Here is a 230686-nt window from a genome sequence, read left to right as displayed (position 1 = left end):
TCGCGCCACAGGTAGGCCTGGCCGATCGGATAGCGGAGCATGTGCAGCCGCTGCGGTATGACGTCCACGAGGTCCATGGGGCGAACGTAGGCCTCGATGCCCCTGGTCGGCGGCCGGCTTCACCCGCAGCGGAGTCCGCTCAGAGCGGACCCCGCCGCCTACGGCGTCAGCCGCGCTTGGACTCCGCGTAGTTGACCAGGAACAGCGCCTCGGCGACCGAGAGCCGCTCCAACTCCTCGGGCGACACGCTCTCGTTGACCGCGTGGATCTGCGCTTCCGGCTCGCTCAGCCCGATCAGCAGCATCTCGGCCTCGGGGTACAGCGAGGTCAGCGTGTTGCACAGCGGAATCGATCCGCCCATGCCGCTGGTCTGCATCTCCTCGCCGGGATACGCCACCTCCATGGCCGCACGCATCGACGCGTACGCAGGGCTGTCGGTGTTCGCCTGGAACGGCTGGCCCTGGCCGACGACTTCGAGTTCGAGGCGCGCCTTCCACGGGGTGTGCGCCACCATGTGCGCCTCCAGCAGCTTGATCGCCTCGGTGACGTCCACGCCCGGCGGCACGCGCAGGCTGACGAGGGCGCCCGCACCGGCGTGCACCGACGGGGTCGCGCCGACCACCGGCGGGCAGTCGATGCCCAGGACGGTCACGGCCGGACGGGCCCACAGCCGGTCCGCGACCGTGCCGTTGCCGATGAGCTCGACGCCGTCGAGCACCCGGGCGTCGCCGCGGAAGTCCGCCTCCGGGTACTGCAGGCCCTCCCACACGGCGTCCGAGGCGAGCCCGTCCACGGTGGTCGAACCGTCGGCCGCGCGCAGCGAGTCCAGCACCCGGATCAGCGCGGCGAGCGCGTCCGGGGCGGCCCCGCCGAACATCCCGGAGTGCAGGTTCCCGCCCAGGGTGTCCACCTTGACCTTGAGCAGGGTCATCCCGCGCAGGGTCGCGGTCACCGTCGGCAGCCCGAGGCGGAAGTTGCCCGCGTCACCGATGACGATGGTGTCGGCGGTCAGCAGCTCCGGGTTGGCCTCGGCGTACTGCTGGAGGCCGCCGGTGCCCTGCTCCTCGGACCCCTCGACGATCACCTTCACGTTGACCGGCACACCGCCGTTGGCCTTGAGCGCGCGCAGGGCGAGCAGGTGCATGATGAATCCGCCCTTGCAGTCGGCCGCGCCGCGCCCGTACCAACGGCCGTCGCGCTCGGTCAGCTCGAAGGCGGGGGAGATCCACGCGGCGTCGTCGAGCGGCGGCTGGACGTCGTAGTGCGCGTAGAGCAGCACGGTCGGGGCGTCCGCCGGGCCCGGCAGGAAGCCGTACACCGACTGGGTGCCGTCCGGGGTGTCGAGCAGTGCCACGTCCTGGAAGCCCTCGACCCGCAGCGCGTCGGCGACCCAGTTCGCGGCGCCCTCGCTCTCGCTCTTGGGGAACTGGGCCCAGTCCGCAACCGACTGGAAGGCCACCAGCTCGGCCAGCTCCTGCTTGGCGCGGGGCATCAGCGAGGCGACGGTCTCGACGATCGGATCGGTCGACATGGGCACGCTCCTTTTGGGTGCGACGTTGGTCTGCGTAAGAGTGTGGACAGGGGCGGGGTGCGTACACCGGGTTACGGCGTATGACGGTCCGATCCTCCCACAGCGGGGTGAGCCGGACTCGCGCCGTAGGATTTCCCCGGCATCGGGACCCCGGGACCGTCGGGGCCGTCGGGACCATCGGGACCAACGCGTGATCAGGAGCAGCAGCACATCGTGAGCAGCGACGACGTACACGGCGCGGGCAATGCGGGCGACGCAGGCCAGGCGGGCGGCGCGGGGCAGGACGCGCAGGGGGCGGGCGAAGTGGCGGAGGTGACCGGTACGGCGGCCGGGCGGCCGGAAGGGGCCCGGGAGCAGCAGGAGTCGGGCGGGCGGCAGGAGCCGAACGTTCCACAGGCGTCGGACGAGCAGGAGGCGTCGGGCGAGCAGGAGGGGGCGGGCGAGCAGGAGGGGGCGGAGGAGCCCCTGAGCGCGGAGGAGCTCCGGAGCACGGAGGGGGACTCCGGTGAGGTCTGGGACGTGATCGTGGTCGGCGCCGGGCCGGCCGGAGCATCGGCCGCGCACGCCGCGGCCGCCGCGGGCCGGCGGGTGCTGCTGCTGGAGAAGGCCGAACTGCCGCGCTACAAGACCTGCGGCGGCGGCATCATCGGGCCTTCGCGGGACGCACTGCCACCGGGCTTCGTGCTGCCGTTCAAGGACCGCATCCACGCGGTGACCTTCTCGCTCAACGGCAAGCTGACCCGTACCCGGCGCTCCAAGAGCATGCTGTTCGGGCTGATCGACCGGGCCGAGTTCGATGCCGCTCTGGTCGCCGAGGCCGAGAAGGCGGGCGCGACCGTGCGCACCGGTACGGCCGTGACCCGCGTCGAGCAGCACGGTCCGGCGGTGCCCGACCGGCGCACCGTCGCGGTGGTGCTGGGCAGCGGGGAGACCGTGCTGGGGCGCGCCGTGATCGGCGCGGACGGCAGCGCGAGCCGGATCGGTGCCCATGTCGGGGTGGAGATGGACCAGGTCGACCTGGGTCTCGAAGCGGAGATCCCGGTCCCGCCGACCGTGGCCGAGGACTGGAAGGGTCGGGTCCTCATCGACTGGGGCCCTCTGCCCGGCAGTTACGGCTGGGTCTTCCCCAAGGGCGACGTCCTCACCGTCGGCGTGATCTCGGCGAAGGGCGACGGCGCCGCGACCAAGCGCTACCTGGAGGACTTCATCGCCCGACTCGGGCTGGCCGGTTTCGAGCCCTCCGTCTCCTCGGGGCACCTGACCCGCTGTCGCACGCCGCAGTCGCCGCTCTCGCGCGGCCGGGTGCTCGTGGCGGGCGACGCGGCCGGGCTGCTGGAGCCGTGGACCCGGGAGGGGATCTCCTTCGCGCTGCGCTCCGGGCGGCTCGCGGGGGAGTGGGCCGTGAAGATCTCCGAGGCGCCGGACGCGGTGGACGCCCGCCGCCAGGCCCTCAACTACGCCTTCGCGGTCAAGGCCGGGCTCGGCGTCGAGATGGGCGTGGGCAAGCGCATGATGGGCGTCTTCGTGTCCCGGCCGGGCGTGCTGCACGCCGCGCTCATCGGCTTCGGGCCGGCCTGGCGGGCCTTCGCCCGGATCACCCGGGGCTCGACGAACCTGGCCGACCTGGTCCGTACGTACCCGCTGGCCCGCAAGGCGCTGCACGCGCTCGACCGCCGGCAGGAGCAGGAGCAGGGGCAGGGGCGGGCTCAGGCGTAGGGGTGAGGGTGCGAGCACCCGCGCGGGTGCTCGCACCCGCACCGGGCGCTCGTACGCCCTCGTCCGTGCCGGGCGCACCGACAAGCCGACAAGGTCACAAGGTGACAAGTCGCTTGTCTGTTCCTCGTATCAAGCGAACCGGTTCTCCAGCCCCCGGCCCCTGGCCCCCTCTAGTCTTCCTCGCGGCGGCGCCCCGTCGCCCGGACGGCTGCCGGAGGAAGGATCACCATGGCCACGACCCGCGCATCGAGGGCCCTCTACGCGGTCCTGACGGTTGCCGTCCTCGCGGCGCCGGCGCCCGCGATCTGTTCGGCCGCGGAGGGTTCAGGGGGCGCCTCCAAGCGGGCCCCGGCCGCGTCCGGACCGGCGCCCGCGCCCAAGCCGAGCGAGCCGGTCCGGGCCCGGATACCCGGGGTGCGGGGCATGGACGTCGCGGTTCCGGCGTACGTGTGGGCCGACGACCCGATGCTGGACGAGCTGACCGCCACCGGCCCGGCCGCCTCCGTGGTCGTCCTCAATCCCGGCAACGGCGACGCCCCCTTCGACGCACCGTGGCGGGCCCGCGCCGACGTCCTGCGCGGCGGCACCACCGCCAACGGCGAGCGCACCAAGGTGCTCGGCTACGTCCACACCGACCACGGCAAGCGGCCGCCGGCCGAGGTCAAGGCGTCAGTGGACAACTACCTCAGGACCGCGGACGGTCGACTGCACGTCGACGGCATCTTCTTCGACGTCGTCAGCCGTGACTGCGGCCCGGCCAATGCCACGCGCGACCTCTACGCGGACTACCGCCGCTACGTCCAGGAAGCGATGCGGGCGGTCGACCCGGCCGCCCCCGACCTGGTCGTCGACAATCCCGGCACCGCCATCGCCGACTGCTACCTCGAACCCGACCACCGCACCGCCGACGTCTTCGTGACCTTCGAGGACACCTACGCCGCCTACACCGGCAGCGGTTGGCTCGGCGGGAACGTCTTCAACGAGCGGACCGGCTACCGGGCGGGCGCCGAATTCGATCCGAGAGGGACCGCCTTCTGGCACCTGGTGCACGACGTCCCGGACGCCGCCGCGATGCGCACGACCCTGCGCACGGCCTTCGACCGCGGCGCGGGCTACGCGTACGCGACGAGCACGGCCATGCCCAACCCCTGGAACGCCGGCCCGGATTGGGAGTTCCGCCCGCAGACCATCTACGCGGCCACCCTCGGCTGACCCGGGCCGGGCGGCGGTCAGTCCTCCAGCCCGAAGCGGCGCGCGGCCTGCTGTTCCTGGGCCAGGCGGCGCAGGCTCAGCAGCACGGGTTCGAAGAGCACGGCCGAAGCCACCGCGGATTCCACCTGCTCCACCGGGCCGTGCAGCCGCTCCATCCGGTCCAGGTCGTGGATCGCGGTCTGTTCCATCTGGAGTGCGTACGGGGCGAGATCGGCCGCGTCGAGCGGGTAGCCGAGCCGGTGCAGCGAGGCCACCGAGGCGACCAACTCCCGGTAGACCGGCGAGAGCCAGCCGATCCGGGCCGCGTCGCTCCAGCCGAGTTCCGCGAGCATCCGGTCGACCTCCTCGCGGGCCGCGGCCACGTGCGGGTCGTCGGGCTCGGGCTCGGCGGCCCGGGGCAGGGCCCAGAGCGCGGCCCCGAGGCGGGTGGTCCGGCCGAGCGACGCGTCGTCGACCTGGGCCAGTACCTCGCGCACGGTGGCCACGGGCATCCGTCCCACCTGGATCATGGCCCGCACCAGCCGCAGCCGCCGCAGGTGCGACGCGTCGTACTCGGCCTGCGTGGCGTTGATCCGCCGTCCAGGGGCCAACAGGCCCTCGCGCAGGTAGTACTTGATGGTCGCGAGCGAGACCTGGCTCTGCTCGCTCAGGTCCGCGAGGCGCATCGGTGATCCTTCCCCGGGTTCTCCGCCGTGGGCTTGTGGGCGTCATTGAATAGTGTAACTATCCCATTCGAAAGGATAGTTGGACTATCCAAAGCAGGGCGGTGGCCCCGGCCCCGTCCGTCCCGTCGCCAGGGGGTGGCATGTCCGCGAAACCGATTCCCGGCCGCACGACGGCCGCTGCCGAAGGGGAGATCGTCGTCTTCCTGATCGGCATGCGGATCAATCACTTCCGGGCGCCGCACCAGTGGGTTCCCGTGTTCGTCGGAATGCTCCGGATGCTGCGTGAGCTGAAGCGGATCCCGGGCAGCGGACTGCTGGGCCACCAACTCCTCAGCGGTTCCCCGCGCACCTACTACGTGGTCCAGTACTGGGAGTCCAAGGAGAAGCTGCTGGACTACGCGGCCGCCCCGGACCGGCTGCACCGCAAGGCCTGGGCGATGATCAACCGCTTCGAGCGCGGGTCCCGCCGGCATGTGGGGATCTGGCACGAGACCTACGTGGTCCCCGCCGGGTCGTACGAGTCGATCTACGGGGACATGCCGCCCTATGGCCTGGCCGCCGCCACCGGCTCCCTCCCCGTCGAACGGCGCGGGGTCACCGCCCGCGAGCGCTTCGCCCGCGGGGCGCAGGGCTGATCGGCGCGGGGCGGCGGCCCGCGCCGCGCCGCCGATCACCCCTGTGCGCGACGGTCGGCCCGCGCGGGCCGACCGGCGGGGCGTGCCGGCGACGTCAGACGGCCGCCGTCTCCTGCCAGAGCGTGACCAGCGAGGCGTCACCGCTCACCGCGGCGCCGTCCAGCGGGGCTCGGTTCCAGAGGGCCGCGTACAGCCACGCCGCCCCGCCCGTCACCTCGCAGTCCGCCGGACCCGCGTCACCGCGGACCGTGACGGCGGGCTCGGGCGACAGGCGTACGGTCCAGGCGTCGCCGGTGTCGGAGGCGCGCAGCCGCAGTACGCGCGGCTCCGGGGTGCGCACCCGGCTGCGCGGCCGCCCGTGGAATCCGGTGAGCACCTCGTCCACCCCGTCCGCGGCGAACCGCGCCTCCACCGGCGAGGGCGCGCCGCCCAGCGCGCCCTGCGCGTCCATCCGGTGCACCGCGGTCTCGTGCGCCTGGCGCCGCGCCCAGAAGGCCAGCGAGGAGGGCGGGTCCGTCGGCAGGAAGGTCCAGCACCGCACGTCGGCGGGCGCCTCCGTCAGGGTCCGCACCAGCGCGGCGTGCCCCTCGCGGAACCAGGCCACCAGCGGAGCGCCGGTCAGCTCCGGAGCCTCGGGGAAGGGAACGGGCTCGGTCAGGGCGCCCGCGACCATCCCGGCCGCCCACCGGTGCACCGCCCCCGTGTGCCGCAGCAGGTCGGCCACGCGCCAATCGGGACAGAACGGCACCAGGGCCTCCGGGCCCGCCTGTTCGGCCGCGTCGGCCATCAACCGGCCCTCGCGGTCAAGCGTCTTCACGTGCTCGATGATCTCCATGCGGCGAGTGTGCCAGGGGGCACCGACAATGGGTCCATGGAGCGGCCCCACTCTCGAGACCTCCCCCCGGACCCGGACCCGGACCCGGCACCGCCGCCGGGGCAGCCGGCGGAGCTCTTCCCGCGCGAGCGGACCGAGATCGCGCCCGGCGCGGTCCACGTGCCCGACTGGCTCGACCCGGAGCGCCAGCTCGCCCTGCTGACCGCCTGCCGCGGGTGGGCGCGCCCACCCGCCGGACTGCGCACGGTCCACCTCCCCGGCGGCGCCGCGATGACCGCCCGCCAGGTCTGCCTGGGGCTGCACTGGTACCCGTACGGCTACGCCCGCACCGTCGTGGACGGGGACGGGGAACCGGTCAAGTCGATGCCCGGCTGGCTCGCCGAGCTGGGCCGGGAGGCCGTGGCCGCGGCCGGAGCCGGAGCCGGAGCCGGAGCCGGAGCCGGGGCGGCGCCCCCCGAACCGGGCGACCCGGCGGCGTACGACATCGCGCTGATCAACTTCTACGACGCCGACGCCCGGATGGGCATGCACCGCGACGCCGAGGAGCGCTCCCCGGCGCCGGTGGTCTCGCTCAGCCTCGGCGACAGCTGCGTGTTCCGCTTCGGCAACACCGTCTCGCGCGGTCGCCCGTACCGGGACGTGGAGCTGCGCAGCGGCGACCTGTTCGTTTTCGGCGGTCCGGCCCGAAGGGCCTTTCATTCGGTGCCCAAAGTCCTGCCGGAGACGGCTCCGCCCGCCCTGGGCCTGACCGGGCGCCTCAACATCACGCTGCGCGTCAGCGGGCTGGGCTGAAGGTCGGCGCCCGCGCCCGGCCGATCATGCGAGGATCGCTGTCATGAACGGCAACACGACCCCGCGGCGGGCGGGGGATGTGACCACGGACGTGACGGACGTGACGGGCGCGTCCACGCGGACCAAACTGGAGCGGGGCCGCGGCGCGCTCGGCCCGGCGCTGGAACTGGTGCACACCGGCCGGGCCCCGACCCGCGCCGTCCTCACGGCCGAGCTGGGCGTGACCCGGGCCACCGCCGGAGCCGTCGCCGCCGAGCTGGAGGCGCTCGGTCTGATCCGCGTCGACTCCCGCCCCGGAGGTGTCGGCGGCGCCCAGGGCCGCCCGTCGCACCGGCTGTCGGTGGACGAGAACGGACCGGTCGTCCTGGCCGCGCAGGTCCACCCGGACGGGTTCCGGGCCGCGCTGGTCGGGCTCGGCGGGCACATCGTGGCCACCACCCCCGGCAAGGTGGAGGTGTCCGCCGACCCGGCCCAGGTGCTGGGCGCGGTCGTCGAAGCGGGCGCCGCGCTGCTGGCCAGCAGCGGGCGCCGGTGCGTGGGCGCCGGCCTCGCCGTGCCGTCCGCGGTCGCGGAACCCGACGGCACGGCGCTCAATCCGCTGCACCTGGCCTGGCCCGCCGGTTCGCCGGTACGGTCCATCTTCGCGCGGTGCGTCCGCGCGGCCGGGATCGAGGGCCCGGCCCTGACCGGCAACGACGTCAACCTCGCCGCGCTGGCCGAACACCGCCACGGCGCCGGGCGCAGTGCCCAGCACCTGCTCTGCGTGGCCACCGGACACCGCGGCGTCGGCGGCGCGCTCGTCCTCGACGGGCGCCTGCACAGCGGGAGTTCGGGCCTGGCGCTGGAGGTCGGCCACCTCACGGTGAACCCGGAGGGCCGGGCCTGCCACTGCGGCAGCCGCGGTTGCCTGGACGTGGAGGCCGACCCGCTGGCCTTCCTGACGGCGGCGGGCCGCGTCCCCGGCCCCGAGGTCTCGCTGCTCCAGCAGGCCCGCGACCTGCTGCGCGCGGAGTACGCCGACCCCTCGGTGCGGGGTGCCGCGGAGGAGCTCATCGACCGGCTCGGGCTCGGGCTCGCCGGCCTGGTGAACATCCTGAACCCGGACCGGATCATCCTGGGCGGCCTGCACCGCGAGCTGCTCCAGGCGGACCCGGACCGGCTGCGCGCGGTGGTCGCGGACCGCAGCCTGTGGGGCCGCAGCGGCGGGGTGCCGATCCTGCCGTGCACCCTGGACCACAACAGCCTGGTCGGCGCGGCCGAGCTGGCCTGGCAGCCCGTTCTGGACGACCCGCTCGGCGCCCTGGGGGCAGCGGCCTGATCCCGCCGCGCCCGTCGCGCCCGTCGCGCCCGTCGCGCCCGTCGCGCCCGTCGCGCCCGCCGGGCCGACGGGCGCGACGGACGCCCGCGGGCCGCGGTCATCCCGGTGCGGGGCCCAGGGCGCCCAGGGGTGGGGTTCCGGTCACCGGGCCCGCCGCCGTGACGCCCACGGCGTGGCCCGTCGCCGTGCCGGCCGCCGCGTGGCCCGCCGCCACGGCGACCTGCACCGCTACGGGCACCGCCACCGGATGCGGCAGCGGTTCCACGGACGGCTCGACGACCGGATCCGCGGGTGGCCCGGCCGGTGGCCGCGACGGCGGCCGGGCCGGGTGCCGTGCGGGCTGCTGGGCGGGCTCGTGGGCCGGCTGCTGGGCGGGCGGTGCGGTGACGCCGGTCGCGAGGGTGACCGGCGGCGCCGTCGGCCGTCGTAGCGGCACGGGACGGATCCGCACCGGAGGCGCGGGCGCGGTGGCCGCCGGTGCCGCGCGGAGCGAGAACCAGACCACCTTGCCCCGGCTGTCCGGCTGCGGCCGGGAGCCCCAGGACTCGCTGACCGCAGCTATGAGCGCGAGGCCGCGGCCACAGGTCTCCAGCGGGTCCGCGTCCCGGGCCACGGGCAGTCTGGGATCGCTGTCGTGGACCGAGACCGTGAGTCTGCCGAGCCGCAGCTCGATTTCGACCCGGCACGCCTTGTCCGGCTGCGCGTGGCGGTGGACGTTGCTGAGCAGCTCCGTCACGCCGAGCGCAGCCCGGTCTATGAGCGGATCGAGCTGCCAGTGGCGCAGTTGTGCAGAAACGATTCGGCGGACCTGGCCGATCCGCTGTGGCATGGCCTGCAATGCGACGACGCAGTGCCTGCGTGGAGGACTGATCACGGCTGCGACTCCCCGACATGAGTGTTACGGGTGCTGCACCCTCTGTGACGCCCCACCAGAGTCACCCACCGTGCGCCGGCATGCAACCGAAGGCAACCAAAAGGCATCCGCATGGAACCCCAAAGTGACTGTTTGTGCAGGTGAGGGGGGTACATTGCGAAAGCGGGGGAGGCAGAGACACGGCACGCACAGAGGAGCAAGGCGCATGAGCACCACCGGTACGACGGGCACCACCGTCGACGTCGACCGAAGCGACGCCGACTACCGGGCCTGGCTGAAAGAAGCCGTCCGCAAGGTCCAGGCGGACGCCAACCGCTCCGCCGACACGCACCTGCTGCGCTTCCCCCTCCCGGAGGAGTGGGGCATCGACCTCTACCTCAAGGACGAGTCCACCCACCCGACGGGCTCGCTCAAGCACCGCCTCGCCCGGTCGCTGTTCCTCTACGCCCTGTGCAACGGCTGGATCAGGCCCGGCCGTCCGGTGATCGAGGCGTCCTCGGGCTCCACCGCGGTCTCCGAGGCGTACTTCGCCAAGCTGATCGGCGTCCCGTTCATCGCCGTGATGCCGCGCACGACCAGCCCGGAGAAGTGTCGGCTGATCGAATTCCACGGCGGTGCATGCCACTTCGTCGACGACTCGATGAAGATGTACGAGGAGTCGGCGCTCCTCGCCGCGCAGACCGGCGGCCACTACATGGACCAGTTCACCTACGCCGAGCGCGCCACCGACTGGCGGGGCAACAACAACATTGCAGAATCGATCTACCAGCAGCTGCGCCTGGAGCGGTACCCCGAGCCCACCTGGATCGTGGCCACCGCCGGCACCGGCGGCACCTCGGCGACGATCGCCCGCTACGTGCACTACATGCAGCACGACACCCGCATCTGCGTACCGGACCCGGAGAACTCCTGCTTCTTCGACGGCTGGACGCACCACGACCCGGACGCGAGCAGCGACTGCGGCTCGCGCATCGAGGGCATCGGCCGCCCGCGCATGGAGCCGAGCTTCGTGCCCGGCGCGATCGACCGGATGATGAAGGTGCCGGACGCGGCGAGCGTGGCGGCCTGCCGCGCGCTGGAGCAGGCCATCGGCCGCAAGGCCGGCGGTTCCACGGGCACCGGCCTGTGGAGCGCGCTGAAGATCATCGCGGAGATGGTGGCCGAGGGACGCACGGGCAGCGTCGTCACCCTGCTCTGCGACCCGGGCGACCGTTACCTCGACAAGTACTACTCGGACGAGTGGGTGGTCGCCCAGGGCCTGGACCTGGCCCCCTACGCCAGGACCATCGAGGCCCTGCTGGCCTCGGGCGGTTGGTACGAGCCCGTGGCCTGACCGTACCGAGACCCTGACGAACGGGCCCTGGGCGGGGCCGCGTCGGCTGATTACGCTGGGCCGACGCGTGATCACGAACGAGCCCCGGGGGAGTCATGGCGGGTAGGGACGGTGCGGGCAGTGCGGGCAGTGCGCATGGTGCGGCCGATACGGGCAGTGCGGATGATGCGGCCGTTTCGGGCGCCGGACCGCTGTGTTGCCCGCGGTGCGGGCGTGACGACGAGGTGACGGGTGTCGCCGCCGCCTACCTGGCGGCGAAGGCCACCACCCGCGACGAGTGGACCGACGGCGACGGCGCCCGCAAGACGTCCGTCCGCGAAGGGAATTCGGCGCTGGCCAAGGGCCTCGCCCCGGTGCCGCCGGACCCGGCCACCGACTCCGTCGGGTGCCTGGGCGGCACTCTCGTCCTGGTATCGCTCGGTACGTTCCTGTGGGGTGCGATCGCGGGCGGCTGGTTCGGTCGTGAGTCCGGCGGCTGGTGGGTCGAACAGGACCGCGGCGAAAGGCGGTTCGTGACCGAACTCCCCATGGCGCACCTCGCCTGGATCTCGGGGATCGCGCTCCTCGCGGCCGCGGCCCTGTTCTTCGCCGTCGGCCGGGTGGAGGCGGCCCGCCGCCGGCGCACCGCCCGGGGTCGGTCCGCCGCCGAAGCCCTCTGGTCCGAGGGGTGGTTCTGCGCCCGGTGCGCGGGCGTGTACTTCGCCCGCGCCGGTGAGGACCGCGGACCATCCCTGAACCTGCGGGAGTTCCGGACCCGCGTGTGGGGAGCGGGTGGGTACGCGGACCTGGTCGACCGGTACCCGACGACCTGAGGGCGCGCGGGCCCGTACGCCGCCCCGCGGAAGCCCGCCGCCCCGCGGAGACCTACTGTCCCGCGGAGACCTACTGTCCCGCGGAGCGCTGCGCCGCGGCCAGTCGGGCGTCCAGGGTCCGGACGGCCGTGCGGAACGAGTGCCCCAGGCCCGGCCGGGCGGCGGCCAGGCCCAGCCGGAACAGGGCGGAGCCGTCCGCGGCGAAGGTCCACCGGATCTGCGTGCCGGAGCCGGACGCGGTCAGCAGCCACTCCTCCAACAGGGCGTGCATGCCGGGGACGTTGGTCTGGTCGACCCGGTAGGCGTACCGGCGCTCGGCGTCCGCCGCCATGATCGTCTCCTGGAAGCGCACTCCTCCCAGCAGCTTGATCTCCCGCCCCGCGCCGCCGTGCGTCGGTCGGGCGAGGGTCACCGCCCGGAACCAGGACGGCCACCCCGTCACCTCCTCCGCCAGCGCCCGGTACACCGATTCCGGCGGGGCGGTCGCTCGGGCGGTGTACACCAGGCGTACGGGCGCGGTCTCGGCGAAGTCCAGCCCCACGGGGCGCAGTCGGCGGGCCATGACGGAACTCCCTGGCGGTGAGAGGGAACACGCGTGCGCGTCACCATATCTGTCCCACCGTCAGATGTCTGCGTCAGCCCTCCGGGTACTGGGCAGTGCGCTCCGCGCGCGGGATGCTGGTTCCGTGGCGCCGCGCCCCGAGAGTGGAGGCCATCGTGCCGGACATCCCCACGCCCCGTCCCCGCCCCGCCCCTTCGCCCGCCCCGGACCCCCTTCCTCCCGACCAGGTCGCCGGCCCCGATCCCGCCCCCGCCCCCGTCCTCGCCCCCGTCCCCGTCGCCGGGCCGCTCGCGCTCGAACTGCTCGTCCACGGGGTCGCGGGCGCCGCGCCCGAGGAACTGCTCGGCGATCCGCGCACCGTCCGCGTCACCGGGGACTCCACCGCCGCCGTCTTCCGGCGCAGCGACGACGCCGACGCCGAGGCTCACCCCGAGCGCTACACCGGCCGCCCGGTGCCCGAGGTCTACTGCTGGTCCCGGCTCACCTCGGGGAACGGGGCCCGGGCGCTGTGGCTGCTGCTCCTGCCGTTCATGGTGGCCAACCTCGCGCACTGGGCCCGGCCGCCCGCGCCCGCCGGGTCCGCCCGCGCGGTGCGCGCGTACGGCGTCCTTGTGCGGGTCGTCGCGCTGAGCCTCACCGTGCTGCTGATCGCCGCGGCCTGCGAGGTCTCCCTCGACCTCTTCGCCTGGCAGTGCGCGGGCTCGCCGCACTGCGCCGCGTCCCGCTCCTGGCTCGCGGTCCTCTCGCCCGAGCGCGGCGGCTGGTGGTCGCAGCCGGGGCGGCGCCTCGCCCTGGGCGCCCTGGTCCCGGCCGGGCTGACCTGGCTGCTCTGGTACCTCTCGAACCGCACGTGGAGCGCCTACGAAGCCCAGCCGCCGCCCCCGACCGCCCCCGACCCCGACGAGGCGGAGGAGGACGCGGAGGGCGGCGCCCCCGCGCTCGGCCGACCCGGATTCTGGTACGGGCGACGGATCGTGGCCCGGCTGCGGGCCGCCCACACCGCCGCGGGGTTGCTGACGGTCGCGGCGGCCGTCGCCGTGCCGACCCTGCGCTACGACGCCCACGCGGCCGGAGTCGGTCTTCCGGCCGGACCGGGCCGGATCGCGCAGGCCCTGCTCGTGGCGGGCGGCGCCGTGGTGCTCTGGGTCGTCTGCCGGCGCGGTCGCTCCGAATCGCGGGCCGACCAGCGCGTGGACCGCGCGGTGGTCACCTGGCTGCCGGGGTGCGCGCTGGCCGTGCTGGCCGCCGTGCTCTGCTACGCCTGCTGGTCCCGGCCGGGGTGGACCTCCACGGGACGGCTCCCGGGGGACCTCGTCTTCGGATGGCTCGCGCTCGCCCAGGGCGGCTGCGTCCTGGCCCTCTCGGCCGTCGCCCTGCACCTGCACCGCCGGGGCGCGGGAGGCGTGCTGCACGGGCTGGGCGGCCCGGCCGTGGCGATGCTCGCGTGCGCGCTGGGCGGGGTGATGTCCGCCGGGGTCGCGCAGCGGGTGGGCGACTGGCTCGGGGAGACCGGAACCCCGGCGCCCGGTGCGGAGGCGGGCACGGGGGCGGTGGGGGGCGTTTTCGCGGGGGCCGGCGCGTTGGCGGGACCGCCCGTGCTGCTGTCCTGGCAGGCCGCCGTCCTGCCGCCGCTGCTCCTGGTGTTGCTCCTGGCCGCGAGCTGGTTCGCGGTGCGCGGCGCCCGGGCCCGGCGCGCCACGGCCGCGACGGTCGCCGCCGAGTACCCGGGGGCCCGGCCGGACCGGGCGCGCAGCCGCCGGATCGCGGGGGCCCGGGCCGCCGCGGCGCTCACCGACTCGGCGCCGTGGTTCATCGGCGCGGTCTCCACCGTCACGCTGGTCCTCGGCGCGGGCGCCGTCGCCGGTGCCTGGCTCAGCGGGCGGGTCCCGGGTGAAGCCGCCCGGCACGCCACGCCCGTTCTGGAGGACGCCGCCCGGGGCGCGCAGGACGCCGGCTCCTGGCTGGTCGGCTTCGGCTTCGTCCTGTTCGTCACCCTGGGCCGCCGCGCCTACAAGGACGCCTCGGCCCGCCGGACCATCGGCATCCTCTGGGACGTGGGCACCTTTTGGCCCCGGGCGGCGCACCCCTTCGCCCCGCCCTGTTACGCCGAGCGCGCCGTGCCCGACCTGACCTGGAGGATGACCACCTGGACCGAGCGGACCGGCGGCCGACTGGTCCTCTCTGGTCACTCCCAAGGCAGCGTGCTCGCGGCCGCCGCCGTCTGGCAGCTGCCGCCGCAGGTGCGCCGCCGGGTCGCGCTGCTGACGTACGGCTCACCGCTGGCCCGGCTCTACGGGCGCTGGTTCCCCGCGTACTTCGGGCCCGGCCCGCTCGCCGCCCTGCACCGCGAGGTGGAGTGCTGGCGCAACCTCTGGCGTGCCACCGACCCGATCGGCGGGCCGGTCCTGGAGGCGGGGGAGCGGGACGTGGACCGGGGGCCGCTGCCCGATCCGGTCGCCTACGGACGTACCGCCCTGCACCCCTTGCCCGCACCCGTCCTCGGGCACTCCGACTACCAGGCGGACCCGGCCTTCGCCGCCGAACGGGCCGCGCTGCTGGCCCGCCTCGTCCTAGCGGACCGCCCGGTGGACGCCGAGGAGCGCGTCGAGGAGGGGCTCAGCAGGGGGAGGGGAGCAGCGGAAGGTCCGCCACGAACAGCAGGGTGAGGTCGTCGGTGGTCGGCTCCGACAGCTGGGCCACCCGCCCCGCGTGCCGCTCGACCATCGACTCGAAGGTCTGGCGGGCGGTGCGGCCGTTGCCGAAGGCCGCACCCTTCGGCAGCTCGGTGAAGTAGGTCAGCAGGGCCTCGACGGTGCCCTCGCCGAGGCGGTACTCGTGCTCCTCCGCCTGCTGTTCCACGATCCGCAGCAGCTCGTGCGGGCCGTAGTCGCCGAAGGTGATGGTCCGGGAGAACCGCGAGGCCACCCCGGGGTTGACCGTCAGGAAGCGGTCCATCTCCGCCGTGTAGCCGGCGACGATGACCACCACCGCTTCCCGGTGGTCCTCCATCAGCTTCACCAGCGTGTCGATCGCCTCGCGCCCGAAGTCCCGGCCCGAGTCCTCGGGGGCCAGCGCGTACGCCTCGTCGATGAAGAGGACGCCGCCCCTCGCCCGGTCGAAGGCCTCCTGGGTACGGATGGCCGTGGACCCGATGTGCTCGCCGACCAGGTCCACCCGGGACACCTCGACCAGGTGCCCCCGCTCCAGCACCCCGAGCGAGGCCAGGATCTCCCCGTAGAGGCGGGCGACGGTGGTCTTGCCGGTACCGGGGGAGCCGGTGAAGACCAGGTGGCGGCGGACGGAGGCGGCCTTGAGGCCGGCCCGCTGCCGGCGTCGGCCGACCTCGATCATGTCCGTCAGGGCGCGGACCTCGCGCTTGACGCTGTCCAGGCCCACCAGGGCGTCGAGCTGCCCGAGCACCTCGCCGGAGCCGCGGGCCGCCGCACCGGACTGCCCTTCGCCGTCGGTGGCCCGCTGTCCCGGAACCGGGGTCTCCGAGTGTGTGCCGTGGGCGCCGCTGCCTCCCGCACCGGCCGGAGTCGTCGTCACCGTCAGCGGTACGCCGCCCCGCGCGCCCGCGCCCGCGCCGGTACCGGCCCCCGCGCCCGCGGCGGACGCCGTGCCCAGGACCCCGGCGCGCACGGCGGCCTCGTCGCTCGTGCAGTCCTCGGAGAGCGGGCCCTCCTCGGCGAACTCGTAGCCCCCGCGGGAGCAGCGCTCGGTGTGGCAGCGGGTCAGCGAGGTCCGGCAGCCGTCGATCACATGGAAGCCGAAACCCGAGCTGCCGCTCACCCGGCAGGCGTGGAAGGTGCCCCGGCCGCCCGCCGAGACGTAGAAGCCGGCCTCGGCGGCCGAGCTGACGGTGCAGCGCTCCAGCGCGGGATCGGCGCCCTTGGTGACGATCACGCCCGTCTGCACCGAGTCGATGGTGCAGTTGGCCAGGGTGCCGCCGCTCCCGTGGTCGCGGAACCAGGCCCCGGTCGCGGCCTCGCGGATCCGGCAGTCGTCGAGTTGTGCGGTGGCGCCGTCGCTGACGGAGACGGCGGTGTTGCGCACCTGGGACAGGTCGCTGTCGACCACGTCGACGCGCGAACCCCGGTCCAGGACGAAGAGCGCGTCCGGTACGTCGTGCACCCGGCACGAGTCGAGGGACGCCGTCGCCCCGTCGCTGATCCACACCGCCGGGTAGTCGCCCGTACTGTCGTGGATCTCGCAGGACTCGGCGTCCACCCGGGTGCCCGGGTCCCACACCGACAGGCCGTTGCGACCGAAACGACGCACGGTGGTGCGGCTGAGGGTCAGCACCGAACGGGAACGCAGGTCGACCGCGTTCTCGGGGATGTCGTGGATGTCGCAGCCCGCCAGCGTCAGCACCGCGTCGGTGTCGAGCGTGACCCCGTCCGCGGAGGTGCGGTGCACGGAGCAGTCGGTGAGCCGGGCCGTGGCCCGGGCGGCGATCTGCACCCCGGTGCCCTTGATCTCGTAGACCTCGCAGCCCAGCGCGTCCAGGCCCGAGCCCTCGCCCGTGACGCCGATGCCCGCGCCGGTGCTGTGGTGGATCCGGCAGCGCTCCAGGCGCGGGTGGCCGCCGCCGCGCACCGAGACGCCCGTCTGCCCGGCTGCCACCACCTCGCACTCCTCGAACACCCCGCCACCGCCGTCGAGCACGGAGATGCCGACGCCCGTCGGGTTCTCGACGGTGCACCGGCGCACCACCGGGCGGGCTCCGCCGCGCACCTCGATGCCGGCCGCGGACCGGGTGCTCACCCGCAGGTCGGTCAGCTCGGGGGAGCCGTCCTCGACGAGCAGGGCGGGCGCGGCCCGGTCCTGTCCCTCCAGGTGCAGGTCCTGCACGATCGCCGAGGCCCGGACGGTGAGCGCCACCCCGTCGGGCGGGGCGATGCGCACCGATCCCAGCCCGCCCTCGGGCCCGCGCAGCGTGACGGCATGGTGCAGCACCAGGTTCTCGCGGTAGGTCCCGGGGGCGATGGACAGGACGTCCCCGTCACCCGCGGCCGCCAGCGCGGCGGTCAGTGTCGGATACTCACCGGAGCGGCGCCGCCATCGCGAAGGTCCGCCGTGCGTCACCTGGACCGTGCCCTGTGCCATCGTGCTGCCGTGCCCCCACCCTCGTGCTCGTGCCGAAGCGACTTCACCGGCGGTCGTCGGCCCGCGTTCGCGACCGTGTCCGCACCGGCCGGTCCACCGTAGCGCGCGCGGGCCCGGTGAGTTGCCAGGTCAGCTGCCCGCACCCGCTCTGCCCCAGTCGGGCCCGGCCGCTGCCCAGGCCCTGTCCAGCCGCAAGTACCGCCGATGCATGAGGCGGCGTACGACCATGCGCCGGAGCGTCTCCACGAGCGCGGCCGCGCTGATCGCGGCGGCCAGGCCCGCCAGAGCGGCGTGCACGGCGGCGGTGGAGGGATCCAGTGGGTGGCCCACGAGCCGGCCGTGGTGGTCGGTCCATATCCGGAAGTGATCGCCCTGGCGCGGTGGTTCCTGCGCTGCCGGGACCGTTCCCTGATGGTTGGTGCCGTCGGGCGCGGTCCACGCGGCGACGACCTGCGTCCGCTGCGGCGACTGCCGTTGCGCGGTGGGATCGGCGGCCGATCCGCCGAGCGAATCACCGGCGGGCCGCACCACGACCGCCGGGATCAGGTACCGCTCCTGCTGTTGCTCGCGCGCGGCGCGCTGCAACGTCACGTCCACGCGCAGACCGGCCGTCCAGCCGACGGCCGGCACCACCACCAACACGCACACCAGAGCGGCGAAGGCCACCCACGCCTCGATCAGATCCGTCTGCCGGCGCAGCGGGTTGCGCCGCCAACGCCAGACTCCCATTGCCGTCCACACGGTCGGGCACCCCCTTGCCTCCGTCTGCCTGCACGTCCAAGCCTCGCCCATGTCCCGAGGACGCGCATTCCGGGACTCGCGAGAGGTGTGTCACCCGATCCGGTGGTCAGTCGGACGACGGGTCGGCACACGTCTCATTCGGCACAACGGCACCGCGGGGCCGCCCGGTTCCCGTTCCTGTGGGGAGCCGCCCGAAGGTGTCAGTCCGGATGCGGTCGGATGGGCTCGGACCGGATCCGGGCGGGTCGGCACAGCCTCGTGGCGCCCGCTAGGGCCGCCCTCGGGCGCCGCTCGCGCCGGGTGTTCAGTCGAGGATCCGGACCTCGTCGCCGACCCGGACGGTTCCGAGCCGCACCGGGACCAGCATCCGTCCGAAGGCCAGCGACTTGCCGATCCGTCGGTGCGCGGCCAGGGTCTTGAGCGGTTCCTTGCCGCGCTCGGCGGTCCGCTGGTCGGTGGTGGTGATCACGCACCGGCCGCACTCGCGGACCCCGCGGAAGACGGCGTCCCCGATCGCGACGCGCTTCCAGCCGTCCTCGGCCCACGCCTCGGCGCCGGACACCACCAGGTTGGGGCGGAAACGATTCATCGGCAGTGGACCCTCATCGGCGTGGTCCCCCTGCGCGATCAGCCCGTTGAGCGCGTCCAGCGAGGCGAGGGTGGCCACCAGCAGCGGGTAGGCGTCGGCCAGGCTCACCGTCTCGCCCGGCAGTGCGTAGTCCGGGTCCACGGGCCGTCGTACGGCCGGGTCGTCGAGGTGTACCAGCCGGGCCGGGAAACCGAGGTACTCGGTGAACCAGGCGTGGCCGGCCGTGTCCGCGACGACGGTGTCGATCTTCTTGCCGAACAGCGCGACGGGCTCCAGCGGCCCCGGCGCGGGCGGTTCCACCACCACGGGCGCCAGCCCGGGAGCCGACAGCGCGACCCCGCCGCTCCCCAGCGGGCGGGCCGAGGCCAATGCGAGGCGCGGCTGCTGGCGTTGGGTGATGACGTTGCCCTCGGTGTCGATCACCGCCCAGCGCCGGTCCCCGGCGAGGCCCCAGGGCTCCACGGCCACCTCATCGGGAGAGGTCCCCGCTACCGATTTGACGGGATGGACGTGGAGTTCCTGGACGCGCATGTTCGTCATGGGGGCATCATTCCAGCCGCCCCCGGAGGCTTACCAGCGGGTATGTGCCGCGGGCGCCGTCAGTAGCCGCGTCCCTGGTACGGGCGGCCGTACTGGTCCTCGTAACCGGACGGCATGCCGGAGGGAACCGGAGCCGCGGCCTGCATCGGCCGCGGCGCGGCCGGGCGCATGGCCTCGTAACCGGAAGCCGCGGCCACCGGCCGTGGCTGCTGCGGCTGGGGTGCGTATCCGGAACGGGCGCCGGCCGGCTGCTGCTGCGGGATGTACGGCGCGGGCGCGTGCTGCAACGGCATGGGCTGCGGAGCACCCTGCTGTTGGTACGGGTAGCCGTAGGCGGGCTGCTGCTGCGGGGAGGGAGCCGCGGGCAGCGCGGGCAGGGCGGACTGCAGGGCGGGCAGGTAACCGCCCGCATAGCCGTTGTTGCCCTGGGGGGCGTTCTGCCCCTGGTAGCCGCCGCCCATGGAGTCGTAGGCGGCCGGCACGCGGATGGGCGCGATCTGAGGGGTGCCGCGTTCGGCGACGAGGGAGTCGTAGATGGGGGTGTCCGAGAAGGAGGGCGCGGAGTAGTAACCGCCGCCATAAGTGGAGCGGGGGGAGGTCATGGCACATAAGTTAAGCCCACGACTTCACGGGGTCCATAGCGAGGTCCCGTCAACACCGCGCTGACCTGCATATTCGCAGGTCAGCGCCACGGCTTTCACTTGACGTTCACGTGCACGATTCGTCGCTTTAAGCCGCTCTTGTTCCTACTCGTGCCTCCCTGGAGGGGAGTTGGGCGAACGCACCGCGCACCGCTGTGACCTCGCATGACGCGTGTTCAGGCCAGACGGCGACGTGTTTCAGGCATCGCTGGGGCGGGCATAGGTGCGGCCCTTCCACGCCGCGCCGCGCCCGCGGTAGTGCTGGACCGCCGAGTCGACCGTCATCAGCAAGTAGAGCAGCGCGGTCAGCGGCAACAGCGGGGCGAGCACCGCCGACTGCCGGTAATAGCGCAGCATCGGCAGGTATGTACCGGCCATCAGCAGCCAGGCCGCGGCGCCCGCCCACGCGGCCACCGGCCGCCCGGTCAGCAGGCCCGCGCAGCAGGTCACCGGCGGAGCCAGGTAGACGAGCGCCAGCCCCGCCACCGTCCCGACCAGGAGTAACGGCTGGTGCCGCAGCTGCGCGTAGGCGCTGCGCGAGACCATCCGCCACAGGTCACCGAGCCCCGAGTACGGGCGTACGCTGTCCACCCGCTCCGCCAGCCCCAGCCAGATCCGGCCACCACTGCGCCGCACCGCGCGGGCGAGGGAGACGTCGTCGATCACCGCCTGACGGATCGACTCCGGTACGCCCGCCCGTACGGCCGCCTCCGTGCGCAGGAGCACGCACCCGCCCGCCGCGGCGGCGGTCCGTCCCGCCGGACGGTTGATCCAACGGAAGGGGTAGAGCTGGGCGAAGAAGTACACGAAGGCCGGTACGACCAGGCGCTCCCAGACGGTGACCACCCGAAGCCGGGCCATCAGCGACACGAGGTCGAGGTCGGCCGAGACCGCGGCCGCGACCAGCTCGCGCAGGCTGTCCGGCTCGTGCGCGATGTCGGCGTCGGTGAGCAGCAGGTACTCCGGCTCCCCGGCGGCCGCGGCCCGTGCGAGGCCGATGCCGTGCCGCACCGCCCACAGCTTTCCCGTCCACCCGGCCTCCGGCTCGCCCGGGGAGCAGACGGTGAGCGGCAGCCCGGGGTGCTCCCTGGCGAGCGCCAGCGCGAGCGCGCCCGTGCCGTCGGTGCTCCCGTCGTCGACGAGGAACACCTCCGCCTCGCCGGGATAGTCCTGGGCGAGCAGCGAGGGAAGGCTCAGGGGCAGCACCCCGGCCTCGTCCCGGGCGGGCACGACGACGGCGACGGAGGGCCACCGTGCGGGCGGGGTGCGCGGCGGCAGCCGGACGTCGGTGCGCCAGAACATGCCCTGGCCGAAGGTGAGCCAGAGCCAGACGGCGAGCGACACGCAGGCGGCGATGCTGAGGGGGCCCATCCCCGCAGTGTGCCGAAACCGGCCGCGCGTGTCGCGTACCGACGCAGGCCCGCTTCGACCCGGCTCCGACGCGCGGGCGGTCCGGCTCCGGTGCGCGGGCGGTCCGGCGTCCGGAAAGGGGTGTGGCGGGCCGGTCGGGGGCGGGGGTCGATTAAGGTGACCAAGTGAAGATCGCGCTCATGGACTCCGGCATCGGCCTCCTCGCGGCGGCCGCCGCGATGCGACGGCTGCGGCCGGACGCCGACCTGGTCATCTCCTCCGACCCCGACGGCATGCCCTGGGGACCGCGTACCCCCGACGACCTCACGGGGCGGGCGCTGGAAGTCGCGCGCGCCGCTGCCGGGCTGCGACCGCAGGCCCTGATCGTCGCCTGCAACACCGCCTCCGTGCACTCCCTGCCCACCCTGCGGGCCGAGCTGGAGCCGGGGATCCCCGTCGTCGGCACGGTCCCCGCGATCAAGCCCGCCGCGGCCCGCGGCGGCCGGGTCGCCATCTGGGCCACCCCGGCCACCACCGGCAGCCCCTACCAGCGCGGTCTGATCCGCGACTTCGCCGCGGGCGTCCCGGTCACCGAGGTCCCCTGCCCCGGACTGGCCGACGCCGTGGAGTACGGGGACGCGGAAGCCGTCGTGCGAGCCGTCGCCGCTGCCGCCGCGCTGACCCCGCCGGACGTCACCGACGTGGTCCTCGGCTGCACGCACTACGAACTCGTCGAGGCCCCCATCCGGGCCGCGCTGGCCGAACGCACCGGCGGCGCCGCGCTCGTCTACCACGGCTCGGCGGAAGCCGTCGCCACCCAGGCGCTGCGCCGCATCGGCGCCCGCCCCGAGCCGGGCCTGCCGCCCACCGGCACCCTGACCGTGCTGCACAGCGGCCGCCCGGGCCAACTGCCGGCCGCCGCCCTCGGCTACGCCGAAGGCCGCCTCCTCACCGCCACCCAGGACGCCCCGGCCGGGCGCTAGGTCGTCTGTTTCGAAACACGCCCTAAAGGGTGTTGCAGAAGGCTCAGTTCTGGGCATTTTGTGGGTATGGGTGGGGTGTTGCGGGTTGAGCCGTTGTGGGTGGAGACGTTCACGGGCTTGCGGATGGATCGTTTCGTGAAGCTGGTGAAGGTGGTGCGGGAGCGGGGCGGTGATGGTCCCGGTGGCGGCCGTCCGTGGTGTCTACCGCTGCCGGACCGGGTGCTGCTGGTGGCCGTGTACTACCGGACGAACCTCACGATGCGCCAGCTCGCCCCGCTCTTCGGGATCTCCCCGGCCACCGTCTGCCGGGTGATCAACAGGCTCGGTCCGCTCCTCGCGCTGGAGCCGGCGCCGAGGCCCGTCGCCGACGTGGGCCGGTTGTGGATCGTGGACGGCACCCTGATCCCAGTCCACGACCGTACGGTGGCCGCCTCGTCCCGCAACTACCGGTTCTCGGCGAACGTGCAGGTCATCATCGACGCGGACAGCCGCCTGGTCGTCGCGAGCGCCCGCCCGGCACCCGGGAACAAGGCAGACGCTCACGTCTGGCGGGAGTCGGACCTGCCCGCCGTGGCGGCTGGGACGACCGTCATTGCGGACGGCGCCTACCTCGGCACCGGGCTGATCGTCCCGCACCGCAGACGAGCCGGACGCCCTCTCCTGCGCGGCCAGGAGGAGGACAACGCCGAACACCGACGGGTCCGAGCCCGCGTCGAGCACACCTTCGCCCGCATGAAGAACTGGAAGATCCTCCGCGACTGCCGCCAAAAAGGAGACGGCCTCCACCACGCCGTCCAATCCGTCGCAACCATGCACAACCTCGCCACGACCCGGTGAAACAGCAGGCCAACCAGCAGACCGGCCTGCCACCACCCACCCTTCTGCAACAACCTTTAGTCCGCCGGCCGCCGGGGCGCATGGACGAGGGCTTCGGCCAGCTCCCGCAGGGCGTCGGTGTCCAGGACCTGGTCGCCGAAGCCGGGCAGGGGGACGTGCAGGGGCTCGGCCCAGCGCTCGGGGACCGCCCCGGACCCGTACGTCGCGCCCGCCAGGACGCCCGTCACCGCGGCCACCGTGTCCGTGTCGCCGCCGACGTCCACGGCCGCCCGCAGCGCCTCCTCGAAGCCGGTCGTCGTCCGCAGCGCCCACACCGCCGTGCCCAGGCACGGCCACACCGCGCCGTTGAACTCGGTCGCCAGTCCGGGATGCCAGTCCGGCGCGAGCACCCGGGCGTAGCGCTCCCGCTGGTCGGGACGCACCTCTGCGAGCACCCCGGGCAGGGCGGCGAGCGGGTCCTCGCCCTCCAAGGCGCTCCGCACCAGCTCGTGCAGCACCGCCGTGCCCTCCCAGGCCGCCGCGTCGCCGTGCGTGAGCGCCGCGATCCGCCGGGCGGCCTCCATCGTCGCGGCCCGCCCGTCCGCGGCGAAGTACACGGCGGACGTCGACGCCCGCATCAGGGAACCATTGCCCGCGGCCCGGGCGTTGATCTGGAAGTGCAGCGCCGCGGCGAGTTCCCAGGACGCGCCGTTCGTCAGTACGTCCTCGGTCTGTAGCCCGATGTCCTTCGGTTCGCCCGCCGCCCACCGTTGGAACCGGCCGAAGATGTCCGGCAGTCGGAGTCCGCCGTGCTCCAGCAGCGATGCGCCGACGAGGACGGCCATCTGGGTGTCGTCGGTCGCCTCACCCGGCTCCCAGCCGCCGCCCCCGCACATCTCGCCGCCCCCGCCCGGCGTCGGGAAGCGCGCGGAGAAGGCGCCCGGGGGGCCGAACTCGAAGGGGGCGCCCAGCGCGTCCCCGACCGCCGAGCCGAGGACGGCTCCCACGGCGCGGTCGGCGCGGTCCGGGCTCACGGGGCGTGCTCCGTCGGCGCGCCCGGGCACACGGCGTCCAGCACGCCCCGGGCGAAAGCGTCCAGGTCGTCCAGCCCGGCCGCGGCCAGCGTCCCCGGCGCCCCGGCCAGCAGGTGCGGGAGGGCCCCGTGCAGGACGAGGGTCAGCGCGCGGGCCCGTTCCGCGGTGGCGCCCGCCCCCAGCGCGCGCAACAGGTGGGCGTGGGCCGCGAAGTCGGCGGCGGCGATCGGGTCCAGCAGCGCGGCCAGCCAGGGCCGCCGGGCGCTCTCGGCCAGCAGCTCCAGGTAGGCCAGTACGCGCGGGCGCCCCGGCCCCGCGACCTCGCGCAGCAGTCCGGCGAGCAGCGCGGCCACCCCGGCCCGGTCGGTCGGCCCGGCTCCCGCCAGCGCGTCCGCCCGCTCCCGGTAGCGCTCCAGGCACCGTTCGGCCACGGCGCGCAGCAGGGCGTCCCGGGTGGGGAAATAATTCTTGGCCGTGCCGAGCGGCACCCCGGCGACCGCGTCGACGGCCCGGTGGGTCAGCCCGCGGCCACCCGCCTCCGCCAGTACGTCGAGCGCCGCGTCCCGCAGCAGTTCCCTGCGCTCCAGATTCACCGGGGCAGCCTAACGACACCGCCCCGGCGGCGCCCGGCCGCTTCCGGCAGGCTCCCGTCCCGCGTTTGCCCCTGCGGCGCGGCGGGCAGGCGCGGACAGCGGAGGCCGAGGTCGGAGGCGGAGAGCGGACGCGGACCGCCGTGCGGCCCGTCCGCAAAAGGGCGAGAGGCGGTGGCGCGCGTGCGGAACGTGAGTACGCTGCTACACATGACGGACCACCCTCCGGGCCCGCTCTGGACCGGCCGGGCCTCCAACCGCGTGCAGTGGCTGATCGCCGCCGCCGGCGCGGCCTGCCTGGCGCTCGGCATCGAACTCGCCGTCGACTCCGCATGGACGGCCGGGATCATCCCGCTGGTGATGTCGGTCGTCGGCTGCCTCGCGGTCGGGCTGCTGATCCTCTACGGCACCCTCGCCTTCGTCCACGTCGCCGTCACCGTCGACGCCGAGAACATGGAAGTGCGCTGCGGGCACATAGGGCTGCCGCGCCGCCGGATCCGGCTCTCCGAGGTCACCGCGGCCGAGTTCGTCCCCCGCATCACCCCGCAGCAGTGGGGCGGCTGGGGCTACCGCTGGCGGCCCGACAAGGGCACGGCCGTCGTCGTCCGGCGTGGCGAGGGCGTCGAGCTGAGGCTCGGCGACGGCAAGCTCTTCACCGTCACGGTCGACGACGCGGAGAACGCGGTGCGCGTCATCCGTACGCACCTGCGCGCCCTGACGCCTTGACGCCGGCTCGCCCACCCGGGCCCCGGTGCGCGCCCTCACGGGCCGGGGCCCAGGTCGGCGACGTACACTCCGCCAGATGAGCAGCAGCGCCACCCGTGCGGTCGAGAACGAGCCCCCCGTCGTGCCCTCCGGCGAACCGGTGTCCCCACGGGCGCGCCGGATCGCCTGGCTGCTGCGCGCGGGCGGCTCGGTGGCGGCCGGGGTGCTGCTGTACCTGAGCTTCCCGCCCCGGCCCCTGTGGTGGCTGGCCCCCGTCGCCTTCGCGCTGCTCGGCTGGTGTCTCCAGGTGCGCCGGGCGCGCGCCGGATTCGGCTTCGGGCTGCTGGCCGGGCTCGGCTTCATGCTGCCGCTGCTCTTCTGGACCGGTGAGGAGGTCGGCCCGGTGCCGTGGCTGGCGCTCGCGGTGCTGGAGGCGCTCTTCGTCGGGCTGACCGGGCTCGGGATCACGCTGGTCCGGCGGTTGCCGGGCTGGCCCCTGTGGGCCGCGGCCGTCTGGGTGGCGGGCGAGGCGGTCCGGGCCCGGATCCCCTTCGGTGGCTTCCCCTGGGGCAAGATCGCCTTCGGTCAGGCCGACGGATTCTTCCTGCCACTGGCCGCGCTCGGTGGCACCCCGCTGGTCGGCTTCGCCGTGGCCCTGTTCGGATTCGGGCTGTACGAAGCCCTGAGCGTGGCCCTCGCCCGCCGCACCCTCGGCAGGGCGAACCCCGACGACTCCGGGACCGAGAACCCCGCGGGCACCACGGCCACGGCCGGCGCCGGCGCCGACGTCACAGGAGCACCTGGCGCCACGCGGACCCCTGGCGCCAAGCTGACCCCCGGCGCCACGCGGGCCATCGCCCTCGCGGCCGCCGTCGCCGCGCTCAGCGTCGTCGTACCGCTCGTCGCCGCCCTCGCCGCCCGCCCGCTGGTCTCCGACGCGGCCGAGGACGGCACGGCCGTGGCCGCCGTCATCCAGGGCAACGTCCCGACCATAGGGCTCGACTTCAACTCCCAGCGCCGCGCGGTCCTCGACAACCACGCCAAGCGCACGCTCCAGCTCGCCGCCGACGTCAGGGCGGGCCGTGCGCCGCAGCCCGACTTCGTGGTCTGGCCGGAGAACTCCTCCGACCTCGACCCCTTCGCCGAGCCCGACGCCTACGCGGTGATCGACCGGGCCGTGAAGGCCATCGGGGTGCCCGTGGCCATCGGCTCGGTGATCGCCCCGGAGACCGGCCCGCTGCGCAACACCATGATCCTCTGGGATCCGGTCAAGGGGCCCACGTCCACCTACGACAAGCGCAAGATCCAGCCGTTCGGTGAACGCATGCCGATGCGCTCCTTCGTACGGATCTTCAGCTCGGACGTGGATCGGGTCCGGCGCGACTTCGGTCCCGGCAAGGAGCCGGGGGTCTTCGACATGGCGGGCAGCCACGTCGGCATGGTCACCTGCTACGAGGCCGCCTTCGACGACGCCGTGCTCTCCACCGTCCGGGCCGGCGCGCAGGTGATCGCCGTCCCCAGCAACAACGCCACCTTCGGCCGCAGCGAGATGACCTACCAGCAGCTCGCCATGGACCGGGTGCGCGCCGTCGAGCACAGCCGGACCGTCCTCGTCCCCGTCACCAGCGGGGTGAGCGCCGTCATCCACCCCGACGGCAAGGTCGTCCAGCAGACGAAGATGTTCACCCCGGACGCGCTCGTCGCCACCATCCCGCTGCGTTCCTCGCAGACCCCGGCCACCCGGTTCGGCCCGCTCCCCGAGTACGCCCTGCTCGCGCTCGCGGCGGGCGGTTTCGGCTGGGTCCTGCTGCGCCGGGCCGGAGCCCGCGGCAAGGCGTCGTAGGGTCGGGGGATGAGCACCCCCGAGTTCATCCGCAGGATCCGTGAGCACGCCGGGCACCAGCTGCTCCTGCTGCCCGGCGTGACCGCCATCGTCGTCGACGACCTGGGGCGGGTGCTGCTCGGGAGGCGCACCGACACCGGCGAGTGGTCCGTGATCGGCGGCATCTGCGAGCCGGGGGAGCAGCCCGCGCTGACCGCGGTGCGCGAGGTGTACGAGGAGACGGCGGTGCGGTGCGTGCCGGAGCGGGTCGTCCTGGTCCAGCAGCTGTCGCGGATGGTCTACCCCAACGGGGACGAGTGCCAGTTCACCGACATCACCTTCCGCTGCCGCGCGATCGGCGGCGAGGCCCGGGTGAACGACGCGGAATCGCTGGAGGTGGCCTGGTTCGCCGTCGACGCCCTGCCGCCCCTGGAGCCCTTCGCCCTCGACCGCATCCACCGGGCGCTGTCGGACGAGGAACGGGCCTGGTTCGAGGCCCCCGACGAGGCGCAGGCCTTCCCCTCGCCCTAGGGCGAGTCCGAGGCACCGGCTCCGGCTCGGTTCCGCTCCGGCCATGGCGCCGGGAGCCTCAGGACCACCAGGTGTCCCGCGTCCAGTGGTGCACGCTCGGGTCGGCGGCGCGGCCCGCGGCCTCCCGGTACAGCTCCTGCGCGCCGTCGCCCATGACCGCGCTGTAGGAGACCTCCGGGACCTCGCCGCCGCCCTGGTACCCGCCCAGTACGCCCACCAGCGCACCGTCCGCCAGCCACGGGCTGCCGCTGGTGCCGCCCGTCAGGTCGGGGCAGCCGATCCGGCGTTGGGTGTCGCTCTGCATCGTGGTGTCGTTGGAGCAGACCAGCGCGGTCTCCTCGCTCGCCGGATAACCGACGATCGTCACCGTCACGTCGTCGGGCTGCTCGGCGATCACCGGGAAGCCGCCGACCACGTCCTCGATCCGGCGGCCCTCCAGCGGGGCGACGGTCGCGAAGGAGATGTCCGCGTCCGGGTCCTGCCCGCTCTGCCAGCTGGGATCGACGTACTGGCCGGTGAGCTGCCACACGCCGTACGGCGCGGCGCCGTCTCGGTAGCCCGGCACGAACACGGCGTCGCGCACGTCGCCCAGACAGTGCGCGGCGGTCGCGATCACGTCGTGCCCGTCGCTGCGGACCACGGAGGCGGTGCAGTAGTGCCCGCCGTCCAGTCCGCCCGCGAAGAGGGCGCCCACCCGCTGCGCCGAGCCGTCCGCCGGAGCCAGGACGGTCACCCCCAGGGGCGGCGCCGCCGAAGCGTCCGGGATGTTCACCGTGAGCAGTGCGGACATCGCGCCGATGGCCAGCACGGCACGGGCCGCGCGGCGGGCACGGTGGGCCTTTCGGGGAAGCATGCGCTGGATCATGCTCAGAGCTTGTAACGCGAACCTTTGCCCGGAGCCTCGGATTCCATAAGAATCCGCTGTGAATTCGTGACCCGGCGGGTGGAACCCCGACGGTCTAACGCGCGTCCGACCTCTGCTCGTAGACCGTCACCCGGCGCCCCCGCACCTGCCGGTCGGCCACCGGCACGAAGTGCTCCCCGAGCACCGCGGCCTTCACCCGGTCCCGCTCCGCCCCCGACGGCTTCGCCACCGTCGCCGCGTCCGTGACCAGCAGGATCCGGCGGTGCGCGAGCATCGCGGCCCGCAGCCGGGCCGGGTCCTCGCCCTCGACGCCCTTCAGGGTCCCCGACGCGGCCGGGGACCGGACGAGCGCGATGTCGGCCAGCCCCGCGAAGCGCCGGGGCGAGACGAGCGCGGTGTCCCGGCGCGCGGCCGGCACGTACAGCACCGCGTCCCCGGAGCCCTTCAGCCGGGCCACCTCGTCCGCCACGGCGAGCACGTCGTCCACCCGGCTGGCGGGGGCCCGCTTGCCCAGCTCCAGGGGCAGCATCGCGAGCAGCGCCCCCGTGATCGCCACCGGTACGACCAGGGCTGCGGCCCGGGGGGAGCGGCGCGCGGCGGCCCGTACGCCCGCGCCCAGGGCGGCGCCGATCAGCAGGGCCGCCCCCAGCATGGAGAAGAGCACGTACCGGTCGAGGAACAAGGGCTGCACCAGCGACAGCCCGGCCAGCGCCACGAAGGGCACCACCAGCAGCGGCAGCCCGACGGCGGCGACCGACGGCCTCCGGTCGCGCCGCCGATCGTGCGGCCCGGCATGCGGCCGGTCGTGCGGCCGGTCCAGCAGGGCCCCGACGGCGCCGATGGCCAGCAAGATCGCCGGGCCGATCAGCATCGACCAGGTCAGCGGCGGTATCCAGGACACCTGACCGGACTGGGTCCGGCTGAACAGGACCAGCGGCAGCGCCCCCAGCACCGCCCCCGCCGCGGCCGTCGCCCACCGCAGCACGACCGGCCGCCCGGCCCGCACCCACCACAGGGTGGCCGCGTGGGCGGGCAGGACCAGCAGCGAGAGCCAGTTCAGCAGGGCGCACACCAGCACGGTGACGCCGTACGCCCACCAGCGCGCCCGGCCGCGCCGCCCGTCCGGTCCGGCCTCCAGCCGCCCCACCAGCAGCAGGGTCGAGAGCCCGGCCCCGGCCGCGACGAGGGCGTACGGCCGCCCCTCCTGGAGCTGGAACTGCACGGCCGGGAGCAGCCCGAGGGCCGTGCCGGCGCCGATCCCCGCCCAGGCGCCGGCCCACCCCGGGGTCAGTCGCCGCGCGATGGCCGCCACGCAGCCCGCCGCGACCGCGACCGCCAGTACCGAGGGCAGCCGCAGGGTGGTCGTGCCGGCGCCGAACACCTCGAAGAGGCCGTGCATCAGCAGGTAGTACAGGCCGTGCACGGCGTCGACGTTGCCGAGCATGTGCCAGATCTCACCGGTGGAGCGCAGGGCCACCTGCCAGGTCGCGGCCTCGTCGCGCCAGACGCTGTCCTGCCGGGAGAGGCCCCACGAGCCGAGCCCCAGGGTCCACAGGAAGGGGACCAGCACGACCAGCCGCGCGGCGTACCGGTGCCCCTCCTGCGGGACCTCGGCCGGAGTGCTCCCGGCCCGGGAGGCGCGGGCGGGGCTGGACATGCCGGAAGTCATGGGAGTGCTCGGGTTCTCGGTCGATTGTTCGGGAGGTGTGCGCCCAGTCTATGGACGCGGCGGAGGGTTCCCGACCGCTTGTTGTGCACCGCGGTACGTGATCGCCCGTGGTCCCCGCCCCTAGCCTCGCCGCAAGGAGCACGCAGGAGCAGTACGTACGAGGGGCGGCAACCCGGTGAACTGGCTCATCCACGACTACCGCGAGAACGATCTCGCTGCGGTCGTCCACCTGATCGACACCACCGCCGAGCTGGGCCAGGAGTCCGTCTTCTCCCTCGCCGAGTGCATCAGCGCCCTCACCGGGCGCCAGCCCGCCGTGGTCGCCGTCCACCAGGGCGTCCCGATCGGCGCGGCCCTGGCCTGCGTCGCGGGGGAGCGGGCCTGGGTGATGCGGATCGCGATCTCGGCGGGCTGGCGGGGCCGCGGCCTGGCCAGTGCGCTGCTCGTGGAGCTGGAGCGGCGGCTGATCGCGGCCCGGGTCGGGCGGATCGCCTACGTCCTGCCCGAGGAGGACCTGCTCGGCGAGGGGCTCCTGAACGCCGGGTACACGCGCCAGCCCGCCGTCGCCTACTTCGAGAAGACCGAGCCGCTGCACGGCCCGGCGGCCGGGCTCCTCGACGAGCTGGGCGGCCGCTTCCTGCCGTCGGACCTCTGGGACGCCGTCGCCGGCATGGAGACGGAGAAGGACCTGATCGAGCGGCGCGTGGTGCTGCCGCTCGCCGAACCGGAACGGGCCGCCCAGCACGGGGTGCGACCGCCGCGCGCCATCACGCTCTTCGGACCGCCCGGCACCGGCAAGACCACCTTCGCCCGCGCGATCGCCTCCCGCCTCGGCTGGCCCTTCGTGGAACTCCTGCCCTCCCGGCTCGCCGACGAGGGAAATCTGGCCACCGCCCTGCGCGGGGCCTTCGCGCGCATCGCCGAACTGGAACGGGTCCTGGTCTTCATCGACGAGGTCGAGGAGATCGCGCCCGTACGCACCGAGCCCGCGCAGCCCGGCGGGATCCACGGGGTCACCAACGAGCTGCTCAAGCTGATACCCGGCTTCCGCGAGGGCGGGGAGCGGCTGCTGGTCTGCGCGACCAATTCGATCCGCTCGCTGGACCCGGCCTTCCTCAGGCCCGGCCGCTTCGACTACCTCATCCCCATCGGAACGCCGGACGCCGGCGCGCGCGCCGCGATCTGGGCCCGCTACACGGCGGGCCGCGCGGACGTCGACGTGGCGGCGCTGGTCGGGGCGAGCGAGCTGTTCACCCCCGCGGACATCGAGCACGCGGCGCGGCTCGCGGCCCAGGTGTCCTTCGAGCGGGACCTGGAGGGGACGGGGATCCGCGGGACGTCGGCCGGGCCGCCCGGCGCGAGCACCGAGGACTACCTGGCCGCCGTCGCCCAGTGCCGGCCGACCGTGACCCCGGCGCTGACGGGACAGTTCGAGGCGGACATCACGGCGCACGCCCGGTTCTGAAGGAATCCGCGGCCCCGGAGCCCGGAGCTCCGGAGCCCGGTGCCCGATGCCCGGTGCCGGAAGACGAAGCGGCCCGCAGCTGCTCCCCAAAGTAGCTACGGGCCTCCCCGCGCGGACTTGGCATCCGTGCGGGACGGCCACGTTCCGGTTGGGGTGTACGCCGGCTGGAACGTGGCACGCAGGGGTGCCGGGAGGCGTCCTGCACACCTCCGTCAACGTCTACGAGTCAACCAGCGGGCACACGGCCCGGGCTTCGGCCGGACGGCCACGGCGGGATGGGCCGAACGGGGGAAAGGACGGGGGAGGGGTGGGGGACGGGCGAGGGGACGTCGAGGGGACGTCGAGGGGGGTCGGGCGGGCCACCGGTCGGGTTACTGTCACACCGTCCGACCGGGACGCGATCCGATCCGATCCGCTGCGACGCCGGAGGTTGCCATGGGCTTCGTGATCTTCATGACCCTGCCCGGGCTCGCCCTGCTGCTCACGGCCATGGCGTTCCTCGACCTCGCGCTCGAACGGGCGGGCCGCGCCGGGGTACTGCCCTGGCGCTGGAACGGCCGTCAGGGCCAGATCTCCTCCACGGGCTTCGAGCAGCTCCACGCGAGCTTCTCCCCGGGCAAGCAGAACGAACTGAAGGAGCGGCAGAGCGCCCTCGTCATGCGGGACGACGAGGAGGACGGCGCCCCGCCGCGCACCCGCGTCGACCTCGACGGCGGCCGCGCGGTGATCCGGCTCCCCGCGGTCCCGCCCGCCTCCGGCGCCGCCCCGATCAGCGGGGACAGCGGTAGCTGAACTCCACGGCCGCCGTGTGCCGGCTCGGCTCCTCGATCCGCACCTCGGCCCGTGCCGGGTAACCGCCCGTGCCGTGGAAGGTCCACAGCAGGTGCAGCCGCGCCTCGTGCTGGCCGCGCGGCACCCGCTCGGTCAGCCGGTCCGAGCTGCTGCCGTCGCTGCGCACCCACCGGTAGGTGATCGTCCCCGGCCGCCCGTCGGTCCGTACGACGGCCACCACGTCGGCGGCCGAGTCGCAGGCCGGCCCCTGCGCGTCGGTGCTCACGGTGACGTCCCGCACCGCCAGCGCCGGCCCGTACCGCTGCCAGGCCAGGTACGCGACCACGGCCGCCAGCACCACCAGCGCCAGCGCGTAGCGGCGCAGCCCCGCGCCCCGGCGCCGTCGTCGCGGTGCGGCGGGCCCCGCCGCGGTCACCGGGAAGGGCGCGGCCAGCGCGGCCGTCACCCCGGGCCCGAAGCGCAGCACGGAGCCCTCGACCCGGTCGGGCACCGCCTCGGGACCGTCGAACCGACGGGTCGCCGCGAGGGCGTCCGGCCGCTCCGGCGGGCCGCTGATCCAGTGGCTGCCGAGCACGGTCGCGCTGTAGTCGTCGTCCTGGGGCGCGCGGGGATCGCTCATCGCGGGACCTCCACGACCGAGCAGCGCGGGATGGCGGCCGTGGCGGTCGCCGACTTGTTCCCGGCGGTCGGCACCGTGGTGACGCGCACGCTCAGGTAGCAGCCGCGGCCCTGGGTGAAGGTGTGCGTCTGCGGGGGCAGCGCGCCGCCCTGGGTCCTGGCACTGGTCGAACCGTCCGCCCAGCGCAGGTCGCCCTCGTAGGTGCCGAGGAACCACTCCAGGACCACGGTCGCCTCGCCGCCCTTGACACCGACGGAGACGGTCGCCTGCCCGGACCGCGTACTGGGAGGGCGCAGCGTGACCGACACGGAGCCGACGACCACGGTCGGCTTGGGGGACGGGGTCGGGGTCGGCGTGGGGGTCGGCGTGGGGGTCACCGACGTGCTCGGGCTCGGGCTCGTACCCGCGCTCGTGCTCGGACTCGGGCTCGGCGAGACGGACGCCGAGGGGGACGCGGAGGCCGACGGAGAGGCGGAGCCGGAGGCCGAGGGGGATGCGGAGGCCGAAGGCGCGGCGGACCCGGGCGGGCCCGCGCTGGTCGTCGCGAAGGCGCTCACCGCGGAAGTGGAATCCGGGGAGGCCCCGACCGCTTCCGTCGCGAACAGCAGCACGGTACCCAGCACCAGGGCCGTCCCGGCCGCCACCCAGCCCCGCCTGCCCGGCAGCCAGGAGGCGGGCGGCGCCGGGAGCACGGTGGTGGCCAGCGCGGTCACCCCGGCGCCCGGCGCACCCGCCGACGGGAACAGCAGCGGCAGCAGCGCGGCCAGCGCCGCCAGCTTGCGCTGCCCGCGCTCCTCCCAGTCGGGCCCGTACGCCGCGCGGGCCACGTCCTCCAGCTCCACGACGAAGGCGTCCGCGTTCTCCGGGCGCTGCTCCGGCTGCTTCGCCATGCCACGGCGGATCAGCGGCCGCACCGGCTCGGGGGCCTCGGACTCGGGTACCGGCGCCTCGATGTGCTGCACCGCCAGCTCGGCGAAGTTCTCCCCGGCGAAGGGCTTGCGCCCGGTCAGGCACTCGAAGAAGGTCGCCGTCGCCGCGTACACGTCGGCCGCCGGGGAGGCGGGCTCGCCCTGCCACTGCTCGGGGGCCATGTAGGCGGGGGTGCCGGCCACCCCCGGCTTGGTGCCGCGCCCCGTCGCGATCCCGAAGTCCACGAGCTTGGACGAACCGTCCTGGGCGACCAGGACGTTCTCCGGCTTGTAGTCGCGGTGCACGACCCCGGCGCGGTGCGCCTCCGCCAGCCCGAGCAGTGATCCCTTCAGCACCACCAGCGCGGCCTCCGCGTCGGTGGCGCCCGAGCGCTTGAGGACCGCGCGCAGGGATATCCCGTCCACCAGCTCCATCACGATGGCGGCGCCGCCGGGCGCCTCCACGTACTCGTACAGCCCCACCACGTAGGGCGAGTGCAGCCCGCCCAGCAGCCGTGCCTCCGCCCGGAACTCCCTGACGAAGGCCGGGTCGTGGCGCAGCCGGTCGGCGAGGTACTTGATCGCGACCGCCGTACCCGTCGTGTCGTGCACGGCGAGCACCACGCGCCCGCTGCCGCCCGAACCGAGCTCCCTGCTCTGCGTGTAACCGGGGACGGTCCACGTGTTCATCCTTCGCCCCCTGCCATGGCGTCGCCGCGTCCTGCGCTGTCCTCCGACGGCCCGGCGGTGCCGGGCCATCTCCTGGGACACGGATTGTGCCGTGGCCGGTTCCCGGCCGTACACCCGTCTCACCCACTGGTTTCCGGCCGGTCCGTCCCGACCGGGTCGGCGGGGCGGTGGGTGGGGCGGGTGTACGAGGTGCGGTCAGCCACCCCTAAGCCACCCCTAAGCCACCCCTAAGCCGCGGCCTGCCGGACCGCGATCATGTCGTGCAGCCGCTCGGCCGCCGCCCGCCCGAAGGCCGGGTCGTTGATGTGGGTGTCGTATTCGTAGAGCCGGGTGGCACTGCCCCGCAGCCCCTCGCGCAGGGCCGTGAACAGCGCCCGGTCCGCGACCGCGTCGTGGTACGGACCCCCCGGCTCGCCCAGGGTGGAGAGCCCGCGCAGCGGCAGGCACACGGCGGTCGGCCCGGTCGCCACCCGCAGTTTGGCCGCGACCCTGCGGCCCAGCTCGGTGCACTCGGCCTGGGTCGTGCGGATCACCGTGATCGACGGGTTGTGCACCCGGACCCGCCGGTAGCGGGCGTGCTCGGGCAGGCTCTCCAGCGGCCCGAACTTGACCATGTCCAGCGCGCCCAGGCTCACCACCTGGGGGATCCCGGCCCGCCCGGCCGCGCTGAGCCGGTCCGGGCCGGCGGTCAGGATCCCGCCGCACAGGTCGTCGGCGAGTTCGCTGAGGGTGAGGTCGAGCACGCCCGCGAAGAGCCCCTGGCCGGCGAGGGTCTCCAAGGTGCGGCCGCCCGCGCCGCTGGTGTGGAAGACGAGGACCTCGTAGCCGAGTTCGGTCAGCCGCTCGCGGGCCGCGTCCACGCCGGGCGTGGTCACCCCCGCCATGCTGGCGGCTATCAGCGGCCGCCCGCCCGCGCCGAGCCGGGTCGCACGCGCCTCGTGGGAGGTCCGTGCGTAGGCCTTCGCCATCGCCGCGACTGCCTCGGCGGCGTTCGCCAGGACGGGCGCGGAGACGCTGTTGATCCCCGCGATGTCCACCACGCTGTACATCATCGTGATGTCCGACGATCCGACGTACGGGGCGACGTCGCCGGACGCCATGGAGGACACCATCAGTTTCGGCACCCCGAGGGGAAGGGCCCGCATCGCCCGGGTGGCGATGGAGGTGCCGCCGCTGCCGCCTATCGCCAGCACGCCGTCGAGCCGCCCCTCGGCGTGCAGCCGTAAGAGGGTCGCCTCGGCGCCCCTGGCCATCGTGGTCACGGCCGCACCCCGGTCGGCGGCCGCGCGCAGTTCCGTCAGTTCCGTTCCCGCTGCCCGGGCCACCGCTTCCCGCGGGACATCGGCGGGCACCCGGGGATCGCCCATGATTCCTGTGTCGACCAGGACCACCTCGACGCCGGCGCGCGCGATCCGCTCGCGCAGCCAGCCGTACTCGACACCCTTGGTGTCCAGGGTTCCCACCAGCACGACGCTCGTCATGAGTTGTAATGTCCACGCAGTCGAGCCCGCTGGCAAGTCAAGGTCGAGTCAATCGTTCAATAGCATCAATAGCCTTTCGAGGAAAGGGACTTGGGACACGACCATGCTCTTGCGCGCCAGCGGGGGAGCGAACCAGGCCACGCGGTCCAGCTCGGGGAAGTCCTGCACCCTCCCGGACCCCGGCGGCCACTCCATCGAGAAGGTCCCGGGCCGCATGAGCGTCGGGTCGAGGTCCGCTTCGACCGCCCAGACGGTGACCAGCTTCCCGTTCGACTGGCGGACCTCGCCCAGGGGGAGGTAGGCGCCCTCCGGCGGCGGCAGCCCGATCTCCTCGGTGAACTCCCGGCGGGCCGCGTCCCGCGGGGCCTCGTCCGCCAGGTACTCGCCCTTGGGGATCGACCAGGCACCGGCATCGCGCCGTTCCCAGAACGGACCGCCCATGTGCCCGAGCAACACCTCGACCCCGGCCGCCGCGGCTGCGTCCCCGGCGGCGCGGCGGAAGAGGAAGAGGCCCGCACTGCGCTTCTGCGTCATGGGCCATGCATGCCCCGTGCGGGCACCGATCAGTGCTGGTACCGCTCAGTGCTGATGTGGTCCCTCACGGTGCACCGGCCCGTGGGCGTCCGCGCAGTGCCCGTCCGTGCCCTGCGGCTGCTCGCCCGCCCGGCCGACCGACAGCAGGGCGTCCTGCACGTGGTCCACCTGCAAGGTCGTGTGGGTGATCCCGTAGTCCGCGCGCAGCATCTTCTCCAGGTCGCGGCGCACGGCGTGGCAGTCGCCCGCCGGTTCCACCAGGACGTGCGCCGAGAGCGCCGCCTGGCCGGATGTGATCGTCCAGATGTGCAGGTCGTGCACCTCGGTCACCGGACCGTGCGCCACCAGCCGGTCGCCGACCGCGTCCGGGTCCACGTGGGCGGGAGCGGCCTCCAGCAGGATCCGTCCGGACTCGCGGATCAGTCCGTACCCCGCCTTGACCATCAGCACCACCACGATCAGCGTGGCGATCGCGTCCGCCTGGACGAAGCCGGTGGTGAGCACGATGAGACCGGCCACCGCCGTCCCGATGAAGGCGAACAGGTCGTTGAGGATGTGCTGGTAGGCGCCCTCGACGGCCAGCGAGGACCGGTTGGCCTTGGAGATGCACCACGCGCAGACCACGTTGACCACGATGCCCGCCAGCGCGGTGACCAGGACCAGCCCGCCGTGGACCTCGGGCGGGTCGATCAGCCGGCGGACCGCCTCGTACGCCAGCCAGAGCGCCAGCAGCAGCAGGGTGAGGCCGTTGGCCTGCGCGGAGAGGATCTCCGCGCGCTTGAGCCCGTAGGTGAACCCGCCGCGCGCAGGCCGGGCGGCCAGCCGCATGGCTATGAGCGCGAGGACGATCGAGACGGCGTCGGTCAGCATGTGGGCGGCGTCGGAGATCAGGGCCAACGATCGGGCCACGACACCGATGACGACCTCGACCGCCATGAACGCGCCGATCAGGCCGAGCGCGATCCCCAGCCAGCGGCGGTCGGCGTTCTCCACGACCCCGTGCGAGTGCCCGCCGTGCCCGCCGTGCGCACCGTGGCCGTCGTGCCCGCCGGCTCCCTCGGTCCCGCCCGGCGCGTGGTCGTGTGCGTGGTCGTGCGCACTCATCCCTGGTCCCCGTCCCTTCGATTCCGTCGGCCCGCCCGGATCCGCCCGTCGGCCCCACCGGATCCGCCCGTCGGTCCGCTCGGGTCCGACGGTCTGTTCGGATCCGACGCGTGAAGTGAAGCGCACCCGCGGAGGATCGGCAAAGGCTGCAACGGGGACCGTTGTCATTACCCATAAGACCGCTCTGACCTGCGGCGATGTCAGGCAGTGGCCGAACGGGCCCGATCGGCCGTCCCGTGGGAAAATCGCCTCATGGTCCAGCGCCACGGTGTGCCGACCGCCCCCGAACTGGTCATGGAGACCGACCGGGGGTCCACCGTGATGAGCCCCGGCCGGACCTACCACGTCGGCCGCGACCCCCGCTGCGAGATCTGCTTCGACGACGCCCGGGTCTCCTGGCACCACGCCGTACTGCGCCCCGACGGCGACCACTGGACCGTCGAGGACGAGGGCAGTACGAACGGCACCTGGGCCGAGGGCCACCGGGTCCGGGCGTGGAGCGTCGGCCCCGGCAGCGAGCTGCGCTTCGGCCACTCCCTCAACGGCCCGCGGGCCGTTTTCGCCGCCCCCGGCCGCCCTCCGCCCGCCCCGCCGGGCCGCCCCGCCGCGTCCCCGCGCCCCTCCTCCGTCACCAATCCTGCCTTCACCGGCACCTTCCGACGGCCCACCTCGGTCCGCGCGCTCCCGGCCCGCGGCGCGGGCGCACCGCGCACCGCACTGGCCATCGGCCGCGACCCCGACAACGACCTCGTCCTCGACGACCTCGTGGTCTCGCGGCGCCACGCCGAACTGCGCGCCCTCCCCGACGGCGGCTACGAGATCGCCGACCTCGGCAGCCACAACGGCACGTACCTCAACGGCTACCCCGTGGACCGGGCCGCCCGCCTCGGCGAGGGCGACATCGTCGGCATCGGCCACCGCGCCTTCTGCCTCGTCTCCGGACAGCTCCAGGAGTACGTCGACACGGGCGAGGTCTCCCTGGAGGTCCAGGACCTCACCGTCGCCGTCGACCACGGCCGCAAGGTGCTCCTCGACCACGTCTCCTTCCCGGTCGGCGCCAAATGCCTGCTCGCCGTCGTCGGCCCCAGCGGCGCGGGCAAGTCCACCCTCCTCGGCGCCCTCACCGGGCTGCGCCCCGCCGACCACGGCACCGTCCTCTACGACGGCCGCGACCTCTACCGCGACTACGCCGAACTCCGCAGCCGCATCGGCCTCGTTCCCCAGGACGACATCCTGCACGCGCAGCTCACCGTCCGCCGCGCCCTCGGCTACGCCGCCGAACTCCGTTTCCCGCAGGACACCGCGAAGGCGGAACGCGAGGCCCGGGTCACCGAGGTGATCCGGGAACTCGGCCTCGACCAGCGGGCGGACCAGCCGATCCACAGCCTCTCCGGCGGCCAGCGCAAACGCGTCTCGGTGGCCCTGGAACTGCTCACCAAACCCTCCCTGCTCTTCCTCGACGAGCCGACCTCCGGCCTCGACCCCGGGATGGACCGCTCCGTGATGCACATGCTGCGCGGGCTCGCCGATGACGGACGCACCGTGATCGTCGTCACCCACAGCGTGCTCAGCCTCGACGTCTGCGACCGGCTGCTCGTCCTCGCCCCCGGTGGCCGGATCGCGTACTACGGCCCCCCGGACAAGACCCTCGGCTTCTTCGGCTACGACCAGTGGCCCGAGGCCTTCGAAGCCTTCGAGAACGACCAGGGCCGCGACTGGGCCGGCGAGTACCGGGCCTCGCCCTTCCAGCGCCGCTACGCCACCAGCGCCGCCTCGCCCGTGCGCGCCCGCACCGACGGCGCCCCCTCCGCCTCCGCCGCGGGCCTGCGGGTGCCACCGCCCAAGCCGCAGAGCTGGGGAGCGCAGCTGGGGACCCTGATCCGGCGCTACGCCGCCGCCCTCGGCGCCGACCGCACGTTCCTGGCCATCATGGTCGCGCTGCCCTTCGTCATGGGAGCGATGGCCCGCGCCCTGGCCGGCAGCGAGCTGACCCCCGAGACCGCCATCAACGCCCTGCTCATCCTGAACGTGGGCGGGGTGCTGACCGGCGCCGCCAACGCCGTGCGCGAACTCGTCAAGGAGCGCGTCATCTACCAGCGGGAACGCGCCGTCGGGCTGTCCCGGTCCGCCTACCTGATGTCCAAGGTGGTGGTCCTGGGCGCCATCACCGTCGCCCAGGCCGTGGTCCTCACCCTCGTCGGCCTCTTCGGCGTGAAACACAATGCACCGGACGGCAAGGGCGTCCTCCTGCCGCCGCTGATCGAGATCACCCTCGCCGTGGCGCTGCTGTCCTTCACCGCGATGATGCTCGGCCTGCTGGTCTCCGCCCTGGTCAAGAAGGAGGAGGTCACCATGCCGCTGCTGGTCCTCCTCGCCATCGTCCAGGTCGTCTTCTGCGGCGCCCTGCTCCAGCTGAACGGCGTGCCGGTGATCGAGCAGCTGGCCTGGTTCGTGCCCTCCCGGTGGGCGCTCGGAGCCATGGCCGGCACGATCGACCTCAGTGCGCTCGTCCCCGGGAAGATCACCGACGATCCGCTCTTCGCCCACTCCGCCCGGATCTGGCTGCTCGACCTCGGCATGCTGGTCGCCCTGTCCCTGCTGTTCGGGCTGCTGGTCAGCCGCCTGCTGCGACGCCACGAGCCCGCGATCATGCGGAAGTAGGGGGAGCGGACCCGATGACGCTGCCGACGGGAGGCCCGGACGGGATCGCGGACTTCCGGCCCACGCATGTCGTCCCGCAGGAGGGACTGCCCGCCTGGGAGGCCCCGGACCTCTCGCTGGCCACCACCCCGCTGGACCCGTTCCTCCCCGTACAACTGCTGTCCCGGCGCGGGGAGTGGGGCGAGATCCTCTGCGCCAACGGGTGGTCCGCCTGGGTGGACGGGCGGCTGCTGGTCGCGGTCCCGCAGCCGCCGCCCACCGCAGGCCGGCCGCTGAGCCGTACGGAGGACCCGCGCCCGCTGCTGGCACGCTCGGGCGACGCGCTGGAGCGCTACCGGCGGGCCGTGGAGGACCTCGCCGCCGGGCGGGCGGACACCGAGGCGTTCCGGCGGGGGACCCGTGGCCTGCGCGCCGGGGTGGTCGTGGACGGCGAGTCCGTCTGGATCTACGACGAGAGCGACGGACGCTGGATGTACGGCGACGGCACCCGGCTGACGACGTACGCGGTCCCGGCCGCGCCGGGCGCCCGCCCGGGCGCCGGCGGGGCGCAGGACGACGCGGCGGCCGGCGCGCGGCAGGCGCCGCCGGAGCCCGTACGGGAGGCCGATGCACCCGGCGGCGGATCGGCCTCCCACGCGGCGACCAGGCTCGTGGGCCTCCCGGACGAGGACCAGGAACCGGGCGCGGGCCCGGGCCCGCAGGCGCGATGACCGCCGGGGAGGCGTCCGGACCGGGCGCGCGGGAGGCGGCCGCGGCCGGTGGCGGGGAGGCGTCCGGACGGGGTGGCGGGGAGGCGTCCGGGTCCGGTGGTGCGCCCGGACCCGGATCCGACGCGGAGCCGGTCCGCGGGCGACCCTCCGACCTCCGGGGCAAACGCATCGCGGGCTACCAGGTCGAGGACGAACTCGGCCGCGGCGGCATGGCCGTGGTCTACCGCGCCCTCGACCTGCGCCTGGACCGTACGGTGGCGTTGAAGCTGCTGGCCCCCGAACTCGCGCGCAACGACACCTTCCGGCGCCGCTTCGCCCACGAGTCGAAGGTCGCGGCCGCCATCGACCACCCGCACATCGTGCCCGTCTTCGAGGCGGGCGAGACCGACGGGCTGCTGTACATCGCCATGCGCTACGTCGCCGGGCAGGACCTGCGGGCGATGCTGGACCGCACCGGTCCGCTCCCGGTGGAGGCCGTCGCCCGGATCGCGGCCCAGGTCGCCTCGGCCCTGGACGCCGCCCACGACCACGACCTGGTCCACCGCGACGTGAAGCCCGGCAACATCCTGGTCGCGGGGGGCACGGACAGCGAGCACCCCGAGCACGTCTACCTGACCGACTTCGGCCTGACGAAGAAGTCCCTGTCGCTGACCGGCTTCACCAGCGTCGGCCAGTTCGTCGGCACCCTCGACTACGTCGCCCCCGAGCAGATCTCCGGCAAACCGGTGGACGGCCGCTGCGACGTCTACAGCCTGGGGTGCGTGGTCCACGAGATGCTGACGGGCGGCCCGCCCTTCCAGCGCGACGACGACATGGCCCTGCTCTGGGCCCACCAGTACGATCCCCCGCCCCCGCCGTCCTCCCTGCGTCCGGAACTCCCGCCCGCCGTGGACGACGTGCTCGCCCGCGCCCTGGCGAAGTCCCCGGAGGAGCGCTGGCCCAGCTGCCTGGCCTTCACCTCGGCGCTGCGGAGCGCGGGCGCCGGCAAGGCCGCCCCGCGCGTCCCGACCCTGCCCCCGTCCCCCACGGCCCCGGCCCCGCCCCCGCCGGGCTGGGCCCTTCCGGTCTTCCGGCGGCGGGCGGGCTGAGGCTGCGGTCCCGGGGGCGGGCGTCACGGGGCGGGAGGGAGTCAGGGGGGCGGGCCCGCTTCGACCCGGCCGCGGCGGCGGACCGGGGTGGCCAGGAGGGCGCCGAGGAACCCGGCGACCGCACCGCACACCAGGGCGAGGGCGACCGTACGCCACAGGACGGGGAGCAGCTGCACCTTCCCGCCGAGGCCGTCCACGTCACCGATGCCGAGCAGCGACAGGCCGAACCGGGCCTCGACCCCGGCCAGAAGGCAGACCACGAGGGTGCCCACGGCCAGGGCGACGCCCAGGTGCAGGGCGTGCTGCCAGGGGCGGACCCGCGCGGAGGAGCGCGCCGCCATCACGAAGCCCGCACCGAGCAGCAACACCGCGGCGACGGCCACCAGCCACCAGGCCCTGGAGTCCTGCCGGGCCAGCGAAGCGACGTCCACGGTGGAGAGGTCGGGCGTCCGCAACACCTCGTCCAGGACCTTGGGCATCGGCAGCCCGAAGGGACCCTCGACGCGCCCCTGCCAGGCCCCGCCGAACCCGAGGGTGAGCGCGAGCCAGGCGAGGTTCGGCAGCCCGAGGAGGACCACGGCCAGGGTCTCCCGACCGTGCCCGCCGGTGGCGGCGACCACGACGCCGACGACCACGCCGAGCGCGACGTACGCAAGGAGCAGCGCGACGACGGCGGACGCGGCCGGGCGCACGGCCCCGTGGAAGCGGACCAACCGGGCCGGCAGCGGCGCGCGCCGCGAGACCAGCAACGAGATCAGCAACAGGCCGAGGATCCACAGCAGTCCGAAGAGCAGGGTGCCGGGCAGAGCGCTCCGGAAGCCCACTGTCGGTGCGGAGTCGAGCAGTTCACTGATCTCACCGATCGGTGAACTTCCGGTGGAGAGGCCGAAGGTGTGCCGGGCGTAGAGGGCGAAGGCCGTCAGGGCGAGCAGCCAGAGCAGCACCAACGGGGCGGCCCGGGCCAGGAGTTCGCGAGGTCGGGCGACCGCATGGTGGCGCATCGGGCGCAGGAAGCAGAAGGCCGCGGTCAGCGCCCCGGCCAGGCTGACGGACAGCGGCATGACCGAGAGCCCGCCCTGGGCCCCCGCGAGGAACCCGGCCCCGCCCGTCACGTCCACCGTGCCGCCCGCGGCCATCACGACCACGGCGGCCACCACGTGCGGGAAGGCCCCACCGGGCAGCTCGTCCGCGCCCGCGCAGAGCAGGCCCGCCGCCGCGACGACGGTCATCGCGGCGAAACCGGCCAGGACGGCGATCAGCGCGTCCGGCCACACCCGCTCGGAGCCCCGAGATGTACGGCTCACACGCAACGGTAGGCACCCTCCGCTTGCGGGCACCACCTGAACGGCGCACACAATGGTCGGCAGGAGTGCACGAAATCCACGGAATCCGGTGGTTTCCGCAGGAACGAGCCTTTGGCGACATGCGGAACATCCACCTGGGTACCGGAACTCCTCCGCCTGGGAAGAAGAGCCCGTGACAACGCAACCTTCCGGCCAGTTGCCGCCCGAGCGCCCCTCGGGACCTCCTTCGGGATCTCCCTCCGGGGCGCCGTCAGGTCCGCCCTCCGGCCCGCTCTCGGGCGGACGGCACGGCGGCCCGCCGCCGCCCCCGCCCGGGGCGCCCCCCGGGGAGGGCCCGCCCGGATCGGCCGGGCCACCGCCCCAGGGGCCCTGGTGGAAGTCCGTACCGCGGCTCGTCACCGCCCTCGTCGCGGTGGCCGCCGCGATCGCGCTGACGGTCGTCCTCACCCGCCCCTCCGGCCCCTCGCACAACGAGGGGGAGGTCTTCCTCCAGACCACCTCCGCATCGGGCCCCGACCCCTTCACGGAGTCGACGGTCGCGCAGACCGCGGCGGAGGAGATCCAGCCGACGACCAAGGCCACCACGCCGGAGCCGGGCAAAACGCCGACGGTCGCCCCGACGGGTCCCACGCAGGGAGCCACGGTCACCCGCAGCGTCAGCGGCTCGGCTCCCGGGCTGTACGGCGGCACGAAGGACATCGCCAGCTGTGACGTGGAGAAGCAGATCAAGGTGCTCTCCGCCGACCCGGTCAAGAACAGCGCCTTCGCCTCGGGCCTCGGCATCCAGCCGGTCGCGGTACCGGGCTTCCTGCGCTCGCTCACCCCCGTGCAACTGCGCGTGGACACCCGGGTCACCAACCACGGCTACCGGGACGGCAGGGTCACCAGCTACCAGGCGGTCCTCCAGTCGGGGACGGCCGTCCTCGTGGACGACCGCGGCGTGCCGCGGGTGCGCTGTGCCTGCGGCAATCCGCTGGGTCCGCCGGTGGCGCTGCAGGCGAACCCGAAGCGGTACGGGCAGCCGTGGTCCTCGTACCACCCGGCGAACGTCGTGGTCATCGCGCCGTCGGTGACGGTCGTCAACAAGTTCGTGATCTACGACCACCAGGACCGGCGCTGGTACGAGCGGGACCGCGGTGACAAGCCGAGGCACGACAAGCCGGTGCCGCCGCCGGTGATCCCGACACCGACGTTCACGCTGCTGCCGACCCCCACGGTGACGCCGACACCGACACCGACCTTCACGGTGACGCCGACGCCGACTTTCACGGTGACGCCGACGCCCACACCCACGCCCACGGACTCGCGGTCGACCTCGCCGTCGTTCTCCCCGCTGGTGTCGCCGTCGACCTCGCCCTCCGAGACCACCTCGCCGACCGTGTCGCCGTCCGACTCCGGCTCGTCGTCCCCGTCCGCGTCCCGGTCGTCATCGGAGTCACCCCCGGCGAAGGAGTCGGAATCGGCGACGACGTCCCCGTCCCCCTCCCCGTCCGACTCGGTGTCGGTCTCGCCGTCGCGCGAGGAGTCCGCGTCCCCGAGCGAGAGCCGTTCGCCCTCGCCCTCGCCCTCGCCCTCGCACTCGCCTTCACCCTCGCACTCCCGCTCGCATTCGCCTTCGCCGTCCCATTCGGCGAAGCGTTCCACGGAGCCCCCGGCGCCGGTGTCCCCGGCGGAACCAACCCCTCCGGCGCGGCCGACCCCCTCCGCGCCGGAGCCCGCACCGGTGGTGACCCCCTCGGCAGTTGAGCCGCCCCCCGTGGTGTCCGTACCGCCGGTACCCACCCGGCCGTCGTTGCCGACGACGCCGACCGTCCGACCTGCCCCCTCCGTACCCGCTCCCCCCCTCCCGACGCCGAGCACCGGCGACGGCAACGGGAACGGCAACGGGAATGGCAACGGGAATGGCAACAACAACGGAACCGGCAACGGGAACGGGAACGGAGGGGCCGGGTAGTGCGGGAGCCCGCCGCTGGAGCATGTGACCGGACCGGCCTTCTCCACCAGGGGAGGCCGGTCCGGCCCGTGGATCGAGGCCCCGGGCGGGTTCAGGAACAGCGCCCGCCCTCGAACCCGGGCACGGCCAACGGCCTTGTGGCACCATGTGCGGCATGACGACCAACCGAAAGGTCCATGCCGCGTAGACGGCCAGGACACATCCGGGCCGGAACCCCGGACCGGCAGCGCTCGCAGCGCTCAAGGCCGGCCATCGACCGACTCTCCTCGCGGGCGCTGTCCGAGATCGTTCGCCTCGAACGTACGCGGAACTACCTCCGACCGGGGGACACCAGTGCGGCATTTCGCCTGTGGAAGGACTACGTCCACAGGCCCGCGCGCGAGCTCTGGCACGACGACGAGTTCGGCAACGATTACTGGGACTGCTGCGGTAACCCTCTCGAAGGCCGGGCCCTGCTCGACGGCGTGATCCGAGCAATGTCACCGCGCGGAGCCCGCGAGCTCCGCAAGATCATCGAAGAGCTCGACGGCTTCATGGGCCCGCCCCACCCGGCCGCAGACCGCCGAAGATGAAGAACAGGCCGAGCTTGTCGTTCTCATGTCGAGCCGCCCTGCTCTGGATCGATCGATCCAGAGCGGTCCACGTCTTTGTCGCCGGCGTCGGTGCGCGACCACCACCGCCACACCGGGTGGTTCACCCCGCCGCTGGGCAGCCGCTCGACGGCCGGCCTGATCATCGCGCCCTCGATCAGCGGCCGCGGCCCGTCGTGCGCCGCGTTGGGGGGCTCCTACTTGAGAGGGAGGGGGCTACGGGTGGATGCGTCTGCCCGGGCCCGACAGGGCAAGGGATCTGTGGATCACGGGGTCCGATCTCGGCCGCCTGGCTGGATGGCGAGTGCTACGGGAGAGGGGTGAAAGGTCGGGTCCTGCGAGGGATTCGGTCGAGTTGTTCGGTCCAACAAGCTTGATGCGCAAGGGAAATCACCGGACGAGAGATCGGCCCCACGCGCATGAAACGCTTAGCACCGCTGCTCGCCACCGCTGGACTCCTGGCCACCGCTCTGCCCGGACTGGTGGCGTCCCCGGCCTCCGCTGCCCAGACGCCCGAGTACCTGCGCCAGAAGCCGGCGTGGCACCGCTGTAGCGCCGATCGCCCGGCGGCGTACGAGTGCGCGGCCCTCAAGGTCCCGCTCGACTACCAGCGTCCCGAAGGGCGCACCCTCGACCTCGCGATATCGCGGATGAAGAGCGAGAACCCGGCCAAGCGGCGCGGTGTGCTGCTGCTCAATCCCGGGGGGCCCGGGGCTTCCGGGCTCGTGCGCCCGCTCAGCATGAACGACAAGATGGCCAAGGACGTCCGCGACCGCTACGACCTCGTCGGCTTCGACCCGCGCGGCGTCGGCGAGAGCAGCCCGATCGGCTGTGGTGGACTGAATGAAGTCGAGCGCGGCGTCGGCGGGGCGTACCGGCCCGAGACCTTCGCCTCGGACGTGGCCTGGGCCAGGGGGATCGCCGACAAGTGCCGTGAGAAGTCGGGCGATGTGATCCCGTACATCACCACCCGCAACACGGCGCGCGACCTGGACGTCATCCGCGCCGCACTGGGAGAGCGGACGATCTCGTACCTGGGCTACTCCTACGGGACGTACCTCGGCACGGTGTACTCGCAGATGTTCCCGGAGCGCACCGACCGGTTCGTCCTGGACAGCGGCATAGATCCGCAACGCGTCTGGCGCGGCATGATCCAGGTGTGGGGCACCGCGGCCGAGCCCGCCTTCGAGCGGTGGACGCGGTGGGCGGCGGAGCGCTCGGACACCTACGGGCTCGGCACGACGCCCGAGGCGGTCTCCGCCACCTTCTGGGCACTGGTGGCCCGGGCCGACCGGGAACCGATCGACCACTACGGGCAGAAGGTCACGGGCGACGACATCAGGTCGGACCCGTCGCTCTTCTTCTCCCTCAAGGAGGCCTCGTTCGTCGTCAAGGTCCTGAAGGCCTCGGCTGAGCGCCCGACTCCGCCGCAGCCCCCGACCGAACCGACCCCGACCCAACCGACCCCGTCCGAACCGGGCGCGAAGGAGACGGTGGAGAAGGAGACGGTGGAGAAGGGAGCGATCCCGCAGGCGCCCCTCGCGGGCATCCGGTCCAGCGCGCCGGGTGTCGATGCGGAGCCGTCCGGGCCCGGTCAGGGCGGTGCCCCCGGTGACAACGCCTCAGCCGTGTACTGGTCCGTGGTGTGCGGGGACACGGACGCCTGGCCGCGCGATCCGCAGCAGTACGCGAGGGAAGCGGCGCGGGACAAGGTGGAACACCCGCTGTACGGGGACTTCGCATCGAACATCAAACCGTGCGCCTTCTGGCAGCGGCCGCTCGAAGCCGTGACGCCGATCAAGACCCGGGCCGCCGTACTGACCGTGCAGAACGAGTGGGATCCGCTGACCCCGCTCTCCAGCGGTCAGGGACTGCACCAGGCGCTGAAGGGCTCGCGGATGGTGTTGGGACTCGGTGCCGAGGGGCACGGTGCGTACCTCGCCAGCCCCACGGCCTGCGCCAACATATCCGTCGACGCGTACCTCTCGACGGGCCGGCTGCCCGCCAAGGACGTGACCTGTCACAACCCGCCGCCCGCCCCGGACCCGGAGGGTGCCGGAGCCCGCTGACCCCCGCCGCCCGTGCCTGCGCGGCCGGGTGACCGGACATCAGGGGCAGGCGGGGCGTGTCGTTTCTTCGGTGAACGTGGGCCCCCGTGAGGGTGAGTCCGCGGGGTGGGGCTCGCTGCGGATCAGAGGGTTCCGCTAGAACCCTTGGCATGATCAATAGCCTGACGCGCGCCTGCGCCGCGCTCGCCCTCGTCGCCCTGCCCCTGATCTCCCCGACCTCCGCGGTCGCCGCGGTCGCGGCGGTGGCCCCCTGTCCCGGCGGGTCGGTCTGCTTCTTCACCGATGCGGACTTCGGCGGGCAGAGCTGGCAGTGGTCGCCGCGCAGCGGGTACCGGGACATGCCGCCGCAGCTGCACGACCACGTGGGCTCCTTCGTGGCCAACGTGGACGCGTGCTTCATCGACTGGAAGCCGAAGGAGACCCGCCAGGTCCGCGACGGCGACTGGCGGCGGAGCTACCGGGGCGACTTCGGTGGCCGCATCGACGCCGTGCAGTCGACCTGCTGACCGCTGACTACTGAGCCCGACCGTCGACCGCGAGTTCGCCAGTTCGCGAGCCCGCGCGCACGAGGGGTGAGGGGTGGTCGCGCACAGTGACGGCACGTAGGGGTGTCGCGGCTTCCCGCCGCGCGGCGGGCCGATGGGTGAGACCCTGGCTGCATGGCCGAAAGGGGCGAATCCCCCACGGTCGACTGGCCTGCCCGCCCGGACCTGAGCCTCGCGCTCAACCGGATGGGCACCTTCGACTGGGACCTCGACAGCGGGCAGATGCACCTGGATCCGACCGCGCTCGAGGTCTTCGAACTGCGCCCGGAGGAGTTCACGGGCACCCCCGGCGGGCTCCGGGTGCGGATCCCGCCGGGTGAGGAGGCCCGGCTGGACGCGCGGGTCGCCCAGGCGCTCAAGGACGGGCGCAGCCACTACGGCGCCTACTTCCGGATCCGCCGTCGCGACGGCGCCTTGAGCTGGACCCACATCCAGGGTCACATCCTGCGCGGCCCGAGCGGGCGCCCGTACCGGATCATCGGGATCGTCCGGGACGCGGACCTCGACCCCGGAGAGCCGGGCGCGCGCAGCGAGCGGGACGAGGGGCGGCGCCGGATGACGGGCGTCGTCGAGCGGACCACGGCCATCCTGGCCCACGCCCGGACCGTCAACGACGTCACCGACATCCTCAAGGACCCCGCCGCGCTCGGTCACCTCGGTGCGGTCAGCATCATGCTCGGCGTGGTCGACGGCGGCCGCGTCCACCTGGTGGCGGAGGGCCAGCTGGGCACGTACGTCCCCGAGATCGAGTACACGCGCGTCGACGCGGACCTTCCGATGAGCGAGGCCGTACGCACGCTGCAGCCCGTCTACGTCACCTCCCGCGACGAGTTCGAGCGCCGCTACCCGCTCCTCTGGCGCTACATCGAGCCCCTCTCCGTGCGCAGCGGGGTCTACCTCCCCCTCATCGCCCAGGGCCGACCGATCGGCGCGATCGGGCTGCTCTACGCGCGGGAGGGCGACTTCACCGCCGAGGAGAGCAACCTGCTGGTCGCGCTGGGCAGCGGCATCGCGCAGAGCCTCCAGCGGGCCATCCTCTTCGAGCAGGAGCACGACCTCGCCGAAGGGCTCCAGCGGGCCATGTTGCCCCGCAGCATCCCCGCGGTCCCGGGCGCGCGGATCGCCGTCCGGTACCGGTCGGCCCGGATGGGGCGGGACATCGGCGGGGACTGGTACGACGTGATCCCCCTGGGCGAGGGCCGGGTCGGCGTGATGATCGGCGACGTCGAAGGCCACGACACGGACGCGGCGGCCGTCATGGGGCAGCTGCGGATCGTCCTGCGCGCGTACATCGTGGAAGGGCACACCCCGGGGACAGCGATGGCCCGGGCCTCCACCTTCCTGCGCGAGCTGGAGACGGAGCGCTTCGCCACCTGTACGTACGCGGAGATCGATCTGACCAGCGGGATGGTGCAGATCGTCCGGGCCGGGCACCTGGACCCCGTCGTGCGGCGCGGCGACGGCAGCTGCCACCGGGTGTCCGCGGCCGGCGGCCTGCCGCTGGGCCTGCCGCCGCGCGACCGGTCCGGGACGGGCTCCGGCTACCCGGTCACCACCATGGAGCTGCATCCGGGAGACGCCCTGCTGCTCTGCACGGACGGACTGATCGAGCGGCCCGGGGCCGACGCGGACACCGGGATGCGGGAGTTCATGGAGGCGGTCCGCGACGGGCCGACCGATGTGGAGGAGTTGGCCGACGCGCTGTGCGACCTGGTCGGCGACTCCGGTACGGGCGACGACATGGCCCTCCTCGTGCTGCGCCGCCGCGGTACCCCCGCCCCGCGCGGCGGCGGCCCGCTGCGCCAACGGCTCGACCCCGGGGACACCGACGGCCCGACGCTGGCCCGGCACCTGATCCGGGCGGCGGTCGCGGCCTGGGGCGCCCGGGACCTGGCGGACGAGATCGAGCTGGCCGCCGACGAGCTGATGACCAACGCCCTGGTGCACACCGAAGGGGGCGGCCAGGTGAACCTGCGCCTCACGGTCGAGGGCCGGATCAGGATCGAGGTCGAGGACTCCTCCAGCGCCCTCCCGCGCAAGCGCGAGGCGGGTGACTGGGCGGTGTCGGGGCGCGGGCTGATGCTCGTGGACCGGCTGGCCGACGAGTGGGGGGTCGAGCCGAAGGGGGCGGGGAAGTGCGTCTGGTGCGAGTTCTCGCTTCCCGTCGCCTCGGTCGTCGCCACCGCCGACCCGCCACCGGTCGTACCCGTCCCGCCCGGGTGAACGGGTGAACGGGTGTCAGACGAGGGCGTTCGGGCCCTGGGTGGCCTTCGCGTGCTGCATCGCCGTCAGCTTGCGCACGAAGCGGACGGCCAGCACGCCCGAGGCGAGGAACAGCAGGTCCTCGGCGATCGAGACCGTCACCGAGGTGCGCAGGACCGTCGCGGAGTCGGACGTGCCCAGCCGGTTCGCGACGAACACCAGCACGGCGGAGCCGGCCCAGGTGGCCCACCAGGCCACCACGGGGCCGTAGGAGACGCGCCGCCACGAGCCGTCGGGCGCCGCCTGCGCGCTCGCCCCCCAGATCTCCGTGGCCGTCTTGAACGGTAGCCACAGGTTGGCGATCGGGATGAACCAGCAGCCCACCGCCCACCGCTTTCCCCGACCGAAGCCCTCGGGGGCGAAGACCCCGGCATTGACCCGCACCCGGTGGAACCAGACGAGGAAGAGGACGCCGGTCGGCAGCTTCGCGAGCAGCACCAGGCTGTAGGCCATGCCGGCGAACCGGTCGGCGGCGGCGTACTCGCTCATCGTCTCCGGAGTCGGACCGTCGTCGATGAAGGCGGTCAGCGCCGCGTACAGCCGGTAGTCGGTGAGGAGTTGGGGCAGGGCGATGACCGTGGCCAGGACGAGGAGCACGCTCAACGCGGTCGCCAGGCCGGCGGGCGAGCGCAGCGCGGTCGGCGCAGTGGGCTCGGCCGGCCTTGACGCCTCGGTCGGGTCGGGTGAGCGGGGTGCACCGGATGGTGCGGACGGAATGACGGACATGCTGAAGGACCCCCCACGGGTACGGATGATGCGGACGAGCGCGGCCTCAGAACGCGGCGTTCGGGCCCTGGACCGCCTTGGTGTGCTGCATCGCCGTCAGCTTGCGGACGAAGAGGACGGCGAACACGGCCGATACGGCGGACAGCAGGCAGCCGACCGATTCGCTGGCGCGGCTGATGAGGTTCGACGCGATGAAGGTCACCCACCAGACGGTGACGGGCGTGACGGAGACCGCGCGGGCGGAGCCGTCGGGGGCGGTCTGCACGCTGGCCCGCCAGACCTCCTTGGCGATGCGGAACGGGAAGAAGAGGTTCACGATCGGGATGAACCAGGATCCGATGGCCCAGCCGGGCCCCTGGTCGAAGAGGTCGGGCCGGAACACTCCGCCGTTCACCCGGGCCCGGTGGAACCAGACGATGAAGACCGCTCCGGTGCCCAGCAGCAGGACGATCTGGGCGATCCCGACGGAGGCGTACACGAGCGCGGCCCGCGTCAGCGGGCCGCCGCCCTCGATGTCGGCGGCGCCGTCCGTGCCGAATCCGACCGCGGCCGCCATGAGGTCGACCGCGCCCGCGACGGCGAGCAGGATCGTGAGGGCGGTGGCCAGCCCCTGCGGCGAACGGAGCGCCGAGGAGGCGGGTACAGGCGGACTGATGGCGTCATAGGACATGACGAAGGACCCCCCACGGGTACATGTGATGCGCATAAAGAAACCCGCCGAGGGCGGGGCCTGCGCGAACATACGTCAGATGATCGTCAACTGTCCAAGGATTTCGATGGGCGCGGGGCGAATGGCTGAATCGACGAGATGATGGTCGTTTCGGCGGATCATCCCGTGATCGACCGCCTCATCCTGCCAACGTGCCCACACTCCGCCCGCTGCTGACGTTCCTGCTGGCCACGGCCGTTCTGGCGGGCCCCGCCCCGGGTGGCCCGACCGCCACCGCCGCGACCAGGGGCGGCGACACCGGCGGCCCGGATGCCGGTGTCGAGACCGCCCGCTCCAGCCGTCCCCTCGCACCCGGCGTCCGCCTCGACTCCTACGACCGGCTGGAGTGCGACCGCCGGCTGCGCGTCGACGAACTCGCCGTCGACCTGGGCGCTCCGGGCGTACGGGCCGAGTACCTGGGTGGCAACGGCCCGGCCACCGTCGCCGAGCTGGCGGCCCACCACCCCGCCGGACCGGGCCGCCGGGTGGTCGCGGCCGTCAACGGAGACTTCTTCGACATCGGGGACACGGGGGCGCCGCTGGGCCCCGGCATCCGCGACGGTCGCCTCCTGCACGCCCCCGCGCCGGGGGCGGGGGCCGCCATCGGATTCGGCGCCGACGGTACGGGGCGGATCCTGGACCTCGCTCTGACCGGCAGCGTGACCCTCCCGGCCGACCCCGACCGGGCGCGGCCCGGGGATCCGGCGGGCGACTCCCGGCCACTCGTCGGGTACAACACGGCCCGGCCGCCCGCCGACGGATTCCTCGCCTACACCGCGGACTGGGCCTGGGGCCCGCTCCCGGCCGCCGGCCCGGGCCCGGGCGCGGTGGCGATCGCCGAGGCCGAGGTGCGCGGCGGTCGGGTCACGGCGGTACGTTCGCCCGCGCACGGCACGCCGCCCGCGCCCGGCGTCACCGTGCTGGTCGGCCGCGGCCGGGCGGCTGCCCGGGTCGCGGGCCTGCGCCCGGGGGACCCGGTGGCCGTCTCCGCGGCGGTCCGGCGCGGCGACGGCGGCGCGGACCCACTGGCGGCCGCCCTCGGCGGGCGCGCGGCCCTGGTCGTGGACGGCGTGCCGCAGGACCACGACGGCGGGCCGAACGACACCGCCGCCCCGCGCACCGCCGTGGGCCTGACCCGGGACGGCCGCACGCTCCGCGTCGTCACCGTCGACGGCCGCCAGCGCGACAGCGGGGGCCTCACCCTCACCGGCCTCGGGCGGCTGATGCACGGCCTCGGGGCGCACGACGCCCTCAACCTCGACGGCGGCGGATCCACCACACTGGTCGCCGGCCGCAGCGGGACCCTCGACCTCGACCTGGAGAACTCCCCCTCGGACGGCGCGCCCCGCAAGGTCGCCAACGGGTTGGTGCTCACCGTCCCCACCGGCGCGGGCCGGGCCACCGGCTTCCGCGTCGAAGCCCTGGGCGGCGCCACCCGGCTCTTCCCCGGCCTGACCCGGACCCTCACCGCCACCGGCTACGACGCCACGCTCGGCCCGGTGGCTCCCGGCCCCGCCGCGGACCGCCCCCGCTGGTCGGTGGACCCGGGTGGATCCGGCCGGGTCGCCGCCGGCGGGGTCTTCCACGCCCTGCGTCCCGGGGGCGCGACGGTACGGGCGCGCCGTGCGCAGGTCGGGGGAGCGCTCCACCTGGACGTGCTCGGCCGGCTCACCGGCATCCGGCCGAGCACGCGCCGCCTCGGTCTCGCGGATCCCACCGAGACGGGGTCCTTCGGACTCACCGGCCTCGACGCGCAGGGTCGAACCGCCCCGGTCGAGGGGCGTGACGTGCGGTGGGAGTACGACCGTACGCGCTGGAGGGTCGGCGAGGACGGGCGCGGTGGCTTCACGCTGACCGCCCTCGTGCCGCGGGCCATCGGACGGCTCCGGGCGACCGTCGCGCCGCCGGGCACCCCGGCGCTGACCACCGAACTCGCCGTCGGGGTGGGCCTGGTGGAGGAGGGCCTGGCCGATCTGGACGACGCGGAGCAGTGGCGGGGACCCGGCGCGGGCGCGGCACCGGGGCACACCGGGGGCGGGTTGCGCCTGGACCTCACCGCAGGGGCGCAGGGCGAGGCCGTTGCCGCGCCGGTCGCCGCGGCGGACGCGCCGCACCCCTTGCCGCTGCCGGAGTCGGCACGGTCCCTCGGCCTCTGGGTCGAGGGCGACGGCTCCGGGGGCCGGATCGCGGCCCGGCTGCGGCAGGGGGACGGAGCGGAGGTCGTGCTGCGCGGGCCCGCCGTCGACTGGACCGGCTGGCAACGGATCACACTGCCCGTGCCCGCGTCGGCCGAGCGCCCGCTGGCTCTGGACCGGCTCTCGGCGAGCCCCGGACCGCGTCCCGGCGCGCTGGTCCTGGACACGCTGACCGCCCAAGGGCCACAGGTCGCGGCGGCGCCGTCGGGCCCGGTGGTCCGGGACCCGGCCCTCGCGGCGACGCCCGCCGAAGTCCGGGCCCGGCCCTGGCGGTTCGCGGTGCTCCCCGGTGGCCAAGCGGCGGCGGAGCTGCGGCGGGCCCGGGCCGAGATCCGCGCCGAAGGCCCCGAGCTGGTCGTGGCCTCCGGTGACGCGCCCTCTTCCGCCGTGCACCGGGGCGTGCGGTTCCTGCGCCTCGACGGAGGTCACCGGACCCTCGACGGGGGCGGGCTGGAGCGGCTGCGGGCGCTGCGCGAGGGGATCGCCGCCGCGGGCCGGGAGGCCGGCACCGGAGCGCTGATCGTCGTACAGGACGACGGGGCGGGACCGTCACCGGTGGACCGGAAGGAGGCGGAGCTGCGGGACCGGCTGCTCGCGGAATTCCGGTGGGCGACGGGCAAGGGCGCCGCGGTGGTCACCCTCGGGGGTCCCGCGGTCGCGGTGAGCCGGGCCGAGGGCGTGCTGTCGGTGACGGCGGGGCACTCCGGGTGGGTGCTGGTGGGAGCCGCCGAGGGCGGGGGAGTGGGCGTCGGTGTGGGCGTCGGGCGGGGGCGCGAGTGGCTCTCCGTGGAGCCGCATCCGGCGGGGGCGGGGCTCAGAGGGCGACGAGGGTGACCTCGGTCGCCTTGACGCTGGTCCACACCGCGGCGCCGTCCGCCAGCCCCAGTTCGGCGGCCGCGTCCGGGGTGATCTCGGCCACCAGGTCCGGGGCCTCGGTCGAAGCGACCAGGATCCGGAGCCTGCCGCCGACCGCGGTGATCTCGCGGATGGTGCCCGGCCACACGTTGCGGGGGCTGCCGCCCGGCCGGTCCCGGTGGATCGACACGGCTTCGGGGGCGATGATCGCGAGTGCCGGGGCGCCGGCCGGCAGGGCCTCCGCGGCCACCAGCCGGCCGCCGCCGGGCAGTTCGAGACCCTCCGCGGTGGCGCTGCCCGGCCAGGCGTTGCGGCCGAGCATGCGGGCCACCCACGGTGAGCGGGGGTGGCGGGTGACTTCGGTGGGCGGGGCGTCCTGGAGGGTGCGGCCGTCGGCGAGCACGAGGACCCGGTCGGCCAGCGACACGGCTTCGACCGGGTCGTGGGTGACGATGAGGCAGACTCCGCCGAAGCCGGCGAGGTGGCGGCGCAGGGTGTGCCGGACGTGGGCGCGGGTGGTCTGGTCGAGGGCGGCGAGGGGTTCGTCCAGGAGGAGCAGGCGGGGGCGGGCCGCGAGGGCGCGGGCGAGGGCGACGCGCTGGGCCTGACCGCCGGAGAGCTCGGCGGGCTTGCGGTGGGCGAGGTGGCCGACACCGAGGCGGTCGAGCCAGGCCCGGGCCTCGGCGCGCGCCTCGGCGCGAGGGACGCCGTGGGCGCGCAGGCCGTACGCGGTGTTGGCGAGGGCGTTCAGGTGGGGGAAGAGCGCGCCGTCCTGGGGGACCCAGGCGACCTGCCGCTTGTGCGGGGGCAGGTCGGTCACGTCGAGGCCGCCGAGCGTGAGTTCGGCGTGGGCGCGCGGGGTCAGGCCGAGCAGGGCCCGTAGGAGGGTGGTCTTGCCGGCGCCGTTCTCGCCGACCACGGCGATGGTGGTGCCGGCTTCGGCGTCCAGGGTCAGTTCGTTGAAGCCGCTCACCTCGGCGTGCAGCGGCCAGCGCTCGGTGGCCGGAGCCCCGGTGGTACTGACGGCGGCACCAGAAGTGGAAGAGGAAACGGAAAGGGAAGCGGGAAGGGAAGCGAAATCAGGAGTAGCGGGCGCCGGTGAGTGGGCGCCGGCGAGCGGGGTTCCGGTCCACCGTCCGCGCAGCCCGATCAGGACGGCCATGGCGATCGCGAGCAGCAGCAGCGACAGCGAGGTGGCCGCTTCGGGTTGGTCCTGGAGGAGCAGGTACACCTGGAGCGGCAGGGTCTGGGTGGTGCCGGGAAGGTTGCCGGCGAAGGTGATGGTGGCGCCGAATTCGCCGAGGGCCCGGGCCCAGGTCAGGGCGGCTCCGGCGATCAGACCCGGGGCCACCATGGGCAGGGTGACCGTGAAGAACACCCGGACCGGTGAGGCGCCGAGGGAGGACGCGGTCTCCTCGTAGCTCTGCTTGAGACCGCCGAGCGCCCCTTCCAGGCTGATGACCAGGAACGGCATCGCCACGAAGGCAGCGGCGACGACCGCACCCGAGGTGTGGAAGGGGAGGGTGATGCCGAAGGTGTCCTCCAGCCAGGGACCGAGCAGTCCGCGGCGCCCGAAGCCGAGCAGGAGGGCGACGCCGCCCACGGTCGGCGGGAGCACCATCGGCAGCAGCACCAGCGAGCGGACGAGCGGCTTCCCGGGGAACGGCACCCGGGCCAGCAGCCAGGCCAGCGGCACGCCGAGGAGGAGCGAGAGCCCGAGCGCCCAGAACGAGACGAGGAGGGAGAGCTTGAGGGCCTCCACGACGCCGGGCGTGGTGAGGTGCGTGCCCAGTTGGCTCCACCGGGTGCGCGCGAGGATGCCGAGGAGGGGGAGGAGCAGGAAGGCGACGGCGAGCAGCGCGGGCACCGCGAGGGCGAGCGGCGGGCGGGTGCGGCTACGGGTGCGGGCGCGGGTGCGACCGGTGGGGGCGTCGTGGCGGCTGCGGAATCTGGCCATCTGCTGTGCCTGCTCTGCCTGGTGTGCCCGTCGGCGACGGGAAGTGGACGGGGATGCGCATGGCGATGTGGAAGGCGAAGGGGGAGGGACTGCCTGTCCCCCCGGACCAGGTAGTACCTCCCCCGCGCGCCCGGTCGGCGCCCCGTCGGAGCGGGGCGCCGGCGACTACGCCTGCTGGAAACCGGCATCCTGCAGGATCTTCTGCGCCTCGGGAGTGCTCAGCCACGCCACGAAGGCGGCCGCGGCCTCGGCGTTCTTGGAACCCTTGAGGCCGGCGGCCGGGTAGGACGCGACGGCGTTCTGCTCGTCCGGGATGTCGACGGTCGTGATCTTGTCACCGGACTTGATGGAGTCCGTCTTGTAGACGAGACCGGCGTCGGCCTCGCCCAGCTCGACCTTGCTCAGCACGGCGCGGACGTTCGGCTCCTGCGAGACCGGCTTCACCTCGATCTTCTGCGCGTCGAGGATCTGCTTGCTGTAGCGGCCGACCGGGACCTCGGGGGCCGCGAGGACCACCTTGATCTTGGTGTCCGCGAGGTCCTTGAGGGCCGCGATCTTGAAGGGGTTGCCCTTGCCCGCGGCGATGACCAGGCGGTTCTTCGCGATCACCTTCGGGGCGTCGACCTCGGCCTTGAGGCCGTCCATGGTCTTGGTGTCGGCGGTGACCAGCGCGTCGGCCGGAGCGCCCTGCTTGACCTGGGCGGCCAGTTCCTGCGAACCGGCGAAGGAGAAGGTGATCTTCGTTCCGGGGCGGGCCTTCTCGTACGCGGCGCCGGCCGTCTTGAAGACGTCGGTCAGCGAGGAAGCGGCCAGGACCGTCAGGTTGGCGGCCTTCGGCGCGGCGGCCGAGGGGGAGCCGGAGGCGCTCGCGCTCGCGCCGTCGGCGGCGGGCTTCTTCGCCTCGTCCTTGCCGCAGGCGGTCAGCGGGACGAGCAGGGCGGCGCCCAGTACGGCGGCGGCGGCGCGGCGACGGTTGATGCTGGGGGAGAACATGGATACAGCTCCTCGGGTCTGGCAAGGACCCGCGCCGGTGACGGCGGAGCGGGTGGAGGCGCGGACGATAGAACGTGCGGTGGTGCGGTGGTGCGGTGGTGCGGTGGTGCGGTCGTGCGGTGGCGCCGTGCGTACGAGCGGTACGCGGTGCGGTGCCGTGCGCCGGCCGTCAGGTGCGGTCGATGTGGACGCTGGTGGACTTCACGCGGGCGGTGGCCTGCATGCCGACCTCCAGCCCCAGCTCCTCGACGGCCTCCCGGGTGAGCAGGGAGACCAGGCGGTGGGGACCGGCCTGGATCTCGACTTGGGCCGCGACGTCGCCGAGCTTGACGGCGGTCACGATCCCCGGGAAGGCGTTGCGGGCGGAGGTGTACGGCTCGGTGTCCTCCAGGTGGGCGCCTTGACCCACCTCTACGGAGAAGGCCGCGAGGTCGCGGCCGTCGATGAGTCGCCGGCCGCCCTCGTCGCGATGGGTCGCGACCCTGCCGGCATCGGCCCAGCGGCGAGCGGTGTCGGGGCTGACGCCGAGCAAGCGCGCGGCCTGCCCGATGGTGTAGGACTGCATGTGCGACAAGGTAGGGGCGCATCCGCCGCGTTTGCAACTTCATTGGGATGACCTACATGGCAGATGCCATGCGGATTGTTGCATCCGACGAACTCCGCGCGGGGCGGCCGGGTCGATAGAGTCGACGCATGGCTGATGAGGGAACGGCAACGGGAACGGCACGGGTGGACAGCTGGATCTGGTCGGTACGGCTGACCAAGACCCGCTCGCTCGCGGCGGCCGCCTGCCGGGCGGGGCACGTGAAGGTCAACGGCGAACGCGCCAAGCCGGCCCAGGCGGTCGGTGCGGGCGACGAGGTGCGGCTCTTCCACGCCGGGCGCGAGCGGATCGTCGTGGTCCGCCGCGCCGTCACGAAGCGGGTCGGCGCGCCCGTCGCCGCCGAGTGCCTGACGGACAACAGCCCGCCGCCGCCCACCCCCGTCGAGGCGGCCGTCGTGGGCATCCGGGACCGGGGCGCGGGCCGTCCCACCAAGCGCGAGCGCCGCGAGATCGAAGGCCTGCGGGGCCGCTGAGGCTCGGGTTGGACGGTGTATGAAGGGCGGGGCGGGGCCGGGGGTCACGCCTTCCGGTAGTCGTACGCCTCGCCCGCCGCCGCGGCCACGGCCTCCAGCGGGGCCCCGGTCGACGCGGTTACCACCGCCGCCACCGCGCCCTCCAGGAACGGCGCGTCCAGCAGCCGCGAGCCCGGTGGCAGCTCTTCGTCCAGCAGCAGCGCCTTGACGGTCAGCACCGAGCTGCCGAGGTCCGCGATCAGCGCCACCCCGGCACCCCGGTCCACCGACCGGGCCGCCGCCACGATCAGCTCGGCGCTCGTGCCCAGCGCGCCGTCGGACGTGCCGTCGGGCACGCCGCCCGCGGCGGCCACCGGGGCGGCGGAGCCGCCCGCGGCCAGGCCGCGGGCCAGCTCCGCCACCGACCGGGCGACCGCCGCGCTGTGCGACACCAGCACGATCCCGACGAGCGCCGCGCCCCCGTCCCCGCTCACTGCCCCTCCTCCGCCGGACCGTCCGCCGTCTCCGCGAGCGCGCGGAGCAGCAGGGCGGCCGAGGTGGCGCCCGGATCCTGGTGCCCGATGCTCCGCTCGCCCAGGTAGCTCGCCCGGCCCTTGCGGGCCTGGAGCGGTACGGTCGCCAGCGCGCCGCCCTCCGCGGCCGCCGCCGCCGCGCGGTACGACGTACTCAGCTCCGCGACCCCCGGTACCAGCGCGTCCAGCATCGTCTTGTCGCCCGGGGCGGCCCCGCCCAGCTGGGCGACCGCACCCACCCCCGCGTACAGCGCCTTGCGCAGCTCCTCGTCCGAGACCTCGGCGGCGTCGCCGAGTTCCTTGCCGGTGCGCCGCAGCAGGGTGCCGTAGAGCGGGCCGGAGGCGCCGCCCACCACGCCGATCAGGGTCCGCCCGGCCAGCTGGAGCACGGCTCCGGGCGAGGGCGGCCGCTGGGCGTCGATCTCGGCGCGTACCGCCAGGAAACCGCGCAGCAGATTGCTGCCGTGGTCGGCGTCGCCGATGGGGGAGTCCAGCTCCGTCAACCGGTCCGCCTCGCGCTCCACCGAGACGGCCGTCGCGGCCATCCAGCGCCCGAAGAACTCCGCGTCCCGCACCACGTCACGCACCGGATCTCCTCGCAGTCGATCGCCCGTCAGCCTGCCTTCCCCGCAGCCTACTTCGCGGGGTCAACGACCCCAGCGCAGTGCGGTGGTCTGCACGGGCGCGTCCCACAGCCGCAGCAACTCCTCGTCGGCGCGGCACAGGGTGACCGAACACCCCGCCATGTCCAGGGCCGTGACGTAGTTGCCGACCAGGGCGCGGGCCACGGGCACGCCGCGCTCCGCCAGTACCCGCGCCACCTCGGCGTGGAAGCCGTACAGCTCCAACAGCGGTGTCGCGCCCAACCCGTTGACCAGCGCGAGCACCGGCCCGCCGATCGGGCCCACCTCGTCCAGCTCCCGCAGCACGGCCTCCACCGCCACCTCCGCGATCTCCCGCGCGCTCATCATCGGGCGCCGCTCCCGCCCGGGCTCGCCATGGATGCCGATGCCCAGTTCGAGCTCGCCCTCCGGCAGGGTGAAGGTCGGGCCGCCCTTGGCGGGGGTGCTGCAGGGGGTCAGTGCGACGCCGAAGCTGCGCGAGGACGCGTTCACGCGCCGGGCGAGCGCCGCGACCCGGTCCAGCGGCGCACCCTCCTCGGCCGCCGCCCCGGCGATCTTCTCGACGAAGAGGGTGGCGCCGGTGCCGCGCCGACCGGCCGTGTGCAGGCTGTCGGTGACCGCGACGTCGTCGTTGACCAGGACCTGCTCGATCCGGAGCCCGTCCTCCTCGGCGAGCTCGGCGGCCATCTCGAAATTGAGGACGTCCCCCGTGTAGTTCTTGACGACGAACAGCACCCCCTGCCCGCTGTCCACGGCGGTCGCGGCCCGCAGCATCTGGTCGGGCACGGGCGAGGTGAACACCTCCCCGGGGCAGGCCGCCGACAGCATGCCGTACCCCACGAACCCGGCGTGCAGCGGCTCGTGCCCGGACCCGCCGCCCGAGACCACCCCGACCCGTCCGCCCCCGCGCACGTCCCGGCGCACGACGATCCGCCGCTCCACGTCCACCTCCAGCTCGGGATGGGCGGCGGCCATCCCCCGCAGCGCGTCGGCGACGACGGTCTCCGGACTGTTGATCAGCATCTTCATGCGCATCTCCCGGTGGGGTCGACAGGGATTCCCGGCTGTCGATCTCGGTGGTCCTTGGTGCCCTCGACGGTAGGGGACCCCGCCCCGCGGCGACAGGCGGGCGGGGTCCCGGGCGTGGCTCTCCCTACGGGCGGAGGCGTGGGTGCGAGGGGGGAGCGGGTCAGACCCAGAGCTGCCACTGGTTGCCGGTATTGCACTCGTGCATGTATACGGAGGTTCCGTTGCTGTCGAGGCATTCCTGTGTCTGACGGTTCCGCAGCTTCCAGCCCGCGCCGGTGTCGATCTCGTCCCAGCGCTGGTAATTGTTGCCGCTGCACGGCTCCATGTAGACGTCGTGGTCGGTGTAGGCCGTCATGCAGTAGTCCTGCTTGGACCGGTCCTTCTCCAGCCAGCTCCCGTCGCCCAGGTGCACGTCGTAAAAGGGTTCGTAGGAGCATTCCTGAACGTAGACGTCGTCCGGGTTGCCCTTCCAGTCCCTGTGGACTTGCAGGCACTTGTTCGTCGGTTTGTGGTCCCAGTGGACGAACCCGTCGGCGTGGGCCACGGGGCTCATCGCGAGGACGAGGAGCGGGGCGAGCGCCGCCGTTCCGGCCACCTGTGCCATGCGCTTGATATTCACGTCTGATTCCCCGTCTATTCGGTCAGAAATCGGAGGGAGACCCGGTCGGCCTCGGTTCAGGGAGGCCTCAGTACCAGAGCTGGTACTTGTTGTCGTTGTTCCAGCCGCCGGGGCCGAGGTAGACGCTGGAGTCGTTGCTGTCGAGGTAGCGGCCGGTCTGCTTGTGCTGGAGCTTCCAATGCGTTCCGGTCCAGCGCTGGTACCAGCGCTGCCAGTCGTTGTTCGGGGTGCAGGGCTCCACGTAGACGTCATCGTTGGAATACGCCGCCAGGCAGCTGCCCAACTTGTTTCCCGGGTGCATCAGATAGGTGTCGTCGTTGGCGTTGTACTGCTCGTTCCAGAGGTCGTTGAAGCCACACCCGTGGATGCCCACGTCGACGGGCGCCTGGTTGCCGTCGTACGCGAAGAACAGGCATTCATCGCTCGTCTTGTGCCGCCACATGTGCTTGCCGTCGGCCTGCGCGGCGGTCGCACTCGCGAGGACCAGGGCCGCGGAGACGAGCATGGTCACAACTGTCATGCGTGCATGCCTGCTTGACATCATTTCCCCTGTTGTCGGTGCTCGAGATCGGGCCATGTCATCCACTGGGACGTCACGAAATCTAGACCGAGATCGATCGGCACCCTGAACGCGTGGTGCGGGACTCGTTGACTCTCGGCGCACGCGACCGAAGGCCGACGGCCGCCGTGGCCGGCGGGAGGTGTTCCCGCCGGCCACGTGCGGGACGGTCAGCGGCGCAGGGTCAGGCGGTGGACCCCGCCGTCGACCGTGCCGACGTAGAGGGTGCGGCCGTCGGGGGCGGCGGCCAGCTTGGTGGTGTCGGTGTTCTGCAGGCCGTTCGAGACGTTCTCCCAGGTGAGGCCGTTGTCGGTGCTGCGCAGTACGCCACGGCCGCCCTGGACGAGGCCGGATGCCTTCGAGCCGGTGGTGGCCGCGTAGAGCGCTCCGCCGACCCGCAGCAGGTCCGCGACGTGGACCGCGAGCGGGCCTGTGTCGGCGGTGCGGAAGGTCCTGCCGTCATCGGTGCTGATCCGGACGGACGAACCGCCGACGAGCAGGCGTCGGCCGTCCATCACGATCGCGGAGACGGGGCCCTCGGCGACCTTGGTCTTCGTGACGCCGCCGTCGTCCGAGCGGTAGAGGCCCGAGACGTTGCCGAGCCAGAGGCGCCGCGGGTCGCGCGGGTCACCGGCCATTGCGTCGAAGGGCCTCTCGTGGAAGAGGTTCTTCCAGGTCCTGCCGCCGTCGGACGTCGTGAACAGCCCGTCGCCGAGGATGCTCTTGAAGCTGATGGCCACCCGGTCGGGGTCGGCCGGGTGGATCAGGATCGAGGTCGGTATCTCCGCCGAGGTGCCCTTCACCTGCCAGGTGCGGCCGGCGTCACCACTGCGGGAGACCTCGAAGAGGCCGGTCGCGGTGCGCCGGACCTGCCACACCACCTTGGAGTCCTTGGGCGAGACGGCGATGTGCGAGGTGAGGCGACCGGTCCTGCCCTCCGACCCGGACTGGCCCCACTCGGGGCCGGCGACGGGGATCGTGGTGCGGTAGGTGCCGCTCACCGTTCCGGCGAGCAGTTGGTCGCCGCTGGCCGCGAGGGCGAAGGTGGTGAGACCCTGAACGCCGATCCTCTTGTAGCCGGTGGCGTCGGCCGAGCCGCGGTACAGGCCGTCCTGTTCGCTGGACACCGTCACCGAGCCGTCGGCCCAGCGGTCGTAGTCCATCGGGATGGCGGCCTTGGAGGGGGCGGGCGCGGGCTTCCAGGTCCTGCCGTGGTCGCGGCTCACCTGCCCGGCGCCGAACAGCGCGCGCAGGTACAGGTCACCGCCGGAGGCGGACAGTCCGTTGCCGCCCTCCGGCAGCGGGAGCAGGGTGGACCAGGTGCGGCCCTTGTCGTAGGAGCCGCGGACGCCCGTACCGGGGACGTAGGCGGCCACCACGGTGGAGTCGGCCGCCAGGCCGCGGATGGTGTTCACCGGCTCGTCGAGGACGAGGTGGGCCGCACCGGGGTCGCCCTTGCCGACGCCGTCGATCCGCCAGACGCCCTCGAAGGTCGCCAGATACAGGGTGTCGCCGACGAGGGTGGCGTCGCGGACGGCGCCGGTCACGCCGGTGGGGTACGTCGCCCAGTGGTCGCCCGCGTCCGTGCTGACCAGCAGCGCGCCGCCGACCATCGCGGCGAGGGTGCGGGTCTGCTCGTCCGCGACGAACTCGTCGATGTGCGCGTCGGGCACGGCGAGTTTGCGCCAGGTCCGGCCGTTGTCGTCGGTGCGCAGGATCGTGCCCCGGCGGGTGGGGTCGGCGGCCGTGTTCACGGCGTACCACCATCGATCGGGGCGGTGGGCATCGACCACGACCGCTCCGGTGCCGTTGCCGTCGGCGATCGGCAGCCTGCCCACCTGGCGCCAGTTGGCGCCGCCGTCGGTGGTCAGCCAGGGGGCGGCCTTGCGGAACTGGGTCACGACGGCCTGCTTCGGCCGGGCCGGCGAGAGCGCGAGGTGGCCGGCCTCGCTGTTCGGGCCGATGGGCTCCCAGCGGTTGCCGCGGCTGTCGGTGGGGGTGACCTCGAAGGCGCCGGTTCCGGTGATCCGCCGGCCGTCGGTGCTCCTGGCCTGCACGGCCAGTTGGTAGGCGCCGGGCGCCTTCCCGGTCATGTCGGCCTGGTAGTAGCCCGCGCCGTTCATGGTGGTGGGCAGCGTGAAGGGCTTGCCGCGCGGCGGGGTCACCCTGATCTCCGGCGGTGCGTTCAGGGCGGTCGGGGCGGCGACGTGCACGGTGGAGCGGCCGTCGCTCGGGTCGGGCGACGCCTGGACGACCAGGTGCCGGACGACGAGCAGGTACGGCACCCGCAGGGCCGGGCCGCGGTCGGGGGTGGCCGTGATCCGGCCGCTGATCTCGGTGTCGGTGGCCGGGCGGTCGGCGCGCAGGGTGACGGTGACGCTCGCGGACCCCCCGGCGGGGACGGAGACCCGTGCCGGGGACACGGTGGTGGGCCCGGTGCTGCTGAGGGTGACCGTCAGCGGTTCCTTGCCGGGGTTGGCCAGGCGTACCTTCGCGGAGCCGCCGACGGTCTTCTCCGCCAGGTCGGCGAGGCCGAACGACACGGCCGTCGGGGAGGCGCTCAGGGTGGCCGAGGCCGCGGCGGCCACGTCGAGCCGTCCGCCCCCCTGGACGGTGGGGCCGGTGCCGGTGAGTTGCTTCGCGGTGCCGACCAGTGCGGACCTGATCGCGTCCGGGGCCTGGTCCGGGCGCAGTTGGCGCAGCAGGGCAGCGGCTCCGGCGACGTGCGGGCTCGCCATCGAGGTGCCCGACATGCGGTAGACGCCGGGTTCGTACATCGAGGTGGGGATCGTGGAGCGGATCTCCACGCCGGGTGCGACCAGATCGGGCTTGAGGCCGAAGCCGGTGCCGGGTCCGCGCGAGGAGAATGAGGCGATCTCGTCGGTGGAGTCGCTGCCGCGCAGGGTGACGGACACCTTGCCGGCGGCCAGTCGACGGCTCAGCTGGGCGTACTGGGTCGTGTCGATGCCCATGACGACCAGGCGGTCCATGCGCAACGAGTCACCGGAGGCGGCGGTCCCGGTGAGATCGGGGCGGGCGGGGGTCGCCGTGGCGTCGACCGTTCCCGGGGTGGCGGCGAGCACGGGTCCGCTGTTCTGCGGGAGACCGCCGAGCACGGCGAGCGCGCCGCGCTTCTCGGCCTCGCGCGCCCAGTCGATGTCGTTCCCGCTCAGGACCTCCGTACTGGGCGGGACGAGGATGTCGGCCCGCAGGATCTTGCCCCGTACGTCACCGACCCGCTTCCAGTCCTCGGCGGTGCCCGCGCCGACGTCGACGAGCGGCGCGGTGACCGGCTCCCGGGGCGGGTTCGCAGACAGGATGCCCCGGTATGTCTGGATCAGTTCGGGCTCCTTGCCCGCCAGGTAGGCGCTGGGCATCCGCACCCCGCTGGTGGAGGCGCCGACCGCGATGACGCCATCGGCCGACGCCGGGGTGTTGACGGTCCCGCTGCCGGGCCCGTCGTTGCCCGCCGCGGCGACGACGACCACTCCGGCCCGCACGGCGGCCGTCGCCGCGCGGCCCAGCGGGTCGGTGCCGTCGCCGGGGCCGCCGAGGCTCATGTTGATGACGTCGGCCGGGTGGGGGCCCGCCGGGTCGGCCGCCGCCTCGATGCCGGCGATGATGTCGGAGGTGTAGCCGCTGCCGTCGGCGCCGGTGACCTTGTAGGCCAGCAGACTGGCGTCCGGCGCCATGCCGGTGACGCCTCCCTTCGAGGCCGCCTTGCCCGCGATGATGCCCGCGACGTGGGTGCCGTGACCGTTGTCGTCCATCGGGTCGTCGTCGCCATTGGCGAAGTCGAAGCCGCCGACGACCTTGTGCCCCTTGCCGAAGCCGCCGCCCAGGTCGGGGTGGCCGTAGTCCACGCCGCTGTCCAGGACCGCGACGACGGTGCCCTTGCCGGTGGCCTTCACCCCGGCCGGGTCCGCGCGCTTCCAGACCTCGGGCGCGCCGGTCAGCGGCACGCTGACGTCCGTGCGCAGCTGTATCCGGGTGTCGGGCCGGACGGCGGTGACGCCCGGAAGCGCGGCCAGCCGCGCCGTCTCGGAGGCGGGCACCGTCATCGCCACGGCGTTGACGAGCAGGCCGAGTTTGCGGTGCGAGGCGGGGTGCAGCCCTGCCCCCCGCACCGTCCAGAGGAATGCGTCCTGCCGTGCCTCCAGGGCCCGTCGGGCGGCACCGACGGTGGAGGCGGCGCCGGCGGTCAGGGAGGTGAGCGAGCCGCCGGGGGCGGCCATGACGGCGGCGTCCCCGGACAGTTCGACGATGACCCGCTGGTTCGGGTCGGATGACGTCGCGGTCGCGTTCGCGGTGGCGGGCATCGCGGTGAGCGTCCCGGCGAGCGCGACGGTGGTGACCGTGACGGCCACCAGGCGTCGGCTTCTTCGTGGGTTCTTGGCCATGGGGAGAAGTCCTAGCCCCGAAGTCACTCTCCGTACAACGGATCCTGGCGGCCCATTGCTGCCGGTGGCACAAGTGGGCCAGTATCCGCATATGACGAACGATCTCACCGCCGCCGGCATCGATCCGTTCGACGAGAGCGTCTACCGCGCCGTGTTGACCCGTCGTACAGCGGCGCCGATCGAACTCGCCGCCGACCTCGGCTGCTCACCGCTGCGCGCCGCCAGGGCGCTGGACCGGCTGCACGATCAGGGTCTGGTCGGGCGGCTCGCGGGCGTCCGCCGCCGGTACGCGGCGATCGAGCCGGGGGCCGCGGTCGAGTCCCTGGTGCGCACCAGGGCCGCGGAGCTGGACAGGGTCCGTGCGGTGGCGGGCGAGCTGTCCCGCCTCTTCGCGGCGGCCCAGGCCGGCACCGCCGGGGAGGACGAGGTGGAGATCGCCACCGGCCGCGAGGCGCTCGGGCGTTGGTTCGTCCGCCTCCAGCAGGAGGCGCGCGAGGACGTCATGACACTGGACCGGCCGCCGTACGCACTGACCACCTCCAACCCGGTGGAGAGCACCGCGCTGGGGCGCGGCGTGCGCTACCGCGCGGTCTACGCACCGGAGGCGTTGGAGTGGCCGGGGGTGCTCGAAGACATCCGCGGACTGGTGCGCCGCGGCGAACAGGCCCGGGTGATGCCGGGCCTGCGGATCAAACTGGCCATCGCGGACCGCCGGCTGGCGCTGATGCCGCTCTCCTTGGACCTCGACGGCGTGCGCGCCGCGGTCATCCGCCCCTCCAGCCTGCTGGACGCCCTCACCGACTACTGGGAACTGTGCTGGAAGCAGGCCCTGCCGCTCGACGCCCCCGCCGAGGACCCGTTGGGCGAGGAGGACCGGCTGGTGCTCACCCTGCTGGTCAGCGGCCTCAAGGACGAGGCCATAGCCCGTCAGCTCGGCTGGTCCGTGCGCACCATGCGCCGGCGCATGAGCCACCTCCACGAACTCCTGGGCGCGGTGAACCGCTTCCAGGCCGGGGTCGTCGCGGCCCGCCGCGGCTGGATCTGATCGCCCTATTCGAGTTCCGGGGTGCTGCCGCCTCCGCCCAGGCGGGGGCGGTGCACCGGGGGTCCCGCGGAGGTGTCCGGCGGGGGGTCCGCGAGCGTGTGGTCCAGATAGGCGGCGTAGGCGTCCTCCACGGCCCCGGGCACCGCGGCGCCGAAGTCCTCCAGGGTGACCAGGCCGCGGAAGCTCTCGGAAAGGTGGCCGTGGGGCCCGTACCACGGGGAGGGCAGCAGGTCGTACAGCGCGCTGAGGAGGCTCGTGCGCGCGTTGTGGTTCTGCTCGTCCTGGCGGCTCCAGGGGACCAGGACGACGGTTCCCGGCTCCCGGGCCTCCCGCAGGGCGATCAGTGCGGAGCGCAGCCGCGGCACGCTGAGCGCCCAGGGGTCCACGAGCAGGACCAGCGGTCCGGTGGAGGGGCCGGAGCGCTCCACCCGGGCGACCTCGGCGTCCAGGGTGGAGGCGTCCACCTGGTCGTTGAGGTGGAAGGCGAGGTCGGTGGCCACGTCCACGAGGGGCCGGCGGGAGTCGGGGTGGTAGGGGTTCCAGCGATCGGGCACGGCGCCGTAGTAGCGGGGGTCGCGCCCCTGGGGCAGGTCGTGCAGGGTCGGGGCCACCACGGCGATCCGCAGGCTCTCCTCGGCCTGTGTGAACGACCTGAACGCGGACGGTGCCCGGAGGTAGTCGACCGTCTTGCCGGGGGCGAGGGGTGCGGACTCGGCCACCGTGACGATCCGCGCGGCCAACTGGTGCACCACCTGCCGGTACTCCTGCGCGTTCGAGCGGAGCCGGATCAGCCCGTACAGCCCGTCGGTCGCGTAGCGCTCCCCGAAGGACCGCGAATCGAAGTGGAGTTGCTGCGCCGGGCGGGGCATCTGCCCTGGCGGTACCGGTACCCAGACCGCGGGCACGACGGCCTGAACCGCCTCGGTGTCGCGCGCGCGTTGGAAGACGGACCGCTGGGCGAAGGCGTACCACTCCTTGCCACAGGTCTCGCTGGTGAAGTACCGGGGGGAGTAGAGCGGCACGAACGCCCGGCAGGTGGACAGCACTTCGCTCAACCGGTCGGCCCACCGCTCCCCGGCCTCCATCTGTCGGTCCATGAATCCGGCGGGCCCGCCCGCGGGCAGGTCCGCGAGGGCCATCACCTCGTCGCAGAGATCGCGGAAGAAGCGCTCCACCCACCGGTTCGAGTCGGTGGCCCGTGAACCGAGACGTGGTGTGTGCGCGTAACTCAGGAAGAAGTACGGTCGGTCAGGAGACGGTTCGACCTGCCCCGTCGCGCTCAGCAGCACATGGGCGGCGGCGGAGGCCCCGGCCCCGAGGTCGCGCAAGGTACGGTCGGACGCGCGGGCGAACGGTTCTGCCCCGGGGGCGATCCCGGCGGCCCCCGCCGCGTCGGGCACGAGCGCCGGGAAGCGGCCTGCGGCCGCGGCGTGCGCGGCGACGAAACGGGTGAGCACCTCCCGGGTGCGCAGCGCGTCCCGGGCGCCGAGCCGCGGCGCCAGGTGTGCGCGCACGCCCTCCCGGAAGCGGAGCACCGGCCCGCCCAGCCCGGCTCCCGCTCCCGCCCCGGCCTCCTGCGCCTCGACGAGGAACAGCCCGCCGACGACGACCTCGGCCAGATCGGCCGCCGAGGCCTCCGGGACGAGTTCCTGCCGGATCACGTGGAGCAGGCCGGTGTACAACTGCGGGTACGCCGAGCAGAGCACCGCGAGCCGGACGGCCGGCGTCGAGGCCCGGCGCAGGAACGCCTCGGCCGACCGCGCGGCGTCGGCGGGCCCTTCCTCCGGCGCGGCGGGCGCCGGGGCGGCCAGCCCCGGCCCGGGGAGCAGCACCGCCTCGCAGCCGTCCGGGTCGCCCCGCATCAGCGTGCGGGCCCAGCGGGAGACGGCGCGCGGGGTCAGGCCGACGACGGGCAGCGGCAGCCAGGCGTCACGGTGCCCGCCGCAGGGCGCGCCCTCCTCCGACGGCCCGTACGCCTGCTCCGCCAGCGGGGGGACCGCGAACCGCAGCGCGGGGTTGCGCGCGCCCGGGGCGCCGGGCGGGGTGACCCGCACCGCCGGGAGGTCGAGGCCGCTGTGCCGCCAGATCCGCGCCGGCAGCGGGTTCACCAGCACGGTGGGGGTGGCCGCGGCCCAACCGCGCAGCCGGTCCCAGAAGGCGCGCTCGCCCCCGGCGCCGGACACGCAGTCGGAGAAGACGAGGACCAGCCGCCGGGGCCGCGACGAGGGGGCGCCGGCGCTGCCGAGGCCGCCCGCGCCCGCGCCCGCACCCGGGCCGGTGGCGGCGACCGGCGGCCAGGAGGCGGCCTCCCGGACCCGGAGCGTGCGGAACGCCCCCGTCGAGGCCAGCACCTTCAGCAACTCGGCGCCCGTGTCCTGCCAGACGGCCATGGTCGCGGACCGGTCGAGCACCACGGTCAGGTCGAACCAGCGCTCCGGGGCGGGTCGGAAGGCGGGCAGCAGCTCCCCGCTACGGGCGTATCCCGCGACCGTCTCCCCGACGTCCAGCCGCGATCCGCGGCCCGCGGGCCAGACCCGGCGCAGCGGCCGCAGCGCGCGGGCGAGCTCCCGGGCGCGGGGCAGCGCCGTGCCGCGGGGCACCGACATCTCCCCGGCGGGCAGCGAAGCGCCGCCCGGCGCCGACGGTCCGTACACGCCGAGGCCCGGCCGGCGCCCGATCCGTTCGCGCGCGTCGACGGCTGTCGGCCCCGGGTCCGCGGCGGCGTCGGGAGCCGGGGCGCCGGGGGCGGTCGGGGCGCTCGCCGCCGGGTCGTGTCGCCCGGCCGTCGCCGCCAGCCACAGCAGTTCGGCGATCGAGAGCCCGTCCAGCCCCCGGCCGAGCCCGTGCAGGGCCCCCGTGACGGCCGCCAGGGGGTCGCCATCACGGTCCGGGACCGGGACCCGCGGCGGCGCGGGGACGTCAGGCACCCGAGAGGTCCCGCATCAGGAGCGCGATCAGCTTCTCCCGCTCGGCGTCCGCCATCCGGACCGGGCCGTCCAAGAGGTGCAGGGTGCCCAGGAGTTGGTCGACGGCCACGCTCTCGCCCGCCGCGACCCGCCGCACGAAGCCGTCCACCAGCTCGGCCGCCGGACCCGCGTCGCCGACCTCCAGACCCAGGTGGCCCCGCACGACGCCGCGGATCAGCTCGGCGGTCGGCTTGGGCATGGTGTAGCGCACGCAGCGGCGCAAGAAGGGGGCCGGCAGCTCCTGTTCGCCGTTGCTCGTCATCACGATGAAGGGGAACTCGGTGCACTGCACGTGCCCGTCCTCCACGAGGTGGCGCGCCCCGCTCTCCCAGACCCGCACCAGCGCCCGGTCCTGCTCCTCGCGCATCAGCTCGTTGACGCGGAACTCACCGCGCTCCAGCACGTCGAGGAGGTCCCCGGGCAGGTCCAGGTCGGCCTTGTCGATCTCGTCGATGAGCAGCGCGCGCGGCCGGGGCGAGGGCAGCAGCGCGGTGCCCAGCGGACCGAGGGTCAAGAAGGCGGCGATGTCGTCCGCGCCCGCCTCGCCCCCGGCCCGGGCCTTCTCCTGCTGGAGCCGGTGCGCGTGGATGCGGCCGAGCGCGTCGTAGCGGTACAGGGCGTCCGCGAGCGTACTGCGCGAGGTGACGTGCCAGCGCAGTACGGGCCCCAGGTCCAGCTCGGCGGCCACCTGCTCGATCACCGTGGACTTCCCGGTGCCCGGGCCGCCGGTGATCAACAGCGGCCGGCGCAGCGCCAGGGCCGCGTTCACGGCGTCGGTCAGCCCCGCCGGCGGCCGGAACACCCCGGCCGACGACGGGATCGGGAAGGTCCGCCACGGCGGCGGTGCGGGGAGGGCGGCGGCGGGCCTCGGCACGCCGTCACCCCGGTAGTACGCGTCCCAGGTCATGGGGTCCCCTCGGCTCGGTCGCGGACGGGCAGGGGCGCCGTCCGCAGGAGGCGGCAGAAGCGCAGCCACTGCTCGTCGTCCCAGACGGCGCGCAGATCGGCCAGGTCCGCGCCGTCGACACCGCGCCACCGTTGGCGATAGGCGTGCGCCAGGGCGCCCGGCATGGCCCACCAGTCACGGTCGAGGACGGCGCGCCGCTCCTCGGGGAAGCCCGCGGCGCTGTCCGGCCACAGCAGCACCGGGGTGTAGGCGAGCAGCGTCTCCATCAGCCGCGCGTCGGCGCCGGGATGGCGGCTGAGGCCGATCCCGCGGGCGTAGCGCCCGACCCGCAGGTGCCCGCGCAGCCGCGCAGCGTCGAGCAGGTCCTCGTGTGCGAGCCAGTCCACGGGCGTGCTCCCCCGGCACTCGGCGATCGACTCCCACCGCGCGGCGACCACCGGCTCGATGCTGCGCAGCGCCGCGTCGGGGGTGAGCCGACTGCTCCAGTGCAGGTGCACGTCGTACCGGATGCCCAGGAGCATGGCAGCGCCCGCCTCTTCGGGCCGCCAGGTCAGCAACGGCCCGCTCGGCACGGCCAGGTCCAGCCGTCTGAGGGGGAGTTCGAGGGTGCGGGCGTGCTCCTCGGCCCACAGGACGGCCTCCTCGACGGCGTTCTCGGCGCCCGTGCGGTCCGCGGTGTCGCTGGGGAACTGCTCGTGGTGGATGACCGAACCGTCCAGGAGCAGCCAGCCGTCGAGGACTTCGGGCCAGTCCCCGATCAGGGAGGAGTGCAGGCTGACGACGAGGCCGAGCCGCTGGCCGGCCGCGCGCCGGGCGGTGTGCTCGATGGCGTCGTTGACCTCGACGGGAGCCTCGATCCGCGCGGCCCAGGCGCGCAGTTCGGGGTCGCCCGGGTCCCGGCCGCAGACCTGGGCGAGGAGCGTGACGAAGCGGGCGAGGTCCCGCCTGCCGTCCCGTTCGGTGTCCGGGTGGTTGAAGACCAGTTCGTCGATGATGCCGACGTCGGTGAGGTGCGGGGCGCCGGCCGCGGGGAGCCGTCCCTCGGCCGCCAGCATGCTGTACAGGGTGTGCCGCAGCCGGGCGGTGGTCAGGTCGGCGCCGAGCCAGCTCCGGATGAAATCGACCGTGCGGACCGCCACGAGGAGTCCGTCGAGGCCGCGCAGCGCCCGCTCGCGCCGGGGGCCGGGCGGGTGGCGCAGCAGCTCGACGCGACAGTGCAGGGCCGCCCGCACGTCCGGGGCGCCGTCCGGCACGGGCATCGCGGGATCCAGGGCGGCGAGCGCCTCGGTGAGTTCCTCCCCGGCGAGCACCCCGCCGAAGCCGCCCAACAACCCCTGCCGGACCCGGGCGTTGCGGGCGATCCACAGTGGTTCGTCGGCCGCGCCGTCCGCGTCGTAGTCGAACCCGGAGACGTTCTGCCCGACCAGGAGGCCGCGCAGCGCCTCACGGGTGGCGGCCACGCCGAGGGTGGCCCCGATGCCGGGGAGGCCCTCCCGCAGGACGGCGGTCAGGCTCCGGGAGAAGGCGAGGTCGACGGCGGGCTGTCCGAGGGAGGAGGCCATCAGCAGCCCCAGCCGGGCCCGGCCGCCCCTGGCGCCCCCGGCCAGGTCCGCCACCGCGGGCGGCGCTCCGGCGGCGTGGCAGGTGTCGACGATGCCGAGCACGCCGTCGACACCGGGGTGGTCAGCGGCCCGCACCAGCAGCTCGCCGATGTTCACCGAGCCGTGCCGCAGGTCGTCGGTGGAGTCGGCGCACATGAGGTGCAGGGTGCTGGTGCGCCCGGCGGCGAAGCCGTGCCCGAGGAAGGCGAGGACGAGGGTCGCGCGGTGCTCGGCCGCGTGGTCGATGGCGGCGCCCACGCTCTCCACGAGGGCCGCGCTGGTCAGGTCGTCACCGCTGATCAGGGAGCGGCGCCCGGCCGGCAGCCCGGGTTCGCAGGCGCCGAGCGAGGCGTCGGCCAGTGCCCCGTACAGCCCGGCGGCCGCGTCCTCCAACGAGGTCAGCCGGACCATCGAGGGGCACTGCGGTGCGATCACCAGGACGTGGCGCCGCCCGGCCCGGCGGCGTCTCACCAGGGCTGCCCGCCGTCCGTGCCCGCGTCCACGCCCACGTCCACGCCCACGTCCACGTCCGAAACCGGGCGTGCGAGCCGGGCCAGCGCCTGGGCGACGGGTCCGGCGACGGCCGGTTGCGCGAGGTACTTCTCGGCGGAGTGCACCCAGACGCCGTCCGAGTCGACCCGGCGGGACTGCGGTACGACGCCTGCGGAGTTGCCCCGTACGTCCCGCTCCAGCCGCGGCCGGACGGCGAGGACGTCGTCGCGGTCCCAGAAGTTCAGCCACTCGCCGACCCCCTCGGGCACGACCGCGGGCTGCGGGACGAGCCGGGGCCACACGGCCGTCCGCATGGTGAGGGGGGAGCCGATCGTGACGAACAACGGTACGGATGAGGGGTGTTCGTGGAGCGCCTCCAGTGCGACGACCGACCCGAGGGAGTGCGCCACGACGACCGCCGGGCCGTCCCCCACGGCCTCGGCGACCCGGGTGCGGATGCGCCGGTCGAGGCCGGCGCCATCCGCGCCGGATTCGCCGCGAGCCAAGTAGCGCGCGACCTGGGCAAGATGACTGACCATCACCTTGGGGGTGATCCAGCGCCCGGCGCCGCTCCACGGCCGCAGCGCCAGCACCGTGGTGGCCACGTTGAGCGCCCGGCGTACGACCTGCCCGCCGCCCTGCTCCTGCGCCCTGGGAGCGGCCTCCGCCCGGGCGTGGTCGAGGATCCGGAGCTCGTCCGCGTCCGCCGCCTCCGTCAGGTGCTCCACCCAGGCGACCAGCAGCTCCGCCAGGACCGCGTCCGTGGCCGCGTCCGCACCGGCCCCCGGATCCCCGGCACCCAGGTCCCCGGCGCCCTGGGCCTGCGCCTGGTCGAAGAGGTCGCCGTAGTACGCGAACGCACACTCGACCGCCTCGCCGGAGACCAGTGCGGCCGCCGCTGCGGCGTGCCCGGCCGCCCGCATGCCCTCGGCCAACGCCCGGGCCCACGCGACGCGTTCACCTTCCGGATCGCGCGGTCCGCCGATTCCGTGGACGAACACCAGCCGTGGCCGCATCGGACCCTCCCCTGGTACAGCGCGGTGTGTTGGCAGGTTAGCAACGCACCTGCCGCCGCGCGCCCGGATCTTCCGATGTCCGGTCTCAGGTCTCCGGTCTCCAGCCCCGGGGCGACCTCACTCGTTCAGAGGAGCGCCCTGACCGCGTCGGCGAGCACCCGGGCCGAGGTGTCGGCCGGGCCCGCGACCAGGCGGGTGCGGGTGAGGGCGAAGGACAGCCCCCGGGCCCGGTCCGCGAAGGCGATGCTGCCGCCGCTGCCGTGATGGCCGAAGGAGGTGGTCTCGCCGCCCATCGCGGGCAGGCCCAGGAAGTAGCCGAGCCCCTTCGCGTGCCGCGCGAGCAGCATCCGGTCCTTCCCCTCGACGGCCACCCGGGCCGCGAGCTCCACCCGTTCGGGCGACAGCAGCCTCACACCGTCCACCTCGCCCAGCAGCGCCGCGTACATCCGGGCCGCCGCCCGGGCGGTGGTGGTCCCGCAGGCCGGCAGGTCCGCGAGCAAGTAGGACTGCTGATTCGCCAGTTCGGCGGTGGTCCACACGCCGGGGTCGGGCGCGACGAAGTGGACGAAGGGGGCGGTGGGCGGCAGCGAGGCCAGCCACTGCGCCCAATTCCCCTCCACCAGCGGCACGGTACGCCCGAGCGCGTCCCGGGGGACTCCGAAGTACAGCTCGTCGGCCACCCCGAGCGGTTCGGCGACGTACGTGCGCAGGGCCTCTCCCGGGGTCAGGCCGGTGATCCGGCGCACGGTCTCGCCGAGGATCCAACCGAAGGTCCAGCCGTGGTACCCACTGGCCGATCCCGGTTCCCACAGCGGCTCCAGGGAGGAGACGAGCGCGCACATCGTGTCCCAGTCGCACAACTCCGCCGCGGTGATGCCGGCCGGGAGCTGCGGTACGCCGATCGTGTGCGTGAGGGCCTGGCGCACGGTGGCCCGTTCCTTGCCCCGCGCCCCGAACTCGGGCCAGTAGTGGGAGATCGGGGTGTCGTAGTCGATCAGCCCCCGCTCGGCGAGCACGTGGACCAGGGTGGCCGTGAAGCCCTTGCCGACCGAGAAGCTGTGGATCAGCGCGTCCGTGCCGGGGACGCCCGCGCAGGCGTCGACGATCAGCTCCCCGCCCGCGTACGCCGCGACCTGGAGCCCGGCCCCGGCCTCGGCGCCCGACTCCACCAGCCGGTCCAGGAGCGCGCTGACGTGTTCCTGCGGGGACCCGACGTGCTCCTGCGGGGACCCGACGTGCTCCGGCGGGGACCCGACGTGCTCCGGCGGGGGCGTCGGGCCGTGGGCGGGGGACCGGTTCATGGGCGCCATCGTTCCAGCTGCGGGGGCGCGGGCGGGGGACGACCGTCCGTCGGGCCCTTCGGCCCCGTCGGTCCCTTCGCCCCGGGCGGCTCGGCCCGCGTGGACGTGCGGGCGGCGGGCGCGGTCGGGTTCGGGTTCGGCTTCCCGGATGACCTCGCGCACGTGCTGGAGCAGCGCGGCGAGCACGTTCGGTACGGTCGAACTCTCCAGGGTCGGCATGCGGGTGCGGACGGCCATCGTGGTGCTCCGGTCGTACAGCCCGGATCCGCCATGGAGAGAGCCGCGACGACCGAGCGTACGGACCTCGCTCGGATGTGCGCGTTCGAGCGACGATCCCGACGCGCACTCAACGCGGGAGGCCGCTGACCTCGGGTGATCCGCCCCGCGGGATGCCCGATACGCGGTGCACGCGCAGCGCGAGCTGGATCTCCAGGGCCCGCGAGGGGGTGTTCCAACTCTCGCCCAGGAGCTGCCGGATCCGGTCCAGCCGCTGCACCACGGTGTTGACGTGGACGTGCAGCGCGTCCTTGGCCTTGGCCAGGCTGGCCCCGTGCGCGTAGTACGCCTCCAGGGTCCCGATCAACTCGGTGCCGCGCCTGCGGTCGTAGTCCAGTACGGGGCCCAGTACCCGCTCCGCGTAGCCGGCCACGTCGCTGCGCTCGCCCAGCAGGATCCCGAGGAAGCCCAGGTCCGGCAGGGCCGCGCCCTGCCCGGTGTGCCCCAGGGCGTGCAGCGCCTCCAGGCAGCGCAACGCCTCGGCGTGCGCGGCGGGCAGCCCGGGGGGATCCGCGGCCGGCCCGGCGGAGCCCACGGTGACCGGGACGGCCAGGACCCTGCCCAGGTCCTCGGCGAGCGAGCGGGCCAGCGGACCGGGGTGCCCGGTCGGCGCGACGAGCACCACCCGGCCCTCGTACAGTCCGGCGAGCCCCTCCAGGGCCCGGGCCCGGCGGGCCCCCTCGGCCAGCAGCCTGGTCCGCTGCGCCGCGTCGCAGTGCAGCACCACCACGGCGTGCGGGCGGGTCAGGTCGACGCCCAGCTTGCGCGCGCGCAGCGACTGACCGGCGGGATCCCGGACCCGGCCCGCGGGCCCGGTGGCCAGGAGGTCGCCGAGCAGCTCGCCGCGGACCCGGTCCTCGGCCTGCGCCGTGGACCGGCGCAGCAACAGGAGCAGCGCCGTGACCAGCGCGGTGCGTTCGAAGAGCCGTCGGTCGGAGTCGGGGAGCTCCGGGCGGCCGGTCAGGGTGATGCTGCCGAGGAGTTCGGGCCCCGCCAGGACCGCGCAGACCCAGTTCCCGGCCGCGCGGACGGCCCGGCCACCGGAGCGGGACGCCGCTGTCCAAGCCTCGCGTGCGTCCTGTGCGTCCCGTGCCTCCGGCCGCTCCCGTGCCTCCGGCCGCTCCCGTGCCTCCGGCCGTTCCTGCGCCTGCGGCCGCCCTGGTATCTCCGGCAGCTCCTGCGCTTGAGGTCCCGCGGCCACCCGGGCGAGCTCGCTGCCGTCGGAGTCGTGGACCACCAGACCGCCGCCCAGCAGGGCCGCGACCTCGCGGGCCAGGTCGCCCGTGTCGGCGCCGCGCAGCACCAGTTCGGTGAGCCGGTCATGGGTCTCGGCGGCCAGTCGCATCGCCTCGCTGTGCGCGCGGACGGTCTCGTTCGCCACACCCAGCTCGACGAGGGCCGCGCGCGTCTCCTCCAGCAGCCGGGCGCCGTCGATGGCCACGGCCGCGTGGTCGGCGAGCGAGGCGAGGAGGGCGACCGCCTCGGGAGCGAACTCGCGGACCGCGCGGTCGGCGGCGTACAGCACCCCGATGACCCGGTTGCCCACCCGCAGCGGGACGCCGAGGATCCCGCGCAGTCCCTCCTCGCTCACCCCGTTGTCGATGGCCGCGGTGTGCTTGAAGCGGTCGTCCGTGCGGTAGTCGGCGGAGGCGTAGGGGCGGGCGCTCTGGGCGACCAGGCCGCCGAGCCCCTCGCCCATGCCCAGGCGCAGTTGCTGGAAGGCGGCCGAGACGGAGCCGTCGGTGACCCGCATGTACGTGTCCCCGACGACCGGGTCGTTGAGGGTGAGGTAGGTGACGTCCGTCCCCAGCAGCAGTCGGGCGCGGTGCACGATGGCCCGCAGGACGGCGTCCGGGTCCCGCAGGGCGGCCAGGTCCCCGGCGGTGTCGAACAGCGCGGTGAGCTCCGCCTCGCGGCGCCGGTGTTGGTCGAGGGTGCGACGGATGTCCAGGGCGACCCGGGTGGCCTTCTCCACCCACGCCTGCTCCCCGGCCCCGGCCCCGGCCGCGCGGGCGTCGGCCGCGGGCCGGGCGAAGCGTTCGGCCGGCGCTCCGTCGGCCAGCAGACCGAGCAACTCCCGCAGGGCGGCGGCCGCGGCGCCGGCCGGGGCACCCGGCGCCCCCTGGTCCGTCCCGCCGTCCGCGGTCCCGTCGTCCGAGCTCCCGTGGTCCGAGGTCCCGTGGTCCGCCGTCCACACCGAGGTCATACGGGAGTTCCTTTCAGGGTCGGGTCAGGCGGCCCGCTGGGTCTGCGGAGCCTTCCGGCCGGGCCGTCCGGACGCCCCGGGCGCCGAGGTGTCGTTCACGGTACGCGCCAGGTCGCGGCCGCGGGTCTCCTTGGCGAAGGCGACGGTGAGGGTCGTGACCACGGCGGCCGCGCAGAGGTAGATCGACACCGGGACCGAGGAGCCGTAGTCCGCCAGCAGTTCGACGGCGATGATCGGGGCCAGCGCCCCGGCGACGATCGAGGCGAGCTGGGAGCCCATCGACGCGCCGGAATAGCGGACCTCGGTGTCGAACATCTCGGAGATGAAGGCCGCTTGCGGCCCGTACATCGCACCGTGCAGCAGCAGTCCGACGGTCACGGCCGCGGCGATCACGGGGAACGACTTCGAGTCGAGCAGGGCGAAGAAGGCGAACGCCCACAGGGCCATGCCGCCGGAGCCGATCAGCGTCACCGGGCGGCGCCCGATCCGGTCGGAGAGCGCACCCCAGGCCGGGATGGTGACGAAGTGGACGGCGGAGCCGATCAGGACCGCGTTCAGGGCGGTGGTCTTGGGCAGGCCCAGGTGCGCGGTGACGTACACGAGGAGGAACGAGGTGAGGACGTAGTACGAGATGTTCTCGCCGAACCGGGTGCCGATGGCGATCAGCACCTGGCGCCAGTCCCGGCGGAACACCTGCACGACGGGGGCGCGTTCCGCGGCCCCGCGGGCCGCCGCCGCGTCCGCCTTGGCCCGCGCGGCGAGGAAGACGGGGGACTCCGACACCGAGAGCCGGATCCACAGCCCGACGGCCACCAGCACCCCGGAGAGCAGGAACGGGATCCGCCAACCCCAGGCCAGGAACGCGGCGTCCGACTGCACGGAGGCGAGCAGTGCGAGGACGCCGGTGGCCAGCAGATTCCCACCAGGTGCGCCGGACTGCGGCCAGGAGGCCCAGAACCCGCGGTGCTCGTCCCCACCGTGCTCGGAGACGATCAGCACGGCCCCGCCCCACTCCCCGCCGAGCGCGAAGCCCTGTATCAGCCGCAGCAGCGTGAGCAGGACCGGCGCACCGATCCCGATGGTCGCGTGCGTGGGCAGCAACCCCATCGCGAACGTCGCCCCGCCCATCATCAGCAGACTGAGCACCAGCAGCTTCTTGCGCCCGACCTTGTCACCGAAGTGCCCGAAGACCACCCCGCCCAACGGCCGTGCCAGGAAGCCGATCGCGTAGGTGAGGAAGGCGATCAGCGTCCCGGTCAGCGGATCGGCCGTCGGGAAGAACAGCTTGTTGAAGACGAGCGCGGCGGCGGTGCCGTAGAGGAAGAAGTCGTACCACTCGATGGTGGTCCCGATCAGACTGGCGGCGACGATCCGCCGGATTCCGGATGGAGCCTGCGGGACGGTTCCGGGGGAGACCATGTGCACCACTTCCAGGGTGTCTGCGGGGACGTCGGGCGTTGCCACAACGTAGAAGTCCCCAGTTCAGCGGCATATGTGGCCCGCCATCACAATCACCTGCACCCGCATGTGTCCAGCCACCACACAGCCGCCTTCGCACCTCGTGGGTCGCTCCGGAAGGGGGTGGACAGACGCTGCCCGAATTGCGGAGGTGTGCCTGTTTGGGGGAGGCGGTGCTGGTTCCCGTGGGGCGGCCCGGAGCAACTCGTCGCCTCCGGCCTCGGCTGGGGCGCCTTCCACCGCGGCCGGGCCCTCTCGCTCGCCTGCACCTACTTCCTCGGCAGCCGCTACGAGGACGTCACCGCCCTGGCCACCCCCCGGCAACCGCCACCAGTCCTCGCACTGGCCTGCGTCACCGCCCTGTGCGAGGACATCGCCGCCCGCGGCCGGACACCGAGCTGGACCTGCTCCCGCGACAACCGCCCCAGCCGCCTCCTGGCCTGATCGGCAGGCTTCCGCCTGACCCGCGAATACCTCCACTACGCCACCGGCGCGCGCAGCATCGGTACGGCCCTGGTCCTCGTGGTACTGGCCACGGTCGTTGCCACGGGGGCCCGGCGCTGGCGAATTCCCGCGCGGTTGTTCCAGGTCTCGGCTGAGGGATCTTGAAGGGGTGTGACCCAGACACGCCGGAAACCCGCCGGAACTTGAGCTTGGCCTGCTGAGTTTCTGACGCTGTCGGGGATCTTGGCGATGACGGTCGGCCATGCCCTCGACATCTCAGTCTCCAAGATCCCCGACCTCGTCACCCGCGATCAGCTCCGCGTCTCCTCGCGGCGTCCAATAGCGGCCGCATCGGGTACGACGAGCAGCTTGCCGGTGGTACGCCGAGCCTCCAGATCGCTGTGGGCCTGGGCGGCCTCGGACAATGCGTAGCGGCCCGTTACGGTGACCTCGAGCGACTTGGAGCGCACCCACTCGAACACATCGGCGGCCCGTCGGAGCAGTTCGGACCGATCGGCGATGAAGTCCCCGAGGCTGGGCCGGATCAGGGTCAGCGAACCGCCGTGGGCGAGCCGAATCGGATCGAACGGCGGCACGGCACCACTTGCCGCGCCGAAGAGCACGAGATGGCCGCGGGTTCGCAGGCTGGCGAGGCTCGCATCGAAGGTGTGCGCGCCGACGCCGTCGAAGACGACCGGCAGTCCCTGACCGCCGTTGAGCCGCCTCACCTCGGCTGCGAGATCGTCGACCGCGGAGGAAAGGATCACCTCAGCGGCCCCGGCGCGCTTCGCCAGCTCGGCCTTCGCCGTGGTCGACGTCGTGCCGATCACCCTGCCGCCGAGATGGGTGATGAGCTGGGTCAAAAGCAGCCCCATGCCACCAGCGGCCGCATGCACGAGCACCGTGTCGCCCCCCTGAACCGGGTAGGCGTCCTTGGCGAGATAGTGCGCGGTCATGCCTTGAAGGAGCACGGCGGCGGCGGTCTCGAAGTCGATGTCGTCGGGCAGCGGCACCAGCCGGGAGGCGTCCACGACGGCCCGCTCGGCATACGTGCCGGGAATCTCCACCCAACCGACCCGGTCCCCGACTTCGACGTCAGCGACGCCGGGTCCCACTTCGACGACCGTGCCGGCGCCCTCAGCACCCGGGGTGAAGGGCAGCGGGAGGCTGTACCGGCCCTCACGGTGGTAGACGTCGAGGAAGTTGACCCCGGATGCGGCGACCTCCACGACCGCCTCGCCCGGACCCGGCCGCGGCTGGTCCACCTCGGCCTCCTGCAGCACCTCGGGACCGCCCACTTCGTACACCTGAATCGCTCGCATGACCCCTCCAATATCGGTTCACCCCACCAACCCCGTTGATGGCGATCCGATTCCCGGCAAGCGGACCAGCCCGCCGCCCCCGCCGAGAGCTGAGACGCCTGTTTTGCACCCGGGTCTGGGACAGGAGACCGAGGCCGTCAAGGGTCGACGAATGCACCACCCGCCGCGTCCACGCCTGCGGACGCCCCGGCTTGATGCCCTGCGGCAGCAACGGCTCAAGCCGGGCCCACTGGCCATTCGTCAGATCACCACGCCCCACAACACGTGATCGCGAACGGGCAAGATCCACTTTCGCAACAGACCCTAAAGGTTGTTGTGGAAGGGTGGGTGGTGGTAGGCCGGTGTGCTGGTGGGCCTGGTGTTTCACCGGGTCGTGGACTCCGCCAAGGCCTTCCTCGTCCCCACCGCCGTGTTCGTGGGGTCGATCCTCGCGATGGTCGTCGCCGGCCTCTTCCGGGACGGTCCGATCAGCACCGCCTCCGCCACCGGACACGCCTCCGCGCTCGGTGAGGGCGCCACCTCCGTCGGCGCGCTCCTGCTGCTGAAGGCCTTCGCGGCGGGCTGTTCGGCGCTGACCGGTGTGGAAGCCGTGGCCAACGCCGTGCCGTCCTTCCGCGCTCCGGCGGTCCGCCGGGCCCAGCGCACCGAGGTCGCTCTCGGCGCCCTGCTCGGCGTCATGCTGATCGGGCTCTCGGTCCTCATCGGGCGCTTCCACCTCCAGCCGGTCGAGGGCGTCACCGTCCTCGCCCCACTCGCGGACGCCTCCTTCGGTCACAACGCGGCCTTCTACGTCGTCCAGTTCGCCACCACGGTGCTGCTGGCGCCGGCGGCGCACACCTCCTTCGGCGGGCTGCCGGTGCTGATGAGCCTGCTGGCCCGCGACAACCACCTGCCACACCTCTTCGCCCTCAAGGCCGACCGCCAGGTCCACCAGCCGCCTCGGCGACGACCCCCTACACGGAGATCGGTGAGCGTCCGGAGCTCGGCCGCATCGCACAGGCCCCGAGCCGCTGCGCCGGGACTGGGAGTTGTGGAAGCCCGGAGTGGAGTTGATCGAGCTCTCCTCGGACACCCGCTCGCTCGGCCGCCCCGTATCGGCGTACGTACGTGAGCTGGCGCGGACCCATGCGAGCGCACAGGTGACCGTCCTCATCCCGGAGACCGAACCCGCCCGCCTGTGGCAGCGGTTGCTGCAGAACCAGCGCGGCTCCGTCGTCGCCCGCGCGGTACGCCGCGACACCGACGCCGTCACCTGCCGGCTGCGCTTCCGCATCACCTCTGACATGCGCTGACCTGCCTTGACGCATCCCTGACGGATGCTTGACACATCTCGATGTGCCGACGTCAAGACGGCGCCAAATCCTCTGCGCGCATGAGGGACGGCCTGCGAACGGGCGGTAGTTTCCTGCTTGTTGCGCCGCCGGGGCCTCGATCACTCACATGACGGCCGAGGGGGTCCATGGAGTGGTCCCCGGCGGCGACACCTCTCTCACACCCCTGTCCGGCCCGCCGGCAGGGATGTCCTGCCTCAGTCGAACTCACCGGAAGGTCCCTTCATGGCTCCCGCCGCCGCGCAGCACGTTCCTCCGGGTCTCGGGACCCCTCCGCGGGCTCCGGTCAACCGGCCGCCCCGGAAGCGGGTCGGGCAGGCAGACGTACTGGAGCCCGAGCTGCTCGCAGCCTCCGCACGAGAGGCGGTCGGCAAGCTCCACCCGCGTGAACTGGTCAAGAAGCCGGTGCTGTTCGTCGTCGCGGTGGGTTCCGTGCTGACCACGCTGTCGGCGGTCATCCATCCGTCCGTCTTCACGTGGGTGGTCAGTGTCTGGCTGTGGCTGACGGTCCTCTTCGCCAATCTGGCCGAGGCGGTCGCCGAGGGCCGCGGCCGCGCCCAGGCCGCATCCCTGCGCAAGGCGCGGACGGACACGGTCGCGGTCCGGCTGAACCACTGGACGTACGGGGCGAACCTGCGCAGCGCGGAGACCGAGGTGGTCGCGCCGGCCGATCTCCAGCCCTTCGACTTCGTCCTCGTCGAGGCGGGGGAGCTGGTCCCGGCCGACGGAGACGTGGTCGACGGGGCGGCGATGGTGGACGAGTCGGCCGTCACGGGTGAATCGGCTCCGGTGCTGCGGGAGTCGGGCGGCGACCGGTCCGGTGTCACGGGGGGCACGACCGTCCTGTCCGACGAGGTCGTCGTACGGGTCACCTCGCGCCCGGGGCAGAGCTTCATGGACCGGATGATCGCCCTGGTCGAGGGCGCGTCCCGGCAGAAGACCCCGAACGAGATCGCGCTGAACATCCTGCTGGCCGCGCTGACCGTCATCTTCGTCCTGGTGGTCGTCGCCATCCAGCCGATGGCCGCCTACGCGGGCGCCGCCCAGTCCACCACCGTCCTGGTCGCCCTCCTCGTCACCCTCATCCCCACCACCATCGGCGCGTTGCTCTCCGCGATCGGCATCGCGGGCATGGACCGGCTCGTCCAGCGCAACGTCATCGCGATGAGCGGCCGAGCCGTGGAGGCGGCAGGCGATGTGAACACCTTGCTGCTCGACAAGACCGGCACGATCACCCTCGGCAACCGCGAGGCCGCCGCCTTCATCCCGTTGCCCGGCGTCGACCACATCGGGCTCGCGGACGCCGCGCAACTGTCCTCCCTCGCCGACGACACCCCGGAAGGGCGGTCGGTCGTCACCCTGGCCCGGCAGTGCGGGCTGGAGCCGGCCGCCACGCAGGACCTGAGCAACCCGAGGTTCACCGAGTTCAGCGCCCGTACTCGGATGAGCGGCGTCAACCTGAGCTGGGACAACGGCGCCGGCTGCGCCATCCGCAAGGGCGCGGTGACGCAGGTCTGCGACTGGGTGGTGACACGCGGAGGGAGCGTACCGGCGGAAGCCGCTACGTGGTCGGCTGCCGTGTCCGAGTCCGGAGGCACGCCCCTGCTGGTGGCCGTCCACGATGGGAACGGACCCCGGGTCCTCGGGATCATCCACCTGAAGGACGTGGTCAAGGAGGGAATCCGGGAGCGGTTCGCGGAGTTGCGCGCCATGGGGATCCGTACGGTCATGGTGACCGGCGACAACGAGCTCACGGCCCGCGCCATCGCCGCGGAGGCAGGGGTCGACGAATACCTCGCCGAGGCAACCCCGGAGGACAAGCTGGCCCTCATCAAACGGGAGCAGGAGGGCGGCAAGCTCGTGGCCATGACCGGCGACGGCACGAACGACGCCCCGGCTCTGGCCCAGGCGGACGTCGGCGTGGCGATGAACACCGGTACCTCGGCCGCCAAAGAGGCCGGGAACATGGTGGACCTGGACTCCAACCCCACCAAGCTCATCGACATCGTCGAGATCGGCAAGCAGCTCCTCATCACCCGAGGAGCCCTCACCACCTTCTCGATCACGAACGACGTTGCCAAGTACTTCGCGATCATCCCCGCGATGTTCACCGCGACCTACCCGGGACTCGAAGCCCTCAACATCATGGGGCTGAGCAGCCCGACCTCGGCCATCACCTCGGCGATCATCTTCAATGCCCTGATCATCGTCGCTCTCATTCCGCTCGCCTTGCGCGGCGTCCGCTACAAGCCGGCCTCCGCCCACGACCTGCTGCGCCGCAACCTCGGTGTCTACGGCCTCGGGGGACTGATCCTGCCCTTCGTCGGCATCAAACTGATCGACCTGGTGGTATCCACCGTCCCCGGTCTCGGATAGACGTTGGTTCCCCCGCGGGGGTGGTTCCCGTCCGGGCCGCCCCCGCGCTTGCGAGGGCATGTCCCACGCCACATGAGACCCCATCCGTGTTAAGGACACGTCAGGATCTGTCCCCTCACGTGCATAAATGATCGGGCTGCGTACGCTGGCCCAGCCGTCGATGTCGATGGCTGATTCTTTGCCGTACGACAGGAGCCCCCCACGATGGCCACCCCTGCCCGCACGTCGCGCCTGCGGGCGTGGATGCTGGAAGGCTTGACCGCCGAGAACAGTTCGCCCGCCGCCAAGGAGGCGGCGGCCCAGCCGCACGGCCGGCCGTGGTGGCGCGTCATGTGCCTGACGGGTCTCGACTACTTCTCCACCCTCGGCTACCAGCCCGGTATCGCGGCGCTGGCGGCCGGACTGTTGTCCCCGCTGGCGACCATCGTGCTCGTCCTGCTCACGCTCTTCGGCGCGCTGCCGGTCTACCGACGGGTCGCGGAGGAGAGCCCGCACGGCGAGGGCTCGATCGCCATGCTGGAGCGGCTCCTGACGTTCTGGAAGGGGAAGCTGTTCGTCCTGACCCTGCTCGGGTTCGCGGCGACCGACTTCCTCATCACCATCACCCTCTCCGCCGCCGACGCCACCGCGCACTTGGTGGAGAACCCGCACCTCACCAGCACGCTCCACGGCCACGAAGTGCTGATCACCCTGATCATGATCGCGCTGCTCGGAGCCGTGTTCCTCAAGGGGTTCAGCGAGGCCATCGGCGTCGCCGTGGTCCTGGTGGCCACCTACCTCGGCCTGAACGTCGTGGTCGTGGCCGTCGGTCTGTGGAACGTGATGACCGAACCGCACGTCATCACCGACTGGACGACCGCGCTGACCACCGAGCACGGCAACCCGTTCATGATGATCGCCATCGCGCTCATCGTCTTCCCGAAGCTCGCGCTGGGTCTGTCGGGCTTCGAGACGGGCGTGGCGGTCATGCCGCACGTCAAGGGCGACCCGGACGACACCGAGGCCAAGCCGGCCGGCCGGATCCGGGGCGCCAAGAAGCTGCTGACGACCGCGGCCATCATCATGAGCGTTTTCCTGATCTGCTCCAGCTTCATCACCACCTTGCTGATCCCCGCCGACCAATTCAAGCCAGGCGGCGAGGCCAACGGCCGGGCTCTCGCCTATCTGGCCCACGAGCACCTGGGCTCGGCCTTCGGCACGGTCTACGACATCTCCACGATCCTGATCCTGTGGTTCGCCGGCTCCTCCGCGATGGCGGGCCTGCTGAACCTGATGCCGCGCTACCTGCCCCGCTACGGCATGGCCCCACACTGGGCCCGAGCCCTGCGCCCCATGGTCATCGTGTTCACCCTGATCGCGTTCCTGGTGACCTGGATCTTCAACGCCGACGTCGACGCCCAGGGCGGCGCGTACGCCACCGGCGTCCTGGTCCTGATCACCTCGGCGGCCGTCGCCGTGACCATCGCCGCCCGCCGCGCGGGCGAGCGCGGCTGGACCATCGGCTTCGGAGTCATCTCCGCCGTCTTCATCTACACCACGGCCGTCAACGTCGTCGAGCGCCCCGACGGCGTGAAGATCGGCGCCTGCTTCATCGGCGGCATCATGGCGCTCTCCCTCCTCTCCCGTCTCGCGCGCGTCTTCGAGCTCCGCGTCACGGACGTGGAACTGGACGACATGGCGCAGCGCTTCATCCGCGACACGTCCAACCGCACCATCCGCTTCATCGCCAACGAGCCCGACAACCGGGACCTGGACGAGTACCGGCAGAAGAAGGAACAGATCCGCGCGGACAACGACATCCCGCCCGGTGACGACGTCATGTTCGTCGAGGTCACCGTCCTGGACGCGTCCGAGTTCGAATCCGGCATGCGGGTCCGCGGCGAGGTGCTCCACGGCCGCTACCGGGTCCTGACCCTGGAGAGCTCCAGCATCCCCAACGCCCTGGCCGCCTTCCTACTCCACGTACGTGACGAGACCGGCCAGCGCCCCCACATCTACTTCGAGTGGACCGAGGGCAACCCGATGGCCAACTTCCTGCGCTTCTTCCTCTTCGGCCAGGGCGAAGTCGCCCCCGTCACCCGCGAGGTCATCCGCGAAGCCGAACCGGACCGCGCCCGCCGCCCCCACGTCCACGCCGGCTGACGTTCGCTGACGTTCCCCGTAAGGAAGCCGACAGAATTCCCGCCGGACACCTCCACGGCGAGGTCCTCCTTCTCAGCGCAGTTGCTCGGCCAGTCCGACGATGATGCCCTCCGGGCCACGGATGTAGCAGAGCAGACAGCTCTCCTCGAACTGGGCGATCTCGCCGACGAGCTCGGCGCCGTGGGGTCGCAGGCGGGCAACGGTGTCCTCGAGGTCGTCGACGGCGAACATGACACGGTGCGCATGCCCAGGATGGTGCGTGCCCAGGATGTCGTGCGGCCGGCTGCGCGGCCCGGCGCTGATCGCGGCGGGGCTGCGGTACTTCGCCAGCTCGAGCCGGTTGTGACCGTCCGGGGTCCGGAGTTCTCGACATCCTCAGGCCACCGAACTCCGAAAGGGTCTGCACTGCGCCTCAGCACCGCTACGGCAGACCCGCGGGCCAGGCGCCACCATCGGGGGTGAGCGTGGCGCAGTCCGGGGGTGGCCGTTCCATGAGGACGATCAGCCGCCGTCCCCGCTTTCCGGTGATCCCTCGACGATGCGCGGCCTGCGCGTTTGGAGATGGTGCCTGCACGGCAGTGGGCCGCCGTGGTCTGTGGCTCGGGCGATGATCTCTTCCGGTCCGAGGTCGCGGTTGGCGAGTACGACCGAGTTGACCGTTGGCCGACGCATCCGGTCGTAGTGAAGGAGCATCTCTTCGGGGAGACGTGGGCACGGAGTTCACGTGTGGGTGAACGAAGGGACCGTGAGCATCGGCCGGCCGAGGATGTGCGCCATCGGCCGGGGCGGTGGTGTGTCGGTGTCCATGCCCTGACCTATCGGGCCCCGGGGGCGCAGGGCCGTGCCGAGGAGTGTCTCTCAGGGGCGGGGAAGCGCCCGGTGACGGCTCCCGACCCTGATGACTCCCCGTAGGAACCGTGACGTCGTGGCAAGGCCAAGGAGCGTTGCTCACGCACCCCAGCGGGAGGTCGAGGCCACGCGTTCGAGGAAGGTGGTGGCTGCGGGTTCGGCGCGCTCACGGAGGAACTCGCCGCCGAGCGTGTAGCGGGCGCCGGCCTGCGGGGAGCGGGTGGCGTGCCGCACGATCTCGTCGACCAGTGCGGTGACCATGTTCAGCCTCGGGTGGTCGTGGTGGACGGCCGCGCCCTGGGTGTCCGTCACGAATTCGGCTCCGATGCCGAAGTCCACCCCGATGCCGCGGCGGGTGAGATACGTCAGTACCCCGCGGCGCTCGGCGATGCCGGGTGTGGCGTGCAGGGCGATGGCTTCCCAGACCGGGTCGACCGCCTGTGCGTCGTAGCCGTGTTCGGTGAGGAACCGGGCGGCCATGTCCGCGCCCTCGACCTCGAAGCGCTCCGCGCCGGGGGCCGAGGACGAGGTGCCGAGGTCGTGCAGTACGCAGGCGTGGAAGAGGAGGTCGGGGTCGAAGTCGGTGCCGGGCTTCAGTCCTTCGTGTTCGGCCAGCAGGGCGGCGAACACGTAGCTGCGGATGCTGTGGTTGGCGACGGGCTCGCTCTCGCAGGACCGTACGTACGCGACGGCGCTGCGGGCCACTGAGGTGTCCGGCAGGGCCGGCACCGGGAGGGAATCCTTCATGGCACGACCGTAGGTGCGGATCGGATAGCGCCGTGAGTGGCATGAATGCCATGCAGCGATAGGATCGTGCCATGCAGGAGAGCCCGGCGCCCGATGTTGCGCACCACGTGGTCGTGGTGGCCCTGGAGAACGTCCTCGCCCTCGACATCGGGATCCCCCTCCAGATCTTCGGGAGCTGGAGCGGCGGACCGTACCGGCTCACCGTGTGCACCGAGCGGCCCGGAGCGGTTCCGATGCACGGCGGCCCGGCGCTCTTCGTGGAGCACGGGCTGGAGTGCCTGGAATCCGCCGACACCGTCATCGTCCCCGGGTACCTGGAGCCGGAGCAGCCGCCGGACGCGGTCACGGCCGCGCTGGCGCGGGCGGCTGCCCGCGGGGCCCGCATGGTGTCCATCTGCACCGGCGCCTTTGCCCTCGCTGCAGCCGGAGTGCTCGACGGGCGCCGGGCCACGACCCACTGGCAGTACGCCGCGGCCCTGGCCGGCCGCTTCCCCCTGGTGTCGGTGCAGCCGGAAGTGCTCTACGTCGACGAGGGGCAGGTCCTGACCTCGGCCGGCGTCGCCGCGGGTGTGGACCTGTGCCTGCACCTGATCCGCCGCGACCACGGCGCCCGCGCGGCCAATCAGCAGGCGCGCCTGCTGGTCGCCGCACCGCACCGCACGGGAGGCCAGGCCCAGTACATCGACCTCCCGGTAGGCCCGGACCGTTCCGGTTCCGACGGACTGGCTCAGCTGTGCGAGTGGGCACTGCGCAACCTGCACCACCCGCTCACCGTCGACCAACTGGCCCACCGGGCCGGGATGTCCCGCCGCACCCTCATCCGCCGCTTCCATTCCGAGACCGGTCGACCGCCCATGCGATGGCTGCTCCACGCCAGGCTCGCCCGCGCACGCGAACTCCTGGAAGCGGGGGAATCGACGGTGGAAGCCGTGGCACGCCACTGCGGCCTGGGCACCCCGGCCAACTTCCGGACGCTGTTCAAAGCCCACGCCGGCGTGGCACCCAGCGTCTACCGTGAAACCTTCCATTCCGCGCCGGCTGCAAGGGGTGCGTCCTCTCCCACTGGTCCGTGACCGGTCCGGGGCCCTCACCTCCTGGGCGACGGCGACGGCGGACCGCGACCCGCGGTTCGCCGTCGTGGATCTGCTGGAAGAGGCTGATCAGGTCGGGGGCCACCCATTCCTCGGCGATCTTGTCGCCGACCATGCGGTAGACCTCCACGCTGCGGTAGCTGACCCGCTTACCGGTCGCCTCGCCCCCTGGAACGCGGCCTGGTGCGTCCCCTCGAAGTGGAGCTCGTGGACCGGCCCTCCGTCCCTGCGCGCGGCCCCGCCTCGCGGATGCTCCGCGTCGTCGCCCTTCCCGCTCAGCTCGTACTCGCCATCTGCCCGCTGGTCGGCGTACCGGTGCCGGGCGCGGTCATCGTGGGCGCGAAGGGCCTCCTGCTGGTCATGCTCGGGGCCGAGGTCTCCGTCTGGCTGCGGCTGCGCAGGTCCGGACTGTCCGGGCGGGAGGCGCTCACACACCTGATTCCCGGGGGCGTGCTGCGGTTCGTCACCCACGAGCTGCGGCTCATGGCCAGCCTGGTCCGCTGGGTCGGCCGCCGCCGCCGGCACGGGGTCGGGGGAGCCGACGCCGTCTTCCAGCACAGCCGCGATCAAGCCGCCCTGATGTACGGCTTCACGCTCGTGTGCGTCGCCGAGACCGTCGCGGTGCGGTGCGCCCCACCTCGTCTCCGTGATACGGATGCACGCGGACGACCCCAAGTCCCTCCACACCGCCTTCGTGGCGGGACCTCCGGTCAGGCCGCCTCGTCGCCCAGTGCGGGGACCTGTTCGGCGAGCCAAGACGCGCTGATCGCGTCCAGTCCGCGGCGTCGGCGGCGCCCAGGGCGAGACCGAGACTGTGCGGGCCGTGCGATCTGCCGGGTCGGTGCCCGACGATGCGCCGAGGCTGCTGAGGCAGCCTTCTTGCAGCCCTTCCAGCGGACGGACATCGACGATCACCCGCTCAGGGTCCTGGCGATGCACACCAACTTGGCCAAGCACCGTATGCCAGCCCTCGCAGCCACCGGATCGCCACTTCGACGCCTTGGTCCGGGGTATCGGGGGAGACGCGGGCGCGCTTCAGCCCCGCCAGGCCTCTTCCACCGCTTCGCCGAGCTTGCGGCGTGTCAGCGAAGGTGACAGCAGCGCCATGCGGCCGAGCACGTGTCCCAGCCAGTCGGGGTCACCGAGGCGGTGCGCCTCGCCTGCGGCGACGACCTGTGACAGCAGTTCCTCCAGGAGGAAGGTGTCCAGGAGGCGGTAGGGGCGCGCATGCCGGTCGAAGGTCAGCTTGCGGTCCTCGTAGGGGTGACGGAGCGTCATGTCGAGGTGCCCACCACCGCGCCCTCTGAAGGGACCGGGGAGGTTGCCGAGCATGCCCAGCAGCGAGTACTGCCCGTGGTTCGGGTACCCGCGCCCGATGTAGACCCTGACCCCGAGCATGATCCTGGACCACGGGATCAGCTCGCCGCCCCCGTGGCGGCCCTGCAGGCAGAGGCCCTCTGTACGGAACTCCAGCCAGGATCCGCCGGGCCGGAGCGAATCCCCGACCACCCAGTGTCCGTTGACCAGTTGCAGTGGCCCCAAGGCCACGTGCGTATCCCCCATGGGCTCATTTGATCACACGGTCCACCCGGGCGCGGGGTGGACGAGGACCGGCGACATGTCCGCCGCCGGCCTTTGACGCGACGCCGTGCCCCGTCCGTACGGAAGAGGGGTGCCTGGGCCGTCCGCGTCCATGACGTGAGGCCGACGGCGGACGCGGTCAGGGTCGCGCAGGCGGTCGTTCGATGCGTACGAGAACCGTACCTGTGCAGCAACGCCCCGTGGATCGCTGATCCGCGCGGCGTTGATCTCCGGCCCGCCGGGGGACGGTCCGGGCGGGCCGGTGTTCAGGTGGCAGCCGTGTGGGCCTCCGGTCAGGGACGGCTCGTCAGATAGCCGCCCATGGTGGTGAAGTACTCGGTCGCGGGCAACTCCCGGCCGTCCTCGGTCCGTACGCCGGTGATGGCCAGGCCGTGGTTGCGGCCCGTGCGGGCGTCGGCCCCGGCGACGATCACCACGCCGCTGCCCTCGCGGTAGAAGATGCGGCCCGGGGTGCCGCCGTAGCGGCCCTCCGACACGACCGCGGACGTGATCTCCAGGCGCTTGCCCTTGTGGAAGGTGAAGGCGCTCGGATACGGGGCGGACTGGGCGCGGACCAGCCGCTCCAGAACATCGGCAGGCCAGTCCCAGTTGACGCGGACGTCCTCCTCGGACCGCTTGTGGAAGAAGCTGGCCTCGGAGCGGTCCTGCTTGGTGAACTCGGTCTCTCCGGCGGCGATCCGTGCCAGGGCGCCGACGGTGACCGGGGCGATCAGGTCGACCGTCTTGTGGAACAGGTCGGTGGTCGTGTCGGTGGGCCCGACCGGCACCGTGCGCTGGTCCACGATGTCGCCGGCATCGAGCACCTCGTCCATCATGTGGGCCGTGACGCCGACTTCCGGCTCGCCGTTGATGAGGGCCCAGATCAGCGGGGAGAAGCCGGCGTACTTGGGCAGCAGCGAGTCGTGGATGTTGAGGGTGCCGTGGCGGGGGAGGGTGTAGATGCGCGGCGGAATCCAGGTGCGCCAGTTGTTGGCCACGATGATGTCCGGGTCGGCCTCCTTGAGCCGCGCGAACAGTTCCTCGTCGTCGGGCCGGTTGCGGATGACCACGGGGACGCCGTGCTCCTCGGCGAGGTCGGCGACCGAGTCGCTCCAGATCTTCTCGTAGGCGTGCTCGCTCTTGGGGTGCGTCACGACCAGCACCACGTCGTGCTCGGAGTCCAGGAGCGCTTGCAGGGTGCGATGGCCCCAGGTCTGATAACCGAACATGACGACCCGCATGGGGGTTCCTCCTCAGAAGAGCGACTGACCGAGGCAAGTAAAGCAAGCCTTACCTAAGGGTGCAACGTCCCTGTGGTTCTGGGTCGGTTTGACACTTTGGCGTGCCATTTGTCCGGCCTGTCATGTCGACAGGCTGGCCGAATTAGGTTAGCTTTACCTAAGTTCCGCTCGGCTGCCGGTCACCGGTGTGCCTGGACTCCCCTTTTTCCCCACCCCGACAGGACGCCAGACGGGCGGCTGTCCCGCACGAATGGGAGTGACATGTCACAGGCTCTTCCTGGCGACGCACCACTGATCCACGACCTGATAGGTATCGGCTTCGGGCCGTCCAACGTGGCCATGGCGATCGCGCTCAGCGAGCACAACGCGAGCGTGGGAAGGCACGAGGCGGTCACCGCCCACTTCTTCGAGCAGCAGCCCCGCTTCGGTTGGCACCGTGGCATGCTCATCGACGACGCGACGATGCAAGTGTCCTTCATGAAGGACCTGGTGACGCTGCGGAACCCGAGCAGCGAGTACAGCTTCCTCTGCTACCTGCAGAGCAAGGGTCGGCTGATCGACTTCGTCAACCACAAGAACCTGTTCCCGCTCCGGGTGGAGTTCCACGACTACCTCGAATGGGCCGCGGCCAAGGTCGACGACATGGTCTCCTACGGCCACCAGGTCGTCTCCGTCGAGCCCGTGCTGCGCGACGGCGTGATCGAGTACCTCGACGTGACGGCGCGCTCCGGCGACGAGGTCGTCGTCCACCGGGCCCGCAACCTCATCGTCGGAACCGGGCTGCGCCCGGTCATGCCGGAGGGCGTCGAGCGGACCGACCACGTCTGGCACAACACCGACCTGCTGTCGAAGGTGGACGGCCTGGAAGGCACCGAGCCCACCCGATTCATCGTGGTCGGCGCCGGCCAGAGCGCCGCCGAGAACGTCGCCTACCTGCACCGCCGCTTCCCCGAGGCCGAGGTCTGCGCGGTCTTCTCCCGCTACGGCTACAGCCCCGCGGACGACAGCAGCTTCGCCAACCGGATCTTCGACCCCCAGGCGGTGGACGAGTACTTCTCGGCGCCTGAGGACGTCAAGCGTCAGCTGATGGACTACCACGGCAACACCAACTACTCCGTGGTGGACATCGACCTCATCGACGACCTGTACCGGCAGTCGTACCAGGAGAAGGTGCTCGGCACCGAGCGGCTCCGCTTCCTGAACGTCTCGCGCCTGACGGGCGTGGAGGAGACGGCCGACGGGGTCCGCGCCACCGTCAAGTCCCTCGTCACCGGCGAGGAGAACGTGCTGGACGCCGACGTCGTGGTGTGCGCCACCGGGTACCGGCAGGCGGACGGCCTGGGCCTGCTCGGCGAGGTCGCCGACCGCTGCCACCGCGACGACCAGGGCCGGATCCGGGTCGAGCGCGACTACCGGGTGACGACCGACCTCGAACTGCGCTGCGGCATCTACCTCCAGGGCGGTACCGAGCACACCCACGGCATCACCTCCTCGCTGCTGTCCAACACCGCGGTACGGGTCGGCGAGATCCTCGACTCGATCCTCGACCGGAACCTCAAGGCCGTGCCCGACCAGGCCCGTCCGGTCGCCGGTGCGGCCGGGAACGACGCCCGCCAGGCGGCCGTCTAGCGGCTCGGCTCCGGTCCCTTGCCGTGCCTGCCAGTGCCTTCGCGCCGGCGGGCACGGCAGTACTGTGTGCATGCCGCAGATCCACGAAGAAGGAACGTCCGTGCCCCCTGGTACCCGTCGCCCCACCGGCAGCCCGCCCGTCAGCCGACGCGTGATACCCGGGCGCCCCGCCGTCCGCGCCGGATGCAAGGGATGAGCCGCGTCGACATGAGTGCGACCACAGTGGAACCCGAGGCCCCTTCCCGGGTCGCGGCGGCGCGGCGACGGCGGACCGTGGGTCTGGGCGTCGTCCTCGCGGTCCTCGTGGCCGTCGCCGTGGTGTCCCTCGCCGTCGGCGCGCGTGCGCTGAGCCCCGCCGAGGCGTGGCACGGACTGTTCGGGGCGCCGGACCCGGACCAGAAGCTCTCGGAAGCCCGGCTCATCATGCGCACCGTACGGGTGCCCCGGACGGTGCTCGCGATCGTGGCGGGCATCGCGCTGGGCGTCGCCGGTGCGCTGATCCAGGGATATACGCGCAACCCCATCGCGGACACCGGCCTGCTGGGCGTGAACACCGGAGCCTCGTTCGCCGTGGTGTCGGCGATCGCCCTGTTCGGGTTCACCGACCCGTTCCAGTACGTCTGGTTCGCCTTCGCGGGCGCCGGGCTCGCCGGTGTCGTCGTGTTCGGGCTCTCCAGCATCGGTAGGGGCGCCGGCAATCCGCTGACGCTCGCTCTGGCCGGGCAGGGGGTCACGGTGTTCCTCATGGCGATGACCACGGCGGTCGCGCTGTCGGACAAGGCGGCCCTGAACGCCCTGCGGTTCTGGAACGCCGGGTCGGTGGCCGGCGTCGGCTTCGACGTCATCGGGCCGGTCACCGCCTTCATCGTGGTCGGGCTGGTGCTGGCGCTGTTCACCCTGCCCTCCGTGAACCTGCTCAACCTGGGCGACGACGTGGCGCGGGGACTGGGCGTCAACATCGCCCTGATCCGGACCGTCGGCATCGTCGCCATCACGCTGCTGGCGGGCGCGGCCACGGCGGCGTGCGGTCCCATCGCGTTCCTCGGACTCATGGTGGCGCACGTGGCCCGCTACCTGGCCGGGCCCGACTACCGCTGGCTGGTGCCGTACGCGGGTCTGCTCGGCGCGGTCGTCCTTCTGTTCTGCGACATCGTGGGACGCGTCGCGGTGCGGCCGGGTGAGCTGGACGCGGGTGTCCTCGTCGCTCTCCTCGGTGCCCCGTTCTTCGCGGTCCTGGTGTGGCGGGGAAAGTTCAAGAGCGCATGAACGTGACAGTGGTGAAGCCCCCGGCGAAGCCCGCGGGGGCGCCGGGCGTCCGGTTCGGCCGGGTGTCCTTCGCGTGGCGGCCCAGGATCGTGCTCGTCACGCTGGCGCTGACGGCGGCGACCTTCCTGGCGTTCTGTGTGTCCATCGCCGTGGGGGACTTCCCCCTCGGCCTGTCGCAGGTGGTGGCCACCCTCTTCGGCCGGGGTGAGCAGGTCGACCAGTTCGTGATCATGGACCTGCGCATGCCGCGGGCCCTGGCCGGGCTCGTCGTGGGCATCGCGCTGGGGATGGCCGGGGCGATCACCCAGTCCATCGCCCGCAACCCGCTGGCCAGTCCGGACATCCTGGGCATCACGGGCGGCGCCAGCGCGGTCGCGGTGCTGCTGGTGACGGTGTCCGGCGGAGCCACCGCCGCGGTCGTCAGCTCCGTGGGCCTGTCCGGGGCGGCGCTCGCGGGCGGTCTGTGCACGGGCCTGCTGGTGTACTTCCTGGCGTGGCGGCGCGGGGTAGACGGGTTCCGGCTCATCCTCATCGGCATCTCCGTGAGCGCCGTGATGGAGGCGATCACGACCTGGCTGCTGGTCACCGCGGACATCAGGGACGTGGCGCGGGCCCAGGCGTGGTTGGTCGGGTCCCTGGACAACCGGTCGTGGGACGAGGTGTCGGTGGCGCTCTGGGGAACCGTCGTCCTCGCGGTCGTCGTGGGGTGTTTCTCCTTCCAGTTCAAGCCGCTGCACTTCGGCGACGACGTGGCCGCGGGCCTCGGCGTCCGGTACTCGCTCGTCAGGGCCGCGATGCTGCTGTGCGCGGTGCTGCTGGCCGGCTTCGCGGTGAGCGCGGCGGGGCCGGTCCCGTTCGTCGCCATGGTGGCGCCCCAGGTGGCGATCCGTCTGACCAAGTGCCCCACGCCGCCGCTGGTGGCCTCCGCCGCGGTGGGGGCACTGCTGCTGATCGGCTCGGACCTGGTCGCCCGTACGGCACTGCCCATCAGCCTGCCCGTCGGAGTGGTCACGGCGGCGATCGGCGGCCCCTTCCTCATCTACCTCCTGGTGCGGGCGAACCGCCGCTAGGTGATAGAAAGGTTAGGCAAGCCTAAAAAAGGGGGGGCCATGGTCGCTCAGCACATCGCCGGGACCGAGTCCGGGACCGAGTCCGGGATCGAGTCCGGGATCGAGTCCGGGGCCGCAGACGTTCCGCGGTTGGCGGCCAACGGCGTCACGGTCGGGTACGGCGACCGGACCGTCATAGACGCGCTGGACGTGACGATCCCGCAGGGGGTGATCACCACGATCATCGGCCCCAACGGGTGCGGCAAATCGACCTTGTTGCGGACCCTGTCGCGGCTGCTCAAGCCGACCAGGGGATCGGTCGTGCTGGACGGCGAGGACATCGCCCGGCTGCGGACCAGGGACGTGGCGAAGAAGCTCGGCCTGCTGCCCCAGGCGCCGGTGGCGCCGGAGGGTCTGACCGTGGCCGACCTGGTCGCCAGGGGCCGCCATCCGCACCAGAGTTGGCTGCGCCAGTGGTCCTCGGACGACGCGTCCGTCGTGGAGCGCGCGCTGGCCATGACCGGGGTGGCCGACCTGGCCGACCGTCCGGTCGACTCGCTCTCCGGGGGGCAGCGTCAACGCGTCTGGATCTCGATGACCCTCGCTCAGGGCACCGACCTGCTGCTGCTCGACGAGCCCACCACCTACCTCGACCTGGCCCACGCCGTCGACGTGCTCGACCTGGTCGACGACCTGCACGAGTCGGGACGCACCGTGGTCATGGTGCTGCACGACCTCAACCTGGCCGCGCGCTACAGCGACAACCTGATCGTGATGAAGGCCGGTTCGGTGCTGGCGCAGGGTCATCCGCGCGACGTGCTGACCGCCGAGCTGCTGCACGAGGCGTTCGGTCTGCGTGCCATGGTGATCGACGATCCGGTGGGTGACCGGCCGCTCGTCGTGCCGATCGGCCGGACCCATGTCCAGAGTTCCCCTGTCCAGAGTGCGGTCGACCTAAACGAGGTTCTTACAACTTAGGGTAGGCTAACCTCATTCCCTCGGGGTAAGGTTTGCCTGCCCTTAGGTGAGGCCGCAGTGGACAGCATGAAAGCAAGGGATTTCGGATGCTCCTCGATCGAACGACTCGTATGACGCCTCTGCGGCGGCTGGCGGCGACCGTGTCCGTCGCGGCCCTGGGCGTGGGCCTCCTCGCGGGTTGCGGCTCCGACTCGGCGGACAAGGACAAGAAGGACGACAGCGCCAACGCCACCGCGGCCACCGGCGCGTTCCCCGTCACGGTCGAGCACTTCTTCGGGTCCACCGAGGTCAAGAAGGCTCCCAAGCGGGTCGTCGCCGTCGGCTACACGGATGACCAGAACATCCTCGCGTTCGGCGTCAAGCCGGTCGGCATGGTCGACCAGTACCCGAACCCGGCGGGCCAGAGCCCCGACATCAACACCCAGTGGCCCTGGGTGAAGGACAAGTGGGGCGACACCAAGCCCGAGGTCATCATGAACAACGGTGACACCGGCCCCAACTTCGAGAAGATCGCGGCCCTGCGGCCCGACCTGATCATCGCGGTCTACTCCGAGATCGACAAGGCCGGCTACGACAAGCTGTCGAAGATCGCGCCGACCGTCGGCCGCACGAAGACCGAGAAGGAGCCCTTCAGCGCTCCGTGGCAGGACAACGCCCAGCAGATCGCCAAGGCGCTCGGCAAGGCCGACGAGGGCAAGGCCATGGTCCAGGGCATCCAGGACAAGCTCGCCACGGTCAAGAAGGCGCACCCCGAGTTCGCCACCCAGACCGCCGTCTCGCTGTCCTGGTACAAGGACGCGGTCAACCCCTTCACCACCACCGACGTGCGCGGCCAGCTCCTGACCGGCATGGGCTTCAAGGGTCAGACCGAGCTCGACAAGATCTCGGGCGGCAAGTTCTCCTTCGCGATCTCCCCCGAGCGCATGGACCTGATCGACGTCGACCGCGTCTTCGTCATCAACGACAAGGCCGACACGGACGCGCTCAAGAAGTTCGACCTCTTCGCCAACCTGAAGGTCACCAAGAACAACAAGGTGTCCTACCTGCTCGACAGTGAGGGCCCGGCGGCCGGCGCGGCCATGTCGCAGGCCACCCTGCCCTCGCTGCCGTTCGCGATCGACGAGCTCGTCAAGTCGGTCGGCTAGGTGTGAGCGCCACGGAAATCCGGGTCGCCCCGGCCACCCTGCGTACGACGACCGGACGTGAAGCAGCCCGATGGGTCGTGGCGAACTGCCGCAAGATGCCCTGGCTGACGTCCGCCGCCGTACTCAGCACGGTGGCCGGGGCGGCTCTCCAGATGCTCCCCGTGCTGTTGCTCGGCCGGGTGGTCGACGGAGTGGTCGGGGGCGAACCGCGTTCGGTCCTGGTCACGATCGGCGTGTGGATGGTGGCCGCCGCGCTGCTCGGCGCGGCGGCCACCGCCGTATCGGCCTACCTGATCGGGCGGCTCGGCGCCGACCTCCTCGCGCACCTGCGCGAAGGCGCCGTCCGGGCCGTGCTGGGCATGCCCAGCGCCCGGGTCGAGCAGGTGGGCCGCGGCGACGTGCTCTCCCGGGTCGGCGACGATGTCGCCGTCCTGTCCAAGGGCATCCGCTCGGCCATTCCCACGGTGTTCTCCGCGGGGGTCCTGGTCGCCATCGCCACGGTCGGCATGTTCGGGCTCGACTGGCGGCTCGGCCTGGCGGGTGCCTGTGCGCTGCCGGCCTACGCGCTGGCCCTGCGCTGGTACCTTCCCCGGTCCGCCCCGCTCTACCAGAAGCGCGCGGTCGCCCAGGCCGAGCGCGCACAGTCACTGATCAGTGGCCTGAACGGCATCGAGACGGTACGGGCGCACCGTCTGGAGGAGTCCTTCCGCGAGAAGGTCTCCCAGGACTCGCGGCGGGTACGGGACCTCGGGATCGAGGTGTTCCACTTCTTCGGCCGGTTCGTCGGCAGGGAGAACCGCGCGGAGTTCATCGGGCTGGTCCTGATCCTCGTGGTGGGCTACGTCCTGCTGGAGACCGGTTCGGCCACGCTCGGCGAGGTGTCGGCCGCCCCGCTGGTGTTCCACCGCCTGTTCACCCCGCTGGGCGCGATCATGTTCACCTTCGACGAGGCCCAGAAGTCCGGCGCGAGCCTGACCCGGCTCGTCGGGGTGCTGTCGGAGTCCACGCAGGAGCGGCTGGTCGGCGACTCGACCGCCGTGCTGGTGGACGACGAGCGGTACCCGGTGACCGTGGAGGGGCTGACCTTCCGTTACCCCGGCGCGGACGAGCCGGTCCTGAGGGATGTCGGCCTGACGATTCCGGCGGGCGGCTCGCTGGCCCTGGTGGGTGCGACGGGCGCCGGCAAGACGACCCTGGCCGCGCTCATCGCCGGCATCGGGACCCCGCAGGCCGGGTCGGTGCGGATCGGGTCGACCGACCTCGCCGATCTGGACGAGGCCGCGGCGAGGGCGCTGGTGAGCATCCTGACCCAGGAGACGCACGTGTTCTCCGGTCCGCTCGCCGACGACCTGCGGCTGGCCGCGCCGGGAGCCACCGACGCCGAACTGATGGCCGCGCTGCGCACCGTGGGCGCGGGCCAGTGGGTCGAGGCGCTGCCCGAGGGTCTGGAGACCGCGGTCGGCGAGGGCGGTGGCCGGCTGGACGGTACCCAGGTCGCCCAGATCGCCCTGGCCCGGCTGGTGTTGGGCCGGGCGCCCGTGGTGGTGCTCGACGAGTCGACGGCGGAGGCGGGCAGCGAGGGCGCCGCCGAGCTGGAACGGGCCGTGCTCGCCGCCTGCTCCGGCCGGACCACGCTGTTCGTGGCCCACCGGCTGACCCAGGCCATGGCGGCCGACCGGATCGCCGTGCTGGATGCGGGACGCGTCGTGGAGCAGGGCACGCACGAGGAGTTGGTGGCTCTGGGCGGCCGATACGCACGACTCTGGCGGGCCTGGCGAGACGCTAGTTAGGTCGACCTAATTTAGGTTAGGCTGACCTTAGTATCTTGGAAGGGTGTTGAGTCTTCAATGGTGGAACCGAGCGCTCGTCTCGTGCTGATCTCTCCCGCGCTCCTGGCCGACGTGCGCCGGCGTACCGGCGGATATTCCGACCGGACCATCGCCGAGGCCTGCGCCATCGGACTGTCGTACTGGGCGACGGGGGAGAGCCCTGACGGCATCGACCTGACCCCCGGCACGCTCTTCGCGGACGTCCTCGGATGGGTCGACAACGGCGGCGGCGCCCCGACCGGTTGGGAGACCTCCGAAGCCGCCGCGGGCGGCATCGGAATCGCCCTCCCGGAGGGTGTCCGGCCGGCCGACGCGCAGCTCGCGCTCGACGACCTGGCGGACTTCCCGGACCGGCCCCTCGGCACCATCGGCCCGTCCGGCGTGGCGGAGCGGCTGCGGACCCTGGCCGAGTGGAACGACACCGGGGCGGACCGCGTCCGGCCGACCATCGTGGAGATGTTCCGCGAGCAGGCCCGACTCAGGCCGGACGCGGTCGCCATCATCGACGAACACCGCTCACTGACCTACCGTCAAGCGGCGGAGCTGTCCGCGCAGTTGGCCCACCACCTGATCGGGCGCGGCCTCACCGCCGAACAGGTCGTGGGCATTTCACTGGACCGCTCCGCCGAGATGGTGATCGGCCTGCTCGGTGTGCTGCAGGCGGGTGGCGCGTTCGTGCCGCTCGACCCGCAGTGGCCCGCCGCGCGCCGCGCCGTCGTCATCGACGACGCGCGGGTCGTGCTGCAGCTGGGCGTCTCCGGCGAGCACGATCCGTCCGAACCGGCCGCCGTGGCCGTCGACCTCGACGACTGGCAGTACGCGGGCCACCCCACCACGGACACCGGAATCACCGCACCCGGCAATTCCCTGGCCTACGTGATCTTCACGTCCGGCTCGACCGGCCGGCCCAAGGGCGCGATGATCCGCCACGAGGCGATCAGCGAGCGCCTGCTGTGGCAGGTCGACGAGATCCTGGGCTTCGGCCACGACGACGCCTCGCTGTTCAAGGCGCCGCTGTCCTTCGACATCTCCATCAACGAGATCTTCCTCCCGCTGGTGTGCGGCGGCCGGCTGGTCGTCCTGCGGCCCGGCGGCGAACGCGACCCGCACCACCTGCTGAGTGTGATCGCCGAGCACCGCGTCACCTTCACCTACCTCGTCTCCTCCATGCTCGACGTCCTGCTGGAGATCGCCGGGGACTCCGACCGGCTCGACAGCGTGCGGCACGTCTGGTGCGGCGGCGAGGTCCTCACCCCCGAGCTGTACGAGCGCTACCGCACCCGGCTCAACATCCCCATGTACCACGGCTACGGCCCGGCCGAGACGACCATCGGCGTCTCCCACGTCATCTACCGGGGCGAGGCGGAACGCCTGTCGACCTCCATCGGCAAGGCCAACCCCAATACCCAGCTGTACGTCCTCGACGACGAACTGCGCCCGGTCCCGGTAGGCGTCGGCGGCGAGCTCTACGTGGGCGGCTTCCTCCTGGGCCGCGGCTACGTGGGCGCACCCGGCCTGACCGCGTCGCGGTTCGTGGCCAACCCCTTCGCCGGCGACGGCTCCCGGCTGTACCGGACCGGTGACCTCGCCCGGTTCGCCCCGGACGGCTCGCTGGACTTCCTCGGCCGGGCCGACAACCAGATCAAGATCCGCGGCATGCGGCTCGAACTCGAAGACGTCGAGGTCGGCCTCGCCGAACACCCCGGGGTACGCCACACCTGCGTCATCGCGAAGAAGAACAGCGCGGGCGGCACCTACCTCGTGGGCTACGCGATCCCGGCCGCCGGAGCCGAGGATCTGCGGGCGGACCAGGTCAAGGCGTGGGCCACCGAGCACATGGTCGAGTACATGGTGCCCACCCACATCGTCGTGATGACCGAGTTCCCGCTCACCCCGAACGGCAAGCTCGACCGGCGCGCACTGCCCGAACCCGAGATCGCCACCGGCTCGTTCCTGCGGCCCTCCACCGACAACGAGCGCGCGGTCTGCGCGGCCGTCGCGTCGGTGCTGCGCCTGGAGGAGGTCGGCGTCGACCAGGACTTCTTCCAGCTCGGCGGCGACAGCATCCTCGCGATCTCGCTGCTGAGCGCACTGCGCGAAGCGGGCCTCTACGTCACCGCGCGACAGATCTTCGCCAACAGCGTCCTCGGCGCCCTCGCCGCGGTGGCCGGCCGCGAGGACGTGACCCGAGTCGACCACGGCGACGTCGCGACCGGAGCCGTCGCGGGATCGCCCATCGTGCAGTGGCTCGGCCGGACCACGGACCACATCGACGGCTTCGTACAGGCCGTCGTGCTGAACACCCCGGCGAACCTCACCGCCGACGCCCTCGGCGCCGTCCTCGACGCCGTCGTGGCCCGGCACGACATGCTGCGCGCCCGGCTCGTACGCGGTGACCGCTGGAGCTTCGACATACCCGGGGCCGACGGCATCACCGCCGGCTGGCAGCAGAGCGACCTGCCGCTCGACGCGTGCGTCGCCCTCGCCACCGGAGCGCTGGACCCGGACAACGGCGTCATGCTGCGGGCCGTCTGGCGCGGCGAGGCACGGCAACTGGTCCTCGTGGCCCACCACGTGGTCGTCGACGGCGTGTCCTGGCGGATCCTGATGGAGGACCTGGCCACCGCATGGCGCCAGATCTCCGCGGGCGAAGCGATCGCACTGCCCGCGGGGGGCACCTCCTTCCGGCGCTGGACCCAGCTCCTGGGAAGCGCCGGGTTCGACGCGGACCGCGCCCACTTCGAGCGCCCCCTGCCCGGAGCCGACGCGCCGCTCGGCCGGCGGGCACCGTCCGAGGCCGACACGGTCGAGCGGGAGCGGGACCGGACCGTCACGGTCGGACCCGAGGTCACGGCCGCGCTGCTGGGCGAGGTCCCGGCGAAGTTCCACGCGGGCGTCAACGACGTCCTGCTGACCGCCCTCGCCGTCACCCTCGCCCGGTGGCGCCGCGGCCGCGGCCAGGACCAGACCTTCGCCCACATCGAACTCGAAGGCCACGGACGCGAAGGCCGCCACGTCGCGGGCGCCGCGGGCATCGAGCCGGAGCTGTCGCGGACCGTCGGCTGGTTCACGACCCTGTTCCCGGTGACCGTGGACCCCGGCACGACCGGCGACTTCACGGCGCCCGAGTACCTCGCCGCCGCGCTCAAGGCGGTCAAGGAGGACCTCGCCCGGGTACCGGGCAACGGCGTCTCCTACGGCGCCCTGCGCTACCTGGCCGGCGCCGCCTTCACGACCCCGCCGCCCCAGGTCCTGTTCAACTACCTGGGCCGCTTCGACGCGGGCGCGTCCGGCGACTGGCAGCTCTCCCGAACCACCGGTCAGCTCGGCGAGAAGCGCGACCCGAGGATGCGCCTGCCGCGCGCCCTGGAGTTCAACGCGATCGCCGAACCCGCCGCCACCGGCGAGTACGAACTCGTCACCACCATCTCCTGGCCCGACGGGATGTTCACCGACGAGGACGTCGAAGCGATCGGCGGATACTTCCAGGAGGCCCTCACCGGCCTGGCCGCGCTCGACCAGGGCGGCCACTCGCCCAGCGACTTCCCGCTGGTGCGGCTGACCCAGGCCGACGTCGACGCCCTGGACGGCCCCGAGCTGCGTGCCATCCTGCCCCTGACCCCGCTGCAGGAAGGCCTGTACTTCCACTCGGTCTTCGACGACGACTCCGCCGGCAGCTACGTCGAACAGCAACTGCTGACGCTGGAAGGCGAACTCGACGCCGACCGCCTGGCGGCCGCCGCCACCCGGCTGCTCACCCTGTACCCGAACCTGGCCGCACGCTTCCAGGCCCTCGCCGACGGCCGCGTCGTCTCCGTACTGGAATCCGGCGCCGAGGCGCCCTTCAGCACGCTGGAGCGGCCCGGCATCACCGACGAGGAGCTGCGCGAGTACGCCGAGCGGGACCGTCGCGCCGGATTCGACCTGGCCACCGGCCCGCTGATGCGGTTCACGCTGCTCCGCGACCCGGACACCGGCCGCGACGTCCTGGTGCAGACCGTCCACCACATCATCGCCGACGGCTGGTCGGTGCCCCCGATGCTGCGCACGCTGCTCGCCGAGTACCACGCGCCCGGCAGCATGTACCCGCTCAGCGGCTTCTCCGACTACGTCGGCTGGCTCGCCGGCCGCGACGCCGAGGAGAGCGACCGGGTGTGGGGAGCCGAGCTCGCCGAGCTGCCCGGCCCCTCGCTGGTGGCCAGGGAGCACACCCCGTCCGACCGGTTCGCCGACACCTCGGTGGAACCGGTGGAGGACATCGACGCGGCCGCCCGTTCGGCCGGCGTGCCGCTCAGCGTGGCCGTGCACAGCGCCTGGGCGGTGACCCTGGGCGGCATCCTGCACTCCGACGACGTGGTCTTCGGCTCCACCGTCTCCGGCCGCGACGCCGACGTGGCCGGCATCGAGGACATGGTCGGCCTGTTCATCAACACCGTCCCGCTGCGTGCGCGGTGGGCCGCCGCCACCACGGCGCGCGAGCTGCTCACCTCGGTGCGCGAGCACCAGGGCGCGGTACTGCCGCACCAGCACGTCTCACTGGCCCGGATCGGCCGTCAGGCCGGCGTCGGCTCCCTCTTCGACACCCTCGTCGTCTTCGACGTGGCGACCGACGTGGCCGCCCTGCGCCGCACCGGCGACACCCTGGCCGTCACCGGCCTCGTCAACGAGGGAGCCCCGCACTACCCGCTGACCCTGGTCGTGGAACGGGCCCTCGACGGGCGCCCGCGCTTCAACCTGATCTACGACGGCGAACTGCTCGGCGAGAGCGGAGCCCAGGAGATCCTGAACCGGTTCGCACACACCCTCACCGGCCTGCTCACCCGGCCGGACGCCCCGGTCGGCGACCTGGCGCCGGAGGGAACCCGCGGGCCCGCACGGATCACCCCGACCACCCTCGGCGCACTGTTCGACGCCGCCGCGCACCGCGACCCGGCGGCCACCGCCGTCACCCAGTGCGCGCTCGACGGCACCACCCGCTCGCTGACCTACGGCGAACTCGCCGCCGCCAAGGACGAACTGGCCGCCGCCCTGCGCGCGGCCGGGGTCCGGCCGGGCCGACGCGTGGCCGTGGCCGTCCCGCGCACCATCGAGCAGGTCGTCGCCCTCGTCGCGATCGTCAGCGCGGGCGGCGCGTACGTACCGCTCGACCCGGCCTACCCGGACGACCGGCTGGAGTACGTCCTCGGCGACGCCGCTCCGCAGGCCGTCCTCGTGGACCCCGGCCAGCGCGCACGCTTCACCGCCCTGCTGGAGCGGGCGGGCGTCGCCGCCCGGGTGCTCGTACAGGGCGACGAACCGCCTCAGGACTCCGTCGCCGCGGACGCCGAGGCGGTCGCCGTCGACTGGCACGACCCGGCGTACGTGATCTACACCTCGGGATCCACCGGCAAGCCCAAGGGCGTCGTCGTCCCGCACTCCAGCGTGGTGGCACTGCTCGCCAACACCCAGCCGGACATGGACTTCGGCCCGGACGACGTGTGGGTGCAGTTCCACTCCTACTCCTTCGACTTCGCGGTCTGGGAGCTGTGGGGCGCCCTCGCGCACGGCGGCGAGCTGCTCCTCCCCGACTACGGGCTGACCCGCTCCCCGGTCGACTTCCACCGCCTGGTCCGCGAGCGCGGCGTGACCGTGCTCAACCAGACGCCCTCGGCCTTCTACCAGTTCGTCGAGGCCGACCGGCACGCCGGCGAACCGCTGCCCGCCCTGCGCCGGGTCGTCTTCGGCGGCGAGGCGCTGGACCTCGGACGGCTGCGCGGCTGGGTCGAGCGGCACGGCGCCGCCTCGCCCGAGCTCGTCAACATGTACGGGATCACCGAGACCACGGTCCACGTGACCCACCGGGTGCTGACCGACGGGGACTTCGCCCTCGGCGACGACGTCAGCCCCATCGGCGGCCCCATCCCCGGCCTCTCCACCTACCTGCTCGACGACCGGCTCCGGCCCGTGCCGCCGGGCGTGGTGGGCGCCATCTACGTGGCCGGCGACCAGGTGTCCCTCGGCTACCTGGGCCGGCCGGGCCTCACCGCGGGCCGGTTCGTGGCGAACCCGTTCGCGAGCGACGGCTCCCGCATGTACCACACGGGCGACCTCGCCGTCCGTACCCTCGACGGCGAGCTGGAGTTCACCGGCCGCGCCGACGACCAGGTACAGCTCAAGGGCTTCCGCATCGAGCTGGGCGAGGTCGAGTCCGCGCTGCGGCACCTCGACGGAGTCGTCGACGTCGCCGTCACCGTGGCCGACAGCGGCGACCACCTGGTCGCCCACGTCGTGGGCCGGGTACCCGGCGACATCGCGGACCTCACGGCGCGCCTCACGGCGAAGCTGCCCGCGCACATGGTGCCGGGCCGGGTCCTGTCCGTGGACTCCCTGCCGCTGACCGTCAACGGCAAGCTGGACCGCAAGGCCCTGGTCGCGGCGGCCGCGCAGGACGACACCCCGGTGGCCGCCACCGGTTCCGGGCTCGCCTCGCTGATCGGCATCTTCGCCGACACGCTGTCCCACCCGGACGTCGACGCCGACACCGACTTCTTCGGCGCCGGGGGCGACAGCATCAGCGCCATCACCGTGGTCAACCGGGCCCGGGCGCTCGGCCTGCCGATCGCCCCCCGCGACGTCTTCCTCCTGAAGACGCCGCGGGCCCTCGCCGCGCTCCTCGCCCAGCGCGCCCCGCAGGACCGGGGCTCCGCCCCCGCGCCCGCCCCGGCACGCCGCGAGGACGGCCCGGTGGCGCCCACGCCGATCCTCCTGCGCCAGCGCGAGCTGGGCGGATCCCTCGCCCGGTTCGCCCAGGCCAGGACCGTGGACGTGGCCGAAGGAACCGCCTTCGCCGACATCGAGCGCGCCGCGAACGCCGTGCTGGCCGCCCACCCGGCCCTGCGGATGCGCCTGCACGCCGAGCACGGTGTGTGGACCCTGCGCACCGAACCCGCCCGCGAGGCCACCGTCGTCCGCGCGGACACCGCCGACACCACCGCCGCCGCCAACGAGGCCGCCGGACGGCTCGACCCCGAGACCGGGGACGTCACCGCCTTCACCTGGCTCGCGGCGACCGGCACCCTCGTGGTCACCGTGCACCACATCGCGGTCGACTCGGTCTCCTGGCTGATCCTGCTGGACGACCTGGCCGCCGCCCTGCGCGGGGAGACCCTCGCGCCGGCGACCACCTCCTACGCGGAGTACGCCGAGGCACTGACCCTGCGGTCCACCGCCGGCGCCGACGACCTGGGGCACTGGATCACCACCCTCCAGGCGCCCCCGCTGCTCCCCGAGTTCGGCGGGCCGCGCGACACCACCGTGGTGCGCGAAACCACCGTGGTCCTCGATCCCGAGGCGAGCGACCGGGTGACGCGCACCGCGCCCGCCGCGCTCGGCGTCGCGCTCACCGAGCTGCTGTGCGGAGCCCTGCGCACCGCCCTGACCCGGATCCAGCCGTCGCCCACGGATCTCGCGATCGAACTGGAGCGGCACGGCCGGGTGGCGGTGGCGGAGCACCACGACTACACCCGTACGGTCGGCTGGTTCACCGCCATCGCGCCCGTCCGGCTCACCGCGCACACCGACCCGATCGCGGCCGCCCGCGAGCTCGCGGCGCGTCAGTCCGACGAGTCCGGGCACCTCGCCTACGGCCGGCTCCGCTACCTCAACCCGCAGACGGCCCCGCTGCTGACCGCCCGGCCACAGGTGCTGTTCAACTACCTCGGCCGCGGCAGCGAGTCCCAGGTGCCGCACATCACCGGCGGTGACCAGGGCAGCCCGTACGCCGTGGAGGTCAACGCCTGGACCGACGCGGCCACCGGCAGCCTGCACGCGGCCTTCACCCTCGCCGAGGAGATCCCCGACGAGCTCACCGCGCACTGGCTGCACGCCCTGGAAACCCTCGCGGAAGCCTCCGCGACGGCGGAGCGCACGGCGCCCGTCACCGCGCTCCAGCGGGGCCTCTTCTTCCAGGCCCAGCTGGCGGGCTCGGCCGGACACTACGTCGCGCAGAGCTACTTCGCCCTCGACCGCCGCCTCGACACCGACGCGCTGGCCGAGGCCATGGCCTGCGTGATGTCCCGGCACCCGGTCGTCGGCGCCGGTTTCACCACCGACGACGACGGCAACGCGGTCCAGGTCCTCAAGGCGGGCCGGCGGGTCGGCGTCCACACGGTCGAGCTGTCGACCGACGAGGAGGTCGAAGCCCTGCGCGTCCAGGACCGCAACACCGGATTCGACCCGGCCGAGCCGCCGCTGATCAGGCTCACCGTGATCCGGCGGCCCGACGGCCGCGACGGACTGCTCCTCAGCTACCACCTGCTGCTGTGGGACGGCTGGTCCCGCGCGATCGTGCTGCGCGACCTGTTCGAGGCCTACCGGGCCGTACGCGCGGGCGAGCGGCCGGACGCCACCCAGGCCGTCCCCCGCTTCGAGGACCACGCCCGGGCGCTCGCCGCCAAGGACCCGGCCGTCTCCGAGCGGTTCTGGGCCGAGCAGCTGGCCGGGCTCTCCGGCCCGACGCTGCTCGCCGGACCGGCGCCGGCCCTCTCCGACGACCTGCCGCCCGCGCTCCTGCACACGCTCTCGGCCGAACAGTCGGACCTCCTGCGGGAGACCGCCAAGGCGCACGGCGTCACCCTGAACTCGGTCCTCACCGGCGCCTTCGGACTGCTCCTCGGCGCCCACACCGGCCGCAGCGACGCCGTGTTCGGCGTCACCGTCTCCGGCCGCGAGGGCGAGGGGCTGTCCGACATCGTCGGTGTGCTGCTGAACACCGTGCCCATGTGGACGCGGGCCCGGCCGCACGACACGGTCCGGGAGTACCTGTCGGCCGTACAGACCGCCCGGGTCGACGCGATGGAGCACGAGCACCTGGGGCTCGGCGAGATCCAGCGCGCCAGCGGCCACGACACCCTGTTCGACAACCTGTTCGTGCTCCAGAACTTCCTGGACATGGACGCGCTCGGCGAGATGAACGCCCGCCACGGCATCACCGAGGTGAAGTCGGACGACTCCACCCACTACCCCTTCACCTGGGTCGTCACGCCCGGCGACCGGCTCACGGTCAAGCTGGAGCACCGCCACGGCGACAGCGCCGACGCCCGTCGCCTCCTCGACGACTACGTCGGACTGCTCCAGGACCTGGCCCGGTCCACCGGACCGGTGGGCGCGCTGCCCGGCCTCGGGCCGGTGCCCGGGCCCGCGGTCCGCACGGACATCGGCACCGACACGGTGGTCGACCGCTTCGACCGGGCCGCGGACCGCGCACCCGAGCGGATCGCCCTCGTCGCGCACGGCCGGAGCCTGACCTTCGCCGAACTCCAGAGCCGCAGCCGCCTGCTGGCCGGCGTGCTGGCCGGGCGCGGCATCGGCCCGGAGCGGACCGTGGGCCTGGCGATCCCGCGCACCCTGGACTGGATCGTGGCGCTGTTCGCCGTACTGCGCACCGGTGCGGGGTACGTGCCGCTGGAGCTGGACCACCCGGACGAGCGGATCGCCACGATCGTCGCGGACGCCCGGCCCGAGGTGATCCTCACCGTCAGTTCCGTCTCGCCCCGGCTGACCGGCGACCTGATCGAGCTGGACCGGCCCCTTCCGGAGGCCGAGCCGTTCGTGACGTTCACGCCGGACGACCCGGACCGGCTGCGCCACCCCGCGTACACGATCTACACCTCCGGTTCGACGGGGAAGCCCAAGGGCGTCGTGACCGAGTACGCCGGACTCACCAACATGCTGATCAACCACCAGCGCCGCATCTTCGAACCGGTGCTGGCGGAGCACGGCGACCGCATCTTCCGGATCGCGCACACCGTGTCGTTCGCCTTCGACATGTCGTGGGAGGAGCTGCTGTGGCTCGCCGACGGCCACGAGGTGCACATCTGCGACGAGGAACTGCGCCGCGACGCGCCCGCCCTGGTCGACTACTGCCATGAGCACGGGATCGACGTCATCAACGTGACCCCGACCTACGCGCAGCAGCTGGTGGCCGAGGGCCTGCTCGACGCCCCGGACCGGCGCCCCCCGCTGGTGCTGCTCGGCGGCGAGGCGGTCACCCCGACGCTGTGGCAGCGGCTCGCCGAGACCGAGGGAACGGTCGGCTACAACCTGTACGGACCCACCGAATACACCATCAACACCCTGGGAGTCGGCACCTTCGAGTGCCAGGACCCGGTGGTGGGCGTGGCGATCGACAACACCGAGGTGTTCGTCCTGGACCCGTGGCTGCGGCCGCTGCCGGACGGCGTCCCCGGCGAGCTCTACGTCTCGGGCATCGGCATCGCCCGCGGGTACCTCGGCCAGTCGGCCCAGACCGCGCACCGGTTCGTCGCGTCCCCCTTCGGTGAGCCCGGCGAGCGCATGTACCGCACCGGTGACCTGGTGATCCGGCGGCCGGACGGCAACCTGATGTACCTCGGTCGCACCGACCAGCAGGTCAAGATCCGGGGCCACCGCGTGGAGTTGGGCGAGGTCGAGGCCGCGTTCGCCGCGCACCCGGCGGTACGGTTCACCGCCGCGGTCGCCCAGCCCGACCCGCAGGTCGACGGCGCCTACCGGCTGGCCGCGTACCTCGTGCTCGCCCCCGGCTCCGACCTGGCGGCGGTCGCCGCCGAAGCGGGCGCCGGACTGCCGGACTACATGCGCCCGACGCACTACGCTCAGGTCGACAGCATCCCGCTCACGGTGAACGGGAAGGCCGACACCAAGGCGCTGCCGGAGCCCAAGCCGCTGGGCGCGCTGACCACTTCGGGCGAGCGCGGCCCGGAGACCGAGACCGAGACCGTGGTCTGCGAGTTCTTCGCGGAGGCCCTGGACCTGGACGACGACGAGGTGAGCGCGGTGGGCGACTTCGTCTCCCTCGGAGGACACTCCATGCTGGCCGTACGCCTGGTCGGACTCCTGCGCCGTGAATTCGGCCCCGTGATCACCATCCGTGACATGCTCACCCTGCGAACCCCCGAAGCGATTGCCCGGCACCTCGATGACAACTCCTGACGTCCAGGGATCCCGCCGCCCGGGATCCGACATCCTCCGCACCGCCATACGCCGCAATCGCGGTGCCATGCTCTGGGGCACCGTCCTCATGGGCCTGTACCAGGCGGGCGAGACCGCCTTCCCGATCGCTCTCGGCCTGATCGTCGACCACACGATGCGCCAACGGAGCCCGGAGGCGCTCGCCCTCTCGATCGCCGCGCTGGCCGTGATCATCACGACGGTGTCGCTGTCGTGGCGGTTCGGGATGCGCATCCTGCAGAAGGCCAACACGACCGAGGCCCACGAGTGGCGGGTGCGGGTCGCGGCCTGCGGCCTCCAGCCGGTGGCCCGGGACGTGGACCTCAAGTCCGGCGAGGTGCTCACCATCGCCACCGAGGACGCCGACCAGACCGCCGACATCGTCGAGGTCGTGCCGATACTGATCAGCTCCTCGGTCGCGGTGCTGGTCGCGGCGGTCGCGCTGAGCCTGGCGGACCTGCGGCTCGGCCTGCTGGTCATGGTGGGTACGGTCGCGATCCTCTCGACCCTCAGCGTGATGTCGAAGCGGATCGGCAGCAGCACCAAGGAGCAGCAGGCCAGGGTGGCGCGGGCAGGCGCGAAGGTCGCCGACCTGATCACCGGCCTGCGCCCGCTGCACGGCTTCGGCGGCAACCAGGCGGCGTTCCGGTCCTACCGGAAGGTCAGTTCGGAGGCGAAGGAGCAGGCGATCACGGTCGCCCGGGTGAACGGGGCCTACACGGGCGCCGCGCTGGCCCTGAACTCGATCCTCGCGGCCGCGGTGACCCTCACCGCCGGTTGGCTGGCCTTCGACGGGCAGATCAGCATCGGTGAGCTCGTCATGGCCGTGGGCCTGGCGCAGTTCATCATGGAACCGCTCAGGCTGTTCTCGGACATGCCGAAGTACGTGATGATGGCGCGCGCTTCGGCGGAGCGGATGGCCCTGGTGCTGTCCGCCCCGCCGGTGGCGGCCCCGGGGACGGCGCGACCGGCCCCCGGTGGGGACCTGGAGATCGACTGTGTCCGGTACGAGTCCCTCCAGGGCCTGAAGTTCCACGTCCCGGCGGGCGAGTTCACGGCGATCACGGTCTACCAGCCGGGGGCGGCGGCGGAGCTCGCCTCGATCCTGGCCGTGAACGTACCGCCGGCCGCGTACGGCGGAGCGGTGCGGCTCGGCGGACAGGACCTGGCGGAGCTGGCGGTCGAGGCGGTCCGCGAACACATGCTGGTGAACCCGTACGACGGGGAGATCTTCGCGGGAACCCTCCGCACGAACATCGACCCGTCGGGCACCAGCGGCTCGATCGCCGAGGCCGTCGAGGCGTCCATGCTGACCGATGTCGTCGCCCTGCACCGGCAGGGACTCGACTACGAGGTGCGCGACCGCGGCGCGAACCTCTCCGGGGGCCAGCGCCAGCGCCTCTCGCTGGCCCGGGCCCTGGCCGCGGACTCCGACGTGCTCGTCCTGCGGGACCCCACGACGGCCGTGGACGCGGTCACCGAGCAGCTCGTCGCACGCAACATCGCGAAGCTGCGCAGGGGCCGGACCACCGTCGTCATCACCAGCAGCCCGGCGCTGCTGGACGCCGCCGACCGGGTCCTCGTCGTGGACGAGGGAGTCGTCACGGTCGAAGGCACGCACCGGCACCTGCTGGCCACCGACCCGGCGTACTGCATGGCGGTGACGCGGTGAGCCGGTGGATCCGTTGACCGGGTGGCACGGCGAAGGGGCCCGGGGCCCGGCGATCCGCCGGGTCCCGGGCCCCTTTCCGTGTAGGTCAGGCCAGTGCCCAGGCGACGTCCCTGAGCAGGGCCTGCCGCCAGCCCGCCCGGTCGTGGCCCGAGGCCGACCGGGAGATCCGTACGGTCGCACCGGACTCCCGCGTGAGGGCCTCGACCCGTTCGCAGTGGGGGAGCATGCGCGTCTCGTGCTCGCCCAGGTCGAAGGCGATCCGCAGGCCGGTCGGGGCGGGCCGCTCCCGCAGGCGCGCGGCCATGGTGCCCCCGACCGGACCGCCCAGGGGGTCGGGGAGGTCCGCTGCCTGCGCCGTCCACCAGAACGAGCCCGACTGACAGGCGACCCGGGACACCAGCTCCGGGAACTCCGTGGCCGCGTACAGGGCGCTCAGTCCGGCGAGACTCTGCCCGGCGACCACCAGCCGGCCGAGGTCCGCGGGTACCCCGCACTCCGCCACCAGCGGCAGCAGTTCGTCCCGTACCGCCTCCCACAGCTCCGGTCGGCACCCGAACTCGGCCGGTCGGTCCTTGGCCGGTACGAAGACCAGTGTGACCGGGGGCATCTCGCCGGCGGCGTGGGCCGCATCGAAGGCGGTCACGGCGGGGTGCAGGTGGAGCCAGTCGTCCCCGTCGAGCAGGAGGACCACCGGTCCGCCCCCACCCACCGGGTGGACGCGCACGGTGCGCCGTCCGCCGAGCCGTTCGCTGGCCCACCGGATCCGGGTGCGTGGCAGCGGCAGCACGTCGTCGGCGCCGACGGCCGGCCAGTGCGGCTGCGGGGGAGCGTCCGGGGTGGCGGCGATGGACCGGTCGCCGCCGGCCCCGACCGGGTTCAACGGGTCGGCGTGGGCAGCGCCGTCCGCGAGGAACCGGTAGGTCACGCGCAGTCGTGCGGGCATGGGCACCTCGGCGTACCAGCAGTCCGTTTCACGCCACCGGACCAGCGGCACCGGACCCGACCAGCTCTCGAACTCGATGACCGCCGGGGTGCCGCGCCACCGGAACAGGGCGGCCCAACCGCCGTCGCCGGACGGCGCGTACGCGGGTCCCGCCGCCGCCCAGAACGCTTCGGTGCCCGGCGCGGCGGACAGGCCGAAGGCGATGAAGGGGCTCTCCCCGCCGTCCTCGGCCCGGACCCGTTCGCGTACACGCATCAGTGTCTCCTTGTGAGGGGGAAGGGGAAACGTTAAGCTTTCGATTTAGGCGAGCCTAACCTAAGTGATGGGCTCACCTCATTCCCGACCCCATAGTTCATTCACGATCGAGCTGCCTTGCGGGCCCACCCGCCCGACGGCACCCGCCGGTCCATCCGGCTCCAGGAGGAACCCAGAGATGAGCACCAACCCGTTCGACGATGCCGACGGCCGTTTCCTGGTCCTGGTGAACGACGAGGGCCAGCACTCCCTTTGGCCGTCCTTCGCCGAGGTGCCGGGTGGGTGGGCCGTCGCCCTGGAGGAGACCGGCCGCGACGCGTGCCTGGAGTTCATCGAGTCCGCTTGGACCGATCTGCGCCCGCGCTCCCTCGCGGCGGCCGCCGGCGCCTGACCGGGGCGGCCCGGAGCCGGTCCGGCCTCGGCCGATCCCCCTTCCCCGAGACGAGACCGCTGAGCGACGGACGGACTGCCCATGCTGTGCACGAGGTTGACGAACGCGAACTTCCTCACCATGGACCCGGTCCACCCGGTCGCCCACGACCTGGGCATCTGGCGCGGCCGGATCGTGGGCCTGGACGAGGCCGTGACCTCACTCCCCACGCGCGAGGTCATCGACCTGCAGGGCGCCACCGTGCTGCCCGGGTTCATCGACAGCCACGTCCACCTGGCGTGGACCGGGCTCAAGCAGAGCGCCCCGAGCGTCGCCCCCTGCGAGCGGGTCGAGGACGTGCTGGCGGTCGTGGCGGAAGGGGTCTCCCGCCACAGCGCGAACGGCGCCTGGGTGGACGTGATGGGCTACGACCAGCGGGCCCTGGGCCGCCACCTGACCGCCGCCGAGCTGGACACCGTCAGCCGCGGGCGCAAGGTGCTCCTGATGCACGACTCGGGTCACGGATGTGTGGTCAACAGCGCCGTCCTGCGCCTGCTCCCCGCCCATGTCCCGCACCAGGAAGGCTTCCTGGCCGAGAGCGCCATGACGGCCGCGCGCCGGCTCCGGCTGCCCTACGCCCAGGCCGAGATCGCCGACGCCGTCGAGCGCGCGGCCCGTACCTGCCTCGCCGAAGGCGTGACCGCCGTCGCCGAGGCGGGCATCGGAGGCGGCCTGCTCGGCCACAGCCCCGTGGAACTCGGCGCCTACCAACTGCTGCGGGACCAGGGGCGGCTGCCCCTGCGGGTCCAGCTCATGGCGGCGGGCGACACGCTCGGCCCGCGCGACACGCACCGGGAGGACGGCTTCCCCCGCGCCCTGGACCTGGGCATGCGCACCGGATTCGGCGACGACTGGCTGTCGCTGGGTGCGCTCAAGATCTACACCGACGGCGGCATGATGGCCCGTACGGCCGCCCTCACCGCCCCGTACACGGGCATGGACCACACCGGGCAGCTCCAGGACGACCCCGAGGTCCTCACCCGGCTCATCGTGGACGGCCACCTGGCCGGCTGGCAGCTCGCCGTCCATGCCATCGGCGACCGCGCCGCCGACCTCGCGCTCGACGCGCTGGAGCGGGCGCAGCGCCTGAGACCCCGCCCGCAGGCGCGGCACCGGATCGAACACGCGGGCCTGATCCGCCCCGACCAGCTCCCGCGCTTCGCGCGCCTCGGCGTCAGCGCGGTCGTCCAGCCGACCTTCCTGTACTCCTTCGGGGACGACTACGCGCAGGTGATGGGCGCGCAGCGGGCCCCCTGGATGTACCGGGGCCGCGGGTTCCTGGACCACGGGGTGACGCTCGTGGGGAGCTCGGACCGGCCCGTCACGGACGGGGCGCCGCTCCGGGCCGTCCAGTTCATGGTCGAGCGCGCGTCCGCCTCCGGCCGGCTGATCGGTCCGGACGAGGCGATCACCGTCGAGGAGGCGCTGCGTGCCTACACGGTCGCCGGCGCGTACGCCTGCCGGTGGGACGACAGCGCCGGCAGCCTCACCCCGGGCAAGCGCGCCGACCTGGTCGTCCTGGGGGACGACCCGCGGCGTGTCGAACCCGCCCGGATCGGCGGCATCGAGGTCGTGGCGACATTCATCGACGGACGCGAAGCGACGGAAGAAGGAAAGCTGTGAGTGGTGTGATCGGTATGGACTCCGTGAGCGTTCAGGCGAGCGTCATGGAAGAGCTCTCCCCGCTCTGGGAGGCGCCCGCCGTCCCCCCGCGCTGGGTGATCTGGCACGCGGGCAGGGGGGAATCCATGGTCTTCGACCGGCACTTCAACATCCCGGTCGATGTGGACGACGCGGTCCTCGGGGAGGTCCTGCGCCGGATGCGCGAGGCGGGGGCGCCGGAGAGCGACACCTACCCCGGCCGTGCGTGCGGATAGCGACCCCGTGCCAGGGCGTGTTCCGAAAGTCCCGCCCGGCTCGGAGTCCGGTAGGCGGCAGCGGAGCGGCGAGGTCCCTCACGGGGCGGGCGAGGCGGTGAGGATCCCGGGCAGCGCCGTCACCAGAGCGTCGGCCTGATCCTCCGTCACCGTCAGGGCGGGAGCCAGCCGTACGACGTTCGGGCCCGTCGCGTTGACGAGGAACCCGGCGTCTTGAGCCACCCGCTGGACCCGGGCGGCGACCGGCTCGGCGAGGACGACGCCCAGCAGCAGGCCGGCGCCCCGTACCTCCGCGACGAGAGGGTGCTTCAGCGCCTCGATACCGCCCCGCAGCCGCTCGCCCACCCGCACGACGTGCGCGAGCAGCCCTTCCGCCTCGATGGCCTCCAGTACGGCGAGCCCGGCCGCGCAGGCGACCGGATTGCCGCCGAAGGTGGAGCCGTGCTGCCCGGGGGTCAGCAGGTCGGCGGCGGAGCCGAAGGCCACGGTGGCACCGATCGGCAGACCGCCGCCCAACCCCTTGGCGAGCGTGACCACATCGGGCTCCACCCCTTGCTCGGCCTGGTGCGCGAACCAGTGTCCGGTACGGCCGATCCCGGTCTGCACCTCGTCCAGGACGAGCAGGCTGCCCATGGCCCGGGTGATCTCACGGGCGGCCCGCAGATAGCCCTCGGGCGCCGGGATCACCCCGGCCTCGCCCTGGACCGGTTCGAGGACGACCGCCGCCGTGCGGTCGGTGACGGCGTCGCGCAGCGCCGCCGTGTCCCCGAAGGGGACGTGCGTCACGTCCGCGGGCAGTGGCAGGAAGGGGTCCCGCTTGGCCGGCTGGCCGGTCAGCGCCAGCGCTCCCATGGTGCGCCCGTGGAACCCGCCCTCGGTGGCCACCAGGTGGGGACGCCCGGTCCGGCGGGCGATCTTGAAGGCGGCTTCGACCGCCTCCGTGCCGGAGTTCGAGAAGAACACCCGGCCGGGCCTGCCCAGCAGGCCCAGCAGCCGCTCCGCCAGCGCGACGGGCGGTGCGGAGACGAACAGGTTCGACACGTGGCCCAGCCGGGTGATCTGGTCCTGGACGGCCGACACGACGGCCGGGTGGGCGTGGCCGAGGGTGTTGACCGCGATCCCGCCGGTGAAGTCCGTGTACGCACGCCCGCTGTCGTCCCAGACGGTGCTGTTCTCGCCCCTGACCAGCGCCAGCGGGGGAGTGCCGTAGGTGTCCATCACGACCGCGCGCCAGCGGTCCGCGAGCGGTGTCGTGTCGCCGGTGGTCACGCGCCGTCCTCCTCGCTCTCGTGCTCCTCGTCCGGAACCACCGTGGTGCCCGGACCGTTCTCGGTGAAGACGCCGCCCAGCAGCGCGTGTGGCACCCGGCCGTCGATGACCTGCGCCCTGTGCACGCCCGCGCGTACGGCCCGCAGACAGCCCTCCATCTTGGGGAGCATGCCGCTCGCGAGTCCCGGCAGCAGCGCCTCCAGCTCACCTGCCGTCAGGCGTTCGATCACCTCGGTGCTGTTCGGCCAGTCCGCGTACAGTCCCTCGACGTCGGTCAGGACCACCAGTCGGTCCGCGCCGAGGGCCACGGCCAGGGCCGACGCCGCAAGATCGGCGTTGACGTTGTAGACCTGCCCGTCCGTGCCCCGGGCGACCGGCGAGACCACGGGGATCCGCCCCTGTTCCAGCAGCGTGCGGACGGTACCGGGTTCCACGGCCACGACCTCCCCGACGAGACCGATGTCCACCGGCCGCCCGTCCACCCACGCCGGGCGCCGAACGGCGGTCATGGTGTGCGCGTCCTCACCCGACAGGCCCACGGCGAAGGGACCGTGGGCGTTGAGTGCGCCGACGAGCTCCCGCTGGACCCGGCCGGTGAGCACCATGCGGACGATGTCCATCGTCTCCGGTGTGGTCACCCGCAGTCCGGCCTCGAAGCGGACCTCCAGGTTCAGGCGGTCGAGCATCGCACTGATCTGCGGCCCGCCGCCGTGCACGACGACGGGACGCAGGCCCGCGTGCCACAGTTCCACCACGTCCTGGGCGAACGTCCGGTGGAGCGAGGGGTCCACCATGGCGTTGCCGCCGAACTTGATGACGACCGTCCGGCCTTGGAGCTCCTCCAACCAGGGCAGGTCCGCCGTGGTCGGCTCGGCAGCTCCGGCAGCCGCGGCCGCTCCGGGCGTACGGTCCGCCCCGGCGGTACCGCGTTGTCCGACGACGGTCCTCATCCGTGTCGCCTCCGTCCCGCTCACGAGCTGTACGCGCTGTTCTCGTGGACGTACTCGGCCGTGAGGTCGTTGGTCCAGATCGTGGCGGAGGCGTCTCCGGAGCGCAGGTCCACGGTGATGGTGATCTCGCGGCCCGACAGGTCGACCGTGTCCCGGGACTCACCCGCCGCGCCGTCCCGGCACACCCGGACACCGTTGATCGCCACGTCCAGGCGGTCCGGATCGAAGACGGCGGAGGTGGTGCCGATGGCGGACAGCACGCGGCCCCAGTTCGGGTCCTCCCCGTGCAGCGCGCACTTGAGGAGATTGTTGCGGGCCACGGAGCGGCCCACCTCGACGGCGTCCTCCTCCGAGGCCGCGCCGACCACCATCACCTCGATCTCCTTGGAGGCGCCCTCGGCGTCCGCCACCAACTGGCCGGCCAGATCCAGGCACACGGCGTGCACGGCCTCGGTGAAGGCTCCCGTGTCCGGTACGACCCCCGAGGCGCCCGACGCGAGCAGCAGCACGGTGTCGTTGGTGGACATGCAGCCGTCGGAGTCCACCCGGTCGAAGGTGGTGCGCACCGCCTCGCGCAGCGCGGCGTCGAGCACGGCCGCGCTCACGTCGGCGTCCGTCGTCAGGACCACCAGCATGGTGGCCAGTCCGGGGGCGAGCATGCCCGCGCCCTTCGCCATGCCGCCGACCGTCCAGCCGTCGCGGGACGCCACGGCGGTCTTGTGTACCGAGTCCGTCGTCTTGATCGCGACGGCCGCGTCCTCGCCGCCCGTGGCCGACAGCCGGTCGGCGGCGGTGGCGATGCCGGACGTCACGCGGTCCATCGGCAGCCGTACGCCGATGAGGCCGGTGGAGCAGACCGCGACCTCGTCCGGGGCCACGCCCACGGCCCGCGCCGTGCGCTCGGCCATCTCCCGCGCGTCGTCGGCGCCGGCCGGGCCGGTACAGGCATTGGCTCCACCGGAGTTGACGACCACGGCCGAGGCCCGTCCCTCGGCGAGCACGTGTCGGGACCAGCGTACGGGCGCGGCCTGCACGCGGTTCGAGGTGAAGACACCGGCGGCGGCGCGCGACGGCCCCCGGTTCACCACCAGGGCCAGGTCCGGATCGCCGGACTCCTTGATGCCGGCGGCCACTCCGCAGGCAAGGAATCCCCGGGCGGCGGTCACACTCACGGAGCCACTCCATTCATGGGCAGGCCCAGCCGTTCGGGCAGGCCGAGGGCGATGTTCATGCTCTGCACCGCGCCACCCGCGGTGCCCTTCGTCAGGTTGTCGATGGCGCTCACGCAGATCAGCCTGCGGGCGTCCGGGTCCACGGCGATCTGCACCTGGGCCGTGTTGGAGCCGAGGACAGCCGCCGTGGAGGGCCACTGACCGGGTGGCAGCAGCCGGACGAACGGCTCGTCGGCGTACGCGGCCTCGAACACCGCGCGGACCTCCCGCTCCCCGGTGGCACTCGCCGCCACGTCGGGGCGGAGCCGGGCCGAGCAGGTGGCCAGGATGCCCCGCGGCATGGGTGCCAGGGTCGGGGTGAAGGAGACCCTCACGCGTTCGCCCGCCACCCGGGACAGGTTCTGCGTCAGTTCGGGCGTGTGTCGGTGGCCGCCCCCGACGCCGTACGGGCTCATGGAGCCCATCACTTCCGCCCCGAGCAGGTTCGGCTTGAGGGACCGACCGGCGCCCGAGGTCCCACTGGCCGCGACGATCACGGCCTCGGGCTCGATCAGCCGGGCCGCGTAGGCGGGGAACAGTGCAAGAGTCACCGCCGTCGGATAACAGCCCGGGACGGCGATCCGTGTGGTGGCCTTCAGTTCGTCCCGGGCTCCGGGCAGTTCCGGCAGGCCGTAGGGCCAGGTCCCGGCATGGGCCGAGCCGTAGAACCGCTCCCAGGCGGCCGCGTCGCGGAGCCGGAAGTCGGCGCCGCAGTCCACGATCAGCGTGCCCGGCTCCAGATCCCCGGCCAGCGCGGCGGACTGACCGTGCGGCAGCGCCAGGAAGACCACGTCGTGGCCGCGCAGGGAAGCCGCGGAGGTCTCCGTCAGCATCCGGTCGGCGAGGTCGGACAGGTGTGGCTGCACGGACCCCAGCGGCCGGCCCGCGCTGGTGTGCGCGGTCACCGCGCCGATCTCCACACCGGGATGCGATGCCAGCAGGCGCAGGATCTCTCCGCCCGCGTAGCCGCTGGCACCGGCCACCGCGACCCGTACGGTCATGTTCTTCCGTTTCTCTCGATACGTGCGAGGGTGCGTGGCACCCTGCCGAGCAGCAGGTCGCGCAGCACGGCCTCGGTCGTGCACACCACCCCGCTGCGTGCCGCCCACCGCAGGGCCATGGCGTGCTCCTCGGCGGTGAAGTCGGCCACGGCGTCGGCGATGACGAAGGGCTGGATGTCGTTCATGAACGCATCGGCAGCCGTCAGCAGGACGCCGAGGTGGGCGTACACCCCACAGACGATCAGCTGGTCGCGCCCCTCCTCGCGCAGCAGTCTTCCGAGGTGGCTGCGGAGGAAGGCGTTGTGCCGCACATTGGCCAGCACGTGCTCGCCCGGGCGGGGGGCGAGCGGTTCGATGATCGCGGCGGCCCCGGGATCGTCGCCGATGCCGGGGCCCCAGACATCGGCGACCAGGCCGCGCTGACCCGGTTGTTGGGCGGCCGGTTCGGCACTGAAGATGACCGGTATGCCGAGTGTCCCGGCGAGTTCGCGCAGTGCGGCTATGTTGTCGACGAGCTCCACGACAGGGGACTGCTCCGCGGGGAACGCCCCCACGAAATGGTTCTGCATGTCGTGTATCAGCAGGGCGGCGCGGCCGGGATCGACGGTCCAGCCGACGCAGGACGAGGGGAGCGCGGAGCGGTCCGGCATGGGGTAGGAGTCGACGACATCAGGCCCCATGGTGAATTCCCTCCCCTGATGGCGCGCGCTCGCGACGCCCCGCTCCCCGACTAGGATTTAGCTTAGCCTAACCTAAGTGTGCGGCGGGGTGGGCGCCCTGGCCACGTGGCTCGCCCGGTGGCCGAGTGCATACAACTGCTTCTTGGTCGGGTCGAGTTGCCTGCGCGTGTGGGCGGCCGTGGTCCGGGTGGTCGCCGTGGCGCAGCCGATCCGCACGTAAGCGCCGTCACCTTCGTCGACGGTCGTCGGGGGCCACGCGCCGCTGTTCAGTAGCCTTCGAAGCGGAAGGCCGTGGTGCGCTCCGGTTCGTCGAGGCCGGACCAGCCGAGGGCGATGGTCGCGCCCTGTTCCAGGGATTCGGGGGCGAAGCCGATGAACCGGTAGTGGGTGGCGTCGACCGCGGTCACCTCCTGGAGGACCGCGCTGCCGACGTGCAGGGCGGGGCCGAGCGCTCTGGGCGGGATCGGGGCGGCGGTCTCCACCAGGAACTCCGCCGCCGGCACGTCGTCGGGCAGCGCCGAACGGAAGTGGCGGTGCCGGGGAGCCTCGTACCGGATCAGCCGGGCCTCGACGGCCAGTACCTCCGGCAGCTCGTAGCGGAAGCGCGGGAATCGCGCCCCGCCCTCCCGGCCGTCGTCCGTCATGGGACCTTCTCCTTCTTCTTCAAGCGGTCCTGACGATCTGGAGGTCGTCGAAGGCCAGCACCGGGAGCCCGGGGCGGTCGCAGCGGATGAGAACCGCGACGATCTTGTGGAGCATGAGATCGGACTCGGACTCGGACTCGCCCGCACGGAAGCACGCGCTGCGAAAACGCAGCGTCCTGAGCATGGTCTTCGTCAGGTCGTCCGGTCGGAAGCACGGCCGGGGCACCCCGCCCACCGAGTCGGAGTCCACCCATCGGGTGGTGCCCCCCGCGTCCTCCAGCCCGAGCCGGAAGCCCGCCGGATCGGGCGGCAGGAAGCCCCGGTACACCTCGGCGACCCGCAGCCAGATCTCGGCACCGCGCAGGTCCATCGCCCCCAGCGAGGAACGGAACGTCGCGCCCTCTTCGCGGGGCTCCGCCACCATCCCCCGACTCAGGCCGAAGAAGCTCTGGTTGTAGGCGTTCGGTGATTGGCCGAAGACGTACTCGTCCGCCGTCATGCCGCCCCACTGCGCGGTGGGCAGCGCCAGCGAATTGAGCGTGACGGCGTTGCCGTCCTCGTGGTCGTCGACCGTGACGGCGCCCTGCCGGGCGGCGGACGGCTGCACCAGGTCCGAGCGCACCCCGGGCGGCCGCTGCCGCCCGTCCAGGAAGCCGGCCGTGTCGTGGCCGAGCAGCGCGGCACGGAAGAAGGCCGAGCCGTACGCGTCCAGGATCCGTTCGTGCTCCTGTCGGGTCACCACGGGAGTGACGCCGTCGTCACCGGTCCAGAGCCGGTTGAAGAAGTTGTGGTTCGTGTCGCGCACGAACAGCTGCGACTTGAACGGGCCGGGTCGCGCCCGGTCGTAGAACTGCGCCCCGTTGCTCTTGACCACGTCCCCGTCCGAGGCGGGCAGGACGGTCATGAAGGCGTAGCCGTCCGGCTCGATCGTCGGGAGCCCCTCGTGGTCGCGGTAGTTGGTCGGAGCCAGGGCGAGGACCGCCCGTACGGTCACGTACGGCAGCGAAAGGACGGTCGGCAGGGTGATCACCGCGTCGCCGCCCCGGGAGTGGCCCATCAGGCCCACCCGGGAGAAGTCGATGCGCTCGAAGAAGCGCGAGCCGGGGTCGAGGGCGAAGGCCTCGAACCGGAGGATGGAGTCGATGACGAGGTCGGCCCGGGCCTCGATGTCGCCGACGCCGGAGTCGCCTGTGATGTTGAGGTCGTTGCAGTCGACGGAGACGGCGACCATCCCCATCCGGGCCAGGCTCTCCTGGAAGTAGTCGTAACCGCGGTGGCTGGGTGTGAGGTAGTCGGCCTTGCCGTGCACGAGGAAGACCACGGGCACCGGACCGGTCGAGGCCAGCCGGGCGTTGAAGGGCTGCCCGGGTCCGTCGTCATCGGCCGGGTAACGGACGCTGCCGCGGACCCGCCCGGGGTCGTCGGGGGTGCCGTGCGGGAACTCGTAGACGTCCGAACCGACGGGGAACAGGTCCAGGTCCGACGGGTCATAGGTGTACGGCGGATCGACGCAGGCCACGGTGGTCACCCGGGCGAGACGTCCCGGACACACGCCCGGCAGCGATTGGACGGCCACCACGAGGTCACCGGCGGCCAGCGTCCGGTCGAGGCCGATGGCGCCGCTGCTGCCCAGGCCGGCCTGCAGGCCGTTGACGTAGACCCTGATCTCCGCTCCGGGCGCCGCGTCCGTCACGGTCAGCACCCGGTCTCCGGACTGCACCGGCCCGACGCCCGGGGCCGGCAGCGCGGAGCACGGCTGGACCGTGGTGCTGCCGACCGGACCCGGCCCGTCACCCCCGCACAACTCCTGCTCGACGCCGAAGGACTCGCCCGGGGCAGCCCGGGGGCTGAGCGTCACCATCAGCGTGCCGCCCCAACAACCGGCGCTGACGAACGGCCATCCGTCGCGGCTGACCGTCACCCGCGCACCATTGGCGAGCCCCCCGATGGCCAGCTGCTCGCCGCCCTCGTAGAGGGGGCCCACCACCGGTTCCGGCAGGGGTGGCGGCGGCTGGACCACCCTGGCGGCGGAGGGCGGACTCGGATCGTGGCACAACTCGAAGTGGGCTCGCACCCGTTGACCGGCTCCGTACGCCGGCGCCACGTCCACCCCCTGCTGCGGGGCGGCGCAGCCGTCCACCCGGCCGACCTCGTCACCGTCCGCGGTGATCCAGACGTTCCCGCCGCCCAGCACGTTGCTCACCCCGGTGCGGATGCCGCACTCGTACACCGGCTCCGGCCGGATCCCGGGCCGTGGCGGGCCCGCCGGGAAATCGGCGCGGTGATCGCGGGTCTCGACCGGCCCGGACCAGTCGCTCAGCCGGCCCCCGTGCACCTGGCGGGTCCGGAGCACCTGCCCGGCCGTCAGCGGGAACGGCAGCGCGAAGGTGGCTCCATCCGGTGCGGGGAACTCCGTCCGGCGCTGGACGACCACCGCCCCCTCGACCTCGACGAGCACCTCGGCGTGGGGCAGGAACCCGAACACCGTGACGGCCGCGGCGCACTGGTACGGCTGTGCCAGCCATGGCACCGAGAGCAGCTCGGGCCGGTCCTGGAGCTTGAGCCTGCTCACGTCTACTACGTGGTCGTCCATCGGTGCTCCTTCCCGCCACGAAGGTACTCACGGAACGTGACGAATGCCGGGCAGGTAGCCCGTTCGTGAGCGAGCCTCGGTCACATCGGGGGTGGCTACCCATCCGCATCTCCCACCGTTTGAGAACCGGATTCCCGGCCAGACGCGAGACGTCCGCGGTCTCGAACCCGTCTGGGGTTCGGGACCGCGGTCTGTGCGAACGAGCGAGGGGAGACTCCGGTATGAGGTCGTCGAGGCAGGGCGGAGGGATATCCGGGCGCGGCTCGGCGTCCCTGGTGCGCGACGTGGTGCTGGCGGTCGGGCTGGTGGCGATCTGCCTGGGGGGCCTGGCCGTCTTCCTGCGGAGCACCGGAGCGGACGGGGCCGGGGCGTTCGTGATCCCGCTCGGCACCGCGGTGCTGCTGGCGACGGGCGTGGCCCTGGCGAAGCGGGGCGTGGCACCCGACCGCCACCACCCCCGTACGGACCTCGCGGAGCTGCCGAGCGCGCCGAGCACCGCCGATGCGTACGTGGGGACCGACGTGTACGGGGGACCCGAGGCGCATGCGGAGGCCGACGCGTACACGGGATCGGCGCCGCAGGAGGTGCCCGACATCGGGTCCGGGGCACTGGACCACGCCGCGGTCGACGCCGACGGCTTCGAGCACGCGGTGGCCGCGCTGTGCGCCCGCGACGGCTGCACCGCGGTGGAGGTGGTCGGTGGTGCGGGCGACCTCGGCGCCGATGTCCTCGCGACGACCGCGCAGGGGCTGCGCGTCGTCCTCCAGTGCAAGCACTACGGCGACGGCAACCGGGTCGGGTCGCAGGACCTCCAGCGGTTCGGCGGGACCTGCTTCGCCGTCCACGAGGCGGACGTCGCGATCCTCGTGACCACCAGTTCCTTCACCGCCCCGGCCCTGGAGTACGCCGCCCTGTGCGGCATCGTCTGCGTGGACGGGGAGGCCCTGGCGGCGTGGACCGAGTCGGGGGCGGCGCCGCCCTGGGACGCCGTCGGTGACGACACGACGGCGCCGGTCCCCGTGGCCTGAGCCCCGCGGCGGCCCGTACGCGGCCCCGGTCCCCGGTCGTCACCCGGCCAGGGGCCGACCGTCGTGCGGGTCCGGTCCGCCCGGCGGACGGAAGCAGGCGGTGATGGCCTTGCCGCCGTGGCGGGCGTGCGCGTCCCACGTGTCGCAGAGCGCGTCGATGATCGCGAGTCCACGGCCCGAGGTGGCCGTGGTGCTCGGGTCCCGGGGAGCGGGGAGGTGCGCGTCCTCGTCGCTGACGCTCACGTGCAGACAGCGGCTGTCCCACGTGAGGACGAGCTGGGCCGGACTCCTGGCGTGCACGTGGGCGTTGGTCACCAGTTCGGACACGGTCACGAGGATCGCGTCGACCGTCTCCGGCGCATCGGCCGTCCAGGGCAGCGACTCCAGGTGCTCCCGCGTCCAGGTGCGCGCCGCGCGCACTCCGTACGACACCGGAATCGACCGGGCCCAGCCCACTGCTCGCAGCATCATGTCCTCCTCACGAGGCGACGGAGGGAGGGACCTCCGCCCGCCGCATACGCGTGTGCCCGGCGCGACGTTCGAAACACGCCCTTGGGCCCGCGCACCCGCACGGTCAGCCGAGGACCGCGGTCACCTCGCGGCGGGTCGCGTCCGACAGGAGCGGAGCCCAGCGGGTGAAGAGCTCCGACAGGCCCGCCCCGTTGCGCTCGCGGAAGGACGCGTTCACCTTGGCCAGGTCCAGTTCGTTGGCCACCGTGAGCTCGGCGAAGTCACGGCGCTGCTGCGGGGACGGGGTGAACTCCTCCCCGGTGAAGCGGTCGCGGAAGGTCACCGGCGCCCCGTCCGGCGCGGCCAGGCTGGGATAGGAGGCCTTGCGGTCGCAGCTGGCGTAGAAGTAGACGAGTTCTTCGGCCTCCTCACCGATCGCCTCGGCGAGGCGGGCGCGCTCGGAGAGCTCCAGCAGGCTCAGGGGCAGCCCGTCCGTGCCGTAGAAGGCGTGGCACAGGGCCGCGGTCCGCAGGGCGGGCCGTGCACCCCACTCGGCGAGCAGCGCCTCGACGCGCAGCAGGTGGGTCAGCAGGGTTCCGCCGGAGTGCTTGGTCGTCCCGGCTCCCAGCTCCTTGAGCAGGGTGATCGCCGGGGAGTCGGGGTGCTTGTCGTCGCTGTCCGTCATGCGCACATCATGACGCGGGGCCCGCGCCGGTGTCCGGCGGGACCGGAATGCGGACACCGGGAGCGTCCCGCCGCCGGGCGACGGCCGTCCCGCCGCATCACGGCTGACCGGGCGCCGGCCGTGCGCCCTGCCGGCGCAGCCGTCGCAGGGCGACGCCCACCACGAGCAGCAGCAGACACGTGCCCACCGCCGCGTGCACGAGCAGCGCGTCCAGGCGGTCCGCGGCCAGGTAGGCGCCGACGGCCAGCGCCACCAGCGCGCACACGCCGCGGTCGATGATGGACTCCACCGACAGCAGGGTCGCCCGGTACGGCGTCGCCGGGATGGCCGCGTTGATCAGGTTGCGCTGCACGGGATAGGCCAGGCCCGCCGCCGCGGCGAACACGCACAGCCACAGGATCGTGCCCGGTGCTCCGGACAGCGTGGTCGCCGCGAGCGTGAGGGCCATGACCACACTGAGGACGGTCACCGCGGTGGTGTCGGACACCCTGCCGCGCATCCATCCGGTTCTCGCCGACCCCACGGCCTCGGCGACCGTCATCGCCGACAGCACGGCGCCGTGGTCGGCGACGGGGAGGTGCTTCTCCAGGAGCAGCGGCTGGAACAGGTTGACCTGGCAGATGCGGGCGAGCGTGAACACGGCCACGCCCTGCACCATCAGCGGCCCGAGCGACCGTGACCTGCCGAGCACCCCCACGGCCTGACGGGCCGAGTCCAGGAGCCCGGCGCGCGCCACGGGCGGGTGGTCGGCCCCGCGCGGAGCCGCGATCGCGGGGAGGGCGGCGGCGCAGGCCAGCGAACCGAGCGTGGAGAGCGCCGTCAGGACGTACGGCGCGTCGTGGCGGACGTGCATCAGTACGCCCACGAGGGGCCAGCAGGCGATCTTCGCCCAGAGGCCGAGTGCCCGGGCGGTGCCCTCGGCCTGTACGTAGTGCGCCTGCGCTCCGTGCTCGCGCAGATACTCGTACAGGTAGGCACTGGAAGCCCCGGACACCAGCGACCGGGCGGCGGCGATGGCCAGGAAGTGCGCCATGAAGCCGGCGAACGACGGCGAGGCGACCGGCAGGAGGTTCGCCGCGACCATCACGACCGCCCCGAGCTGCATGCAGCGCCGCTGTCCGATGCGGTCGGCGATGACGCCGGTGGGTATCTCCAACAGGCAGAACGCCACGTAGTAGACGCTCTGGATGCCGAAGATCTGGCTGTCCGACAGGCCTGCCCGCCTCTGGTACTCGTAGAAGACCGGCATCCACCACAGCAGGTTGAACAGCAGTTGGAAGCCGTTGTTCAAGCGGATCGCGCGGAGCACCGCGGCGGGCGGCCGCACGCGGCGTGTCGTGCGCGCGCGCAGGAGCGAGAGGGGCATGGGTCGACCTTCGGTGGGGCGGTGTGCGGGAAGGGGCGGACGGGTCAGGCGCTGTACGGGCGGAGTTGGAGGATGCGGAGCGCGCCGTCCGGCCCGAGCAGCCACTCGACGTCGAGCGGCCCGGCGAAGGTGTAGTCCGTGGCGAAGTGCGACTGGAGCAGCCGGCCCGCCAGGGCCAACCGGGCCAGGTGGTTCCGCGTCTCCTGCGGCAGGTCCTCGGGGGCCGCGCCCAGCGAGGTGGTGCGGCCGCCGCCCTCGACCGTGTTGTACAGGTACTGCAGGGGCAGCGTCCGGCCGTCGACGACATCGGCCGTGGACCCGTGCGCGCAGTTGAGGTACACGTTGCGGAAGTCGGCCCGGTTGGTCGGATTGCAGGTGACCATGACGCCGCCCAGCGGGGACGGCTCGTAGCGCTGGACGATCACCCCCATGTAGGTGTCGTCCAGGGAGATGCCGGCCTGGTGGCGCAGCCGCACGCTGCGCGGGGAGAGCAACGAGGCCCACACCTGCCGGATGGCGTCCAGCAGCCCCGGCAGGTCGGCGACCTTGGTGTGCGACTCGTAGATCCCGGCCGCGGAGAAGCCCGGCAGGTCCTCGGCGTTCGAGGAGGACCGTACGGCGAAACGGCTCGTGCCCGCCAGGTGCTCGACGACCTGGGCGTCCAGGGCCCGCACCAGGTCCTCGGGTACGGGAAGGGCGCGCACCAGATGCTGCAATTGCACGCAGATCGTGTCCACGGCGTCCATCGCGTGGAGTTCCAGGGCCATCTTCAGCTTGCCGATGCTCTGTTGCACGGCCGGCGAGGAGTCCAGGAAGCGCCGCTGGACGGAGAAGGGTACGGCGATGCCCGCCGGCGCCTGGACGTGCCGGGTCAGGAACTCGCTCGCGTACTGGGCGAGATCGCCGTCCTCGGGCATCCGCAGCCGGGCGGCCAGGTGCCCGAGCAGATCGGCACGGGGCGGCCGGGGCACGGAATAGTAGCCGGTCAGCCGGGACGAGCCGTGGCGCAGGACGTGGTGGAGCTCCCCGAGGTTGGCCGCCTTGGTGCCGTAGCGGTTGCGGTCGACGGCCCGCAGCGCGGACAGCGGCACCAGCGGTACGTCCGTCACGTGCGGGGCGTCCAGGCGCACCCGCTGGGTGTGCCACGTCGGTTCGGCGAGGTCGGCGGGCTCCTCGGCGGGCTCGATGACGAAGCCGTCGGCGGTGACCTCGTAACGGACCCAGGCGCCGTCCCACTTCTCGTCGGCGATCGTGTCGAGGATCCCACGGACGATGGCGTTGGGGATGCCCCAGCCCGCGGCCAGCATGTTGGTGTGCGACAGCGGGGTGGTGGGAAGGGCGTTGACCAGACCGGCGAGCCGCGGAATGTCGTCGGGGACCACCGGCATGGCGACGATGTCGTACCAGGCCAGGTCCGCGCGGGCGGCCAGGTACTCCTCGCCCGAGGCGAACGCGCGGAGCCGGCCGGTGGCGCGGGCGAGGGTCAACGGCACGAAGGGCGCCGTCGCCAGGAGCGCGTGCCCCCGGGCGCGGGGCACCACGGTCTCCGGCACCGCCGCGAGGGCGTTCTCCTGGCCGTGGTTGGCCGGCTTGACCAGCAGTTCGAGCGCGGGATCGAGGTGGGCCCGGACGAAAGCGTGGAACTCGATCAACAGCTCCGCGCCCATCGTGTCGGCCTCGGTGGTCTCCAGCACCATGAAGGGCTCGTCGTGGTCCGGACCGCCCAGGGAGCGCAGCGACAGGACGCCGAGCAGGAACCGGCGCGCGGGGTCCTGGTAGACGTCGTGGTTGAAGCGGTCGAGTTCGGCGTCGAGCTGTTCGAGGGTCAACCCCTGGATCTCGGTGGCTATGTAGTTGACGTGGAAGGAGTGCACGGCGCTGTCGAGCACGTGCCACAGGCCCCGGTCCCGGTCCACGACCACTTTCACGTACGGGTGCCCGCCCAGCACCCCGGCCAGTTGCTCGAAGAGGGGGAGGGTGAGCAGGGTGTCCACGGCGGCGCCCCGGTGGGACGGAGCGGGGGCGGTGGTGTCGGTGTCGGCGTGCGTCATGCGGCGCTCCCGGGCGTCGAGCGGTCGGCGGACGTGGGGGAGGGGGTGGTGGCGGTGGCGGGTCCGTCGGGGGACTGGATGGGGAACGGGGCGGGGGCGGACGCCCGGGTGAGGGCCTTCGGGAGGGCCGCGAGGATGCGGCCGCAGTCGGCCAGCAGCTCCGGCCCGGACGCGGCGCGCAGGAAGCAGAGCGCGGCCATGGAATTGGCCCCGCCCGCCTCCTCGTACGGCGGGACCGGACTGCCCGGCGGGAGGCTGTGTTCGCGCACCAGCTCCACCCGGGATCCGGGCGCGACCAGGGCGGACCAGTCGACCGCGGCGAAGTCCCAGGCCGGGAGTTCGGCCCAGGGCCGGCCGTCGGCACCGACGGCGAGGACGACCAGGGAGCCGGCGGCGCCCTCGCCCTCGGTCAGCATCCGTTCCGGGTAGCCGACCTCCTTCCCGAGCAACTGGCGTACCAGCATGCCGATCATGTCCACTCCGAAGACCGTCTCCGCCTGCCGGGTGGTCATCACCCCGCCGAAGCGGGCCGCGGTCTCGATCAGCCACACGGCCCCGTCCGCGCCGAGCTTGATCTCGGTGTGGGTGGCGCAGGTGTCCAGTCCGAGCGCGTCGACGGCGGCGCGCGACACCTCCTCGATCCGGCGCTGCGCCGCGACCGGGAGGGCGGCCGGGGCCAGGCTCGCCCGCTCGGTGAAGGGCGCGACGGTCGGCAGGCGCCCGGTGACGCACAACGGGTGGTAGCGGCCGTCGGCGACGATCCCCTCCACGCTGACGTAGTCGCCCCAACCGGCCCCGTCGAACCAGTCGGAGGCCTCCCCGGTCACGATCTCCTCCAGCAGGAAATCGCTGACGCCCTCGTCGGCAGCGTGCAACTCCGCGTAACCCTGCGCGGAGCTGGCCTCCATGACGGAGCGTCCGGTCTTCCAGGCCACTTCCGCCTGCTGCTCGTTCCACACGGTGAGGTGGGCCGTGGACCCCGCGCTCCAAGCGGCCTTGAGCAGCAGCGGCGGCCTGAGGGTGTCGAAGGCCGTCGTGATGTCCTGCGGTCCGTCGACCTCCGCGAAGCCCGGTACGGGCACCCCGGCGTCACGCCAGATCCGGCGCATCAGCCGTTTGTCGCGCGCCCCGGCGACCCGCTCCCCGGCGCCGCGCAGGCCGAGCCGCAGGCTCGCGTGGGCGACGGCGACCACCGCGTACTCCGACAGGGTCAGCACCGCCGCGGCGCCGACGCGGCGGGCGTGGGAACAGATCAGATCGACCAGTTCCACCCCCTCGCCCGGCGGAGCGGTGGTGACCGACGCGCACCCGGGTCGCCACACCGACTCGGTGACTCGGGGCAGCGGCGCGAGCGCCAGGACGTGCACCTCGGCGTGGGCGGCGATCTTCGGGACCGCGTATTCGAGGGGAGGGCCGCCCTTGGCGTAGACGAAGAGGATCGGGGTCATGGTGCTCCTGGGGTCGAAGTGGACGCCGCTCGGTGCGACGGCGTCGTCGGCGGACGATCCCCACGTGGTGTCACCGCGCGAGGACCAGGGACAGCGCGAGCGCGACGGAGAAGGGGTCGACGGACGGGTGTAGGCCTACTCGATTAGGTGATCGCCAAACACCGGCGCACCTCAAGTGGCCCCGCCACGGGGGTATTCAAGCCACCCGGCGGGGGCCCGTACGGACCACCCGTCCGCGCCGGACGAGTGGTGCGGCCGTCGCCGTCCGGCAGGAGGACGGATGGGGCCCTCCCGCCGGCGGACGGGCGTCTGCGGGGCGCATCCGGGCGGCGTTCGCGGGCAGGCGGGGGGCAATGGCCAGGCAAGTGAAGGGAACCCCGTGTCGATGTCTCCCCCGGCCCGCGCGCAGGCACCGCGCCTGCGCTCCGCGGCCTCCAGCGCGCCGGACGAGCGCGTGAGCAACGCCGTTCACGAGGCCGGCCATGAGGCCGTTCACGCGTACGAGGCCGCGTACGAGGCGGATCACGATCACGAGGCCGACCACAGGGGCCACCACGGGGCCGGTCGCGAGCGCGGGAGCGTGCGCCCGGTGGTCGTCGCGTGAGCGGGAGCCGCGGCCCGGGGGCCCTGAGACGTGCCCGGTTCCTGCTGGTGCTGCCGGTGCACCTGGTGCTGCTGATGGTCGTCGGCCGGTCGGTGACCGGCCCGCTCGCCGGCTACTGGCCGCTGTCGGCGGAGGACGGGGTCAACCGGGCCCTGGCCGCCCATCGCGAGCCGGTCCTCGACGACTTCACCCAGTGGTTGTCACTGCTGGCGAACACCCAGGTGATCACCGGCCTCACGCTGGTCTGCGTGCTGGCCCTGCTGCTGACGCCCCCGGCGCCGCGGTGGGCCGAGGCGGGGTTCCTCGCCGCGGCCGTCGCCGTCCAGTCGGCGATGTTCCTCCTCGTGACCCTGGTCGTGGAACGGCCGCGCCCCGACGTCCCCCACCTGGACCTGGCACCGCCCACCTCCAGCTTTCCCTCGGGGCACGTGGGCGCGGCCATGGCCCTGTACGGGGGCCTCGCCGTGCTCACCCGGGTGGGGATGCGCGGCGCCTGGCGCCGCCCCGTGGCCGCGCTCCTGCTGCTGGTGCCGCTGGCGGTGGCGACCTCGCGGTTGTACCGGGGGATGCACCACCCCTCCGACGTGCTGGGCGGCCTGCTCAACGGCGCGGTGACGCTGGCCGTGATCGGGACCGTCCTGCTGAGCGGCCGCCGCCGCGTCCCGGAGTCCGGGGGGACCCCCTGCGAGACCTCACCCGCCACACCGGCCGCAGGCGAGTCCGCGCACACCTTCCCGAAGGCTCCGGCTTCGTCAGGGGTCGGACGTACCGTCGTCGTGCGGCATCCGCACGGGTGCGACGACGCACTGGCCGAGCGCGTCGGGGCCGTGCTGACCCGGCACGGCCACGCCGCGCAGCGGTGGATCCTGACCGGTGAGGAACTCCCGTGCGGTGAACTCGCCGCGGAACTCGACGCCGCTCCGGTCGCGCTCGTCGTGGTCTGCGGCGGCGACGGCACGGTCCGCGCCTGCGCCGAACTGCTGGCGGGCACCGGCATCGACCTGGTGGTCGTGCCGTGCGGTACGGGCAACCTCCTCGCCCGGAACCTGGGGCTCGCACCGGATCCGGTGACCGCCCTGGAGGAGGCCCTGTCGGGCGGGTGCCACGGCATCGACGTGGGCCGGATGCGGGGCGACGGCATCGAGCCCGCCCGGTTCGTGGTGATGGCGGGCGTCGGCTTCGACGCGGCCATGGTCCAGGACGCGTCGCCGCGCCTGAAGTCCCGGCTGGGCTGGGCCGCCTACGTCGTATCCGCCCTGCACCACCTCGGCGACCCCGGCATCCGGCTGACGATCCGGCTCGACGGCGGGCGCCCCTTGCGGCGCCGGGCCAAGATGGTGGTGATCGGCAACGTCGGCATGCTCCAGGGAGGCCTGCCGCTGCTGCCGGAGGCCCGGGCGGACGACGGCCGCCTCGACGTGGTGCTGTTCGCACCCGGCGGGCCCGCGGGCTGGTTGGCCGCCGCCGCACACCTCACCCGGCGGACCCTGCGCACACCCGCCCCGCGCCGGCCCGGAGCGGGGGCGGGGGACGTCGCCGGGGGAGCGCTGGAGTACTTCAGCGCCACCCGGGTCGAGATCCGTTGCACCGCCCCGCAACCCCGGGAGATGGACGGGGACGCCGTCGCCCCCGGAGTCCGCCTCACGGCCGAGATCGACCCCGGCGCCCTGCGCGTACGGCTGCCGCGGGCGCTGCCCGGCACCGGAGCCGAGGCACCGCCCGCCGCGGCGCTTCCCGCCGCGGCACCGACCCCGCACCACTGAACTCCCCTACCGGGAGGGCGCGTTCCATGCAGCGTGGACAGAAGACGGTAGAGAGGCAGGCAGGGAGACGATGGGCACCGCGACACGGGTTCCGCAGCGACGCGACGTGGAGGGCGATGAGCTGTCCGCCGACGAGGCCTGGGCCGCCCTGCGCCGCTACGGCGGCTGGAGCCTCGCGCGCGACTCCTTCCTGCGCTTCCGCTACGCCGACGGCTTCAGCCACTCCCGCGCGCTCGCACTGCAGACCGTCCTGACCCTCGTCCCGCTGGCCATCGCGGCCGTCGGCCTGTCCGGCGTCCTGCACACCGAGGAGGTCGGCCGCGTCGTCGAGCTGACGATCCGCCGGACCACGAGCGGGCCCAGCCAGGACCTCGTCGCGGACGCGCTGGGCCGCAGCCGGCGCTCCGGGGGCGGCCAGGCGGCCCTGTGGCTCGGTCTGCTGTTCGCCCTGGTCAACGTCACCACCGGGCTCTGCCAGGTGGAGCGCGGGGCGAACCGCATCTACGGCAACGAGCGGGACCGGCCGTTCCTGCGCAAGTACACGCGCGGCCTGCTCATGGCCGCCCTGGCCGGCTTCCCGCTCGGGCTCAGCTTCATCCTCACCGTCCTCGGCCACGACCTCACGCGGGCGGTGGCCGAGGTCTACCGGCTCGGCCCGGACACCACCCGCGCCTGGGAGATCCTGCGCTGGCCCGTCGGGATCCTGCTGGCGGTCCTGGCGACGAGCGCGATCTTCCGCCTCTCCCCGCGCCGCGCCCAACCCGGCTACACCTGGTTGGCCTTCGGCGCGGTGGTCCACCTGGTGCTCTGGCTCACCGCCACGTGGGGGCTGAGCCTGTACGTCGGCGCGAGCGGCTCCTTCAACAGCGTGTACGGGCCGCTCAGCGCGGTCATGTCCCTGCTCCTGTGGTCCTACCTCACCTCGATGGCCCTCTTCCTGGGGCTGTCGTTCGCGGCCCAACTGGAAGCCGTACGCGCCGGGGTCGAGGATCCGATCGCGCCGGACCCGGGCGTCTGACCGGCCCGGCCCCCGCTCCCGCTCGACGGGCTCGTACCGCCCCCGACCTTTCCGACCCGAACGGAGGCGCCGCCACCATGGCACAGCGCACCACCCGGCGGCCCGGGCGGCTCGCCCGGCTCGTCCTGCCCCTGCGGGCCTTCCTCGCCCGCCATTGCGGTCCCGACGCGACCTACGGGACCCGGCTGCTCCTGGCCTCGGCCGCCGCCGCCGTGACGGCCGTGCCCTTCGCGCTGGCACTCGTACTCGTGGAGTCCGGGTGGCCCCCGCTCCACCGGCTCGACCGGGGAGCGGCGCAGCGGCTGCACGAGAGCGCCCTCGCCCACCCGGCGTGGGTGCGCGTGATGGAGTTCCTCACGGGTGTCCTGTGGGACCCGGTGACGATGCGGTTGCTGGTGGCCGCGCTGGTGGTGTGGCTGCTGGTCCGGCGCGCCTGGCGGCTGGCCGCGTGGGCGGCCGTCACCGCCCTGTCCGGCAGCCAGATCGGCCTGCTGGTCAAGAACGCGGTGGAGCGGGCCCGGCCGCAGTTGCCCGATCCCGTCTCGCACGCTCCCGGCTACTCCTTCCCCTCCGGCCACGCCATGACGGCGACCACGTCCTGCGCCGTCCTGCTGTTGGTCCTGCTTCCCATGGTGCCCCGGGCCCGGCGTCCCGTGGCGTGGGTCCTGGCGGTGACCTCCGTGGTCGGCGTGGGATACACCCGGGTCGCGCTGGGCGTGCACTGGGTGAGCGACGTGGTCGGGGGCTGGCTGCTGGGACTGGTGGTGGTCACCGCCACCACGCTCGCCTTCCAGGCCTGGCGGGCCGAGAGCGGCCTACCGCCCGCCGCGGTGGCCGACGGCCTGGAGCCGGAGCTCTCCTCCCCCGACCCCGAACCGCCCGTGGACGTCACCACCCACGACCACTGACCCGCCTCGCCCCCACCGCGCTCCCGCCCGCTGGCTCAGGAGCAGGCCGCTCCGTTCAGGGTGTACCGCGTCGGTACCGCGTTCGTGCCCGAGTACGTCGCCTGGAACCCGAAGCTCGTGCCGGCGCCGGGCGCCAGTGAGCCGTTCCAGCCGGCGTCCCGGGCGGTCACCGCGCTGCCCGCCTGGGACGCCGTGGCGTTCCACGCGTTGCCGATCCGTTGATCGCCGGCGAAGGCGAACCCGAGGGTCCAGCCCGGGATCGTCGACGTCCCGGTGTTCTTCACGGTCACCGTCGCCGTGAACCCGTCGGCCCAGGAGTTGTCGATGCGGTACGTCACCGCGCAGGACGCCGCCGGCGCCGTGTCGTCGTCCACCTCGGTCGCCTGGAACGTCGCCGCGCGCACCCCCGGCCCGCCGACCGTGAACATCGCGCTGCCCGATACGGCGTCGGCGTCCTGGGCGGCGGACAGCGAAACCTGTTGCGCGGAGGCCCAGTTGGCCGGAGTGAACGCCAGGGTCGTCCCCGCCGTCACGGCCAGGTCCGGGTCGCCGGAGCTCCGGGCAACCGTCACGGTGACGTTCTGCGTCGGCGCGATCGAGAGCCGGACCCCCACCGTGGCCGTGCCGCCCTCCGCCACGGCCACCGCCGTCGGTGCCACCTGCACCGCGGGCACCGCCGGGGCGCCGCGCCGCTCCGCGGCGAAGGCGGCCAGCCACGCCAGCGAGGCGTTCCAGTTGATCGCCACCTCGTTGGTGGAGTACGAGCCGATGTCGTCCACGTAGCACGCCGCCGGTGCGCAGCCCGCGAGCTTCTCCTTGGCCACCGGGTCCTCCAGTCCCGCGTTCGGTCCGCCGGCGAAGGAGCCGGCCGGCGGGTGCGGCAGCGAGGCGTCGTTCTGGTGCGCCCAGAAGCGGTGGTGCTGGTTCTCGGAGGCACGCTCGCCATAGCCGGCGACGTAGGACAGGTCGAGCGCGTTGCGCCCGAGCAGGTAGTCCATCGATTCCAACGCGCCGGCCCGGTAGGCCTGTCGGCCGGTCAGTTCGTACGCGACGGCCAGCACCATCGCGGCGTTGGTGACGGAGCTGTTGGAGCCCCACACGTAGGCGCCGGGGGAGATCGGCACCGCGTAGCCCTGGCCGGACATGGTGGACAGGTGGGTATCGGCGGCCGCGGTCAGCAGACCGCGCACCCTGGCCAGGTCGTCGGCGGGCAGGGCCGCGCCCGGGACGGTGGCGAGGGTGATCCGGCCGAGTGTCGCGGTGCCTCCCCACCAGAACCCGTCGGCCGGCCCGGCGTGGAGCGGGGAGGAGGTGACGGCGTCGCGGTACTGGGACTCACCCGTGGTGGCCAGCAGTTCGGCCGCCGCCCAGTAGAACTCGTCGGATACGTCGGCGTCCTCGTACGCCCCGCCGCCGGTGTTGTCGCTCGCCGGGGCGAGTACGTTCGGGTTGGCCTTCGCTGCCGTCCAGGCGCGGCGGGCCGTGTCCAGGCAGCGCGCGGCGAAGGCGGTGTCGTACGGTGCGTACACCCGGGCGCACTGCGCGGCGACGGCTGCCAGATTGAGCGTCGCGGCCGTCGACGGAGGATGCAACTCCCGCTGCGCATCGTCGAGTTCGGGGCGGGTCGGCAGTGCGGTCCACTGGGCGTCGTGCATCTTGTGGAAGGCCATCCCGGCCATCGGCCGGCCCGTGGGGACCTGCATCCGCAGCAGGAACTCCAGCTCCCAGCGGGCCTCGTCCAGCACGTCCGGCGTCCCGTTCCCGCGCTCCGGTACGCGCAGCGTCGCGTCGCCGAGCGCCGCCTCTCCGCCCGAACGGGAGGCCCGCTCGAAGGAGTTGACGACCTCCCAGACGGCTATGCCGCCGTTGACCACGTATTTGCCCTGGTCGCCGGCGTCGTACCAGCCACCGCGGACGTCCAGCCGGTAGTCGCACACCCCGGCCTGGCAGGGGACGCTGGTGTCGCCCTTGTTGGGTGCCACGCCGAGGTGCCCGGCGGGGCGGGCGTAGGCGCTGCCCGCCAGGGCGGGGTCGATCGCGATGCCGCTGCGCTGCTGGTAGAAGAACGACATGCTGTCGGCGCGCAGTCCGTCGTACAGCGACGCCGAGATGTCGAACGGGTGGCTGGCCTGGCCGTTGACGACGAGGGTGAATCCGGTGCCGGTACCGGTGTACGCGCCGAAGTCCACCAGGTGCGTCGACTCGCCGGACGCCCGGTCGGCCCCGCGTACCGAGGTGCTGCCCGAGGCGACCACCGCCCCGGAGGCGTCGCGTAACTGCCAGGTCAATGGCGTGGTGGCGGAGCTGACCACGGTGGCCCGCTTGGGGCCGTCGGGCAGATAGCCGAGCTGATTGACCCGGACGCTCGCGGCGGCGGGCGCCGCGAGGGCGGTCGCGGCGGTCGTGTCCGCCGCGAGAGCGGACGGGGTCGTGAACGCGGTGGCGGTCAGGGCGCTTGCCGCCAGGGCGAGTCCGGCGAGAGCCGAGGCCGCGCGGCGCGGCACGCCGCGAGCGGAGAGGGAAGGAGGCACGGGTGGGAGGCCTTCCTCGTGCGTGGGGGGAGCGGGCGGGAGGTGGGGGCACAGGGATTGGGAGCGCTCCCACTCCTCACATGAAGCCTGACTTGAAGCGGTCACGTCAAGAGGTCGTCGAGGCGCCGGTAGCGAAAGGTCGCTGACGGCGCGCCCCGGGTGCCCGCAGGCCCTATGCGTCGCCAGGGGCGCGGAGTTCGCCGGTCCGGGCCACGGTCGCGTACCAGTGCGCGCTCGATTTGGGGGTGCGTTCGAGGGTGTCGTAGTCGACGTGGATGGCGCCGAACCGCTTCGCATAGCCGTAGGCCCACTCGAAGTTGTCGAGCAGTGACCAGAGGAAGTAGCCGCGTACGTCCGCCCCGGCGGAGATCGCGCGGTGTACGGCGTCGAGGTGGGCGTGGACGTAGGCGGCGCGCTCGGGGTCGTGGACCGTGCCGTCGGGGCCGATCTCGTCCTCGTACGCCGCTCCGTTCTCGCTGACCACGAGGGGCAGGCCGGGGTGGCGGCCGGCGGTCCGGGTCAGCAGGTCGTACAGCGCGCTCGCGTCGACCGGCCAGCCCATCGCCGTACGCTCGCCCGGCGCCCGGTGGAAGGCCACCTCGTCCGCACCCGGCCAGGGCGAGTGCTCGCTGTTCCCGTGGCCGTCGTCCTGCGGCTTCCGGTCGCCCGGCGCGACATGCGAAACGACCGTCGGGGTGTAGTAGTTGACGGCGAGCAGGTCAAGGGGCTGGTGGATCGTGGCGGTGTCGCCGTCCTGGACGAAGGCCCAGTCGGTCAGGTGGGCGGTGTCGGCGAGGAGGTCGTCCGGGTAGGCGCCTTCCAGCATGGGGCCGAGCCAGATCCGGTTGCCGACGGCGTCGATGCGGCGGGCCGCGTCCCGGTCCTCGGCGGAGGGGGTCAGGGGGCGGATCTCGTGGAGGTTGAGGGAGACCGCGAGCTGGGCGTCCCCGGGCAGTGCGGCCCGCAGGGCCCGCGCCGCGAGGCCGTGGCCGAGGTTGAGGTGGTGGGCCGCGCGCAGTGCGGCGACCGGGTCGGTGCGCCCGGGGGCGTGGACGCCGGAGCCGTAGCCGAGGAAGGCGCTGCACCAGGGCTCGTTGAGGGTGATCCAGTGCTTCACCCGATCTCCGAGGGCGTCCGCGACGTGCCCCGCGTACGCGGCGAACCGTTCGGCGGTCGCGCGTACCGGCCAGCCGCCGGCGTCCTCCAGTTCCTGGGGCAGGTCCCAGTGGTAGAGGGTGAGGGCGGGTGTGATGCCCGCGGCGAGCAGCTCGTCGACGAGCCGGCGGTAGAAATCCAGGCCCCGCTGGTCGGCGGGGCCCCGGCCGGTCGGCTGGACCCGGGACCAGGAGACGGAGAACCGGTAGGCGCCCAGGCCGAGTTCGGACATCATTCGGACGTCGTCGCGGAAGCGGTGGTAGTGATCGACGGCCACGTCACCGGTGTGGCCCTCGAAGACCCGGCCCGGGGTGTGGGAGAAGGTGTCCCAGATGGACGGGGTGCGGCCGTCTTCCCGGGCGGCGCCCTCGATCTGGTAGGCGGCGGTGGCCGTGCCCCAGAGGAAGCCGGGCGGGAAGCTGCGGGCGGCGGTGAGTGGCCGGGTTTCGGACGCGGTCATAGGAGGGCGCTCCCAACGCGAGTGCGAGTGCGGGTGATGGCGTGGTGCGGGCAGGTCAGTTCTTGACGGCGCCGGCCGTGATGCCGCCCACGATGTGTTTGCCGAGCAGGGCGAAGACCAGGAGCAGCGGCACGGTGGAGATGAGCGCGCCGGTCAGTACGACGGCCTGGTCGACGGTGTGGTTACCGGCGCCGAGGCCGGCCAGGGCGACCTGGAGGGTCGGGTTCCCGTCGGGGGTGAGGGCGATGAAGGGCCAGAAGAAGTCGTTCCAGGACTGGACGAAGACGAGCATTCCCAGGACGGCCATCGCGGGCCGGGCCACCGGGAAGACCACGTGCCAGATGATGCGCAGGCTGTGCGCGCCGTCCATCCTGGCCGCCTCCACCAGCTCGACGGGCAGGGCCTCGATGAGGTACTGACGCATGAAGAAGACGCCGAAGGCGGCGACGAGCGAGGGCAGGACGACCGACTGGAGCTGGTCGACCCAGCCGAGGTCGGTGATGATCCGGTAGAGCGGGATCACGCTGAGCTGGGGCGGGATCGTCATGGTCGCCACCACCAGGGTCAGCAGGGCGCTGCGGCCGCGGAAGGGCAGTTTGGCGAAGGCGAAGCCGGCCAGGGTGGAGAACAGGACGGTGGACAGGGCCACGAGCCCGGCCACGACCGTCGTGTTGATCAGTGCCCCGCCCATGTCGACCTGGTTCCAGGCGAAGGCGAGGTTGTCGAAGAGCCGGGGGCCGGGCAGGAGCGGTGCCGGGGCTTCGACCACGCGCTCGCCCGAGTGGGAGGCGGCGACCAGGTTCCAGTACAGCGGGAAGAGCGAGACCAGCGAGGCCAGGCCCAGCAGGACGTACGTCAGCGGTCCCGCGTGGTGCTGACGCCCCGCCCCCCGGCGTACCCGCCGGGTGCGCGGTGCCTTGGCGATGATCGTGTCGGATGCGTGGGCCATGAGTTCAGCTCCCCGCCTTCCTGCGCTTGTGGTGCGAGCGGGAAACCAGCGCCTGGACGCCGCCGATGAGCAGGAGGAGCAGCAGCATGACCCAGGCGATGGCGGATGCCTGGCCCAGGGCGCCGGTGACCCACCCCTTCTCGTACATGAGCAGGCTCAGCGTCTGGAACTGGTTCCCGCTGCCTCCGCTGATGCCGACGCTGCCGCCGAAGAGCATCGGTTCGCCGAAGAGCTGGGTGGCGCCGATGGTGGACACGATCACCGTGAACAGGATCGTCGGCCGGATGGACGGGATGGTGACGCTAACGAACTGACGCCAGCGGGACGCCCCGTCCAAGGCCGCGGCCTCGTAGAGGTCCTGCGGTACGGCCTGCATCGCCGCCAGGTAGATGAGCGCGTTGTAGCCCGTCCAGCGCCACGTCACGATGGCCGAAATGGCGATCTGGGCAGGCCACTTGGAGGACTCCCAGGCGACCGGGTCGAAGCCGACCCAGCCCAGCGCCGTGTTGATCAGGCCGTAGTCGGTGTTGAACAGCTGGGCGAAGACGAGCGTCGCCGCCGCGATCGAGGTGGCGTAGGGGGCGAGCACCGCGACGCGGAAGAAGCCCCGCCCGCGGAGCCGGTAGTTGAGCAGGTGGGCCAGGCCCAGGGCCATGAGGAGTTGGGGGACGGTGGAGATCACACCGATGGTGAAGGTGTTGGCGAGGGCGTTCCAGAAGAACTCGCTCGTGGCCAGCGCCCGGTAGTTGTCCAGGCCCTTCCACTGGGCGGTGCCGCCGAGCTCGACCCGGTGGAGCGAGAGCCAGCCCGTGTAGATCAGGGGGAAGAGCCCGAAGGCGGCGAAGGCGAGGAAGAAGGGGGCGACGAAGACGTAGGGCACCGCCTTCAGATCGAAGCGGTAGAGCGCGCTGCGCAGTCCGCTCCCGCCGGAGGGCCGCTGCTCGCGGGAGCCGGCGCTGGGGCCCGGGGGCTGTGCGGCGGGCGGCGGCGAGCCGCCACCGGTCGCCCGTACGGAGGTGGCCACGAGGGCGTCCTTCCAGGTCGATGAGTGCGGTGGTGCGGTGGTGCGGTGGTGCAGTGGTGCGGTGGTGCTCGGGCGGGCGTGCGCGGGCGTGCGGGGTGGTGCGAAGACGGCGGCCCGTGGCCACCCGCGGGGAGGCGGCGGGTGGCGACGGGCCGTCGAGGGCCCCGCTACTTGTCGATCTTGTCGTCGACCAGCTTCTTGACGTTGTCCCAGGCCTTCGCCGGGTCGGTGCCGCGCTGCTCGATGTCGAGGATGCCGTTGTCGGTGAGGAAGGTCTTCACCTGGCCGTCCCAGCGGCTGATCGGGGCGGGCGTGATGCCGGCCGCGGCCTGCGAGTAGATCTTGCCGACCGGGGTGTCACCGAAGTACGGCAGCTTGGCGTCCTGGACCGTCGGCGAGCCGAGGGTGTCCTTGGAGGAGGGAATGTTGCCGTTCACGCCGAAGACCTTGGCGTGCTGCGCCGGGGCGGTCAGCCAGGCCGCCAACTCGGCCGCCTCCTTGGCGTGCTTGCCGGACTTCGGCACGGCGAGGAAGGAACCGCCCCAGTTCCCGGCGACGGGCGGTGCGGCGATGTCCCACTTCCCCTGGTTCTCGGGGCCCGCCTGTTCCTTGATGATGCCCGTCATCCAGCTCGGGCAGGCGACGGTGGCGAACTTCGCGTTCTTGAAGGCCGCGTTCCAGGTGCCCTTCTCGTCGAACTGGCGCAACTTCGCCGTCAGACCGCCCTGGGCGGCCGTCACGGCGGTGTCCCACGCCTTCTTCACGCCCGGGCTGTTCGCGTAGTCGAGCTCGCCCTTGGTGTTGGAGTACTGCACGGGTTCGCTGGCGACCACGGCATTGAACAGGCCGCTCGCGGAGTCGTGGAACGCGGTTCCGGCCGGGGCGTTCTTCTTGTAGGTCTCGCCCGTCTGTAGGAACTTCGCCCAGTCGCCGGCCCAGAGCTTGGCGACCTCGGTGCGATCGGTCGGCAGGCCGGCCTTGGCGAAGAGGTCCTTGTTGTAGCAGATGGCCATGGGGCCGATGTCCGTGCCGAGCCCGATGACCTTGCCGTCACCCGTCGTGGCCTGCTTGACCTTCCAGTCCAGGAACGCGCCGAGGTCGGCACCGCCCGTGGTGCGCAGGTCGGTCCACCTGTCGGCCATCGCCGACCCGGTCGCCTCCGCGATGTAGCCGACCTCCAAAGCCTGGATGTCCGCGAGGCCGCTGTTGCGGGAGAGGCGCAGCTTGAGCGTGTCCCAGTACTTCTGACCGTCCGCGACGTTCGATTCCTCGATCTTGATGTTCGGGTGGGCCTTCTCGTACTCGGCGTAGAGCTTGGCCCCGGTGGTGTTGTCGTAGCCGAAGGAGCCGAAGGTCCCGATCCGCAGCGTGATCTGCTCCTTGCCCGCCTTGTCCGCCGTGCCCTCGCTTCCGGCGCCGTCGTCGCCGCAACCGGTGAGCAGGGCCGCACCGGCCGCGACGGCGACGGCTACGGAGATCGCGTTGATCGTGGTGCGGCGTCCGCGTCTGCTGCTGGAAGTGCGCATTGAACTCTCCTCGTCCCAGGTGGTGCTCGTTGTGCGCCAGGGGGTCCGGCGGGTTGTTCGCGGCTCGGCGAGGGGCCCGCCCGGACCGATGTGAAGGCCGTTGTCGCCCCCTTGAATGGGAGCGCTCCCACGTCGTGCCGGAAGGTTGCTGCCTAGCGGGGGCGGGTGTCAAGAGGTGAACCCGTATTCGTTGCCCCAGGGTTGTCGGCATGCCTTCGGCCCCGTTTCAGGGTGCGGCCGGTCGCCTCGCGGACGTGGTCGTGGCGCGGCGAGGGAATGGAGGTTAGTGTGGGAGCGCTCCCATATGGTGCGTCGGCGTACCGTGTGCCGCAGCGACGGGTGGGCCACACCATCGTGCCCGGTCCACCCGTTTCACCTGCTCAGCCGGCCGGGGGCGATGACGCACGAGGGGAGTTCGAAAATCGTGAGCGGACGGCAGAACGACAGGCCCACCCTGGAAGAGGTCGCTGCCCTGGCCGGCGTCGGCCGGGGCACCGTCTCCCGGGTCGTCAACGGCTCGCCCCGGGTGAGCGAGCAGGCCAGGCAGGCCGTCGCCCGCGCCATCGCCGAGCTGGGGTACGTACCCAACCAGGCGGCCAGGGCGCTGGCCGGCAGCCGGACGGACGCGGTCGCCCTGGTGATTCCGGAGACCGAGGCCAGGCTCTTCGCGGAGCCGTACTTCCTCGACCTGATCCGCGGGGTCAGCGCCGAACTCGCCGAAGCGGACAAGCAGCTGCTGCTCACGCTGGTACGGACCGAGGCCGAGCGCCAGCGGTTCGAACACTACTTGGCCGCCCAGCGCGTCGACGGCGTGCTGTTGGCGTCCGTCCACGGTGACGACCCGCTGCCCGACCGGATCGCGAAGCTCGGGCTGCCGGTGGTCATGAACGGACGGCGCTCCGAGGCCGAACCGGTCGACTACGTGGACTCCGACAACATCGGTGCGGGACGCGCGGCCGTCGCCCACCTCGTGGGCCGGGGCCGCAACCGGATCGCGACCATCAGCGGCCCCCTCGACATGTACGTGGCCCGTGCGCGCCTCGGCGGCTACCGCGCGGGGCTCGCCGAGGCCGGGATCGCACCCGACGAGTCCCTCGTGGCGATCGGGGACTTCACCGAGGAGGGCGGCCGGCGGGCGATGCGCGAGCTCCTGGAGCGCAGCCCCGGCCTGGACGCGGTCTTCGCCGCCTCCGACGTGATGGCGGCCGGCGCGCGCGGGGTGCTGCGCGAGGCCGGGCGGGAGGTCCCCGAAGACGTCGCCCTGGTCGGAGTGGACGATTCGATGGTGGCGCGGCTGATGGACCCGCCGCTGACGAGCGTGCGCCAGCCGATCGAGGAGATGGGACGCACGATGACCCGGCTGTTGCTCGACAAGCTCACGGAAGGGTCCCGGCACGAGGGCGCCCCGGGGCGGGGGAAGGGCGAGGGGCCGCGCCGGGTGCTCCCCACGGAACTGGTCGTGCGGGCTTCCTCCTGAGCGGTGCGGTCGGCGGCCGGGCTCCCCGGGAGGCCGGTCGCCGACCGGACGAGCGGTGTGGACGGGCGTGCCGAAGCCCGGAGCGGTGCGGAAACCGGGTTCCGTACCGCTCCGGGATTCTCACCCGCGGTGGGTCACAGCGCCGGGTGGGCGTTCTTCATGAGTTCCTGGAACTGGGCCGAGAACCACTGGCCCGCGAGCGGCGAGTCCGGGAGGGCGCCCGACATGCTGTTGCCGTTGCGCACGTTGCCCGTGTACGTCGGGTCGCACATCCGGTCGAAGCCCTTGCCCTCGTTGTTCGGGATCTCCTTGCTCGCGCCGTCCGACTCGCCCGGCGGCTTCATCCACACGTACGCGTCGATGCCCGCGGCGGGAGCGGCCTGCGGTCGTTCGCCGAGCCCGGCGCCCGCCTGGTTGCACCAGTTGCCGAGGTGGATGCGCCGGTCGTAGCGGCCCCCGTTGACGTAGGCGTCCACGCTCGTCAGCGGTCCGGCCGCGGTCGGGCGGGCCGCGCCGCCCCAGCCGTTGCGGGAGGTGTCGATCAGCATGCCGATCTTCGAGTCGAAGCCGATGGAGGCCAGTTTGGTGCGCATGGCCTGGGCGTACGACAGCTCGTCGGTGTACCGGTTCCAGTCGACCCACTTCGACTGGCGCACGGAGGTGCCGCCCACGGAGTCGTCGATCGTGAAGTGGTCCTCCTTCAGGGCGCTGAAGTTGGCCGTGTTCACGATGAAGCCCTGCACGTTGGCGACCGTGGAGCCCTCGGCGGTGGCCGCCTGCTTGAGGATCTCGGCCGAGGCGCCGAAGTTGTCGTCCCAGCCGAGCCAGCCGTGGTGGCCGGCGTCCAGGTAGTTGTAGACGTTGGCGATCGATCCCAGCTTGTTCAGCGCGTAGCCGACGCCCTTGACGTAGTTGCCGTTGGCCTTCATCACGTCGCAGTTGGGCGTGGCCGTCGGACGTCCGGAGACGTTGGTGACCAGGTTCGGCAGGGAGTCGAGCTCGACCGTGTTGACGATCCGCAGCCCCGCGTACTTGGGGTCGGCGAGGATGGCGGCGATCGGGTCGATGTACTGGGTCTTGTACTTGTCGATGTCGGTGGGGCCCAGTTCGCCGTTGGAGGAGAGCGCGGAGCAGTCCCGTCCGGGCAGGTTGTAGATCACCAGCTGGACGACGAGCTCGCCGCTGCCCTTCTGCGCGAGCGCCGCGTCGAGGTGGGCGCGCAGACCCATACGGCCGTTCGCGCCCGCGATGGCCGCGGTGCGGTCCAACCAGACGCCGGTGGGCTGGTTCGACACCCTGGTGCCGCCCGGTTCGGCGGCGGCCTTGGCGGACCACTCGGGGTTCACGTACACCTTGGCGCCGGCGTACGGGTTGTCGGCCTTGCCGCCGGTCGGAGGCGGTGTGGTCGGAGGCGTGGTGGGCGGAGTCGTGGGAGGTGTGGTCGGGTCGGTGGCGCCGTTGCAGGTGACGCCGTTGAGCTTGAAGGTCGCGGGGACGGCGTTCGTGCCGTTGTGTGAACCGTTGAAGCCGAAGGACGTCGAACCGCCCGTGGCCAGCGCCCCGTTGTAGGACAGGCTCGCGGCGGTCACGGCGGCCCCGGACTGGGTGATGGCGGCGTTCCAGCCCTGGGTGACCTGCTGCCCGTTCGCGTAGGACCACTCCACGTTCCAGGAGGCGACCGGGTCACCGGTGTTGGTGACGATCACATTGGCGCCGAAGCCGGTGTTCCACTGGTTCGTGATCTGGTACTCGACCTTGCAACCGGCGGTGGCGGCGCCGGCGCTGGTGCCGAACACGGTGGCGGTGGCGCCGGCGGCCGTGACGAGACTGAGGGCCGCCAGCAGGGCGGTGCGGGGGATCGTGCGGCTCATGTCGTGGGGTGCCTTTCAGTTCTGGGCGCGCGGGCGGTCGCGCAGCCCGGTGCCGAATGCGGGTTGTGTGCGATCAGGGCTGTTCTGGAGGGGTGGTGCCGGGTGCTCCCGCCGTTCCGCCCGCGATCAGGGGTGACCCGGGCCGGGGGGCGAGGCGATGAGTGGAGCCGCGACAGCCCGTCTCGATCGAGGGGCGTGTCGCAGGTGTGGACGGTCGGGCCGTAGCCGGATGTCCGTCGGTGGGTGAGGAGTCGAGCCACTGGCGCGGGTCTTCTCGGGGCCGGGGATCAGCGGGAGATCGCGGACGCCGGTCGTGTGCGGGGCGTCCACCAGGTTCCGCGTGCCGGTGACCTTCTGGCCGCCGCCCGGAGGTGGCGCTGTCGCGCAAGGTCGGCGCCGCTCCGCCGAGCGGCGCCGACAGGTGGAGGGCCGTCGCATGCGAGAGCCCCGCACTTGTCGGCGCAAGGTCGCGCCCTGACGGCGTACCGAGCGTGGAAGCGCTCCCACTCGATGGGCCCAGACGGTAGCGCCAACTGCCGCCAAGTAAAAGGGGGGTTGAGTAAATTCCTCGCGGAAGCCTTTCGACTCTTCGCGTCCCTTGACGGCGCTGCGTCCCGTCTGCACAGTGGGAGCGCTCCCACTCGTTCGGAGGTTGCGCGCACTCGTTCTTCCCCTTCCGTCTCCCCGAGCCGCGAGGAGAACCATCCGCATGTCGGTACACCCCCCTCCCGGACCACGCGTCCGACGCAGAATGCTGACCGCGTCGGCCGCGGCCCTCTCGCTGTCCCTCCCGCTCGGCCTCACGGCCGTCGGCGCCACCACCGCCGTGGCGGCCGGGGTCCGGTGCAGCGTCGACTACAAGACCAACGACTGGGGGTCGGGCTTCACCGCCGAGCTCACCCTCACCAACCGGTCCGCCACCACGCTCGACGGCTGGACCCTCACCTACGACCACTCCGGCAACCAGCAGCTCACCAACGGCTGGAACGGCATCTGGAGCCAGTCCGGCAGAACGGTCCGCGTCGCGGCCCCGGACTGGAGCAGGACGGTCGCCGCGGGCGCGGCCGTCACCGCGGGCGCCCAGTTCACCTACAGCGGGACCAACACCGCCCCCACCGCATTCGCGGTCAACGGCACTTCGTGCACCGGCGCCCATCAGCCTCCGGTCGCCGTCCTGACCAGCCCCACCGCCGGCGCCGTCTACACCGCGGGCGACCCCGTACCGCTCGCCTCCACCGCCGCGGCGGCGGACGGAGCCACCGTCGGCAAGGTCGAGTTCTACAGCGGTACCACGCTCCTGGGCACGGACACCACGGCGCCCTTCACCTTTGCCGCCTCCGGCCTAGCGGCCGGTTCCCACTCCCTCTACGCCAAGGCGTACGACAGCCTCGGCGCCTCCGCCGAGTCGCCCCCCGTCGGCATCACCGTCGCCGCCGGCCCCGCCCTCGTCGCCACCCCCGCGCAACTCCCGGTACGTCGGGGGGAGTCGGGCACCTTCGAGCTGAAGCTCTCCGCCCAGCCGGCCGCCGACGTCAAGGTGAGCGTGGCCCGTACCTCGGGCAACACCGACCTCACGGCGGCGCCCGCCGAGCTGACCTTCACCCGGGGGAACTGGAACACCGCCCAGAAGGTGACGGTCACCGCCGGGACCACCGGCAGCGGCTCCGCCGTCTTCACCGCGACCGCCCCCGGCCATGCCAGGGCCGAGGTGACGGTCGTCGAGACGGCCGCCGATTCCACCTACGACGCCCGCTTCCTCGACCTCTACGGGAAGATCACCGACCCGGCCAACGGCTACTTCTCCCCGGAGGGCGTCCCGTACCACTCCGTCGAGACACTGATCGTGGAGGCCCCGGACCACGGGCACGAGACGACCTCGGAGGCGTACAGCTATCTGATCTGGCTCCAGGCGATGTACGGGAGGATCACCGGGGACTGGGCCAAGTTCAACGGCGCGTGGGAGACCATGGAGAAGTTCATGATCCCCACGCATGCCGACCAGCCCACGACGGGTTCCTACAACGCCTCCAAGCCCGCCACCTACGCCCCCGAGAACGACCTTCCCTCGCAGTACCCGGCCACGCTCGACGGGGGAGTCGCCGCCGGCGCCGACCCGATCGCCGCCGAGCTGAAGAGCGCGTACGGCACGGACGACATCTACGGAATGCACTGGCTCCAGGACGTCGACAACGTCTACGGCTACGGCAACGGGCCCGGAAAGTGCTCCGCGGGACCGACCGCCACCGGACCCTCGTACATCAACACCTTCCAGCGCGGGCCACAGGAGTCGGTCTGGGAGACCGTGCCGCACCCCACCTGCGACAACTTCACCTACGGCGGCAGGAACGGCTACCTCGACCTCTTCACCGGGGACTCCTCCTACGCCAAACAGTGGAAGTTCACGGACGCCCCGGACGCCGACGCGCGTGCCGTGCAGGCCGCCTACTGGGCCGATGTCTGGGCCAAGGAGCAGGGCAAGGGGACCCAGGTCACTGCGACCGTCTCCAAGGCGGCCAAGATGGGCGACTACCTGCGGTACGCCATGTTCGACAAGTACTTCAAGAAGGCCGGGAACTGCGTCGGACCGACGGTCTGCCCGGCCGGCACCGGCAAGGACAGCGCGCACTACCTCATGTCCTGGTACTACGCCTGGGGCGGCGCCGCGGACACCTCGGCCGGCTGGTCCTGGCGGATCGGCTCCAGCCACACCCACAGCGGCTACCAGAACCCGCTCACCGCCTACGCGCTCAGCGAGTACGCCCCGCTCAAGCCCAAGTCGGCGACCGGCGCGGCGGACTGGGCGACCAGCCTCGACCGGCAGCTGGAGTTCTACCGCTGGCTCCAGTCGGACGAGGGCGCCATCGCGGGCGGCGCCACCAACAGCTGGCAGGGGCGGTACGCACAGCCCCCCACCGGAACCCCCACCTTCCACGGCCTCTTCTACGACGAGCAGCCCGTGTACCACGACCCGGCGTCCAACCAGTGGTTCGGCTTCCAGGCCTGGTCCATGGAGCGGGTCGCCGAGTACTACCGGCAGACGGGCGACGCGGCCGCCAGGACCGTCCTCGACAAGTGGGTCGGCTGGGCGCTGTCGAAGACCACCGTCAACCCCGACGGCACCTACCGGATCCCCTCCACCCTCCAGTGGTCGGGCGCTCCCGACACCTGGAACGCCTCCGCCCCCGGCGCCAACGCGGGCCTCCACGTCACCGTCGCCGACTACACCGACGACGTGGGGGTGGCGGCCGCCTATGCCAAGACCTTGACCTACTACGCGGCGAAGTCCGGGAACGCCGAGGCCAAACGCGTGGCCAAGGCCCTGCTCGACGGTATGTGGGCCCACCACCAGGACGCGCTGGGCGTCGCCGTCCAGGAGACCCGCACCGACTACAAGCGCTTCAACGATCCGGTGTACGTGCCCAGTACGTGGACCGGCGTGATGCCGAACGGCGACAAGGTGAACTCCTCGTCCACCTTCGCCTCCATCCGTTCCTTCTACAAGAACGACCCGGCCTGGCCGAAGATCGAGTCCTACCTGGCCGGCGGCGCCGCGCCCGTCTTCACCTACCACCGGTTCTGGGCCCAGGCGGACATCGCCCTGGCCATGGGCTCGTACGCGGACCTGCTCGAATAACAGCCCGCCCCGCCCGGAGGGCTCCGCGTGCGCAGTGGCCGGGCAGACCTGTTCCCAGGTCTGCCCGGCCTTCGAGCTGCTGCCCTTGTCGGCGTACCGGAGGGAGCGGCGCACCGTCGCCGCCGGAGCGGCCCCACCCGTCCAGCACCTGGTCCGCCCGTCAGTCGCCGCTGCTCTTCGGGGCGGCCGTGCGCGCACATGTGATCGCGAACAAATACACTCGCGCGAGCACTCATGACAGAGTCGTCGTGTCCGCGAAGCTCTGCGCCACCGGCCGGATCCCGACAGAGATCCAGCCGCCGAGCACCGTCATTCGTGGGCGAGGGGCGGCTGTGATCCGCACGGGTACGACCGATGAGGGGGCCTCGAGTGGCAACTGCGAGCACCGGGCCGGAGCCCCGCCAGCCCGTGATGGCGGATGTGGCGCGGGTCGCCGGCGTGTCCCACCAGACCGTGTCCCGCGTGCTGAACGGCGCACCGCACGTCCGGCCCGACACCCGGGAGCGGGTCCTCGCCGCCATCCGGGAGCTCGACTACCGTCCCAACTCGGCAGCCCGTGCGCTGGTCACCCGCCGCTCCCAGACCCTCGGTGTGGTGAGTTTCGGCAGCGCGCTCTACGGTCCCGCCTCCATGCTGGACGGGATCGAGAAGGCCGCACGCAGCGCGGGGTACTTCGTCAGCGTCGCGAGCCTGCGTCTCCTGGACGGCCGCTCCGTGCAGGAGGCGGTGGACCGGCTGCGTGACCAGGGCGTCGAGGGGATCGTCGTCATCGCGCCGCAGATCTCGGCGCTGAGCGCGGTGGCGAAGCCGTCCCACGCCGTGCCGGTGGTCGCGGTCGGGTCGGGCAGCCGGTCCACGGTGCCGGTGGTCGCCGTCGACAACGAGTCGGGCGCGCGGGCGGCCACCCTGCACCTGCTCGACCTCGGGCACGCCACGGTCCACCACGTCGCGGGCCCCTCCGGCTGGCTGGAGACCAGGACCCGGCAGGACGGCTGGCGCACGGCCCTGGAGGCCCGCGGCGCCGAGGTGCCGCCGGTACGGAGCGGCGACTGGAGCGCGAGGTCCGGGTACGAGGCCGGACTGCGGATCGCCGAGGACCCCCTGGTCACCGCGGTCTTCTGCGCCAACGACCACATGGCCCTCGGCCTGCTCCGCGCCTTCCACGAGGCGGGCCGGGCGGTTCCCGGTGACATCAGCGTGGTCGGTTTCGACGACATTCCCGAAGCCGCGTACTTCTCCCCGCCGTTGACCACGGTCCGGCAGGACTTCGGCGAGGTGGGACGCAGCGCTCTCGAACTGCTGGTGGAGGAGCTGACCGGTGTCGGCCGTGCCCGCGGCCACGTGCTGGTCTCGCCGGAGCTGGTGCTGCGCCACAGTGCGGGCCCGGTGGCACGTCGCCATCCGCCGGGGACCACCCCCGACTGACCCGGCGGGCGACGATCAGCCCTCCTCCGCCGGGGTCGGGATGTCCGCCGGTAGCAGACCGGGTGCCGACCAGGACGCTCGCGGCGGCCGGATGTCCGAACGGGGTCAAGATTGGGTAACGGGACGTCAGGCCCCTTGTCCGGTCAATTGTTAACGCTAACAATCTCACTCAAGCCAAAGGCGGTGCGGTCCGTCCCGTCCCCACGGACGACGCGGACCGCACCGCCGCCCGCACTACGCCGTACCGGGCGCACATCGCCCCTGCCGGTGTTCCCGCCACCCCCGCGCCGGTCGGTGCTGCCCTGTCGATCCGCCCGCGGTCGATCAGTACGTGCGGGGAGCGGTCTCCCCACCCGAGAGGAATTCCAAGATGTCCAAGAGAGCTGCGGCGGCCCTGGTCGCCGGCGCGATGGTCGCCCTTCTGTCCGCCTGCGGTACCGGAGGCGGCGGCTCGGCCGACGGCAAGGGCTCCGACGGCCGGCTCACCGTGGGCTTCTCCCAGGTCGGAGCGGAGAGCGGGTGGCGCACGGCCAACACCAAGTCCGTCCAGGACGCGGCCAAGAAGGCCGGGATCACACTGAAGTTCTCCGACGCCCAGCAGAGGCAGGAGAACCAGATCAAGGCCATCCGCTCGTTCATCCAGCAGAAGGTGGACGTCATCGCCTTCTCGCCGGTGGTCGAGTCGGGCTGGGACACGGTGCTCAAGGAGGCCAAGGCCGCCCACATCCCGGTCGTTCTGACGGACCGCGCGGTGGACTCCAAGGACGAGTCGCTCCATGCCACCTTCCTCGGTTCGGACTTCGTGGAGGAGGGCAGGAAAGCCGGCGACTGGCTGGTGAAGGAGTATCAGGGCAAGAGCGATGCGGTGAACATCGTGGAGTTGCAGGGCACCACCGGCTCCGCCCCGGCCAACGACCGCAAGGCGGGCTTCGCCGACGTCATCAAGGCGGACCCCAAATTCAAGATCACGGCCTCGCAGACCGGTGACTTCACGCGCGCCAAGGGCAAGGAGGTCATGCAGGCCTTCCTGAAGGCCCAGCCGAAGATCGACGTGCTCTACGCGCACAACGACGACATGGCTCTCGGCGCCATCCAGGCCATCGAGGAGGCCGGCAAGAAGCCCGGCACCGACATCAAGATCATATCGGTCGACGGTGTCAAGGACGCCTTCACCGCGATGAGCCAGGGCAAGATCAACGTCGTCGTCGAGTGCAACCCCCTCCTGGGTGACCAGCTGATGGATCTGATCAAGAAGGTCAAGGCCGGTGAGCAGGTGCCGCGCCGGATCAAGACCGAAGAGGGCGTCTTCACCCAGGACCAGGCCGCGGCCGCCCTGCCGACCCGCCAGTACTGACCGGATCGGTGGCCAGGGGGCGCCCGGCCCGAAGGCTGCGCCCCCGAACCACTGGGGCCCGTACCGGCCGGTTCCGGTCCCGTACCTGCCGGTGCGGTACCTGCCGGTCCAGGTCCCGGTCCCGGTTTTTGACCATGAGAGGAGGGACGGATGGCTGCGCACCCCGCACGGCAACCGGTCCTGGAAGTGCAGGGGATCCGCAAGGAGTTCCCCGGAGTCGTGGCGTTGGACGGGGTCGACTTCCGACTCTTCCCCGGTGAGGTGCACGCCCTGATGGGTGAGAACGGCGCCGGCAAGTCCACGCTGATCAAGGTTCTCACCGGCGTCTACGCGTCGGACGGCGGCGAGGTCGTGCTCAGCGGCCGGCCCGTGCGCATCGCCGGCCCGCTGCAGGCGCAGCAGTCCGGCATCAGTACGGTGTACCAGGAGGTCAACCTCTGCCCGAACCTGTCGGTCGCGGAGAACATCTTCATCGGCCGTGAACCGCGCCGCTTCGGACTCGTCCACTGGTCGGCCCTGCGACGCCGAGCCGCGGAGCTGGTCGCCGACCTCGACCTGGACATCGACGTCACCGCCCCGCTGGGCAGTTACTCGATCGCGGTCCAACAGCTGGTCGCGATCGTCCGGGCGGTGGACGTCTCGGCCAAGGTGCTGATCCTGGACGAGCCGACCTCCAGCCTGGACCGCGACGAGGTGCGGCAACTGTTCGCGGTGATGCGCCGGTTGCGCGACCAGGGTGTGGCGATCCTGTTCGTCTCGCACTTCCTGGACCAGATCTACGAGATCTGTGACCGGATGACCATCCTGCGGGGCGGCAGGCTGGAAGGCGAGTACGCGATCGGCGAGGTGAGCCAGGTCGAACTGGTCGCCCGCATGATCGGCGGCGAACTGGTGGGCCTGGAGGAGCTGTCGGACGCCACCCGGCACGAGCCCGCCGCCGAAGCCGGAACCACACCGTTCCTGCGCGCCGAGGGCCTGGGGCGCACCGGCGCGATCGAGCCGTACGACCTCAGTATCCGGCCGGGTGAAGTCATCGGCCTGGCCGGGTTGTTGGGCTCCGGCCGCACCGAGGTGGCCCGCCTGTTGTTCGGCGCCGACCGCAGTACCCGGGGTTCGGTGCGGATCGAGGGCGCCGACGTCGCGCTGCGCACACCGCGCGCCGCCATCTCGCATGGAATCGCCTTCTGTTCGGAGGACCGCAAGAACGAGGGTCTGGTCGCGGAGTTGACGGTGCGTGAGAACATCGTCCTCGCCCTGCAGGCGGCCCGCGGCTGGACGCGGCCGCTCTCCCGCGCCGAGCAGGACGAGATCGCGGTGCGTTGGATCCGGTCACTGGACATCCGTCCGGACAACCCGGAGGCGCTGGTGCGCCATCTCAGCGGCGGCAACCAGCAGAAGGTGTTGCTGGCCCGCTGGCTGATCACCGACCCCAAGCTGTTGATCCTCGACGAGCCGACCCGGGGCATCGACATCGGCGCCAAGGCCGAAATCCAGAAGCTGGTGGCCTCGTTGGCCCGGGACGGCGTGTCGGTTCTGTTCATCTCGGCGGAGCTGGAGGAAGTACTGCGGCTCAGTCACCGGGTGGGCGTGCTGCGCGACCGCCGGCTGGTCGCCGAGCTGCCGAACGACGGATCGCTCACTCCCGAGCGCGTCATGGCGACGATCGCGAGCGGAGCCCGGTCATGACCAAGCACCGGCTCTTCTGGCCCGCCGCCGTGCTCGTGGCCCTGCTGCTGGCCAACGTGGCGTTCACCCCGGACTTCTTCGCGCTCCGGATCAAGGACGGGCACCTGTACGGGAGCCTGATCGACATCCTCCACTTCGGCGCCCCGCTGATCCTGGTGGCGCTGGGCATGACGCTCGTCATCGCGACCCGAGGGATCGACCTCTCGGTCGGCTCCACCGTCGCCATCGCGGGCGCGCTGGCCTGCCTGCACATCAGCGGGGCCGCCGACCCGGCGAGCCCGGCCACCGTGTTCGGCGCCGTCGCCATCGCCCTGGCGGTGGCCCTCGTCCTGGGAGCGGTCAACGGCGTACTGGTGGCCGGGGTCGGCGTCCAGCCGATCATCGCCACCCTCATCCTGATGGTGGCCGGGCGCGGAGTCGCCCAGCTGGTGACGGACGGCCAGATCATCACCGTCACCAGTGAGCCCTACAAGCTGATCGGCGGCGGATACTGGCTCACCATGCCGTTCGCGATCCTGCTCGCGGCCGCGGTCGTGGTGCTGACCGCGCTGCTGACCCGGCGTACGGCGCTGGGACTGTTGTTGGAGTCGGTCGGCGGCAACCCGCTCGCCAGTCGGCTCGTCGGCATCCGGGCGATGGGCCTGATCTGCCTGGTGTACGTCTTCAGCGCGCTGTGCGCCGCGGTCGCGGGCCTCATGATCAGCTCGAACGTCTCCAGCGCGGACGGAAACAACGCCGGGCTCTGGATCGAGCTGGACGCCATCCTCGCCGTGGTGGTCGGCGGCACCGCGCTGACCGGCGGGCGGTTCTCGCTCGGCGGGACGGTGATCGGGGCGCTCATCATCCAGACCCTGTCCACCACCGTGTACACCGTGGGCATCCCGCCGGAGACCACCCTGGTCTTCAAGGCCGTCGTGGTGATCGCGGTCTGCCTGATCCAGTCACCCGCCTTCCGGGCCAAGGCCGCACGCCGGCGGGCCGGGACCGGGCGCGACACGAGGCCGCGCCCGTTGACGGCGGAGAACACGGAGGTGGGGGCATGAGCGCGAGCGTGGCGGCCCGTGGCCGCGGGTACATCCCGTTGCTGGTCACATCGGCCCTGCTGGTATCGATGTTCGGCGCGGGATCCGTCCAGTACGACGGCTTCTTCTCCGGGCAGGTGCTGGTCAACCTGCTCATCGACAACGCCTTCCTGTTGGTGGTCGCCATCGGGATGACCTTCGTGGTGCTGACCGGAGGGATCGACCTGTCGGTCGGCGCGATGGTGGCGCTGTCGACGATGATCTCCGCCTGGCTGGTGGAACAGCACGGCTGGCCGCCGCTGCTGGTGATCCCGCTGGTCCTGGCGGTGGGGACGGGGGGCGGACTCGTCATGGGGTGGGTGATCCACTCCTTCGAGATCCAGCCCTTCATCGTGACGCTCGCGGGCATGTTCCTGGCCCGTGGCCTGTGCTACACGATCAGCATCGACTCGATCTCCCTCACCGATCCGACCTACACGGCCTTCGCCCAGACCAGGATCGCTCTGCCCGGTGAGCTGTTCGTCTCGCCCAGCGCGCTGATCGCGGTAGGCGTACTGGCGATCGCCTTCGTGGTGCTGCACCACACGCGGCTGGGGCGGAACGTGTACGCGCTCGGCGGCAGTGAGCAGTCGGCCCGGCTGATGGGGCTCCCGGTCGGGCGGACCAAGATGGCCGTGTACGCCGTCAGCGGCTTCTGCTCGGCGCTCGGGGGAGTGCTGCTGACCTTCTACATGCTCTCCGGCTACGGGCTGCACGCGGTGGGCCTGGAACTGGACGCGATCGCCGCCGTGGTGATCGGCGGGACGCTCCTGACCGGGGGTTCGGGGTACCTGCTCGGTACCGCGCTCGGGGTGCTCGTGCTGGGCCTGATCCAGACCGTCATCAGCTTCCAGGGCACGCTCAGCTCGTGGTGGACCAGGATCGTGGTCGGCGGCCTGCTGTTCGTCTTCATCCTTCTCCAGCGCCTGATCACCGGTCGCCGCGAGGTCTGAGCGCCGACGGGGGCACACCCTTGACAGGCTAATTGTTAACGCTAACAATCACGGCGGTGCCCCGGGCGGCGCCGCTGTGCCCCTCGGGGCTCGTACGAAGGATGTGAAGTGTCCGTGAACCCTCCCACCCAGACCATGGAGAGCCATGTCGTGGGTGTCGACTTCGGCACGCTCTCCGGCCGCGCCGTGGTGGTCCGCGTCCGCGACGGCGAGGAGGTCGGCTCCGCCGTCCACGTGTACCCGCACGGTGTCATCGAGCGTGAACTCCCCACCACCGGTCGGCTCCTGCCGCCCGACTGGGCCCTTCAGCACCCCGAGGACTGGCGAGAGGTGCTGCGCACCGCCGTCCCCGCCGCAGTGGCCGCGAGCGGCGTGGACCCGGCCGCCGTCATCGGCATCGCCACCGACTTCACCGCCTGCACCGTCCTGCCCGTGCGGGCCGACGGCACCCCGCTCGCCGAGACCGAACTGGGCGGGCGCCCGCACGCCTGGCCCAAACTGTGGAAGCACCACGCCGCCCAGAGCCAGGCCGACCGGATCAACCGCCTCGCCCACCTGCGCGCCGAGAAGTGGATCTCCCGCTACGGCGGCAGGATCTCCGCCGAGTGGCAGTACGCCAAGGCGCTCCAGGTGCTGGAGGAGGACCCGGACACCTACGCCGCCACCGAGCGCTGGATCGAGGCCGCGGACTGGATCGTCTGGCAGCTCGCGGGCGTGGAGACCCGCAACACCTGCACGGCGGGGTACAAGGGCATCCACCAGGACGGTCACTACCCCACCGAGGACTACCTCGCCGCCCTGCACCCCGACTTCGCCGACTTCGCGCGCACCCGGCTGGAGCATCCGCTGTCGCCGCTGGGCTCCCGGGCCGGCTCCCTCACCGCCGAGGCGGCCGCCTGGACCGGGCTGCCCGAGGGCATCGCCGTCGCCACCGGCAACGTCGACGCCCATGTCGCGGCCCCTGCCGCCCAGGCCGTCGAGAACGGGCAGCTCCTCGCCATCATGGGCACCTCCACCTGCCACGTCGTCAACGGCCCCGCCCTCGCCGACGTCCCCGGAATCTGCGGAGTAGTCGACGGCGGCATCGTGGAGGGCGCCTACGGCTACGAGGCCGGGCAGAGCGCGGTCGGCGACATCTTCGCCTGGTGGCTGCGCCAAGGCGTGCCGACCCACTACCGCGCGGAGGCCGAAGCCACCGGCGAGGACCTGCATCAACTGCTGTCCCGCAAGATCGCCGACCAGCCCGTCGGCGGCCACGGTCTGGTCGCCCTCGACTGGATGAACGGCAACCGCTCCACCCTGGTGGACCACCACCTCTCCGGCGTCATCGTCGGCCTCACCCTCGCCACCCGCCCCGAGGAGATCTACCGCGCCCTGCTGGAGGCCACCGCCTTCGGCACCCGCACCATCATCGACGCCCTGGAGCAGGGCGGTGTCCCCGTCACCGAGTTCATCGTGACCGGCGGGCTGAAGCAGAACCCGCTGCTCATGCAGATCTACGCCGACGTGCTGCGCCGCCCCGTCTCCCTCGCCGAGTCCGCCCAGGGCCCCGCCCTCGGCTCCGCCATCCACGCCGCCGTCGCCGCCGGCGCGCACCCGGACGTGCGTACCGCGGCCGCCGCCATGGGCCGGGTGCGGCGCGGGGTGCACCGACCGGACACCGGGCGCGCGGACGCGTACGACCGCCTCTACGCCGAGTACCGCGCCCTGCACGACCACTTCGGTACGGGCCCCGACAAGCTCCTCCACCGCCTCCGTGCCCTGCGCAACGAGGCGCTCACCGCCCCGCGAACCGACCCCGGGGCCACCCCGGCCGTCCAGAAGAGCGAGGTCCGCCCATGAGTTCCCCGATCGATCTGCTGCGCCGCCAGGTCAGCGACCTGCACCAGGAGCTGGTCCGCTACGGCCTGGTCGTCTGGACGGCCGGCAACGTCTCCGCCCGCGTCCCCGGCGAGGACCTGCTGGTGATCAAGCCGAGCGGCGTCGCGTACGACGAGCTGACGCCCTGGAACATGATCCTCTGCGATCTGGACGGCCAGGTCGTCGAGGGCGACCATTCCCCGTCCTCGGACACCGCCGCGCACGCCTACGTCTACCGCCACATGCCCGAAGTGGGCGCCGTGGTGCACACCCACTCGACGTACGCGAGCGCCTGGGCCGCCCGCGGTGAGGCGGTGCCCTGCGTACTGACCGCCATGGCGGACGAGTTCGGCGCCGAGATCCCCGTCGGCCCCTTCGCGCTGATCGGCGACGACTCCATCGGCCGGGGCATCGTCGAGACCCTACGGGGCCACCGCTCACCGGCCGTCCTGATGAAGAGCCACGGCGTCTTCACCATCGGCAAGGACGCCAAGTCCGCCGTCAAGGCCGCCGTGATGTGCGAGGACGTCGCCCGCACCGTCCACATCTCCCGCCAGCTCGGTGAACCCCTGCCGATCGCGCAGGAGGACATCGACCGCCTCAACCACCGCTACCAGAACGTGTACGGCCAGCAGCGCGCTGCCCGCTAAGGAGACCCACGCCCCGATGAAGGCACAGAAGGCAATCCAGGGCCGCGAAATCTGGTTCCTGACCGGCAGTCAAGGGCTGTACGGCGACGACACCCTGCGTCAGGTCGCCGAGCAGTCCCGCCGGATCGCCGACGCACTCGGCGACTGCGGCATCCCCGTGAACATCGTCTGGAAACCCGTTCTCACCGACGCCGGCGCGATCCGGCGGGTCTGCCTGGACGCCAACGCGGACGACACCTGCGTCGGCCTCATCGCCTGGATGCACACCTTCTCCCCGGCGAAGATGTGGATCGCGGGCCTGGACGCGCTGCGCAAGCCGCTGCTCCACCTGCACACCCAGGCCGATGCCGCACTGCCCTGGGCGTCGATCGACATGGACTTCATGAACCTGAACCAAGCGGCCCACGGAGACCGCGAGTTCGGCTACATCCAGACCCGGCTCGGCGTCGCCCGCAAGACCGTCGCCGGACACGTCAGCGACCCCTCGGTCGCGGCCCGGATCGCCGCCTGGGCCCGGGCCGCGGGAGGGCGGTCCGAGTTGCGGAGCCTCAAGTTGGCGCGATTCGGCGACAACATGCGCGACGTCGCCGTGACCGAGGGCGACAAGGTCGAAGCCCAACTCCGCTTCGGCGTCTCGGTCAACACCTACGGCGTCAACGACCTGGTCGCAGCCGTCGACGCGGCCGCCGACACCGACGTGAGCGCACTGGTCGAGGAATACGAGGACACCTACCGCCTCGCGCCCGAACTCCGCGCGGACGGCGACCGGCACGACTCACTGCGCTACGCCGCGCGGATCGAACTCGGCCTGCGGGGTTTCCTGACGGAGGGCGGCTTCCACGCCTTCACCACCAACTTCGAGGACCTCGGCGGCCTTCGCCAACTACCCGGCCTGGCCGTGCAGCGACTGATGGCCGACGGCTACGGATTCGGCGGCGAGGGCGACTGGAAGACGTCCGTCCTGCTGCGCACGCTCAAGGTGATGTCCACCGGGCTGCCGGGCGGCACGTCCTTCATGGAGGACTACACCTACCACCTGGAGCCGGGACGGGAGCTGATCCTCGGCGCGCACATGCTGGAGGTCTGCCCGACCATCGCCTCGCACGTGCCGTCCTGCGAGATCCACCCCTTGGGCATCGGCGGCCGCGAGGACCCGGTCCGTCTCGTCTTCGACGCCCGGACCGGTCCCGCCGTCGTGGTCGGACTGGCCGACATGGGCGACCGGTTCCGCCTCGTGGCCAATGAGATCGACGTGGTCGAGCCCCTCGAACCGCTGCCGAACCTCCCCGTCGCCCGCGCGGTCTGGCAGCCGCGCCCGAACCTGCGCACGTCGACCGAGGCGTGGCTGACCGCCGGCGCGCCCCACCACACCGTGCTGTCCAGCGCGATCGGGACGGAGGAGCTGGGTGACCTCGCCGACATCCTCGGCACCGAGCTGCTGGTCATCGACGCGGACACCACGATCCGCCGGTTCACGCAGGAGATCCGCTGGAACCAGGCGTACCACCGCCTGGCCCAGGGCTTCTGACGTCGACGGCGCGCGGGGCGTCGTCCCGGTCCCTCGCCGACCGGGACGAAGCCCTTCGCCGCCTTCCCCGTCCCCCGCATCGGAGCGACGAACGAACGACCTACTGGACGCGGCCCGCCCGCAGCTGCCCGGCCAGCCAGTCCACGGCCTCACGGTCGAGGTGGTTGGTCGGCTCGTCCAGCAGCAGCTCCGGCTGCGCGGCCAGTACGCGGTCCCGTCGCGGGGACATGCCGGCCCGTAGCCGCCACCGGCGCCCGATCGTCCGGGAGGGCGGCCTCCCGGACGAGGGTCACCGCATCGGGCCGCGGTGTGCGGTCAGTGGTCCGGCGTCCGGTGGCGGCCCCGCCCGCCGGCACGCGCGCACGCTCCCGATCGGTCGGGTGCGCGCGTGCCGGTGGTGGAGCGGTCCCCAACGGACCTGTCCGCCGCAGGGGTTACCGCTGCGGGTCGCCGATCATCGATGCGAGCACCGCGTGCAACTCCTCGCCCGGCTCCGGACGCAGCGCCGGTGCGAGGCGGTCCGCGCGGTAGTGCCAGCGGTGGTCGAGGTCGCGGTGCACCTCGTCGGTGAAGGTCACGGAGCTGTCGCTGCCGAGCAGCGCGATGAGCTCCGCCGTCAGGTCGGACCAGGCCACGTGCCCGCTCACCGCGTTGGCCACGCCGTGCACCGGCGCGTCCAGGCAGGAGGTGACCGCGCGCGCCAGGGCCGCGGCGTGCACCCAGGGCGCCCCGTACCACTCGTGGCCACCGGTACCGGGAGCGGGCAGCGTCACGGGGTCGCCCTTCAGGGCTGCCTGGTAGAGCAACCCGGTGGCCCCCCAGCGGAGTTGGTCCCGGAGTCGGTCGTGGGCGCCCCAGACGATGGGCGAGCGGACGGCGCTGGCGCCGCCGCGTCCCCCGGTGCCCGCCGCGGCCAGCAGGATCCGCTCGCACGCGGTCTTGGCCCGGCCGTAGGCGCTCAGCTCCTCCCGCGACGGCGATTCCTCCGCGACGCGGGCCTTCGCCGGCTGCCCGTAGGCGTCCACGCTGCTGACGAAGACGAACGGGCCGCCGTTCCAGGCGTCGACCATGGCCTCCATGGCGGCCACGTCCACATCGGGACGGGTGAAGGTGCACGCGGCGTGGATCACGGCGTCCGCGCGCGCGACGGCGGCGCGCAGGCCGTCCAGGTCGCCGAGGTCGCCCTCGACCACCTCGACGCCGTCGCCGCTGACGAGGTGCGCGGACTCGGGGCGGGCCAGGGCGAGCACCGGCCGTCCCCGCGCCGCCAGTTCGCGCAGTACGAACGCCCCGACGCCGCCCGTGCCACCGGTCACCAGCACCGTGCCCTCGCGCACCCGGTGCGGTCGTGCGGTGGTGGAGGCCGTCGCGACGGCCGTGGCCCGGTCGGCCGCGCGCCCGTCGAGCAGGGCCGCGACGGCGCGCGGCGTGCGGGTCTGCATGATGTCCAGCCCGACCAGCGGCAGGGCGAGCGCGGACCGCAGGCGCTCGGCGAGTTGGACCGCGGCCAGGGAGTGCCCGCCGAGTGAGAAGAAGTCTTCGTCCGGAGCGGGCCGCCGACCGAGCAGGCCGGCGAACGCCTCGGTCACCGCTTCGAGGCGGGGGCTCTTCGGAGCCGCGGGGACCGCGGCCGTGGGCAGCCGGGCGGTGTCCACCGCCCCCTCGGTCGTTCGCGGCATCTCGTCGAGCAACATGACCGCGGCCGGCACCAGTTCGGGTGCGAGGGCGCCGCGCAGGTGGGCGCGCAGCTGTACGGGCGAAGGCCCGCCGGTGCGGTTCAGTACGGCATACGCCAGCACGGGCCCGCCCGCCGGGGCCGCCACGTACACGTCGGCCACGTCGGGGTGGGCCGCGAGGCGGGCCTGCGCCGGGTGTCCGCTCGCCCGGGGCCGGGCGGGCCGACCGGGCAGCGCCGAGAGCCGCAGCGCGGGGTCCACGGCCACGGCGGTCAGCAGCGCGGCGAAGGACGTGTCGAGCTCCCCGCCGGCCTCCTCGTCGAGGGCGGCCCGGCCGTACTGGACCAGGCTCTGCGGAGCCGCCGCGTCGAGCAGGCCGAAGGTCAGGTCGAACTTGGCCTCGGCGACGCCGACGTCGACGGCGCGCGCCCGCAGACCCGGCAGCCGCAGCGCCGTCTGCTCGCCGACGAGGTCCCAGCTGACCCGGACCAAGGAGGACCCGTCCGCGCCGCGGGCCGCCGCCCCGAGCTGCTCCAGCACCAGGTCGAAGGGCACGTCGCGGTGCTGTTGGGCCTCCAGGAGCGCGTCGCGCACGCGCTCGACGAGAGTGGCGAACTCGGGGTCCCCGGACAGGTCGACGCGGATCGGCAGCGTGTTGACGCACAGGCCCACCAGCCCGCGCATCGCCTGGCCCTCACGGTGGGTGGCGGCGCAGCCGATGACGAGGTCCAGCTCGCCGGTGAGGCGGTGCAGCGCGGCGAACGCGGCGGCCAGGCCCACGGTGAACACCGTGGCCCGACGCTCCCGGCCGAGCTCGCGCAGAGCCGTGAGGACCTGTGCGTCGATCGCGGTCGCTCCGGTGGCCGCCGGGCGTTCGCGCACCTCGGCCGGCGCCGTGACGGGCCGGGGGAGCGGCGGCGGGGTGGCTCCGGTCAGCCGGCGGGTCCAGTGGGCGAGGCCGTCCGACGCCCCGGACGCGGCGGAGTGCTCGCGCCGGGCGAAGTCCGCGTACTGCGGCGGCGCGGGCAGCGCGGGGGCGGAGCCGTCCACCGCGGCGCCGTACAGAGCGGCCAGCTCCTCCGCCACGGTCTGCAACGAGGCCCCGTCGATGGCGATGTGATGGAAGGTCACAAGAACGGTGTGGTCCTCGGGACCGTGCCGCAGGACGAGCGCGCGCGGCACCGTGCCGGCGGCCAGGTCGAACGGGCGGCGGGCCTCCTCGGTCAGTGCGGCGGCGCCGTCGTCCGGGCACTCGACCAGGTCCACCGCGACGGCGGCGGGCGCGGGCAGCGCCACCTGGTGGGGCTCCTCGCCCTCGCGGCCGTACCGGGTGCGCAGGATCTCGTGCCGACCCACCAGTGCGGTGAGCGCGGCGCCCAGGGCGTCCAGGTCGAGCGGCCCGTGGAGCCGGGTCGCGAACGGCACGCTGTACTGGGCACCGCCCTGCCCGAGCCGGTCCATCAGCCACATGCGGCGCTGGGCGCGGGTCAGCGGGGCGGGCCCGGTCGGACGGTCGGCCCGCGGCAGCGGGGCCGCGGCGCGGTCGGCGGCGCGGGCCCGGGCCCTGCGCAACAGCTCTTCCTGCAGGGCGGCGTTGGTGTCAGTGGCCATCGGTGTCCTCGAGCGCTTCGGGGTGCAGATCGGTGTGGGCGGCGAGCAGGGCGCCCTCGACCAGGGCGGCGTGTCCGGCCACCGTGGGGGCGGCGAAGAAGTCGGCGAGCGACAGCTCGACACCGAGCTCCTCGCGCAGGTCCTCGGCGACGACGAGGGCGAGCAGCGAATGACCGCCCAGGCCGATGAAGTCGGCGTCGGGGCGCGTGACCTCGTGTTCGAGATGGCGGCCCCACACGTCGGCGACGGCCTGCTGGAGCGGGGTCAGGGGCTCGGCCGCGCCGCTGTCCTCGGCGGCCGGCGAGAGGTCCGCCAGGGCGTGCCGGTCGACCTTGCCCGAGGTGGTGAGCGGCAGCCGCTCGACGACGGTCAGCTCGTCCGGAACCATGTGCGCGGGCAGGAACGCGGTGAGCCGGGCCAGCAGCGCCTCGGCCCGCGGCACGGGCCCGGGGGCGGCCACGACGAAGGCGACCAGGCGCGCGTCGTCGGCGGTGGCGCGGCGCACGGTCACGGCCGCGTCGTCCACGTCCCACTGTTCGCGCAGCACGTGCTCGATCTCGCCCGGTTCGATCCGGAAGCCGCGCACCTTGACCTGGTCGTCGGCGCGGCCGTGGAAGGCGAGGAGGCCGTCCGGGCCGGCGGAAGCCAGGTCGCCGGTGCGGTAGAGGCGGCCGAACACCGGGTGCTCCACGAAGCGTTCGGCGGTCAGCTCGGGCCGCCGGGTGTACCCGAGGGCCAACCGGCTGCCGCCGATCCACAGTTCGCCGCGCGTCCCCTCGGCGACCGGCAGGTGGGCCTCGTCGAGGACGTGGGCCGTGGCGCCGGCCAGGGGGCGGCCGATGGGCACGGGCCCGTCGCAGTCGGCGTCGCTGACGCGGTGGGCGGTGGCGAAGGTGGTCGTCTCGGTCGGGCCGTAGCCGTTGACGAGCTCGATCCAGGGGAAGGCGCGCAGCACGGCCCGCGCGTGCTGCGCGGCCATCGCCTCGCCGCCGACGACCACCGTGCGCAGCAGCGAGAAGACGCGGGAGCGGCGGACGGCGAGCTGGTGGAACAGGGCCGTGGTGAAGAAGGCGACGGTGACGCCGTGCCGCTCCATCTCCTTGGCCAGGTCCTCGAAGGAGGGCCGCGCGGTCGTGCACACCACGACGGCGGCGCCGTTGGCGAGCGCCGACCACACCTCGAAGGTGGAGCCGTCGAAGGTGGCCGGGGAGTGCAGCAGCACCCGGTCGCGCGGGGTGACGCTCACGTAGTCCGGGTCGGTGACGAGCTCGGCGATGGCGCCGTGTCGGATCGCGACGCCCTTGGGGCGGCCGGTGGATCCGGAGGTGAACATGACGAAGGCGGTGTCGTCCCCACCGGGGCCCTCGCCGCCCCACTCGGCGCCGGTGAGCAGCTCGTCGTCGGGCAGGGCGAGGACCGCGCCGCCCGGCCCGGCCGCCTCCAGCAGCTTGCCGTCGCCGACGGTCAGGGTGGCGCCGGAGTCTTCGAGCATGGCCGCGGTACGGAGCGGGGGGTGCGCCGGGTCGAGCGGGACGCAGGAGGCGCCGGCCCACCACAGGGCGAGCTGGGCGACGACGGTCCGGGCCGAGCGCGGCATGAGGAGCGCCACGGAGTCGCCGGGCCGTACGCCGCGGTCGCGGAGGTGGGTGGCGAGCCGGCGGGCGGCGGAGGCGAGCTGCGCATAGGTCAGGGTGGTGTCGCCGTCCGCGACCGCGAGGGCGTTGGGGGTGTTCGCCGCGTGCCGTGCCACCAGGGCGGGCAGGCCGGTCCGTGTCACGCTCACTTCGTCTTCTTCCGGTCGGTCGGGGAGGGGCCGCGAGGTCGTCACGTCAGGACCCCGCGGTCTGGGCGGTGGCGCGCCGCCGGTCGATCACGGCGGCGATCGCGCGCAGGTCGGGCTGGCGCAACAACTCGGGTGCGCGCAGGTGCACCCGGGTCTCCCGTTCCAGTACTTCGAGGAGCCGGGCCACGAGGATGGAGGTGCCTCCGGCATCGCTGAAGTTGTCGTCCAGGGCGATGTCGGGGCGGCCGATCAGGTCGCGGACCGTGGTGAGCACGAGCAGTTCGTCGGCGCTCGCGCCCTCGGGCAGGGCGGCCCCGGTGACGGCGTGCACCCGCGCCTCCTCGGCCTGCTCGCGCAGGACGGCCCGGTCCACCTTTCCGTTGGCGTCCAGCGGGAAGGCGTCCACGACCCGTACCGCCGAGGGCACCGCCTGCTCGGGCAGCCAGGCCCGTACGGCGGCGAGGAGCTCGTCGGGGGAGGGCGCGGCCCCGCCGGCGGGCAGGACGTGCGCCACGAGGCGGGTCCGCCCCTCCGCGTCGCGCACCGCCGTGACCACGGCGCTGCGGACGGCCGGGTCCTGCTCGAAGGCGGCCTCGACCTCGGCGGGTTCGATCCGTACGCCGCTGATCTTGACCTGGTCGTCCAGCCGGCCGAGGAACTCGATGCTGCCGTCGGCCGCCATGCGCACGCGGTCGCCGGTGCGGTACATCCGGTCCAGCTCGGCCAGTGCGGCGGGCGGGGCGGTGAAGCGGCGCGCGGTCAGTTCCGGGTCGAGGTAGCCGAGGGCCAGGCACGAGCCGCCGACGCGCAGCTCGCCGTCCTCGCCGCGCGCGAGGACGGCGCCGTCCGCGTCGGTGACGGCGACGCTCACGCCCGCGATCGGGGTGCCGATGGGCGGTGCGGCGTCGCTGTGGACGTCCGGGTCGTCCGCGCGCATCGCGTGGGTGGTGGTGACCACGGTCGCCTCGGCGGGGCCGTAGGCGTTGTGGACGGTGGCGGTCACGTCCGGGCCGGGGCGTCGGCGCATCCGGTCGCCGCCGACCACGAGGTGACGGACCGGCAGGTCCTGCGGCCAAGGCCGGTCCAGGAGCGGCTCGATCATGGGCGTCGCCGCGACGGTGACCGTGACCCCGGCCTCCCGCCACCAGCCGGTGAGGGCGGTCGGGTCCCACCGGACCTCGTCGGGGGCGGGTACGAGCGCGGCGCCCGAGGTGAGGCCGCCCCACAGCTCCATCAGGTGCGGGTCGAAGGCGACGCCGATGAGCAGGGACTGGCGGTCGCCCGGGGCGAGCCCGGTCTCCGCGCGGTACCAGTCGAGGAGCGCGGCCAGGGCCGGGTCGGCGACCGCGACGGCCTTGGGGCGACCGGTGGAGCCGGAGGTGAGCACCGCGTACAGGGTCCCGGGCACAGCGGTACGGGCGCCGGGCGCGACCGGCGCGAAGGCGGCCACGACCGAGGCGGCGGCGTTCGCCCCAACACCGGAGAGCGGCAACTCCACCAGCTCGACGTCCTCCTGACGCCGCGGAAGCACCGCCGGGTCGCCGATCAGGCAGACGACCCCGAGGTCCTCGGTGACCGCGTTGATGCGGCGTTCCCCGGGCCGCGGGCCGAGCGGCAGGTACACCGCGCCGATCCGGGCCAGCGCGACCGCCGTCACCACCAGGGCCGCCGAGCGGTCCAGACAGACCCCGACGAGGTCGCCCGGGCGGACCCGGTCGGCCAGCGCCGCGGCGAGCGCGTCGGCGTCCGCGTCGAGCTGGGCATAGGTCCAGCGGTGCTCTCCGTCGATCACGGCGGGGGACTCGGGGGCGCTGCGCACCCACTCCTCGTAGCGCGCCAGGACTCCGGGCGCGCCCGGTGCGGCGGCCGGGGCGCCGTGCGCGATGCTCGCCGCGGCGGCCGGCGCGGCGTCCGTGGGGTCGACGTGCTGTCGGGTCATCGGTTCGGCGGTCATCGTGACTCCTTCGGCGCCGTGAGGGCGGGGGCGGCGGACCGCGCGAGGGCGCGGGCCTGGTCGCTGAGGACCGGGTGCTGGAAGAGCAGGCGCAGCGAGGGGCGCTCGCCCAGGTGCGGCTCCAGCCAGGCCGCCAGCTGCGCGGCGAGCAGGGAGTGCCCGCCGATGTTGAAGAAGTGCGAGCCCTCCTCGAAGCGGTCGTGCCCGAGCGTCGCGCGCCAGCCCTGCGCGAGCAGGACGACGGTCGGGTCGTCCGACAGCGCGGGGTCGGACAGCGGCACGGCCTCCTCGACCGGTGCGGCCGGGGCCAGTTCGGCGACCATGCGGGCCAGGGCGGTACGGTCGGGCTTGCCTCCGGCCAGCGTCGGCATGGTGTCGAGGAGCACCCAGCGGGCGGGCACCAGGGCGCCGGGGAGGCGGGTGCTCAGCTCGGAGTGCAGCGCCTGCTCGTCCCAGGCCCCGGTCTCGTCGGCGCGCTCGCGGAAGGCGACCAGGCGGGGTCCGCCGTCAGCGCCCTTGTCGAGGACGACGGCGCAGGACCGACCGCCGAGCGCGGCGGACGCGGCGGCCTCGACCTCTTCGAGCTCGATGCGGTAGCCGCGCAGCTTGATCTGGTTGTCGCGGCGGCCCAGGAAGCGCAGCAGCCCGTCCTCGCCGCGGTAGCCGAGGTCACCGGTGAGGTAGACGCGCTCGCCGCCGAGGGCCGGGACGGTGACGAAGCGGGCGTCGGTGACCTGCGCGTTGCCGACGTAGCCCGCGGCCAATCCGGCGCCGGCTATAGCGAGTTCGCCGACCGCTCCGGTGGGCAGCGGCCGCAGCCCCTCGTCCAGGACGTGGACCCGTTCGCCGGGCAGTTCGCCGCCGAGGGGGATCTCGGCGCCCTCGATCAGGCTGTCGCGGGTGATCTCGTGCACCGTGGAGCTGATCGCCGCCTCGGTCACGCCGTAGACGTTGAGCACGGAGAACGCGGCGGCCGCCTCGGTGGCGGCGAAGAAGTCGCGCATCACGTCGGAGGGGATGCGCTCGCCGCCGAGCACGATCAGCCGCGGAGCCCAGCGGCCCTTCGTCAGGACAGGGAGCAACTCCTCGCGGGTGGCGAGGAAGTAGCTGGTGGGCAGGTTGGCCACGGTGACGCGCGCGGAGGCCAACAGCTGCGCCAGCTCGCCGCCGGTCGGCACGTCCTGCTCGGGCACGACCAGGCAGGCGCCCGCGTACAGCGAGGGCAGCACCTCTTCGAGGGCGACGTCGAAGGACGGCTGGGCGAAGAGGAGCACCCGGTCGCCGTGCCCGAGGTCGAACCGCTCGGCGGCGCCGGTCAGGTGGTTGACCAGGGCGTCGCGCCCGACGGCCACCGCCTTGGGTATGCCGGTCGAACCGGAGGTGTGGATGATGTACGCCGCCTTCGGCACGAGGTCGCAGGCGCGGGCGGTGGGCAGGACCTCGGCGCCGACGACGGCGCTCGGCAGGTCCCGCGGAACGGGGACCGGGCTCGTTTCGGAGGTGAGGACGAGCGCGGGGGACAGCCGGCCGAGCAGCAGCTCCAGGCGTGCGGCCGGGTCGGACGGGGACAGCGGGCAGTACACCGCACCGGTCCGCAGACAGGCGAGGAGCGTGACCACCGAGTCCACGCCGCGCGGCAGCACCGCGGCGACCGGCGCTCCCGCCCGCACTCCCGCGGCCAGCATCCGCTCGGCGAGCGAGGAGACCCGCGCGTCGAGGTCGCCGTAGGTGAGGCGGCGGGCCCCGATCAAGAAGGCGGGCAGCGACGGGTCCTGGCCGGCGGCCGGGTCGAGCGGGTCGCGGTCCGGCGCCGCGGCGACGGCGGGGAGCGCCTCCAGGGACGCGATCGGAGGGGCGAGCGAGCCGAGCTCGGTGGCCGGCGCGTCGAGGTAGGCGCGCAACAGGTCGAGGAAGCGCTCGGCCAGGAGCTCCGCCACGGCCTCGCCGAACAGGTCGACGTCGTAGTCCCAGACGAGGGTCATGCCGGCCGCGCCGTGCCGCAGGCTCACCCCGCGACGGTCGTCGGGGAGCAGCACCACGTCGAGGTCGAAGCGGGTGGTGCCGGTGTTGAACCCCTCGAACAGGCCGATCTCCAGCCCCGGCACGTCCAGTTCGGGCAGCGGAGCGTCGTGCGCGCTGAACATGACGTTGAAGAGCGGGTTGTCCGCGCCGGAGGTGTGCAGGCCGAGCGCCCGCGTCAACTCCTGGACGGGCACCTCCTGGTGGGGCAGGGCACGGATGAGGGTGTCGGTGACCTCGTCCATGGCGTCCTCGGCCGGGGCGGACGCGTCCAGGGACAGGCGCAGCGGGATGGTGTTGACGAACATGCCGACGGCGTCCTCGAAGCCGCGCGGCCGATTGCCCACGGCGGTGCCCACCACCATCTGGCTGCGACCGCTGTGGCGCCGCAGCAGTTCCGCGAAGAGCCCGAGCAGGGTGGCGAAGGGGGTCAGCCCGCGCTCCCGGGTGTGGGCCCGCAGCCGTTCGGCGAGGTCCGCGCCGATCGACTGGCGCAGCTGGCCGCCGTGGTGGCGGCGCCGGGCGCCGGGCCGGGCGAGACCGGGCAGCGGCATGTCGTACGAGGCGTCGCGCAGCGTCTCGGACCAGTACGCCAGGCTCGCGCCCAGGGCGTCGGCGCGCACGTCCCCGGCGCGGGCGCGCACGTGGTCGGCGTACGAGCTGGGGGTGCCCAACTCGATCTCCTCGCCCAGCACCTGGGCGCGGTAGACGCTGAACACGTCGCGCAGCAGGATCGCGAAGGAGTGCCCGTCGTGGATCAGGTGGTGTTCCACGTGGACGAGCCGGTGCTGGTCCTCGGCGAGCTTGACGAGGGTCCAGCGCAGCAGCGGGGCCTCGAAGGTGTCGAGGGGGGTCTCCGCCTCGGTGCGCAGCAGCCGCGCGAACGCGGCCGCCGGGTCGGCCTCGCCGGAGAGGTCCACGGTGCGCAGCCGCGGCGCGCAGTCCTCGACCACCCGCTGACCCGGCATCGCACCGGCCACGGCCACGAGTTCGAGCCGCAGGCCGGGGTGGCGGGCGAGGGTGGCGGCGAGGCCGCTGCGCAGCGCGTCGACGTCGAGGGTGCCCCACAGGTCCAGGGAGGCGGTGAAGTTGTAGGCGCGGCTGCCCGGCTGCACTTCTTCGTGCAGCCAGACGATCTCCTGCGAGGAGGAGAGGGGGAGCATGGCGATCCCTTGGGTTGTCGGGTCGGATGGGCGCGGGCGCACGGTGGCGCGCCCGCGCGGCGGGGCGCCGACCGCGCCGCGGGTCGCGCGGCGCGGTCGGATGTCGGAGATCGGGGGGCGGGCCCTGACTAACGGGCGAGGGCTGCGGCGGGCAGCGCGTCGCACAGGGCCGCGAAGGCTTCCTCGGCGGCGCCGTCGGCGAGGACCGTGCGGTCCCACACCATGCGGAGGTGGAGTTCGGGTCCCTGGGTGGCGGACACCGCGAACGGGGCGCGGACCTGCCGGCCGCCGATGTGCACCTCGCGGCCGGTGGTGGCGCCGAGCCGGAGCGGGGTGCGGTTGCGGGCGTCGTCCACGGTGAGCAGGCCGTCCAGCCTGCCGGACCAGGCGGAGCCGGCGGCGCGGGCCGCACGTACCACCTCGTCGAAGGGGGTGTCGGCCCGGTCCAGGTCATCCCACCAATCGGTGGCGGTGACCTCCGGCGAGGCGCCGCCGCGGGTGTCGGCCGGGAAGACCACGGTGTTGAGGAAGCAGCCGAGGACCTCGGCCGCGCCGGCCGGGCGGCCGCCCCACGGGTAGCCGATGGGCGGGACCGGCCCCGTGCCGTACAGCGCGGTGGCCGCGGCCCGGCAGGCGTCGAGCAGGGCCGGGAAGGGCACCCCGCCGACCGGGGAGGCGAGCCTGCGCTCGGCGGAGCCGCTGGGGAGCCCGGCGGACACGGGGCGGGTGCCGGGCAGTGGGGCCCGCTCGTGCGCCGTGCGCAGCCGTTCGCCCCAGTACGCCAGGGCGCGGGGCGAGGCGGCGCGGTCCTCGGCGTCGAGCTGGCGCAGGACGGCGTCCTTGTACTGCGCCAGCGCGGCGGCGGCCTCGGCGGGCGACACGTCGGCGGCGCCGCGCCGGTCGCGGTAGGCGTCGGCGAGCTCCTCGACGATGCGGGCGAGGGACTGGCCGTCGCAGGCGGTGTGGTCCAGGACTATGGCGAGCAGCTCCTCGGCCGCGCCCCCGCGGTCAGCGGCGTGGGCGAGGAACAGCCGTAACGGCGGGCCCTGCGGGGCCCAGCCCGCCAGTGCCCGCCGCAGCGCGTCCTCGGCGCTCTCGCCGGGCGCGACGTCCACGTGCTCCAGCGGTACGTCGGCCGGCTCCGGCCGCAGTACGGGCGTCGCGCGCACGACGCACGGCCGGGAGCGCAGGACGGGGTGGCGGGCGGCCAGGTGGTCGGCGGCGGCGCGCAGCCGCGCCGGATCGACGGTGCCGCGCGGGAAGGCGAAGAACATCGGCACGATGTCCGCGCGACCGGCGGGGTCCAGGGAGCGGAAGAGCAGGAAGCGTCGCTGGGCCCCGGTGGCGGGCAGGAGCGCTGCCGCCGGGTCACCCGCGCCGAGGCGCTGGTAACGGGCCAGATACTGGGCCGTGATGCTGGGGAGCACGTGATCCTCTCTCGGGAAGAAGCGGGTCAGCGGACGGGGGCGGTCGCGTCGTGGCCGGGCGCCGCGTCCTGCTTCTCGTCGTCATCGGGGTGTGCGACCTCGGGGAGTTCGCGCATCCGCCGCAGCGGGGAGAGCAGCAGCGGAACGGGCACGAGGAGGAAGCCGACGGCGCAGATCCACAGCGCGGCGCGGGCCCCGGACGCCTCGGCGACGGCGCCGCCCACGAGTGCGCCGAGCGGCAGCGTGCCCCACATGAGGAAGCGCAGCGTGGCGTTCATCCGCCCCAACAGGCGCGGAGGACACTGGGTCTGACGGAAACTCACCTGTGCCACGTTGTAGACCACGGCGCCGAAGAAGACCGCACCGGAGGCGACCGCGAAGAGCGCGGCGGCCGGGCCCTTGCCGGACAGCGGCCAGAGCAGCGCGAACGGCCCGGTGACCAGGGAGGACAGCCAGATGATGCGGGCCTGGCCGAAGCGGCGGGCGAGGCGGCCCGCGCACAGGGCGCCGGCGAGTCCGCCGACGGCCGAGGCCGAGAGCATCCCGCCGATGGCGGCGGGCGCCAGATCGAGCACCCGTACCAGGTAAACGGTCTGAGTGGCCATCAGCATGGCCGTGAAGAAGTTCCCGAGGCCGGTCGCCATCGCGATGATGCGCAGCAAGGGGTGGCCGAGCACGAAGCGCAGTCCTTCGCCCACCTCCTTGCGCAGCGATGCGCCGGGGACCGGTTCGGGCTTGCTCTCGGGGCGCCGGATGGCCAGGAGGAACAGGGCGGAGACGGCGTAGCCGATGGCGTCGGCCACGATGGCCAGGTGGGCCCCGACGAGCTGGACGAGCCCGCCGCCGAGTCCGGGCCCGGCCACCTGTGCCGAGGAACGCACGGTCTCCAGGGCCCCGTTGCCCGCCACCAGGTGCTCCCGCGGCAGCAGCTCGGGCAGGTAGCTCTGGTGGGCCACGTCGAAGAAGACGGTGGCGACGCCCACCACCAGGGCGACAACGTACAGCTGGGCCATGGTCAGGACGTCCGCCACCGCGGCGAGCGGCACGCTGGCCATGGCCAGGGCGCGCACGACATCGGCGCGGATCATCAAGGACAGCTTGCGCATCCGGTCGACCCAGGCCCCCGCGGGCAGCCCGATCAGGAGGAACGCGGCGGTCTCGGCCGCGGTGAGCAGTCCCACTTGGAAGGCGGGTGCCTTGAGTTCGAGCACGGCGACCAAGGGCAGGGCGACCAGCGTGACCTGGGCACCGATCTGCCCGGCCGCGGCTCCGGCTAACAGGAAGCGGAAATCGCGCATACGGAACAGACCGCCGGAAGCGGCTTGGGGCGAGGGGGACATATTCCAGACCATGACCGCAGGGCGATCAGGAGTCAAAACAAACAGGACACTTTCGGTCGTTCTTGTGCCATCACGGGAGCGGATCAAGAGAATCAGCGGCCAAGTCAGGGCAACGACCTCATGAATTGCAGGTCGAGAAGCCTGCTGGTGGAGGATTTGCGGCGGCGTGCGGTGGGTGTGCGGGGGCGTACCCGGGGGTCGGAGGCTCCTGGAGCCCCATGGGTGCACTTATGTCCGATACTCACCGTCCCCACATGTTTAGAAGCAACCCCGAGCGCGCTGGGGCGTCGCGCGCCCGCCCCCCTCGCGCCCGCCCGCGGGCGGCGGTCAGCGTCCCAGTCGGGTGAGTTGGCCGTTCAGCTCCGCCATGAACCGCACCACGACGTGCAGTTCCTCGCCGCTGAAGCGGCTCCGGGCGGCTTCGGTGGCCCGGGCCAGCGGGCGGAAGTACGCGCGCGCCGCGTCCCGGCCCGATTCGGCGTAGTGCAGGTGGACCACGCGCCGGTCGTCGGCCGCCCGGACCCGACGGAGGTGGCCCGCCTTCTCCAGCCGGTCGAGGCAGGCCGTCACCGCGCCCGTGGTCAGGTCCATCCGCTGGGCCAGGCGCCCAGGGGTCATGGGGCCGCCGTCCTCGTCGTACTCCGCGTCGAGGACGGCGACGAGCGCCTGCACGTCGGTCAGGTGCAGGCCCTGCCCGCGGGCGAACTCCTGGGCGAGTCGGTTGAGCTCCGCGTTCATCGTGCGCAGCAACACGGCGAAGGACTGCAACCCGATCGGGTCGTCGGGCGGAAGTACGGGTGGGGTGCTGTCGGCGCTACGCATGGCACCAGCATATGATCTCTCAACGATTGAGATACTTTACCGTTGAGTTATTGTTCAACAAGGGGAGAGAACGCGATGACGCGCACACCGCGCTGGGCCCGCTGGCTGGTGCCCGTGGTGCTGCTGGTGATCTGGTTGGGCATCGGCGGGACGCTGGGTCCGTACGCGGGCAGACTCGGCGAGGTCGCCACCAACGACCAGGCCGCCTTCCTGCCCCGGAACGCCGAGTCCACCAAGGTCATCGAGGCCCGCAAGGCCTTCGAGCGCTCGGGGTCGGTGCCCGCGATCGTCGTCTGGCAGCCGTCCGCGGAAGGTCGGGTCAGCGACGTCCAGCAGCGGGAGGCGACCCGGGCCGTCGCCGCCCTGGCTGGCCGGGAGGGCGTCACCGCGGCGCCGTCACCGGCCCTGCGCTCCGAGGACGGCCGGGCCCTCCAGGCCGTCGTGCCCCTGGCCACCGACCTCGGCGACGCGCTGCCGGCCGCCTTGGACCGGGTCCGTACGGCGGCCGCGGCGGTGCCGGGGCTCACCGTGCAGATCGCGGGGCCGGCGGCCACCCAGGCGGACCTCAAGGACGCCTTCGCCGGCATCGACGGGATCCTGCTGGGCGTGGCGCTCGGCGCGGTCCTGTTGATCCTGCTGCTGGTCTACCGCAGCCTCCTGCTGCCGCTCGTGATCATCAGCAGCGCCGTCTTCGCCCTCGGACTGGCCTGCGCGATCGTCTACGCCCTGGCGGACCGCGGCGCCGTGCGGGTCGACGGCCAGGTCCAGGGCATCCTGTCCATTCTGGTCATCGGCGCCGCGACCGACTACGCGCTGCTGCTGGCCGCCCGGTTCAGGGAGGAGCTCGCCGCCCGCGGCGACCGTACGGCCGCGGCCCTCGCCGCCGTACGCCGCTCCGCCGGCGCCATCACCGCCAGCGCCGCGACCGTCGCCCTCGCCCTGCTCGCGCTGCTGGCCAGCGACCTGACCAACAACAGGGCCCTGGGCCCCGTCGGGGCCGTCGGCATCGTCTGCTCCGTCCTGGCCACCCTGACGTTCCTGCCCGCGGTCCTGGCCCTCCTCGGGCGCACCGCCTTCTGGCCCGCCACGCCCCGGGCGGCCGACGCCTCGGAGGAGGGCCACCGCATCTGGCGCCGCGTCGCGGCCGTCATCGACCGGGCGCCGCGCCGCATCTGGGTGTCCACGACCCTGCTCCTGCTGGTCCTCGCCGGCTTCGCGCCGACCTTCTCCTCGCACGGGGTGCCGCTGGACGAGATCTTCGTCAAGGAGGCCCCGTCCGTCTCCGCCCAGGAGTCCCTCGCCCGACACTTCCCCGGCGGCTCCGGCCAGCCCGCGGTGATCATCGCCGACGCCGCCGCGGCCGCGCGGGTGCAAGCGGCCGCCCGGGCGACCGCGGGCGTCGCGTCCGCCGACCCCGTCTCCGCCTCCGGGCGTCCCGGCGCGGAACCCGTGGTGGTCGACGGCCGGATCCGCATCGACGCCACCCTGGCCGCGCCCGCGGACAGCGACGACGCGAAGCGGACGGTCGCCGCGCTGCGCACCCGCCTGCACGCCGTCCCCGGCGCCGACGCGCTCGTCGGCGGCTACACCGCCCAGCAGTACGACACCGAGCGGACCTCGGCCCGCGACCGCACCCTCATCGTCCCCGTCGTGCTCGCCGTCATCCTGCTGATCCTGGTCCTGCTCCTGCGCTCCGTCCTGGTCCCCGTCCTGCTGGTGGCCACAGTGGCCCTGAACTTCCTGGCCACCCTCGGCGTGTCCGCGCTCGTCTTCCAGCACGTGCTCGGCTTCAGCGGTACGGACGCCTCCGTCCCGCTCTACGGATTCGTGTTCCTGGTCGCCCTCGGCGTCGACTACAACATCTTCCTGATGTCCCGCGTCCGCGAGGAGACCCTCACCCACGGCGTCCGCCGGGGCGTCCTGCGCGGCCTGACCACCACCGGCGGCGTCATCACCTCGGCGGGCGTCGTCCTCGCCGCCACCTTCGCCGCCCTGATGGTCATCCCCCTGGCCTTCCTCGTGCAGATCGCCTTCATCGTCGCCTTCGGGGTCCTCCTCGACACCCTCGTCGTCCGCTCCCTCCTCGTCCCCGCCCTCGTGCTCGACATCGGCCCCCGCAGCTGGTGGCCGAGCCGCCTGGCCCACGACGACAGGGCGCAGGAGGTCAAGACGTCGGGGTGAGGCTCCGCAGGCGGTGGTCCCAGCCGATGTCGCGGCAGGTGCGTACGGTGAGGCCCGCGAGGGCGGCCGGCTCCGCATAGTCGGACTCGCCGCGCAGGCCCGAGCCGAAGGCCGCCTTCAGCCCCAGGTGGTGCGGCGCGGCCTCGGTGTCGGCCTCGATCCCGTCCGGCCCTCCACCTGCTCCACCAGCAGCAGGGTGCCGCCCTGCGCGAGCGCCGCCGCGTTCTCGCGCAGGGGAGTGGTCGTCCTCGACGAGTTCTTCGCCGACCGGGGTCAACCGGTAGCCGACCGGCCCTTTCGAAGCGCCTCACCTGCTACCGAGGTAAGGCTAACCTAAGTTTGTGATTCAAGTTGCAGTCGAGCTCCCCGCGGTACCGGTCCGTCCGGCCCGCCCGGGAGACGCACACGTGCTCTTCGCCCTGTCCCGGGGCTTCATGGCCTCCGGAGAGCTGCGCTCCAGGCCCGTCGGCCACTACCTCGCCCGCGCGGGCGAGTTCCTCCTCGCGCCGGACGCGCCGGAAGGTGGGGTCCCCGCCGGATGCGTGGCCGTGCGGGACGAGGGTGAGGGCGTCGCCGTGCTCCACAACTTCTGCGTGGCGCGCGGCAGTCAGGGTCGGGGCGTCGGGTCGGCGCTGCTGCGGGCCGCGCTCGCGCGGGCCCGCCGGCTGGACGCCGATCGGGTGTTCACGGCGACCACGGGGCCCGCCGTGCTGTTCCTGCGGTACGGGTTCACCCCGACGGAGCCGGAACGGGCACCCGCGTCCTGGGCCGCGGCACTGGACCCGGCCCGCGGTTCACGGGTCTATGTACGCACGCTGTGACGCTGCCCGGGCGGTCCGGCGGACGCCCGTCGGACCGCACCGCGCGGGTCGGTACGGGGCTCGGCGCGCGGCAGTGCTGGTTCTCGTCGTTGACGAGCACGAGGTAGCGGGCGTCGCCGTCCCGGACAGGGCGAGCGCCTCGGCCGCGTCGAACAACGCGGCCGACCGGCGCCAGTCCACGCCCCCCTCGACCCGGTCGGGCCGGTTCCGTACGCCCGCACGCGCGGCCACCGTGCGGGCCGGGGCGGGCGCCCGTGTCCGCCGGCCGGGGTCGCCGGGAGGCGGTGGCCGAGATGTCCGGCTTTCATGGTGTCCAATCGACCACCGCATCGACCACCGCCTCGACCATCGATCCCCGGAGGACCCGTGTCCCGCAGACGCCGTTGGACGGCCGGTGCCTGTACCGCAGCGATCACCGTCGGCCTGCTCGTCACCGGGGGCGCCCTCGCCCCGGCGCGGCACGACGCCTCCGCGCGCGGCTCCGAGAACGAGATCGCGGTGGGCGCCTACCTCCACTACGGAACGCCCGGCGTCGACAGGATGGGGGCCCTCTCGCGCTGGCTCGGGGGGACCGAGCTGCGCGCCGGGCACACCTACCTGCCGGGCGACACCTGGGCCAACATCGAAGGGGCGCCCGATTCGCTGGAGAGCTGGGCGCGGTGGCGCCGGGAGAGGCCCGACCGCCTGTTCGTCCTGAACGTGCCCATGCTCCAGAACAACGAGGGCGGGGTCCCGGACCGCCGGGTCGCCGAGCTGCTCCGCTCCGGCGCGCGCGGCGCGTACGACCAGCACTTCCGGCGGCTCGCCGAGCGCCTGGTCGGCCTCGGGGTGCCGGACACCGTGATCGTGCTCGGCTGGGAGATGAACGGCTTCAACTACACCCACCGGTGCCGCCCCGCACCGGAGAGCTGGAAGCAGTACTGGCGGCGCATCGTGGCCGCCATGCGTTCCGTGGAGGGCGAGCGGTTCCAATTCGACTTCGCCCCCAATCGCGGCATCGACGCCATCGCCTGGACCTCGTGCTACCCGGGTGACGACGTGGTCGACATCATCGGCATGGACTCGTACGACCAGCCCCCCGGCAACACCTTCGAGGAACAGGTCACCCAGCCCTACGGGCTCCAGCACCAGGTCGACTTCGCGCGGCAGCACGGCAAACCGATCTCGTACCCCGAGTGGGGGCTGTTCCGCCGCGGTGACAACCCGGCGTACATGCGGAACATGCTGGGCTGGATCGCCGACCACGAGCCGCTCTACCAGAGCATCACCGACTACTGCCCGCACGGCGTGTGGCAGTGCACCAAGAACCCGCGCTCCGCCCGCGTGTTCCAGGAGTTCCTGTCGACCCACCCGGGCCGGTCACAGCGTTAGCCCCTCCGCCGTGCCCTGTGTGGTGAACGCAACTCTCCGCGCCCGGCCGCGCCGGAGGCGCTTGAGCGCCACGTCAACGGGGAACGCGATGCCGTGCGGCGCCGTGCGGCGCCGAAGGAGCACCGGGTGACCGGGGAGGGAGAAGTCGAGTGGAGAGCCTTCATTTCAGCAGCGGGGACCTGGAAGCCACGCAGGAGTTCCTGTCCTCGGCCTACACCCCCATGCGGATCGGTGGCCGCCCTGCGGACACCCGGGCGCGGATCTCCCGCACGGCGGCGGGCGGCCTGAGCGTGGACCGCCTGGCCTTCGGCTACACGATGGCCTACGACGCGGGTTGCCTGGGCAAGGTGTGCCTGGTGACGATGCACTCCGGCACGATCGCGGACACCACCGGCGGTCGCCACGAGGTGTTCGGACCGGGCGAGACCTTCCTGCTGGCCCCCCACGACCGGCCGTACGCGGGCCGGGTCCACGAAGCCCGGTACACGATCACGATGTTCGACCCCGAACTGTTGGGCCGGGTCTCCTCCCTGCCCGGGGGCGGCGAGGTGCGGATCGCCGGCGCCCGGCCGGTCGACGCGGCCGCGAACCGCAGGCTGGGCGCCGCCGTCGCCTACCTGCGCGACCACGTCCTGGACGAGGTGTCCGCGTCCCCCGACGGCGACCGGCTCCTCGTCTCCACCGCTGCCCAACACCTGGCGGCGACGGTCCTGGCGACCCTGCCGCACACCGCCTACGGCGAGGAGGAGAGACCGCGGGACACCCGCGACGCCGGGGGCGACACCCTGCGCCGCGCCGTCGAGTTCATCGAGGCCCACGCCCACCGCGACATCACCCTCGCGGACATCGCGGCGTCGATCCCCGTCACCCCGCGCGCGGTCCAGTACGCCTTCCGCGCCCACGCGGGCACGACGCCGCTCGGCCACCTGCGCCGGGTCCGGCTGGCCCGTGCGCACGCCGAACTGCTCGCCGCGGACCCCGCGGACGGCACGACCGTCTCCGGCGTCGCCGCTCGTTGGGGCTTCGCCCACCAGGGTCGGTTCGCCGCCGCCCATCGACGGGCGTACGGCGTGGCGCCGTCCGTGGCCCTCGGCACCCGGCGGGCCTGAGCGGGTGCGTCAGGTCGACGGCGCGGACGGCTCCGCGTCGTCGGCCGGCAGCTCGCCGGGCTCGGCGACCTCGAAGAGGGTGTCGGCGCCCGCAATGCTCAACAGGCGCGATATCTGCGGGCCCGGACGGGACAGGGCCAGCGACCGCCCGCTGGCGACACACATCAGCCGTGCCTGGAGCAGCGCGTTGAGGCCGGTGGAGTCGCAGAAGGAGAGCCGGTCGAGGTCGATCACGACGCGTGCGGGCGCCCCGGCGCCGGAGCAGACCTGCGGCAGTACCGCGCGCAGGGCGTCGACGTGGTCGAGGTCCAGGTCACCGTTGAGCGTGATGACGGTGACGTCCTGACGGGTCACGACGGTGACGCTCTGCGGAGCCGGGACGTCCATCGGGGTCACGCGACTCCTCGTGTCGGATGCGGGCAGCGACCACGGGCGGCCGTGGTCACGATCGACCCGGCTTCGCTCGCGGCCTGGGACGACGGTAGGGCGCGGCGGGCCGATCCGTCAGCTCGGCAAACGAAGGATCGCAGGGACCGGTGGCGGCCCCGTTCGTTTGGCGGACGGTCGCCCGGTCGGGTTTCCGATCGGCCGCAGCGGGCACCCGGGCCGCAATGGGGCGTGCGTCCCGGGTGAGGGAGTTGCAGTTCGTGAACACACACGTGTGGGCGTACCGGCAGAGCTCGGGCTACCGGCCGGGCATGGACCTGACCGGCTACCAGGTGGCGGCGACCGAGGGGCCCATCGGCGAGGTCGACGGGCACTCCGAGGCGATCGGATCCGCCTACCTGCTGGTCGACACCGGCCCGTGGACCTGCGCGAAGGACGTGCTCCTCCCGGTCCGCGCGATCACGAGGGTCGACGAGGTGACCCGACGGATCCTCGTCGACCTCACCCGGGCCGAGATCGAGGAAGCCCCCGACTTCGACCGGGACAAACACTTCGGGAGCGCGGACTTCCGCTCCGAACTCAGCACGTACTACGGCTTCGGCGCGTCCCGCACGGGTCGCTCCGCCTGATCTCCGCCGCCCCCAGCCCGCCCCGCCCGATCCGGCCGGGTGGACGACACGGGACCGGCGGTCCCTCCCGCACTGCTGCGAAGTCCGGCTGGATGGGGGAGGCTTGGGGCCATGGGACGAGACCTCGCGAAGCCCGTGCACCGCGTATTGGCGGCCTTGGTGACCGCCCTGCTGGCGTCGGGGGTGTGGGCCGCCTGGCTGGGGTGGGACCAGCACCGCGACGTACACCCCGACGGCACGACGACCGGACCGTACGCGGCCTGGCAGGTCGTCGGGCTCGTACTGACCCTGCTGGCACCGGCGTACGCGATCGTCGCCCGCTACGGCGGCGCGGTCTACGTGCTCGGCACCACGGCGGGTCTGGGCGCTGCCGCGGGGTACGACTGGTCGGACGATGCCAGCGGTCTGTTCGTGATCGGCGTCGGGCTCGTCGTGGCGGGGAGCCTGGCCGCGACCGCCCTCGTGAGCACCGTGATCACCTCCATGACCGGGCGCGGGAACCGACGTCGGACGTGACCCGTCAGGTGGGGTCCCGCGTGTCCCGGCCGCCGTGGTCCCGCGCCGCCGGCGCCGTCATCCCCGTACGATCGCGCGCACGTTCTCGATGCTGCCGCAGTCCGCCGCGAGCTGCCGTTCGCGCTCGCGCAGGAACGCCCTCCCGAGCTCGGCCCGCCGCTCGGCGGGGACGTTCTCCCGCGCGCCGTTGAGGATCGTGCGTTCCTCCTCGTCCAGGTGGTGCGAGACGGCCTTGGACAGGTCCTCCAGGCGCGCGTCCCAGGTGTCGGAACCTTCCTCCTCCGATACCTCCAGTAGCGCGAGGAGCGCCTCGTTGCCCTCGGCGTGCTCTTCGGCGCCGTGCTCCACCTCGTCGTCGTCGACGTTCTTGAACCGCTTCAGCGCGCTGTAGACCTCCGCCTCCTCGGCCTCGCCGTGCGCGATGAGGAGGGCGGAGAAGGTGGCCAGGGCGCCCGCCCGATCCGCCTCGACGCTGCGCATCCGCCGGAAGAGGTCCTCCATCCTCCGATGGTCCTTGAGGATCATGGCGACGACGTCCTGGTTCTCCTGCTCGTCCGCGGTCATGCCCGGATACCTCCTGCTCGCCGGAATTCGCTTCGTCCGGCGCCTGCTCGATGCGCGCCGGTCCAAACCCCGCGGCGGGGGACCGGATCGGTTTCGGTTTGTTCCTGGGCGACGGGGGCAGCCGCGTCGGAGACGGAAGAGAGCCCCCGGAACGGAGGCCGGAGATGTCGACCAATTCACTGATAGCCGTCATCGTCGTGGCAGCGGTCGTCGTGATAGCGCTCACGGCACTGTTGTGGACGTTGGCGAGACGACGCCACCTGCGGGAGAGGTTCGGGCCCGAGTACGAGCGCACCATCGAGGAACGGGGCGACAAGCGGTCCGCCGAGCGCGATCTGCGCGCCCGTGAGGAACGGCACGACCGATTGGACATCAAGGAGCTGTCGGCCGGGCGCCGACACCAGTACGCGGACGAATGGAGCGGCGTACAGCAGGAGTTCGTGGACCGGCCCGAAGGTTCCGTGGAGCGGGCCGACGAACTCGTGACGCGACTGATGGGCGAGCGCGGATACCCCACGGAGGGGTTCGACGATCAGCTGCGGGACCTGTCGGTGGAGCACGGTCGCACGGTGGAAGAGTACCGGGCGGCCCATGCCGTCAAGGTGCGCAGCGGTGCGGGAAAGGCGACGACCGAGGAACTGCGCGGGGCGATGGTGCACTACCGCGCGCTGTTCGAGGAGCTGTTGTCCGACCAGAGGAGCCGGTGACGATGACGATGGACCATGAAGAACGACGGTCGGGGCGGACCTCCGGGCCCGTACCGACGACGGAGGACCTCGCACGCGCGGCGCAGCAGCCCGCGGACCGGGAAGCGGCCGTCTTCCCGGGCGAGGCCACGACCGCTCCGGGCCGGGCCACGGCCCCTCCGGGCGGGGACACGGGCGGGCGGCGCGACCGCGACCCGGCGGGGCGCCCGCCGGCGGACCGGCCCGTCGGAGCCGTGTCCGACGACGTCGGGGCCGCGCCCGAGGCGGGGCGGCGCGAGAGCGTCGCCGGCGGCGAGGAACCGCTGCTGGGCGTGACGGACGCGGAGCGCTACCGCACCAGGTGGACGGAGATCCAGGGCCGCTTCGTGGACGAGCCCCGGGAGGCGGTCAGGTCCGCCGACACCCTGGCGGCGGAGGTCATGCAGGCCTTCGCGGGCACGCTCGCCGATCACCGCGGCGGCCTGGAGAAGCAGTGGGACCGCGGTGAGGAGGTGGCCACGGAGGACCTGCGACAGGCGATGCGGGCCTACCGTTCGCTGGTCGATCGACTGCTCGCCACCTGAGCCGCCGGGCCGGGAGCGACACGACGGGGGACGGGCGTTCGCGCCCGTCCCCCGTCGTGTCGCGGTGGCCGGGCCCCGCGGCCCCGGGCTAGCGTGGGGCGATCGAGGGGCGGGGCGGACCGAGGGGTTGGAGCGAGCCGTGGCGGATCTGGACGCGTTCACCGACGCACTCGACTATCCGGTGTACGTGGTGACCGCGGCGGCCGGGGAGCGGACGGCGGGTTGCCTGGTGGGCTTCGCCTCCCAGTGCTCGATCGACCCGCCCCGCTTCATGGTGTGGCTCTCCAAGGCCAACCGCACGTACCGGATCGCCCGGCAGGCCTCCCACCTGGCGGTGCACACGCTGCGGGACGACCAGAAGCGGACCGCGGAACTCTTCGGGGGCCGGACGGGCGACGACATCGACAAGTTCGAGCACATCGACTGGCACCGGCTGACCACGGACGGCGCGGACGCGCCGGTCCTCGACGACGTCCGGGCCTGGTTCCTCGGCCGGATCGAAGAGCAGGTCGACGGCGGCGACCACGTCGGATTCCGACTCGCGCCCGTCGCGGAGGGTCCCCCCGGCCCGCTGCGCCCGCCGCTGCTGCTCTTCAGCGACGTCGCCGACCTCACCCCGGGGCACCCGGCCTAAGGCGCCTCCTTCGGATCTCGCCGGGCCCGCGGTCGGTCGGTGTCGGCGGCTCCGGTGGGACGCGTACGAGCCCGGTCATGCGGGGTCGGGGGAGGGCCGGGCCGAGAGCGGGGTGGCGATCTCCTCCAGGGAGCGGCCTTCGGCCGCGACCGCGTAGCGGACGGCCACGAGTCCCGCGGCCACCATGAGCCCCGCGCCGACGCAGAAGGCGAGCACCGCGTCGGACACGACCCCGCTGGCGGTCAGGCCGGCGAAGAGGAGCGGGCCCGAAATGCCGCCGGCCGCCGTGCCGATGGCGTAGAAGAAGGCGATGGCCATCGCCCGGGTTTCCATCGGGAAGATCTCGCTGACCGTCAGGTAGGCGGAGCTGGCTCCGGCCGAGGCGAAGAAGAGCACGACGCACCAGCAGGCGGTCATGGTCACGGCGGTGAGGCGGCCCGCGCCGAAGAGCCAGGCGGTGCCGAAGAGCAGCACCCCGGACAGGATGTACGTGCCGGCGATCATCGGCCGTCGCCCGACCGTGTCGAACATGCGCCCCAGCAGGAGCGGGCCGAGGAAGTTCAAGAACGCCACCACGGCGAAGTAGAAGCCGGTCACCCCGCTGGAGACGTGGAAGAAGGTGACCAGGATGGAACCGAAGCCGAAGGTGATCGCGTTGTACAGGAAGGCCTGGCCCACGAAGAGGGACAACCCGAGGACGGCGCGGCGCGGATACGAGCGGAAGACCGTCTTCGCGATCTCGCCGAAGCCGATGCTGTGGCGCTGCGTCATCGTGATGGCCCGCTCCGGCGCGGGCAGCCCCCGCCCCTGCTCCGCCTCCACCCGCCGTTCCACGTCCGAAACCAGCGCTTCCGCCTCCTCGGCCCGGCCATGGATGATCATCCACCGCGGGCTCTCGGGCACGTGGCGCCGGACGAGCAGGATGACCAGGCCGAGCACGACCCCGAGCGCGAACGTCAGCCGCCAGCCCAGCGACTTCGGGAAGATCCCGGTGTCCAGGGCGAGGACCGAGAGCAGGGCGCCGGCGACCGCGCCGATCCAGAAGCTGCCGTTGATGATCAGGTCCACCCGGCCGCGGAACCTACTGGGGATGAGCTCGTCGATGGCCGAATTGATGGCGGCGTACTCGCCGCCGATGCCGAAGCCGGTGAGGAACCTGAAGAGGAAGAACCACCAGGCGGAGAAGGACACCGCCGTCAGCGCGGTCGCCGCCAGGTAGACACCGAGGGTGACCAGGAACAACCGCTTGCGCCCGTAGAGGTCGGTCAGACGGCCGAAGACCAGCGCGCCGGCGCAGGCCCCCGCGACGTAGAGGGCGGCTGCCATCCCGGTGACCTGGGCGTCCGTGATCGACAGTCCACTGCCGTCCTCGGAGATCCGGCTCGCGATGCTCCCGACGACGGTGACTTCGAGACCGTCCAGGATCCATACGGTGCCCAGCCCGATCACGATCATCCAGTGCCAGCGGGACCACGGCAGGCGGTCCAACCGGGCCGGTACCTCGGTGGTGACGGACACCGTCTTCGACTCGGTTCGCTCCGACATGTTCCCGCGTCTGCCCGGGCCGTCCTGGCACAAACCGCCCGGCCGCGCGGGACGGACCGGCGGACGTGCCTCGTCCGGTCAGCGGCAGCGGTGCCGGCGGTGGTGCTGCCGGCGGTGACGGCATCATCGCCCAGGGTGGGAGGATCGTCCAAAGTGGACGGCGTCGGTGGGCGAGAAGGCGATCTCCGGGCCATCGGGCCGCTGGCCTGAAGGGGCCGTTGCGGAGCGCACGGCTGCGCAACGACCCCTGATCGGCGACCCGCGCGGTCTCCCCTAGTGCGGCACGACCGTGACGGTCTGTCGGGCCTTCACCGCGGGGCGCGGGGCCGGCACGCGGGCCAGACTGGCGCTGATCATCGCCGCGGCACGGCCCACGGCCCCGCCGAGCGGGGCGATCCGCTTGCCGTCCAGGGAGCTCGCGGCCACGGCCGCGACCACCTGGCCCGAAGCCGAGAGGATCGGCGCGGCCACGCACGACAGCGGGCCCACGCACTGCCCGTACTGGAAGGCGAGACCCTCCTCGCGGGCCCGTGCGACCTCGCGCACCCACGTGGCCCGCGTCCACCCCTCGGGGTACTGCGCCACGGGAGTGGAGGCGGCCAGGACCAGCTCGGCCGCGCTCCCGGGCGGCAGGACGACGCCGGAGCGGAGCGGAAAGACATCGTCCACTTCACCGCGTATGCTGCCGACGACGATGGTGTGGCCCGCCTCGGGCACCGATACGCTGAAGCTCAAACCACTTGCTGTGGAGGCGAGTTCACGGAGCGGTCGAGCCGCTGCCGCGCTGAGCGTGCGCGCGGGGTGCCATGCCTGCCCCAGTCGGAACGTCCTCGGGCCCAGACAGTACCGGCCTTCGCGGCTCTGTACCGCGCCGAGTGCGACCAACTGCCCGAGCAGCCGGTGGGCGGTGGCCTTCGGCAGTTCCGCGTCTGCCGCCAACCGGGTCAATCCGACCTCGTCGTCATGTGCGAGTACCTCCATCAATGCGAACGCGCCTTCGAGCACGCCACGGCCTTCTGTACTGGATCTAGCCATGAGAGGTTCCCCCGTCTCACGCTGGTCCCATCGATCGGATGGTTCCAGAATTCCCCGTTCGTCCCAGCTCAGGGGGTAGAGCGGTGTGTCCCTCCCCCGTCCGCCGGTCCGTTGAATGGACTAGATCATTGCCCGTGGTTCGAAATCGCGCCACTGTGTCATCAGCCAAGTGACGGACGTTACGACGCCCTCCGGGTGTCTTGACAACCGTCGCGCCGGATCGAAACAAGGAGGATTCCTATGAGCGCCATCAAGACCAGCGCGAAGCAGTTCAAGTACGTCATGGGTGCCATGACGTCGGTGTTCTTCTCGTACTGCTCCGTCAGCTAACACACGGCACGCATGGGGGGTGGGGGCGGATTCCGCTCCCACCCCCTCGCTACATCCAAGGGAGCAAAGAGTGCTGGAGACCGGTGTCCGGCAGGTACGCGTGGCGCTGTCCATGGTGTTCGGCCGGCGGTTGAGCGTACGGGCCGTGGAGCGGCTGGTCGCCGATGCCCTTGCCACGCTCGACGAGTTCGGCTCGTTGGGCGACGACGTGGACGAACTGGCCGACGGCCCGTTCGCCGACCCGGACGAGCGCAGGGACCTGCAGAACCGCGCGCTCCGGCGGACCGTGCGCAAACTCGCCAAGCGCTCGCCCTTCTACCGCGAGCGGCTCGCGGGAGTGGACCTCGACGCGCTGACCATCGACACGCTCACCAGCATCCCGGTGACGCGCAAGGCCGATCTGATCGAGCGTCCCGACGAATTCCTGTGCAGCCCCCCGTACTTGGCGACGCAGACGACCGGTACCACCGGTCGCCCCGTCCAGATCTGGCTGTCCCGCTACGAGATGGAACTCTGGCCCGCGCTGATCGCGCTGTCCCTCGTCCTGCGCGGCGAACTCGGCCCCGGCGACCGGATGCAGATCAACCTCTCCTCCCGTGCCACGGCCGCCGTGCAGGAGGACGTCGCGGTGTGCCGGCTCGCCAACGCCTCGTGCCACGTCGTGGGGCAGATACCGCCGGACGAGTCCGTCGAGCACCTGCTCGGCCGGGACGGCGTCCAGCCCACCATCCTCACCGGCGCCCCGAGTTACCTGGGCCAGCTGGTGACCGCCGCACGCCGCAGCGGCTACGGCCCCGACGACTTCGGGCTGCGGGCGATCTACGGCGGCGGGGAAATGCTGTCCCGCAACCTGATGGACGCCCTGCGGGAGACCTTCGGGGCCAAGGTCGTCGGCGACGCCTTCGGCATGACCGAGCTGCTGCCCGTGGGCGGTCGCACCTGTAGCAAGCGCCACCTGCACATCGACCCCAACATGGGTTACGCGGAGGTGCTCGACCTGGACACGGGCGAGCCCGCCGCGCCCGGCCGGCTCGGCGCGCTGACCGTCACGCCGTACTACCCCTACCGGGAGTGCATGCCCGTCCTGCGCTACAACACCGGTGACGTGGTCCGCACCCTGGAGGGTGAGCCGGACTGCGAACTGTCGGTGGTCCCCGCGGTCTCCTACATCCTCGGCAAGGCCGGCCTGTTGCACCGGACCGACGACGGCATCGTGACCCCGCGCGACATCGTGGAGGCGCTCGACGGCACCCCCGGGTTGCCGTTCCCGCTGCGCCACCGGGCGAGCGTCGGGGACGACGGCCGGCTCCACGTGGAGGTCGCCGCCAAGGAGGTCACCGCCGTCGAAGTCGCCGAGCGGCTGCGGGAGCAGCACATCGACGCGGACGTCACGGTCCTGCCCTTGAGCGACGAAGAGGCCGCGCAGCGCTTCCCCCTCCGCTGCGACCTGACGGAGCACACCTTCACCCGGAGCCATGCATGAGCGTCTTCTTCCAGCTCGCGGTCACCTGCTTCCTGGCGCTCGCCGTGTGCGCCGGAGCGGTCTCCTACTTCCGCACCGTCCGCGCGGCGCGGCCGCCGGTCGGCGTCTTCAACGGCCGCGACATCTTCGTGATCATGGGCTTCGTCCTGGCCCTGCCGTACATCTACCTGGCGCTGCCCGGTGGGGTCCTCCCGGTCGTGCTCGCCCTCGTCTTCGCGGGCGGGCTGTCCGTCGGCTACCAACCCCTCATCGGCAACGGCCGCCTGCGCTGGGCGCTGATCGCCGCCCTGATCGCGAGCGTGTACGTCTCCCACACGGCCTTCGGCGAGGCCGCGCCGCCCTACTGGGTGGCGAACAGCTGCGTCGTCGTCCTGGTCGTCGTATCCGCCACGAACCTCAACGTGCAGGGCGGCATGCGGCTGTCCAACGTCGCGTGGTTCCTCCTCGCCCTCACCGTGTACGACGCCTTCTTCGCCTGGGTCGTGCCGCTGACCGAGGAACTGGCCGACGCCGTCCAGGGCTATCCGTACGCTCCGGCCGCCGGTCTGCGCATCGGGGACGACCTGGGCGCCGTGGTGGGCATGGGCGACCTGCTCGCGTACGCCCTCTTCACCACCTGCGCCTACAAGGCGTACGGGAAGGTCGGGCTGCGCGTCGGGCTCGTGCTGGTCACCGTCTTCGGCGCCGTCGCGCCCGTGGTCGTGCTGAAGGTCATCACCGAGGTGCTCGGGCACGAACCGGCGCTCATCCCGGCCCAGGTCGTCTTCGGGCCGGCGGCCTTCCTCGGCTACCGGTACCTGCGCCGCCGCGGCCCCGAGCGGCGCATGGCCGACGTGGTCCTCCCGCGCGATCGCGCGGCGGCCCCGCCGGCCACCGCGGGCTGAGGGCGCGATCTCCCCGCGGCATGGTCAGTCGGCGGAGCCCGCGCCCAGCGCCGCCTCGACCGCCGCCTCGGCGTGCAGCCGGGCCGTGGGGAAGAGCGGTACGGGGCTGTCCGCGGGGCCGAGCAGGAGCTCGATCTCGGTGCACCCGAGGATCACCCCCTCGGCGCCGCGGGCGACCAGCTCACCGACGACCCGCCGGTAGGCCCCCCGCGAGGCCTCGCGGACGACACCCAGGCAGAGCTCCTCGTAGATCACCCGGTGTACGAGCGCACGTCCCTCCGGGTCGGGGACGAGGACGTCGAGCCCGCTCGCCGCGAGGCGGCCCCGGTAGAAGTCCTGCTCCATGGTGAAGGCGGTGCCCAGGAGCCCCACCCGGCTCAGCCCCGCGGCCCGGACGGCGTCCGCGGTGGCGTCCGCGATGTGGAGCAGCGGCACCGGGGTCGCGGCCGCGACGGTGTCCGCGACCTTGTGCATCGTGTTGGTGCAGATGAGCAGCAGATCGGCGCCGGCCGCCGCCAGCGACCGGGCGGCGTCGGCGAGCGCCTCGCCGGCCTCGGCCCACCGTCCCTCGGCCTGGTACCGCTCGATCTCCGCGAAGTCCACGGAGTGGAGCACGCAGCGCGCCGAGTGCAGGCCGCCGAGCCGCTCGCGCGTGCGCTCGTTGAGGATCCGGTAGTACTCGGCGGTCGACTCCCAGCCCATGCCCCCGATCAGCCCGATCGTCTTCATGCCCATGTCCATCCCCGTACTCCTCGTGCTGCCACTGCCGATACGGGGAGTATAAGCCAGGTCGCTGCTAGGCCGTAAATGCATAAGGATCGCTTTGATGGTGGGTGGGTGGCTGCCGCGATGGCCGGCCTGAGGGGCGCATCGACATCGGTGGGTCCTGGCGTCAGCCGCCGCTGCCCCGCCAGATGTTGTCGAAGGCCGCCTCCTCGACGGAGCGGCGCTGGCGTACGGCCGCCAGCTCCACCAACGCGTCGCTGACGGTGGCCAGTACGGTCGCCACGGCGTCGTCATCCACGTCGGTCACGTCGTCCACGTCGGTCACGTCGGTCAGGTCCGGCGAGTCCGCGGCCCGGACCCCGCGGGGCAGGACCCCCAGGGCTTGCGCGAGCGTCGCCAGGACGGGGTCGTCCGATGCCCAGCGCTCCGCGGCCGCGCTGCGCTCGGCCGAGTCGACCAGCTCCGCCTCGCCCGCCCGGAAGGAGAGCCCGCGGCGGCGCGGGCGGACGAGCTGCCCGTCCGCCTCCAACCGGGCCCGGTAGACCGCGGACAGGCCGCGCCCCCTGCGCCACAGCCAGTCGGCCACCGACTCGTGGGGCGCCTCGCGGACGATCGCTCCGGCGGCCTCGGCCAACAGCCGGTCGTCCGGTGCGGGTCGGTCACCCGGCACGATGTGGTCACCGTCCAGCAGGACGGTCCGGGCGGCGAGGAGGTCGATCACCTCGGCCCCGGCGAGCGCGAGCGAAAGCTCGCCCTGTTCGAGCGGCCGGCCCGCCTCCATGTCCGTGGCGACGATCAGCAGGTCCCGAGGTGTCGTCATGAAGAGCCCCTTCCGGTCACACGGGCGGTCCTGCGTCGATTATGGATCGGCCCGGCCCCCGATCGCCGCCCGACAGCCCTGCGGTCGTGCTCCGTCCGCGATTCGTAAGGACTGGCACAGGGGGGGTGCGATCGTGGGCGTCGTGAACGAACGGGTGGAGCGGGTGGACGAGCAGGATCGGATCCTGGCGGTCGTGGACCGCGAGGAGGCCGTGCGCCGGGGGTGGCTGCACCGCATCGCGACGACGATCTGCCGCGATCGGCAGGGGCGGGTGCTGGTCCACCGGCGGCCCGAGGGCACGGCCCGGTTCCCCGGTCTCCACGACGTGATGTTCGGCGGGGCCGTGGAGGTCGGCGAGTCCTACGAGCAGGCGGCGACCCGGGAGTTGGCCGAGGAGCTGGGGATCCACGTGCCCGTGCGCCCCGTGTGCAGGTTCCTGTGCCGAGGGGCCATCAGCCCGTACTGGCTCGGTGTGCACGAAGCCGTGATCACGGGCGGGGTGATGCCCGATCCGGGCGAGGTCGCCTGGCACGCCTGGCTGACGGAGCCGGAGTTGCGCGAGGCGGTGCGGCAGTGGAGCTTCGTGCCGGACGGGCAGCAGGCGTACGGTCGTTACCTCGCGCAGCGGGGCCCGGGCCCGGCTGCCCTCGGCGGACCGGGGGCCGGTCGGTGATGGCCGTGGACGACGGCGTGGCCCTTGCCGCGGGCGATCATCCACGTGTCGACCGGGGCCGTGACGGCCCGCCGCCGTCGTCCCCTCAGCCGAGGGTCGTCGCCAGCAGGGCCGCCGTTTCGGCGATCAGGGCGTTGTCGGCCGTGGCGTCGGGCGCGTGCTTCGTCGTCAGCACGGCCATGACGACGGGCGGCCGGCCCGGGGGCCAGGCGATGCCCGCGTCGTTGTTGGTGCCGTACTTGCCGCCCCCGGTCTTCTCCGCGACGAGCCAGTCGGCGGGCAGGCCGGCCCGGAGCTTCGCGCCGCCCGTGGTGTTGGCCAGCAGCCAATCGGTGAGCCGAGTGCGGTCCGCCGGCGTGAGCGCCGTGCCGAGGGCGAGACGTGCGTAGGTCTGCCCGAGGGCGAGGGGCGTGGAGGTGTCCGTCGTGCGCCACGGCTCGGCCGAGTTCAGGTCCGGCTCCCAGCGGTCGAGGCGGGTCGTCCGGTCTCCGACGGACCGGCAGAAGCGGGTGATCGCGTCCGGCCCGCCCACCTCGCGCAGGAGGAGGTTGGCGGCGGCGTTGTCGCTGTAGCGGATCGCGGCGGCGCACAGTTCCTCGACGGTCAGGCCGCCGGCGAGGTTCTCGGGCCGGCCGGTGACCGGCGCGTACCCCGACGCGGTGACGTCCTCCTCGGTGTACCGGATGCGGTGGGCCAGGAACTCCCCGTCCCGGTCCAGGTCGCGCAGCACGGCCGCGACCGCCAGCGTCTTGAAGGTCGAGCAGAGCGGGAAGGTCTCGGTCGAGCGGTACCGGACGCTCCGCCCCGTCGCCGTGTCGTGGGCGAACACCCCCAGCCGGGCGGAGTACCGCCGCTCCAGGGCGGCCAGCCGCAGGTCGAGCGCGCCCTCGCCGTCGGGGGCGGCGGGGGCGGCGTGCGCGCTGGCGCCCGCGACCGGGCCGACCGCCAGCGCGGCCCCGACGCCGGCGCCCCAGGCGAGGGCGGTTCGTCGGGAGGGGGGCGGAGTCGAAGCGTTCGTCCCGTGGGTGAGGTCGGAGGTGCTCAAAAGTGTCCAATCCCTGTATGTGTGGCGTTACATACAGGACTGGACATAGGGGGGTATCGGTTCCCGGAACACTGGTACAAAGCGGTTGCTCTGGGACCGCGCTCGGAGTGGCTCCGTGTGCCGCGTGGCGCCCACCCCCTTGACTGGGGGCTTCCCGTACGCCGACGTTCCCCTACGAAAGGCATTTCCATGCGCTCCGTAGCCTCTGCACTGACCGCCCTCGCCGCCTTCGCCGTCGTCATCGGCGGCGCCTCCGCCGCCAGTGCCGATGTCAACGTGATCGTCCCCGAGGGCAACTCGTACACGCTGGTCTTCGGCAACTGGACCCAGTTCGCGGCCGACGACGTCTTCAACGCCGGTCACAACAACACGGTCGGCTCCAACAACTGACCTGGCCCGATCCGGCCTGATCTGTTCTGATCAGGCCCGGCCTTGGCCCGCGGGCTCGCCGTTCGACGGTGGGTACGCGGGCCGCGCCGGTTCCTGTGCCTGTGCCGAAAGCCGTACGGGAGCCGAGGGCAGCGGCGGGAGGGTCGGCTCGTACAACCAGGCGGCGAGCAGGTCCTCCACCGGCTCGGTCGCGTAGCGGGCCGCATGGGCGGTGAAACCCGCGGTCGCGACCACGCCGTGGCGGTGCGCGGTGGCCCAGTCGCGCAGCATCCGGAAGAACGGGCCGTCGCCCAGGGCGCAGCGGACGGCGTGCACGGCGAGGCCGCCGCGCTGGTAGAGACGGTCGTCGAACATCAGCTTGCGCCCGGGGTCGGCCAGCGTGAGGTCCTGCGGCTGCGCGGCCAGCAACCGGTGCGCGGAAGCCGCCAGGTCGTGCGCGGTGCGGCCGCCGGAGCGCTCCGACCAGATCCACTCCGCGTACTTCGCGAAGCCCTCGTTCAGCCAGATGTGCCGCCAGTCGGCGATGCTCACGCTGTTGCCGAACCACTGGTGCGCCAGCTCGTGCGCGACCAGGCGTTCCGAACCGCGGGCGCCGTCCACGTGATTGGCGCCGAAGAGGGAGAGCCCCTGGGCCTCCACCGGAACGTCCAACTCCTCGTCGGCGACGACCACCACGTACTCGCCGAAGGGATAGGGGCCGAAGAGCTCCTCGAACAGCCGCATCATCTCGGGCTGTCGGGCGAAGTCGCGGGAGAAACGGGTCAGCAGGTGCGCCGGGACGTGGGCGCTCTGCGGAACACCGCCGAGCCCCGGGTCCCCGAGCAGCACGGTCTGGTAGGTGCCGATCGCCAGCCCGACCAGATAGCTGGAGGTCGGCGCGGGCTGCTCGTACACCCAGGTCGTGGTGGAGGCCTTCGTCGTCCGGGTGAGCAGCCGCCCCACGGCCACCACGGTGTAGGGGGAGGGCACGTTGATCGAGATCTGGTAGGAGGCCTTGTCGGCGGGCCGGTCGTTGCAGGGGTACCAGGACGGCGCCCCGACCGGCTGGCTGGCCACCAGCGCGCCGTCGGTCAGCTCCTCCCAGCCGATCCCGCCCCACGGGCTGCGGACCGGCTTGGGGTTGCCCACCCAGTGCACGTCCACGGTGAAGGCCGTGCCGGCGGGCAGCGGTTTGACGGGCCGCACCAGGAGCTTTCCGGCCCGGTGCACGGAGTGCGTCGGGCGGCCGTCGACCAGGACCCGCCCTATTTTGAACTCGGCCAGGTTCAGGTGGAACTCGGTGAGCGGCGCCCGGCCCGCGATCGCACTGATCCGGGCCGTCCCGGCGAGCCGGTTGGGGCGGGGGCGGTATTCCAGAGCGAGTTCGTACCGGTGCACGCGGTAGCGGGGGTCTCCGTTGGCCGGAAAGTACGGGTCGGATGCCGTGGTCGTCTGGCCGCTCATTGACGCTTCCCGTTCCCTGCGCTGTGCCCGGGCCCTCTCAGGTCCGCCACGCCTCGATCGGATTGCCCAGCCAACGGGTGCCGGCGGGTACGGATTCACCGGCCATCACGAGCGAGGCGGGACCCAGTGTGCTGTGGGCGCCGATCATGCTTCCGGGCAGGACGATCCCGCCCGGGCCCAGGGTGGCGCCCTCGTGGAGGACCACAGTATCCGTCCTCAAGATCCGGTCGTGGAAGAGGTGCGTCTGCAACACGCAGCCCCGGTTCACGCTGACCGCGTCGCCCAGCGCCACCAGGTCCGTTTCGGGCAGCCAGTAGCTCTCGCACCACACGCCCCGGCCGATCCGCGCCCCGAGTGCGCGCAGCCACAGGGTCAGCAGCGGAGTACCGGGCACCGATCCGGCCAGCCAGGGCACGGCGAGCACCTCGACGAAGGTGTCCGCCAGTTCGTTGCGCCACACGAAACCGCTCCACAGCGGGTGCTCGCCGGCCCGGTGGCGGCCCACCAGCAGCCACTTCGCCGCCACGCTGACCGTGCCCGCGGCCGCGCCCGCGGCGAGCAGCACCGCCCCGGACAGCAGCGCGGTGAGCCCGGTGCCCAGCGCGTCCGGGGCGCTCAGCGCGCACAACGCCGCCACGGTCAGCACCGCCAGCGCCGTCGAGCAGAAGACCGGGAGGAGGCGGCACAGCTCGACCAGGCCGCGCGCCCACAGCAGCCGGGCGGGCGGTTCGTAGGTCCGGCTCTGGTCGCTCGCCGCGGTGGACCGCGGCAGCCGGACCGGCGGCAGACCCAGGTAGGAACTGCCCTTCTTCGCCTTCTTCGGGGTCGCCGACAGTACGCCGACCAGCCCGCCGTCCGGCACGGTGCGGCCGGGTGCGGTCATGCCGGAGTTCCCGAGGAACGCCCGGCGGCCGATCGCCGAGTGCCCGATCCTGATCCAGCCGCCGCCCAGTTCGTACGGGGCGGTCAGGGTGTCGTCGGCGAGGAACGCGCCTTCGCCCACGGTGGTCAGGCTCGGCAGCGCGAGCACGGTGGAGACCTCCGCGCCCCGGCCGATCTTCATGCCGAGCAGCCGCAGCCAGACCGGCGTGATCAGCCCCGCGTACAGGGGGAAGAGCGTCTCCCGGGACAGGTCCATCAGCTGGGTGATCGTCCAGGCCTGCCAGCCGACCCGGCTGTGCGTGGGGTGGACGCCCGTGCGCAGGCCCAGGCTGAGCAGCCGTACGGAGATCAGGAGCAGCAGTGCGTAGGCGCACCCGAAGGCCAGGGCCCCGGGGACGACGGCGAGCAGGGCTCCGCGCAGGGCCGCGGCGGCGCCCGCGTCGGCGGGCACGAACCGGCTCGCCACGAGCAGGGCGGGCAGGGCCGCCAGCACCGGCAGGGCCGTCAGGCAGAACCCCGACGCCCCGTAGGCGGCGCCCCAGCGCAGCGGGCGCGGCGGCCGGTTCCCGGGCCAGTTGTGCTTCGCCCTGCCGAGCTTGACGGCGGGCGCCCCGGCCCACCGCTGGCCGGTGGGGACCTGGCCGGACACCGCGGAACCGGGGGCCACCTCGGCCCGCTTGCCGACCCGGGCACCGGGGAAGAGCAGGCTGCGGGTGCCGACGACGGCGCCGGCGCCGACCTTCACCGGGCCGATTTCGAGCCGGTCCCCGTCCAGCCAGTGGCCGGCGAGGTCCACCTCGGACTCGACGGCGCAGCCCCGGCCGAGCTTGAGCATGCCCGTCACCGGGGGCAGCGCGTGGAGGTCCACGTCGGGACCGATCTTGGCGCCGAGCGCCCGTGCGTAGCGCACCAGCCAGGAACCGCTGAGCGAGGTCGCACCGGCGTACTCGGCCAGCCGTTCGGCCGTCCACAGCCGCAGGTGCACGCTGCCGCCGCGCGGGTAGTGCCCCGCGGTGACCCCGCGCAGCAGCAGCCGGGCGCCGCCCGCCGCGATCGCGAGCCGGCCGGGCGGGCTGAACAGGAGCACCGCGCCGGCGCCGACGAGCCACCAGGAGGCGGTGGGCGCCCACGGGTAGGACCCGAACCGGTGCAGGACGTTGCCCAGCGCCAGCAGCGCGACGGACCAGCGCAGCCCGACCAGGGTGAAGAGGGGGAGCAGCAGCAGCGACTGCACCACCTGGGACCGGAGCGGGACGGGTGCGACGACCCGGGCCGCGCCGTCGTCGCGTACCGACTTCTCCAGGCGCCGGGCCAGTTTGCGCAGGGTGGGCTGTTGATAGATGTCGAGGACGGCCGCGCGCGGGTAGCGGGTGCGCAACCGGGTGGTGAGCTGGGCGGCGGCGAGGCTGTTGCCGCCGATCGCGAAGAAGTCGTCGGCGCCGCCGCTGACGGCCACGCCGAGGGTCTCGCTCCACTGCTCGGCGAGCCAGGCCTCGGTCCCGTACAACTGTTCGGTGGGGCCGGTGGTCTCCAGGTCGGGCAGCGGCCAGGGCAGGGCGTCGCGGTCCACCTTCCCGGAGGTCCGGGTCGGCAGTTCGTCGACCGGTGCGAGCAGCGGCACGAGCGCGGCCGGCAGCTCGGCGCGCAGCCGCTCGACGGCCGAGGCGCGGTCCCAGCCCTCCTGGGTGACGAGGTAGCCGACGAGCAGCTGGTTGCCGCTGCGGGCCGTGCGGACGGCCGCGGCCGCGCCGGCGACGCCGGGCAGGGCCTGGAGTGCGGAGTCCACCTCGCCCAGCTCGATCCGGCGCCCGCCGAGCTTGATCTGTTCGTCGCCGCGGCCGAGGAAGACCAGCCCCTCGGGTTCGGCCCGTACGAGGTCCCCGCTGCGATAGGCGCGCTCCCAGCCGAGGGACTCCAGGGGCGCGTACTTCTCGGCGTCCTTCTGCGGGTCGAGGTAGCGCGCCAGGCCGACGCCGCCGATCACCAGCTGGCCGCTGCCGCCCATCGGCACGGGCTCGCCGGCCTCGTCGACCACCGCCAGCTCCCAGCCGTTCAGCGGGAGGCCGATCCGGACCGGCTCCGCTCCGGTGAGGAGCGAGGCGCAGGCGACGACGGTGGCCTCGGTGGGGCCGTAGGTGTTCCAGACCTCCCGGCCCTCGGTGACCAGGCGCTGGGTCAGCTCGGGCGGGCAGGCCTCGCCGCCGAAGATCAGCAGCCGGACCTCGTCGAGGGCCTCGGGCTCCCAGAGCGCGGCCAGCGTCGGCACGGTGGAGACCACGGTGATCTCCTGCTCCATCAGCCAGGGGCCGAGATCGGCGCCGCTGCGCACCTGGGAGCGCGGTACGGGCACGAGGCAGGCGCCGTAGCGCCAGGCCAGCCACATCTCCTCGCAGGAGGCGTCGAAGGCGACCGACAGCCCCGCCATCACCCGGTCGCCGGGCCCGATCGGCTCCTCGACGAGGAACAGCGCGGCCTCGGCGTCCACGAAGGCGGCGGCGCTGCGGTGGCTGACGGCGACGCCCTTGGGCTTGCCGGTGGACCCGGAGGTGAAGATGATCCACGCGTCGTGCTCGGGGCCGGGGCGCGCGGCGTCGGCCGGGCCCCGCGCGGGGCCGGTGAGGTCGATCCGGTGCCCGGCGCCCAGCACGGCCCGGACCCCGGCCTCGCCGAAGACCAGCTCGGCCCGCTCGTCGGGGTCCTCCGCGTCGACCGGCACGTAGGCGGCGCCGGCCGCGAGCACGGCGAGGATCGCCACGTACAGCTCGTTGGTCCCCGACGGCACCCGTACGCCGACCCGGTCGCCCGGTCCCACCCCGGCGGCCGCCAGGGCGCGCCGTCGCCGTTCGACCTCGACGGCCAGCGCGCGGTAGGTCAGCCGCTCGGCGCCGTCGTCCAGGGCGGGCTCGTCCGGGTGCGCGCGGACGGTGGCTTCGAGGACGTCGATCAGGGTGCGGGCCGGGGCCGCGGGCCCCGCGCCGAAGAGCGCGGACTTGCCGCCGTCCCCCCGCTCCCGTGTTCCGTGCTGCGTGCTCCCGTCGACGAGCAGTGTCAGTTCACCGTTCTCGGGTGTGGCTGCCATCGGCCCTCGCGTCTCGGTCCCGGAAACGTCCGGGTCGCCGGTGGAGCCCAGGTTTGCCAGGGTTGTTCCGGTCCAGCACCAAACAGCCGGTCAGTCTACTGCCGCGATCAGGGGTTCTCCCGCCGAACCCGTCCGTGCGGCGCAAAAGGGAGCGTCCTGCGCTTGCGCGGCGGGCCCGGTTCAGGGGGCTGCGCCCAGTGCAGGAGGGGGCCGGTCATGACGGTGGTGATCAGTGCCATGAAGACCATCACGGTGAACATCCTGGAGTCCAGTACCCGGAGCGACAGCCCCACGTTCAGGATGACGAGTTCGGTCAGACCGCGAGCATTGAGGAGGATGCCGAGGGTGGTCGACTCGCGCGTCGTCGCCCCGGTGAGCCGGGCGGCGCCGAAGGCGCCCGCGAACTTGCCCGCGCACGCCACGGCGACCGCGGCCGGCAGCATGAGGGCGCCCTGCCGGCCGAGGCCGCCGAGGTCGGTCGAGAGCCCGGTCACGGTGAAGAAGGCGGGCAGCAGGAAGAGGCTGGTCTGTTCGATGCGCTCCGGCACCTGCGGCGCGAGGGCGTCGACGTGCCGCCGCGGGACGACGGCGCCGAAGGCGAAGGCGCCGAACACCGCGTGCAGGCCCATCCCTTCGGTGGCCCACGCGCTCAGCAGCAGCCCGATGACGAGCGCCGCGTGGGTGACCGGGGCGCCGGCCCAGCGCCGCTCGGGCGCCAGCAGCCACCGCAGGCCGGGCCGGACGACGTGGAAGAGGGTGCAGACGAACGCGGCCGACTCGACGACCAGCCACCCCAGCGGCCCCCAACCGGTGGCCCGCACGAGGGCGACCACCACGGCGAGGACGCACCAGGCGAGGAAGTCCTGGATCGCGGCGCAGGCCAGCGCCACCGCGCCGAGCCGGCTCTTGTTCAGGCCGCGCTCGTCGATGATCCGGGCCAGCACGGGAAACGCGGTGATGGACATCGCCACGCCGAGGAACAGGGCCGGCTCCAGCAGCCGATCGCTCTCCAGCTCCGCCGTGATGAAGGTCGGTTCCAGGACGACGGCCAGGCCGATGCCCAACAGGAAGGGCAGCGTGACGGAGGACAGGGAGACGGCCGTCACCTGCTGGCCGGCGCCCCGCAGATGGGACCGATCGAGCTGGTAGCCGACCCCGAACATGAAGAGCACCAGGCCGAGTTGGGACAGCATCTGGAGGAAGGGACGCACATCGGCGGGGAAGAGCAGAGCCGTGAGGTCGCCCGGGAGCAGCCCGAGGAGGCTGGGCCCCAGAGCGATTCCCGCGACGATCTCGCCGACCACGGCGGGCTGGTGGACCCACCGGGCGAGCCGGCCGAAGGCGTGGGCGACGGCGAGGATGACCGCCAGCCCGAGCAGCACGCCGCCGGTGACGGCGTTCATGGCCTCACCTGCCCGCGGTCGCCCCGGTCCGAAGTGGTACCGACGCGAAGATAGCGGACGCTCCGAAGGCCGGCAGCGTCCTCGGGGTCATGCCGCGCGACATCGTGAGGTCGCACCCCCGGCATGTGCGCTGTCCTTCGCGCCCCATCGTGCTCCCGCGCGCCGCCGCGGAGGGGCTGGGCGCGCGGGAGCGGCGCGGCGACCATGACGGCCGGTGCGGACTTCGAAGGGGGACGGATGAGACGTCGTTGGCTGGTGACGGGGTGTTCTTCGGGGCTCGGACGGGCGGTGGCCACGGCCGCGGCGCGGGCCGGGGACCAGGTGGCGGTGACCGCCCGCACGACCGCGTCGCTGGAGGACCTGGTCGGGTCCTGGCCGGACCGGATCACGCCGATCGCCCTGGAGCTGCGGGACGCGGACCAGTGCGAGGGGGCCGTGCGCACCGCCGCGGACCGCATGGGCGGGATCGACGTCCTGGTCAACAACGCCGGCAGCGGTCTCTTCGGCACGGTCGAGGAGGTCTGCGACGCGGAGCTGCGCGACCAGTTGGAGACCTTGCTGGTCGGCCCCTGGCGGCTCGCGCGCCAAGTGCTGCCGTTGATGCGGGCGCAGGGCCACGGCCACATCGTCAACGTCTCCTCGCTCGGCGGCCGCATGTCCTTCCCGGGCCTCGCCTCCTACGTCGCCGGGAAGTACGCGCTGGAGGGGATGAGCCAGGCGCTGGCCGCCGAGGTCGCCCCGTTCGGGGTGCGCGTGACGGTCGCCGAGCCCGGGGTCTTCGCCACCCGCTACGGATCGTCGCTCGCGGAGGCCGCGCACCGCCTGCCGGTCTACGCACAGGCCACCGGCGAGATGCTCGACGGCTTCCGGGGGATGGAGGACAACGAGGAGTACGGCAGGCCCGAGGACTTCGCCGACACGCTGCTCGCGCTCGTCGCCTCGGACCTGCCCACCCCCTTGCGCGTCCCCGTCGGGGAGGACGCCTACGCCTACCTGGAGGCGGCCGAGGAGGCGGCCCGCGCGGAGTTCGCCGCGGCCCGTGCGCTCGTACGACCGACGGGGACCGCGACGGGGGCGGCGCCGGCGGCCGGCTGAACCACCCTCTCCCGGGACGTCAGTTCTGCCAACCCACCTTCGTGTAGTCGACGTCCGAGAGGCCCGTCGCGCCGAAGTTGGCGAGGCCCTTGCGGTCCGCCGTGATGTCGGGGCGCTGGTACAGCTCGATGGAGTGGCCGAGCTTGTAGATCTCGACGTCGGCCTCGTTGTAGAGCTTCAGCGCCGCCGCCCGGTCGGTGGTCTGGCCGGCCTTCTTCAGGAGCTCGTCGATGCGGGGGCTGCCGACCGAACCGAAGTTCTGGAAGAGGTTGTTGCCCTGGGGCTGCTGGAAGACCGGGATCAGCTTCGAGGTGTACGCCTCGTCGACGTTGCGGAAGCTGACGAGGTCGAAGTTCCCGGTGTTCACGAACTTGCTGAAGTAGTCGTTCGCCGGGACCTTCTTGATCTCGACCTTCACGCCGACGGCGCTCAACTGCTGCTGCACCAACTGCGCCTGGTCCTGCTGCGAGGAGGAACCGCCCGCGCTGAGCGTGTAGTCCAGCGTCAGCTCCTTGCCGTCCTTGGTGCGCGGCTTGCCCTGGCCCGCGTCCTTCCACCCGGCCTCGTCGAGGAGCTTGTTCGCCTTCGCCGGATCGTAGGTGTCGAACTCGCTGGAGTTGTCCTGGTACCCCGCCTGGTTCGGCATGAAGAAGTGATTGTTCAGCGGCTTCAACTCGAAGGAGAGGTCCTTGGCGAAGCTGGCGTTGATGCCCTTGCGGTCGATGGACGCCTGGAGGGCGTTGCGCACCTTGACGTCCTGGAGCGGGCCCCGCGCGGCGTTGAGGGTGATGTGCACCTCGTCCCAGCGCGCACCCCGGCGGATGTCCGCGGTGGGGTCCTTGACCAGCCGCTGGTAGTCCTCGGGCTGGAGCGCCGTCGCCTCGTCCAACTCCTTGTTGAGGAAGGCCTCGGTGCGCGCCGAGCGGTCCAGGACGCGGAAGACGATCGAATCCAACTTGGGCTTGTCGCCCCACCATTGAGGATCCGGCACCAGGGTGATGGTCTGCGCGGTCTTGTCGTACGTGCCGATCTTGAAGGCGCCCGCGGTGACCGGAGCCTTCTCCGTCCAGCCCTTGTTGAACTTCTCGGGGGTGTCGATCTGGTCGGCCGGGTAGAGCGGGTCGAAGAGCCGCGGCCAGTCCGCGTAGGGCGTGGCGAAGGTGACCTTCACCCCGTGTTCGTCGGCGCCCTGCTCGACCTTGGAGATCTGGTCGTAGCCGGAGGTGTCGGCGGCCTCGTACGCCTTGTCGGAGCCGTTCAGCGCCTTCCACAGCGCCTCGAAGTCCTTCCAGCCCAGCGGCTTCCCGTCGGACCACCGCGCCTTCGGGTTGAGCTGGTACTCCACCACCTGCGGGGTGGTCGAGACGACCTTCGCCGAGGTCAGGAAGGCCGGGTTGGGCTGGCCGACACCCTTGGCGTCCGCGTAGAAGAGGTGCGGCAGCACGGCCCGATCGATCTCGGCCGCGTCGCCCTGCTGCCCGTCCACCTGGTTGACGTTGTACTGCGTGATCCACTGGTCGATGGCGATCTTCAGCGAGCCGCCCTGCTTGAGGGCGCTCACCGGCTGGGCGTTGATGTTCTGCCCGTCGACCGCGGGCGCCGGCTGCTTCGCGGCCGACGCGCCGTCGCCCGTGCCGGAGGAGTCGCAGGCGGACACCACCAGAGTGGCCGAAACTGCTGCGGCTATGGCGATGACCGTGGTTCTGCGCATCGGGACACTTCCTCCGGATCGTGGGCGGTCGGTTCGGGACCGCAGGACGGGCCGACCGTAGGAGATCTTGCGCTCCGGGGGGAGGCCTGCTGGAATCCCGATATGTTTTCTTAGCATGTCCGCAACAAACAGCGGTCAAGCTGTGTCAACAAGCCGACGAATTAGCCAGGTTGACCTGCCGCGGCCGTGATCCCCGGGTGAGTCCCGGGACTCGCGTTCTCCTGGCGATCCCTCGTGGATCACGACCACCTGCGGAGGTTCCCCACCCGTGGCCGCCTACCTGGCCAAGCGGCTCGGCTACTACGCCGTGCTGCTGCTCGCCGCCGTCTGCCTCTCGTACCTGCTGGCCTCCTACGCCCTCGACCCGCGGGCGTACTACGAGGGCCGACAGCCACCGCTCTCGCCCGCGTCGGTGGACCACCACCTCACCGCCCTCGGCGTCAACGACCACACCCCGCTCGTCCCACGCTTCGCCAGCTGGGCCGGACACGCGGTGCGCGGAGACCTCGGCCGGACCATCGACGGGACCTCGGTGGGCGCCGAGTTCGGCCGGCGGATCGGGGTCAGTCTGCGCCTGCTGCTCTTCGGCACCATCGCCGGAACGGTGCTCGGCGTGCTCGCCGGAGCCTGGACGGCCGTGCGCCAGTACCGCCTGTCCGACCGCGCGATGACCCTCGCGTCCTTCGTACTGCTGTCGACGCCCGTCTTCCTCCTCGCCGTTCTGCTGAAGATCGGCGCGATCTGGTTCAACACGAAGACCGGCACCGAAGTCATCCGGTTCACCGGCGAGAAGACCCCCGGCGTCGACTCCGGCTTCTGGACGGTCCTGCGGGACCGCGGCGTCCACCTGCTGCTGCCCACCCTCTCCATCGGGCTCGCCACGATCGCCGGATACAGCCGCTACCAGCGCTCCACCATGCTGGACGTGCTCGGCTCGGACTACCTGCGCACCGCCGCGGCCAAGGGCCTCGGCCGCCGCACCGTGCTGCTCAAACACGGCCTGCGCACGGCCCTGATCCCCATGTCCACCTACTTCAGCTACGGCTTCCTGGCCCTCTTCACCGGCGCCACCTTCACCGAGACGATCTTCGGCTGGCACGGGATGGGCGAATGGTTCATCTCCTCCATCGGCAAGAACGACGTCAACTCGGTCGTCGCCGTCAACGTGTTCGCCGCCGTGACGGTGCTCCTGTCCGGCTTCCTCGCGGACGTGCTGCACGCCGCGCTCGACCCGCGCATCCGCACCGCCTGAACCAGGACCCAGGAGAACGCCGACCATGACCGCCGTCATCGAGAGCAGCGCCCCGGGCGCGCAGCCCGCCACCCGTCCCGCCGGGCGGACCACCGTCGTACTGCGCCGGTTCCTGCGCAACCGCGGCGCGCTGGCCGGCGCCGCGGCCCTGCTGCTGCTCTTCCTGCTCGCCTTCGCCGGGCCGCTCGTCAGCCCGTGGGACTACAGCCACATCGACTACACCGCCCTGCGCTCCGGGCCCGGCCCCGACCACTGGTGGGGCACCAACCGGATCGGCCAGGACGTCTTCGCGCAGACCGTGCGCGGACTCCAGAAGTCCCTCGTCATCGGGCTGTTGGTGGCGCTGTTCTCGACGGTGCTCGCCTCCCTGGTCGGCGCCTGCGCCGGGTACTTCGGCGGCTGGACGGACCGGCTGCTGATTTTCTTCGTCGACCTGCTGCTCGTCTTCCCCTCGTTCCTGATCATCGCGATCATCTCGCCCCGGCTGCGCAGCGGCGGCTGGATCGCCTTCGTGGCGCTGCTCGCCGTGTTCGGTTGGATGATCACGGCGCGGGTGGTCCGGTCGATGACGCTGTCCCTGAAGGAGCGGGAGTTCGTCAAGGCGGCCGTGTACATGGGCGTCGGGCCGCTCCGGATCATCTGGCGGCACATCCTGCCCAACATCGCCTCGTTCCTCATCATCGACGCCACGATCGCCGTCGGCGGGGCCGTGATGAGCGAAACCGCGCTCTCCTACTTCGGATTCGGCGTACAGGCCCCCGACGTCTCCCTCGGCACGCTGATCGCCGGCACCACCGGGGCGGCCGTCACCTACCCCTGGATGTTCTTCTTCGCCGCCGGCCTGCTGATCGTGTTCGTCCTCGCCGTGAACCTGGTGGGGGACGGGCTGCGGGACGCGCTCGACCCCACCACCACGCGTTCCGCGCGCCGCGCGCCCCGCACCGGATCCAAGGGAGGGGCGCGATGAGCTCCGCCGCACGCGCCGTGCTGTCCGTCACCGACCTGGAGGTCGACTTCGACGGCGTCCCCGCCGTGCGCGGCGTCAGCTTCTCCCTCGCGCGCGGTGAAGTCCTCGGCCTGGTGGGGGAGTCGGGCTCCGGCAAGTCCGCGACGGCCCTCGCGATGCTCGGCCTGCTCCCGGCCAACGCCGCCGTACGGGGCTCGGTACGGTTGGACTCCACCGAGCTGGTCGGCGCCCCGGACGCCGCGCTCACGGCCGTACGCGGGCGTCGGATCGGGATGGTCTTCCAGGACCCGCTGTCGGCCTTCACGCCGGTGTACCGGATCGGGGACCAGATCGCCGAGGCGGTCCGCGCCCACCAGGACCTCTCGCGCGAGCGGGCCCGGGCCCGGGCGGTGGAACTCCTCGACCTCGTCGGGATCCCCGAACCCGCCCTGCGCGCCCAGGCGTTCCCGCACGAGTTCTCCGGCGGGATGCGCCAACGCGCCATGATCGCCATGGCCATGGCCAACGACCCGGACGTCCTGCTCGCCGACGAGCCGACGACGGCCCTCGACGTCACCATCCAGGCCCAGGTCCTCGACGTGCTGCGCACGGCCCAGCGCGAGACCGGGGCCGCGCTCGTCCTGGTCAGCCACGACCTGGGCGTGATCGCCGGCACGGCGGACCGGGTGGCCGTGATGTACGCGGGGCGCATCGTCGAGACGGGCACGGCCGCCGAGGTGTTCGCACGCCCCTCGATGCCCTACACGATGGGGCTGATCGGAGCGGTGCCCCGGCTCGACGGGGCCGGGGGCGCCCTCGTCCCCATCCCCGGGGCGCCGCCCGCGGCGGCGCGGGTGGGCGCGGGATGCGCCTTCGCGCCGCGCTGTCCGATGGCGGAGGAAGCGTGCACGCGGGACGTCCCGCAGCTCTCGGCGACCGACGGCGGGGGGCACCTCGCCGCCTGCGTCCGGGCCGGGGAGATCGCTGCGAAGGGGCTCGGGGTGCTCGACGTCTACCCGGTGCCCGCGGCGGCGGACATCGCATCCGAACAGGCCCTCGGCGAGACGGTGTTGCAGGTCACCGGGCTCGTCAAGACCTTCCCCGTGCTCAAAGGGGCCGCCTTCAAGAGGCGGATCGGTACCGTGTACGCCGTCGACGGGGTCGACCTCACCATCCGCGGCGGCGAAACGCTCGCGCTGGTGGGGGAGTCCGGGTCGGGCAAGTCCACCACCCTCTTCGAACTGCTCCACCTCGCACGGCCCGAGGGCGGCGACATCGAGCTCTTCGGGAAGTCGCCGGCCACCTTGGGCAGGGCGCAGCGGCGCGCCCTGCGCGGCCAGGTCCAGATCGTCTTCCAGGACCCGATGGCCAGCCTCGACCCCCGCATGCCGGTCGGCGACATCATCGCCGAACCGCTGCGCGCCCAGGGGGTCGACCGGGCGGCCGCGGCCCGGCGGATCCCCGAGCTGCTCGACCAGGTCGGCCTGGACCGGGCCGCCGCGGAGCGCTTCCCGCACGAGTTCTCCGGCGGTCAGCGTCAGCGCATCGGGATCGCCAGGGCGCTCTCGGTGCGGCCGAAACTGCTCGTGCTCGACGAGCCCGTGTCCGCGCTCGACGTGTCCGTCCAGGCAGGGGTGCTGAACCTGCTCCGCCGGCTCAAATCGGAGCTCGGGCTCGCCTACCTCTTCGTCTCGCACGACCTGTCCGTCGTACGGCACATCGCCGACCGGGTCAGCGTCGTCTACCTCGGGCGGACGGTCGAGGCCGGGACCGTACAGGAGGTCTTCGAGCGCCCGCGCCACCCCTACACCCAGGCGCTCCTGTCCGCCGTGCCGCTGCCCGACCCGGAGCGGGAACGGGCGCGCCGGCGCGACCGGATCCTGCTGGCGGGCGACCCGCCGAGCCCCACCCGGCGCTACGAGGGGTGCCGGTTCCTGGGGCGCTGCCCCGTGTACGCGGGCCTGGCCCCGGAGCAGCGCGAACGGTGCGCCACGCAGGACCCGCAACCCACCTCCCACGCCGCCGACCATGTCGCTTCCTGCCACTTCCCGACCGTGCGGGAGGTGGTCTAGGGCCTGTCGTCGACATCGGGTGCGTCCTCGCCGGCGAGGAAGGGGCGCAGCAGGGTGAGCAGGGCGCGCGGTCGGTGCAGCGGGATGATGTGGCCGCAGTCCTCGATGACGTGTCCGGTGAGATCGTCGGTGATCGGGCGGAGCTGGCGTTCCAGTGCCGCACCGACGGGCCGGGCGCCCAACGCCATCGTCGGCACCGTCAGGCGGGCCGTGGCGACCGCCCGCTCGATCTGTACCGCGCTCTCGGGCAGCGCCCGGTAGTACGAGAACGCGCGGCCGAGCGCCCCGCGGCCGGTGTACGCGCGGACGAAGGCGTCCCGGAGGGCGGGGCGCACCCCGTCGCCGAGCGTGCCGCTCCGCAGGAACCAGTCGACGTAGGCGGCCTCGTGGCCCTCCAGCACGGTCTCGGCAAGGTCGGGCGCGGCGCGATGGAAGCCGAACCACCACGGCGGCCCGTCGGCGAGGAACTCCTCGGCGCCGGGCAGCCCGCCCAGAACGGACTCCATGACGACCAGGCGCCGTACGAGTCCGGGGCGGCGCAGGGCGAGGAGGAAGGCCGGCGCGGTACCCGCGTCGATGCCCACCACCGCGGCCGAGGACACGCCGAGCGCGGTGAGGAGCGCCGCGGCGTCCTCGGCCAGGGTGCCCGCGTCGTACCCGGAGCTCGTTCCGTTGCTCGCGCCGAACCCGCGCAGGTCCGGTGCGATGACGCGGTAACGGCCGGACAGGTCGGCCATGACGTCCGTCCACAGCTCCCAGGTGTGCGGGAAACCGTGCAGCAGCAGGACGGCCGGGCCCGCCCCGGCGAGGGCGACGTTCAGTTCGACACCGTTGACGGGGACGCGCCGCAGCTCGACCATGGGGAGGCTCCAGGTGGGGTGAGGAATGGTGACCACCTCACGCTAGGGAACTACCCTGGTCCCTCCAAGACGGCACTTTCCCTTCAGGTGGTGAGCCCCGAGTGACCACATCGAAGCCCGGTGGACCCGGCCGACGGCCCCGTGGGCCCGGTGAGCGGGGTGATGTGCTGGATCCGCTCTGCCCGACCCGGCGGCTGCTCGACCGCATCGGCACCAAGTGGACGTCGATGGTGGTCAAGGTGCTGGCCGAGGAGGCGCCGGACGAGCTCCGTTTCGCGGAACTGCGGCGCCGTATCCCCGGCATCTCGCAGAAGATGCTGTCCGTCACCCTGCAGAGCCTCGTCCGCGACGGCCTGGTCGCGCGCCGAGTGGAACCCACCGTGCCACCCGCCGTCCACTACCGGCTCACCGCGCTCGGCCTGTCCCTCGAAGGGCCGCTCTGCGCCCTGCGGGTCTGGGCCGAGACGCACATGCCGGAGATCGACCGCAACAACCGGCTCGCCGACGGTCAGGCCTTGTAGCGCCGGCACAGGTGGAGGAACAGGTCCGGGTTGGCGATGTTCTGGTAGTCCGCGCTGTCCACGGTGGTGCGCTTCAGGGACCCGTTGAAGATCAGGGTGCCGCTGTAGGAGGAGATGTCGGTGATCTCCGACCAGGGCGCGGAGTGCTTGCGCCCGGACAGGCGCTGCCGGTCGACCTTGTAGGCGCCGAAGTCGACCGTCCCACCGCTCTCGATGGTGGCGAGGGCCCCGGGCAGCTGGGCGCGTGTGACGGCCTGCATGATGTGCTCGCCCCACACGTTCGGCCACAGGAAGAGGGCGCCCTGCACCACCGAGGTGATGCCCAGTGACCGCTTGTCCTCCTTGAGGAACACGCGCAGGCCCGGGCCGATGTTCACGCCCGCGCCGTGCGGGTCCAGCAGGGTGTAACGGGCGTCCCAGGGGACGCCGTTGCGGGTGCTCGTGTACCGCAGCACCCGCACCGTGGCCCAGTCGTACGCGGCACGGAAGCCGTCGGGCCCCGTCACCACCGCGCCGTTCGCGTACAGGTAGAGCCGCGACGCGTTGTGCTTGGTGACCAGGCGGCTGCGCTTGCTCCGGAAGGTCCGCGCCCACGGCCCGAGGCGCCGTTCGGCCGCCAGGGCGTCGGCCGCTGCGGTCGGCTGTTCGTAGGTGTCCTGCTCGTCCATCGTCCGGTTTCCCCTCGCATCGTTCACGTGCCGCCGCTCCCGCAGCCGGCCACTGACGATGCTGGTGTCCGTACATGCCGGACGACAGGCCATGCGACCGGCCATCGGTGACCGGTCGCCACGGGCCGGTCGATACGTCCGGTCGTCACGGGCCGTCGGTCCGAGGGGGCACGAACGTGGCCGGGGCGAAGTTCCGGTGCCGCTCCCGGTAGGTGCGGCCGAGGTGGTGTTGCAGCCGGAGGTGGCGGAACTGGTACACGGCGCCGGCCTGACGCAGGACGCCCCGGCGGTAGGCGTCGTCCAGGAACGCGGCGGGGTTCCACGGGAGCCGCCCGGTCAGGGGGAGCCAGCCGCGTGCGAGCACGAGCCACTGCCCCCAGGCGGTGAAGGCGAGCACGTAGGAGGCCGCGCCGCCCACGCCCCCGACCGCGCCGATGAACAGGCTGTCCCGAACGCCCCAGTTGAGCGGGCCCATCACGTTCCGGAGCAGGTCGACGATCAGATGGCCACCGAGGGCGATGGCGAGGGTGAAGGCCGGTGCGAGGACGAGGAACTGCCGGCAGGTCGTCGAGCGGTTCGAGGACAACAGGCCGATGGGGGTCGCCGCCGCGGTGACGTCCACGGGTGCTTCGAAGACGGCCGTCAGCCCGAAGGCGAGGCCGGCCGACGAACCGAAGACCAGGGCGAGGACCAGCGTGTTGATCAGGGTGCCTCCCACGACGTCCGGGTCGGTGAGCGGCGTCCCCGCGACCAGCGCGCGCTGGACGGTGAGGGCGCAGGCGCATCCGACGCCCATGACGGTGCCGCCGATCAGCCCGTGGGCGAAGCGGGAGGCGAAGGTGCGCAGGGGGCTGCGGCCGAGATGGGGCCGCGCGGCGCGCAGGGTGAGCCGGACCCGGGACGGTTCGAAGGCCGCCCCGCGACCGGACCGGTCCGCCATCGCGTAGACGGCTCCGAACCCGATGCCCGCGGCGGGGCCCATGAGGCCTCCCTGGAGCAGCAGTTCGCCGACGGAGAGCGAGGTGAGCAGGAAGCCGACCAGCCAGTCGGTCACGGTGATGCTCAGCGCCGTGGCCAGGACGAAGGCCACGGTCCGCGTCGTGCGCGAGAGGGAGTCGCCGAGCTGCCACCAGGCGAGGTCCTGCCGCTCGCGGTCGAGCCGGACCAGGTGGTGGGCGAGGTGGCCGAGCCAGCCCGCCGCGCGCTCGGGGTCGGCGTACGCCGTACTCGGTTGCTCGCCGGCCGCGTCGCGCTCCGGCGCGCGGCGTCGGTAGACCGTGGGCACGAAACCCGCCAGCAGGTGCTCGTCCAGGCTCTTCACCGAGGGGAAGCGGGTGGCGTCCAGCAGCTCGGCGGGGTCCCGATCGGGCTTCTCGCTGTACAGGGTGCGGGCGAGGATGACCATGAGCGGGGTGGTCAGGACCTCGGCGAGGCGGACGTTCGGGGGATCCCGGCGGGTGCGCAGCGCGGTCAGCACGGCGTCCCACGGCGAGCCCGACGCGACGGCACCCGTGGTGCGAGTGGTGCGCGGCAGGTAGTCGGCGAGATCGTCGGGGGTGAGGTCGGTGAGCTCGATGCCCGCGGCCCATACGAGCGGCGCGTTCGCCGCCCCGACGGCTTCGGCGTACTCGTCGCGCCGACTGGTGAGGACGAGCGGCGCGGCGGTCGCGTTGAGCGCGTCCAAGGCGTCCCGTCGCAGCCCTTCGGCTATCTCGTCGAAGCCGTCGAGGACCGGGAGGACGAGATCGGCGTCGACCAGCGCCGCGGCCAGGGTCGCCCCTCCGTAGCCGCGGCGGGCCAAGTGGGGGTGGTCGCGCAGCAGTCGGCCGATCATCCAGTCCCGCAGCGCGGTGGTCGAGGGGTCCCAGGAGCCGACGCTGAAGACGACCGGTACGCGCGGCCGCGGGGCCGTGGTGCCCGGCAGGTCCAGCAGGTCCAGCAGGTCCAGGACGAGCCTGATCGTCAGGACGGACTTGCCGGAGCCGGCCCGACCGAGGACCACCAGCCGGCCGGAGGGGATCTTGCGGTAGACCTCCGCCGTGCCGCGCAGGTCGCCGTCCAGGTCCATCGCGCGTGGGGTCCCGCCCGGGCCGAGGCGTTGGACGTTCGCCGCGCTGTCGACCAGCGCGGCCGGCGCGGGCTTCCAGCGGACGGGCAGCGGGAAGGGATCGTGGACGCCGCGTTGCGCCTCCTCGTGGCGCCAGCGGCGCCGGACCTCCCTCGCCAACTCCCGCGCGGCGTCCGCGAGCGCGTCGTGCACGGCCGGCCCGCCGGACCGGGCGGGCGCGGGCACGCGTGTGGGGGCGGGCACGGGTATGGGGGCGGGTGCGGATCGGGCCTCCGCTCCGCCTCCCGCACCGGCGGCGGGCGGGCCGGGCGGACCCGCGAGCGCGGTCGCCAGGCGCAGCCGGTCGGCCTCTCGCAGGCCGAGCGCGTCCGCGAGCAGGTTCACCGTGCCCATCCGGTGGTTCGTGGACCGGCCGCTCTCCAGCCGCCGGATGGTGCGCACGCTGACCCCGGACCGTTCGGCCACCTGCTCCTGTGTCAGGTCCGTCGCGTCCCGCAGCCCGCGCAACAGCGCGCCGAGGTCCTCTGTCATCCCGCATCCCCCAAGACCGCCCGTACGAACGGCCGTGAGCCTACCCGTGGCCGCCGGTCACCGATGGCCGGGTGCGTGTCCTGTACGGGGTGGTGCGGCCGAGGTCAGCATCGGTGTCGGCGCCCCACACCGGCGGAAGCGAGGAGGCGACGTGGCCAAGCGCTACTGGTGCGCGGAGTGCGGCTTCAAGACCCCCTGGCTCGACGGGGAGGAGGGCCCGGGCCGGCAGATCGAGCACTACGCCCGCAAGCACCCGGGCACCTCCCCAGGTGGTCAGGTCGAGACCCGCAGACGGCAGCGGACGATCGGACGTCGTGCGGGACGCCGCGCAGGACGACACGCACCACTACACGAAAGGGGAATTCCGGATATGAGCGAGGTCTCGACACGGCCGGGGTCGGCCACCGGCGCCGGCGTCATGGGCATCGCCTTCGGCCTCGCCGCGGTGTGCGGCGCGGTGTACGTGCTGCTGCTCCTCGGGGACGGGAACGGCTTCGGGCTGTTCGGGCTGCCCGTCCTCGCCTTCGGCGTGGGCCTCTTGCGGGCCGGTGCCAGGGTGCTGGCCGGGGTGTCCTACTCGGGCGACCGGCTCGGCCAGTTGGCCCTGGTGCCCGCGTCCCTGTCCGGCATCGCCATCGGCGCCATGGCCGCGTCGGCGGACTGGGACAGCGACGCGTCCTTCGCCCAACTCGCCGGATTCGGCGCCACCTTCCTCCTCGCGGTGATCGTCATCACGTTGTGCGAGCGCCCCGCGACGAAGCGCTACCTCGGCGAGCGCTGACCCGGCCGTCCCCGTCGGGTCGACGTTCGACCTCGCGCTTCCGGGCGGCACCTCGACGCCATGAGCCGCCGAGGCGACGCCATGAGCCGCCGAGGCGACGCCATGAGCCGCCGAGGCGACGGCTGTTGCGTCGCTGACCTGCGCCCTCGGCGTACGTTCGCAGCGGTACCGGGGGTCCTCTGGTCCGCGAAATCCTCACGGGTCACACTCTTCCCATGAGCAGTCACGAGCCCGGCGGCCCCACCCCACCCCCTTACGGGCCCGATCCGGCGAACCCGTACGCCCAGCCCCGGCCCCAGCCCGGGCCGGGGCGGTTCGGCGGCCCGCCGCCGCCCGCGCCCGGCACCGGGCGCCGCGGTCCCTTCGCGCGCGGCCCCATGGCCCGCAGGCCCGTCGCGCTGGTCGCGGCGCTGGTGGCGGGCCTGTTGGTGATCGGCGGGGCGGTGTACGCGGTGGCCGGCAGAGGCCACGGTTCCACCCCCGGCCCCGTCGCCGACGAGGCCACTTCGAAGGCCCCGACGGGCACCCCCACGGTCGACAAGGGGGACGGGAAGGGCCCGGGCGGCGGCCCGGAGCCCTACGATCCCAACGCCGGCATCCAGCCCGGGGAGGGGAAGGTCTGGCTGCGCGAGAACCAGACGCAGCTGGCGGGCTCGGGAGCCGAGCAGTTCGGCCCCTGGCGGGTCGGTGACGTCGTGGTCAAGGCCATGCACAAGGAGATCACCGGATACACCGCGGGCGACGGCAAGGACGTGTGGAAGATCGCGCTGGAGACCCCGTTGTGCGGGGTGCCGCCGGCCCCGACGGCGGCCGGAAAGCTGGTCGTCGGCGTCCTGGAGAGCAACGAGGCGAAGGCGAACTGCACGCAGCTCCAGCAGGTCGACCTGGTCACCGGCAAGCTCGGCTGGAAGGTGGCGGTACCGCAGGAGAACGGCTTCGACACCTCCTCCAGCTTCGAGATGGCGATCAGCGGTGACACCGTCGCGCTCGCCCGGTCGGCCGTCGCGAGCGGATTCTCGGTCGCCGACGGCAGGAAGCTCTTCGGCACCCCGAAGACGGGCTGTTCCCCTTCCGGGTTCGCCGGGGGCGCTCGGCTGATCCGGCTCCGCAACTGCTTCGACCCGAAGCCCGCCGCCGTGATCGAGGAGGTCGACTCCGCGACGGGCGAGGCCAAGTGGAGCCACACCTACGAGCAGGGCTGGACGATCGGCCGCGTCCTGTCCGCGGATCCGCTGGTCGTCGCCGCCCACAACTCCGACAAGAAGGTCTGGAACATCACGGCGTTCACGGCGGACGGCAAGGTCCGGTCGCAGGGCGAAGCGAAGTTCGGGGTGAGCGGCCGCTGCAACGGCTTCGGATACGCCGAAGGACTACAGGACTGCCCGGGCGCCGTGGTCGACGCCGACACGCTCTACGTCGCCGGGGGCAAGGCCGGACCCACCCTCGGCCTCGACGAGACGAACGAGGTCATCGCCGTCGACCTGGCCACCGGGCAGGAGAAGTGGCACGCGGCCGCGCCGGACAAGGGGCGCTCCATGTGGCCGCTGGCCGTCGAGAACGGCAAGGTCATCGTGTACATCGCGGCCGGCGGGGGGCGTTCGGGCGCGATGGCGACGCTCGACCCGAGCGGTGGTGCCCCGCAGGTGTTCCTCCAGAGCCCGGCGGCCGCGCGCGGCCCGGAATCCGTCTTCTACCCGCACGGGGTGCACCCGGCCTGGCTGGGCGGACGGCTCTTCCTGCTCAACGGCCGGGTGCAGGGCCCCGAGCCCGAGAAGGTGGACCACTCGATCCTGTCGTTCGGCAAGTAGTCCCGCGGAGCCCGGGCTCGGGCCCGGGCCCGCGAACACCGGGACGCGCGGCTCCGGTTGTGCGCCGGGTCACGGGCGGGCGAAGGGCGGGCCGCCGTGCCGGACCCGCTGTGGCCGGTGCGTCCCCGCGCGCCTATCGTTACCCGGCATGTGGCCAGGACAGCAGACGCCCGGGGGCGAGCAGGACCCGCCCGAGGAGTTCCACAACCCGTACCGGCAGCCGCCGGGTGCGCCGCTCCCCCCGGGCCCGGCCGCCCCGCCCCCGCCGGCCGCGCCGCCCACCGCGCCGCCCTCCGCCTACCCGGTGGGCGGCCCGTACGGCATGACGCAGGCGCAGGGGCAGCCGTACCAATCGCCGTACCAGCCGCCGCGCCCCGCCAAGCGCTCCAGGACCGTCGTCATCGCCGTCTGCGCGGCGGCCGCCGTGGTGGTGGCCGCGGCCACCGTCACCGGTGTGGTCCTGCTGGGGGACGACGCCGGCCGGGGCGACGACCGGGCGATCGACGGCAAGGACGTCTCCCCGTCGGGTCCGTCCCCCACCGCGCCGTCGACCTCCTCCTCCTCCTCCTCCTCGGGCTCGCCGTCGAGCACCGTGCCGCCGACGATCAAGGGTTGGAAGTCGGTCGTCAACCCCGAACACGGCACGGCCTTCGACGTCCCGGCCGACTGGGAGGTCGCGCCGCCCACCGTGTTCAGCGGGTACTCGGACGACGCGGACGGGGAGAAGATCCTCATCGGGCACACGGCGCCCGCCTTCTACAAGTCGAAGTGGTGCAGCATCGACGGGGACGGCGACGGCCGGATCGACGACTACAAGCTGGCCGCCACCGGGACCAAGGGCGCCGCCGGTGCGAAGGACACCCGTGAGGTCGCCGAGAAGATGGCCCCGGTCTGGGTCTACGCCGCCTACACGCAGCCGGACAAGAGCGCGGTCAAGACCGACCAACCGGTGGAATACACCACCAAGTCGGGGGTCAAGGGCACCTACCTCACCTCGCATTCCGAGGGCGCCAAGAAGACCAACAAGTGTTCGGGCGACGGCCGGTCGATCGTCTTCGGCTTCAAGAACGCCAAGGGCGACTTCGTCGCCTGGGACTTCTACGGAAGGACCGGTGTACCGGGCGCGATCGCCGACGAGCTGGTCATGCGCATCCTCAGCACGGTCCGTTTGACGGCGGTGACCCCCACGGATCCGTCCGCGACCCCGTGACCCGAACGTCTGTCGGTATCGGCGGGCTCCTCCCGGCAGCGCCGGGAGGGTCGGTATCCGGCCGTATCCGGCAGGCGGTGCGGGGCGGTCGGAGGTGAGCGGTCAGCACTGCGGCGTGCGGGAGCACTCAGGAGGCGCCCGTTTATGGCCACGCGCCCCCACGCGCCCCCGGAGGTGACGTTCCGGCAGGCCGGTCCCGGGGCAGCCGCAAGGTGCTGATTGGTCCTTGCCGCACCCGCTCGCATCGTCCCTGGAGAGTTCCGCATGACGAAGGTCCTCGTACTGCACAGCGTCAGCCTCGTCGGATCGGCATTGGCCGCCCTGTTGAGATCCGAAGGCCAGTTCGACGTCACGTCGGTGGGGTGGAGGACGGCGGCGCGCCGGGCGCTGACCTTACGACCAGACGTGGCGGTCGTCGACGTCGACTGTCCGGGTGCCACGGCCGTGCTCGCCGGCGAGAGGCACACCGATCACCAGCTGTTGGACCCGCCGACCCCGCTGCTCGTCCTGGCCACGGCCGGGACGCCCGGCTCGCTCGGCCGGGCCTTCCAGGCGAAGGCCCGCGGGTACGTCGACAAGGACGGCTCGCCCGGGCAGCTCGTCCGGGCCGTGCGCAAGGTCGCCGCGGGCGAGCGGTTCATCGACGCCTCGCTCGCCTCGGCCTTCCTGGAGGCCGATCCGGTGCCGCTCAGCCCGCGCGAGCTGAGCGTCCTGGCCCGCGCCGCGGAAGGCGATTCGATCGCCGAGATCGCCCGGGCCCTGCACCTGGCCAGCGGCACCGTCCGCAACTACATGGCCGCCGTCACCCGCAAGACCGGCGCGCGCAACCGCATAGACGCGATACGCATCTCCCGCAGCGCCGGTTGGGTGTAGCGGGCCGCCGGACCGGGCGGCTCAGCGCGTCGGGACGACCGCGCCGCCCGCACTCCACATCCCCACGAGGTCCCGGTAGAGCGCCGAGCGTGCCGGCAGCTCCGCGTGCGTCCCGCACACCGCCCGGGTCCCGTCCAGGACCAGCACCCGGTCGGCGCGCGCGGCCGAGGAGATCCGGTGGGCCACCACCACCAGCGTGCCGGGCCGGGCCGCAAGGGCCCGCTCGGCACGCTCCTCGGTCTCCGCGTCGAGATGGCACGTGGCCTCGTCCAGCAGGAGCAGCGGGGCGGGGGAGAGGTGCGCGGCGGCGAGCGCCAGCAGCTGCCGCTCCCCCTGGGAGAGGCGGGCCGGATCGAGGGGCGCGTCCGGGCCGCCGAGCCGCCGCAGGAGCGGCTCCAGGCCCAGCGCGGCCACCACGGCCTCCACCCGCTCCGCGGGCACGTCCGCCGGGCGCGGGCACAGGTGGGTCAGGTTCTCGCGCACGGTGCCGGTGAACACGTACGCCTGTTGGGGCAGGAGCGTGCGCCGCAGGTCCGGGCCGTGCGTCGACCCCGGTGGCCGGGCGGGCGCCCCGGCGACCAGGGCCGTGCCCGCGCCGGGCAGCAGCAGCCCCGCCAACAGGGCGGTGAGCGTGGACTTCCCGATCCCGCTGGGCCCCACGACCGCGAGGTGCTCGCCGGGCCGGACCGTCAGGTCGAGCCCGTCCAGCACGGGGTGCGCGCGGGGCCCGTAGGCGAAGCCGACGCCACGGAGTTCGGCGGCGGCCACCGGCCGGTGCGGGGCCCCCGGGGTCGCGGGACCGGCCCCGTCCCCGGGCTCCGCCGCGGCGTCGGGGCCGCCGGGGGGCGGGGCGGACGGTTCCGGGCCGCAGAAGCGGTCCAGCACCACCAGCAACCGGGTCCCCGCGGAACCGAGCGCGGCCATCAGGGTGTCGAGCGCGGGCAGCAGCGACTGCGTCAGGTAGGTCAGCGCGCCGGCCAGCGCGCCCGCCGTGAGCCCGCCGCCGAGCAGCCAGGGCGTGGCCGCGAGCAGGGCGAGGACCGGTGCCCGGCCGGCCACCCCGAGGGCCAGCGTCCGTACGGCCCCCCAGCGCGCGAGCCGTCCGGTCAGCCGTTCCTGCGCCGCGATCAGCGGCTCCACGCCGGCGGCCGCGGCCCCGCCGCCCCCGCACGCCACGATGTCGCGCAGCCCGGCCGCCACCTCGCCCACCCTTGCGGCGAGGGCCTCGTCCGTGTCCAGGGCCTCCCGCTGCACGGCCGCCATGGGGCGCAGCGTGGCCAGGAAGACGGCCAGGCCCAGGAGCAGCGGGGGCACCACGACGACGAGCAGTACGGGCGCCAGCGCGGCCATGCCGAGCAGCGCGCCGACGGCGGTGAAGAGGAACGAACGGGCCGTCAGGACCAGTCCGGCGAAGGAGTCCCGGGCCATCTCGCTCTGCTGGGTCAGCCGGGACACCGCACCCGTGCCGGCGGCGCGCGCGGGATCCGCGACCGCGGCGCCCAGCGCGTGCCGTACGGCCCGGCGGACGAGCCCGTCCCGCAGGGGCTCGACGAGCTCCGCGAGGGCGAGGAACACCCCGCGCAGGGCGACGCCGCCGAGGAGCGCTCCGACCCCGGCCGCCGTCAGCCACAGGACACCCGTGTCGACCCGTCCGGCCAGGAACCCGTCGTCCAGGGCGCGGGCCACGCCGTACCCGCCGAGGAAGGTGTGGACCGATTCCAGCAGTGACCAGAGCGCCAGCGCACCCAGGGGCCGGAGCCGGCCCCGCAGGAACCGCCGCCCCTCCCCGCCGACCCGCCGCCATGGCCCGGCACCGGCACCGGCAGTGGCAGCGATCTTCGGTACGGGCCGAGGGAGCGCCGGCCCGGAAGCAGCGGTCGGGCGGGCCGTCGTACGGTCCGGAGCCGCCGCCCCGGTGGCCGGGACGGCCGCAGCTGCGCCGGCCGACGGCTCGCCGGTCGGCTGGGCGGCATCCGGCGGCGCTGCGAAGACCGCACGGTAGTCCGGGTCCTGCCACAGGGTGGCGTGCGGGCCGGTGGCCCGGACCCGGCCGTCCTCCAGCCAGACGACCCGGTCGGCGCGGGCCGCCGCGGAGATGCGGTGGGCCACGACGAGCCGGGTGCCCGGGCGCACCCGCTCGGCCAGGGACCGTTCGACCTCGCGCGCGGTGAGCGTGTCCAGGCTGGAGGTGGCGTCGTCGAGCACGAGCAATCGCCCCGCACGCAGGAACGCCCGTGCCAGGCCCAGGCGTTGGACCTCGCCCCCGGACATCGGCGCGTCCGCGAGCAGCGTGTCGTACCCGTCGGGCAGGCGCCGTACGAACGGATCGGCCCCGGCCGCCCGCGCCGCGGCCCGCACCCGCGCCCGCCCGGGCGGCGGACCCGCGCCGAAGGCGATCGCCCCGGCGACGGTGCGCCCCGGCAGCGCGGGCCGGTCGAAAGCGTGTCCGACGTCGCGCCGCAACGCCTCGGCGGACAGCTCCTCCAGCGGTACCCCGTCGAGGAGCACCCGACCGGCGTCCGGGTCGGTCAGGCGCCCCGCCACCGCGGCGAGCAGCGTCTTGCCCGATCCGGAGCGCCCCACCACGGCGACCGTCGTACCGCCGGGCACGACGAGATCGACGCCGTCCAGCGCCGCGCGGCCCTCGCGCTCCACCCGGACCCCGCGCAGTTCCAGCGTGCCCGGCCCGTCCGGGGGCAACTCCCGTTTTCCGTACGCCATTGCGGGCAGGGCGAAGAGGGCGGCGGTGCGCCGCGCCGCGGCCCGACCGCGCACCACGGCCGCCAGCCGTCCGGTCACGGCGCCCACCCCGGCCGCGAGCCCGGCGTACCGGACGGCGGCGAGGAGGGCGCCCACGCCCAGCGCGCCCGCCGCGAGCCGCATCCCGCCCACGCCGAGGACCACGTACAGCAGCAGCGGCATCAGCGCCGAGGTGCGGGCGGTGGTCCCGCCGTACACCCGCCACATCCGCCGACCCTCGACGCCCAGGGCGGGCAACTCCCTTAGAACCCGATCCCGTTCGCGGGGAAGAGTGCCGGCCGCGGCGATGGTGCGGGCGCCGGCGAGGGCCTCGGCCAGCAGCCCCGCCATCGACAGCTGGACCTGCTGGTAACGGCCCACGCTGGCCGCCGAATCACGGGCGAAGGACCGCAACAGGAGCGCCAGCAGCGGCAGTCCGGCCACGAAGGCGAGGGCGGTCCACACATCGATGACGAAGAGCGCGATCAGACCACCCAGCGGTGGCAGCAAGGAGGCGACGGCGCCCGCCGCGGCCGCGGGCGCGGTCCCGGCCTCGGTGGCGTGCGCGGTCAGCCGCGCGGCGACGTCGCCGGACGGGTACCGGCCCGCGTGATGCGGGGCGGTGCCCAGGAGCCGGGTCAGGCCGAGGCGGCGCAGCCACGCGGTCGAGCGGCCGTTCACCCGGCCGGTCAGCCGCGTCACGGCGGCGTCCAGCAGTACTTCGGCCGTGATGACCACGGCGCACCACGCGGTCCAGGCGGGGCCGCCCGGGTCGCCGCGCAGCAACAGGTCGAGGGTGTGGCCGAGGACGGCCGGTTCGGCGAGGGCCGCGCCGGCGGCGCCGAGCGAGCACGCGCCCACGGCCGCGGTGCGCCCCGCGCTGTCGCGGGCCGTCGCCACCAGGGCGCGGTCGCCGGCGCGGGCGAGCGCCGCCCCGTCGGACGGATCGGGCGAGGTCATCGGCAAGGCTCCACGGCCTCCACAGGCAGCATCGGCGCCCACGGGCGGCATCGGTCCCACGGGCTCCGGAAACGGGGCGCGGGCCCGGGCGGTGAACCGCCCGGGCCCAGAGGGGACCTGATCAGTGACAGGTCGTGATGCTCAGGCTGCTGTCCCCGCAGAGCAGCAGGCTGGCCCGGCTGCCGCCACCGCCGCCGCCGCCGTAGGTGGCCTCGGTGGCCTCTTCCGTGATGGTTTCCATCGACTGCAGGTCGAGAAGCGTCATGTCACAATCCTCTTCTTCGCTGGGTCTTCCTGATGGGTCACGGCCCCGCGGTGCGGGACCGGCTCTGGGACCGCCGCGGCGCGCCGCAGCGGTGGGAGGAACGGCAGCTGGGCGCGCCCGCCGGGCGCGGCGCTGCCGAGGGCGAGCAGTGCGCCGGCGGTTCCCGTGGACAAGTCCATGGACAGCCGCATCAACTGCTCGCCGGGGAAGGCCAGATGGCCCTGGTAGGGCACCGCGTGCCGGGCCAGGGCGTCGATCTGGCGCGCGAGGTCGTCCGCGCGGGTGCCCGGTCCCGGGGTGCTGGTCCGTGCCAGGTACAGCACCATCCCGGCAGCGCCGCGGAACAACCCGGGCTGCGCGTAGAAGGTGGCCTGGGCGGCCCGTACGATCTCCAGCCGGGCCTGCTCGAAGCGCTGCTCGGAGCCGTGCCGCAGCCAGTCGTCCAGCACCATGCCGATGCCCACGCTGCCCGCGCCGAGGTAGGGCATCGTGCGCCACCCCTCGTCCACCTGGAGGGTGCCGAAGGCGCTCGTCACGCATCGGTCGAGGTCGCGGTGCAGGGCAGCGCCCGCGCGCAGCAAGTACTCCTGCTCGCCGGTGCGTTCGTACAGGCGCAGGAACAGGAGGGCCGGGCCGCCGCCGCCGTACAGCAGGCCGGCGCGCCGCGGTGCGGCGCCGTCCCGGCAGAGCAGCTCGGCGCAGCGCAGGGCCGCCGCGTGCAGCTCGCCCTCGCCCGTCGTCGTGCCCAGCGCGTCCAGGGCCAGGCCCACGCCCGCGAGACCGCTGTGCAGGTCGGGGCCGATCTCCTGCCACGGCTGCTCCAGGAGCAGCCCGGCGAGGTGCAGCGCCCGCTCCCGGTGGCCGAGGCGGTCCAGGGTCCAGGCCGTGCCCGCGAGGCCGTCGTAGAAGCCGAGCGGCGTTCCGGAGCCGGGCTCCGCGGTCCGGGCCAGCAGCCACTCCTCGGCCTGCGGCCAGGGTTCGGCGCCGGTCTCGGCCAGGGCGTAGAGGACCCCGGCCGCTCCGTAACCGAAGCCCGCGCCACCGCCCTCGGTGCTGAACTGGGCGATGTCCCCGGGGAAGAAGCGGTCCTCCCGACCGGGCGTGGCCGAGGCGCGCAGGGCCGCGACCATCGAGTCCCGGGCGGCGGGCCAGTTCCCGGGCGCGACGGGCAGGTACGGTCCGGCCGGAGCCGGTATCCGACCCGAGCCGGAGGCGGGCCCCGCGGCGCCGTTCCCGTCCGGTCCGGACAGGATCTCCTGGACGGCTTCGTCCAGGAACCGCCGCGGCACGGGGAACTGCTCCGCGGCGATGGCCGCCAGGTGCGCCGCCTTCGCCCGGTCCAGGGCGAGCAGGCTCGTCAGCGGCAGGAACAGGGCGAGGCGCAGACAGGCGAGGGCGTAGCGGTCCACCGCGAACCCGCGGCGGCCGGCCGGGGCGACGAACGCGGGGTTGGCGACGGTCTGCCGCAACCCTTCGTCGACGTGGGCGGCGGCCTCGAAGTCCAGCAGGGCGACGGACGGTCGGCCCGCGGCGTCCTCGGTGACCATGATGTTGAAGAGGTGCAGGTCGTTGAAGACCACCCCGCGGGCGTGCACCGCGGCGACCGCCGCGCTCACGCGCTCGTGGATCGCCAGCGCCCACGTGGTGTAGGCGGCGAGTTCGGCCGGCGCGGGGTCGGCCTCGATCAAGGGGTGTCTACGGGCGAAGTAGGTGTTGAGCGGCTTGCCCTCCAGGTACTGGAGCACCAGGAAGTGGTGGTCGCCCACCGTGAAGGAGTCGAGGACGGACGGGACGCAGTCCAGCCCGGCGAGCCGCTCCAGCGCCGCCCGCTCCCGGTGCAGCCGGGTCACCGCGTCCGCGCCGTCGGCGGCGAGGCCCGCGTACGGCCGGGCCTCCTTCAGCACGACGGCCTCACCGGTGCGGGTGTCCCGGGCGGCGTAGACCCCACCGCCGTTGGAGAAGTGCAGGGCCCGCTCCACGGTGTACGGGAGGTCGGCGAGGGTGACCGAGGAGCGCGCGTCGAGGTGCGGCTTGAGGAAGGGGGGCAGCTCGACCCACTCCGGCGGTTGGAACGCCGGCCCGCGGGCGTCGGGTACCAGGCGCCCGGCCGGGTCCTCGATCGCCGGGACCAGCTCGCCGTTCCCGTCGTAGCAGTGCCGCAGGGTGAAGCTGCCGTAGCGCAGGTGGACGGGGCCCGCGCCCCAGCGCAGGTCGCTCAGCACGTACGGCCCGGGCTCCCCGGTGAGCAGCCCGTCGAGGTCTTCGGCGATGCGACGGCACTGCTCCTCGTCGGCGGGGTACACCGTGAGGAACTTGCCGCTGGCCGCGCGGTCGGCGTACTTGGCGTTGCGCAGGTGCAGCAGGTAGCGGCTCGGCACGAACTTGAAGGCGATGTGCCGGGCCAGGCAGTAGGTGCGGACCCGCTCCAGGACCGACTCGGCGTTGTCCAACGTGGCCGACACGTGGATCTTCCAGCCCTGTGCGGGCAGTTCGGATCCGACCGGGCGCAGGGCGTACCAGTCTCCGCTGCGGTGGGAGCGCCACCCCTCGGGTACGGGGGCGAGCGCGGCCGGGTAGCTCTCCTCGGCGCGCCGGTGGGGCGCGTCGTAGAACCAGCGGTCTGCGTCGCAGAAGGCGGCGTACCCCTTGTTCACCCGTACTCCCTCGGTCGGTGGCCGGCTGCATCACCGTGTCACCCGGGCCGGGTGCCGCGACAGTCACGGCTGTCACCGATGCGACGTGCAGTACGCACGCGTCACTTGGCCCACCGGCCGCGGTGGTGCGGCCTTCTAAGCCCTGACCGATGCGGCCGATCCGGCGGCCTGTTCGAGCTTCGCGCGGTACGCGGCGCGGGCTTCCTCGTCGATCCGCGTCTCGTGTTCGGGCCGCATCCCGGTGCGGCCGTCGACGCCTTCGCGCAGGATGTCGGCGTGCCCGGCATGCCGGTTGGTCTCGCCGAGGACGTGGATCATGATGGCGAACAGGTTCGTGTCGGCATGAGGCTCCGGCCACCACGGCACGTGGCCGGGGGCGTCGAGGGCGAGCTCGTCGATCGTCGCGTCCGCGTGTGCCCACGTGCGCCGGTAGGACTCGACGATCTGATCGCGCGTCTCGTCCGCGGTCGCCCACAGATCGCTGCCGTCGTGGTCCTGCCACCGGGGCAGCCCTTCCGGGGAAGGGCGGTCGAAGACCTCGCCGAAGTACCTGGCCTCGACGCCGGCCACGTGTTTGACCAGGCCGAGGAGGTTGGTCCCGGTCGCTGTCAGAGGTCGGCGGGCGTCGTATTCGGACAGGCCGTCGAGCTTCCAGAGCAGCGCCGTGCGGTCCCGCCGCAGCCTCGCGTGCAGGGTGTCCTTCGCGAATTCATCGATCATGAAGCACGAGCCTGCCATGGACCGCTCGCGGCTGCGGACCGCGGGTGGGACGGGACGCCGGAGGCGGGGTGGCGCGGGGCGGGTCATAGGCTGTCGGTCCGGCGGATCCTTGCCCCGCCGCCCCGCCTGCCGAAAGGACCACGTGATGAGCGACAAGGCCCGCAAGCTCTTCGACGCGCTCGATCTGAACAGCGACGGCGTCCTCACCCGCGTCGAGGTGATATCCGCCCTGCGGACCAAGGGCCCGACCCTCGCCGCCGCCGGTGTGCTGCCCTTCTGGGGCGTGAGCGACGTGGACGACTCCTCCGCCCTCTTCGACCGGGCCAATCTGGACGGCGACGACGTGCTGACCTACGAGGAGTTCGCGCGCGAGGCCGACCGCCGCTTCGGCTGGTAGCCGGACCGGACGGACCGGACGGACCGGCCCGGCGGCCGATCCCGCCGGGTCAGCCGAGCCAGGGCCGCCAGACGTCCTCGTGGCGCTCCACCCACTTCTGCGCCGCCTGCCGCGGCGACAGCTTCTCCTCGGCGATCATCAGGGCCACCTCGTTCTGGTCCGCGACCCCCCAGTGGAACCTCTTCAGGAAGTCGGCCGCCGGCCCGCCCCCGTCCGCGAAGCGGGCGTTGAGGTACTTGCGCAGCGGCGTGTGCGGGTAGGCGCAGGCCACCTTCTCGGCGTCCGCGTCGCACCCCTGCGCGTACTCGGGCAGCTTGACCTCGGTCATCGGGACCCGGTCGAAGAGCCACTGGGGCTCGTACCAGTACGTCAGGAAGGGCTTGCGCTCCTTCGCGAACTGCTTGATCTGGGTGATCTGGGCCGCCTCGGAGCCCGCGAAGACCACCTCCAGGTCGAGCCCGAGATTGCGCACCAGCGCCTTGTCGTTCGTCACGTACGAGGGGGAGCCGTCCAGCAGTTGGCCCTTGCCCCGGCTCTCGGCCGTGCGGAACCGGTCGGCGTACTTGTCGAGGTTCTTCCAGTCGGTGACGTCCGGGTGTTCCTCGGCGAAGTACGTCGGCACGAACCAGCCGATGTGGCCGGTGACCCCGAGGCCGCCGCCGTCGACGACGGTCTTCTTCCGCTCCACGTAGCGCGCCAGCTGTTCGGGGTGGCCCCAGTCCTCCAGGATCGCGTCGACCCGGCCCTGGCTCAAGGCGTCCCAGGCGGGCACCTCGTCCACCTGGACGGTGTCCACGCGGTAGCCGAGTTCGTGCTCCAACAGATAGCCCGCCACAGCGGTGTTGGCCTGCGCGCCCACCCAGGACTGGACCGACAGCGTGACGGTCTTCGCGCCGCGGGCGGCGGCGTACGGGGAGGTCTGGCGGGTCATGTCGGCCGCTCCGCAGCCCGTGAGCACGGCCAGGGCGGTCGCGGCGGCGAGCGCGACCGCGCTCCTGCGGCGGATCTTCGTCGGCTCAGGCATTCCCGGCCTCCTTCGTGGGCGCGGGCTGGGTGAGGCGGTCGAGCAGGATGCCGAGGCAGACGATCGCCGCGCCCGCCACGAGCCCGGTGGCCAGGTCGCCCTGGGCGAGGCCGAGCACCACGTCGTAGCCGAGGGCGCCGCCACCGACCAGCCCGCCGATGATCACGACGGCCAGGACCAGGACCACGGCCTGGTTGACGGCCAGCAGCAGGGCGGGCCGCGCGAGCGGTAGTTGGACCTGGCGCAGCTGCTGGGCGCCGGTGGCGCCGAGCGAGCGCGCCGACTCCAGTACCGCGGGGTCCACCTCGCGCAGGCCCTGCGTGGTGATGCGGACGACTGCGGGCAGCGCGTAGACGACGGCCGCGGCCGCCGCGGGGGCCCGGCCGACCCCGAACAGGGCGACGACCGGGATGAGGTACACGAACTGCGGCATCGTCTGGCAGACGTCCAGCACGGGCCGCAGCAGCCGCTCGGCGCGGGCACTGCGGGCGGCGCCGATGGCGACCGCGAAGCCGAGTGCGAGCGTCACCGCGACGGCGGCGAGCACCTGCGAGAGGGTGTCCAGCGCCGGGTCCCACACGCCGAGCACCCCGATGGCGGCGAGGGCCAGTACGGCGCTCAGGGCGCTGCGCCAGGTGCCGACCAGCAGGCCCACGGCGCCGACCGCCAACAGGAGCAGCCACCAGGGGGTCGACTGGAGCCCGCTGCGCAGGGGATCGAGGAGCCCTCCGGTGAAGCCGGCGGCCCAGTCGGCGGTGCCGCCGACGACGGGGACCCCCGAGTAGAGGTGGCCGGTCATCCACGCGACGGCCCGGTTGACCGGATCCGCGAGCGGGACCGTCCAGGAACCGGGCCACTGCGCGGCGCCCAGCATCCGGCCCGCCACCGCCACGGCGACGGCCGCCAGCACACACAGCAGACCCCCGTACCAGCCGGCGAACACCCGGCGCAGGAAGTGGAGTTCGGCTGTCGGTCGGGCCGCGCCGAGCCGGGAGCCCGCCGCGTCGGCCGTGCGGTCCAGTACGACGGCGAGCAGCACGATCGGGATGCCCGCGGCCAGGGCCGCGCCGACGTCGACGGAGGCCAGGGCCTGGTAGACCCGGTCGCCGAGGCCGCCCGCGCCGATCACCGACGCGATGACGGCCATGGACAGGCCCGTCATGACGGCCTGGTTGACGCCCAGCATGATCTGCTCCCGGGCCAGCGGGAGCCGGGCGGTCAGCAGCCGCTGACGCCCCGTGGCGCCGAGCGAGGCGGCGGCCTCCAGGACCCCCGCGTCGGCCCCGCGCAGCCCGAGCGCGGTGAGGCGGGCCATGGGCGGGGCGGCGTACACCACGGTGGCGAGCACGGCGGCGGGCACCCCGATGCCGAAGACGAGCACCATCGGCAGCAGGTAGGCGAAGGCCGGCAGGACCTGCATGGTGTCCAGTACGGGCCGCAGGGCGCGCTCCGTGCGGGGCGAGAGCCCGGCGGCGAGGCCGAGCAGACCGCCGACGACGACGGCCGCGCCGACCGCCACGGCCATCAGGGCCAGCGTCTGCATCGTCGGCACCCACATGCCCAGCAGGCCGCACGCCGCGAACGCGGCCATGGAGGTCAGCGCGAGCCGGACCCCCGCGAGCCGCCAGGCGACCAGGCCGGCCAGCGCGGTCACCCCGGGCCATCCGGCGGCGAGCAGCACCACGTAGACGGCGCGCACGGACACCACGACGGCATTGCTCACGTGCCCGAAGAAGTAGAGGAACAGCGGGTGGCTGTCGCGGTGGTCGATGATCCAGTCACCGGCCCGCCCCAGCGGCGCCGACAGGTCGACGGCCAGGGAACCGGGCCAGCCGCCGGCGCCCGGGTACAGCACGCCGAGGGTGCCCAGGACGGCCGCGGCGACGGCGAGGGGCAGGACCTTGCGGCCGACGCGGAAACGGGCGGTGGAGCCGACCCCGCGCCCGCCCGCACCGGCGGTCGGATCCGCGGTGGAGCGGGAGTCGCGGTCGGTGCGGGCGCCTCGGGGGCGCGGACCGTGCGGGTCCGCGCGCGGCCCTTCGCGCACGGGTGTGGACGGGGAGCTCATCGGCGCCACCCCCGCGTCGCGGCCGGGAGCGGCACGGCGCGGTCACGGGGGCGCGCGGTGGTCCGACGTCTCATGCCGCCACCTCCCCGGTCGCCGGGCCCGGTAGCCCGGCGACGACGGCGAGCAGGGCCGCGTCGTCGACGACGCCCAGGCAGCGGCCCCCGTCGACGACCCTGGCGGGGCCGCCGCTGCGCACCACCGCCTCGATGGCCAGGGCGACGGTGGTGGCGGGCGCGAGGGACACGCCCCGCTCGGCCTCGTCCGCGGTGGCGGGGCGCATGGCGCTGCGCACGGTGAGCACCTGCTCGCGCGGGACGTCGCGGACGAAGTCCCGCACGTAGTCGTCGGCGGGGGAGCCGACGATCTCCTCCGGGGTGCCCAGCTGCACGATCCGCCCGTCGCGCATCAGGGCGATCCGGTCACCGAGGCGCAGCGCCTCGGACAGGTCGTGGGTGATGAAGACCATGGTGCGGCCCTCGTCGCGGTGCAGGCGGCCCACCTCCTCCTGCATCTCGCGGCGGATCAGCGGGTCGAGTGCGCTGAACGGCTCGTCGAACAGCAGGACTTCGGGATCGGCGGCCAGTGCGCGGGCGAGGCCGACGCGCTGTTGCTGACCACCGGAGAGCTCGTGGGGGCGGCGCTCCTCCAGACCTTCGAGGCCCACCTTGACGGTCATCTCGGCCGCCTTGGACCGCCGTTCGGCGCGACCCACCCCCTGGATCTCCAGGCCGTAGGCGATGTTGTCCAACACGGTGCGGTGCGGCAGCAGGCCGAAGTGCTGGAAGACCATGGCGGCGCGGTGGCGGCGCAGGTCCCGCAGCCGGGCCCGGTCCATCGCGAGGACGTCCTCGCCGTCGATGGCCAGGGAGCCCGCGGTGGGCTCGATCAGCCGGGTCAGGCAGCGCACGAGCGTGGACTTGCCGGAACCGGACAGGCCCATGACGACGAAGGACTCGCCCTTGTGGACGTCGAAGGTGACGTCCCGGACGGCCGCGGTGCAGCCGGTGCGCTCGCGCAACCGGGCCGCGGACAGCTCGGCGTGCTCGGATCCGGGCACCCGGGCGGCCGCCGCCCGGGGACCGAACACCTTCCAGAGGCCCTGCACGGCGAAGACGGGCGCGTCGGCGTTCATCGCGCACCCCCCGCCAGCAGCTCGGCCGCCTTTTCGCCGACCATCAGCACGCCGATCATCGGGTTGACCGCCGGCATCGTCGGGAAGACCGAGGCGTCGGCGATCCGGATGCCGTCCAGCCCCCGCACCCTCAGGTCCGGCCCCACCACGGCCCCGGGATCGTCCGCGGCCCCCATCCGGCAGGTGCCCGCCGGGTGGTAGACGGTGTGCGCGACGGAACGGGCGTACGCGCTCAGCTCCTCGTCACCGGTGACCTGCGGACCGGGACACACCTCGCGCGTGAGCCAGCCCGCCAGGGGCTGCGCCGCCGCGATCTCGCGGGCGATCCTGATGCCGTCGACGAGGGTGCGGGCGTCGTAGTCCTCCTCGTCCGTGAAGTACCGGAAGTCGAGGGCCGGTTTGACCTCGGGGTCCGCGCTGGTGAGGTACAGCCGGCCGCGGCTGCGCGGTTTGGGGATGTTCGGGGTCAACGACACGCCGTGCGCGGGGCGTTCATAGCCGATGCGCTCCGGATTGTCGGTGAAGGGGATCTGGTAGAAGTGGAACATCAGGTCCGGACCCGGGGACGCGGGGTCGCGGCGCACGAACAGTCCGGCGTCGCTGTCCATCGCGGAGTTCTCCGGTATCGGGCCGTCCGTCTCCCACACGATCACCGACTCGGGGTGGTCGAGGAGGTTCTCGCCGACTCCGGGCAGGTCGTGCACGGGCGGGATGCCGAGCGCCGACAGCTGCTCGCGCGGGCCGATGCCGGA

172 protein-coding genes and 5 pseudogenes (2 of these 177 running past the window's edge) are annotated in these 230686 nt (G+C 73.0%); 81 read left to right on the top strand and 96 right to left on the bottom strand.

Annotated elements, in window-relative coordinates:
* Both ACIBEA_RS06070 and ACIBEA_RS06065 read right to left on the bottom strand, forming a co-directional pair.
* A protein-coding gene (locus ACIBEA_RS06070) for an MBL fold metallo-hydrolase (protein ID WP_399258466.1) crosses the window boundary here: on the bottom strand, nt 1–77 show its 5' portion. The gene continues 619 nt to the left of window position 1, outside the view; only the first 77 of its 696 coding nucleotides appear in the window; it begins with the start codon at nt 75–77; its stop codon lies beyond the left edge, outside the window.
* Nucleotides 78–166: 89 nt separating this feature from the next.
* Nucleotides 167–1531, bottom strand: coding sequence for a dipeptidase (locus ACIBEA_RS06065; RefSeq protein ID WP_399258464.1), 1365 nt, complete (start codon nt 1529–1531; stop codon nt 167–169).
* Nucleotides 1532–1996: 465 nt separating this feature from the next.
* Between ACIBEA_RS06065 and ACIBEA_RS06060 the strand changes: the two genes are divergently transcribed.
* Both ACIBEA_RS06060 and ACIBEA_RS06055 read left to right on the top strand, forming a co-directional pair.
* Nucleotides 1997–3247 carry a geranylgeranyl reductase family protein gene (locus ACIBEA_RS06060; RefSeq protein ID WP_399259042.1) on the top strand — a complete coding sequence of 417 codons (1251 nt, stop codon included), beginning with the start codon at nt 1997–1999 and terminating at the stop codon, nt 3245–3247.
* A 228-nt stretch (nt 3248–3475) separates the two neighbouring features.
* Nucleotides 3476–4459 (top strand): spherulation-specific family 4 protein, encoded by a 984-nt coding sequence (locus ACIBEA_RS06055; RefSeq protein WP_399258461.1) that lies wholly within the window; start codon nt 3476–3478, stop codon nt 4457–4459.
* A gap of 17 nt (nt 4460–4476) precedes the next feature.
* On the opposite strand, the gene ACIBEA_RS06050 is transcribed toward ACIBEA_RS06055, so the two are convergent.
* Nucleotides 4477–5124 (bottom strand): MerR family transcriptional regulator, encoded by a 648-nt coding sequence (locus tag ACIBEA_RS06050; protein WP_399258459.1) that lies wholly within the window; start codon nt 5122–5124, stop codon nt 4477–4479.
* A 140-nt stretch (nt 5125–5264) separates the two neighbouring features.
* Between ACIBEA_RS06050 and ACIBEA_RS06045 the strand changes: the two genes are divergently transcribed.
* Entirely contained in the window at nt 5265–5759 is a 495-nt protein-coding gene (locus ACIBEA_RS06045) for a DUF4188 domain-containing protein (protein WP_399258457.1), read from the top strand.
* A 94-nt stretch (nt 5760–5853) separates the two neighbouring features.
* Here ACIBEA_RS06045 and ACIBEA_RS06040 read toward each other — a convergent pair whose 3' ends face one another.
* Nucleotides 5854–6594 (bottom strand): maleylpyruvate isomerase family mycothiol-dependent enzyme, encoded by a 741-nt coding sequence (locus tag ACIBEA_RS06040; RefSeq protein WP_399258455.1) that lies wholly within the window; start codon nt 6592–6594, stop codon nt 5854–5856.
* Between the two features lie 36 nt (nt 6595–6630).
* Here ACIBEA_RS06040 and ACIBEA_RS06035 point away from each other — a divergent pair, with 36 nt between their 5' ends.
* Nucleotides 6631–7386: an alpha-ketoglutarate-dependent dioxygenase AlkB family protein gene (locus tag ACIBEA_RS06035; protein ID WP_399258453.1), complete on the top strand. Its 756-nt coding sequence runs from the start codon at nt 6631–6633 to the stop codon at nt 7384–7386.
* Between the two features lie 43 nt (nt 7387–7429).
* Nucleotides 7430–8704, top strand: coding sequence for an ROK family protein (locus ACIBEA_RS06030; protein WP_399258451.1), 1275 nt, complete (start codon nt 7430–7432; stop codon nt 8702–8704).
* Nucleotides 8705–9172: 468 nt separating this feature from the next.
* On the opposite strand, the pseudogene ACIBEA_RS06025 reads toward ACIBEA_RS06030, so the two are convergent.
* A pseudogene (locus ACIBEA_RS06025) lies at nt 9173–9578 on the bottom strand (ATP-binding protein); the annotation flags it as partial.
* 205 nt (nt 9579–9783) lie between these two features.
* Here ACIBEA_RS06025 and ACIBEA_RS06020 point away from each other — a divergent pair.
* Together ACIBEA_RS06020 and ACIBEA_RS06015 are read left to right on the top strand one after the other, a co-directional pair.
* Nucleotides 9784–10911 carry a PLP-dependent cysteine synthase family protein gene (locus ACIBEA_RS06020; RefSeq protein ID WP_399258449.1) on the top strand — a complete coding sequence of 376 codons (1128 nt, stop codon included), beginning with the start codon at nt 9784–9786 and terminating at the stop codon, nt 10909–10911.
* A gap of 224 nt (nt 10912–11135) precedes the next feature.
* Nucleotides 11136–11723: a hypothetical protein gene (locus ACIBEA_RS06015; RefSeq protein ID WP_399258447.1), complete on the top strand. Its 588-nt coding sequence runs from the start codon at nt 11136–11138 to the stop codon at nt 11721–11723.
* Nucleotides 11724–11793: 70 nt separating this feature from the next.
* Here the strand turns inward: ACIBEA_RS06015 and ACIBEA_RS06010 are convergent, their stop codons facing one another.
* Entirely contained in the window at nt 11794–12285 is a 492-nt protein-coding gene (locus tag ACIBEA_RS06010; protein ID WP_399258445.1) for an SRPBCC family protein, read from the bottom strand.
* Nucleotides 12286–12440: 155 nt separating this feature from the next.
* On the opposite strand from ACIBEA_RS06010, the gene ACIBEA_RS06005 reads away from it, so the two are divergent.
* Nucleotides 12441–14951 (top strand): hypothetical protein, encoded by a 2511-nt coding sequence (locus tag ACIBEA_RS06005; protein WP_399258443.1) that lies wholly within the window; start codon nt 12441–12443, stop codon nt 14949–14951.
* Here ACIBEA_RS06005 and ACIBEA_RS06000 read toward each other — a convergent pair.
* The 5 genes from ACIBEA_RS06000 to ACIBEA_RS05980 all read right to left on the bottom strand — a co-directional run bounded on the left by ACIBEA_RS06000 (nt 14902) and on the right by ACIBEA_RS05980 (nt 21276).
* Entirely contained in the window at nt 14902–17394 is a 2493-nt protein-coding gene (locus ACIBEA_RS06000) for a right-handed parallel beta-helix repeat-containing protein (RefSeq protein WP_399258441.1), read from the bottom strand. The genes ACIBEA_RS06005 and ACIBEA_RS06000 overlap by 50 nt on opposite strands.
* Nucleotides 17395–17523: 129 nt before the next feature.
* Nucleotides 17524–18123: a hypothetical protein gene (locus ACIBEA_RS05995; protein ID WP_399258439.1), complete on the bottom strand. Its 600-nt coding sequence runs from the start codon at nt 18121–18123 to the stop codon at nt 17524–17526.
* Nucleotides 18124–18439: 316 nt separating this feature from the next.
* Nucleotides 18440–19264 carry an MOSC domain-containing protein gene (locus ACIBEA_RS05990; protein WP_399258437.1) on the bottom strand — a complete coding sequence of 275 codons (825 nt, stop codon included), beginning with the start codon at nt 19262–19264 and terminating at the stop codon, nt 18440–18442.
* Nucleotides 19265–19323: 59 nt separating this feature from the next.
* Nucleotides 19324–19866 (bottom strand): DUF6643 family protein, encoded by a 543-nt coding sequence (locus ACIBEA_RS05985; protein ID WP_399258435.1) that lies wholly within the window; start codon nt 19864–19866, stop codon nt 19324–19326.
* A gap of 237 nt (nt 19867–20103) precedes the next feature.
* Entirely contained in the window at nt 20104–21276 is a 1173-nt protein-coding gene (locus ACIBEA_RS05980; RefSeq protein ID WP_399258433.1) for a glycosyltransferase, read from the bottom strand.
* A gap of 164 nt (nt 21277–21440) precedes the next feature.
* Between ACIBEA_RS05980 and ACIBEA_RS05975 the strand changes: the two genes are divergently transcribed.
* A complete protein-coding gene (locus tag ACIBEA_RS05975) occupies nt 21441–22238 on the top strand; it encodes a glutamate racemase (protein WP_399258431.1) in 798 nt (265 codons plus the stop codon).
* A 66-nt stretch (nt 22239–22304) separates the two neighbouring features.
* Nucleotides 22305–23075 carry a transposase gene (locus tag ACIBEA_RS05970; RefSeq protein ID WP_399258428.1) on the top strand — a complete coding sequence of 257 codons (771 nt, stop codon included), beginning with the start codon at nt 22305–22307 and terminating at the stop codon, nt 23073–23075.
* Between the two features lie 56 nt (nt 23076–23131).
* Here ACIBEA_RS05970 and ACIBEA_RS05965 read toward each other — a convergent pair whose 3' ends face one another.
* On the bottom strand, nt 23132–24088 hold the full coding sequence (locus ACIBEA_RS05965) for an ADP-ribosylglycohydrolase family protein (RefSeq protein WP_399258426.1): 957 nt from the start codon (nt 24086–24088) through the stop codon (nt 23132–23134).
* On the bottom strand, nt 24085–24681 hold the full coding sequence (locus ACIBEA_RS05960) for a TetR/AcrR family transcriptional regulator (protein WP_399258424.1): 597 nt from the start codon (nt 24679–24681) through the stop codon (nt 24085–24087). The genes ACIBEA_RS05965 and ACIBEA_RS05960 overlap by 4 nt, the downstream gene beginning before the upstream one ends.
* Before the next feature lie 207 nt (nt 24682–24888).
* Between ACIBEA_RS05960 and ACIBEA_RS05955 the strand changes: the two genes are divergently transcribed.
* From ACIBEA_RS05955 to ACIBEA_RS05945, 3 genes are all read left to right on the top strand, one after another.
* Entirely contained in the window at nt 24889–25404 is a 516-nt protein-coding gene (locus ACIBEA_RS05955; RefSeq protein ID WP_399258422.1) for a hypothetical protein, read from the top strand.
* Between the two features lie 76 nt (nt 25405–25480).
* Entirely contained in the window at nt 25481–27226 is a 1746-nt protein-coding gene (lnt, locus tag ACIBEA_RS05950) for an apolipoprotein N-acyltransferase (RefSeq protein ID WP_399258420.1), read from the top strand.
* Nucleotides 27227–27235: 9 nt separating this feature from the next.
* Entirely contained in the window at nt 27236–27736 is a 501-nt protein-coding gene (locus ACIBEA_RS05945) for an NUDIX hydrolase (RefSeq protein WP_399258418.1), read from the top strand.
* A 58-nt stretch (nt 27737–27794) separates the two neighbouring features.
* Here ACIBEA_RS05945 and ACIBEA_RS05940 read toward each other — a convergent pair whose 3' ends face one another.
* Both ACIBEA_RS05940 and ACIBEA_RS05935 read right to left on the bottom strand, forming a co-directional pair.
* On the bottom strand, nt 27795–28589 hold the full coding sequence (locus tag ACIBEA_RS05940; protein ID WP_399258416.1) for a trypsin-like serine peptidase: 795 nt from the start codon (nt 28587–28589) through the stop codon (nt 27795–27797).
* Nucleotides 28590–28695: 106 nt separating this feature from the next.
* Nucleotides 28696–30258 carry a hypothetical protein gene (locus ACIBEA_RS05935; RefSeq protein ID WP_399258415.1) on the bottom strand — a complete coding sequence of 521 codons (1563 nt, stop codon included), beginning with the start codon at nt 30256–30258 and terminating at the stop codon, nt 28696–28698.
* A 187-nt stretch (nt 30259–30445) separates the two neighbouring features.
* Here ACIBEA_RS05935 and ACIBEA_RS05930 point away from each other — a divergent pair, with 187 nt between their 5' ends.
* Together ACIBEA_RS05930 and ACIBEA_RS05925 are read left to right on the top strand one after the other, a co-directional pair.
* Nucleotides 30446–31735, top strand: a complete 1290-nt coding sequence (locus ACIBEA_RS05930) for an ATP-binding protein (RefSeq protein ID WP_399258413.1) — start codon at nt 30446–30448, stop codon at nt 31733–31735.
* A gap of 435 nt (nt 31736–32170) precedes the next feature.
* Complete coding sequence (locus ACIBEA_RS05925) at nt 32171–32527, top strand: DUF6191 domain-containing protein (RefSeq protein WP_399258411.1); 357 nt, start codon at nt 32171–32173, stop codon at nt 32525–32527.
* Here ACIBEA_RS05925 and ACIBEA_RS05920 read toward each other — a convergent pair.
* From ACIBEA_RS05920 to ACIBEA_RS05900, 5 genes are all read right to left on the bottom strand, one after another.
* Nucleotides 32505–33146, bottom strand: a complete 642-nt coding sequence (locus ACIBEA_RS05920; RefSeq protein WP_399258409.1) for a hypothetical protein — start codon at nt 33144–33146, stop codon at nt 32505–32507. The genes ACIBEA_RS05925 and ACIBEA_RS05920 overlap by 23 nt on opposite strands.
* Entirely contained in the window at nt 33143–34744 is a 1602-nt protein-coding gene (locus tag ACIBEA_RS05915) for a serine/threonine-protein kinase (RefSeq protein ID WP_399258407.1), read from the bottom strand. The genes ACIBEA_RS05920 and ACIBEA_RS05915 overlap by 4 nt, the downstream gene beginning before the upstream one ends.
* A gap of 227 nt (nt 34745–34971) precedes the next feature.
* Nucleotides 34972–36225, bottom strand: coding sequence for a Tm-1-like ATP-binding domain-containing protein (locus ACIBEA_RS05910; protein ID WP_399258405.1), 1254 nt, complete (start codon nt 36223–36225; stop codon nt 34972–34974).
* Nucleotides 36226–36273: 48 nt separating this feature from the next.
* Nucleotides 36274–36759 carry an NUDIX domain-containing protein gene (locus ACIBEA_RS05905; RefSeq protein ID WP_399258403.1) on the bottom strand — a complete coding sequence of 162 codons (486 nt, stop codon included), beginning with the start codon at nt 36757–36759 and terminating at the stop codon, nt 36274–36276.
* Between the two features lie 45 nt (nt 36760–36804).
* The gene (locus ACIBEA_RS05900; RefSeq protein WP_399258401.1) at nt 36805–37863 is read right to left on the bottom strand and encodes a cation diffusion facilitator family transporter; all 1059 of its coding nucleotides are present in this window, start codon (nt 37861–37863) and stop codon (nt 36805–36807) included.
* A 252-nt stretch (nt 37864–38115) separates the two neighbouring features.
* On the opposite strand from ACIBEA_RS05900, the gene ACIBEA_RS05895 reads away from it, so the two are divergent.
* From ACIBEA_RS05895 to ACIBEA_RS05885, 3 genes are read left to right on the top strand one after another with little or no spacing between them, the layout of a single operon-like run.
* Entirely contained in the window at nt 38116–40524 is a 2409-nt protein-coding gene (locus ACIBEA_RS05895; RefSeq protein ID WP_399258399.1) for an FHA domain-containing protein, read from the top strand.
* 14 nt (nt 40525–40538) lie between these two features.
* Nucleotides 40539–41234 carry a hypothetical protein gene (locus tag ACIBEA_RS05890; protein WP_399258397.1) on the top strand — a complete coding sequence of 232 codons (696 nt, stop codon included), beginning with the start codon at nt 40539–40541 and terminating at the stop codon, nt 41232–41234.
* Complete coding sequence (locus ACIBEA_RS05885; protein WP_399258395.1) at nt 41231–42322, top strand: serine/threonine-protein kinase; 1092 nt, start codon at nt 41231–41233, stop codon at nt 42320–42322. Before ACIBEA_RS05890 ends, ACIBEA_RS05885 begins: the two co-directional genes overlap by 4 nt.
* Before the next feature lie 41 nt (nt 42323–42363).
* Here ACIBEA_RS05885 and ACIBEA_RS05880 read toward each other — a convergent pair whose 3' ends face one another.
* A complete protein-coding gene (locus ACIBEA_RS05880) occupies nt 42364–43626 on the bottom strand; it encodes a streptophobe family protein (protein ID WP_399258393.1) in 1263 nt (420 codons plus the stop codon).
* A 196-nt stretch (nt 43627–43822) separates the two neighbouring features.
* Here ACIBEA_RS05880 and ACIBEA_RS05875 point away from each other — a divergent pair.
* The 5 genes and pseudogenes from ACIBEA_RS05875 to ACIBEA_RS05855 all read left to right on the top strand — a co-directional run.
* Nucleotides 43823–45130, top strand: a pseudogene (locus ACIBEA_RS05875) (DUF6777 domain-containing protein); the annotation flags it as partial.
* 626 nt (nt 45131–45756) lie between these two features.
* Entirely contained in the window at nt 45757–46152 is a 396-nt protein-coding gene (locus ACIBEA_RS05870) for a hypothetical protein (protein WP_399258391.1), read from the top strand.
* A 437-nt stretch (nt 46153–46589) separates the two neighbouring features.
* Nucleotides 46590–48239, top strand: coding sequence for an alpha/beta hydrolase (locus ACIBEA_RS05865; protein ID WP_399258389.1), 1650 nt, complete (start codon nt 46590–46592; stop codon nt 48237–48239).
* Between the two features lie 149 nt (nt 48240–48388).
* Entirely contained in the window at nt 48389–48745 is a 357-nt protein-coding gene (locus ACIBEA_RS05860; protein ID WP_399258387.1) for a peptidase inhibitor family I36 protein, read from the top strand.
* A gap of 153 nt (nt 48746–48898) precedes the next feature.
* Nucleotides 48899–51007: a SpoIIE family protein phosphatase gene (locus tag ACIBEA_RS05855; protein WP_399258385.1), complete on the top strand. Its 2109-nt coding sequence runs from the start codon at nt 48899–48901 to the stop codon at nt 51005–51007.
* 15 nt (nt 51008–51022) lie between these two features.
* Here the strand turns inward: ACIBEA_RS05855 and ACIBEA_RS05850 are convergent, their stop codons facing one another.
* Nucleotides 51023–51772: a DUF4328 domain-containing protein gene (locus tag ACIBEA_RS05850; RefSeq protein WP_399258383.1), complete on the bottom strand. Its 750-nt coding sequence runs from the start codon at nt 51770–51772 to the stop codon at nt 51023–51025.
* A 46-nt stretch (nt 51773–51818) separates the two neighbouring features.
* Entirely contained in the window at nt 51819–52442 is a 624-nt protein-coding gene (locus ACIBEA_RS05845; RefSeq protein WP_399258381.1) for a DUF4328 domain-containing protein, read from the bottom strand.
* A 191-nt stretch (nt 52443–52633) separates the two neighbouring features.
* On the opposite strand from ACIBEA_RS05845, the gene ACIBEA_RS05840 reads away from it, so the two are divergent.
* Nucleotides 52634–55510, top strand: a complete 2877-nt coding sequence (locus ACIBEA_RS05840) for a phosphodiester glycosidase family protein (protein WP_399258378.1) — start codon at nt 52634–52636, stop codon at nt 55508–55510.
* Here ACIBEA_RS05840 and ACIBEA_RS05835 read toward each other — a convergent pair.
* From ACIBEA_RS05835 to ACIBEA_RS05825, 3 genes are all read right to left on the bottom strand, one after another.
* A complete protein-coding gene (locus ACIBEA_RS05835) occupies nt 55491–57488 on the bottom strand; it encodes an ABC transporter permease (protein WP_399258376.1) in 1998 nt (665 codons plus the stop codon). The two genes, ACIBEA_RS05840 and ACIBEA_RS05835, sit on opposite strands and share 20 nt — an antisense overlap.
* A 165-nt stretch (nt 57489–57653) precedes the next feature.
* Nucleotides 57654–58481 (bottom strand): molybdate ABC transporter substrate-binding protein, encoded by an 828-nt coding sequence (modA, locus tag ACIBEA_RS05830; protein WP_399258374.1) that lies wholly within the window; start codon nt 58479–58481, stop codon nt 57654–57656.
* 169 nt (nt 58482–58650) lie between these two features.
* A complete protein-coding gene (locus ACIBEA_RS05825) occupies nt 58651–59046 on the bottom strand; it encodes a molybdopterin-binding protein (RefSeq protein WP_399258372.1) in 396 nt (131 codons plus the stop codon).
* 128 nt (nt 59047–59174) lie between these two features.
* Here ACIBEA_RS05825 and ACIBEA_RS05820 point away from each other — a divergent pair, with 128 nt between their 5' ends.
* The gene (locus tag ACIBEA_RS05820; protein WP_399258370.1) at nt 59175–59558 is read left to right on the top strand and encodes an RNA-binding S4 domain-containing protein; all 384 of its coding nucleotides are present in this window, start codon (nt 59175–59177) and stop codon (nt 59556–59558) included.
* A 44-nt stretch (nt 59559–59602) separates the two neighbouring features.
* On the opposite strand, the gene ACIBEA_RS05815 is transcribed toward ACIBEA_RS05820, so the two are convergent.
* The 6 genes from ACIBEA_RS05815 to ACIBEA_RS05790 all read right to left on the bottom strand — a co-directional run bounded on the left by ACIBEA_RS05815 (nt 59603) and on the right by ACIBEA_RS05790 (nt 67300).
* Nucleotides 59603–60031, bottom strand: coding sequence for a PTS-dependent dihydroxyacetone kinase phosphotransferase subunit DhaM (locus ACIBEA_RS05815; protein ID WP_399258368.1), 429 nt, complete (start codon nt 60029–60031; stop codon nt 59603–59605).
* A complete protein-coding gene (dhaL, locus tag ACIBEA_RS05810) occupies nt 60028–60645 on the bottom strand; it encodes a dihydroxyacetone kinase subunit DhaL (protein ID WP_399259040.1) in 618 nt (205 codons plus the stop codon). Before dhaL ends, ACIBEA_RS05815 begins: the two co-directional genes overlap by 4 nt.
* A 72-nt stretch (nt 60646–60717) precedes the next feature.
* Nucleotides 60718–61722, bottom strand: a complete 1005-nt coding sequence (gene dhaK, locus ACIBEA_RS05805; RefSeq protein ID WP_399258366.1) for a dihydroxyacetone kinase subunit DhaK — start codon at nt 61720–61722, stop codon at nt 60718–60720.
* 160 nt (nt 61723–61882) lie between these two features.
* Nucleotides 61883–62341: an RICIN domain-containing protein gene (locus tag ACIBEA_RS05800; protein WP_399258364.1), complete on the bottom strand. Its 459-nt coding sequence runs from the start codon at nt 62339–62341 to the stop codon at nt 61883–61885.
* A gap of 67 nt (nt 62342–62408) precedes the next feature.
* The gene (locus ACIBEA_RS05795; protein ID WP_399258362.1) at nt 62409–62861 is read right to left on the bottom strand and encodes a hypothetical protein; all 453 of its coding nucleotides are present in this window, start codon (nt 62859–62861) and stop codon (nt 62409–62411) included.
* Nucleotides 62862–63070: 209 nt separating this feature from the next.
* The gene (locus ACIBEA_RS05790; RefSeq protein ID WP_399258360.1) at nt 63071–67300 is read right to left on the bottom strand and encodes a S8 family serine peptidase; all 4230 of its coding nucleotides are present in this window, start codon (nt 67298–67300) and stop codon (nt 63071–63073) included.
* A 91-nt stretch (nt 67301–67391) separates the two neighbouring features.
* Between ACIBEA_RS05790 and ACIBEA_RS05785 the strand changes: the two genes are divergently transcribed.
* The gene (locus tag ACIBEA_RS05785; RefSeq protein ID WP_399258358.1) at nt 67392–68345 is read left to right on the top strand and encodes a hypothetical protein; all 954 of its coding nucleotides are present in this window, start codon (nt 67392–67394) and stop codon (nt 68343–68345) included.
* 5 nt (nt 68346–68350) lie between these two features.
* On the opposite strand, the gene ACIBEA_RS05780 is transcribed toward ACIBEA_RS05785, so the two are convergent.
* The 7 genes from ACIBEA_RS05780 to ACIBEA_RS05750 all read right to left on the bottom strand — a co-directional run bounded on the left by ACIBEA_RS05780 (nt 68351) and on the right by ACIBEA_RS05750 (nt 80529).
* Complete coding sequence (locus ACIBEA_RS05780; RefSeq protein WP_399258356.1) at nt 68351–71272, bottom strand: TIR-like protein FxsC; 2922 nt, start codon at nt 71270–71272, stop codon at nt 68351–68353.
* A complete protein-coding gene (locus ACIBEA_RS05775) occupies nt 71265–72218 on the bottom strand; it encodes an AAA family ATPase (RefSeq protein ID WP_399258354.1) in 954 nt (317 codons plus the stop codon). The genes ACIBEA_RS05780 and ACIBEA_RS05775 overlap by 8 nt, the downstream gene beginning before the upstream one ends.
* Nucleotides 72215–74290 carry a hypothetical protein gene (locus tag ACIBEA_RS05770; RefSeq protein ID WP_399258352.1) on the bottom strand — a complete coding sequence of 692 codons (2076 nt, stop codon included), beginning with the start codon at nt 74288–74290 and terminating at the stop codon, nt 72215–72217. The genes ACIBEA_RS05775 and ACIBEA_RS05770 overlap by 4 nt, the downstream gene beginning before the upstream one ends.
* Entirely contained in the window at nt 74287–75327 is a 1041-nt protein-coding gene (locus ACIBEA_RS05765; RefSeq protein ID WP_399258350.1) for an alpha/beta fold hydrolase, read from the bottom strand. Before ACIBEA_RS05765 ends, ACIBEA_RS05770 begins: the two co-directional genes overlap by 4 nt.
* A 125-nt stretch (nt 75328–75452) precedes the next feature.
* Nucleotides 75453–76865, bottom strand: coding sequence for a serine hydrolase (locus ACIBEA_RS05760; RefSeq protein WP_399258348.1), 1413 nt, complete (start codon nt 76863–76865; stop codon nt 75453–75455).
* Between the two features lie 109 nt (nt 76866–76974).
* A complete protein-coding gene (locus ACIBEA_RS05755) occupies nt 76975–79110 on the bottom strand; it encodes a helix-turn-helix domain-containing protein (protein WP_399258346.1) in 2136 nt (711 codons plus the stop codon).
* A 24-nt stretch (nt 79111–79134) separates the two neighbouring features.
* A complete protein-coding gene (locus tag ACIBEA_RS05750; protein ID WP_399259039.1) occupies nt 79135–80529 on the bottom strand; it encodes an MFS transporter in 1395 nt (464 codons plus the stop codon).
* Nucleotides 80530–80721: 192 nt separating this feature from the next.
* On the opposite strand from ACIBEA_RS05750, the gene ACIBEA_RS05745 reads away from it, so the two are divergent.
* Nucleotides 80722–81012 (top strand): GNAT family N-acetyltransferase, encoded by a 291-nt coding sequence (locus ACIBEA_RS05745; protein ID WP_399258344.1) that lies wholly within the window; start codon nt 80722–80724, stop codon nt 81010–81012.
* A gap of 311 nt (nt 81013–81323) precedes the next feature.
* Here ACIBEA_RS05745 and ACIBEA_RS05740 read toward each other — a convergent pair whose 3' ends face one another.
* Nucleotides 81324–82334, bottom strand: coding sequence for a quinone oxidoreductase family protein (locus tag ACIBEA_RS05740; protein WP_399258342.1), 1011 nt, complete (start codon nt 82332–82334; stop codon nt 81324–81326).
* Nucleotides 82335–82677: 343 nt separating this feature from the next.
* On the opposite strand from ACIBEA_RS05740, the pseudogene ACIBEA_RS05735 reads away from it, so the two are divergent.
* The 3 genes and pseudogenes from ACIBEA_RS05735 to ACIBEA_RS05725 all read left to right on the top strand — a co-directional run.
* A pseudogene (locus ACIBEA_RS05735) lies at nt 82678–83626 on the top strand (hypothetical protein); the annotation flags it as partial.
* A 264-nt stretch (nt 83627–83890) separates the two neighbouring features.
* Entirely contained in the window at nt 83891–86041 is a 2151-nt protein-coding gene (gene kdpB / locus ACIBEA_RS05730) for a potassium-transporting ATPase subunit KdpB (RefSeq protein WP_399258340.1), read from the top strand.
* 204 nt (nt 86042–86245) lie between these two features.
* The gene (locus ACIBEA_RS05725; protein ID WP_399258338.1) at nt 86246–88183 is read left to right on the top strand and encodes an APC family permease; all 1938 of its coding nucleotides are present in this window, start codon (nt 86246–86248) and stop codon (nt 88181–88183) included.
* A gap of 72 nt (nt 88184–88255) precedes the next feature.
* On the opposite strand, the pseudogene ACIBEA_RS05720 reads toward ACIBEA_RS05725, so the two are convergent.
* Together ACIBEA_RS05720 and ACIBEA_RS05715 are read right to left on the bottom strand one after the other, a co-directional pair.
* A pseudogene (locus ACIBEA_RS05720) lies at nt 88256–88546 on the bottom strand (VOC family protein); the annotation flags it as partial.
* 585 nt (nt 88547–89131) lie between these two features.
* Nucleotides 89132–89779 (bottom strand): HD domain-containing protein, encoded by a 648-nt coding sequence (locus ACIBEA_RS05715; RefSeq protein ID WP_399258336.1) that lies wholly within the window; start codon nt 89777–89779, stop codon nt 89132–89134.
* A gap of 71 nt (nt 89780–89850) precedes the next feature.
* Between ACIBEA_RS05715 and ACIBEA_RS05710 the strand changes: the two genes are divergently transcribed.
* Nucleotides 89851–90852, top strand: coding sequence for a GlxA family transcriptional regulator (locus ACIBEA_RS05710; RefSeq protein WP_399258333.1), 1002 nt, complete (start codon nt 89851–89853; stop codon nt 90850–90852).
* Here ACIBEA_RS05710 and ACIBEA_RS05705 read toward each other — a convergent pair.
* The 4 genes and pseudogenes from ACIBEA_RS05705 to ACIBEA_RS05690 all read right to left on the bottom strand — a co-directional run.
* A pseudogene (locus ACIBEA_RS05705) lies at nt 90758–91021 on the bottom strand (hypothetical protein); the annotation flags it as partial. The gene ACIBEA_RS05710 and the pseudogene ACIBEA_RS05705 sit on opposite strands and share 95 nt — an antisense overlap.
* 124 nt (nt 91022–91145) lie before the next feature.
* Nucleotides 91146–91301 carry a hypothetical protein gene (locus tag ACIBEA_RS05700; RefSeq protein WP_399258331.1) on the bottom strand — a complete coding sequence of 52 codons (156 nt, stop codon included), beginning with the start codon at nt 91299–91301 and terminating at the stop codon, nt 91146–91148.
* Nucleotides 91302–91905: 604 nt separating this feature from the next.
* On the bottom strand, nt 91906–92418 hold the full coding sequence (locus tag ACIBEA_RS05695; RefSeq protein ID WP_399258328.1) for a hypothetical protein: 513 nt from the start codon (nt 92416–92418) through the stop codon (nt 91906–91908).
* Between the two features lie 326 nt (nt 92419–92744).
* Nucleotides 92745–93692: a methionyl-tRNA formyltransferase gene (locus tag ACIBEA_RS05690; RefSeq protein WP_399258326.1), complete on the bottom strand. Its 948-nt coding sequence runs from the start codon at nt 93690–93692 to the stop codon at nt 92745–92747.
* Nucleotides 93693–93953: 261 nt separating this feature from the next.
* Between ACIBEA_RS05690 and ACIBEA_RS05685 the strand changes: the two genes are divergently transcribed.
* The 8 genes from ACIBEA_RS05685 (at nt 93954) to ACIBEA_RS05650 (ending at nt 114246) form a co-directional block, all read left to right on the top strand.
* Nucleotides 93954–95321, top strand: coding sequence for a lysine N(6)-hydroxylase/L-ornithine N(5)-oxygenase family protein (locus ACIBEA_RS05685; RefSeq protein WP_399258324.1), 1368 nt, complete (start codon nt 93954–93956; stop codon nt 95319–95321).
* 207 nt (nt 95322–95528) lie between these two features.
* The gene (locus ACIBEA_RS05680) at nt 95529–96587 is read left to right on the top strand and encodes a FecCD family ABC transporter permease (RefSeq protein WP_399258322.1); all 1059 of its coding nucleotides are present in this window, start codon (nt 95529–95531) and stop codon (nt 96585–96587) included.
* Nucleotides 96584–97657, top strand: coding sequence for a FecCD family ABC transporter permease (locus ACIBEA_RS05675; protein WP_399258320.1), 1074 nt, complete (start codon nt 96584–96586; stop codon nt 97655–97657). The genes ACIBEA_RS05680 and ACIBEA_RS05675 overlap by 4 nt, the downstream gene beginning before the upstream one ends.
* 39 nt (nt 97658–97696) lie before the next feature.
* Entirely contained in the window at nt 97697–98614 is a 918-nt protein-coding gene (locus ACIBEA_RS05670; protein ID WP_399258318.1) for an ABC transporter ATP-binding protein, read from the top strand.
* 86 nt (nt 98615–98700) lie between these two features.
* Nucleotides 98701–99759, top strand: coding sequence for an iron-siderophore ABC transporter substrate-binding protein (locus ACIBEA_RS05665; RefSeq protein WP_399258316.1), 1059 nt, complete (start codon nt 98701–98703; stop codon nt 99757–99759).
* 2 nt (nt 99760–99761) lie between these two features.
* Entirely contained in the window at nt 99762–101549 is a 1788-nt protein-coding gene (locus tag ACIBEA_RS05660) for an ABC transporter ATP-binding protein (RefSeq protein ID WP_399258314.1), read from the top strand.
* A gap of 57 nt (nt 101550–101606) precedes the next feature.
* A complete protein-coding gene (locus ACIBEA_RS05655; RefSeq protein WP_399258312.1) occupies nt 101607–112556 on the top strand; it encodes an amino acid adenylation domain-containing protein in 10950 nt (3649 codons plus the stop codon).
* Nucleotides 112543–114246, top strand: coding sequence for an ABC transporter ATP-binding protein (locus tag ACIBEA_RS05650; RefSeq protein WP_399258310.1), 1704 nt, complete (start codon nt 112543–112545; stop codon nt 114244–114246). The genes ACIBEA_RS05655 and ACIBEA_RS05650 overlap by 14 nt, the downstream gene beginning before the upstream one ends.
* Before the next feature lie 85 nt (nt 114247–114331).
* Here ACIBEA_RS05650 and ACIBEA_RS05645 read toward each other — a convergent pair whose 3' ends face one another.
* Complete coding sequence (locus tag ACIBEA_RS05645) at nt 114332–115444, bottom strand: alpha/beta hydrolase-fold protein (RefSeq protein ID WP_399258308.1); 1113 nt, start codon at nt 115442–115444, stop codon at nt 114332–114334.
* A gap of 178 nt (nt 115445–115622) precedes the next feature.
* Between ACIBEA_RS05645 and ACIBEA_RS05640 the strand changes: the two genes are divergently transcribed.
* The 3 genes from ACIBEA_RS05640 (at nt 115623) to ACIBEA_RS05630 (ending at nt 117751) form a co-directional block, all read left to right on the top strand.
* Nucleotides 115623–115835 (top strand): MbtH family protein, encoded by a 213-nt coding sequence (locus tag ACIBEA_RS05640; RefSeq protein WP_399258306.1) that lies wholly within the window; start codon nt 115623–115625, stop codon nt 115833–115835.
* Nucleotides 115836–115916: 81 nt separating this feature from the next.
* Nucleotides 115917–117497: an amidohydrolase gene (locus ACIBEA_RS05635; RefSeq protein WP_399258304.1), complete on the top strand. Its 1581-nt coding sequence runs from the start codon at nt 115917–115919 to the stop codon at nt 117495–117497.
* Nucleotides 117494–117751 (top strand): hypothetical protein, encoded by a 258-nt coding sequence (locus ACIBEA_RS05630; RefSeq protein ID WP_399258302.1) that lies wholly within the window; start codon nt 117494–117496, stop codon nt 117749–117751. The genes ACIBEA_RS05635 and ACIBEA_RS05630 overlap by 4 nt, the downstream gene beginning before the upstream one ends.
* 78 nt (nt 117752–117829) lie before the next feature.
* Here the strand turns inward: ACIBEA_RS05630 and ACIBEA_RS05625 are convergent, their stop codons facing one another.
* From ACIBEA_RS05625 to ACIBEA_RS05595, 7 genes are all read right to left on the bottom strand, one after another.
* On the bottom strand, nt 117830–119020 hold the full coding sequence (locus tag ACIBEA_RS05625; protein ID WP_399258300.1) for an acetylornithine transaminase: 1191 nt from the start codon (nt 119018–119020) through the stop codon (nt 117830–117832).
* On the bottom strand, nt 119017–119865 hold the full coding sequence (gene argB / locus ACIBEA_RS05620) for an acetylglutamate kinase (protein WP_399259038.1): 849 nt from the start codon (nt 119863–119865) through the stop codon (nt 119017–119019). Before argB ends, ACIBEA_RS05625 begins: the two co-directional genes overlap by 4 nt.
* A 125-nt stretch (nt 119866–119990) precedes the next feature.
* Complete coding sequence (gene argJ / locus ACIBEA_RS05615) at nt 119991–121142, bottom strand: bifunctional glutamate N-acetyltransferase/amino-acid acetyltransferase ArgJ (protein WP_399258299.1); 1152 nt, start codon at nt 121140–121142, stop codon at nt 119991–119993.
* Complete coding sequence (argC, locus tag ACIBEA_RS05610; protein WP_399258297.1) at nt 121139–122182, bottom strand: N-acetyl-gamma-glutamyl-phosphate reductase; 1044 nt, start codon at nt 122180–122182, stop codon at nt 121139–121141. Before argC ends, argJ begins: the two co-directional genes overlap by 4 nt.
* Nucleotides 122179–122862 (bottom strand): isochorismatase family protein, encoded by a 684-nt coding sequence (locus tag ACIBEA_RS05605; RefSeq protein WP_399258295.1) that lies wholly within the window; start codon nt 122860–122862, stop codon nt 122179–122181. Before ACIBEA_RS05605 ends, argC begins: the two co-directional genes overlap by 4 nt.
* 266 nt (nt 122863–123128) lie before the next feature.
* The gene (locus tag ACIBEA_RS05600; protein ID WP_399258293.1) at nt 123129–123506 is read right to left on the bottom strand and encodes a hypothetical protein; all 378 of its coding nucleotides are present in this window, start codon (nt 123504–123506) and stop codon (nt 123129–123131) included.
* A 19-nt stretch (nt 123507–123525) separates the two neighbouring features.
* A complete protein-coding gene (locus ACIBEA_RS05595; protein WP_399258291.1) occupies nt 123526–126099 on the bottom strand; it encodes a hypothetical protein in 2574 nt (857 codons plus the stop codon).
* A 221-nt stretch (nt 126100–126320) separates the two neighbouring features.
* Between ACIBEA_RS05595 and ACIBEA_RS05590 the strand changes: the two genes are divergently transcribed.
* Complete coding sequence (locus ACIBEA_RS05590) at nt 126321–127127, top strand: restriction endonuclease (protein WP_399258289.1); 807 nt, start codon at nt 126321–126323, stop codon at nt 127125–127127.
* Nucleotides 127128–127166: 39 nt separating this feature from the next.
* On the opposite strand, the gene ACIBEA_RS05585 is transcribed toward ACIBEA_RS05590, so the two are convergent.
* The 5 genes from ACIBEA_RS05585 to ACIBEA_RS05565 all read right to left on the bottom strand — a co-directional run bounded on the left by ACIBEA_RS05585 (nt 127167) and on the right by ACIBEA_RS05565 (nt 133127).
* Entirely contained in the window at nt 127167–127598 is a 432-nt protein-coding gene (locus ACIBEA_RS05585) for an ATP-binding protein (protein WP_399258287.1), read from the bottom strand.
* 103 nt (nt 127599–127701) lie between these two features.
* Nucleotides 127702–128262 (bottom strand): DUF6817 domain-containing protein, encoded by a 561-nt coding sequence (locus tag ACIBEA_RS05580; RefSeq protein ID WP_399258285.1) that lies wholly within the window; start codon nt 128260–128262, stop codon nt 127702–127704.
* A gap of 97 nt (nt 128263–128359) precedes the next feature.
* On the bottom strand, nt 128360–129628 hold the full coding sequence (locus ACIBEA_RS05575) for an MFS transporter (protein ID WP_399258283.1): 1269 nt from the start codon (nt 129626–129628) through the stop codon (nt 128360–128362).
* 44 nt (nt 129629–129672) lie between these two features.
* A complete protein-coding gene (locus tag ACIBEA_RS05570) occupies nt 129673–131679 on the bottom strand; it encodes a PEP/pyruvate-binding domain-containing protein (protein ID WP_399258281.1) in 2007 nt (668 codons plus the stop codon).
* Nucleotides 131676–133127, bottom strand: a complete 1452-nt coding sequence (locus tag ACIBEA_RS05565; RefSeq protein WP_399258279.1) for an acetyl-CoA carboxylase biotin carboxylase subunit family protein — start codon at nt 133125–133127, stop codon at nt 131676–131678. The genes ACIBEA_RS05570 and ACIBEA_RS05565 overlap by 4 nt, the downstream gene beginning before the upstream one ends.
* Here ACIBEA_RS05565 and ACIBEA_RS05560 point away from each other — a divergent pair.
* The 5 genes from ACIBEA_RS05560 (at nt 133126) to ACIBEA_RS05540 (ending at nt 137420) form a co-directional block, all read left to right on the top strand.
* A complete protein-coding gene (locus tag ACIBEA_RS05560) occupies nt 133126–133260 on the top strand; it encodes a hypothetical protein (protein WP_399258278.1) in 135 nt (44 codons plus the stop codon). The two genes, ACIBEA_RS05565 and ACIBEA_RS05560, sit on opposite strands and share 2 nt — an antisense overlap.
* 246 nt (nt 133261–133506) lie before the next feature.
* The gene (locus ACIBEA_RS05555; RefSeq protein ID WP_399258276.1) at nt 133507–133731 is read left to right on the top strand and encodes a hypothetical protein; all 225 of its coding nucleotides are present in this window, start codon (nt 133507–133509) and stop codon (nt 133729–133731) included.
* Entirely contained in the window at nt 133728–135494 is a 1767-nt protein-coding gene (locus ACIBEA_RS05550) for a diacylglycerol kinase family protein (protein WP_399258274.1), read from the top strand. The genes ACIBEA_RS05555 and ACIBEA_RS05550 overlap by 4 nt, the downstream gene beginning before the upstream one ends.
* Before the next feature lie 70 nt (nt 135495–135564).
* A complete protein-coding gene (locus ACIBEA_RS05545; protein WP_399258272.1) occupies nt 135565–136512 on the top strand; it encodes a YihY/virulence factor BrkB family protein in 948 nt (315 codons plus the stop codon).
* Nucleotides 136513–136589: 77 nt separating this feature from the next.
* Nucleotides 136590–137420 carry a phosphatase PAP2 family protein gene (locus ACIBEA_RS05540; protein WP_399258270.1) on the top strand — a complete coding sequence of 277 codons (831 nt, stop codon included), beginning with the start codon at nt 136590–136592 and terminating at the stop codon, nt 137418–137420.
* Between the two features lie 35 nt (nt 137421–137455).
* Here the strand turns inward: ACIBEA_RS05540 and ACIBEA_RS05535 are convergent, their stop codons facing one another.
* The 5 genes from ACIBEA_RS05535 to ACIBEA_RS05515 form a co-directional block, all read right to left on the bottom strand.
* Nucleotides 137456–139924, bottom strand: coding sequence for a glycoside hydrolase family 9 protein (locus tag ACIBEA_RS05535; protein WP_399258268.1), 2469 nt, complete (start codon nt 139922–139924; stop codon nt 137456–137458).
* 199 nt (nt 139925–140123) lie between these two features.
* Nucleotides 140124–141566 carry a GH1 family beta-glucosidase gene (locus ACIBEA_RS05530; protein WP_399258266.1) on the bottom strand — a complete coding sequence of 481 codons (1443 nt, stop codon included), beginning with the start codon at nt 141564–141566 and terminating at the stop codon, nt 140124–140126.
* A gap of 55 nt (nt 141567–141621) precedes the next feature.
* Entirely contained in the window at nt 141622–142515 is an 894-nt protein-coding gene (locus ACIBEA_RS05525; protein ID WP_399258264.1) for a carbohydrate ABC transporter permease, read from the bottom strand.
* Between the two features lie 4 nt (nt 142516–142519).
* On the bottom strand, nt 142520–143539 hold the full coding sequence (locus ACIBEA_RS05520; RefSeq protein ID WP_399258262.1) for a carbohydrate ABC transporter permease: 1020 nt from the start codon (nt 143537–143539) through the stop codon (nt 142520–142522).
* A 167-nt stretch (nt 143540–143706) separates the two neighbouring features.
* On the bottom strand, nt 143707–145065 hold the full coding sequence (locus ACIBEA_RS05515; protein ID WP_399258260.1) for an ABC transporter substrate-binding protein: 1359 nt from the start codon (nt 145063–145065) through the stop codon (nt 143707–143709).
* A gap of 397 nt (nt 145066–145462) precedes the next feature.
* On the opposite strand from ACIBEA_RS05515, the gene ACIBEA_RS05510 reads away from it, so the two are divergent.
* Nucleotides 145463–146542, top strand: a complete 1080-nt coding sequence (locus tag ACIBEA_RS05510) for a LacI family DNA-binding transcriptional regulator (RefSeq protein WP_399258258.1) — start codon at nt 145463–145465, stop codon at nt 146540–146542.
* A gap of 134 nt (nt 146543–146676) precedes the next feature.
* On the opposite strand, the gene ACIBEA_RS05505 is transcribed toward ACIBEA_RS05510, so the two are convergent.
* Nucleotides 146677–148413, bottom strand: a complete 1737-nt coding sequence (locus ACIBEA_RS05505) for a glycoside hydrolase family 6 protein (protein ID WP_399258256.1) — start codon at nt 148411–148413, stop codon at nt 146677–146679.
* Between the two features lie 709 nt (nt 148414–149122).
* Here ACIBEA_RS05505 and ACIBEA_RS05500 point away from each other — a divergent pair.
* The 9 genes from ACIBEA_RS05500 (at nt 149123) to araA (ending at nt 162564) form a co-directional block, all read left to right on the top strand.
* Nucleotides 149123–152047 carry a glycoside hydrolase family 48 protein gene (locus ACIBEA_RS05500; protein WP_399258254.1) on the top strand — a complete coding sequence of 975 codons (2925 nt, stop codon included), beginning with the start codon at nt 149123–149125 and terminating at the stop codon, nt 152045–152047.
* A gap of 411 nt (nt 152048–152458) precedes the next feature.
* Nucleotides 152459–153472, top strand: coding sequence for a LacI family DNA-binding transcriptional regulator (locus ACIBEA_RS05495; RefSeq protein WP_399259037.1), 1014 nt, complete (start codon nt 152459–152461; stop codon nt 153470–153472).
* A 370-nt stretch (nt 153473–153842) separates the two neighbouring features.
* Nucleotides 153843–154826: an ABC transporter substrate-binding protein gene (locus ACIBEA_RS05490; RefSeq protein WP_399258252.1), complete on the top strand. Its 984-nt coding sequence runs from the start codon at nt 153843–153845 to the stop codon at nt 154824–154826.
* Between the two features lie 150 nt (nt 154827–154976).
* Nucleotides 154977–156512 carry a sugar ABC transporter ATP-binding protein gene (locus tag ACIBEA_RS05485; protein WP_399258250.1) on the top strand — a complete coding sequence of 512 codons (1536 nt, stop codon included), beginning with the start codon at nt 154977–154979 and terminating at the stop codon, nt 156510–156512.
* On the top strand, nt 156509–157555 hold the full coding sequence (locus ACIBEA_RS05480; protein ID WP_399258248.1) for an ABC transporter permease: 1047 nt from the start codon (nt 156509–156511) through the stop codon (nt 157553–157555). Before ACIBEA_RS05485 ends, ACIBEA_RS05480 begins: the two co-directional genes overlap by 4 nt.
* A complete protein-coding gene (gene yjfF / locus ACIBEA_RS05475) occupies nt 157552–158526 on the top strand; it encodes a galactofuranose ABC transporter, permease protein YjfF (protein WP_399258246.1) in 975 nt (324 codons plus the stop codon). The genes ACIBEA_RS05480 and yjfF overlap by 4 nt, the downstream gene beginning before the upstream one ends.
* A 135-nt stretch (nt 158527–158661) precedes the next feature.
* A complete protein-coding gene (locus ACIBEA_RS05470; RefSeq protein WP_399259036.1) occupies nt 158662–160368 on the top strand; it encodes a ribulokinase in 1707 nt (568 codons plus the stop codon).
* Complete coding sequence (locus ACIBEA_RS05465; protein WP_399258244.1) at nt 160365–161036, top strand: L-ribulose-5-phosphate 4-epimerase; 672 nt, start codon at nt 160365–160367, stop codon at nt 161034–161036. The genes ACIBEA_RS05470 and ACIBEA_RS05465 overlap by 4 nt, the downstream gene beginning before the upstream one ends.
* A gap of 16 nt (nt 161037–161052) precedes the next feature.
* A complete protein-coding gene (gene araA, locus ACIBEA_RS05460; RefSeq protein ID WP_399258242.1) occupies nt 161053–162564 on the top strand; it encodes an L-arabinose isomerase in 1512 nt (503 codons plus the stop codon).
* Between the two features lie 100 nt (nt 162565–162664).
* Here the strand turns inward: araA and ACIBEA_RS05455 are convergent, their stop codons facing one another.
* From ACIBEA_RS05455 to ACIBEA_RS05420, 8 genes are all read right to left on the bottom strand, one after another.
* Nucleotides 162665–162793, bottom strand: coding sequence for a hypothetical protein (locus ACIBEA_RS05455; protein ID WP_399259079.1), 129 nt, complete (start codon nt 162791–162793; stop codon nt 162665–162667).
* A 205-nt stretch (nt 162794–162998) separates the two neighbouring features.
* Entirely contained in the window at nt 162999–165851 is a 2853-nt protein-coding gene (locus ACIBEA_RS05450; RefSeq protein WP_399258240.1) for a condensation domain-containing protein, read from the bottom strand.
* Entirely contained in the window at nt 165841–167634 is a 1794-nt protein-coding gene (locus ACIBEA_RS05445) for an amino acid adenylation domain-containing protein (protein WP_399258238.1), read from the bottom strand. The genes ACIBEA_RS05450 and ACIBEA_RS05445 overlap by 11 nt, the downstream gene beginning before the upstream one ends.
* Before the next feature lie 46 nt (nt 167635–167680).
* A complete protein-coding gene (locus tag ACIBEA_RS05440; protein WP_399258236.1) occupies nt 167681–169588 on the bottom strand; it encodes a non-ribosomal peptide synthetase in 1908 nt (635 codons plus the stop codon).
* Nucleotides 169585–172770 (bottom strand): amino acid adenylation domain-containing protein, encoded by a 3186-nt coding sequence (locus ACIBEA_RS05435; protein WP_399258235.1) that lies wholly within the window; start codon nt 172768–172770, stop codon nt 169585–169587. The genes ACIBEA_RS05440 and ACIBEA_RS05435 overlap by 4 nt, the downstream gene beginning before the upstream one ends.
* Before the next feature lie 128 nt (nt 172771–172898).
* On the bottom strand, nt 172899–174197 hold the full coding sequence (locus ACIBEA_RS05430) for a condensation domain-containing protein (protein ID WP_399258233.1): 1299 nt from the start codon (nt 174195–174197) through the stop codon (nt 172899–172901).
* A 26-nt stretch (nt 174198–174223) separates the two neighbouring features.
* Nucleotides 174224–175537: an MFS transporter gene (locus tag ACIBEA_RS05425; protein ID WP_399258230.1), complete on the bottom strand. Its 1314-nt coding sequence runs from the start codon at nt 175535–175537 to the stop codon at nt 174224–174226.
* 327 nt (nt 175538–175864) lie between these two features.
* On the bottom strand, nt 175865–176359 hold the full coding sequence (locus ACIBEA_RS05420) for a MarR family winged helix-turn-helix transcriptional regulator (protein ID WP_399258227.1): 495 nt from the start codon (nt 176357–176359) through the stop codon (nt 175865–175867).
* 75 nt (nt 176360–176434) lie between these two features.
* On the opposite strand from ACIBEA_RS05420, the gene ACIBEA_RS05415 reads away from it, so the two are divergent.
* Nucleotides 176435–178540, top strand: coding sequence for an MMPL family transporter (locus ACIBEA_RS05415; protein WP_399258225.1), 2106 nt, complete (start codon nt 176435–176437; stop codon nt 178538–178540).
* Here the strand turns inward: ACIBEA_RS05415 and ACIBEA_RS05410 are convergent.
* Entirely contained in the window at nt 178524–178817 is a 294-nt protein-coding gene (locus ACIBEA_RS05410; RefSeq protein WP_399258223.1) for a hypothetical protein, read from the bottom strand. The genes ACIBEA_RS05415 and ACIBEA_RS05410 overlap by 17 nt on opposite strands.
* 64 nt (nt 178818–178881) lie before the next feature.
* Between ACIBEA_RS05410 and ACIBEA_RS05405 the strand changes: the two genes are divergently transcribed.
* The 3 genes from ACIBEA_RS05405 (at nt 178882) to ACIBEA_RS05395 (ending at nt 181841) form a co-directional block, all read left to right on the top strand.
* Nucleotides 178882–179361 carry a GNAT family N-acetyltransferase gene (locus ACIBEA_RS05405; protein ID WP_399258221.1) on the top strand — a complete coding sequence of 160 codons (480 nt, stop codon included), beginning with the start codon at nt 178882–178884 and terminating at the stop codon, nt 179359–179361.
* Between the two features lie 366 nt (nt 179362–179727).
* Nucleotides 179728–180732: a glycoside hydrolase family 26 protein gene (locus ACIBEA_RS05400; protein ID WP_399258219.1), complete on the top strand. Its 1005-nt coding sequence runs from the start codon at nt 179728–179730 to the stop codon at nt 180730–180732.
* Nucleotides 180733–180881: 149 nt separating this feature from the next.
* On the top strand, nt 180882–181841 hold the full coding sequence (locus tag ACIBEA_RS05395) for an AraC family transcriptional regulator (protein WP_399258217.1): 960 nt from the start codon (nt 180882–180884) through the stop codon (nt 181839–181841).
* Nucleotides 181842–181850: 9 nt separating this feature from the next.
* Here ACIBEA_RS05395 and ACIBEA_RS05390 read toward each other — a convergent pair whose 3' ends face one another.
* Complete coding sequence (locus ACIBEA_RS05390; RefSeq protein ID WP_399259035.1) at nt 181851–182228, bottom strand: STAS domain-containing protein; 378 nt, start codon at nt 182226–182228, stop codon at nt 181851–181853.
* A 260-nt stretch (nt 182229–182488) separates the two neighbouring features.
* On the opposite strand from ACIBEA_RS05390, the gene ACIBEA_RS05385 reads away from it, so the two are divergent.
* Together ACIBEA_RS05385 and ACIBEA_RS05380 are read left to right on the top strand one after the other, a co-directional pair.
* The gene (locus tag ACIBEA_RS05385) at nt 182489–182857 is read left to right on the top strand and encodes a PRC-barrel domain-containing protein (protein ID WP_399258216.1); all 369 of its coding nucleotides are present in this window, start codon (nt 182489–182491) and stop codon (nt 182855–182857) included.
* Nucleotides 182858–182968: 111 nt separating this feature from the next.
* Nucleotides 182969–183373 (top strand): hypothetical protein, encoded by a 405-nt coding sequence (locus tag ACIBEA_RS05380; protein ID WP_399258214.1) that lies wholly within the window; start codon nt 182969–182971, stop codon nt 183371–183373.
* Between the two features lie 57 nt (nt 183374–183430).
* Here ACIBEA_RS05380 and ACIBEA_RS05375 read toward each other — a convergent pair whose 3' ends face one another.
* Entirely contained in the window at nt 183431–183937 is a 507-nt protein-coding gene (locus tag ACIBEA_RS05375) for a hemerythrin domain-containing protein (protein ID WP_399258212.1), read from the bottom strand.
* 164 nt (nt 183938–184101) lie between these two features.
* Here ACIBEA_RS05375 and ACIBEA_RS05370 point away from each other — a divergent pair, with 164 nt between their 5' ends.
* From ACIBEA_RS05370 to ACIBEA_RS05360, 3 genes are all read left to right on the top strand, one after another.
* Nucleotides 184102–184644 (top strand): hypothetical protein, encoded by a 543-nt coding sequence (locus ACIBEA_RS05370; protein ID WP_399258210.1) that lies wholly within the window; start codon nt 184102–184104, stop codon nt 184642–184644.
* 2 nt (nt 184645–184646) lie between these two features.
* Nucleotides 184647–185207 carry a hypothetical protein gene (locus ACIBEA_RS05365; protein WP_399258208.1) on the top strand — a complete coding sequence of 187 codons (561 nt, stop codon included), beginning with the start codon at nt 184647–184649 and terminating at the stop codon, nt 185205–185207.
* Nucleotides 185208–185346: 139 nt separating this feature from the next.
* Nucleotides 185347–185841, top strand: a complete 495-nt coding sequence (locus tag ACIBEA_RS05360; protein ID WP_399258206.1) for a flavin reductase family protein — start codon at nt 185347–185349, stop codon at nt 185839–185841.
* A 75-nt stretch (nt 185842–185916) separates the two neighbouring features.
* On the opposite strand, the gene ACIBEA_RS05355 is transcribed toward ACIBEA_RS05360, so the two are convergent.
* Nucleotides 185917–187386, bottom strand: coding sequence for an MFS transporter (locus ACIBEA_RS05355; protein ID WP_399258204.1), 1470 nt, complete (start codon nt 187384–187386; stop codon nt 185917–185919).
* A 273-nt stretch (nt 187387–187659) separates the two neighbouring features.
* A complete protein-coding gene (locus ACIBEA_RS05350) occupies nt 187660–188367 on the bottom strand; it encodes an IclR family transcriptional regulator (RefSeq protein WP_399258202.1) in 708 nt (235 codons plus the stop codon).
* Between the two features lie 454 nt (nt 188368–188821).
* Between ACIBEA_RS05350 and ACIBEA_RS05345 the strand changes: the two genes are divergently transcribed.
* Complete coding sequence (locus ACIBEA_RS05345; protein WP_399258200.1) at nt 188822–190234, top strand: phenylacetate--CoA ligase family protein; 1413 nt, start codon at nt 188822–188824, stop codon at nt 190232–190234.
* Nucleotides 190231–191118 carry a hypothetical protein gene (locus tag ACIBEA_RS05340; protein ID WP_399258198.1) on the top strand — a complete coding sequence of 296 codons (888 nt, stop codon included), beginning with the start codon at nt 190231–190233 and terminating at the stop codon, nt 191116–191118. The genes ACIBEA_RS05345 and ACIBEA_RS05340 overlap by 4 nt, the downstream gene beginning before the upstream one ends.
* Before the next feature lie 24 nt (nt 191119–191142).
* On the opposite strand, the gene ACIBEA_RS05335 is transcribed toward ACIBEA_RS05340, so the two are convergent.
* Nucleotides 191143–191847 (bottom strand): aspartate/glutamate racemase family protein, encoded by a 705-nt coding sequence (locus ACIBEA_RS05335; RefSeq protein ID WP_399259034.1) that lies wholly within the window; start codon nt 191845–191847, stop codon nt 191143–191145.
* 163 nt (nt 191848–192010) lie between these two features.
* Entirely contained in the window at nt 192011–192664 is a 654-nt protein-coding gene (locus ACIBEA_RS05330; RefSeq protein WP_399258196.1) for a GPP34 family phosphoprotein, read from the bottom strand.
* Nucleotides 192665–192806: 142 nt separating this feature from the next.
* On the opposite strand from ACIBEA_RS05330, the gene ACIBEA_RS05325 reads away from it, so the two are divergent.
* The gene (locus tag ACIBEA_RS05325) at nt 192807–193337 is read left to right on the top strand and encodes an NUDIX hydrolase (protein ID WP_399258194.1); all 531 of its coding nucleotides are present in this window, start codon (nt 192807–192809) and stop codon (nt 193335–193337) included.
* Between the two features lie 85 nt (nt 193338–193422).
* Here the strand turns inward: ACIBEA_RS05325 and bla are convergent, their stop codons facing one another.
* A complete protein-coding gene (bla, locus tag ACIBEA_RS05320) occupies nt 193423–194382 on the bottom strand; it encodes a class A beta-lactamase (protein ID WP_399258192.1) in 960 nt (319 codons plus the stop codon).
* 189 nt (nt 194383–194571) lie between these two features.
* Here bla and ACIBEA_RS05315 point away from each other — a divergent pair, with 189 nt between their 5' ends.
* On the top strand, nt 194572–194772 hold the full coding sequence (locus ACIBEA_RS05315) for a chaplin (protein WP_399258190.1): 201 nt from the start codon (nt 194572–194574) through the stop codon (nt 194770–194772).
* Between the two features lie 30 nt (nt 194773–194802).
* Here the strand turns inward: ACIBEA_RS05315 and ACIBEA_RS05310 are convergent, their stop codons facing one another.
* The 3 genes from ACIBEA_RS05310 to ACIBEA_RS05300 all read right to left on the bottom strand — a co-directional run bounded on the left by ACIBEA_RS05310 (nt 194803) and on the right by ACIBEA_RS05300 (nt 201579).
* Nucleotides 194803–196215, bottom strand: coding sequence for a M1 family metallopeptidase (locus ACIBEA_RS05310; RefSeq protein ID WP_399258188.1), 1413 nt, complete (start codon nt 196213–196215; stop codon nt 194803–194805).
* 37 nt (nt 196216–196252) lie between these two features.
* Nucleotides 196253–200176 carry a Pls/PosA family non-ribosomal peptide synthetase gene (locus tag ACIBEA_RS05305; RefSeq protein ID WP_399258186.1) on the bottom strand — a complete coding sequence of 1308 codons (3924 nt, stop codon included), beginning with the start codon at nt 200174–200176 and terminating at the stop codon, nt 196253–196255.
* A gap of 107 nt (nt 200177–200283) precedes the next feature.
* Complete coding sequence (locus ACIBEA_RS05300; protein WP_399258184.1) at nt 200284–201579, bottom strand: cation:proton antiporter; 1296 nt, start codon at nt 201577–201579, stop codon at nt 200284–200286.
* A gap of 237 nt (nt 201580–201816) precedes the next feature.
* Between ACIBEA_RS05300 and ACIBEA_RS05295 the strand changes: the two genes are divergently transcribed.
* The gene (locus tag ACIBEA_RS05295; RefSeq protein ID WP_399258182.1) at nt 201817–202674 is read left to right on the top strand and encodes an SDR family oxidoreductase; all 858 of its coding nucleotides are present in this window, start codon (nt 201817–201819) and stop codon (nt 202672–202674) included.
* Between the two features lie 19 nt (nt 202675–202693).
* Here the strand turns inward: ACIBEA_RS05295 and ACIBEA_RS05290 are convergent, their stop codons facing one another.
* A complete protein-coding gene (locus ACIBEA_RS05290; RefSeq protein ID WP_399258180.1) occupies nt 202694–204385 on the bottom strand; it encodes an ABC transporter family substrate-binding protein in 1692 nt (563 codons plus the stop codon).
* Between the two features lie 268 nt (nt 204386–204653).
* Between ACIBEA_RS05290 and ACIBEA_RS05285 the strand changes: the two genes are divergently transcribed.
* From ACIBEA_RS05285 to ACIBEA_RS05275, 3 genes are read left to right on the top strand one after another with little or no spacing between them, the layout of a single operon-like run.
* Complete coding sequence (locus ACIBEA_RS05285) at nt 204654–205637, top strand: ABC transporter permease (protein ID WP_399258178.1); 984 nt, start codon at nt 204654–204656, stop codon at nt 205635–205637.
* Nucleotides 205638–205662: 25 nt separating this feature from the next.
* Entirely contained in the window at nt 205663–206604 is a 942-nt protein-coding gene (locus ACIBEA_RS05280) for an ABC transporter permease (RefSeq protein ID WP_399258176.1), read from the top strand.
* Entirely contained in the window at nt 206601–208655 is a 2055-nt protein-coding gene (locus ACIBEA_RS05275; protein WP_399258174.1) for a dipeptide ABC transporter ATP-binding protein, read from the top strand. Before ACIBEA_RS05280 ends, ACIBEA_RS05275 begins: the two co-directional genes overlap by 4 nt.
* Here the strand turns inward: ACIBEA_RS05275 and ACIBEA_RS05270 are convergent.
* On the bottom strand, nt 208652–209515 hold the full coding sequence (locus tag ACIBEA_RS05270; protein WP_399259033.1) for an alpha/beta fold hydrolase: 864 nt from the start codon (nt 209513–209515) through the stop codon (nt 208652–208654). The two genes, ACIBEA_RS05275 and ACIBEA_RS05270, sit on opposite strands and share 4 nt — an antisense overlap.
* Before the next feature lie 101 nt (nt 209516–209616).
* Here ACIBEA_RS05270 and ACIBEA_RS05265 point away from each other — a divergent pair, with 101 nt between their 5' ends.
* Nucleotides 209617–210036, top strand: coding sequence for a winged helix-turn-helix transcriptional regulator (locus ACIBEA_RS05265; RefSeq protein ID WP_399258172.1), 420 nt, complete (start codon nt 209617–209619; stop codon nt 210034–210036).
* Here the strand turns inward: ACIBEA_RS05265 and ACIBEA_RS05260 are convergent.
* Nucleotides 210024–210704, bottom strand: coding sequence for a DUF6585 family protein (locus ACIBEA_RS05260; protein ID WP_399258170.1), 681 nt, complete (start codon nt 210702–210704; stop codon nt 210024–210026). The genes ACIBEA_RS05265 and ACIBEA_RS05260 overlap by 13 nt on opposite strands.
* A 145-nt stretch (nt 210705–210849) precedes the next feature.
* Entirely contained in the window at nt 210850–213303 is a 2454-nt protein-coding gene (locus ACIBEA_RS05255) for a helix-turn-helix domain-containing protein (protein ID WP_399258168.1), read from the bottom strand.
* Nucleotides 213304–213454: 151 nt separating this feature from the next.
* Between ACIBEA_RS05255 and ACIBEA_RS05250 the strand changes: the two genes are divergently transcribed.
* From ACIBEA_RS05250 to ACIBEA_RS05235, 4 genes are all read left to right on the top strand, one after another.
* Nucleotides 213455–214084 (top strand): hypothetical protein, encoded by a 630-nt coding sequence (locus ACIBEA_RS05250; protein WP_399258166.1) that lies wholly within the window; start codon nt 213455–213457, stop codon nt 214082–214084.
* Between the two features lie 215 nt (nt 214085–214299).
* Nucleotides 214300–215892 carry a PQQ-binding-like beta-propeller repeat protein gene (locus ACIBEA_RS05245; RefSeq protein ID WP_399258164.1) on the top strand — a complete coding sequence of 531 codons (1593 nt, stop codon included), beginning with the start codon at nt 214300–214302 and terminating at the stop codon, nt 215890–215892.
* Nucleotides 215893–216040: 148 nt separating this feature from the next.
* The gene (locus ACIBEA_RS05240) at nt 216041–217102 is read left to right on the top strand and encodes a hypothetical protein (RefSeq protein ID WP_399258162.1); all 1062 of its coding nucleotides are present in this window, start codon (nt 216041–216043) and stop codon (nt 217100–217102) included.
* Nucleotides 217103–217366: 264 nt separating this feature from the next.
* Nucleotides 217367–217975 (top strand): DNA-binding response regulator, encoded by a 609-nt coding sequence (locus ACIBEA_RS05235; protein ID WP_399258160.1) that lies wholly within the window; start codon nt 217367–217369, stop codon nt 217973–217975.
* A 21-nt stretch (nt 217976–217996) separates the two neighbouring features.
* On the opposite strand, the gene ACIBEA_RS05230 is transcribed toward ACIBEA_RS05235, so the two are convergent.
* The 4 genes from ACIBEA_RS05230 to ACIBEA_RS05215 all read right to left on the bottom strand — a co-directional run bounded on the left by ACIBEA_RS05230 (nt 217997) and on the right by ACIBEA_RS05215 (nt 225313).
* Entirely contained in the window at nt 217997–221674 is a 3678-nt protein-coding gene (locus ACIBEA_RS05230) for an ATP-binding cassette domain-containing protein (RefSeq protein WP_399258158.1), read from the bottom strand.
* A gap of 121 nt (nt 221675–221795) precedes the next feature.
* Nucleotides 221796–221939 (bottom strand): SapB/AmfS family lanthipeptide, encoded by a 144-nt coding sequence (locus ACIBEA_RS05225; protein ID WP_385773487.1) that lies wholly within the window; start codon nt 221937–221939, stop codon nt 221796–221798.
* Nucleotides 221936–224593, bottom strand: a complete 2658-nt coding sequence (gene lanKC, locus ACIBEA_RS05220) for a class III lanthionine synthetase LanKC (protein WP_399258156.1) — start codon at nt 224591–224593, stop codon at nt 221936–221938. Before lanKC ends, ACIBEA_RS05225 begins: the two co-directional genes overlap by 4 nt.
* Nucleotides 224594–224728: 135 nt before the next feature.
* Nucleotides 224729–225313, bottom strand: a complete 585-nt coding sequence (locus ACIBEA_RS05215; RefSeq protein ID WP_399258154.1) for a DinB family protein — start codon at nt 225311–225313, stop codon at nt 224729–224731.
* A 145-nt stretch (nt 225314–225458) separates the two neighbouring features.
* On the opposite strand from ACIBEA_RS05215, the gene ACIBEA_RS05210 reads away from it, so the two are divergent.
* Entirely contained in the window at nt 225459–225710 is a 252-nt protein-coding gene (locus ACIBEA_RS05210) for an EF-hand domain-containing protein (RefSeq protein ID WP_399258152.1), read from the top strand.
* A gap of 49 nt (nt 225711–225759) precedes the next feature.
* Here ACIBEA_RS05210 and ACIBEA_RS05205 read toward each other — a convergent pair whose 3' ends face one another.
* The 4 genes from ACIBEA_RS05205 to ACIBEA_RS05190 all read right to left on the bottom strand — a co-directional run.
* Nucleotides 225760–226734 carry an ABC transporter substrate-binding protein gene (locus ACIBEA_RS05205; protein ID WP_399258151.1) on the bottom strand — a complete coding sequence of 325 codons (975 nt, stop codon included), beginning with the start codon at nt 226732–226734 and terminating at the stop codon, nt 225760–225762.
* Entirely contained in the window at nt 226727–228802 is a 2076-nt protein-coding gene (locus ACIBEA_RS05200; RefSeq protein ID WP_399258149.1) for an ABC transporter permease, read from the bottom strand. The genes ACIBEA_RS05205 and ACIBEA_RS05200 overlap by 8 nt, the downstream gene beginning before the upstream one ends.
* A 70-nt stretch (nt 228803–228872) precedes the next feature.
* On the bottom strand, nt 228873–229934 hold the full coding sequence (locus ACIBEA_RS05195; RefSeq protein WP_399258146.1) for a glycine betaine/L-proline ABC transporter ATP-binding protein: 1062 nt from the start codon (nt 229932–229934) through the stop codon (nt 228873–228875).
* Nucleotides 229931–230686 carry the 3' portion of a GMC family oxidoreductase gene (locus tag ACIBEA_RS05190; protein ID WP_399258144.1) on the bottom strand. The gene runs 819 nt beyond the window's last position, so only the last 756 of its 1575 coding nucleotides appear in the window; its start codon lies off the right edge, out of view — the gene reads right to left on this strand; its stop codon occupies nt 229931–229933. Before ACIBEA_RS05190 ends, ACIBEA_RS05195 begins: the two co-directional genes overlap by 4 nt.

It is taken from the genome of Streptomyces sp. NPDC051555 (assembly GCF_044454405.1).
In the GTDB taxonomy this organism is placed as follows: Bacteria; Actinomycetota; Actinomycetes; order Streptomycetales; family Streptomycetaceae; genus Streptomyces.
Note: the sequence above shows the minus strand (reverse complement) of the source record. Positions and strands in the feature narration are given on the sequence as shown.

What these genes read in the sequence shown, in the direction of transcription:
- ACIBEA_RS06065 (WP_399258464.1), bottom strand. Translation starts at nt 1,531, where the DNA reads ATGTCGACCGATCCGATCGTCGAGACCGTCGCCTCGCTGATGCCCCGC.
- ACIBEA_RS06055 (WP_399258461.1), top strand. Translation starts at nt 3,476, where the DNA reads ATGGCCACGACCCGCGCATCGAGGGCCCTCTACGCGGTCCTGACGGTT.
- ACIBEA_RS06050 (WP_399258459.1), bottom strand. Translation starts at nt 5,124, where the DNA reads ATGCGCCTCGCGGACCTGAGCGAGCAGAGCCAGGTCTCGCTCGCGACC.
- ACIBEA_RS06045 (WP_399258457.1), top strand. Translation starts at nt 5,265, where the DNA reads ATGTCCGCGAAACCGATTCCCGGCCGCACGACGGCCGCTGCCGAAGGG.
- ACIBEA_RS06040 (WP_399258455.1), bottom strand. Translation starts at nt 6,594, where the DNA reads ATGGAGATCATCGAGCACGTGAAGACGCTTGACCGCGAGGGCCGGTTG.
- ACIBEA_RS06035 (WP_399258453.1), top strand. Translation starts at nt 6,631, where the DNA reads ATGGAGCGGCCCCACTCTCGAGACCTCCCCCCGGACCCGGACCCGGAC.
- ACIBEA_RS06030 (WP_399258451.1), top strand. Translation starts at nt 7,430, where the DNA reads ATGAACGGCAACACGACCCCGCGGCGGGCGGGGGATGTGACCACGGAC.
- ACIBEA_RS06020 (WP_399258449.1), top strand. Translation starts at nt 9,784, where the DNA reads ATGAGCACCACCGGTACGACGGGCACCACCGTCGACGTCGACCGAAGC.
- ACIBEA_RS06010 (WP_399258445.1), bottom strand. Translation starts at nt 12,285, where the DNA reads ATGGCCCGCCGACTGCGCCCCGTGGGGCTGGACTTCGCCGAGACCGCG.
- ACIBEA_RS06000 (WP_399258441.1), bottom strand. Translation starts at nt 17,394, where the DNA reads ATGGCACAGGGCACGGTCCAGGTGACGCACGGCGGACCTTCGCGATGG.
- ACIBEA_RS05995 (WP_399258439.1), bottom strand. Translation starts at nt 18,123, where the DNA reads ATGGGAGTCTGGCGTTGGCGGCGCAACCCGCTGCGCCGGCAGACGGAT.
- ACIBEA_RS05990 (WP_399258437.1), bottom strand. Translation starts at nt 19,264, where the DNA reads ATGACGAACATGCGCGTCCAGGAACTCCACGTCCATCCCGTCAAATCG.
- ACIBEA_RS05985 (WP_399258435.1), bottom strand. Translation starts at nt 19,866, where the DNA reads ATGACCTCCCCCCGCTCCACTTATGGCGGCGGTTACTACTCCGCGCCC.
- ACIBEA_RS05980 (WP_399258433.1), bottom strand. Translation starts at nt 21,276, where the DNA reads ATGGGCCCCCTCAGCATCGCCGCCTGCGTGTCGCTCGCCGTCTGGCTC.
- ACIBEA_RS05970 (WP_399258428.1), top strand. Translation starts at nt 22,305, where the DNA reads ATGGGTGGGGTGTTGCGGGTTGAGCCGTTGTGGGTGGAGACGTTCACG.
- ACIBEA_RS05955 (WP_399258422.1), top strand. Translation starts at nt 24,889, where the DNA reads ATGACGGACCACCCTCCGGGCCCGCTCTGGACCGGCCGGGCCTCCAAC.
- lnt (WP_399258420.1), top strand. Translation starts at nt 25,481, where the DNA reads ATGAGCAGCAGCGCCACCCGTGCGGTCGAGAACGAGCCCCCCGTCGTG.
- ACIBEA_RS05945 (WP_399258418.1), top strand. Translation starts at nt 27,236, where the DNA reads ATGAGCACCCCCGAGTTCATCCGCAGGATCCGTGAGCACGCCGGGCAC.
- ACIBEA_RS05940 (WP_399258416.1), bottom strand. Translation starts at nt 28,589, where the DNA reads ATGCTTCCCCGAAAGGCCCACCGTGCCCGCCGCGCGGCCCGTGCCGTG.
- ACIBEA_RS05935 (WP_399258415.1), bottom strand. Translation starts at nt 30,258, where the DNA reads ATGTCCAGCCCCGCCCGCGCCTCCCGGGCCGGGAGCACTCCGGCCGAG.
- ACIBEA_RS05925 (WP_399258411.1), top strand. Translation starts at nt 32,171, where the DNA reads ATGGGCTTCGTGATCTTCATGACCCTGCCCGGGCTCGCCCTGCTGCTC.
- ACIBEA_RS05920 (WP_399258409.1), bottom strand. Translation starts at nt 33,146, where the DNA reads ATGAGCGATCCCCGCGCGCCCCAGGACGACGACTACAGCGCGACCGTG.
- ACIBEA_RS05915 (WP_399258407.1), bottom strand. Translation starts at nt 34,744, where the DNA reads ATGAACACGTGGACCGTCCCCGGTTACACGCAGAGCAGGGAGCTCGGT.
- ACIBEA_RS05910 (WP_399258405.1), bottom strand. Translation starts at nt 36,225, where the DNA reads ATGACGAGCGTCGTGCTGGTGGGAACCCTGGACACCAAGGGTGTCGAG.
- ACIBEA_RS05905 (WP_399258403.1), bottom strand. Translation starts at nt 36,759, where the DNA reads ATGACGCAGAAGCGCAGTGCGGGCCTCTTCCTCTTCCGCCGCGCCGCC.
- ACIBEA_RS05900 (WP_399258401.1), bottom strand. Translation starts at nt 37,863, where the DNA reads ATGAGTGCGCACGACCACGCACACGACCACGCGCCGGGCGGGACCGAG.
- ACIBEA_RS05895 (WP_399258399.1), top strand. Translation starts at nt 38,116, where the DNA reads ATGGTCCAGCGCCACGGTGTGCCGACCGCCCCCGAACTGGTCATGGAG.
- ACIBEA_RS05890 (WP_399258397.1), top strand. Translation starts at nt 40,539, where the DNA reads ATGACGCTGCCGACGGGAGGCCCGGACGGGATCGCGGACTTCCGGCCC.
- ACIBEA_RS05885 (WP_399258395.1), top strand. Translation starts at nt 41,231, where the DNA reads ATGACCGCCGGGGAGGCGTCCGGACCGGGCGCGCGGGAGGCGGCCGCG.
- ACIBEA_RS05870 (WP_399258391.1), top strand. Translation starts at nt 45,757, where the DNA reads ATGCCGCGTAGACGGCCAGGACACATCCGGGCCGGAACCCCGGACCGG.
- ACIBEA_RS05865 (WP_399258389.1), top strand. Translation starts at nt 46,590, where the DNA reads ATGAAACGCTTAGCACCGCTGCTCGCCACCGCTGGACTCCTGGCCACC.
- ACIBEA_RS05860 (WP_399258387.1), top strand. Translation starts at nt 48,389, where the DNA reads ATGATCAATAGCCTGACGCGCGCCTGCGCCGCGCTCGCCCTCGTCGCC.
- ACIBEA_RS05855 (WP_399258385.1), top strand. Translation starts at nt 48,899, where the DNA reads ATGGCCGAAAGGGGCGAATCCCCCACGGTCGACTGGCCTGCCCGCCCG.
- ACIBEA_RS05850 (WP_399258383.1), bottom strand. Translation starts at nt 51,772, where the DNA reads ATGTCCGTCATTCCGTCCGCACCATCCGGTGCACCCCGCTCACCCGAC.
- ACIBEA_RS05845 (WP_399258381.1), bottom strand. Translation starts at nt 52,442, where the DNA reads ATGTCCTATGACGCCATCAGTCCGCCTGTACCCGCCTCCTCGGCGCTC.
- ACIBEA_RS05835 (WP_399258376.1), bottom strand. Translation starts at nt 57,488, where the DNA reads ATGGCCAGATTCCGCAGCCGCCACGACGCCCCCACCGGTCGCACCCGC.
- modA (WP_399258374.1), bottom strand. Translation starts at nt 58,481, where the DNA reads ATGTTCTCCCCCAGCATCAACCGTCGCCGCGCCGCCGCCGCCGTACTG.
- ACIBEA_RS05825 (WP_399258372.1), bottom strand. Translation starts at nt 59,046, where the DNA reads ATGCAGTCCTACACCATCGGGCAGGCCGCGCGCTTGCTCGGCGTCAGC.
- ACIBEA_RS05820 (WP_399258370.1), top strand. Translation starts at nt 59,175, where the DNA reads ATGGCTGATGAGGGAACGGCAACGGGAACGGCACGGGTGGACAGCTGG.
- dhaK (WP_399258366.1), bottom strand. Translation starts at nt 61,722, where the DNA reads ATGAAGATGCTGATCAACAGTCCGGAGACCGTCGTCGCCGACGCGCTG.
- ACIBEA_RS05795 (WP_399258362.1), bottom strand. Translation starts at nt 62,861, where the DNA reads ATGACAGTTGTGACCATGCTCGTCTCCGCGGCCCTGGTCCTCGCGAGT.
- ACIBEA_RS05790 (WP_399258360.1), bottom strand. Translation starts at nt 67,300, where the DNA reads ATGGCCAAGAACCCACGAAGAAGCCGACGCCTGGTGGCCGTCACGGTC.
- ACIBEA_RS05785 (WP_399258358.1), top strand. Translation starts at nt 67,392, where the DNA reads ATGACGAACGATCTCACCGCCGCCGGCATCGATCCGTTCGACGAGAGC.
- ACIBEA_RS05775 (WP_399258354.1), bottom strand. Translation starts at nt 72,218, where the DNA reads ATGACCTGGGACGCGTACTACCGGGGTGACGGCGTGCCGAGGCCCGCC.
- ACIBEA_RS05765 (WP_399258350.1), bottom strand. Translation starts at nt 75,327, where the DNA reads ATGCGGCCACGGCTGGTGTTCGTCCACGGAATCGGCGGACCGCGCGAT.
- ACIBEA_RS05760 (WP_399258348.1), bottom strand. Translation starts at nt 76,865, where the DNA reads ATGGCCGTCCGCACCCGCATGCCGACCCTGGAGAGTTCGACCGTACCG.
- ACIBEA_RS05755 (WP_399258346.1), bottom strand. Translation starts at nt 79,110, where the DNA reads ATGACCTCGGTGTGGACGGCGGACCACGGGACCTCGGACCACGGGAGC.
- ACIBEA_RS05750 (WP_399259039.1), bottom strand. Translation starts at nt 80,529, where the DNA reads ATGGTCTCCCCCGGAACCGTCCCGCAGGCTCCATCCGGAATCCGGCGG.
- ACIBEA_RS05740 (WP_399258342.1), bottom strand. Translation starts at nt 82,334, where the DNA reads ATGCGAGCGATTCAGGTGTACGAAGTGGGCGGTCCCGAGGTGCTGCAG.
- kdpB (WP_399258340.1), top strand. Translation starts at nt 83,891, where the DNA reads ATGGCTCCCGCCGCCGCGCAGCACGTTCCTCCGGGTCTCGGGACCCCT.
- ACIBEA_RS05725 (WP_399258338.1), top strand. Translation starts at nt 86,246, where the DNA reads ATGGCCACCCCTGCCCGCACGTCGCGCCTGCGGGCGTGGATGCTGGAA.
- ACIBEA_RS05715 (WP_399258336.1), bottom strand. Translation starts at nt 89,779, where the DNA reads ATGAAGGATTCCCTCCCGGTGCCGGCCCTGCCGGACACCTCAGTGGCC.
- ACIBEA_RS05710 (WP_399258333.1), top strand. Translation starts at nt 89,851, where the DNA reads ATGCAGGAGAGCCCGGCGCCCGATGTTGCGCACCACGTGGTCGTGGTG.
- ACIBEA_RS05690 (WP_399258326.1), bottom strand. Translation starts at nt 93,692, where the DNA reads ATGCGGGTCGTCATGTTCGGTTATCAGACCTGGGGCCATCGCACCCTG.
- ACIBEA_RS05685 (WP_399258324.1), top strand. Translation starts at nt 93,954, where the DNA reads ATGTCACAGGCTCTTCCTGGCGACGCACCACTGATCCACGACCTGATA.
- ACIBEA_RS05680 (WP_399258322.1), top strand. Translation starts at nt 95,529, where the DNA reads ATGAGTGCGACCACAGTGGAACCCGAGGCCCCTTCCCGGGTCGCGGCG.
- ACIBEA_RS05675 (WP_399258320.1), top strand. Translation starts at nt 96,584, where the DNA reads ATGAACGTGACAGTGGTGAAGCCCCCGGCGAAGCCCGCGGGGGCGCCG.
- ACIBEA_RS05670 (WP_399258318.1), top strand. Translation starts at nt 97,697, where the DNA reads ATGGTCGCTCAGCACATCGCCGGGACCGAGTCCGGGACCGAGTCCGGG.
- ACIBEA_RS05665 (WP_399258316.1), top strand. Translation starts at nt 98,701, where the DNA reads ATGCTCCTCGATCGAACGACTCGTATGACGCCTCTGCGGCGGCTGGCG.
- ACIBEA_RS05655 (WP_399258312.1), top strand. Translation starts at nt 101,607, where the DNA reads ATGGTGGAACCGAGCGCTCGTCTCGTGCTGATCTCTCCCGCGCTCCTG.
- ACIBEA_RS05650 (WP_399258310.1), top strand. Translation starts at nt 112,543, where the DNA reads ATGACAACTCCTGACGTCCAGGGATCCCGCCGCCCGGGATCCGACATC.
- ACIBEA_RS05645 (WP_399258308.1), bottom strand. Translation starts at nt 115,444, where the DNA reads ATGCGTGTACGCGAACGGGTCCGGGCCGAGGACGGCGGGGAGAGCCCC.
- ACIBEA_RS05640 (WP_399258306.1), top strand. Translation starts at nt 115,623, where the DNA reads ATGAGCACCAACCCGTTCGACGATGCCGACGGCCGTTTCCTGGTCCTG.
- ACIBEA_RS05635 (WP_399258304.1), top strand. Translation starts at nt 115,917, where the DNA reads ATGCTGTGCACGAGGTTGACGAACGCGAACTTCCTCACCATGGACCCG.
- argC (WP_399258297.1), bottom strand. Translation starts at nt 122,182, where the DNA reads ATGACCGTACGGGTCGCGGTGGCCGGTGCCAGCGGCTACGCGGGCGGA.
- ACIBEA_RS05605 (WP_399258295.1), bottom strand. Translation starts at nt 122,862, where the DNA reads ATGGGGCCTGATGTCGTCGACTCCTACCCCATGCCGGACCGCTCCGCG.
- ACIBEA_RS05600 (WP_399258293.1), bottom strand. Translation starts at nt 123,506, where the DNA reads ATGACGGACGACGGCCGGGAGGGCGGGGCGCGATTCCCGCGCTTCCGC.
- ACIBEA_RS05595 (WP_399258291.1), bottom strand. Translation starts at nt 126,099, where the DNA reads ATGGACGACCACGTAGTAGACGTGAGCAGGCTCAAGCTCCAGGACCGG.
- ACIBEA_RS05590 (WP_399258289.1), top strand. Translation starts at nt 126,321, where the DNA reads ATGAGGTCGTCGAGGCAGGGCGGAGGGATATCCGGGCGCGGCTCGGCG.
- ACIBEA_RS05585 (WP_399258287.1), bottom strand. Translation starts at nt 127,598, where the DNA reads ATGATGCTGCGAGCAGTGGGCTGGGCCCGGTCGATTCCGGTGTCGTAC.
- ACIBEA_RS05580 (WP_399258285.1), bottom strand. Translation starts at nt 128,262, where the DNA reads ATGACGGACAGCGACGACAAGCACCCCGACTCCCCGGCGATCACCCTG.
- ACIBEA_RS05575 (WP_399258283.1), bottom strand. Translation starts at nt 129,628, where the DNA reads ATGCCCCTCTCGCTCCTGCGCGCGCGCACGACACGCCGCGTGCGGCCG.
- ACIBEA_RS05570 (WP_399258281.1), bottom strand. Translation starts at nt 131,679, where the DNA reads ATGACGCACGCCGACACCGACACCACCGCCCCCGCTCCGTCCCACCGG.
- ACIBEA_RS05560 (WP_399258278.1), top strand. Translation starts at nt 133,126, where the DNA reads ATGGTGCTCCTGGGGTCGAAGTGGACGCCGCTCGGTGCGACGGCGTCG.
- ACIBEA_RS05565 (WP_399258279.1), bottom strand. Translation starts at nt 133,127, where the DNA reads ATGACCCCGATCCTCTTCGTCTACGCCAAGGGCGGCCCTCCCCTCGAA.
- ACIBEA_RS05545 (WP_399258272.1), top strand. Translation starts at nt 135,565, where the DNA reads ATGGGCACCGCGACACGGGTTCCGCAGCGACGCGACGTGGAGGGCGAT.
- ACIBEA_RS05540 (WP_399258270.1), top strand. Translation starts at nt 136,590, where the DNA reads ATGGCACAGCGCACCACCCGGCGGCCCGGGCGGCTCGCCCGGCTCGTC.
- ACIBEA_RS05530 (WP_399258266.1), bottom strand. Translation starts at nt 141,566, where the DNA reads ATGACCGCGTCCGAAACCCGGCCACTCACCGCCGCCCGCAGCTTCCCG.
- ACIBEA_RS05525 (WP_399258264.1), bottom strand. Translation starts at nt 142,515, where the DNA reads ATGGCCCACGCATCCGACACGATCATCGCCAAGGCACCGCGCACCCGG.
- ACIBEA_RS05515 (WP_399258260.1), bottom strand. Translation starts at nt 145,065, where the DNA reads ATGCGCACTTCCAGCAGCAGACGCGGACGCCGCACCACGATCAACGCG.
- ACIBEA_RS05510 (WP_399258258.1), top strand. Translation starts at nt 145,463, where the DNA reads ATGACGCACGAGGGGAGTTCGAAAATCGTGAGCGGACGGCAGAACGAC.
- ACIBEA_RS05505 (WP_399258256.1), bottom strand. Translation starts at nt 148,413, where the DNA reads ATGAGCCGCACGATCCCCCGCACCGCCCTGCTGGCGGCCCTCAGTCTC.
- ACIBEA_RS05500 (WP_399258254.1), top strand. Translation starts at nt 149,123, where the DNA reads ATGTCGGTACACCCCCCTCCCGGACCACGCGTCCGACGCAGAATGCTG.
- ACIBEA_RS05495 (WP_399259037.1), top strand. Translation starts at nt 152,459, where the DNA reads ATGGCGGATGTGGCGCGGGTCGCCGGCGTGTCCCACCAGACCGTGTCC.
- ACIBEA_RS05490 (WP_399258252.1), top strand. Translation starts at nt 153,843, where the DNA reads ATGTCCAAGAGAGCTGCGGCGGCCCTGGTCGCCGGCGCGATGGTCGCC.
- ACIBEA_RS05485 (WP_399258250.1), top strand. Translation starts at nt 154,977, where the DNA reads ATGGCTGCGCACCCCGCACGGCAACCGGTCCTGGAAGTGCAGGGGATC.
- ACIBEA_RS05480 (WP_399258248.1), top strand. Translation starts at nt 156,509, where the DNA reads ATGACCAAGCACCGGCTCTTCTGGCCCGCCGCCGTGCTCGTGGCCCTG.
- yjfF (WP_399258246.1), top strand. Translation starts at nt 157,552, where the DNA reads ATGAGCGCGAGCGTGGCGGCCCGTGGCCGCGGGTACATCCCGTTGCTG.
- ACIBEA_RS05470 (WP_399259036.1), top strand. Translation starts at nt 158,662, where the DNA reads ATGGAGAGCCATGTCGTGGGTGTCGACTTCGGCACGCTCTCCGGCCGC.
- ACIBEA_RS05465 (WP_399258244.1), top strand. Translation starts at nt 160,365, where the DNA reads ATGAGTTCCCCGATCGATCTGCTGCGCCGCCAGGTCAGCGACCTGCAC.
- araA (WP_399258242.1), top strand. Translation starts at nt 161,053, where the DNA reads ATGAAGGCACAGAAGGCAATCCAGGGCCGCGAAATCTGGTTCCTGACC.
- ACIBEA_RS05455 (WP_399259079.1), bottom strand. Translation starts at nt 162,793, where the DNA reads ATGTCCCCGCGACGGGACCGCGTACTGGCCGCGCAGCCGGAGCTGCTG.
- ACIBEA_RS05450 (WP_399258240.1), bottom strand. Translation starts at nt 165,851, where the DNA reads ATGGCCACTGACACCAACGCCGCCCTGCAGGAAGAGCTGTTGCGCAGG.
- ACIBEA_RS05440 (WP_399258236.1), bottom strand. Translation starts at nt 169,588, where the DNA reads ATGACCGCCGAACCGATGACCCGACAGCACGTCGACCCCACGGACGCC.
- ACIBEA_RS05435 (WP_399258235.1), bottom strand. Translation starts at nt 172,770, where the DNA reads ATGCTCCCCCTCTCCTCCTCGCAGGAGATCGTCTGGCTGCACGAAGAA.
- ACIBEA_RS05425 (WP_399258230.1), bottom strand. Translation starts at nt 175,537, where the DNA reads ATGTCCCCCTCGCCCCAAGCCGCTTCCGGCGGTCTGTTCCGTATGCGC.
- ACIBEA_RS05420 (WP_399258227.1), bottom strand. Translation starts at nt 176,359, where the DNA reads ATGCGTAGCGCCGACAGCACCCCACCCGTACTTCCGCCCGACGACCCG.
- ACIBEA_RS05415 (WP_399258225.1), top strand. Translation starts at nt 176,435, where the DNA reads ATGACGCGCACACCGCGCTGGGCCCGCTGGCTGGTGCCCGTGGTGCTG.
- ACIBEA_RS05390 (WP_399259035.1), bottom strand. Translation starts at nt 182,228, where the DNA reads ATGGACGTCCCGGCTCCGCAGAGCGTCACCGTCGTGACCCGTCAGGAC.
- ACIBEA_RS05380 (WP_399258214.1), top strand. Translation starts at nt 182,969, where the DNA reads ATGGGACGAGACCTCGCGAAGCCCGTGCACCGCGTATTGGCGGCCTTG.
- ACIBEA_RS05375 (WP_399258212.1), bottom strand. Translation starts at nt 183,937, where the DNA reads ATGACCGCGGACGAGCAGGAGAACCAGGACGTCGTCGCCATGATCCTC.
- ACIBEA_RS05370 (WP_399258210.1), top strand. Translation starts at nt 184,102, where the DNA reads ATGTCGACCAATTCACTGATAGCCGTCATCGTCGTGGCAGCGGTCGTC.
- ACIBEA_RS05365 (WP_399258208.1), top strand. Translation starts at nt 184,647, where the DNA reads ATGACGATGGACCATGAAGAACGACGGTCGGGGCGGACCTCCGGGCCC.
- ACIBEA_RS05355 (WP_399258204.1), bottom strand. Translation starts at nt 187,386, where the DNA reads ATGTCGGAGCGAACCGAGTCGAAGACGGTGTCCGTCACCACCGAGGTA.
- ACIBEA_RS05350 (WP_399258202.1), bottom strand. Translation starts at nt 188,367, where the DNA reads ATGGAGGTACTCGCACATGACGACGAGGTCGGATTGACCCGGTTGGCG.
- ACIBEA_RS05340 (WP_399258198.1), top strand. Translation starts at nt 190,231, where the DNA reads ATGAGCGTCTTCTTCCAGCTCGCGGTCACCTGCTTCCTGGCGCTCGCC.
- ACIBEA_RS05335 (WP_399259034.1), bottom strand. Translation starts at nt 191,847, where the DNA reads ATGAAGACGATCGGGCTGATCGGGGGCATGGGCTGGGAGTCGACCGCC.
- ACIBEA_RS05330 (WP_399258196.1), bottom strand. Translation starts at nt 192,664, where the DNA reads ATGACGACACCTCGGGACCTGCTGATCGTCGCCACGGACATGGAGGCG.
- ACIBEA_RS05315 (WP_399258190.1), top strand. Translation starts at nt 194,572, where the DNA reads ATGCGCTCCGTAGCCTCTGCACTGACCGCCCTCGCCGCCTTCGCCGTC.
- ACIBEA_RS05310 (WP_399258188.1), bottom strand. Translation starts at nt 196,215, where the DNA reads ATGAGCGGCCAGACGACCACGGCATCCGACCCGTACTTTCCGGCCAAC.
- ACIBEA_RS05305 (WP_399258186.1), bottom strand. Translation starts at nt 200,176, where the DNA reads ATGGCAGCCACACCCGAGAACGGTGAACTGACACTGCTCGTCGACGGG.
- ACIBEA_RS05300 (WP_399258184.1), bottom strand. Translation starts at nt 201,579, where the DNA reads ATGAACGCCGTCACCGGCGGCGTGCTGCTCGGGCTGGCGGTCATCCTC.
- ACIBEA_RS05295 (WP_399258182.1), top strand. Translation starts at nt 201,817, where the DNA reads ATGAGACGTCGTTGGCTGGTGACGGGGTGTTCTTCGGGGCTCGGACGG.
- ACIBEA_RS05290 (WP_399258180.1), bottom strand. Translation starts at nt 204,385, where the DNA reads ATGCGCAGAACCACGGTCATCGCCATAGCCGCAGCAGTTTCGGCCACT.
- ACIBEA_RS05280 (WP_399258176.1), top strand. Translation starts at nt 205,663, where the DNA reads ATGACCGCCGTCATCGAGAGCAGCGCCCCGGGCGCGCAGCCCGCCACC.
- ACIBEA_RS05275 (WP_399258174.1), top strand. Translation starts at nt 206,601, where the DNA reads ATGAGCTCCGCCGCACGCGCCGTGCTGTCCGTCACCGACCTGGAGGTC.
- ACIBEA_RS05270 (WP_399259033.1), bottom strand. Translation starts at nt 209,515, where the DNA reads ATGGTCGAGCTGCGGCGCGTCCCCGTCAACGGTGTCGAACTGAACGTC.
- ACIBEA_RS05260 (WP_399258170.1), bottom strand. Translation starts at nt 210,704, where the DNA reads ATGGACGAGCAGGACACCTACGAACAGCCGACCGCAGCGGCCGACGCC.
- ACIBEA_RS05255 (WP_399258168.1), bottom strand. Translation starts at nt 213,303, where the DNA reads ATGACAGAGGACCTCGGCGCGCTGTTGCGCGGGCTGCGGGACGCGACG.
- ACIBEA_RS05245 (WP_399258164.1), top strand. Translation starts at nt 214,300, where the DNA reads ATGAGCAGTCACGAGCCCGGCGGCCCCACCCCACCCCCTTACGGGCCC.
- ACIBEA_RS05240 (WP_399258162.1), top strand. Translation starts at nt 216,041, where the DNA reads ATGTGGCCAGGACAGCAGACGCCCGGGGGCGAGCAGGACCCGCCCGAG.
- ACIBEA_RS05235 (WP_399258160.1), top strand. Translation starts at nt 217,367, where the DNA reads ATGACGAAGGTCCTCGTACTGCACAGCGTCAGCCTCGTCGGATCGGCA.
- ACIBEA_RS05230 (WP_399258158.1), bottom strand. Translation starts at nt 221,674, where the DNA reads ATGACCTCGCCCGATCCGTCCGACGGGGCGGCGCTCGCCCGCGCCGGC.
- ACIBEA_RS05225 (WP_385773487.1), bottom strand. Translation starts at nt 221,939, where the DNA reads ATGACGCTTCTCGACCTGCAGTCGATGGAAACCATCACGGAAGAGGCC.
- ACIBEA_RS05215 (WP_399258154.1), bottom strand. Translation starts at nt 225,313, where the DNA reads ATGATCGATGAATTCGCGAAGGACACCCTGCACGCGAGGCTGCGGCGG.
- ACIBEA_RS05210 (WP_399258152.1), top strand. Translation starts at nt 225,459, where the DNA reads ATGAGCGACAAGGCCCGCAAGCTCTTCGACGCGCTCGATCTGAACAGC.
- ACIBEA_RS05205 (WP_399258151.1), bottom strand. Translation starts at nt 226,734, where the DNA reads ATGCCTGAGCCGACGAAGATCCGCCGCAGGAGCGCGGTCGCGCTCGCC.
- ACIBEA_RS05200 (WP_399258149.1), bottom strand. Translation starts at nt 228,802, where the DNA reads ATGAGCTCCCCGTCCACACCCGTGCGCGAAGGGCCGCGCGCGGACCCG.
- ACIBEA_RS05195 (WP_399258146.1), bottom strand. Translation starts at nt 229,934, where the DNA reads ATGAACGCCGACGCGCCCGTCTTCGCCGTGCAGGGCCTCTGGAAGGTG.